Here is a 227,885-nt window from a genome sequence, read left to right as displayed (position 1 = left end):
GTGCAGCCCTCGGACTGCTCGTGCACACCCAGCTCCGAGTTGTACGGGAGCGCCATACGTTTCGCGGCGTCGCGCCAAGCCGCGATTTCGGCGTCGGTCACCTCCAGCCGGCGCGCCAGCTCCGGGCGGCGCGCACACGCCTCGGCGGCCTCGTGCAGATTCTGCTGCGCCATCAGGTTGGTGTAGGCGTTGTTGTCGGCCAGCGCCGAGTATTCGTCGGGCCCGGTGACCCGGTCGATCCGGAACGCGCCCGCACCGTCGAGATGGCCGAGGCCGGCCCAGAGCCGGGCGGTCTCCACCAGAAGCTCGACGCCGCACTCGGTTTCGAACTGTTCGTCGCCGGTCGCCGCCAGATAGCGCACCACCGCGTCGGCGATATCGGCGTTCACATGCACCGCCGCGGTGCCAGTCGGCCAATATCCCGAGCCCTCTTCGCCATTGATGGAACGCCACGGGAACATCGCGCCGGGCTGGCCGAGTTCGCGGGCGCGCTGGCGCGCCTGATCGAGGGTGGCGTGCCGCCAGCGCAGCGCGTCCCCGGCCGCGATCGGGTTGGTGTACATCAGCACCGGCAGCACGAAAGTCTCGGTGTCCCAGAACGCGTGGCCGTCATAGCCCGGCCCGGTGAGCCCCTTGGCCGGGATGGCCCGGGTCTCGCCGCGGGCTCCGGCTTGCAGCACATGGAACAGCGCGAACCGCACCGCCTGCTGGAGTTCCGGGTCGCCGTCGATCTCGATGTCGGCGTCGGCCCAGAACTTGTCCAGATATTCGCGCTGCCGTTGTAGCAGCTCGTCCCAGCCGGTCTCCAAACCCGCGGCCAGGGCCGCGTCCACCTGTGCCCGCAGCGCCGGGGTGGACCGGCGGCTGGACCAGCCGTACGCGAGATACTTTGTCAGGCACAGCTTGTCGCCCTTGGCGACGTCGACCGCGACGGTCAGCCGGGCCAGATCGTCCTCGGCGTGGATATCGCAGCGCGGCGTCTCGGTGACCTCGAGTTCGTGATGCATGCCCGCCGCCATCCGCAACCCGGACCGCCGGGTGTGATGGGCGAGCACCGCGCTGAAATCCCGGGCCGCCGCGAAATCCGCGATCAGCGGCCGATCCAGCACCGCGGCCAGCCGCGGATCCCCGGCCTGCGTCGGAACCGGTTCGTTGGCCAGCAGATCCGACTGGATCACCAGGTCCATGTCGTCGTCGAGCGGTTCCACCTCGTAGCGGATCGCGGCCAGCGCGCGGTCGGTGAACGACACCAGCCGTTCGGAAGTGATCCGGATGTTGCGGCCGGTGGGGGAGGTCCACACCGTGGTGCGGCGCAGCGTGCCGGAGCGGAAGTCCAGCACCCGTTCGTGTTCCACCGCTTTGCCGTAGCGCAGGTCCAGGGGCTCGTCCTCGACGAGCAGCCGGATGATCTTGCCGTCGGTGACGTTCACCATCGTCTGGCCGTCGCCGGGATAGCCGTAACCGCCTTCGGCGTAGGGGAATTCGCGCTTCTCGTAGAATCCGTTCAGGTAAGTGCCGGGTTTGCCGACCGGCTCGCCCTCCTCGAAGCTGCCGCGCAAGCCGAGGTGGCCGTTGGACAGCGCGAAGATCGATTCGGTGCGGTGCAGGGCGTCCAGATCCAGTCCGCACCAGCGCAATTCCCACGGGGCGATGTCGAAGCCCGAGCAGTGCCGCTTCATCGCCGTTGCTCCAGCTCGGTGAGATCGGTGACCACGACGTCGGCCCCGGCGGCGCGTAAGGCGTCCGCGTGTCTGCCGTCGCGGACCCGGTCGACGCCCACCACGTAGCCGAACGCGCCCGCGCGCCCCGCCTCGACACCGGCGACCGCGTCCTCGAAAACCACTGCCTGCTCCGGCTTCACCTCGAACGCCTCGGCTCCGGCGAGGAAGGAATCCGGGGCCGGTTTGCCGCTCAGCCCGCGCCGCGTGATCGCCACGCCGTCGATCCGGACCTCCACCAGGCGAGCCAGATCCGCGGCCCGGAGCACCGCCTCGGCGTTCGCCGAAGAGGTCACCACCCCGATCCGCAGTCCAGCCGCGCGCAGCCGCTCGAGGTATCCCGCCGCCTCCGGATACACCCGGACCCCGTGCCGCTCGATCACCGCCAGCAGCAGCTGATTCTTCTGGTTGCCGACCCCGTGCACCGTCGAATCCCCGGGCAGGTCATCGGGATTGCCCTCCGGCAAGGTGATGTCGCGCGAACCCAGGAACTCGCGCACACCGTCGGCGCGGGGCCGGCCGTCCACGTACGCCAGATAGTCGTCCTCGCTGAACGGCTCGTAGCCGTCGCCCAACCGCCGCGCCAGAAACGCGTCGAAAGTCTCCTTCCACGCCCGCCGGTGCACCTGCGCGGTATCGGTCAGCACACCGTCGAGATCGAACAACGCCACCGTGATCGAAGCTGGAAAACCCATACTCCGGAGCTTTCCCGGATCGAGCCGGGCAAACCGGGCGTCGTCCGGAAACTGTGTTCTGAGCGCCGTTTTAATCCGCGGGTAGATGGACGTGCAGCGTGCGGGCCAGCTCCGCGACCTCTGCGCAGGAGTCTGCAACGGCCTGTGGCGAATGGCTGGTTACTTGCAGGAAAACGGTGCCCTCGGCGGTATCGAAGCCGACACCGCAGCTGTTGTGCACTCGATCACGGATCTGGGTCGCGGCGCGCTCATCGATGGTGACCGGCTCGGCGTCGGCCAGGAAATCCGCGGTTTCGGCGAGCTGCCGCAGCGGGCTCGTGTGCGAGAAGGCGTTGAGTTCCCCGTGCCGCCCACGCCACCGGCACCCCTTGTCGCCCTTGCCTTTAGCGCTCTCGGCTTGATTGTCCTTGCTGGCCGGGTCGAATCCGGCGTCGTGCAGGATGTTCTCCGGAATCCCCACACAGGGATCCCACAATTCGGCGACCGCCAGCGATTTGTGCTGGGCGAAATGCGCACGCCCGATCTGCGCTTCGGAAATCGAGCAGCCGGTCGCCGCGACCGCCGCCGTCAGCGCCAGCAGCGCCAACTCTCTCCCACGTACGCGAAACTGCATGCCGTTGCCGCCTTCCGTGCGTCCGCCTCGAAGCGATCTCCGGTCCATACGGCCCCTGTCCCTGGCCAGTGGCAATCGTATAGCTATTGGACATCGGAATGCGGGACCAGCGACGGCGGGCCTATCGTTCGACTGTGACCACCCCACTGCTCTTTCTCGACGTCGACGGTCCGCTCATCCCGTTCGGCGGCGCCGCGCAGGAGTATTCCCAGTGGCACAGTGGCCCAGCCATTCCGGACGGCGCGAATCCGCTGCTGGTGCGGGTCGACCCGGCGCACGGTCCCCGGCTCAGTGCGTTGCCGTGTGAGCTGGTCTGGGCCACCACTTGGACGACGGACGCGAACGAACTGATCTGCCCGCGCCTGGGCCTACCTGACCTGCCGGTCGTGCTCTGGCCGGAATTCGATTCCGTCGACGACCACCGCGTGCATTGGAAGACCTGTCCTCTGGTGGACTGGGCAGCCGACCGGCCGTTCGTGTGGGTCGACGACGAAATCACCGACGCCGACCGGAACTGGGTCACGGCGAACCATTCCGCGCCCGCGCTGCTGCATCGCGTCGACCCGCGCCGCGGGCTGACCGAGGCGGACTTCGTGACCGTCGCCGAGTGGCTGGCCCGGGCCTAGCGCGGGGACACGCGGTGCGAGAGGTTTCGGCGCGAACGGGCCGGGAATTTCCGCCGCGAGTCGGGTATCTGCCCGGCGGAAGGAAGAACTGTCATGTCAACTTCTGCGATGAACACCATGCGGCGGTCGCCGGTGCAACTCGGCGCCCTGGCCGTGGGCGCGGTGTTCCTTCTGGTTGGTGTACTGGGGTTCATTCCCGGTGTCACCTCGGGATACGACAATCTGGAAATGGCGGGGCACGAATCGCACGCCGAACTGCTCGGCATATTCCAAGTCTCGATCCTGCACAACGTCGTGCACCTGCTGTTCGGACTCGCGGGCCTGCTCGCGGCGCGGACGGCCGCGGTGGCGCGGATGTACCTGATTGTCGGCGGCGCAATCTATTTGGTGCTGTGGCTGTACGGTCTGGTCATCGACCGCGCCAGTGACGCGAACTTCGTTCCGGTGAATGCCGCCGACAATTGGCTGCATTTCGTTCTGGGGGTGGGCATGGTCGCCCTCGGATTCCTGCTGCCGCGGTTGGGAGCACGGACCGGCGTCTAGTCGACGCTCACGGGATCTGGCGGCGCCCGCGCCGGCTGCCGGTGTAGGCGAGTTCTCGGACCGTGCTGACGACGTCCGGAACCATTCGCACACCCGGTGGGCAATGCAGAATCGGATCGAAATAGTCCACCGGGTGCTCGACCGCCTCGTCCTGGCGCAAGGTCAGTTCGGCGAACTTGCGGTGGGGTTTGGCGTAACTGCTCGCGGTCAGCAGGAACGTCAGGAAGTTCTCTCGCACGTAACCGGCCATCGCGTCCAGTGACGCCGAATCCGGTTGCGCGCGATCGGGTTCGGCGAAGATCCAGGTCGCGTCCGAGCTGTCGAAACGGTAGGGCAGCAGGCTGCCGTAGCGGGCGTTGCGCCAACCGCGGGTGGGTGTGACCAGGAATCGGGTCAGGTTTCCGGTGCCGGTGGTGGCGAGCGCGAAATCCCACGGCCGGTTGTCGCGAGTGGGCACCCGGAATGCGAGGCCGAGCACGTCGGGCAGGCCGGCGGGCATGGAGGTCCCCTTGGACAGGCGCGCGGTCACCGGCTGCTCGCCGACGCCGAAGAGGTGCTCGAATTCGCTGTCCGCGCGGATCCGGCCGGTCAGATAGATGCCGTCGGGATGGAACACGCGCGCGCCGCGCAACCGCGCCACCACTCCGAACGCGTTCTCCACCACTGCTGCTGGGTACTGGGCCATCGGAGTTCCCTTCACGCGTCGACTGCGTTCTCCTTTCGACTGCCCGGACCGGGGCCTGGTAAACCGCAATATGAGAAAGGTGTCTTGTTGAGAACCTGAAGTCTTGCTGATATGAATGGTGCGCACACGTAGCGCTGGGAAGGACCGAAGCAGATGCAGATCCGCGACAACGTCGCACTCGTCACCGGAGGCGCGTCGGGGCTCGGTCTCGCCAGCGCCCGCCGCCTGATCGACGCCGGCGCCGAGGTCGTGCTCTTCGACCTGCCGGAATCCGAAGGGGAACAGGCGGCGGCGGAACTCGGCGCGGTCTTCGTCCCCGGCGACGTCACCGACGAGGACGACGTGAACGCCGCCCTCGACCGCGCCGACGAGCTCGGACCGCTCCGCGCGGTGGTCAACTGCGCGGGCATCGGCTTGCCGGGCCGGGTCCTGACCGGTGATCGCGTAGTGCCGCTGCACGCGTTCCAGCTGGTCGTCGAGGTCAACCTGATCGGCACCTTCAACGTGCTGCGCCTGGGCGCCCAGCGCATCGGCCGCACCGATCCGGTGGCCGGCGAACGCGGCGTCATTGTCAATACCGCCTCCGTCGCCGCGTTCGACGGGCAGATCGGGCAGGCCGCGTACTCCGCGTCCAAGGCGGGTGTCGCCGGGATGACGCTGCCGCTCGCGCGCGACCTGGCCGACCGGCTCATTCGCGTCGTCACCATCGCCCCCGGCATGTTCGACACCCCGCTGCTCGCCGGGCTGTCGCCCGAGGCGCGGAAATCGCTGGAAGCGCAGATCCCGCATCCGCAGCGCCTCGGCGACCCCGGCGAGTTCGGCGCGCTGGTCGCGCACATCGTCGACAACCCGATGCTCAACGGTGAAGTCATCCGCTTGGACGGCGCGATCCGGATGGCGGCCCGCTGAATTCGGCTGCTGGATCGAACTTTCACCCGTGGGTGTGGTAGGCGTACAGGGTGGAAGGAACACCGTTCGGCCGGTATAGGCTCGTCGAATTGCTCGGCGAAGGCGGCATGGGGCAGGTGTACCGGGCCTTCGACACCGCGACCGACCGAGTCGTCGCACTCAAGGTGCTGCCGCCGCATTTCGCGCACGACAAGGTGTATCGGGAACGCTTCCGCCGGGAAGCGCAGGCGGCGGCGCGGCTGAGTGAGCCGCACGTCATTCCGATCCACCACTACGGCGAGATCGATGGACGCCTGTATCTGGACATGCGGCTGGTCGAGGGCACCGACTTGGGTTCGCTGCTGGTCCTGGGCGGGCCGTTGCCGCCGCCGAAAGCGGTGTCGTATCTCGAACAGGTGGCGGCGGCGCTGGACGCGGCGCACGAGGCCGGTCTGGTGCATCGCGATGTGAAGCCCTCCAATGTGCTTGTCACCGCGGCTGATTTCGCCTATCTGATCGATTTCGGGATCGCGGCCGGTACCGGGGAAACCAGCCTCACCACCACCGGCGCCACCATCGGGACCTTCGCCTATATGGCGCCCGAGCGGCTCACCCAAGGCAGCTACGACGGCCGCGCCGACGTCTACGCGCTGGCGTGCGTGCTGTACGAATGCCTGACCGGGGCAAAGCCTTTCCCTGGGGAGAGCGCTGAACGTCAGATCGCGGCGCACCTGACCGAGCCGCCGCCGCGACCCTCGAACGGCAATGTCTCACCCGCGTTCGACGAGGTGATCGCCCGGGGTATGGCGAAGGATCCGGCGCAGCGGTACCGGACCGCGGGCGAGCTGGCGACGGCTGCCCGCGCGGCAGTGGTTGCGCCGCGGCAGGTTCGGAGTAGCGCCCCGGCGACGGTGTTCAATCCGGCGAGGTTCGATCCCACGGAGTTGAACCGCAATCCGTCACCGGAGCAGCCGCGTCGCCCGGCCCGTGCCGGAATCATCGTCGCCGCAGCGGCTTTGGTAGCCGCGATCGTCCTCGGCGGGGTGCTGGTGAGTCAGTTCGAGAACTCCGACGGACCCGTGCCGACCACCAGCGCGCTACCGCCCGGCGTCACCTCGAGCACGCCCCCGGACACCACCTCGAATTCGACCTCGCCGAAAACGACCACGACCACCACCACCACCACGACCACCACCGTGGCGGTGCCACCACCGCCGCCCGCGGACACCATCGCCACCTTCGTCCAAGACCATTACGCCCTGCTCCCCGGCAACGTCTCGGCGGCCTGGGCCCGTCTCACCCCGCGCTACCAGAACTACATCGGCGGCTACGCCGCCTACCAAACCTTTTGGACCACAGTCTCGTCGACGGCTGTCGAGATCCTCGGCACCGACGAAAACCAGCTGACCGTCAACTACCGCCTGACCCTGCGCTACGACACCGGCAACGAAGCAACCGAAACGCGCATCGCCACACTGGTCCGCTCCGGCGACACCTACCGAATCGACAGCGCCGAACTCACCTGACGCGAATCGCAAGGTCAACCTGTCTCAGGTCATCAGTAGGGGTTGGCCTGGGTGGTCCACGCGGCGGAAAGTTCTGGAGCATCGGGCGCGGGGAAGCTGATCTTGGCGGGGTTGCCGTCGGAGGTGTAACGGAGGGCGGGGTTGGTGGCCAGCCAGTTGAGCCAGTGCGCGGAGTCGTAGGGGACTTCGCCTTTGCCGGAACGGATTCGGGGGATGGCGGTGGGGTCGACGCGGCCGTAGGGGGAAGGGGCCGGATTCGCGCCGACGAGCATGACGGCGTCGAAGTGGTACGAGATGCCATCCCACGTGCCGTTGCCGGCGAGGGCGCGGTCGGCGGGGGCGATGCCGAGCGGGAGAGCCATGGTGCGGACCGGTTTTCCGGGGACGGCGGCTTGGATGGCTCGGACGTTCTCGGCGAACTCGCGTTGCACCCCGGTGCTGTCCAGGCGGGCCAGGTTCGCGTGGCCGGCGGTGTGGGAGCCGATCTCGTAGCCGTGGTCGGCGAGCCAGGTCAGGGCGCGGGGGTTGTTGCCGAAGGGTTCGTTGTTGACGTAGAAGGTGGCCTTCGGGCGGAAGTCCGGGTAGCGGGAGCGGAACTCTTCGAGGATGCCGACGGCGGAGTCGGGGGCAGGTGTGCCGTCCGGGCCGAAAGTGAGCTGACTCAGGGTCGAGTCGTCGAAGGTGAGGACCACGGGGTGGGTGCCGGCGGGGATGTCGATCGCGCCGGAGATGTATTCGGCCGCGGTCACCGGGCGGTAGGCCTCGCGGTAGAGGCGTTCGAGTTCGTCTCGGAATTCGGCGGGGGTCTGGTCGTATTCGCCGGTCGGCGCGGGCAGCAGCTGGTGGTACATCAGCACGGGGATCAAGCCGAGTTCGTTGGCGTTGACCTGGGCGGGGTCCGCGGTGGGCAGGGGTGCGGGGGTGGTCGTGGCCGGTGGCGCGGGTGGCGGTGCGGCCACCGGCTCTGCGCCCGCGCAACCTGCCGCCGCAAACATCAAGGCCACCAACACACTTCGCACCATCACACGCGCCACCGGATCACGGTACGGGTGGGCGGGGGAATCCGGTAACGGGTCGGTGAACCTGCGACCAATTCGCAATCCGGGAATAACGATGTGCTGCACAAGATCGCCGAAAACCGGCGGCGGGCGATACGCACCGGGGATAGTAGAGTGCCCCCGAGACGAAAGTTGGTGTGCGCGTTGCTGAAACGGGTTCCGCAGTCGGGTCGTCAGCGAACAGTGCTGGTGGCGGTCGCGGCGGTGGTGGCGGTCGGGGTCGCGGCGATCGCGGTGGGGGCGATGCGAGGCTCGCCCGGCGAGCTCCCGGTGGCCGGGTTCCCGGACGGGCCGGTCAACGCGCAGGCGCTGGCGGACATGGTGATTCGGGTCGACGCGAGCGGGCACGACCCGCACGCGGTGCGGGTCGAAGTCGACGGCGAACCGGTCGCGGGGACGATCGAGGGTGACACCGTGGTGGTGCGGCCGGGTCCGCGGACCGAGGGCGAGCACCAGTTCACCGCCACCGTTCCCGGCGGTTTCCTGAGCGGCGGGCCGTCGACGTCGAAGAGCTTCGCCGTCGACGCCACCGCGCCGGTGGTGCTGATCACCGCGACGCCCCCGATGACCTCCTACCGGCAGCCGTTCGTCGTGCGCGGCACGGTGCAGGGCGCGCAGCAGGTGACGCTCGGCACGAAGCCGATCACCCCGGCTGCCGACGGCGCGTTCGAGCTCACGATGCCGCACGCGCCGGTCGGTGCGGAAGTGAAAGCCGTGGACGCGGCGGGCAACGTCACGACCGTGCCGGTCAACGCCGCCGTCGACATCCCGCGCACCCGCGCCGTCCACGTCACCGCGCACGCGTGGTCGCACGACGGGCTGCGGGAAAGCGTGCTCGACCTGGCCCGGACCGGTCGCATCGACACCGTGCAGCTCGACATCAAAGACGAGGACGGCGTCATCGGTTACGACTCGCAGGTGCCGCTGGCTCGCGAATCCGGGGCGGCGACAACGATTTACGACGCCCCCGTCGCACTGCGGCAGCTGCACGACATGGGCCTGCGGGTGGTGGGCCGGATCGTGGCCTTCCGCGACCCGAAGGTCGCCGAATGGGCCTGGCACAGCGGCCGCCGCGACTGGGTCGTCCAGAACGTCAGTGGTCAGCCCTACTCCAGTCACTACGGACCGATCGCGTTCACCAACTTCGCGAACCCCGAAATCCGCAGATACAACATCGATCTCGCGGCCGAGGCCGCCAAGCTCGGCTTCGACGACATCATGTACGACTACGTGCGCAGACCCGACGGCCCACTGAGTCAAATGCAGTTCCCCGGTTCCACCACCGACCCGACCACCTCGATCGCGGAATTCCTGCACGAAAGCCGGGACCCGGTGCACCAAGCGGGCGCGGTCCTCGGCGCGGCCGTGTTCGGCATCGCCTCCACCCGCCCGGAGCAGATCGCCCAAGACATCCCGATGATCGCGAAGTACGTCGACTACGTCGCCCCCATGCTGTACCCCTCGCACTGGAATCCCGGCGAATACGGCGTAGCCAACCCCAACTCCCAGCCCTACGACATCATCTTCGCCTCCCTCGGCGACTTCATCCGCCTCACCGAAGGCACCGGCGCAGAGGTGATCCCGTGGCTCCAGGACTTCAGCCTCGGCGTCACCTACGGCCCCGCCCAGGTCCAAGCCCAGATCGACGCCAGCCTCGCCGTCGGCATCGACAGCTACATCCTCTGGAGCCCCACCGTCCGCTACCACCTCTGACCGAAGCCCGCCGCCGCGCGGGGGCGTCAGGTGGCCGGTTCGAGGATGAACGAGGCGGTGGTGGTGGTGCTGCCGCCGAAGTTCAAGGTGGCGGCGCGGTGGGGGTTGGGGAGTTGGTTGGGGGCTTGGGCGGTCAGTTGCTTGTGGCAGTCGAGGAGCATGCGGACGCCGGTCGCGCCGACCGGGTGACCGCCGCCGAGCAGGCCGCCGCTGGGGTTGACCGGGATGCGGCCGGTCAGTTCCAAGTCGCCGTTGTCGAGGGCTTGCCAGCTTCGGCCGGGGGCGGTGATGCCGAAGTGGTCTATGGCCAGGTATTCGCTGATGGTGAAACAGTCGTGGGTTTCGATGAGGTCCAGGTCGTCGACGCCGGTGATGCCCGCTCGGCCGAAAGCGTCGAGGATGGTGGCGCGGACGTGCGGCAGGACGTAGTCGTCGCTGCGGGCCAGTTTGGCGGACAGGGGAAGGCCGACGGTGCGGTGGCCCCAGCCGGTGATCCGAGTCAGCGGCGCGGTGGCTGGATTACGTTGCAAGAAGCGGGAGTTGACCAGGATGACCGCGGCGGCGCCGTCGGTCATCGGTCCGCAGTCGACCTTGTGCATTCTGCCCTCGACGATCGGGTTGGCGATCGGGTCGGCGGTGAAGCTCGCGGGCGTGTACTCCCAGCCGCGGGTCTGGGCGTTGGGGTTGGTGCGGGCATTGCGGGCGTTGAGTTCGGCAATGGCCCAGAGCTTTTCGGGGTCGAGGCCGTAGCGGCGGTCGTACTCGTCGGCGATCGCGCTGAACATGTACGGCCACATGAACTTCGCCGACTCGCCCTCGTGACCGGCCCAGGCCGCCGCGCCCATGTGCTGGGCGCCCACGTCGCCGGGGACCGTCTTCTCCAGTTCGATGCCGACGACCAGAGCGCAGTCGTAGCGGCCGGATTCGAGGTCGGCCATCGCGGCGAGCAGCGCCAGCGAGCCGGACGCGCATGCTCCTTCGTGCCGGGTCGCGGGGACGCCCCACAGCTCGTCGCGCACCGTCGCGGGCAGGCCGCCGAGTTGCCCTTGGCCCGTGAACAACTGGCCGAAAGCGTTGCCGACGTGGATCACCTGGATCTGGCCCGGATCGATGCCGGTGGCCGTGCAGGTGTGGTCGAGCGTCTCGGCCATGAGGGTCGAGTTGTCGCCGCCTTCTTTGGTGATGTTGCGTGCGAAGTCGGACTGGTATCCGCCCGCGATCCATACCGAGCTCATCCGAACTACCACCTTCCGATTTAGTACAGTTAATGAAGTACCGTGTCGATGCGAAGAACGCAAGACCTGACCGCGCGCCGCAGTGAATTCCGCTGTGATTGACTGCTCGAGTGTCCGGTCGAGTTCGGTAGAGGAGGAGTTCGTGTCGGAGTTGCGGTCCGCCGAGCCTGGAACCCGGCCGCCGGCCGGGCTCGATCCGGTCGCCGCCACCTTCGACCTGCTCGGCGACCGGCTCACGCTCGCGATCCTGCGCGACGCCTTCCTGTATCAGACCCGGCGGTTCAATCAGTGGATCGACCGCACGGGCGCACCGCCGGCCGTGCTGACCTCCCGGCTGAACTCGCTGGTGGAAGCCGGTGTCCTGCACCGAGTCCCGCAGCCGAACACGGCGGATCGGTCCGAATACCTGCTCACCGACCTGGGCCTGGCGACCTGGGAGATCTTGATCGGCCTCTGGGGCTGGCACCGCGAGTGGTCGCCGTCGGGTGCGTGGCAACCCGAACTGGTCCATGCCGAGTGTGGCCATCGCGGGCCGACGGTCGTGCTGTGCCGGGGTTGCGGCGTCACCGTCACCCCGCACGAAACCGCCGTCGAGCTGCGCCCCGATGTGGTGTGGGCGCTCGGCTCCAGCGGGCGCCGGCGCTCCACGCGGGCGCCCGAGGCGGCGGTGCCGGGCCGGGACATGTTCACCGAGGTCATGGTCGCGATCGGCGACCGCTGGAGCGCGGCGATCACCGGCCTGGCGCTGGCGGGTATCCGCCGCTTCAGCGACTTCCGCGCGAACCTCGATATCTCCCCGACAACGCTGACCGATCGGCTCAATCGTCTGTGTACCGCGCAGATCCTGCGCAAATCCGCGGGCGGACGGGAGTACCGCCTCACGCCCCGTGGCCGGGCGCTGTTCGGTGTGTACGCGTTCCTGCTGGCGTGGGCGGCTCGTGCCTATCCCGGTGCGGAGCCGGGAGTGCTGATCCGCCACCAATCCTGCGGCCGGCCGCTTGTTCCGGCGCTGCGCTGTCGCGGCTGCGACGCGCGATTGGATCGTGCGGCAGTTGTTTTCGAGCCGCTGCCCGAGGAAATGCGCGACCGCCTCGGCTGATCTGCCGCCGCACGCAACCCCTGTCTAACTCTTGACACCTCTTCATGAGACCTGTATCACTTCATTAACTGTACTAACTAGGAGCAGTTGATGTCGCTGAACGAAGAGCTCGTCGCCCCCGCCGCGGAGGCATTCGCCAACCCCTATCTGGAGGGCCCCTACGCCCCGACGCAGCAGGAGGTCACCGTCACCGACCTCCCGGTACTGCACGGCGAGATCCCCGCCGACCTGGACGGTGTCTACGTCCGCAACGGACCGAACCCGCAGTTCGCCCCGCAGGGCCGCTACCACTGGTTCGACGGCGACGGCATGCTGCACGCGGTGCATTTCGAGAACGGCCGCGCCGACTATCGCAACCGCTTCGTGCGCACCGCCGAGTTCGAAGCCGAACGCGCCGCGGGAACCGCGTTGTGGCGCGGCGTGATCGAACCCTGGGACGACAACCCACCCGGCGACCGCCGCGAACGCAATTCGGCCAACACCGATGTCGTGTTCCACCATGGCAACCTGCTCGCCACCTGGTATCGGGCGGGCAAACCGTATGCGCTGGACCCGATCACGCTGGAGACCCGCGGCGGCGACACCTTCCACGGCACTCTCACCTGCGAGATGTCGGCGCACGCGAAGGTCGACGAACGGACCGAGGAACTGGTCTTCTTCGACTACGGCATCCACACGCCCTACCTGCGCTACGGCGTCGCCGATCCAGGCGGCACTGTCACCCATTTCACCGGTATCGATCTGCCCGGCCCGCGCCTGCCGCACGACATGGCCATCACCGAGAACTATTCGATCCTGATGGACCTGCCGCTCTACAACGATCCCCGCGCCGCCGCGGCCGGCCGGTTCAAACTGTTCTTCGACCGCGAACTGCCGAGCCGTTTCGCGATCCTGCCCCGCTATGGCGACGCGACCGAGGTGCGCTGGTTCGAGGCGGCGCCCGGCTACATCTACCACTCCGTCAACGCGTGGGAAGAGGGCGAGGAGATCGTCCTGGTGGCCTGCCGGGTGTCCAAGCCGAGTCCGGTCACCGACCGCACCAACCCGCTGGCCCAGTTGCTCGCCTACCTGCGGCCCGAGGCGACCCTGCACCGCTACCGGTTCAACCTGCGCACCGGAGCGACCACCGAAGAGCCGATGGACGAGGTGAACACCGAGTTCCCGGCGATCGATCAGGGCAGGACCGGTCATCCGAACCGCTGGTCCTATCAGATGCGGCTTTCGGTGGACCACACCATGCTGTTCGACGCGGTCGTGAAATATGACGTGCGCACCGGCGCGAAGCAGACCCAGGAATTCGGCCCCGGCATCGCGGGCAGCGAAGTCACCGTGGTCCCGCGCCCCGGCGGCCGCGGCGAGGACGACGCGTGGCTGACCATGTTCGCCACCGACATCCGGACCGGCGCCTCCGAGGTCTGGATCTACGACGCCGCCGATCTCGCGGCCGGACCGAGCTGCCGGCTCGGGCTGCCGGTGCGCGTGCCGCTCGGCTTCCATGCCACCTGGGTCAGCGGGGACCGAATGCGCGCCGCCGCGGCACCTTCCGAAAGCGCTAGCTGATCGCCGAGGGAGAACCGTCGATGTGGTTGCATGCGGGGCGCTCGATGAATGAGCCGAGCCTCAGTGTGAGCCTGCCGTATTGGCAGGATCGGGATCCGCTGGAAGCCCTCGCGGTGGCCGACGCCGCCGACAAGCTCGGTTACCACCAGTTGTGGGTCGGGGAGATGGCGACCTTCGACGCCTTCGCGCTGGCGAGCGCGATCGGGAACCGGGCCGGCGGAATTCCTTTGTGCCTAGGGCCATTCGCGGTCGACGTTCGGACTCCCGCGACGATCGCCATTGGTTCGGCCAGTGTCGCCGCCCTGACCGGTCGGCAGGTCGACGTGGCGATCGGCACGTCCAGCACGGTGCTGGTCGAGCAATGGCATGGCAGGCAACGGCGCAATCCCGCTCGGCATCTCGAAGAATCGGCACTGATCTTGCGGGGCTTGCTGGCCGGGGAGAAGGTCGACTTCACCGGCCGTGTCGAGTCGACGCGCGGGTACCGGCTGCGGCTGGACGCACCCCGCTCGACCCTCACCATCGCGGCCTTCGGGGCCCGTGCGCTCGCCTGTGCCGCGAAGACCGCTGACCGCGTAGTACTGAACCTGGTTACTCCGGCGCAGGTCCGGCGCTGCGTGGAGGTGATCCGCAACGTCGCCGAACACGAGAACCGGCCCGCCCCAAAGGTTGCCGTGTGGGTGACTGCCGCGGTCGATCCGGAGCCGGAGATGACGGCGACGGTGCGGCGCGGGATCGTCGGCTACCTGGCTGCCCCGGGCTACGGGGAAATGTTCGTCGAAGCGGGCTTCGGCGCGATCGTCGACCTGGCCCGCTCCGGCGCTCATCCACGCGAAATCCTGGCCGCCGTCACCGACGAATTGCCCTATTCGGTCGGATTGTTCGGTGACGAACCGGCCGTGGCCGCTCGCCTGGCCGAGTATCGGGCCGCCGGTGCGGATGAAGTAGTCGTCGTTCCGGCGACCTCCGCTGCCGACCCCGCCGGGTTCCGAACGCTGGAAACCATCGTCCGCGTGGATCACGAACAGCCGACACCATGATTCCGGCTCCTATCCCGGACCGACGAGGACTGCGATGAACGACTCCTCTTTCCCCGCACAGGCTTACATCTACGACGCGGTCCGGCTGCCCCGGGCGCGCGTCCGAAAGCACGGTGGCACGCTGGTTGAGCTGCCCCCGTACGAATTGTTCGGTCAGCTGCTGGCCGCGCTCGAATCCCGTTCGCTACCGCCCGAACTCGTCGATGACGTGATCGTCGGCCTCAGTACCGTCACCGGTGAGCAGGGCGGTGACCTGGCCCGCGCGGCCGTGCAGTGGGCAGGCTGGCCGGACGCCATTCCGGGTGGCGTGGTGTCCCGGCTGTGCTGCTCCGGCCTGGACGCCCTCGAAAGCGCCGCTGCCCGAATTGCTTCCGGAATGGCGGACATCGTCGTCGCGGGCGGTGTCGAATCCATGTCCCGGGTCCCGATGCTCGCCGACCGGCCCGCCATCGCCACCGATCCGGACCTGGGTGAACGCACGGGTTTCGTCACTATCGGTGTCTCCGCAGACCTCACTGCGGCGGTCTCCGGGATCACCCGTCCCGAGCTCGACGCCTACGCGGTCCGCTCGCATCAGCGCGCCCTCGCCGCGCCCCAGGGCAATTCGCTGATCCCGGTCCGCAAGGGCGAGGCGGTGCTGCTCGACGCCGACGAGGGCGCGCGTTCCGACGCGAGTCTCGAAGCTTTCGAACAACTTCCAGCGCTGTTCGGCGACGATGGTGCCGCCTGGGAACGGGTCGCCCGCCGCCTACCCGAAGCACCACGACCGGCCGCGGGCCTGCACACCCTGGCCACCGCACCCCAGCTCGCCGACGGCGCGTCAGCATCGGTGATCGGAACCCGCTCCGCGGCGGCCCGATTGGACCGACCGCCACTGGCGGTGATCGCCGGGACGGCGCAGGCCGCCGTGCGCTCACCCTTGTTGACCGCCCCGGCGATCGCGGCGAAGGCGGCCCTGCACCGCGCCGGAATCACCAGCGCCGACCTGGATCTCATCGAAGTCAACGAATCCTTCGCCGTCACCCCACTGCTACTGACCCGCGAACTGGACCTCGAACCGAACCGCGTCAACCCGAACGGCGGCGCGCTCGCGGTAGGTCATCCACTCGGCGCCACCGGCGGCAACCTGCTCGCCCTCGCCCTCGACGAACTGACCCGCATCGACGGCGAACACGCACTACTGACCATCCCCGCGGCGCTGGGCCTGGCGTCCGCCGTCGTCATCCGCCGCATCCGCTGAGCTCTTAGGAAGAAAACTCATGTCCGATCTGCCCTTCACGCCAGCCCCCGACAGCCGCGGCGTTACGCCCTGTCACCCCGAGCATCTCGTCCGCGAGTACCTCGAAAAGGGCTGGTGGCAACCGGAAACCATGGTCGACATTTTCGACACCTGGGTGCGGCAACGTCCCGATGCGGCGGCACTCACGGATCCGGCGAATCTCGCGGCGCTCACGGGTGCGCTCCCGGAGGAGCTGACTTGGCGGCAGTTGCACGAGCGCGTCGAACACACCGCGGCAGCCTTGTTCGCCAACGGGATTCGGCAGGGTGACGTGGTCGCCGTGCTGGTACCGAACTCGGTGGCGCTGGTGGCGAGCTACTTGGCGCTGTGGCGGCTTGGTGCGGTGGCCACGCCGATGCCGGTCTCCTATCGCGGCCACGAGATCTCCACCATCGTCGCCGCCTCGGGCGCGGTCGCGATCATCACGGTCGACAAATTGCAGGATCGTACGCTCGCGCAGGAGGTTTCGAGTCTCGGGCTGCGCGCCGTCTGCACCTTCACTCCGGGCGCTCCGGCGAGCCTGCACCCAGACACCGCCGTCGATCTCGGCGCGCTCCGGGAATATCTCGCGGCTCTGGAGATCACCATCAACGACCGCGTCACCATCTGCTGGACCAGCGGCACCGAGGCCGCCCCGAAAGGCGTGCCGCGTTGCCATGGCGACTGGCTCGCCATCGGCTGGGGTCCGCAGGAAGGCTTGGAGACCAGCACCGACTCGGTGATCCTGAACCCGTTCCCGCTGGTGAACATGGCCGGTTTCGCGGGCTCGCTGCTGCCCTGGCTGCTCGGCGGCGGTCACCTGGTGCAACATCATCCACTTGATCTGCCGGTGTTCCTCGGCCAGATCCAGAAGTACGGCGTCACCCACACCTCCATGCCGCCGGCCTTGCTGACCATGTTGTTGCAGCGTGCGGATCTGCGTGGTCTGGCCGACCTGTCCTCCTTGCAGAAGGTGGGCTCGGGTGGCGCGCCGCTGCCGCCGAGCGTGGTGCGCGACTGGCAGGAACAGTTCGGCATCGCGGTCCTGAACTTCTTCGGCTCCAACGAAGGCGTGTGCCTGATGGGCGCTCCGGCCGACATCCCCGACCCGGTGGTGCGCGCCCAGCATCTGCCCAACTACAGCACCCGAACTCGGGCCTGGGCCTCTCGCCTGGCGGCCAACACCGCGGTGCGACTGGTGGATCCGGCCACCGGCGCACCGGTCCACGCCGTGGGCGCGCAAGGCGAGCTGCGCCTGAAGGGGCCCAGCGTCTTCGGCGGCTATCTGCCCGGCACGGCGGCGAGCACCCCCTTCGATGCGGACGGATATCTGTGCAGCGGCGACGTTTTCGAGCTGTGTGGTGCGGACGGGCAATACCTGCGTTTTGTCGACCGGATCAAGGAGATCATCATTCGCGGCGGCATGAACATCGCGCCGGCCGAGATCGAGGGTTTGCTGCAGGATCATCCGGCCATCGCCGAGGTCGCCGTCGTAGGTTTCCCGGATGCCGTGCTCGGTGAGAAATGTTGTGCGATAGTCGTCCCCAAGCCGGGGGCGAGCATCACCCTCGGCGAGGTCACCGACCATCTGCGTGCCCGCGACATCGCCTCGTTCAAACTGCCCGAACGGCTGGAACTCGCCTCGGCGCTGCCACGCAACCCGGTCGGCAAGATCCTGCGCCGGCAACTCCGGGATGAACTATTAGAACAAGGCTGATCGGCGCGGTTTCGGTAGTCCAACGTAGGGGAATGACCGGCACTGCCGTTCCCATTGCGAGGAGTATCGATGTCTACCGACGCGATTGTTTTGCTGCGCGAAGATCACGAGGCGCTACGGACACTGTTCCGCGATTTCGAGAAAGCGGGCCCGACCGCTTACAAGACCAAAAAGCAGTTGATCGAGCAAATCATCGAACTGCTCACGGTCCATACGTATATCGAGAACGAGTGCATGTATCCCGAGGTCCGGGAGCTGGCGCCGGGCTTGGAGCAGGACATCCTGGAGTCGTTCGAGGAGCATCACATCGCCGAGGTCTTGATCGCCGAATTGGCCGCCATGAACCCGGAGGACGAGCGATTCGCCGCCAAGGCGACCGTTCTGATCGACAATGTCGATCAGCACATCGACGAGGAAGAGAACGAATGGTTTCCCAAGGTGCGAGAACATCTGGGGCGTAAGCAACTCCAGGAAATAGGAGCTCGGATGCTGGAACTGAGAGTAAAGGCGCCGAAGTCACCCGCACAGCCTTCGGCAAGGTAGCAGACGGTGGCAACAGGGGTTGCGAGTCAGACCACGCTGCGGCGGGTGGGCTGGCCGTTGCGGCCCATCACCTGTTCCCACCAGGACTCCAGGGGACTGGGGTCGGGCCAGACGATGGGAGTTTCGGAGTCCGCTTCGGCGGACGTTTGGCGCGAGGTTGCGGTAGTGCTGCGGTCGTCGAGAATGGCCACGATCTGAATTCCTCCGAGTGTTGAACTTCTCAGATGTGAACGGCGGCAGTAATTCCCGCGCCGTGCGGGCCCAAACGCCAAAGAACGAAGGGATATTCGTCGTCGGGAAGGAGCGGCCGGTGAGGGTCGATCAGGGTCGTACTCGGCGGCGCCCTACGCTCGTGCGATCCGCTCGGCAAGCGGTACGACATCATTGTCGGATTCGGCGCCGAGAACCGGCACCTGCAGGTCAGCCTAGTCGCCTTTACTCGCTCTTGGGATGATATCGGGCGCGGGTGTCGCGCGCGCCCGGGCGAGCCGGGTGATGCTCGGACGTTGCCGGGGCGGGCGCTCAGGCGTCCATGACGTGTGGCAGCCCGCGCCGGAAACGGTCGGCGTCGAGCTGCTTGAGCGGTTCGAAAACCGGCAGCGAGACCAGCGGGTGGATGGTGACCCGCGGGGCCGGGTCGCCGGCCGCGTCGAGGACGGCGTTGGTGATCGCGCGGCCGGATTCGTTGGCGCTCTCCATCGTCGCCAAGTCGATGTGCGAGCGCACATGGTCGCCGCCGAAGAAGAGGTTGGGGATCGCGCAGTGCGCGTGCGGGCGTTTGTCGTAGGAGCCGACGGTGTTGACCAGCAGCGGGGTTTCGTTGTGGATGCCGCCGCCGGACCAGGAGACGCCGGGGTCGAGGTGCCAGAAGTGGATGTCCGCATCGTGCAGCCAGCCGGTGCCGGTGTTGAGCCAGCGTTTGAGCTGCGCCCATACCTCGGCGGCGATTTCCTCGGCAGTGCAGTCCTTGGCGGTCCTGCCGTAGAGGATGCCGGGCGAATCCCAGTCCGAGACGTCCACCGACAGGCATTCCCGCACGGTGCCGTCGCCGTAGCGAGCGGCGAAGTCGCCGCGCCACATCGGCGCCTGACGCAATGCCGTGAGGGCCCAGGGCGTCCCGAGCGCGGCGATGTGTCCCTGCGGGAGCCGGGTCGGCTGCCGCAGGTAGTACTGAATGCCGACCATCCAGTCGGTGATCAACTCCGACATGCCCGCCAGGTGCGGATCGGCGTCGAGAATGTCGCCGCTCAGCAGGGGAGTGGTCTTGTCGACCGGCATGGCACAGACGTACCAGTCGGCCCGCACCGTGCTCGTGCCGCCGGCGCCCGTGACGGTCACTCCGGCGATCACGCCGTTTCGTAGCTGGAGCCGGGTCGCGCGCCGGCCCATGACGAAGACCACACCGCGAGAACGTAGATACGTGACCCACGGATCGATCCACGCCTCGTTCGTGGGTCCGCTCAGAATCCGGTCGATGCCGCCGCTGAATTGCGGGATCAGGCCGGTTCCGGCCAGCACCAGCGCTTCGCCGATGGTCCCGATGGTGCGCGCCGAACTCAGGTGCGGTTTCGCGGCGACGGTGATCCGGGTCAGCGCGCTCACCAGGTACTCGCGGTACGCGGCGGACTTGCCGTCGGCCTGCAGCATCGCCTCCCAGGTCACGTACTCCCATTGGCCGTAACGACGTTCGTTCGAGGAGGTGAACCACAGCGCGATCTGCCGGGCGAAGAAAGCCAGCTCCAGCGGGGGCAGCTGCGGGATGAAGCCGAACGCCGTGATGATGGCCGTCTGGAGCAGTTCCGGGGTGAGGTGCCGCAGACCGGTCAGCTCGACCGGCGTGAAAATCGGTGGCAGGTCCCGAAATCCGGCGATCGCGCCGTCGACCCGGACCAGATTGCCGGCGACGCCGTTGGCATTGCCGGGGAACGGGATCCGGCTCATCGTCTCCGGAATGTTCTGGTAGCAGCCGGGAAAGAACCGGAAGCCGTGTTCGCCGGGCAGGTCCGCGCGGCCGCCGGTCCCGGTGCCGGGCACGCCCATGCTGCGGGCCTTGCCGCCGAGGTAGGACGGCTCGTAAACGGTTACCTCGTAACCCCTTTCGATCAGCTCGTGCGCGGCCGACAGTCCGGCGACGCCGCCGCCGAAGATCGCGACCGATCGGCCGCTGCTGTGCAGGGCGGGCGTTTGCCGCAGCGGTCCGGCTTGTGCCTGTCCCGCGAACAAGCCGGTGGTCGTGCCCATGATCAGCGCACCGCGAAGCAGGTCGCGTCTGGTCAGGCCGGACGCGGGTCGGGGATCGTGCATGTCTAGCTCCTGGAGAGGGGGCCGTACGCCTGCGCGGATGGTCGGGGTGCGGGCGCGGGAGCGGGGGAGGGCGGAATCGCCTGGGCGGCAGCGCGGGCCTGGAGCCATTCGGCGGCGGCGTCGCGGAGCTCTTGGCCCAGGTTGACCAGCACGGTGGCGGGCGCGCCGCGTAGCAAGGCACGCGCCGTCAGCGCGGTGACACGGGCCGGGGTCAGGAGCTGTTTGGGTGTTGTGGTGCGGGAGAAGATCTCGGTGGCGGCCAGGGCCAGCGCGGGCTGGTGCTGGGCGGCGCGATACAGCTCGATCTCCAAGGGCCGCATCGGTTCCGCGCGGGCCAGGCGATTGGTCCACTGGTACATGTCCAGGCATTCGGCGGCGCGGCGGCGTTCCCAGTCGAGCAGCGCGCGGTCGAGAGCGACCGGGTCGTCCAGGACCGGTGCGACCGCCGCACCGAGCAGCCGGCCGTAGCGCAGGGCATCTCGAATGCCTTGGGCGGTAACGGGATCCTTGAAATGGCCGGAGTCCCCGGGCAGGGCCCAGCCCGGGCCGGCGGAGCGGCGGAAGTAGGAGACGATGCCGGTCGCGGCGCGTACCCGGCCGACCCGAGTGCAACCCGCCAGCCGGTCCGCGAGCGCGGGAAGACGCTCGATCGCCGCCAGATACCGGGCTTCGGCGCGGCCGGGTCCTGGTTCGGCGGATTCGGCGGGCGGTTGCACCAGGCTGAGCAGCAGCCCGTCGTCGCAGGGGAAGGCGGTGCCCAGGTCCGCGCCCGCACGCCACTGGGCCGCGACATGGCGCTCGGCGGGATTCGCGTCGCGCCAATAGGCGAAGTAGCAGTCCCGGCCGCTTGGTGTGCTGAGGTAGGGCCGGTCGGCGCCGACCAGCCGGGCGACGGTACTGCGTCGTCCGTCCGCGCCGATCACCAGCGGTGCCCGCAGTTCCACGGTGGCGCCGGAGCGGTCGGTGTATCGGACGCCGGCGACGCGTCCACTGTCCCGGACGATCTCGGTGACCTTCGCGCGTTCGCGGATCTCGGCGCCCGCCGCTCGGGCGGCCCGCACCAGTGCGTCGTCCAGCCCGGGTCTGCGCACGCACAACGCGTAATCGATGCCCTCGACCGGACTGAACGGCGAGGTGACGCAGAACCCCGAGCCGCCCGCCCGCGCGCGGGTCAGGTGCGGTGCGCCGAGGCGCTCGACGAGCGCGGCGGCGCCCAGCGGCCGCAGCTCCGCGACCCCCGCGGGCCACAGCAGATGCGTCGACACCGTGTCGGACGGGAAACGCGCGCTGTCCACGGCGATTACTCGCCGTCCGGCCCGCGCCAATGCGATCGCGGCGGCCGATCCGGCGCAGCGGGCGCCGACCACGATCGCGTCGACCTGCTCGGCTGTCATGACACCGGGCCCGCGTCGAATTGCCTTGCGGTGGCTGAATATTCGATCATGATTGCCCTCGGTCACTATGTCTCGGACACTGTGTCCGATAGTGAGCGCACCGCGGCCGAATGTCAACACCTGTCTGGGTCAGATGTGGCTGCCGTGGGGTGCGGAAGGCGAAGGAGCACAATGGCATCCATGGCGGACTCGACACCGGACCTCCGATGCCCTCGCTGACCCGCGCCGCGCGCCCCGCCCGCCCGGCGGACGACGAGCGCCGCGCCGACCTGGAGCGGCGCGTCCTCGGCGCGCTCGAACAACTGCTGGCCGAAGGCATTCCATTCACCGAGATCGCGGTGCAGCGCATCGCCGCCACCGCGCAGATCGCGCGCTCGACCTTCTATCGCTACTTCCCGGACAAGAGCCGGCTGCTGATCCGCATGGCCGAACTGGCCACCACCGATCTGTTCGGCGCGGCCGAATTATGGTGGCGCGCAGACCACACCGACCAGCAAGCCGGTGTGGTCGCGGCGGTGCGCGCGATGATCGCGGGTTTCCGCGAGCATCGCTATCTGCTGCTGGCGCTGAGCGAGGTGTCCGCCTACGACCGGGATGTCGGCGCGTACTGGCGGACGCGGGTGGCCCTGTTCATCGGACTGGTGCGCGAGCGGCTCGAAGCCGACCAGCGCAGTGGCCAGGTCAGCGCCGAATTGGACGCCGCCGCAACGGCACTCGTACTGACTTCGATGGTGGAGCGCACCATCACGGTGAACTTCTCCGCCGAGGCCGCGGTGACCGACGAGGTCCTCGCCGCGGCGCTCGGTCGCGCCATCTGGCTCACGGTCTACGGTGACACGTCCGCGTGAGCAGGGCGTTATGCCTTGTGCGGCAGGATGTTCAGAACTAGTGCGAGGCCGATCGCGAGACTGGCGCACGCTGCGAGGGTAATGCCGGTTGACCGCGTGATGGCGGCGATCCCAGCCGAGAAGGCCAGGCACGTCGAAGATGCCAGAACTGCGGTCCCCGGTTCCATACCGGCTATCCGGGTAGGTCGGTGGTCCGTCATGATCTTCGGGTACCCACCTCCCGCCGTTATGAAACCGTGATGGCGTATCGGGGACATCGGCGCAGGTACTAGGCTCAGCTGCCAAACAGGTGATCCGGCCGTGATGGTCCGGACCGGAGAAGCGGGTCGAAATGGACGAGATCGTGACCGCCGGAGTGCGCGAACAGCGGGACATGCTGGACCGAGGCGAGGTCTCGGCCGTCGAACTGGTCGAGGCGACGCTGCACCGGATCGGCGAGTCCGACCTCAACGCGTTCAGCACCGTGCTGCGCGACCGGGCGCGAGCCGAAGCCGCGGACCGCGACCGGGAACGCGCCGCGGGCACGGACCTGGGCCCGCTGCACGGCATCCCGATCGCGGTGAAGGAAGAACTCGACCTGACCGGCGAGGTCACCACCTTCGGCACCCGCGCCAACCATCGGCCGGCCACCGCGGATTCCGAGGTGGTGCGGCGGCTGCGGGCGGCCGGCGCGGTGATCGTCGGCAAGACGGCGATGCCGGAATTCGGGCAGTGGCCGTTCACCGAATCCAGCACCTATGGCGTCACCCGGAACCCGTGGGACCGCACCCGTTCCACCGGCGGCTCCAGCGGTGGTTCCGCGGCGGCGGTGGCGGCTGGGCTGGTGCCGGTCGCGATCGGCGGCGACGGCGGTGGCTCGATCCGCATTCCGGCGGCCTGCTGCGGCCTCTTCGGCTTGAAAACCCAGCGTGGCCGCGTATCGACCGCGCCGCACCCGCACCTATGGTGGGCGCTGGGTGTGGTCGGTCCGCTGACGCGCACCGTCTACGACAGCGCCCTTGTCTACGACGTGATCCGCGGCAGCACCCCCGGCGACCGCTTCCACGCCCCGGACCCGATCATGTCCTTCGTCGCGGCGGCAGGTCGCCCGAGCACCGGCCTGCGCATCGGCTACAGCACGAAATCGCCGGTGCCCCTGGCGAAACCGGACCCCCAGCATGTGCAGTCCGTCCTGGACACCGCCGAACTGCTCGCGAGCCTGGGCCATTCGGTCTTCGAGATCGACCCGCACTACCCGGACCCCACCTCGGCCTTCCTCCCGCAGTTCTTCGGCGGCGTCCGCGCCGAGGCCGAACTCGTCGACAACCCGAAACTGCTGGAACGCCGCACCCGCGAAACGGTCGCCCTCGGCGCCTGGGCTCGCCGCCCGGTCGTCGAACGCGCCATCCGCCACGGAGAAGCACTGGCCCGCAAGGTAGATCGCGTCTTCGAGACCTGCGACCTCCTGCTCACCCCCACCATCGCCATCCGCCCGCCCCGCGTCGGCGTCCTCGACGGCGCGGGCAGCGTCCGCGCCCTCCTGCGCTCCATGCCGATGGCCGCCTACACCGGCATGTGGAACGTCACCGGCCACCCGGCCGCGTCCATACCCACCGGCGTGGGCACCGACGGCTTACCCCTGTCGGTCCAGCTCATCGGCCCCGCCAACGGCGAAACCACGATCCTCTCAGTGGCCGCCCAAGTGGAAGACGCGCGCCCGCAACCCCGTCCGTTCTGATCAGAGCATGCCGGGGTCCGGCAGTAGCTCGCGAATCAGTTCCTCGACGCGCTTCCGGATCTCGTCACGGATGGGCCGCACCGCCTCGACACCCTGGCCCGCCGGGTCGTCGAGCACCCAATCGCGGTAGCTGACGCCGGGAAAATACGGGCAGGCATCCCCGCAGCCCATGGTGATCACCACGTCGGAGGTCTGCACCGCGTCGGCCGTCAGGATCTTCGGTGACTGATCGCCGATGTCGATGCCGAGTTCCGACATCGCTTGTACGGCGGCAGGGTTCACCGACTCGGCCGGCGCACTGCCGGCCGACCGGACCTCGATCCGATCGCCGGCGAGGTGGGTCAGGAAGCCTTGGGCCATCTGCGAGCGGCCGGCGTTGTGGACGCAGACGAACAAGACACTGGGTTTGGCGGCCATGGCGGAGCGCCTTTCGTGAGAGCGGCTCAGTGGTGTGTGGGTTGGTCGTGGCCGACCACGACCTCGCCCGCGTGGTCGCCGGTGTCGGGATAGAGCACGGTGATCAAGGCCAAACCGGCCGCGGCGCCCAGGAGTTGGGCGGCGATGAAGGCGGGGGCCGAGGTCGGGGCGATGCCGGCGAAGGTGTCGGTGAACACGCGGCCGATGGTGACGGCGGGGTTGGCGAAGGAGGTGGAGCTGGTGAACCAGTAGGCGGCGCCGATCCAGGCGGCGACCGCGGTCGCCGACAACGCGGCGCGGCCGGTGCGAGCCAGGGCGAAGATCACCATGATCAGGCCCGCGGTGGCGACGAATTCGCCGATCAGGTGGCCGCTGGTGATGCGGTGGTGGGTGGAGAGTTGCAGGGCGGGCTGGTCGAACATGGCGTTGGCCAGGATCGCGCCGAGGATCGCGCCGCTGATCTGCGCGGCGAGGTAGGACGCGAGTTCGGCGGGGGTCAGGCCGGCGCCGCGACGGCCCGCGAGCCAGTCGGCGGCCGAGACGACCGGGTTGAAGTGCGCGCCGGAGATCGGGCCGAATACCAGGATCAAGACGGCCAAGCCGAACACGGTGGCCGTCGAGTTCTCCAGGAGTTGGAGGCCGACATCACCGGCCGAAAGCTGCTGGGCGGCAATGCCTGAGCCGACCACTATCGCTACGAGCAGCGCCGTGCCGGTGAACTCGGCGAGCGCCCGGCGGGCGAGAACGCTCACGGGGCAACGCCGGTCGGAAGCGTCGTGTCGAGCAGCCGTGACAACTGTGCCAGCGCGGCCGGCCGCACACGGTAGTAGACCCAGGTGCCGCGCCGCTCACTGGCGAGCAACCCGGCTTCCCGCAGCACCTTCAGGTGGTGCGAGATCGTCGGCTGGGTCAAATCGATACCCTCGGAGAGTTCGCAAACGCAAGCCTCGCCCCCCATGCGGCCGGCGATGGCACTGAGCAAACGCAACCGGACCGGATCCGAGAGCGCCTTGAACGCACCGGCCAGCTCGGTAGCCGCTGCGACGGTAAGAGGCTCGCGCACCAGTGGTGCCGGCGAACAACCCTGCGCAGGCGTCACCGAGAGTTCCGACTTAGACATGCGTCTATATTGACGTATATCGAATCAGACGCACAAGCAAACAGCTGGTGAACCCGGTCAGTTCACCCCGGAGCGGCGTTCGATGTTCGGGCGCGGCGGGTCCCTACGATGCGTACATGACCGTGCACGGGACCGGTGGGTGGACTTGGCGGCATCGGATGACGCCCCGGAGTCCGGACGAGCAGCACCGGGCGGCGACGCCGATGGAGCTGCTGCTGGATCTGTGCTTCGTGGTCGCGGTGGCCCAGGTCGCGTTGCGGCTGGAGCACGCGCTGGCCGAGGGGCATTTCGCGGCGGGGATACCGAGCTACTTCATGGTGTTCTTCGCGATCTGGTGGGCGTGGATGAACTTCAGCTGGTTCGCCTCGGCGTTCGACACCGACGATGTGCCGTATCGGCTGTCCACCTTGCTGGTGATGACCGGTGTGCTGATCCTCGCGGCGGGCGTGCCGCGCGCGTTCGACGACGGCGACTTCGGCATCGTGTTCCTCGGTTACCTGGTGATGCGCGTCGGGTTGGTCGCCCAGCAGTTGCGCGCCTCGGCATCGCATCCGAAGGCTCGGGCCACCATGCTGCGCTATGTGGCCGGGGAGTCGCTGGCGATGGTCGGGTGGGCCGTGGTCGTCTTCGGGCTGCCCGAGCGGTGGCGGATGTGGGGATTCCTGGCGATGGTCGTCGCCGAACTGCTGGTGCCGCTGTGGGCGGATCGGGCCTGGCGGATGCCCTGGCATCCGCACCACATCGCCGAACGCTACGGGCTGCTCACCATCATCGTGCTCGGCGAGACGATCCTGTCGGCCACCAACGCGTTCCGGGATGCGCTGTCCTCGGCGGTGAACACCGAACTGCTGTTCATCGCGGCGGGCGGGTTGCTCATCGTGTTCGCCATGTGGTGGGTGTATTTCTCGATGAACGCCGGTGAACTGCTTGCGACGACCACCGCGCCGTTCCTGTGGGGTTACGGTCACTACGTGATCTTCGCGGCGGGCGCCGCGGTCGGCGCGGGGCTTTCGGTCAACATCGCACAGGTTGAGCACCACACCGTTTTGTCCACGACGCAGGCGGGTTTGGCGGTCACCATCCCCGTGTTCTGCTACCTGCTGGTGGTGTGGTGGCTGATGGTCCGGCCGCACGGCGCGAACGCGCCGTACGCCTGGACCATGCCGTTGCTCGGATCGCTCATCCTGGCGGCGAGTTTTACGCCGTACCCCGTGCCGTTGGCCGGTGTGCTGATGGCTCTGCTCATCGCCGTGAGCATCTACGCGCACTCGCACCGGCCGGCGACCGACTGACCGTCAGAGCGGCCGTTCGGCCCGTGCCGGCTTCAAACCGTATGGCGCGGGATGGATTTGGCGCGTGAAGTCCATGACTTCCACCGCCCTCGGGTGCAGCCGCAGCAGCACGAAGTCACCGCCGTCCGGTCCGTCGGGGAAGAAGATCTCGTAGCCGTCCTGCCACTTGGCGTGCAATTCCGCTGCGTCGTCGACGATTTCGGCCGTGCCGTACAGGCAGGTGTAGGCCAGCGTTGGCCGATCCTCGACGGCGTAGGTGACCTCCGGTTGTGACGAAATATCGACTGCCTTGCGTGATTTCGGGCTTGTCCCGATCCACACCGTCCCGTCCGCGTCGACCTGCATCGTCTGTACCAGGCGGGTTCGCGGCGTGCCCTCGACCACTGTGGTCAGAAACCCGTACTTGCTGGATCGCACGATTTCCGTTGCGACACCGAACAGTTCGTCGGACATGTGTCATCTCCCTACCCGATATAGTTGATTCGTTCTATATAAAGTGAACGTACTACATTGATGGGCGTGACTGTCAAGACGACCTGTCGGTCTGCGGCTACCAGATCAGGGTGCGATTACCGGCTCGGACGCGGCTGAAGAACCGGGGCGGCAGGCCGGGGCCGGTGTGGTTGTAGCTGCCGAGGATGTCGGCCAGCTCGGTGGCGAGGGATTGCAGCGCGGGGCTGGGGGTTTCGGTGATGTCGGTCCAACCCCAGGCGGGTGGGATGGCATCGATGGTGATTTCGATGGCGCCGGGATCGGGAGTGTCGACGGTGAAGGTGAGTTCGGCGGGGGCGTCGGCGAGCGGGTCGGCCGCGGCCAGGTCGCCAGGGGAACCTGGGGCGGTGCGGACGGCACGCGCCAGGGCGATGTCGTCCCGGATCATCTCGGCGATGGTCGAGAGGTCGGCGTGTTTGCCGGGGCGGCGGTGCCGCTCGCCGTAGGTCCGGCCGGAATCGCCGGATTCGGCGCTGGTTTTGGCCAGGATGCGGTCGAGCATCCGCTGCGCGGCGGCGCGCTCGTTGGCGCCGGTGCGGGGGTGCTCGATCAGGGTGCGCAGGCGGGCGATTCGCTGGAACGGAGTGGTGGTCATCAGGTGCCACTGTGGCAGATTCCGGGCGGCAGTGGGAGAGCAGTGGTGAGTAGCCATTACGGGGGTGGGATGCCAGGTCAGCCAGGGTGCGCGGGGCAGGCGGGGGAACGGCGGTTACGGGCCGCCGCAGGGCTATCCGGGGTATCCGCCGCTACCGCGTAAGAGCCGCGGGCCGATCGTGATCGTCGTCCATAGTGTCACTTCGTGCACACGGTCGGGGGTCGGTGTCAATTGTGCTGGGGTACGGGGAAAGTCAGCGCGACGGTGAGGCCCGAAGGTTCGGTGCGGTGCGTGGTCACGGCGATGCCGTGCGTCTGAGCGACGCGCGCGACGATGGCGAGCCCTAGTCCCGAGCCGGGGACCGCGGAGACATCGGGGGAGCGGTAGAAGCGGTCGAAGATCCTGGACGCGTCGGCGTCGGCGATGCCGGGACCGTGGTCGGCGATCGACAGCGTCTGATCGCGGAGCGAGATAACCACCGGTGGCGCACCGTATTTCAGGGCGTTGTCGAGGAGATTGGTGAGCAGGCTCAGTAGGTGCGTGCGGTTGGCGTAGACGTCGAGCGGGGGTAGATCGCGCTCGATGTGGGCGTGCGGGTAGCGCGCGACGGCCTGTTCGACCACGTCCTCGAGCGGGAGGAGTTCGCGGTCGGGGCGCAGACCGGCCTCATCGATCCGGGCCAGGTCCAGCAGGTTGGTGACGAGCTCGGTCATGTTGTCGATGCCGGAGCGCATCCGGGCTCGCGCGCGCTCGGCGCTGACTTCGGGAAGTCCCGCGGCGCTGAGGAGTTCGACGTCGGAGCGCAGCGCGGTGAGCGGGGTACGCAACTCGTGGGAGGCGTCGGCAACCAGCTGGCGTTGTGCGGCTTGCGCTTTGCCGAGCGCGGCGAGCATGTCGTTGAAACTGGTCGAAAGGTCGGCGAGTTCGTCGTTGCCGTGGACCGGGAGGTGCTCGTCCGGGTCGGCGGTGCGCGCAACCCTGCGCGCGACGGCGGCGACATTCCCGAGGGGGCGCAGACCGATCCGCGTCACCAGGTATCCCGCGGTGCAGGCCAGGGCAACGGCGGCCAGCACACCCAGCGCCAGTACCTGGGCATAGGTGCGGATACTCGCCGACATGCTGTCGGTGCGTGTCCAAACCTGCACCGCCCGGCCGTCATCCACCGCCGAGGTCAGCACCCGGACGGGATACCCGCGATACTCGCGGTCCTCGAAGAGGCGACCAGTTCCGTTCCGGGCCACAGCTCGCTCCGGGTCGTTGATCGCCAGTGCCGCATCATCGGTTTCGGCAGCGGAATCGGTTGTGGCAGAGACAAATCGGCTACACGGTGGTGATGTCAGCCAGCGGCAGGTCCCGGCTTGCTCCGGAGTCCAGGTGTCGTGCTGCTCGGCACGAACCGTCGACGTCGCCGCCTGGACCAGCGTCTGGTCGACCTGCCGATGCACCTCCCGCTGAAACAACAAGAACGCGCCGACGGCCATCGCGGTAGCCAGCAAGGCTGCCGCGGTGGCAGCGAGGATCGCCACCCGCTGGCGTAAAGAGAAGCGCCGCAGTGTCATCGAAGCCGCCGAGGTGTGGATCCCGGCCGGAAGCCTGCCGGGATGACTGAGTTGGCGCTCGAGGCGGCTACGGCGCGGGCGCCTGTCCGGACGAAGGGTTTCGCGCCTGCGGCAAAGGCGGAGCTGGTACTCGCGAGAGTGGGAGGAGTGGTTCTTGGTGCGGTGCGGGGTGTGGTTCTTACCGGGGTGGCGGGTTTGGTGCCGCCGAGGGTGATGGCATTGGTTCCAGCGGGTGTCGCGGCGCGTGCCGGGCCGACCGGGTCGGAGCCTGCCGAGTCGAGGGATTGGCAGTGGGCCGAGTTGGCATGGGGCATCAGGGGATCCGGATCTGGTAGCCGACGCCGCGGACGGTGTGGATCAGGGGTGGGCAGCCGGCGGAGTCGAGTTTCTGACGGAGGTAGCGGATATAGACGTCGATGGCGTTGCTGGTTTGCGGGAGGGTGCCGCCCCAGACGCGTTCGGCGATGGTGTCGCGGGAGAGGACGAGACCGGTGTTGCGGGCCAGGAGTTCGAGGACGGCGAATTCGGTCATGGTGAATTGGGTGACGACGGTGCCGTTGCGGGTTGCCTGGCGGGATCCGGGGTTCAGGAGTAGATCGGCGAGGGTGATGCCGGTGGGGTCCTCGGGGGCGCGGGTGGGGGCGCGGCGCAGCAGGGCGCGGACACGGGCGCGGAGTTCGCCGAGGTCGTAAGGCTTGCCGAGGTAGTCGTCCGCGCCGGCGTCGAGACCTTGGATGCGGTCGGCGGTGGTGTCGCGGGCGGTGAGGATGAGGATCGGGGTGGCGTCGCCGGCGGCTCGGAGGCGACGGCAGAGGGCGGAGCCGTCCAGGCGGGGCATGGTGAGGTCGAGGACGATGGCGTCAACGCGGTGGTTGTCCAGGATCTTCAGGGCGGCCAGGCCATCGGGGGCGCGGTCGACTCGGTACTGGTCGAGAGCGGACAGGGCGTCGCCCAGGGCTTCACGGACGTGGGGATCGTCGTCCACGACCAGCACGTGTGGTGGCTCTAATGAATCGCTCATCGCCGCTCTCTACCTTCGCCCGAGTGCCTATCGAAACAATGCGTGCCCGCTTGGCCGGTTGCGCTGCCGACCGTCCGCGAACACGACCCACACGGTATGCGGTGATGTTGCTAACTGGTGTGGCTGCGGTCACAGCATCGGGCTGCTCCTTGGTGAACACAGCCCAGATCGCGCCGGTAAACCTGCAGCTCGTAGACGGTAAGCCAAGGCTGGTTACCGCTGAGCACACGATCGATGTGGATCCCGCCACTCTGAAAGTCGACTCCGACATCGGCCCGATTTCCGGCGGTGCGGCCCAGGATCTGGGCGCGCCGAGCGAGGTCACCCGCGATGGCGAAGCCCTGCGCTGGTCGCTTCCCGAAGCCGGGCTGGCGGTCTCCGCACGCCCGGACGGCGACCGCATCGCGCTGTCCATCACCGCCGACAAAACGGCGTCGCTGTCCTGGCCGGTGCTGCCGGCCGGTGTGCGGTCGATCCAGGTCCCCGACGGCGACGGCCTGAATATTCCGGCTGATGACACCCGCTGGACCGATCCCGAGACCGGCATCGTCGACGAAGACGGCCGCCGTCTGCAAGACCTGACCTTCCCCGGACTCGGATTCACCGGCGCGCAGCCGGGGACCGGCGGCAGCTACATCATCCCGACCGATATCGGCAGCACGGTCACCTTCACCGCCCGCGACGAGCGACTGGGCGCGACGGTGCGGCACGAATTCGACCCGGCCGCCGCGACCGGCACCTACACCGTGATTCTGGACCCCACTCGCGGCGGGCCGATCGACAGTTCGCTGGACTATCGGCAGTGGCTCGACAGTCACGGGCAACTCAGCTCGCTCACCGACAAGATCGCCGAAAACCCCGAGGTGGAAAAGCTTCTCGGCGCATTTCACGTCTATCTGTGGGGCGACGGGCGTAGCGCGCGAGGTGTCGAAGCGCTGAAATCCGCTGGACTGGAACGACTGTGGCTCGGATACGACTCCGGTGACCCGCAAATCGGCAAGGACGCTGTGGACGCCGCTAAGCAAGCGGGTTACCTGATCGGCCCCTATGACACGTTCTCCAACGTGCAGGACCCCAAGGGTGAAATCGACGCCCCCACCTCGAAATGGCCGGACCCGATGTGGCCCGCCGGTTGCGTCCTCGACTCGAAAGGCAAGCCGGAGACCGGATTCGGCGGCCGCGGCTGCTACCTGAGCTCCGAAGCTCTCGCTCAGCGTCCCGACCTACTGCGGGAGCGCGAAGACCAGATGAGCGCCAACGGCGTGAACAGCTACTTCGTCGACGTCGACGGCACCGGCGAAACCTTCCGCGACCACTCCCCGCAGCACCCGATGACCGAGCAGCGCGACCGCGACAACCGCCTCGCCCGCATGCGCGACCTCATGCCGCGTTTCGTCGTCGGCTCCGAAACGGTAGGCGCCTGGGCCAATTCGGCCGTCGCGTTCAGCCACGGCTCATCCACCCCGATCCCGGACGGCATCTGGAAACTACAGCGCGACAAGGAGTTCTGGGGCGGCTGGTCCGGCAAGAACGGCCCCGCGATGTTCCTGAAGCCGGTCGACCTGCCCGCCGACCTGACCCGCCAGATGTTCGACTTCGCCTACCGAATCCCCATGTACCAAACCGTCTTCCACGACTCGCTGATCAGCACCGACCGTTGGGAACTCGGCCTCAATAAGTTCCCGGCCCTCGCCAGAACCCGCACCCTGGCCGCCATGCTCTACAACGCCCCGCTGAACTACAACCTCAATCTCGACACGATCGCCGAATGGGCCCCCTCGATGGCCAAGGCAGAACAGTTCTTCCGCTTCACCCAGGCCGCCGCGGGAACAACCGCCCTCACCGCCTTCGACTGGCTGACAACCGACAAACAGGTCCAGCGCACCGAATTCGGCAACCACCTAACCGTCACCGCCAACTTCGGCACCACTCCGTACACCGACCCGGAAACCGGCACCGTCCAGCCGGGTTGCGTCCTCGCCCGCACCTCCGGCAACCAAACACAGACGCTGTGCCCGTGACCGCCCAGTTGAGGAATGGAAGCTGTGCTGACCAGCGGGTTGAGGGGATGAACCCGGTACCGCGGCGGCGCTCTCCGGAGGCCTTGGATGTCGTTGTGGACGTGCGCGTTTGGTTGGCAGTGATCTGCGGGGCTGCCGCTGGGTTGACGTATTTCGTGACTGCGTGGACCGCTGCGGGGCAGGTGTGGGATCAGCGGGTGTTTCTGTTTGCTCGTAGTGAGCTGTCGGTGCTTCCGGTGCCGGCTTGGGCGCGGATACCGTGGGTTTCGAGTCCTGTTCTGTGGATCGGCGTCGCCGTGTTGGTGACGGTCTTCGGCGTGGTGGGCGGGTTGCGTTGGCGGACAACGCTTTACCTCGCATTTCCGCCCGGGATGATCCTGCTTGCCCGGGTGCTCCGGCTAGCGGTACTAGAGCGCCCGGAGCTGGCGGGTGCGGCGGGGTGGGCTGCTGACAATGCCGCGCCCAGTGGCCATGCGACCGCTGCCGCGGCGACCGCGGTCGTTCTCACAATGGCGGCACCGCGGGCCGTTCGCCCGTGGATCGCTGTCGTGTCGGCCGGGTGGGTGACGTTGATCGGCGTGCAGTTGATTGTCGCGGGCTGGCATCGGCCGGGGGACATAGTGCTGGCGATCCTGCTGGTCGGCGCGTTCTCCGCAGTACTGCCGCGACCGCGGACCGCGGCGAGTCCGGCGATGGTTCTCCTGATCACCGCGGTCGCTGGCATTGCTGCCGGTGTGCTCGCGGTCTGGGCGACCGTCGGGGCTGATGGGCTCGGGCCCAAGACAACGCAGGCGTTCGGTCTGGTCGCCGTGTGCGCGGGAGTGGTTGTCAGCGCAGTGCCAGGGCCAGGAAGAAGTCGACTCGGTCCTCGAGGCGCGACAAATCGCGGCCGGTGAGTTCTTCGATGCGCTGAATTCGGTAGCGCAGCGTGTTCACGTGGACATGCAGCAGTTCCGCGGATTTCGTCCACGATCCCGACGATTGCAGGAACGTCTCCAGCGTGTGCACGAGATCCGCGCGATTGTCCTGGTCGTAGCTGCTCAGCGGGTCGAGCAGGCGGGTGCGGAACATGCGCCGCACTTCGTCGGGCACGCTGGCGAGCAGCAGCATGTGGGTGGCGAGCTGGTCGTGGCCGACGACGCTCGCGGGGTGTTCGCTCCGGCCTGCCATGCGCCGGGCGTAGCGCGCTTCTTCGACCGCGCCGCGCAGGCCTTCGCCGTCGACCACGCCGCTGACGCCGACGGACAACCGGCTTTCGCCGAGCGCGGGCGCCAATTCGCTGACCGCCAACTGGATTTCGTCGAGGATCGAGCTGCGCGCGGGGATCAGGGCGATCGCCTCGCCGTCCACCACGCCGGCGGCGGGCCTGCGGCCGTAAAGGATTTCGCGCAACAAGACACGTAATTCGCCGGGCCGCAAGGTGTCACCCTCGGAGGCCGCGGCAACCGCGATGTAGGTCTCACCGGGTCCGAGCCCGGTCAATTCGAGCCGCGAAATGATCTCCGCCGGTTTGGCATCGGAGACGATGAGCTCGATGAGTTCCTGGGCGAGCCGCCCTTCGGCGCTCTGCCGGTCGTCCTGGCGGGCCCGTTCCAGCGATACCACGGCGGCGAGTTCGCCGGGCAGGGCCCGGCGTTCCTCGGACCACTCGGTGCAGTCGCCCTCGAACACCAGGAACCAGTCCGCGACTCGCGAGGTGCTGTGCTGGTCGACTGCGAAAATCGAGTAGGGAGAACCATTCTCGCGGACTACGAGCGGTAGCCGGCGGGCGTTGAGGAACTCCGCGGTGACCCCTTCGGGCGGCGTCGCCGAGCCGGCGACGACGCGCCCGGTCGAGGACATCACCCAGCAGCTCATTCCGAGATCACGTTCGATCAGATCGAGCACCGACCCGAGCCCGCTGCCCGCGACCAGCTGACGGTGCCGGTCGAGCACCGCGCTCAGGTCCGCGGCCCGCCCGGTCGACAGGTTACGGGTGATCTGCTCGGTCACGGTCGCGAACGCGACGTTCTCCTGGACCCGGAACAGCGGGATGCGGTGCCGGCGACAGGCCTCGACGATGTCCTCGGGCACGCCGCCGTAGCGGGCGTCGCCGGCGGCCAGGCCCGCGACGCCGGCCCGGGCCAGCGCGCCGACGAAAGTCTCACTGTCGGCGGGGCTGTCGCGCCACTGCAATCCGGACAGCACGAGCTCGCCGCCGGACAGGTAGCGGCTGGGATCGAGCAGGTCGGTGGTTACCACCCAGCGCACGAAGCGGTCCAGGTCTTCCTCCCCGGTGAGGAGTTCCAGACCTAGGGCTGTCATGGTGAGCAGGGAACGTAATCGCACAGTTTTCTACGCTAACAGCGGTGCGGGTACCCACCGCATTTGGAGATACGTACAAACCTTGCGGTGTGAACTGGGCCACAGTTCAGATTTCTCGTTCCTACCTGTTCACTTCCCGGCCAGCTGTACTTACGGACATGGATTCACCGCGACCCGCGAGTTGGGCCGAGGCGCTCGGGTTCGAGGCCGCTCGGCCCGAGGCAAACACTGCTCCGGCCGACGCCGACGGCGTGGCCGGGCGCACTGCCGACATAAGCTGTCCCGTTGTGAGCAGCAGCGTCGCGCTACCCGCCAGCAACGCGGTGATCAACTGCGCCGCCGACCGGACGGCAGCCTGATGCGGACGAGCTTCCACGGCACGCTGAATGATCGAGCAGCATGAAGACCGTCATCGAGAACGCGTACATCGCCCCGGTCACCGGACCGGAGATCCCCTCCGGATACCTGGTCGCCGAGAACGGCCGCATCACCGCACTGGGCCACGGCCCGGCCCCGCGGATCGAAGGCGCCGAGCGGATCAACGGCACCGGTTGCCTGGTCACCCCGGGCCTGGTCAACACCCACCATCACCTGTATCAGTGGGCCAGCCAGGGCCTGTTCCAGGACGCCACCCTGTTCGAATGGCTGACCGGGCTCTACCAGCTCTGGGCCCGGATGGACGCCGACATCGTCTACGGTGCGGCCTCGGCCGGCCTGGGCTGGCTCGCGCTGACCGGCTGCACGACCAGCACCGATCACCACTACATCTTCCCGAAGAACCGCGGCGACCTGTTCGACGCCGAGATCCGCGCCGCCCAGGAGCTGGGCATCCGTTTCCACCCGTGCCGCGGCTCGATGGACCGCGGCCAGTCCGACGGCGGCCTGCCCCCGGACGAGGTGGTGGAGAGCCGCGACGAGATCCTCGCGCACACCGCCGAGGTGATCGACAAATACCACGACCCGTCCTTCGATTCGATGCTGCGCGTCGCGGTCGCGCCGTGCTCGCCCTTCTCGGTGAGTGCCGAGCTGATGACCGAATCCGCCACGCTGGCCCGCAGCAAGGGCGTGCGCCTGCACACCCACCTCGCCGAGACCCTGGACGAGGAAGCGCACTGCCTCGAGCAGATGGGCTGCACCCCGGTCGAGTACATGGGCAAGCTGGGCTGGCTCGGTGACGATGTCTGGTTCGCCCACGCGGTGCACCTGCACGACGCCGACATCCGTCGTTTCGCCGAGACCGGCACCGGCTCCGCGCACTGCCCGACCTCCAACGCCCGCCTGGGCGCCGGCATCGCCCGGGTCGCCGACCTGATCGCCGCGGGCGCTCCGGTCGGACTCGGCGTCGACGGCGCCGCGTCGAGCGAACTGACTTCCATGGCGGGCGAAATGCGCCAGGCCATGCTCTTCCAGCGCGCCGTGCACGGCCCGACGGCGCTCACCGCCCGCCAGGCCCTGGAGCTCGGCACCCTGGGCGGCGCCCGAAACCTCGGCCGCCAGAACGAGATCGGATCCCTGGAGGTCGGCAAGCTCGCCGATATCGCCATCTGGCGCGTCGACGGCTTCCGCGCCGCGGTCGAGGATCCGGTCTGCGCCTTGGTGTTCGGCCCGACGCCGCCGCTGGCCCGTCTGATCGTCGGCGGTCACACCGTCGTCGAGAACGACGAGCTGCGCACCGTCGCCCACGATGCCACCGGCCGCGCGGGCGCGCACGCCCGGAAACGCCTGCTGCAGGAGGGAACTCGATGACGACCGAGGTGCTCGCGGCATCCGCCGATGTCCTGATTGAGGGGGCCATCGAGGACGCGCGCGAGTACCGCCACCCGACCCCGGAGATTCTCGGCAAGCCGCTACAGCGGCTGGAGATCCGGGAAAACCACGGCGAGCCACCCATGCTCTCCGCCACCCCCGCGAGCGTCGCCGCCATCCGTGACGCGCGCCGCTCGCGGGGGACCACCGTGCACATCAACCGTGTGCCGGAACCACCGGAAGACATCATCCGGAGCTGTTGATCAACGGGTGCGCCGCATCTTTCGCAACGAGGCGGCGGCGCGCCACAACCGCATAACCGACACCGTGTGGCCGGAATACCATCCCGGACCACGGGTCGGCGCCCTGAGGAGGGCAAGCCCAATGACGCAGATGCAGACCAAGCCCGTCGCCGACGAGCCGCCGGTACCCAGAAAAGCCTGGCACGACCGGTTTTTCAAACTAACCGAGCGCAAGACCACCGTCTCCCGGGAGGTCCGTGGTGGCATCACCACCTTCGTCGCGATGGCCTATGTCATCCTGCTGATCCCGCTGATTCTCGGCGGCGTCACGGATATGAACGGTGACAAGCTCTCCATCGCGCAGCTCACCACCGCCACCGCGTTCTCCGCCGGCTTGAGCACCGTGCTCATGGGCTTGGTCGGCAACGTGCCGCTGGCGCTGGCCGCCGGGCTGGGGCTGGTGCCGGTGGTCGCCTTCCAGGCGGCGCCGCACATGACCTGGCCGCAGGCCATGGGCTTGGTCATCCTGATGGGTGTGGTCATCGTGATCATGGCCGCGACCGGTCTGCGCACCATGATCATCAATGCCATTCCGGCGGCCTTGAAGCACGCCATCGGTGTCGGCATCGGCATGTTCATCGCGCTGATCGGGTTGGTCTCGGCCGGCGTGGTGGGGCACGGTGAGGCCACCGGTCCGCCGGTCACGCTGGGCGCCGGCGGTCACCTGAGTGGTTGGCCGGTAGTGGTTTTCGCGGTCGGCCTGCTGATCATGCTCGCGCTGTTCATCCGCAAGGTGCCCGGCGCCCTGCTGATCAGCATCGCGATCGCCACCGTGATCGCGATCATCATCAACGCCAACGCCACCATCGATCCCAAGTCCTGGGGCCCGGTGGTGCCGGAAACGCCCGAAAAGCTGTTCGCCGCACCCGATTTCGGGCTGATGTTCAACGTCGACCTGATCGGCGGCTTCGCCTCGGCCGGTGCGCTCACCGCCTCGATCGTGCTGTTCACCCTGGTGCTGACCGGATTCTTCGACGCCATGGGCACCATCTTCGGCGTCTGTGACGAGGCCGAGCTGCTCGACGAGAACGGCACCATGCCCGGTCTCGGCAAGGTGCTGACCGTCGACGGTGTCGGCCAGATCATCGGCGGCGCGGCCGGCGGTGCGGGCGCGACGGTGTACGTCGAGTCGGCGACGGGTGTCGGTGAGGGTTCCCGTACCGGCTTGACCAGCGTGGTGACCGGCGGTCTGTTCATCGCCGCGATCTTCTTCACCCCGATCGCGGCGGTGGTCCCGATTCAGGCCGCGGCTCCGGCCCTGGTGCTGGTCGGCGCGCTGATGATGACCCAGGCGCGCAAGATCGACTGGAACGACCTGGAGGTAGCGGTCCCGGCCTTCGTGACCATCGCGCTGATGCCGTTCACCTACTCCATCACCAATGGTGTGGGCGCGGGCCTCATCGCCTACGTCGTGATCAAGGCGGCGCGCGGGAAGTTCAAGGAAGTGCACTGGCTGCTGTACGTGACCAGCGCGGTCTTCATCGCCTACTTCGGCATCAACGCCATCGAGCTGGCCTTCGCCTAGCTCCGGTCGCGGCCCCGCGGTACAGCTTTCGGCTGTGCCGCGGGGCCTTGCTGGGTCGACAACCATGTTCTGTATGTCTCTCCGAGAGCGCAGGTAGCCTATGCCCATGTGGCTGCGTGCTGAATTCACCACCGAGCCTTTCCACGGCGAAGGCGATCCGCCGCCGCATGCCGCCGAGACCCTCGCCGTGCTCGAAGCCGCCGGTCTCGATTGCGATTTCGGCCCGCTGGGCACCTCGGTGTCCGGGCCGAGCGAGAAGTTGCTGGACCTGCTGCGCGAGGTGCTCGCGACCGGGTTCGCCCACGGCGCCACCCGGGTGACCTTGCAGGTGGAGCGGGACGCCGATGACTGACACACACCTCGACGCCACACACCCCGTGCTGGTGACGATCACACCACTCCTGGACCGGGTGGGCGGGCGTCTCGTGCCGCCCGGCGACTGCGGCCCCGACGACATTCCCCTGGTGTGGGAAGGCGCGACGCTGGCCGCTGTGCGAATCTCCGAGCCGGAACCGGCCGCCGCCGCCGCGGCTGCCGCTGCCGCCGACCCCACCACCGAGGGCGGTCTGGCCCGTCTGCTGGACGCTGTGGCGGCCGAACTCGGTAGTTCGCTGACCGACCTCAAGCGCGCCGACAAACAGCGCGCTGTGCGGTTGCTGGAGGAGCGGGGGGCCTTCAGCTACCGCAAATCCGCGGAGACTGTCGCCGAAGCGCTCGGCGTCACCCGATTCACTGTGTACAACTATCTGAACCGGACCCGGTCCTGAGCCTCCCACTTGGTCGTTCACCCCAAATTTCAACAAACTGTTGATTTCCGGGTGAGACCTGTGCCACTCTTCTCGAAGTAAGCGGATGTGACCTCCGCTACACGAGAAAGGCCAGGCAATTGGGGACTTCGGCAGCGTTCAATTCGACTGCTAGCGAACAACTTCGGCCGGTACTGCTGGCTTGCTGCGACGTTCCGGCGTGGGCCGACGCCGTCCTGGCGGGCCGGCCGTACGCCGATCTCGACCTCCTGCTGGAGGTCGCCGACAGCGCCGCCCGCACCTTCACCGCCGAGGACGTCGACCGCGCGCTCGCGGCCCACCCTCGGATCGGGGAGCGAGCCAACGGCAGCAGCGTCGACGCCAAGTGGTCGCGCGGCGAGCAGTCCGGCGTCAGCCAGGATCTGGCCACCGCCGCGGCGCTGATGGCCGGCAACCAGGCCTACGAGCAGCGGTTCGGCCGGGTCTTCCTGATCTGCGCCACCGGGCTTTCCGCCGAGCAGATCCTGGCGGCCCTGCAGGCCCGCCTCGGCAACGACGACGACACCGAAGCGGCGGTCGTCGCGGAGGAGCTGCGCAAGATCGCGATCCTGCGGCTGCGCAAGGCAATCGAAGAATTGGAGGTGACCTCGGCATGAGTGCGATCACCACGCACGTGCTGGACACGGCGCTCGGCAAGCCCGGCGCGGGCGTGCCGGTCCGGCTGGAATTCGTCAAGGACCGCGAGCCGGTGCTGGTGGCCCAGGCGGTCACCAACGCCGACGGCCGCGTCGGCGAGTTCGGCCCGGAAGAGCTCGAAACCGGCCAGTACCGCCTGGTTTTCGACGTCGCCACCTATGCCGCCGCCACCGGTCAGGACTGCTTCTTCCCGGAAGCCGTCATCACGTTCGAGCCGAAAGGCCCGGCCGGCAGCCACTTTCACATCCCGCTTCTGCTTAGCCCGTTCGCCTACTCCACCTACCGAGGGAGCTGATCCTCACCCATGGCCATCCAGCTTGGACCCAACCAGTACGGCAAGGCCGAGAGCCGCGTCGTCCGCGTCTACCGCGACACCGCCCGGCACCAGATCCGCGATCTGAACGTATCCTCCGCCCTGCGTGGGCGTTTCGAGGACGCGCACATCACCGGTGATCAGAAGGACGTGCTCCCCACCGACACCCAGAAGAACACCGCCTTCGCCTTCGCCAAGGAGAAGGAGATCGGCGCGATCGAGAACTACGGCCTGACCCTGGCCGACCACTTCATCGCCCGCTGCCCGGGCGCCGACGGCGCGCGCGTGGAGATCGAGGAGTACGCCTGGGATCGCATCCCGGTCGACGGCATCGGGCACGACCACTCGTTCGTGCGCAGCGGCGCCGGCGTGCGCACCGTGCACGTGAACGTCGACGGCGTCGGCCCGGATCGGCGCGCCCACGTCATCTCCGGCATCAAGGATCTGGTGCTGCTGAAGACCACCGGCTCGGAGTTCCACGGGTACTTCAAGGACAAGTACACGACCCTGCAGCCGACCAACGACCGGATCATGGCCACCTCGCTGGTCGCCAAGTGGCGCTACGACAGCGCCGAGGTCCCGGACTGGGACAAGTCCTACGACTCGATCCGCTCGATCCTGCTGCGCCAGTTCGCCGCCGTGCACTCCTACGCGCTGCAGCAGACCCTGTACAGCATGGGCCGCGCGGTGCTCGAGCAGCACCGTGAGGTCGCCGAGATCAAGTTCTCCGCGCCGAACAAGCACCACTTCCTGGTCGACCTGAGCCCGTTCTCGCTGGAGAACCCGAACGAGGTCTTCATCGCCGCCGATCGGCCGTACGGCCTGATCGAGGCCTCCGTGGTCCGTGACGACGCCACCGATGCCGGTAACGCCTGGCACGCCGTGCCCGGATTTTGCTGATCGCGGAGAGGCGACACCCATGTTCAACCGCCGTAGCGCCCCGGCCGACGGGGCTGCTTCAACCGCCACGGTCCGGCCGGAAGATTCGAAATACCCACCGCTGCAACTGATTGCGTATGGTCTGCAGCACATCCTGACGATGTACGGCGGTGTCATCGCGCCACCGCTGATCATCGGCGGGGCGGCCGGACTGTCGGCCGCCGACATGGCATTGCTGGTGACCGCGGGACTGTTCGTCTCGGGTCTGGCCACCATGCTGCAGACCCTGGGCCTGGGGCCGTTCGGCTCCAGACTGCCCATCGTGCAAGGCATTTCGTTCGTCAGCGTGTCGACGATCGTGTCGATCGCCAACGACGGCGGGCTGCGCCCGGTGTTCGGCGCCATCATCGTCGCCGGTGTCATCGGGTTGATCGCCTCGTCGTTCTTCGCGCACCTGGTGCGGCTGTTCCCGGCGGTGGTGACCGGCACGATCATCACGGTGATCGGGCTGTCGCTGATGCCGGTGGCATTCCGGTGGGCAATGGGTGGAAATGCCAAGTCCGCCGATTACGGCTCCATGGCCAATATCGGGTACGCCGGTCTGACCCTGCTCATCATCTTGGTGATCAGCCGCTTGTTCCAAGGCGCGATTTCCCGGTTGTCCATTCTGATCGGCCTCGTCATCGGCACCCTGGTGGCGGTCGGCACGGGCAAGGCCGATTTCTCCGGGGTCGGCGAAGCGAAATTGGTCGCCTTGCCCTCGGTGCTGCATTTCGGCACGCCCACTTTCGAAGTGGGTGCGATCGTCGCCATGACGATCGTGATCCTGGTGATCATGACCGAGGCCACCGCCGACATTCTCGCCATCGGTGAGATCTTGCCGACGAAGGTCGACAAGAAGCGGTTGGCGAACGGCCTGCGCGCCGATATGGCGTCGAGCGCGGTGGCGCCCCTGGTGGGTTCCTTCCCGTGCAGCGCGTTCGCGCAGAATGTCGGACTGGTCGCGCTGACCGGCATCAAGAGTCGCTACGTGGTCGCGGTCGGTGGTGCGATTCTCGCGCTGCTCGGGCTGCTGCCGGTGGTGGGCGCGGTGGTCGCCGGCATTCCTTATCCGGTGCTCGGCGGCGCGGCGATCGTGCTCTTCGGTTCGGTGGCCGCCAGCGGTATCCGCACGCTGTCGCGGGTGGATTACGAAGACAACCTGAACATGGTCATCGTCGCGGTCAGTGTCGCGATCGGCGTGATCCCGATCGCGGCGCCGGACTTCTGGCACGCGTTCCCGAAGTCGATCGCCGTGGTCCTGGAATCCGGGATCAGCGCGACGGCGGTGGTGGCGATCGTGCTGAACGTGGTGTTCAACGAGATTCGCGCCGGCAAGCGCGAGGGTGTGTCGGTGTTCGCCGCCGCACAGGACCAGCGCGAAGAACTCGGCGATCGGCTCGACGACGATATCCGAAAGTAATTTCTGAAATACCAACCCTGAGAAGGGCATCGCAATGCCTCTGATTTTCCTGAACGGCTCCGCCATGCGCGGAGGACCTCTGAATTACCTGCTCGATGGCGCACCGTTCGCCGGTGAAGCCGAAACCGCGCCGCGCTATCGCTTTTATTCGGTGGGCGACCGGTTCCCGGGCCTCGCGCCCGTCGCCGACGGCGGCGCGCCGATCTCCGGTGAATTGTTCGACATTTCCCTGGACGTGCTGCGCGAGAAGCTGCTTCCGGCCGAACCGCCGGAGCTGGAGCTCGGCGTGATCGAGCTGCAGGACAACCGCTCGGTGCTGTCCATGGTGATGCGCAAGCCGCCGACCTCCTACCCGGAGTTGAAGGACATCACCGAGATCGGCAGCTGGAAGAAATACAAGAAAGGAGCTTGATCGTGCCTAAATTCGATGTCAACTGCTCGATTCTGTTCACCGATCTGCCTCTGCTCGAGCGTCCGGCCGCGGCCAAGGCGGCGGGCTTCGACGGTGTCGAATTCTGGTGGCCCTTCGGCACCGATCCGACGCCGGGCGACAAGGAGATCGACGCGTTCGTCGCGGCGATCGCCGACGCCGGCGTCCAGCTGGTCGGGTTGAACTTCATCGACCTGATCCCGGCCGGTCGCGGCCTGGTCTCGGTGCCGAGCGCGGTCTCCACCTTCCGCGACAACATCGAGGTCGCGGTCGGTATCGCCGAGCGCACCGGCTGCAAGGCGCTGAACGCGCTGTACGGCAACCGGGTCGAGGGCGAGGACCCCGCCGCGCAGGACGAGCTGGCGCTGGAGAACCTGCGCCTGGCCGCCCAGGCGGCCTCGCGCATCGGCGCGACCGTGCTGCTGGAAGCGCTGAATTCACCGGAGTCGCCGGACTATCCGGTGGTGTCGGCCGAGCGCGCGATCAGCATCATCGACGCGGCGGGCGAGCCGAACATCAAGTTCCTGTGCGACCTGTACCACCTGTCGCGCATGGGTGAGGACCTGCACCAGGTCATCAAGACCTACGCCTCCTACATCGGCCACGTGCAGATCGCCGACAACCCCGGCCGCGGCCGCCCCGGCACCGGTGATCTCGACTTCACCGCACTCTTCAACAGCCTCGAGTCCGTCGGCTACGACGGCTGGATCGGCCTGGAATACAAAGACGCAGAACTGGATTGGAGCTGGACCAAATGAGCAAGATCGGTTTCATCGGACTCGGCATCATGGGTGGACCGATGGCGGGCCACCTGGTCGCCGCGGGCCACGACGTCACCGGCTTCGACTTCAGCGCCGCCGCGCTGGACAAGCTGAAGGCCGCGGGCGGCAACGTCGCCTCCGGCGCGGCCGAGGCCGTGCGCGACAAGGACATCGTGATCACGATGCTGCCGCAGGACGAGCACGTGGAGTCGGTGTTCGCCGAGGTGCTCGAGCACGCCAACCCGGGCACGCTCTACATCGACTTCTCCACCATCACCCCGAAGACCTCGCGCTGGACCGCCACCGAGGGCGCCAAGAAGAACCTGCGCGTGCTCGACGCCCCCGTCAGCGGTGGCGAGCCCGGCGCGATCAACGCCGCGCTGTCCATCATGGTCGGCGGTAACGAGGACGACTTCGCCGCGGCCACGCCGATTTTCGAGAAGCTCGGCAAGACCTTCGAGCTGGTCGGCCCGAACGGCGCCGGCCAGGTCGTCAAGGCCGCCAACCAGCTCATCGTCGGCGGCACGTACGCCCTGGTCGCCGAGGCGATCCTGCTGATGGAGAACCTGGGCGCGGACGCGGCCAAGGGCCTGGACGTGCTGGCCGGCGGCCTCGCGGGCAGCAAGATCCTCGAGCTCAAGCGCAAGACCATGCTGGAGCGCTCCTTCGTCCCCGGTTTCCGGATCGACCTGCACCACAAGGACATGGGCATCATCCTGGCCGCCGCCCGCGACGCCGAGGTGGCGATTCCGATGGGCGCGCTCACCGCGCAGCTCATCGCCGCCGCGCGCGCCATGGGCTACGGCAACCTGGACCACTCCGGCCTGCTGCTGGTCGCCGAGGCGCTGTCGAAGCGGGACAACGCGTGAGTACGGCTGTCGCACACGAAGAGTGCGTGACCCACGTCCCCGAGGGCTGGGTTCTGATCGATGTGACCGATGAGGCGGAGAACTGATATGGCACGAATGCGTACCGTCGACGCGGCGGTCCTGATCCTGGAAAAAGAAGGCGCGACACAGGCTTTCGGCCTGCCCGGCGCGGCGATCAACCCGTTCTACAGCGCCATGCGCGCGCACGGCGGGCTCAAGCACGTGCTGGCCCGCCACGTCGAGGCCGCCTCACACATGGCCGAGGGCTACACCCGCGCCAAGGCCGGCAACATCGGCATCTGCATCGGCACCTCCGGCCCGGCCGGCACCGACATGATCACCGGATTGTATTCGGCCAGTGCGGATTCCATTCCGATCCTGTGCATCACCGGCCAGGCGCCGGTGGCCAAGCTGCACAAGGAAGACTTCCAGGCCGTCGACATCGCCTCGATCGCCAAGCCGGTCAGCAAGTGGGCCGTCACGGTGCTGGAGCCCGCGCAGGTGCCCGGCACCTTCCAGAAGGCCTTCCACCTGATGCGTGAGGGTCGTCCGGGTCCGGTGCTGATCGACCTGCCGATCGATGTGCAGCTCGCCGAGATCGAGTTCGACATCGACACCTACGAGCCGCTGCACGTGCACAAGCCCGCGGCCAGCCGTGCCCAGGCCGAGAAGGTCCTGGACATGCTGGCCCAGGCCGAGCGTCCGCTGATCGTCGCCGGTGGCGGCATCGTGAACGCCGACGCGGCCGAGCTGCTGGTGGAATTCGCCGAGCTGACCGGGATTCCGGTGGTGCCCACGCTGATGGGCTGGGGCGCCATCGCCGACGATCACCCGCTGCACGCGGGCATGGTCGGCCTGCAGACCTCGCACCGCTACGGCAACGCCACCATGCTGGAGTCGGACTTCGTGCTCGGCATCGGCAACCGGTGGGCCAACCGCCACACCGGCGGCGTCGAAACCTACACCAAGGACCGCACTTTCGTGCACGTCGACATCGAGCCGACGCAGATCGGCCGGGTGTTCGCGCCTGATTTCGGCATCACCTCCGATGCCGGTGCCGCCCTGAAGGTGTTCCTCGAGGTCGCCCGCGAGCGCAAGGCCGCCGAGACGCTGCCGAGCCGCGCCGACTGGGCCAAGCAGTGCAAGCACCGCAAGAACGAGGGCCTCCGGAAGACCCACTTCGACTCGGTGCCGATCAAGCCGCAGCGTGTCTACGAGGAGATGAACAAGGCGTTCGGACCTGACGTCCGCTACGTCAGCACCATCGGTCTCTCGCAGATCCAGGCGGCGCAGCTGCTGCACGTCTACAAGCCGCGGCACTGGATCAACGCCGGCCAGGCCGGGCCGCTGGGCTGGACCCTGCCCGCCGCCCTCGGTGTCGCCACCGCCGACAAGGACGCGACCGTGGTCGCGCTCTCCGGCGACTACGACTTCCAGTTCCTGATCGAGGAATTGGCCGTCGGCGCGCAGTTCGGCATCCCGTACATCCACGTCGTGGTGAACAACTCCTACCTGGGGCTGATCCGGCAGGCGCAGCGCAACTTCTCCATGGACTACTACGTCCAGCTCGACTTCGAGAACATCAACAGCCCCGAGGTCAACGGCTACGGCGTGGACCACGTCAAGGTCGTGGAAGGCCTGGGCTGCAAGGCGATCCGGGTCACCGAGCCGGACAAGCTGGGCTCCGCGATGGAGCAGGCCAAGGTCCTGATGGCCGAGCACAAGGTGCCGGTGGTCGTGGAGGTCATCCTCGAGCGCGTGACCAACGTGTCGATGGGCCTCGAGATCGACAACATCATGGAGTTCGAGGAACTCGCCCAGTCGCTGGAGGACGCGCCCACCGCGACCGCCCACCAGCCGGAGCCCGAGGCTGTCGGGGGCGCCAGGTGATCACGCCTCGGCGAGCGCCACGGCCCCGGTGGCGGGAAGGATATGTGGTCATCGCGCCCGACAAGTTCAAGGGCTCGCTGACCGCACCCCAGGTGGCCGAACACCTGGCCGCCGGCCTGCGCCGGGTTCGTCCCGACGTCCCGATGGTGACCGTCCCGGTCGCCGACGGCGGCGACGGCACCGTCGACGCGGTGGTGGCTTCGGGCTTCGCCCGGTTCCGCACCAGCGTCACCGGGCCGATCGGGGATCAGGTCGTCGCGTCGTTCGCCATGCGCGATCAGACGGCCGTGATCGAGCTCGCCGAGGCCTCCGGTGTCCGCAAGATGCCGCATCCGCCGACGTCGTCGACCTCGCGGACGGTGTCGAGCACCGGCACCGGTGAGCTGATCCGGGCCGCCGCCCAGCGCGGCGCCCGGCGCATCCTGCTGGGGCTCGGCGGCAGCGCGTGCACCGACGGCGGCGCGGGCATGATGTCCGCGCTCGGCGTGAAGTTCCTCGACGAGCGCGGCGAGCAGTTGCCGCCGGGCGGCGCGGCTTTGCGCCGCCTGGCCCGCATCGACGCCAGTGACATGGTCCGGGTGCCGCTGGTGACGGTGGCCTCCGACGTGGACAACCCGCTGCTCGGCGTGCGCGGCGCGGCCAATGTGTACGCCCGGCAGAAGGGCGCCAAGCAGTTCGATGTCGAGGATCTCGAACGCGGTCTGGCCCGGCTGGCGCTGATCGTCAAGCGCGATCTCGGCGTCGATGTCGCCGAACGGCCGGGCGCCGGCGCGGCCGGCGGGGTCGGGTTCGCCGCGATGGCGTTCCTCAACGCGCAGGCGCGTCCGGGCATCGACATGATCCTGGACCAGCTCGGTTTCGCCGGGCAGGTCGACGGTGCGCGGCTGGTCATCACCGGCGAGGGATCGCTCGATCAGCAGACGCTGCACGGGAAGGCGCCCGTCGGTGTCGCGCGGATCGCCAAGGCCGCCGGCGTGCCGGTGATCGCGGTGTCCGGGCGGCGCGAGCTCTCCGCCGAGCAACTGCGGCGCGTCGATATCGAGCAGGCCTACGCCCTGACCGATGTCGAGCCCAACCCGGCGCTGTGCATGCTGCACGCCGGCCCGCTGCTGGAACGGCTGGCCGCGGGCGTGGCCGGAAAGTGGCTGATGGACAACAACCTTCGCAAGGTGGCGGGCGGACATGGGTAGTTCCGGGAGTTCGGCGGGCCTGCTCTCCGGTTTGGTGGGCGTCGCCGCGGGTTCCGTCGGCGCCGCCGCCGGACTGGGCGCCGTCGCGGGCTCGGTCGGTGCGGTCGCCGGTTTGGTGGGCGTCGTAGCGGGTTTCGTGGGCGTGGCCACCGGGTCGGTAGGCGGCCGGCGGCAGCTGCCCGCCGCCACCCCGGCCGACGCCGGGATTCGTTTCGCAGGCAAGGAGTGAGTGGGCTTGTATGACTTGGTGATCCGGTCGCGCCGGGTGGTCCTGCCGCAGGGGATCCGTCCCGCCGCGATCGCGGTGCGGGACGGGCGAATCGCAGCTGTCGAAGACTACGCGGCCGAACTGGCGGCCACGGTGACCACCGAATTGGCCGATCTGGTCCTGCTGCCGGGTCTGGTCGACTCGCACGTCCACGTGAACGAGCCCGGTCGCACCGAGTGGGAGGGGTTCGCGACCGCGACGAAGGCCGCCGCGGCGGGCGGTGTGACGACGATCGTCGACATGCCGCTGAACTCGCTGCCGCCGACCGTCGACGTGCCCGCGCTGGCGGCGAAGCGGGCGGCGGCGGCCGGGCAGTGTCAGGTCGACGTGGGCTTCTGGGGCGGCGCGATTCCGGGCAACCTGAAATCGCTGCGGGCGCTGGATGAATCGGGTGTGTTCGGGTTCAAGTGCTTCTTGTCCCCGTCCGGTGTGGACGAGTTCCCGCCGCTGACGCTGCCCGAGATCGAAGAGGTGATGACCGAGCTCGTCGCGTTCGACGGGCTGCTGATCGTGCACGCGGAGGATCCGGGCCGGCTGGCCGAGCCCGCCGACGGATCCTATGACGCCTTCCTGGAATCACGGCCCGGGGCGGCGGAAAGCGCTGCGGTGCAAGCGATCATCGAGCTCGCCGAGCAGACCGGCGCACGCACCCACATCCTGCACGTCTCGGCGGCGGACTGCCTCGCGCCGCTGGCCGCGGCGCAGGCGCGCGGTGTGCGGATCACCGCCGAGACCTGCCCGCACTACCTGACCCTCGCGGCCGCCGAGGCGCACACCACCGCGTTCAAATGCTGTCCGCCGATTCGGGATGCGGCGAACCAGGACGCGCTGTGGCAGGGCCTGGCCGACGGTGTCCTGTCGTGTGTGGTCTCCGATCACTCGCCGTGCCCGCCCGCCATGAAGGAGGGCGACTTCGCCAGCGCCTGGGGCGGGGTCTCCTCGCTGCAGCTCGGCCTGCCCGCGGTCTGGACCGCCGCGCGCGCCCGGGGTTTCAGCCTCGAGCAGGTTATCCACTGGATGGCCGAGGCGCCCGCCGATCTGGTCGGCCTGGCGAACAAGGGCCGCATCGCGGTCGGCTGCGACGCCGATCTGGTCGCCTTCGATCCGGACGCGGCGTTCACCGTGGAGCCGGCGGCGTTGCAGCACAAGAACCCGATCACGGCCTACACCGGTCGCGAGCTGTCGGGTGCTGTCCAGTCCACCTGGTTGCGCGGCGCGGTCGTGGGGGACCGGGCCGCCGGCCGATTCATCGAAAAGAGTTGAGGGAGAAGATATGTCAGACTTCACCGCACTACCCGACCTGGCGCTGCGCAGCAATCTCGGCAGCGTGATCGCGGCCAGTGACGAATCCTTCGAGGAGCGCGAGAACCTGATCAACCCGTGGGCGCCGAAGTTCTCCCCGGAGACCTTCGGACCCAAGGGCCAGGAGTACGACGGCTGGGAGACCCGCCGGCACCGCGGCCCCGGCGACGACTGGGCCATCGTGCGGCTCGGCATGCCCGGCATCGTGCGCGGCGTGGTCATCGACACCGCGTGGTTCAAGGGCAACTACCCCCCGTTCGCCTCGATCGAGGCCTGCCGCGCCCCCGGCTACCCCTCGGTGGCCGAGCTGGAGGCCGCCGACTGGGTGGAGATCCTGCCGCGCAGCCCGCTGACCGGCGATGCCGTGCACGAGTTCCCGGTCTCCGACGATCGCGTGTTCACCCACGTCCGGCTGACCATCTACCCCGACGGCGGCGTGGCCCGGCTGCGCGTGCACGGCGAAGTGGTGCCCGATCCGGCGCTGCTGACCGGCCTCACCGTCGACCTGGCGGCGCTCGCCAACGGCGCGCGCGGCCTGGGCTGCTCGGACATGTTCTACTCCGCGCCGGACAACATGATCAGCCCCGGACTGGCACGCAACCAGGCCGAAGGCTGGGAGACCAAGCGGCGTCGCGACAGCGGAAACGACTGGGCCACCATCCAGCTCGCCGCGCAGGGCGTACCGCAGCTGGTCGAGCTCGACACCACCAACCTGCTGTTCAACGCGCCCGGCGCGGCGCGGCTGCTGGGCATCGACCACCAGGGCGACGAGCCGCTGCCGGCCGCCGACGACGCGGCCTGGTTCGAGCTGCTGCCCCGGACCGCGCTGCAGCCCGACACCCCGCACCGGTTCCGGTTGCGCAACGAGCGTGCCGCCACGCACGTGCGCCTCGACATCTACCCCGACGGCGGCCTGGCGCGCCTGCGCCTGTTCGGCGCGCTGACCGCGGCGGCCGAGGAGCAGCTCAACACCCGTTGGGGCGCAGCCTGATTCGGTGAGCTTGTGGCACATCGCGGCCGTCGTCCCGGCGCACGCCGGGAACCCAGTACTACGTCTTTGGGCACCGGCGTGCCCCGGGGCGACGGCAGCGGTGTGACACAAGCCACCCGCAGTTCTGTTGTGCACAACTTAATTGCGGACTACCGTTCAGAACGTGACCGACCTTCTTCGACTCGACGAGCAGCTGTGCTTTCCGCTGTACGCGGCGTCGCGGGCGATGACGGCGGTCTACCGGTCCAAGCTGGACAAGCTCGGACTGACCTACCCGCAGTATCTGGTAATGCTGGCGCTGTGGGAGCGCGACGGTCGCACCGTCGGTGACCTCTGCGTGGCGCTGTCCCTCGATTCCGGCACACTGTCGCCGCTGCTCAAGCGGTTGCAGGCGGCGGGATTGGTGCAGCGTCAGCGCAGCACCGCCGACGAACGGCGAGTCGAGATCCGGCTCACCGGCGCCGGTCGCGCGCTGCGGGCCCAGGCCCGCGACATACCGAACGAAATGGCCGAAGCCGCCGGCCTGTCCCTGGACGAAATGGTCGCCCTGCGCGACACCTTGCGGCGCATGACCGAGGCTCTGTCCGCACAACCTCGGGCCGCGCACCCTCGAAGCGAAAGAGAGCAGTCATGAACACCCTCTACACCGCCGAAGCGCTCGCCACCGGCGACGGCCGCAACGGACACGCCCGCACCACCGACGGCAAGGTCGACGTCGACCTGACTTCGCCCAAGGAGCTCGGCGGCAGCGGCGAGGGCACCAACCCCGAGCAGCTCTTCGCCGCCGGCTACGCCGCCTGCTTCCACGGCGCGCTGCGCCTGGTCGGCAAGAACGACGGCGTCAACGTCGACGACTCCGCGGTCGGCGCCAAGGTCAGCCTGGGCAAGAACGACGCGGGCGGCTTCCAGCTGGCCGTCGTCATCGAGGTCACCCTGCCGAACCTGTCCCGCGACGAGGCGCAGGCCCTGGCCGACAAGGCGCACCAGGTCTGCCCGTACTCCAACGCCACCCGCGGCAATATCGACGTCACCGTTACCGTCGCGGAGGACTGAGCCGTGCGCGCGGTGGTGATCGACTCCTTCGGCGAGCCGAAGGACGTGCTGACCGCGGGGGAGCGGCCGACACCCGAACCGGGTGACGGTCAGGTGCGGATCGCGCTGATCCTGGCGCCGATCCACAACCACGACCTGGCGACCGTGCGCGGCGTGTACGGCTACAAGCCGGCGTTGCCCGCGATTCCGGGGACCGAGGCCGTCGGCCGGATCGATGCCCTCGGTCCGGGCGTGACCGGGCTGGAAGTCGGTCAGCGCGTGAGCGTTTCGGGCATCCACGAGGCCTGGGCCGAATTCTTCCTGGCCAAGGCGGGCCAGGTGGTCCCGCTGCCGGAGTCGATTCCGGACGCGACCGCCGCCCAGCTGATGGCCATGCCGCTGAGCGCGCTCATGCTGCTGGAAGACCTGAATGTGGCTGCGGGCGATTGGATTACGATCAACGCCGCGAACGGCGCGGTGGGCCGGTTGCTGAATGTGCTGGCCCGGCAACGCGGTGTGCACGTGCTGAGCCTGGTGCGCAGCGCGGAATCGCTGACCGCGTTGCGGGAGCAGGGCGCGGAAGCGGTCCTGGACACCGAATCCGAGGGCTGGCAACAGCAGGCCGCGGAACTGACCGGCGGCGCGCCGATCGTGCGCGCGGTCGATCAGGTCGGCGGGACCGCCGCCAACGATCTGCTCGCGCTGCTCGCGCCGAGCGGTGAACTGATCTCCTTCGGTGCGCTCTCGGGCAAGCCGCTGATCGTCGATCCCGGCCCGGTCATCTTCAAACAGGCTGTGATCAAGGGGTTCTGGGGCTCCAAGCGGGCCGAGCAGACCAGCCGCGAAGACATGCGGCGCCTGATCACCGAACTGGTGACGATGGCGGCGACGGGCGCCCTGCGCCTGGAGGTCGAAGCGACCTACTCGCTGGACGCCGCGTCCGACGCCGCGGTGGCCAGCGAAACCCCGGGCCGCAGCGCGAAAATCGCCTTGCGGCCCTAACCGGTCGCGTCGGCTTCGCGCCGCAACAGCTCGGTCAACAACTGCATAGTCGACGCGCAGCGCAGGTCATCGGCAACGACGGCCTGCGCTGCGTCGTCGAGGCTCAGATGTCCTGCCGCGATCAACCCGAGCACCGGATTCGCCCCATACGCGCGTGCGAACTCGATGACCGTCTCGGCGATCGGCGGCTGCGCCTCGTTCAGATGCCGCGCGATCCGCGTGCTGTTGGTCTGCATCCGGGTCGCGATGGCCCGGTCGCTGGCGCCGCCGGACGTCTGATCCTTCCAGGCTTTGAAGCCCTCCACACCGCGAATGTGCGCCCGATCCGCGGCAGTGTCAAGCAAGCCGGGTTGGCAATTCGAACGCCGCGCGGAACGTCGATTTCGTTTTCGAATATTGCAGATTCCGATGAGCGGGACGGGGTGGCCGGAAACCGCGTGCGGATCAAGATCGGTCGCTACAGTTTCTGCACCCGGCCGCTCGTCCGCCCATCGCCGTGATTCAGCGCGAGATGCCGAGGCTAGAAAGGCAATTCGACTATGAGTTCGACGTCGATCCCCGCTCCGCCCACCCTGCTCACCGGGCTCTGGCAGCGCAAACTACCCCATTATCCCGATACGCCGGCGCGGTCCTGGTATCTGACCGTCGTGGTCATCACCTCGATCGCGCTGTACTACCAATTGTTCGTCACCGGTGCGGTCGGCAATGAGCTGATCGCCTATTTCGATCTGTCCTTCGCCTATTTCGTCTGGATCTTCATCATCGGCGCCGCGTTCGGCGCGGTCGCCTCGGTCGTCGCCGGTGTGCTGGACCGGTGGGGGCGAGCCAATATCGTCGCCTACGGCGTGGTGATCGTGTCGGCGCTGACGCTGTTCGCGGTGCCGGCGACCACGACCAAAGAGGCCTACCTCATCGTCTACATTCTGGTGAGCGTGGTCGAGGGCGCGGTGCTGGTCGCCACGCCCGCGTTGATCCGGGATTTCTCCCCGCAGCTGGGCCGGGCCTCGGCGATGGGTTTCTGGACCCTGGGGCCCGTGATCGGCGCGCTCGTCACCACCGCGATCTCCACCCGCACGCTGGACGCGCACCCGGACTGGCAGTACCACTACCGGCTCTGCGGTGTGATCTGCATGGTGATCTCGGTGTTCGCCGTCGTCGGACTGCGTGAGCTCAGCCCCGCGCTGCGCGATCAGGTAATGGTGTCGCTGCGCGACAAGGCGCTGATCGAGGCGCGCGCCCGCGGCCTGAATGTGGCGGAGCTGGAACGCGATCAGTGGAAGCAGATGCTGAAACTGAATATCGTCGGATCCGCGTTGGGCATCAGCCTTTTCCTGGCTTTCTTCTACACGATCATCTCCTTCCTCGCGGTCTATATGGCCACCAACTTCGGGTTCACCTCGGCGCAGGCCAACGCGCTGGGCAACTGGTATTGGGGCGCCAATGCCGTCGCGCTCGTCGTGGCGGGTATCGCCTCGGACTGGTTGAAAGTGCGCAAGCCGTTCATGATTGTCGGCGCGCTCATCTCGATCGTCGGCATGTTCATCCTGATCCAGCACAACGACAATCCGGAAACCGGCTATTACACCTGGGCCTGGATTTTCGCGCTGATCGCGATCGGCACCGGCATCGCCTACTCCACCTGGATGGCGAGCTTCACCGAAACCGTGGAGGAACGCAATCCGGCCGCCACCGCGGTCGGTCTCGCGGTCTGGGGCGGCACCCTGCGCGGCGTGGTGACGCTGGTGCTGTTCGGTCTGCTGCTTGTGGTGAATGCCGCTGGGCCGCTGGTGAATTACGGTCCGCGCCTGGCCGAGATCCAGGCCAAGCACGCCTCCGAACTCGCCACCATCCAGACCGTCGGCACGGAAACCCTGGCGAAACTACAGGCCAACCCCGACGACCAAATGGCGCAGCTGGCCGCCATTCAAAAGCTCACCGGGGCAACGCTCGCCGAAATCCAGACCACGATGGCCCTCAACACGAAGTACCCCCAGGAACTGCAAACGCTCCAGGCCATCAACGCCGACACCCAGGCGGCGCTGGCGGCCAACCCGGCCGACGGCAACGCCGGACTCGCGGCGGTCGGTCAGGTCGCCCAGAAGTTCAACATCCCGGTCAACGACGCCATTGCCCGCCTCACCGCCACCCAGGCCGTCCCGCGCGAGGAACTCACCATCGCCGCCACGGTCGGCCCAAAACTCGAGGACGCGGGCGCCAAACTGAAGGCCATCAGCACCATCTCGGCTTCCGACCAGGCCTACCTCGCCGAGCGCGGCCCCGAAGTCCAGCAGGCCAACCAGGATTCGGCCGGCCAGTGGGGCCGCTGGTGGTGGATCTGCCTGATCGCCCAGGTGCTGTTCATTCCGTTCGTGTTCGTGATGTCCGGCCACTGGAGCCCGAAGAAGGCCGCCGCCGAGGCGGCCGCCCACGACGCGGTGGTCCAGAAGGAGCTGGCCGAGATCTCGAAGTAGCCGTGTGCGGGAGGGTGGCGGCAGTCACTCTCCCGCCCAGGGGGATATGTCTGGTTATTTGCCCGGCCAACTGGCACCCTTAACCGGTGACATCACCTCCGGATATCCAGGCCGACAAAGAACCGGCCGACGACAAGCTCGACGCAGGGGTTTTCAAGATCGCCGGCGTCGTTGTGCTCGGCGCGATCATGTCGATCCTCGACATCACCGTCGTCACCATCGCCATCCCCGAGTTCCAGAAAGAGTTCCACTCCAGCTACGCGCTGACCGCGTGGTCCATGACCGGCTACACGCTGGCGCTGGCCACCGTCATCCCGCTGACCGGATGGGCGGCTGACCGGTTCGGCACCAAGCGGCTCTATATTTCGGCGCTCGCGTTCTTCGTACTCGGTTCGGTGCTGTGCAGTTTCGCCTGGAGCATCGAGACGCTGATCGCGGCTCGCGTCGTGCAGGGCATCGGCGGCGGCATGCTGATGCCGCTCGGTATGACGATCATGACCCACGCCGCCGGTCCGCACCGGATCGGCCGAGTGATGGCCGTGCTCGGTATCCCGATGCTGCTCGGCCCGATCGGCGGCCCGATCCTCGGCGGCTGGCTGATCGACGATTTCGATTGGGAGTGGATCTTCCTGATCAACCTCCCGCTGGGCGTGATCGCCTTGGTCTACGCGTTCTTCATCCTGCCCTCGGACAAGCCGCAGCCCGCCGAGTCGTTCGACTTCGTCGGCATGCTGCTGGCTTCACCGGGTTTGGCGTTGTTCCTGTTCGGCGTGTCCTCGATCCCGGATGAAGGCCGGGTCACCGCGCCCAAAGTGTGGATAACCATGCTCATCGGTGCGGCGCTGCTCGTGGCGTTCGTCTTCCACGCGTTGCGCGCCAAGCATCCGCTGATCGACCTGTACCTGTTCCGCAACAAGTCGCTGCTGTTCTCGGTGCTGACGATGACGCTGTTCGCGGCCGCGTTCTTCGGCGCGGGTCTGCTGCTGCCGTCCTACCTGATCTCGGTGCAGGGGGAGACCTCGCTGTCGGCCGGACTGATGCTGGCGCCACAGGGGTTGGGCGCCATGCTGACCATGCCGATCGCGGGCCGCCTGGTGGACAAGATCGGCCCGGGCAAGATCGTGCTGACCGGTATCGCCGTGATCAGCGTCGGCATGGTGTTCTTCACCCAGCTCGAGGCCGACACCTCGTACCTGATGCTGGGCACCGGCCTGTTCATCATGGGCCTGGGCATGGGTTGCACCATGATGCCGGTGATGACGGCGGCCATTCAGACGCTGACCCACCAGCAGGTGGCGCGCGGTTCGACGCTGATGAACATCATCAACCAGACCGCGGGCTCCATCGGCACCGCGACCATCGCGGTGATCCTGACCAATCAGATGAAGGACAAGGGTCTGGCCTCCGCCGGACAGTCGCCGGAAGCGGCTGCCGCGATGCCGGATCCGGCCACCTTGCCGCCGGAGCTGGCGGCGCAGTTCGCGGCCGAGAAGGCCAAGGGTCTGAGCCTGGCCGCGGAGGCATTCAGCAACACCTTCGTGGTGGCGCTGATTCTGATGGTGCTGGCCTTGATCCCGGCCTACTTCCTGCCGCGGAGCAAGCCCGCGGTACCGGCCGACGGCAGCCCGCCGGCGCTCGTGCACTGAGCCGAGTCCCGCGCCGGGACGACGAGTGCGCTGAGGCCCACGATGTTTCGACATCGTGGGCCTCAGTTCTGCTCGGCGCGGCTACTTCTCGCCGTAGAGCGTGACGAACTTGTTCAGCGACTTCTCGATATCGCCCTTGATCGCTCGCGCCACGGTGGTGCCGATCGGCCCGAACAGCGGGCGCCCACCGAGATCGATGTCCACGGTCACCTCCGAGCCGGAACCCTTGGGCGCCACCAGGAGTTCCAGGCCCAGCTTGGTGCCGCCCTTGCCCGCGCCGCGCAGTTTCAGCCGGCGGGGCGCTTCGACCTTCTCGACCGTCCAGGTCACCCGGTTCCGAAAGCTCTTCACGGTGGCGACGCCGACCAGCGTGCTGCCTTCGGTCAGCTCCGCGGGCACCTCGCTGCGCCATGCCTCGTGCATGGTGAGCCACTGATCCAGCTCGGACAGATTGGAGGTGTGCGCCCAAGCCCGCTCCGGGGGCAGCGGGACAGCTACGGAGACCTTCAGTTTCGCCATGCGCGCATGGTATCCGGTACCGGCGGTAGCGTTGGAACCGCAACGGTAGCTGAATGTTTCATGGATGTGGGTTCCATAGCGAGACTTCGGCGGGATCCTGCTAGTGTGATCGAGTCCGCGGGAGCGTGGTGTGATCGCCTGTCCCGCAGGCAATGTGAGGTGGTTGAGCCTCGTTTGTCGGCGGGTGTGAGAAAGGCGTGACGGAGCCGGATGAACCTAGACATGGCCGTGGTACTTCCGTGGATCATTGCTCCCGCGCTGGTCATAGCCGTGGTGGTGTATTTCGTTAATGCCGGTAGACGGCAGCAACATCGAATCGACGAGCTCACCCGGCAGCAGCGCGCCTACGAGGACACCCTCGAATCCTTCGCCGTGCACACCGTTCCGGCGATCACCGACGCCATCCGGCGCTTCGAGAACCCCAGCACGGCCTTCGATGTGCCGGAGGGGATGAACAATTCCCGCTTCGTGCAGTGCCTGCAATGGCTCGGCGAGCGCTATGCCGACGAGTTGCGCAAGGTGCAGGCCGACGCGGAGGAGCGCAAGCGCGGCGCGATCGAACAGGCCGAGGCCAACGCGCGCACGGAGGTCACCGCCAGCGCCCGCGACGCCACCAGCGGCGCGGTCCGGGCCTTCGGCACCTCGGTGGTCAGCCTCGGCGCCGACGCCGGTCAGGTGGTCAGCGCCGCCCTGCGCACGCATCGCGGCGACGAGGTCTACGCCACGCTCACCCGCATCGACCACACCGTGCAGCAGATGATCCGCCAGGCTCAGTCCTATGTGATCGTCTGCGGCGGCCTGCCCGGAAGGCGCTGGCCCGCACAGTCGCTCACCGACGTGGTGGGCGGCGCCACCGGCCGCGTGCGCGACTACCTACGGGTGCGATCCAACCAATCCGAGCGGGTCGTCATCAGCCGCGCGGTGGAGCCGATCGTGCACACCCTGGCCACGCTGCTGGACAACGCGCTGCGCTACTCGCCGCCGACCTCGTTCGTGGACATCAGCTTCCAAGAGGGCCATCACGGCGTCACCGTCATCATCGACGACGCCGGCGTGCGGATGAACGCCGAGCAGATGGAAGAGGCGCGCCAGATCCTGGCGGGGGAGCGCACCGTCGACATCCACCAGCTCGGTCCCGCGCCGAAGGTCGGCTTCCCCGGCGTCGCCGCCCTGGCGCGCCGTTACGGATTCACTGTGTACATCGATGGGCCGAACGCTTACGGGGGTATGCGGGCCATGGTCTATATCCCGGAATCGCTGCTCGCCACGCCGGAAGCGACGCCCGTCGTCGAGGCGGCGCCCGCGCCCGCACCGGCCGTTCAGCGTCCGGCCGAGCCTGAGCCCGACAACCCGGACCAGGCGTTCGCGGTGCACGAGATCACCAGCGGCGGCCTGCCCAAACGCCGGCGCCGTCCGGTCGCGCCCGGCCTGGCCGCCGCGCAGACCCGGCCGCCCACCCAGCGCACCGAACCAGGACTTGCTCGACCAGATATCGCCGCCGCATGGCAGACCGGCTCGAAGAGCGGGCGGGCCGCTGCGGCCGAAGACACGGAAGGGACGACGCCTTGATGAGCACCGCCACCGACTCCAGTAACAAGCTCGGCTGGTTACTCGAAGAGCTCTCCGTTCCCGGCGTCCGGTTCGCGGTGCTGCTATCCGAGGACGGATTACGCATCGCGCACTCGCAGGGCATCTCCCGCGACAATGCCGAACGCTTCTCCGCCGCCGCCTCCGGATTGCGTTCGCTCGGCAAGGCTCTGGGCGAGTTCTGCGGCGGCACCGGCACCGGCCTGCGGCAGAACATGACCGAATACGACGACGGGATGATCTTCATCACCGCCGCCGGAGACGGTGCGCTGCTGGGTGTTTCGACCAGCAACGAGGCCGATGTCAGCCTGGTGGCGCACCGGATGAACGAGCTTGCCGGCCGCGTCGGACACGAGCTCGGCAATTACTCGCACCGGAGAGCGGACAGCGATCGGCGATGACCAGGCCACGACGCGACCCCGATCTGGTCCGCTCCTATGTGCGCACCGGGGGGCGCTCGCGTCCCAGCCGCGAGCTGGACCTGGTGACCATCGTCGTCGCGGCGGGTAGCAATCTGCCGCAGGGTGCGCGGCCGGAGGCCCGGCGGGTGCGAGAGGTGTGCGACAACGGCGCCCTCTCCATCGCCGAGATCGCCGCGTACCTGGATCTGCCGCCGTCGGTGGTCAAGATCGTCGTCTCCGACCTGCTCGATCACGAATGCCTGGCCATACCTGTGCCCACCAACGTGCCGCAACTGGCCATTCTCAAGGAGGTACTCGATGGGCTCCGTGCTCTCCCGGCCTGAGGTCAATTATGTGCCGGAGACCGTGACCCGATCGGTAAAGCTGTTGGTGGCGGGGAATTTCGGGGTCGGCAAGACCACGTTCGTGAGCAGCATCTCCGAGATCACCCCGCTGCGCACCGAGGAGACCATCACCGAGGCCAGCATCGGCATCGACGATATGGCCGGCCTCGGCGAGAAGACGCAGACCACCGTGGCGATGGATTTCGGGCGGATCACGCTGAATCCGCAACTGGCGCTGTACCTGTTCGGCACTCCCGGTCAGCAGCGCTTCGTGCCGCTGTGGGAGGAACTGGCCCGCGGCGCGCTCGGCGCGCTGGTGCTGGTCGACACCCGGCGCATCGAGCGCTCCGACGAGGTGCTGTCGGTGCTGGAGGAGCGCGGGGTGCCGTATTCGGTGGCGGTCAACGTCTTCGACGACGCGAAACGTCATCCGCTGGAAGAGGTCCGGGACGCGCTCGATCTCACGCCCGAGACGCCGCTGACCGCGCTGGACGCCCGTAATCGCACCACCTGCCTGCAGTCGTTGATCACGCTCGTCGAATTCCTGTTCCACCGTCAGGAGTCCCTGCTTTGACCTTGCCACCTCAGGCCGCACGCTGCCCCGTCCCGCACGGTTCGCCGGTCGACACCGATGGTCCCCGAGTCTCCCTGTTCACCGAGGAGTACGCCGCCGATCCGCACCGGGCCTACGACGAAATGCGCAGCAGATATGGCTCTCTGGTGCCGGTCGAGCTGTCCCCGGGGATTCCGGCGACCCTGGTGATCGGCTATCACACCGCGCTCCGCATCCTCAACGATCCCGACCATTTCCCGGCCGACCCGCGCACCTGGCAGCAGCATGTGCCCGGTGAATGCCCGATCCTGCCGATGCTGGAGTGGCGGCCGAACGCGTTGCGCAGCGCGGGCATCGAGCATCTGCGCTACCGCCAGGCCAATCTCGCCGCGATCGGCGGCGTCGATCTGCATGCCCTGCACGCCACCGTCGAGCGGGTCGCGATCCCGCTGATCAACACCTTCTGCGGTGACGGCTCCGCCGACCTGATCAGCCAGTACGCGTTCCCGGCCACCTTCGCGGTGCTCAACGAAATGCTCGGCTGCCCACCGGACATCGGCCAGCAGGTGGCCACCGGCATGGCCGCCATCTTCGAAGGCGTCAACGCCGACAAGGGCAACGCCATGCTCACCGACGCGCTGCTGGAACTCACCACCCGCAAGCGCAAGGAGCCGGGCGACGACATCACCTCGCGCCTGCTCGCCCATCCCGCCGGGCTCACCGATGTGGAGATGATCCACCAGCTCGTCACGCTCTACGGCGCGGGTATCGAACCCGAGCAGAACCTGATCGTGAACACGCTGCTGCTCATGCTGACCGACGACCGGTTCGCCGGAAACCTGTTGGGCGGCAGTCTTTCCACCCGCGACGCCCTGGACGAGGTGCTCTTCACCGACCCGCCCATGGCGAACTACTGCGTCTCCTACCCGCGCCAGCCCGTGCTCATCGACGGCGTGTGGCTGCCCGCGCATCAGCCGGTCGTGATCAGCATGGCCGGCTGCAACAACGATCCCGCCATCAGCGCGGGCGAATACACCGACAACCGTTCGCATCTGGCGTGGAGCCTCGGCCCGCACGCCTGCCCCGCCCGGTCGGTCGCCTACCTGATCGCCCAGGAAGCCATCGACCAGATCCTTGACGCACTACCGGAAATGCGGCTGGGGGTGCCGACGGTCGCGCAGCTCAACTGGCGGCCCGGACCCTTCCATCGCGCATTGGTGTCCCTTCCGGTCACCTTCCCGAAATCCCCTCCGCTGCACGTGTATTAAGGAGAGAAGTGATGGACAGTCAGCCCATTGTCCTGGATCCCACCGGTACCGACATTCAAGGTGAGTCCGCGCGTATTGCCGAGCGCGGGCCGGTCACTCTGGTCGAGTTGCCCGGCGGTGTGCGTGCGTGGTCGGTGACCGACGCCGATTTGCTGAAGAAGCTGCTGATCGATTCGCGGGTGTCCAAGGACGCGCGCCAGCACTGGCCGGCGTTCATCAACGGTGAGGTGCCGCAGGATTGGCCGCTGTTCCTCTGGGTGGCCGTGAACAACATGTTCACCGCGTACGGCGCCGACCACCGCCGACTACGCAAGCTGGTCGCGCCCGCGTTCACGCATCGGCGCACCGAGGCCATGCGGCCGCAGATCGAGCGCATCACCAATAAGCTGCTCGACGAGCTGGCTGCCGCCGAAGGACCGGTCGATCTGCGCGAGGGATTCGCGTATCCGCTTCCGATCCAGGTGATCTCGGAGCTCATGGGCGTGCCGGAGTTCCTCAACGACGGTCTGCGCAAATGCGTCGACGGCATCTTCGACACCTCCCTCAGCCCGGAGGAGTCGCAGGCCAACTACATGGAGATGTACCGGATCCTCGGGGAACTGGTCGCTTACCGCCGTGAGCACCCCGGCGACGACATGACCAGCCTGCTGATCTCGCACCGCGACGAGGAAGACGACACCCAGCTCCAGGAACAGGAGCTCATCGACACCCTGCTGCTGGTCATCAGCGCGGGCCACGAAACCACCGTCAACCTGCTCGACCAGGCTATCCACGCGCTGCTGACCCGCCCCGATCAGCGGGCCGCCGTGGTCGAGGGCAATGTCGCCTGGTCCGATCTCGTCGAAGAGTCGCTGCGCTTCGAAGCGCCCGTCGCGCACCTGCCGTTGCGTTTCGCCGCCGACGACATCGAGATCGAGGGCGGCATCCGCATTCCCAAGGGTGACCCGATCCTGGCCTCCTACGCGGCCGCCAACCGCGACCCGAAGGTGCACGGCGAGACCGCCGCGGAGTTCGATGTGACGCGGCCGTCGAAGGATCATCTGGCGTTCGGTCACGGTGTGCACCACTGCCTGGGTGCGCCGCTGGCCCGGCTGGAAGCCCTGATCTCGCTGCCGGCCCTGTTCGAGCGTTTCCCGAACATGGCCTTCGCCGCTGATCCCACGGAGTTGGGTCACGTTGTCAGCTTCATCTCCAACGGGCACCGGGTACTGCCGGTGCATTTGAACCCGTCGGAGTAGTTCGGCGTTCGTCGCCCCTCCCGCATAATGACTGCGGGAGGGGTAGATGATCTTGCAAGAGACTCGAAGTCCGCGGCCGCTGCGGTGGGTGCTGCGCGGAGTGAGCGTTGTGGTTACTGTCGCCTGCCTGGTGGCGGTCGGGCGGTTCCTGTGGCCGCAGCCGGATCCGGCGGATCAGCCGGGCGGGACCCATCGGCAGCTGTCGTTCCTGCGCGGCGCGATCGAGGACGGCGCGGACAAACAGGCGCAGGGGCTGTTTCCCGAGGGGTACTTCTTTACCAATGCGCTCTATGGGATCGCCTGGGTGCAAGCGGGATTGAACGATCCGGCGCGGCGCGGCCAAGCACTCCGCGAATCACGGTGGGCGCTGGACAGATTGGAGTCGAAGGCGGCGAAGGCTGTTTTCGATTCGCAGTTGCGGCCCGCGTACGGGGTGTTCTGGGCGGGATGGACGAATTGGCTCCGGGGCGGTGTCCTCTCGCTGGATGGCGGCGCGGATGCCGAGTTGGTGCGGCGGTTCGAGGCAGGCAGCGCGGAGATCGCGGAGGCGTTCTCCGGTTCCGCGACGCCGTTCCTGCGGGCGTATCCGGGCCAGGCGTGGCCGGTCGATTCGACGGTGGCGATCGCCTCGCTCCGATTGCACGACCACCTGCGCGGGCCTCGCTTCGGTGCGGTGGTGGCCCGGTGGCTCGAGGCTGTCCGGCCTCGGCTCGATCCGGCGACCGGGCTACTGCCGCATGAGGTTTCGCCCGTGGACGGGTCGGTGAAAGACGGAGCCCGCGCCACCTCGCAGACGATGATCCATCGATTCCTGCCGGAGATCGATCCCGGGTTCGCACGGTCGCAATACGCGGCGTTCCGCCGCCAATTCCTCGCCTACCCAGCCGGTTTCGGTCCCGGTCTGCGCGAATATCCGCATGGTCAGGGCGGCTCGGGGGATATCGACTCCGGCCCGTTGGTGGCGGGAATCAGCCTGTCCGCCACCGTGGTCGGTCTGGGCGCTGCCCGAGTGAACGGTGACCCCGACCTGGCGGCGGCAGTGGGGTCGGAGGGGGAACTGCTGGGCCTGCCCCTCACACTGCCGGGCAGCAAGCGTTACGCCTTCGGCCTGCTCCCCATCGGCGACGCCTTCGTGGTGTGGTCGTCCACCGCCCGATTGCTCACCGCGCCCACCCCGCCCGTGCAGGACTACGACCTCCGATGGTGGTGGCGCATACCGTGGCTGATCCTGGTCGGGCTGCTGGCCATCGCACCCTGGGTCCGCCCCCTGGTTCGCCGCGCGCGCGGGAATAGGGGGCCTGCGCCTGGGTAACCAGAGGGTGTCCAGCACACCTCGAGGAGGATTGATGACGAACGGGAACACTGGGGTCGGCAGCCTGCGGAGTGTGGTTTTGGATTGTCCGGAGCCGCGCGAACTGGCCGAGTTCTACGTCGGGCTGCTCGGCGCCGAGCTGATCGAGGATGCGGAAGACGATTGGATCGTCATCGCGGACCAGGAGGGGCGGCGACTGGCATTTCAGACCGCGCCCGAGTATCGGCCGCCGCGGTTTCCCGATCCGGAAGCGTCCCAGCAGATGCACTTCGACGTTCTGGTCGACGATATCGAGAGCGCGCAGGCGCGGGTGCTACAGCTCGGCGCGCGACTGGTGCAGGCGGACACCGATGACGACTTCCGGGTGTTCGCCGATCCGGTTGGGCATATTTTCTGTCTGATATGGCTGAAGCCTCAGAGCTGAGTGAGCGCGGCCAGCAGCGCCAGCGCGGGAATGGTTCCCTGGGCGGCGGCGGCCTTCACGAATCGGCGATCGGTGCCGACCAAGACCGCGGCCGCCGCGAGCATGGAGCCGCAGCCCATGATGATCAGCGCCCAGCCGGCCGCGGGGCAGGGTCGGACCAGAAAGACGCCGACCAGAGTGCCGACAGCCAGGAAAAGGTTGTAGAAGCCCTGGTTGAACGCCCACGGCTTGACGGCTTCGAGCTCTGTGTCGTCGACCAGGAACAGACCCGCGTGCACTTTCCGGTCGGTGAACCGCAAACTCTCCAGGGTGAAGATGTAGAGGTGGATCAGGGCCGCGAGCCCCGCCAGGATCTGCACTACCGCCAGCACGAGCCCTCCTCGAATCGGTCACTCCGGCGCGGACCGCGTTGACAGCCCGGTCAGCACGGTAGCCGCGAGTTTGCGCCGCGTCCCGATGCCGCGCCGCGTGCCCATCGATGATGGCACTGTTTGCCCGGCGCCGGGCGAGGTATCCGCTGTGAGGCTGGGCGTCAGGGTGCGGCGGGTTCGGTCCAGTTGTAGGTGAGGTCGGCGGCCTGGGACCAGCGGCGGTATTCGCTGTCCCGCCGGGCGGCGGGCATGGTCGGGAGCCAGCGGCTGGCGGTGTGGCGGTTGCGGCGCAGGCCGGTCATGTCGGGCCACAGGCCGACTGCCAGGCCGGCCGCGTAGGCCGCGCCCAGGGAGACGGTTTCGGAGTAGAGCGGGCGTTCCACGGGTACGCCGAGCGAGTCCGAGATCTGTTGCATCAGTAAATTGTTGGAGGTCATGCCGCCGTCGACGCGGAGTTCGGTCAATGGGTGGCCGGAGTCGGCGTTGACGGCGTCGACGACCTCGCGGGTCTGCCAGGCGGTGGCCTCGAGGACCGCGCGGGCCAGGTGGCCTTTGGTGATGTACGAGGTGAGTCCGGCGATGACGCCGCGCGCCTCCGAACGCCAGCGTGGTGCGAACAGTCCGGAGAAGGCGGGGACCACATAGCAGCCGCCGTTGTCGTCGACGGTGCGTGCGAGCGTTTCGATTTCGGGTGCCGCGCCGATCAGGTCCAGCCGGTCGCGCAGCCACTGCACCAGGGTTCCCGTGGCGGCCATGGACCCTTCGAGGGCGTAACGCGCTGGGTCGCTGCCGATTTGGAAGGCTACGGTGGTCAGCAGCCCGTGCTTCGAATGCACCGGTGTGGTGCCGGTGTTGGTGAGCAGGAAGCTTCCGGTACCGTACGTGCACTTCGCTTCGCCCGCGTCGAAACAGGTTTGGCCGAAGAGCGCGGCCTGCTGGTCGCCGAGCGCGGCGGCGATCGGGATCCCGTGCTCTGTGTAACCGTAAATCTCCGCGTTGGAGCGGATCTCGGGCAGGATCGCGCGGGGGATACCGAAGAAGCCGAGGAGCTGCTCGTCCCAGTCCAGGGTGTGCAGGTTCATCAGCATGGTGCGGCCCGCGTTGGTCACGTCCGTGACGTGCACGCCGCCGTCCGGACCGCCGGTCAGATTCCAGATCAGCCAACTGTCCATAGTGCCGAACAGGATCTCGCCGCGCTCGGCTCGTTCCCGGAGCCGAGGTTGCTGGTCGAGAATCCACCGGATACGCGGGGCGGCAAAGTAACTCAGCAACGGTAAGCCGCAGCGCTCGGCCACGTCGGCGGCGCTGGGCTGCCGAGCCAGCTGCGCCACCAACTCCTCGGTGCGCGTGTCCTGCCAGACGATCGCATTCCCGACCGGCTTACCGGTGCGCCGATCCCACAGCACCGTCGTCTCGCGCTGATTCGCGATCCCGATCGCCAACACCTGATCGGCGGAAACTCCGGCCTTCGCGATCACCCGCCCGACAAGATTCTCGACATTCTTCCGAATCTCCACCGCATCGTGCTCGACCTGCCCGGCCGCCGGATAGAACTGCCGGTGCTCCCGCTGCGCCACCGAAACCAGTTGCCCGGCAGCGTCATACAAAATCGTCCGGCTGGAGGTGGTGCCTTGATCGATCGCCATGACAAAGCGCGCCCTGGAAGCGCGGTCAGCGTTCACCTGCTGAGGATTCACGACTGCACTCGCGGCCGTTCGGTGCCCAGGTCGCGGGAGATGGCGGCCGCGGTGCTGAGGACCAGCTCGATCAGCCTGGTGTGGACGGCCTTTTCGGTCAGGCGGTCGAGCGCGCCGACCACGCCGATCGCCCCGACGACCCGTCCGCCCGAGTCCCGGACCGGAGCGGCGACGGACGCGCGTTCGGCGGCGAATTCGCCGATGTCCTCGGCATACCCTTGACCGCGCACCCGCGCGATCGCCCCGTGCAACGCACGCGGCGCGGTCACCGTCCGTCGCGTATAGGCGAGCAGCGTTCCGGTCGTGGCGCGTTCGGCGAGGCCAGGTGTGTACGCGAGCAGCACCTTGCCCAAAGCGGTTGCGTGCAAAGGCAGTTCGATGCCGATCTGTAGGACCTGATCGCTCCCGTCAGGCCGGAACACGTGGTGCACGATCTCCACGCTGTCGCCCCGCAACGCCCCGATCCGCACCGACTCACCCGACCGCGCCGCCAGCGTGTCACCCCAGTTCATCGCGTACGACCGCAGCACATTGGCGTCGAACGGCCGCGGCGTCAGCCCGAGCGCGGCGTCCCCGATCCGATACTTTCCGGACTGCGCGTCCTGCTCGATGTACCCGACACCCTGCAACGTCCTGAGCAGCCCGTGCGCGGTCGGCTTCGGCAACCCGAGCACCGCGGCCAGCTCGCCGACCCCGATGCCGAAGGGCGCCTCGGCGACCACGTTCATGATCGCGGCGGCACGTTCGATCGACTGGATCGGTCCCGGCACACCCACCACGCTAGCGCGAAACCGTTCGACATTGTCGAACGGGGACCGTTGAAGCCCACTCCCGAGGTCCTTACGTTCGGTAATGGCTCACCCGTCCAGGGTCGGAGCCGTGTCACGGACAACGGAGAATGTGATGCCAGACCTCGTCGGAGCGGTCGACCAGGGCACCACCAGCACGCGCTTCATGGTCTTCGACCGCGCGGGCACGGTGGTCGCGCACCATCAGCTCGAACACGAGCAGATTCTGCCGCGGCCCGGCTGGGTGGAGCACAATCCGGTCGAGATCTGGGAACGCACCTCCGCCGTCATCCAGACCGCGCTGAACTCGCACGGACTGACCGCCGCGGATCTGGCCGCGCTCGGCGTCACCAATCAGCGGGAGACGACCGTCATCTGGGACCGCCGCACCGGCCGCCCGTACTACAACGCCATCGTCTGGCAAGACACCCGCACCGACCGGATCGCCGCCGAACTCGACGCCTCCGACGCCGGTCAGCTCATCCGCCATCGCGCCGGACTACCGCCCGCCACCTACTTCTCCGGCGGCAAGATCCGCTGGATTCTCGACAATGTCGAGGGCGTGCGCGCCGCCGCCGAACGGGGCGACGCCCTGTTCGGCACCATCGACAGCTGGCTGCTGTGGAACCTGACCGGCGGTGTGCGCGGGGGCGTGCACGTCACCGACGTCACCAATGCCAGCCGCACCATGTTGATGAACCTGGAAACCCTGGACTGGGACGACGACCTGCTCGCCCTGTTCGACGTGCCGCGCGCCATGCTGCCCGCCATCCGGCCGTCCTCGGATCCCACCCTCTACGGCTGTACCGCCGCGCAGGGACCGCTGGGCGGTTCGGTGCCGGTCGCCGCGGCCGTGGGCGATCAACAGGCGGCGATGATCGGGCAGGTCTGCCTGAACGCCGGCGAAGCCAAGAACACCTACGGCACCGGCAACTTCCTGCTGCTCAATACTGGTGAGGCACTGGTCCGTTCGGACAACGGCCTGCTCACCACCGTGTGCTACCAGTTCGGCGACGCCAAGCCGGTATACGCGCTGGAAGGGTCGATCGCCGTCACCGGATCCGCCGTGCAGTGGCTGCGCGACCAGCTCGGCATCATCCAGGGCGCCTCGCAAAGCGAAACGCTCGCAAGCGAAGTCGAAGATAACGGGGGCGTGTACTTCGTGCCCGCTTTCTCCGGCCTCTTCGCACCGCACTGGCGTTCGGACGCCCGCGGCGCGATCGTCGGGCTCACCCGCTACGCGACCAACGCCCACATCGCCCGCGCCACCCTAGAAGCCATCTGCTACCAGACCCGTGATGTCGCTGACGCGATGTTCAAGGATTCCGGTGTGCCGCTGGAGGTGCTGAAGGTCGACGGCGGTGTCACCGCCAACAGCCTGTGCATGCAGATCCAAGCCGATGTGCTCGGCGTCCAGGTGAGCCGGCCGATGGTGTCGGAAACCACTGCCCTCGGTGCGGCCTACGCCGCCGGTCTCGCGGTCGGATTCTGGTCCGACCCTGAGGATTTGCGGAAGAACTGGCAGGAGCGCACCCGCTGGCATCCGCACTGGACCGACGAGCAGCGCGCCGCCGGTTACGCCGGTTGGAGCAAAGCCGTCGGCCGCACCCTCGACTGGGCCCCCACCAACTAGAAAGCCTGTGTCCACCGTGAAGAAGGAAATCGAAATGCGTTCTCTGACAGCACCTGTCGCGATGAGCCCCGAGACCCGGCAGCACGCGCTCGACACCATGGCCGGCACTGAGCTCGACGTACTGGTGATCGGCGCCGGCGTGGTCGGCGCGGGCGCGGCGCTCGACGCCGTCACCCGAGGCCTGACCGTCGGCCTGGTCGAGGCTCGCGACTACGCCTCCGGAACCTCCAGTCGCTCTTCGAAACTCGTGCACGGCGGGCTGCGTTACCTCAAGCAGCTCAACTTCCGCCTCGTCTTCGAGGCACTGCGCGAACGCAAGCTGATCCTGGAAACCCTTGCGCCGCACCTGGCCAAGCCCGTCGAGTTCATCTACCCGCTGGAGAAGCCGGTCATCGACCGCGCCTGGGTCGGGACCGGCGTCGGGGTCTACGACGTGCTCGGCGCAGGCCGCGGCGTCCCGTCGCATTTCCGGCATCTGGGCAAGAAGAAGACCATGCAGCGCTTCCCGGGCGCCAAGCGCGGCACCGTGCGCGGCGGCGTCAGCTTCTACGAAGGCCAGCTCGACGACGCCCGCCACACCATGATGCTCTCGCGCACCGCCGCCTCGCACGGCGCGCTGGTCGCCTCCAGCGCCCGCGTCGTCGACTTCCTGCGGGACAGTGGCCGCGTCGTCGGCGCGCTGGTACAGGACCTGGAGACCGGCCGTAAGTTCGAGGTGCGCGCAAAGCGCGTCGTCAACGCGGCCGGCGCCTGGACCGATGAGCTCCAGGAAATGCTGGGCGGCGCAAGCCAATTCAAGATCAAGGCGTCCAAGGGCGTGCACATCGTGGTGCCCCGCGACCGAATCGACTCCGAAACCGGTCTCATCACCGAAACCGAGAAGAGCCTGCTGTTCGTCATCCCGTGCCCGTGGAGCGACGACCACTGGGTCATCGGCACCACCGACACCGGCTGGGACCACGACCTCGCCCACCCCGCCGCCACCCGCGCCGACATCGATTACATTCTGGCCCAGGTGAACCGGCTCCTGGAAACCCCCATCGATCACGACGACATCGTCGGCGTCTACGCCGGCCTGCGCCCCCTGCTCGCCGCCGGCGATTCCAATCAGACCGCCAAACTCTCCCGCGAACACGCCGTCGTCCGCCCGGTCCCCGGCCTCGTCATCGTGGCCGGCGGCAAATACACCACCTACCGCGTCATGGCGAAGGACGCCATCGATCTCGCCGTCGCCGACCTGCCCGGCCGAGTCGCCAAGTCCTGCACCGAACGCGTCCCCCTCGTCGGTGCCCACCAGTACCGCGAACTGTCGCTCTCCCGCGCCCGCCTGGCCGAAGTCTTCGACGTCGACATGGAAACCGTCGACCACCTCCTCGGCCGCTACGGTAGCGCCGTCACCGAGCTCCGCGAACTCATCGACACCACTCCGGAACTCGCTGCCCGCCTAGGCAACTCGCGCTACCTCAAGGCCGAAATCGTCTACGCCGTAACCCACGAAGGCGCCCTCCACCTCGACGACATCCTCGCCCGCCGCACCCGCCTGTCCGTCGAAACCGGGGCTCGCGGAATGGACATCGCCCCCGAAGTAGCGCACCTGGTTGCCCCGTACCTCGGTTGGGACGAGGGACAAATCGCCCGCGAGATCAAGGTGTACCGGCTGCGCGTGGAAGCCGAACTGGCGTCCAACATGCAGCCAACCGACGAGGAAGCCGACGCCATCCGCGTCTCCGCCCCGGATTCCCGCGAATCCTTCGGCTTCCCGATGGAGGAATCGGTCTCCGTCTGACTCCCGCACCCTGAAATCGAGCCCCGGACCAGGTCCGGGGCTCGATCTTCGAGGCTAACCTTCAGCAATCGGCAAGTCGGGACACTGCTTGACGTAGGGGATCTCGGGGGAATCGGACACCCATTCTTTCCACTGCTGATGACTCATGTTCGACGACAGCTTGGCGCAGAGGTCGCTCGGCGTGGGGATACGCCAGGTGCGCACAGTTGTCGTGTCGGATTCGAAATTATTGCTGTAGACGGACATCGTGTTGCCCGTGATATCGAAGCTGACGAATCGGGGCTCTTCGAGATCGCGGAATGTGGGTCCGATCTTGTTCCCAGACCGGGTATCCCACAGGCGTAGGGCACGATCGACTCCGATAGTCGCTGCCAAACGCCCATCCGGGCTGAGCGCGACCAATGGCATCCCGCCCGAGCTTCTCAGCCCGACATCACCGACCAAAGCCACACCCAACGAAGTCTGCAGCGGCAAATCGAGCAGCGTCAGAGCGAGACCGTCGAAGCCGACGCTGAGCTGTCCATCCGAGCTGATGGCATGCTTTCCGAAGTTTGAGGTGCTGAGCAACTGGACCCGAACGGAGCTGTCGCCGATCTTCCAAGGGGCGAGTGCGGACACTGTGGCGTCCGTTCCGCTGGGTGTGAACGCGATCAGAACCGTACCGTCATTGGTGAGGGCGATCTCGGAGAGGAACTTGTCCACCCGGCGAGTGTCGAGAAGGGTGCCGGTATCGGTATTCCACAGCCGCAGGATGGAACCGGTGACCGTTCCGTCTTCCTGGCTCTCCTGCGCACAGGTGATCATCGAGTTCCCCGCAGGTGCGACTACCGCGCCACAGGTCCGCCACTGAGTGTCCGAACGTCCGGTCGGCATGGTTATCGGTGTACCCACCGGTTCGTTGATTGTGGTGTCCCACATACGGACTATGCCGTCCGGCGTTGCTGTCGCGAGCCATCGCCCGCTGGCACCGATTGCTACGATTGAGTTCGGCAACGTCCTCTGTCGTGGTTCACCGCTATCGACGAGCCACGTCCGGATCGTTCCGTCTCGGCTCGCGGAGATGACGTGCTCGTCGTCTGCGCTGAATGCGATGCCGGAGACATTGTCGGTGTGCCCATACAGGGGACTGCCTATCTGACGGAGAGTCCGGACGTCCCAGATGCCGATTACCCCGCCTTGCCCACCGATGACCACCCTGCTTCCGTCATGACTGAACGCGACAGCCGCGCCGTCGCAATTGCCTCCTCCGCCGCCGCTGGTGCTCTCGTTGCCGAAGGGCTCCCCGATCCGCGTGCCGTCATGGACATTCCACAATTGAATTGAGCCGAGCAAATCAGTGGAAGCCAGCGTCGTGCCGTCTGGACTGATCGCGATGCAGTGCGCGCCCGCATCGTCGAACGAATGGATCGGCTCTCCTGTCGCGGTCGACAGGACCTGAATGGAGCTCTGTCTGAGCACTGTCAACCGTGTGCCATCGGGGGTCATCGCCAAGCTGCCGGGCGTTTCGCTGGAGTCGACATGCTCCTGCCGCACTACCGTCGGGGCTCCGCCGACCGGATCCCAGATTCGGATGTCAACGGTTGCCACGTAGGTGTCTTCAAGGTCCCAGCGGCTTTGCGCCAGGACGACACGGCCACTGTCGGCGCTGAAGGAGGCCGACGAAACTTGCTCCAGCGTGTTCAGCGGCAGGGCGGAACCGATTCGGACGCCGGTTCTTCGATCTCTAACCTCGACTGAAGTCGCGTTCCCCTGGGGTGTCTCGGATCGACTGATCAACAGCCGTGTTGAGTCAGGGCTGATGGCGAGAATCTGCTCGCCTGCATTGATATTGGAGACGTTTGTCAGATTCAGCCGCGCACTTCCCACTCCGACGACTGCCGCAGCGGCCTCGGGTCGATCCGGTGCGAGCTCCGAAGCAACGAGAGCTTGCTGGATGGCGCGAATGTCGTTGGCCGCAAATCCCTCCGTGAGCATGCTTCTCGCCTCCGCCGCCAGACGAAGCGCTACACCCAGACGAGTCTCGGCCACCGCCCGTGCTTCCGCGTCGCGTGCTCGTTTCAGGAAGACGCCCGCTGTGCCTGCCAGCACCAAGGCGATCACCATGGCCAGGGCCAGCACCCGTGAGCGGGTGCGCAGTGACGAGGCGTATTCCTGGGCCGCCTCGAGTTCTGCCCGCTGGCGTCGCGCTTCGGCTTCCGCGCGCGCAGTCTCACGCTGCCGTGAGACGTTGAGGTACTTGCGGATACGCTTGAGTCTGTTTTCGAATCCGGTTGTGGCGGCAAGTTTTTCGGCGTCCGCCAGGCGGGCTCCGGAGAGCAGCCAGGCCTCGTTGTGTTCCTCACTCTCCCATTCGGCCGCGGCCAACTCCAGGCGATCGGCGGTTTTGAGGTCTTCGGCCTGCTCACGCAGCCAGCTCGCCAGTGCCTCCCATTGGCGTAGCAGGCTTTCCAGCGCGACTTCGACGGTGGTGTCCGCGCCGACCCGGTCCTTCACCAGGAGCCGTCGGTCGACGAAACTATCCAGGAGCGTGTGGGTTTCGGCTGGTAGGTCATCCCAGTGGGCGATGCGGCGCAGGGGCTGGTCGTTGCCGGGGTTGATGGTCGCCAGCCAGGGGATGAAAGCCTGGTGGAGCAGGTCGAGTTCGTGTTCGCGCCGGTGGGGATCGGCGGAAAGTATTGCGTCGATTTCGGATTGGACGACACTGCCGATACCGCCCATGGCGGTGTAATGGTCGACGGTGAGGGTGCCGTTGTCGCGGTAGTCGCGGTAGAGGCGCTCGAGGGTCAGGGCGAGCAAAGGGAGGGTGTCCGCGCCGCCGCCCGCGCAGTCGGCGAGTAAGCGGTCGACGAGTTCAGTGGTCAGGTCCAGTGGGTTGCCCGCGGCGGTGGCGCGGCGGGCGGGACCGGCGATGATCTCGTGGAATCGCGTGGGCGGCAGGGGTTTCAGTTCGTCGAAGACGACCGTGTCGAGGCCCGCGAGTTCGGGGGCGCATTGGAACGCCTCATAGCGGTCGGTGCGGGTGGTGAGGATGACGATCATCGGAGCGCCGCCCTCGATGAGACGCGCGATGAGCTCGAGCAGCCGAGTGCCTTCAGTGCCGGCGTCGACGCCGAACAGTTCCTCTGCCTGGTCGATCGGCAGCACCAGTGTGGGACCAGGCGCCTCTACGTCGCGGTCGAGCACGCGTTCCTGGGCGACACTTTGTATCTCGTCGAGCAACTCGCGGATACGGTCGACATCGTCCTCGCCCAGTACGGCTTTGATCTCGCCGAGAGTGGCGGCGGTCGAGCCCGGAGTGGCGGTGCTCGAGCCTTGACGAATTCGGGTGCCATGCAGGGAGGCAGCGAAACCTCTTGCGCCGGTGAGTGCTTGCCGCTCCGGCCGGAGGATGTCGAGCACGACGAAATGGCGATCGTCCCGTTCCAGCCGGGGGAGCACCCCGGCCCGCAAGAACGAGGACTTCCCGCTGCCGGACGGCCCCAGCACCGCCAGAATCGATTTGGCGCGGTTCGCACGCATGGTGCGCAGGCTGTCCATCGCATGCAAGATCTGGGTGTCGCGCCCGAAATACACCGCGGCGTCGACCGCTTCGAAGGGCTGCCAGCCCCGGTACGGCGAGCGCCGCGGATCCGCCGGAGGCGGCCACGGGAAATACTCCGTCCCGATACCGGCCGCCCGCATCCCTTTCAACAGCTGCCGGAGTCCGGCGGTCCGGAAAACCACGGTCTCACCGCTACCGTCGAGCTCGATCTCGGTGCCCGCCCCATCCCCGAACAGATCGCACCGCTGCCACTCGCGAGTGATGTCCGTCGCCGTCTTCTCCAACCGCGCAACGAATATCAGCTTTCCCGCATCCTCAGCGGTCCGATACTCGACCCCACACTCCCGCGACAGCTGCCACTTCTCGGACAACAGGCAGATAACCGCCTCACACCGACTCCCAGCCCGCCGCAGCGCATCCTTCCACCGATAACCAACCGGCAATCCAGCTTCCGGATCGATATCGAGAAAGATCTCCTCCCGCAAATCCGGCTGCTGCTCCACCAGCCACTGCCGCAACGCCCGCGCCGCCACATTGTCCGCACTGGAATGACTCAGAAACACCCGCCCCATGCCGAGATCATAAGCGCTCCACCACCTCCACCCCCGCCCGAATGGGACACGGCCGAGCCAGGCAAGAGCGACCGGGTCCAATGTCGACAAAGTCTGTTGCGGCAGATCGTGCAGAGTCGAAGTGCGACCGTCGAACTCAACGGTGAGCTACGCCCGGTGTAGATGCGTGGCATGCGGAAATGCACTCTGTGCCATTCGGTGCGGTGTGGGAGACATGTGGCTTGGGCCTGTACGAAGTGCGGACGCTGTGCCAGGCGACGGTTACCTCAGCAGTCGTGGGCAGTGCTGTGGCAGAGCTGGTCACAGCGCGGGGAGTGGCTGCACCCGTGCGATCGCCGCTGTGTGGTGACGGCGCGGTCTGTGCGGCCGAGGAGGTTCGGCCCGGGCATCACCAACGCAGTGGCTGCGAGAGTGCAGTGAGTGCCATTTCGGGTGGCGTGTGCGGCAGGGATCCTGACACCGGGTGTTGCCGGACGGTAGGCCAGGATTGGCTGGTGGACGAGTTGAGGGACGCCGCGGATGCGTTCGGGCGTGGGGAAGTGGCCAGGGCGGATCTGCCGATGATCGCGGCGCACGCGCTGGTGCGAGGGGTGGATTCGCCGGCGTTGTGTGAGCTTGCGGGGGTGCATCGCGATGACGGTGCGGAGGCGGGCGAGTTGTTTCGGGCCGCGCTGGTCGAATTGGGAGTGTTGGCGGCCGGTGAAGTCGATTGGCCTGGTAGTTCGACGAAGGTTCTGGTGCGCCGGGTGCGGTACTACGCGGAGAAGTTGGTTGGGGGTGAAGGGTGTCCGGCGTCCCACAGTGGACCTATCGCCGCGTACCTATACGAGCTCATACGGTTCGGTGAGCCATGGGAGTCGGCGCTGAACGATCTGTTCTACGACTTCGAGTTCGCGAACGTCGATTGGGATGAGTATCCGGAGGACCGGGAACGCTTGTCCATTCGAATGCGCGAGGCTGCTGTGAAGCTGCTCGAAGGGCCGCTTGATAACTGCTGACATGCCGGTCGGCGAACCCCGAACCTGCCCCACGCGAAACTTCGGTGTTGGTTCGTCAAGTGGGACATGGGCGAGGCGAACGGCGAGTGAGGGCCTCCGTGGTGTCCCACTTTGTCTGGTTGGGCTGGAGGCCGAGTAGGCCTCGATGGTGTGCCGACCCTGTGGGGCGTTGGCCGAAGATGTTTCGTGGGCCACACTCACTCAGCGGTCTGTATCGTGGATTGCGATTCGGATTATGGCTACTTGAGAATTATCTTCATCGTTCTGGACCTGATCTCGCAGAATGTTCACACTCATGGGTGTAGTGCCCGGCTCCACCGGGGCTGTCCAATCCACTGAGTGTCAGGAGTTGTTGTGAAGATCGGGGTGCCTCGCGAGGTCAAGAATCACGAGTACCGGGTGGCTTGTACGCCGGCGGGGGTGCGGGAGCTTGTCGCTCGGGGGCATGAGGTGGTTGTCGAGACGGGGGCCGGGGTGGGGTCGGGGTTCGAGGATGCGGCGTATTCGTATGTGGGGGCGCGGGTGCTGGGGTCGGCGGATGAGGTGTGGGGGAGTTCGGACCTGGTTTTGAAGGTGAAAGAGCCGGTGGCGCAGGAGTATTCGCGGATGCGGGCGGGGCAGGTGCTGTTCACGTATCTGCATCTGGCGGCGTCGAAGGAGTGCACGGACGCGTTGCTGAGCTCGGGGATCACGTCGATTGCCTATGAGACGGTTACGGCTCGGGACGGGTCGCTGCCCTTGCTGGCGCCGATGAGTGAGGTGGCGGGGCGGTTGGCGCCGCAGGCGGGGGCGTACCACCTGATGCGCAGTGAAGGCGGGCGCGGTGTGCTGATGGGTGGGGTGCCCGGGGTGCGGCCCGCCAAGGTCGTGGTGCTGGGCGCCGGGGTGGCGGGGCGGAACGCGATCGCTGTCGCGCTCGGGATGCACGCGGAGGTGACGGCGCTGGATGTGAATATCGCGCGGTTGCGGGAGATCGATGAACAGTACCGGGGGCATGTGCGGACCATCGCGTCCAATGGGCAGGAAGTGGAGACCACGGTGCGGGAAGCCGATCTGGTGATCGGGGCGGTGCTGGTGCCCGGGGCGAAGGCGCCGACGCTGGTGCCCAATGAGCTTGTGGCGCAGATGAAGCCGGGGTCCGTGCTGGTGGACATCGCGATCGATCAGGGCGGCTGCTTCGCGGATTCCCGGCCGACCACCCACGCGGAGCCGACCTATCAGGTGCACAACTCGGTGTTCTACTGCGTCGCGAATATGCCCGGGGCGGTACCGAATACGTCCACGGTGGCACTCACCAATGCCACGCTGCCCTATGTACTGGAGCTGGCGGACAAGGGCTGGCGGGCGGCTGTCACCGCCGACGCCGGGCTCGCAGCCGGTCTGAGCACGCACGCGGGCAAGCTGCTCTCGGAGTCGGTTGCCACCGCGCACGGCTACTCGGTCGGCACCATGGTCGCCGCCTGACGCGAGCTGTAGCCGGGCCGCCTGGATGAGAGCTGTAGTCGGGGCAGCCTGACGCGAGTTGAGGTCGTCGCCTGTCCTACGGCGAAAACATGTCCAACTCTGAGTGGCCAACTGCCGCGATGTCGCTCAGAGTTGGACAACTACTCATCCAACCAGCCGGTGATCAGTGCTGGGCGAGTGTGGTGCGCGGTCGCAGGTGCTCGAAGATCAGGATGGTTTCGGTTGAGGACACCGCCGGGTGTGCACTGAGGTGCTCCAGTACGAATCCGCGCAGCTCATCGGTGTCGGCCGTGGCCACATGAATCAGATAATCGTCCCCGCCGGCGATGAAGTAGACGTTCAGCACCTCTTGCAGAACCGACAGCTGCTGTCCGAATTCGGCCAGGTGCTTGCGCGAATTGCTGTGCAGGCGAACCGAAATCATGGCTTGCAGGCCGCGACCCAGCGCCCCGGGATCGATCTCGGCGTGGAATCCGCGGATGACGCCGCGCTCCACCAGCGAACGCACCCGCCCGAGGCAGGTGGACGGCGCGATCCCGGCCGCCGCGGCCAGCGCGTTGTTGGTCATGCGCCCGTCCCGCGCGAGATGGTCGAGCAGCACCCGATCGATGTCATCGATCGGCACCGGGGTGCGGGGCCGATTCGGCGCGGGCGGTAAACCCGCCGCCGACACTGCGCCGCGCCGCCGCTCGGTCCTGCCATGTTCGCTCACAGACGTCACGCTACCGAAAATGATTCGCCAGGATGCGCGGACTTCGAATCATTGTTCATATGCTCGAGCTGAGTCGATAGATATTCGCTATCAGACGCCGTGAACCGCATTGGTCCCCAGTACCGCCATGCGTTGGCATGCCGGAATCGCGGCGTTAGGATCGACGCCGTGGACACCACCTATTGGCACGCAGTCACGCCGCCCCCGGTCGCCTGACCGGGCGCATTCGCGGTAAATCCATGCCGAGCCCTGTCGCCGACCGTTAGGTCCGCGGGGCCTTGTTCGTGCGCCCGTTTCGAATCCAATCCCTTTCGGAATTCGAGAACGGAAGTTCACGACTGTGTCCAACAACGTCCGCACCATCTCTGTCGAAACACCCCGGGGCTCCGCGCCGATCCTCGCTGCCTCGGTCCTGTGGGGCACCACCGGAACCGCCGGCTCCTTGGCTCCGCCCGGCGCCGCGGCCGCGGCCGTCGGTTCGGCGGGCCTCGCCCTCGGCGGCGTGCTGTTGTTCCTGGCCGGCGACCCGCGACGGGTCCTGACCTACTCGCGTGCGGAGTGGCGGCTGCTCCTGCTCGGCGCGGTCGCGGTGGCGGGGTATCCGGTCACCTTCTACCCGGCGGTGGCACGCACCGGCGTGGCCGTCGCGACAGTCGTAGCGCTGTGCGGCGCACCGGTTTTCGCCGGTGCGCTGGCATGGGCGACGGGACGTTCGCGCCCGGCCGCCCGCTGGGTCGTAGCCACCGTGACCGCGGTATTCGGCTGCGGCGCCTTGGTTCTGGGCCCGCAGCTGACTGGCGGCACCGCCGCCGTCGACCTGCTCGGTATCGGTCTCGCCGCACTGGGCGGCTTCGCGTACGTCGTCTACTCCCTGGTCGGCGGTGAACTCATCACCCGTGGCCATGCCTCCGGCTCGGTGATGGGCGTGATGTTCGGCGCCGCAGGGCTTCTCGTGCTCCCGGTCGTGCTGTGCACCGGCACCGCCTGGCTGACCGATCCCCGCGGCACGCTCGTGGCGCTGCACCTTGCGGTATTCACGGTCTTCCTCGCCTACCGCCTCTTCGGTTACGGCCTGCGCCACACCACCGTCGCGGCGGCGACCACGCTGACCCTCGCCGAGCCCGCCGTCGCGGCGGTACTCGGCGTCACGGTCGTCGGGGAACGCCTGCCGTTCGTATCGTGGTGTGGCTTAGGGGTTCTCGCGTCGGGACTGGTCTTTCTCAGTCTTTCGCCAAAGTCCCGGTAGCCGGTGCGGGGCCGGTCTGTTCGAGCTTGGAATGGGTGCGGGAGTAACCGAGGTAGATCACCAGTCCGACGACCAGCCAGGCCCCGAATCGCAGCCAGGTCTCCCACGGCAGCGACAGCATCAGCCACACTGAGGCGATCACGCCGATGATCGGAATCACCGGCATGAAAGGAAGTTTGAACGTGCGGACCGCGTCGGGACGGCGGTAGCGCAACACGATGACCGCGATGCACACCACCACGAACGCCATCAGGATGCCGATATTGGTGAGTTCGGCGACGGTGTTGATCGGCAGCAGACCGGCCAGGACCGCCGAGCCGATGCCCACGATCCAGGTGACCCGGGTCGGAACCTTGCGCACCGGATGGGTTTTCGCGAACCACTCCGGCAGCAGCCCGTCGCGGCTCATCGCGAACCACACGCGGGTGACACCGAGCATGAAGGTCAGCACCACGGTGATGATGCCGACGATGGCGCCGACCGCGATGATGTTGGCGACGCTGGGCATGCCGACGGCCTTGAAGGCGCTGGAGAACCCGCTTTCCGGGTCGATCTCGGTGTACTTCTGCATGCCGGTCAACACCAGCGTCGCCAGCACGTACAGCACCATCGCGATGGCCAGCGAGTAGATGATCGCCTTGGGCAGATGCTTGCGGCCGTCGACGGACTCCTCGGCTGCCGTGCTCATCGCGTCGTATCCGAAGACCGCGAAGAAAACCGTTGCGGCGCCGGTGAATACGGCGGCGGTGCCGAACGGGAAGTACGGGGTGTAGTTGGCGCTGTCGATGTGGAAGACGCCGAGCACGATGATCAGCAGCACCAGCGCCACCTTGATGCCGACCGCCACCGTCTCGAACCGGCCGACGCTGCGGATGCCGCGCGAGAGCAGCCACGCGGTACCCAGGCAGAACAGCACCGCGAACACGTCGACCACGCGCCCGTCCTCGGTGCCGTAGGCGCCCAGCATCCAGGTGGGCAGGTCGATGTCGACCTGTTCGAGCAGGAACTTGAAGTATCCGGAGACGCCGATCGCGACCACCGCCGCCACCGCCACATATTCCAGCAGCAGGTCCCAGCCGATGAACCAGCCGCCGATCTCCCCGAGCGCCACGTACCCGTAGGTGTAGGCCGACCCGGCCTTGGGGATCATGCCCGCGAATTCGGCGTAGCAGAGTGCGGCCGCGGCGCTGGCCACGCCGGCGATCAGGAACGAGATCAGCACCGCGGGCCCGGTGACCGAGTGCGCGACCGACCCGGCGAGTGCGAAGATGCCCGCGCCGATGATGCCGCCGACGCCGATCGCCGTGAGCTGCCACAGGCCGAGGTGTTTGGCCAGGCGCTCGTCGGCGGGGATCTCGTCCTCGATCTCCTCGATGGGTTTACGGCGCAGCATCTGACGGCGCATATCGGCGTTGAGCATGCGATTCCTTTCGATCACTGCGCTCCCCGGCCCAGGTGTGCGGGCCGGGCGAGCGGCAGACCAGCTGGTGAGCTGGGTTCAGCTAAACCGACCGGCGGGTGTGGCGGGCGGAGAATCGGCGAAATTGCCGGGGGCCAGGGCGCGCAGGAAGAACACCAGGTTGGCGGGACGCTCGGCGAGCCTGCGCATGAAGTAGCCGTACCACTGATCGCCGTAGGGCAGGTAGACCCGCAGCCGGTGTCCGGCTTTGACCAGGCGGCGCTGTTCGGCGTCGCGGATGCCGTAGAGCATCTGGAACTCGAACTCGCCGGTACTACGACCGTTGTCCCGCGCGTACTGCTGAGCGGCGTCGATCATGCGCGGATCATGGGTGGCGACCATCGGGTACCCCGGACCCGCCATGAGGATCGCCAAGCACCGGAGATACGACTCGTCGACCTCCGTCCGGCGCTGATAGGCGACGGCGGGCGGTTCGCGATACGCGCCCTTGCACAGGCGGATTCGAGAACCCGCGAGCTCCCGGCAGTCCGCCTCGGTGCGTTTCAGATAGGCCTGTAGCACCGTCCCCAGCTCCGGGAAGTCACCGCGCAACTCCCGCACGATCGACAGGGTCGAATCGGTGGTGGTGTGGTCCTCGGCATCGATGGTGACCGCCGCCCCGACCGCCCGCGCCGCCGCGCAGATCTCGCGCGCGTGCTCCAGCGCGATCCGATGCCCGTCCCGGGGCAGGGCCTGCCCGAGCGCCGAGAGCTTCAGCGAGACCTCCAAGGGACCCGCGGGCGCCGTAGCCGTCTGATCACCGCTGAAGGTCCCCTGCACGTGCGCCAGCGCCGACAACAGCTTCAGGTAGTGCTCGACGGTGGCCCGCGCCTGCCCGACGTCGGTGGTGTCCTCGCCGAGATAGTCGATGCTGATCCGGCGGCCGGATGCCAGCAGCGGCGTTGCCGCCGCGATCGCCTGCTCCTCGTCGTCGCCGGCGACGAACCGGTCGACCAGCCGCCGCGTCGGCGACATCCGGCGCACGGTGCGCTCCAGCCGCGGCGACCGGGCGGCGGCCAGCATGGCGGGGCGCAGCAGTCCGTTGGCCATCACTGCTCTTGATGCGGGTAGCGGTACTCGGTCGGCGGCACGAACGTCTCCTTGATGGTGCGCGCGGAGGTCCAGCGCAGCAGGTTCATCGGCGACCCGGCCTTGTCGTTGGTGCCCGAAGCCCGCGACCCGCCGAAGGGCTGCTGACCGACCACCGCGCCGGTCGGCTTGTCGTTGATATAGAAGTTCCCGGCCGCGAACCGCAGGGCGCTGGTGGCACGCGCGACCGCGGTGCGGTCCTCGGCGATGACCGCGCCGGTCAGCCCGTAGCTCGCGCCCCGATCGACGAGATCCAGTGCGGCATCGAAGGATCCGGCCACCGAGTCGTCATAGACGTGCACGGCCAGGATCGGCCCGAAATACTCGGTGTGAAACGCCTCGTCGGCCGGGTCGTCGCCGAGCAGCACCGTCGGCTCGACGAAATAGCCGACGCTGTCATCGGCCTGCCCGCCGACCGCGATGGTCAGACCGGCCGTCGCCTTGGCCCGCTCCAGCGCGTCCACATTGCGATCGAACGCGCGCCGATCGATCAGCGCCCCACCGAAATTCGAGAAATCGGTGACGTCGCCGTAGCGCAACCCGGCGACCTTCTCGACCAGATCCGACCCCATCTTCGCCCACACCGATTTCGGGATGAACGCCCGCGAAGCCGCCGAGCACTTCTGGCCCTGATAGTCGAACGCGCCGCGAATCAGCGCCGTGCTCAGCACGTCCGGGTCCGCCGAGCTGTGCGCGATCACGAAATCCTTGCCGCCGGTCTCGCCGACCAGACGCGGATAGGATCGGTACTCGCTGATATTCGCCGCCACCGAACGCCACAGATGCTGGAACGTCTTGGTGGAGCCGGTGAAATGCACGCCCGCCAGCCGCGGATCGGCCAGCACGACATCGGAAACCTTCGGCCCCGCGCCGTGCACCAGGTTGATCACCCCGGGCGGCAGGCCGGCCGCCTCCAGCAGCCGCATCGTCCAGTACGCCGCAACCGACTGCGTCAGCGCGGGTTTCCAGATCACGGTGTTGCCCATCAGCGCCGGCGCGGTGGGCAGGTTGGCCGCGATCGCGGTGAAGTTGAACGGGGTGACCGCGTAGACGAACCCTTCCAGCGGCCGATAGTCGAGCCGGTTCCACACCCCGGGCACCGAAATCGGCTGCTGCGCCAGGATTTCCCGCGCGAACTGGACATTGAACCGCCAGAAATCGACCAGCTCGCACGGTGCGTCGATCTCGGCCTGATACGCGGTCTTGGACTGCCCCAGCATGGTGGCCGCGGCGATGGTTTCCCGCCACGGCCCGGCCAGCAGATCCGCGGCGCGCAGGAAGATGGCGGCGCGATCCTCGAAGGACAGCGCCTGCCAGCCGGGCGCGGCCGCGGTCGCCGCGTCCACCGCGGCGCGCACGTCCCGGGCCTTGGCGGCGGTGACGGTGCCCAGCACCGCCGCGTGCCGATGCGGCTGCACCACCTCGATCACCGGTCCCTCGGTGCGCCGATGCACACCGCCGATGACATTGTTCACCTCGGTGCGTTCGGCGCCGAGTTCGTCGAGTTTCGCTCGCAGCCTGGCCCGTTCGGGGCTGCCCGGAGCGAAGGTTCCCACCGGCTCGTTGGCGGGCGGGGGAGTGGTCGCGATGGCGTCCATGCTCTGCCTCCTGAAAAGAGTGGTAGCGCGGTAGCACTGGAGGGGAGTCAACTCCGGAAAACCCTGCGAAGGATCGGCCGATCGGACAAAGATGGGATGTCTGGATTGTCCGATCGGCCGAAGGTTGCTCTGCCATGCGTGTTCTGCTCGACGGTGAAACCGACCTGTTCGGGCTGGCCCAGCTGGTGGCGCAGAACGCGGGCGGCATGGTCTCCATCGAGGACCCGGAGTCCCACGTGCTGGCCTACTCGGCCTCCGGCGAGGCCGCCGACCCGCTGCGCATCCGCTCGATCCTGGGCCGCGAGGGCCCCCGCGATTACCTGCGGATGCTGCGTGACTGGGGTGTGTTCGACCGGCTGCACCGCACCGACGACGTCATCGATGTGCCCGCCCATCCGGAGCTGACGATCAAGCGGCGCTTGGCGATCAGCATCCGGCAACCGTCGGCGACGCCGGGCGTCGCGCCGCGGTTGCTGGGCACGATCTGGCTCCAGCAAGGAGACGCGCCGTTCGAAACCGGTGCGCCCGATGTGCTGCGCGGCGCGTCCGCCATTGCCGCCCGGATCATTTCGCGGATCCTGGACGCCCCCTCCACCGAGGCGCTGATGGTGCAGCGGCTGTTCGGCGTCCGGGGCGAGGGCGTCGACATCCCGTCGGTCGCGGGCGCGTTGAATATTCCGGCGAACGGTCCGGCGGCGGTGCTCGGCTTCGCCGCCGGCGACGGGCTCTCCGACGCGGTGGCGGGTCTGATCCGGCTGCACGCCAGCGCCTTTCGCCGGGACGCGGTGACGATGGCGCACGGCGCTCGAATCTATGTGCTGCTGCCGGGGTTTCGATCCGAGCGCGCGGTCACCGCCTGGGTGCGCCAGGTGGTCGAGCGCTTCGACACCGACAAGTCGATCGCCTTGCACGCGGCGATCGCGATCCCCGTCGCCGATTTGGCGGCGGTGGCGGGCGCGCGCCGCGAAGTGGATCGTGTCCTGGACAGTCCCGCCGATTCCTTCCCGCGGGGCCGTGTCACCACGCTGGCCGAGTCGCGCACCGCGGTGCTACTGGGCGAGATTCTCGACCTGCTGCGCACCCGGCCGGATCTGCGCGACCCGCGCCTGGACGCGCTCTTCGATTACGACCGCGGCCATTCCGCGAACCTCCGGGACAGCGTCGAGGTCTATCTGCGCGAGCACGGCGAGGTGCGGAGCGCGGCGCGGGCGCTGCGGGTGCACCCGAATACGTTGCGGTACCGGATCCGTCGCGTCGAGCAGCTCACCGGGATGAGCCTGGCGGACCCGGCGGACCGGCTCCTGCTCGAAGTGCAACTCACCCTGCGCAGCGGCGAGACCGGCTGAATTGGCATTTCGTGCAAGCCTCGTCGATTGCACGAAATGCCAATTCTCCCCCGGTCGGGAGGCGTCGATGTCCCCTCCAGCGCGGACATTCATCGACGTCTCCCGTAGTTCACCGGCGCGTCACCGCACCGAGTCGAGACGATAGAGCGGAACGACCGTGCACGGCACGGCATTCGGATGGTCCGGGTCGAGCGCGTTGCCGATCATCGCGACCGCGGTCGGCGAGTACGGCTGGGCGAAATGCTGGGAGAAGTCCGTGGGGCAGCGGTCGTCGATGAACTGTGTGCTCGCGTTGGCGGCCCCGGCCGGCGGCAGCATTCCGCCGAGCATCCCCATCTCGTCGGCGCGTCCGGTGATCTCGGTGTAGCGGATTCCCGGTTGCAGGACCAGGGCTTTGCCGAGCGACCACGGATCGAGAATGTTCAGCCACACCGGCGGGACCTTGCCGTTGTAGAGGATCGCGTCGTAGAGCTCGCGCGGAATGATCCGGCGTGCGATCGACTCCACGTCGACCGGCAGGCTGGTCATCGAGAACGGCGAGGACAGCAGCACCATGCGATCGACCTTGGCGGCGGCGCCGAGCTCGTTCACGTAGTACCGGGCGAGCACGCCGCCCTGAGAGTGCGCGACGACATCGATCTTCTGCGCGCCGGTCGCCGCGAGCACCCGGTCGACGGTGGCGGCGAGTTCGGGTGCGGACAGCGGGATCGGATCCAGGCCGTTGAGCCCGGGCGGCACGTCGTAGAGGGTGCGGCCGTAGTTCAGCGTGAACACGCAGTAGCCCTGATTGGCGAGGTACGGCGCGATCGCGGTCCAGTTCACCGCGTCCGACAGGAATGTCGAGCCGACCAGGACCACCGGATTCGGATGCGCCGCCGACGGCTCGCAGCCGTAATCATTGGCGCCGGGAACCGCGGCGTCCCAGGTGGTTCCGGCGATCCGCAGCATTTCGGCATTGCCGTAGTGCACGGGCAGCTCGGCGGCGTGCGCGCTACCGCAGGCCAGGACGGCGGCCGTGGCCGCCGCCACCAGTGTGCCGATCAACCGCGTACCCATCAGGTGTCTCCTACTTCGTTGTCCGGGCCGACACTAACATGAACCTGAATCATGTTCAGGTTTTCTGTGAAATAGTTATCCGGTGATCGCTCGCAATCCAAGTTCCCGGCGCGCGCCGGTGCAGCAACGCAGCCGCGCCCGTGTCGAACGGATCCTGCAGGCGGCGGCCGAACTGCTCGAGGAACAGGGCCCCGCGGCCGTGACGACGCGCGCCCTGGCCGTGCGCGCCGAGATCCCGGTGGCCACGCTGTACCAGTACTTTCCGAACCGGGAGGCGGTGCTCGCCGAGCTCGCCGGCCGCGCGGCGGACCGGGCCGACCAGACACTGGGCGCGAAATTGGCGGCCATCACCGCCGCTTCGCTGGCCGAGGCGGTCGACCAGCTGCTGGAACTGCATCGCACTCAATACCGCCCGCACCCGGAGATCGTCGCGATGTACTACGCCCAGCGCGGCTCCGGCGACTTCCCGGACGCCCACGAACACCGTCGCCGCATGGCCGCGATGGTGCACGCGCTGCTGCTCGAACGCGGCTGGCTGGCCGCCGGGACCGGGCAGTTGATCACCGAGGTCGCCATCGAATTGGGCGACGGAATACTGGAATTGGCGTATCGCCGGGATCCGAACGGCGACCCGGAGGTATTCGCCGAGGCCGCCTTGGCCATGACCCGCTACCTCGAGGCATACGCCCCGGAGTAGTGGTGCACCCTGGCATGCTGGTGCTCATGGCGACATGGCAGGAATTCGTGAGCGAGGCGCCAGAGCTGGCCGCACAGGTGAAAGCCCGGTTCGAGGCGCATGAGACGCATGTATTGGCCACGCTGCGCCGGGACGGCGCCCCTCGGGTGAGTGGGTCGGAGGTGCAATTCCTCGGACCGGACTTGATGTTCGGGTCCATGCCCGCCGCCCGGAAGGCGGCCGACCTGCAACGTGACGGGCGGTGCGCCATCCACGCCCACCCCGGCGACGGTGATGCCAAGGTCATGGGTGTCGCCGTCGAGATCACCGGTCCGGCGAAGGAAGCCTTCGGCTCGCCACCGGATGTGCACGACTTCCGGCTGGATCTCACCGAGGTGGTTTTCACCTCTGTCGACGCGGCCGCGGAGTTGCTCGTCATCCAGCACTGGCGTCCCGGCCGGGGCGTGGCGATCACCAAGCGCCGCTGATCCCTGCCGCCGATTTGGCCTGGGTGAGAACGGATTCCAGCATGGCGTCGGTGAGCAGCCCGGTGGACGTGTTGCGCTGACTGACGTGATAGCAGCCGAACACCTGCATGGGCGCGCGATCGGATCCCTTGGGGGGCAAGGTGATCTGAACCCCATGCCCGAACTTGGGCCGCGGCCGCGGGATTTCCCAACCGGCTCCGTCGAGCACAGGTAGCAACGCCTGCCAGCCGAACCCGCCGAGCACGACGATCGCCCGCACCGTCGGCGCGAGCAGATCCAGTTCCGTCTCCAGCCAGTGCCGGCAGCGATCACGCTCCTCGGGCAGCGGCTTGTTGTCCGGCGGTGCGCAGTGCACCGGCGCGGTGACCCGGGCACCGAGCAGCTGCAGACCGTCCCCGCGATGCACCGCCGTCGGCTGATTCGCCAGCCCCACCGCGTACATCGCCGCATACAGCACATCGCCACTGCGATCACCGGTGAACATCCGCCCGGTCCGGTTCCCGCCGTGCGCGGCCGGGGCCAGCCCGACGATCAACAGCCGCGCATCATCCGGGCCGAACCCGGGAACCGGCCGCCCCCAATAGGTTTCGTCCCGGAACGCGGCCCGCTTCTCCTGCGCCACCTGCTCCCGCCAGGCCACCAGCCGCGGGCAGGCCCGGCAGTCCGACACGGCTGCGTCCAATTCACCGATGGTCCGGCACATCCCTCGACTCAACCACGGATCGCCACCCGAACTCCGCCGACAGGTCCGCGTTCAGGCGAGTTTGTCCAGGATCGCGGCCAAGGCCCCGGCCTGCCGGATGACCCCGACATGGCCTGCGGGCAGGCTATGGACGTCGAAGGGATTGTCCGGTGCGAGGCGGTCGGCGTCCTCGATCATTTTCCTGCTCAGTGCCTCGGAGATGACGTTGTCCCTGGTGAGCCGGATGTAGCTGCGGGGTATCCGTCCCCAGGTCTCCGCTTCGACCCGGGCGTCGGCGAAGCTGGTCTGAGCGGCGTCCTCGGGTTGCATGCAGTAGTTGAGGATGGGGAGCATCTGGTCCAGGGTGACCTCGGGCATGTTGGTGATCCGGAAGTCCTCCAGGGCTGCCGGATCGGCCGAGCGCAGGTTGAAGCGGATGATGCCGCGGGCCACCGAATCCATCCCCAGGAACAGCGAATGGCCGGGGTTCGGGGTCGGGACATCCTGCAAGGCTTCGGGCGTCTGGCTCAGCGTCATGGCGCTGGGGGCCTCCGGCGTGGCGGGGCAGAACGCGGAGACGTAAACGACGCGGTCGATGAGGTCAGGGACGGCGTTGCCGACCAGGCCGATCGTAATGCCGCCGAGACTGTGACCGACCAGCACGACCGGGCCGTGCCGGCGCACCTTCCGCACGACATCGATGACGTGAGAAACATTGTCCGCCAGAGTGATCCCGGACATCGGCGAGGTTTCGGCGCTGAACGCGGGCAGGTCTTGTGCTTGATAGGACAGTGATATCGGAGCATCGAGTCCGTGCCCTGGGAGGTCTACCGGCAGGCTGCGGTGACCCAGGAGCGCCAGTTCGCGGACGACGGGCGTCCAGAAGAAGCTGTTGCTGACCAGGCCGTGGACGAAGACGAATGTCGTTGTGGCGGTTCCAGTTTCAGGCACGATCGATTCATTACCCGAATCGGCCGACGGTCAACCCCCGTGTCGCCCACGCCGCGATCCGGCGGATTTGCGCGCATCGAGTCAGGAGTAGCTGAAGAATTGCCCAAATGGCAGTAGTCTCCAATGGCAGACCCTTCCGGAGCAACCCGAATGGAGTCCTGATGTCAGAGCCGAGCTATGCCGAGCTGGACAACCGTGCGGCCGCAGTAAGCGATCAGGTCGTCCGCTGGCGTCGTCATCTGCATCAGCACCCGGAGCTGTCGAACCGCGAGACGAAGACGGCGGCGCTGATTGCTGAGCATTTGCACTCGCTGGGGTTGGATGAGGTGCGCACGGGGATCGCCGGTCACGGGATAGTCGGTGTGCTGCGCGGCGGCAAGCCTGGCGACAACGTGATCGCGCTGCGCGCCGACACCGACGCGCTGCCGGTGCCCGACCTGTGCGGAGTCGACTTCGCGTCGAAGGTCGTCGATCAGGACTATCCGGGTGGACCCTTTCCGGTTTCGCACGCCTGCGGGCACGACTGTCACACGTCGATGCTGATGGGTGCGGCGTCGGTGCTTGCCGGAGTGCGCGAAAATCTGCCGGGCACAGTACTGTTCGTCTTCCAGCCGGCGGAGGAGGGCCCGCCAGTCGAGGAAAGTGGCGGTGCGGCGCGGATGCTCGCCGAAGGCGCGCTGGACCAGCCGGCGCCGACGATGGCCTTCGGCTTCCATGTCACTCCATTTCCCAAGGGGTACATCGGGTATCGCGTCGGAAACCAGTTCGGCGCGTCCTGCCTGATCAAGATCGTGATCACCGGGCAGCAGGTGCACGGTTCCACGCCGTGGATGGGTGTGGATCCGATGCCGCCCGCCGGCGCCATCCTGACCGGCGTCGGCCAGTTGTACCGGCAGATCAACGCGTTCGACCCGGTGACGGTGAGCATCGGGCACGTCGAGGATGTCGGGCGGTTCAACATCATCGGGCAGACCGTCACGCTGTGGGGCACCATCCGCTGCGCCATCGAGACGGACATGCCGGACGTGCAGCAGCGAGTCGACACGCTCGCCACGCACACCGCCCAGGCCTACAACTGTTCTGCCGCAGTCGAATTCCTGCAGGACGTGCCCGCCGTGCACAACCGGCCGGAATGGGTCGAAGCGGCGCTGCCGACGTTCCGGCGGGTCGCGGGCGCGGACAAGGTGCTGGAGACGCCACCCACCCTCGGGTACGACGACGTCTCGGAGTTCGTCAACAAGTACGGCGGGTTGTATGTGACGCTCGGCGTGCAGGACGCGGAGATCGGGCCGAAAGGGATGCCGCAGCCGCAGCCGGGCGGTCGCGGGATGTACATGAACCACAATCCGCACTTCTACGCCGACGACGACACCTTGGCCATCGGTGTGCGACTGCACGCCCAGGTCGCCTTCGATCATCTCAGCGGCACCCTATCGCCTGGCGCCTGAAACGTGTTCTAGACAAACTCGGTGATCTGTCTTACCGTGGCGACATGTCGTCAGGGTTGTCCAGCAGTGTCCGGTTCGAGTTGCGATCGGGGGTGACCTGGCGGGATCCGTGGCAGATGTATGCCGCGCTGCGGGATCACGATCCGGTGCATCACGTGGTTCCAGAAGCCGATCCGGAGTCGGATTACTTTGTGCTGTCCCGGTATTCGGATGTGTACGAGGCGGCCCGCGATCCCGCGACCTACTCCTCGGCCTCCGGGATCACCATCGACTACCAGGACCTGGAAAAGGTCGGGCTGGGCGAGAATCGCCCGTTCGTGTTCACGGATCCGCCGGAGCACACCGACTTTCGCAAGCACGTCTCGAAGGGCTTCACCCCGCGTCAGGTGAGCGCGGTCGAACCGGCGGTGCGGGAGTTCGTGATCGAGCGCATCGAGCGCCTGCGTGCCGCCGGCGGCGGCGACATCGTCACCGAACTGTTCAAGCCGCTGCCGAGCATGGTCGTCGCACACTATCTCGGTGTGCCGGAAGCGGATCGGTCCAACTTCGACAGCTGGACCGAGGCGATCGTGGCGGCCTCGGCGCAGGGGAACGTGGCGGACGCGCAGGCGGCGGTCGGGGAGCTGCTGCAGTACTTCACCGGCTTGATCGAACGCCGCCGCGGCGAACCCGGCGACGACACCATCTCGCATCTGGTAGCGGCCGGCATGGGCGCCGACGGTGATTTCGCCGGGATCCTGGCCATCCTCGGCTTCGCCTTCACGATGATCACCGGCGGCAACGACACCACCACCGGAAACCTCGGCGGCGCAGTGCAATTGCTGCACCAGCGGCCCGATCAGCGGCAGCTGCTGATCGACGACCCGAGCCTGATCTCGGACGCGGTCGAGGAATTCCTGCGTCTCACCTCCCCGGTGCAGGGCCTCGCGCGCACGGTGCGACGTGACGTCGAGCTACACGGCACCACCATCCCCGCCGGACGCCGGACCCTGCTGCTGTACGCCTCGGCCAATCACGACGAGCGCGAATTCGGCTCCAACGCAAGCGAACTCGATGTCCGCCGCCGCCCACGGCAGATCATGACCTTCAGCCACGGCAACCACCACTGCCTCGGCGCGGCCGCCGCTCGCATGCAGGCACGAGTCGCCTTGGAAGAGCTGCTGACCCGCTGCCCGGACTTCACGGTCGACCTCGACGGCGTGCGCTGGTCGGAAGGCAACTACGTGCGCTGGCCCACGAACGTGCCGTTCCGGGTCGCGGGATGAGTGCTCCAGCGATGCGGAAATCCAAGTGCGGCAACGGCTCGCTGTGGCCGCGAGGTGAATCGTCGTGGTGAGTGGTTGGCTTCGCGACGAGCGGAACGACGCGGCGGTGGAGCGCATCCTCGATGCCGCCGGGCAGCTCTTCGCCGAACGCGGCGTCGCCGAGACCGGGATGGCGGAAGTCGCCCGGGCAGCGGGATGTTCGCGTGCGACGGTGTACCGGTACTTCGACAACCGGCAGGCCTTGCGCTTGGCGTTCGTCCATCGGGCGGCGCGACGGCTGGGCGCGGAGGTGGTCGAGGAAGTCGCGGAAATCGATGACCCGGTCGAGCGGATCATCGCGGCAATGCTCGCGGCGGTGCACGCCGTGCGGGCGGAGCCGCTGCTGATCGCCTGGTTCACACCGGCCAACGCGGGATTCGCGGGCGACATCGGTCAATCGTCGGCGGTGATCGAGGCGATGGCCGGGAACTTCATCGGCGCGCACGGATCGGAACCACCGCCGCTGGCCCGCTGGATCACCCGCGTGATCGTCTCGCTGCTCACCGCGCCGGGCCGCGACGCCGCCGAGGAACGCGCCATGCTGGAGGAGTTCGTCGCGCCGCTGCTGCAGGGGGTGCCGGCGACATAGGCGTTGCCCGGCGGAAGTAGGTGATTCTCACCGACGCGAGCAACGGCGTCCGTGCGTGATCGTGATGGCAGGACGACACAAGCGCACGCAAAGGACGACATGATGAGTAACGAAACCGCCCCCGCCGCGGGACACACCCGCGCGAGGGTGCCCCGCGGTCTGGCCATGACCGGCCTGGCCTCGGCTATGTTCCTGGTTATTCTCGACGCGGCGATGGTGAACCTCGCCGGGTCCACGATCCGCGACGGCCTCGCTCTCACGGCCGGCGAACTCACGGTCGTGGTGGACAGCTATCTGGTGGCCTTCGCCGGTCTGCTGTTGCTCGGGGGCCGTCTCGCCGATGTGCTCGGGGCCCGGCGGATGTTCCTGACCGGAATGGCCATCTACCTTGCGGCGTCGGCCTTTTGCGCGCTGGCCACCAGCGGCGGAATGCTGATCGCTGGACGGATCGGGCAGGGGGTCGGGGCAGCGGTGGTGATGCCGGCCGCGCTCTCGCTCGTGCTGGCCCTCTACTCATCGCCTACGGAACGCACTCGCGTGCTGGGCATCTGGGGTGCGGTCGCCGGCGCGGGCAGCCTCCTCGGTGTCTTTCTCGGTGGGACGCTGACCGAGTTGCTCGGCTGGGAAGCAGTGTTCGTGGCTCCGGTGCCGTTCGGCATCATCGGGGCGATCATCGTCTGGCGCTCGGTACCGGTGTTCCCCGGCCGTAGCGGCCGGTTCGACGTGCTCGGCGCGGTCACCATTACCGCCGGGATCTCCGGCCTCGCGCTGGGCATGGTCTCGGCCTCCGAAGCCGGATGGAGCGCGCCCAGCACCGTTCTCGGCCTAGTGGTCGGCCTCGGGGCGGTGGTGGCGTTCGTGATCGTCGAGCGGCGCGCCGCCCACCCCCTGGTGCCGCTCGGCGTCTTCAGTCGAAAGCCGGTGGTCACCGCCAACCTGGTGATGTTGCTGATCGGCGGCACGCTGACGAGCCTGTTCTTCTTCCTGCCGCAATACCAGCAGGACGTACTCGGAATGAGCCCGCTGACAGCCGGAATGACCCAGATCCCGATCGCCCTCATGATCATCGTGGGCAGCGTCGGGGCGCCGCACCTGGCCCGGCGCATCGGATCGGCACGCGCGCTGCCGGTCGCCCTCGCGGTACTGCTCGCCGGCTTTTTCTGGCTCGCGATCGATCCCACGACCACCGGATTCTCGATCAGCTTGCTGGGCGCGTTCCTGCTGATCGGCACCGGACTGGGACTCAGCGCCGTGAACGCCACCGCAATGGCGGTGCGCGACAGCGCCGACGGTGAAGCGGGCCTGCTGAGCGGATTGGTCAACGCCGCACAGCAGCTCGGTGGCGCGGTCGGGCTCGCCGCGTTGGCCGGGATCGCCATCGGCACCGCGGGAATACACGGAGACATCTCCTTCACCACCGCGTTCCTCGGCCTGGCCGCGCTCATCCTCGTGGCCGTCGCTCTCGCCGTCGCTCTGCCGCGCATCTCCACGGCCACCCCACCTCGCCCGGCTGTTGTGAGCACGCGCTGAGCTTGCGTCGACCAGTTCCACCCGGCGTAGTCCTCGGCCTGGCCGAGGACTACGCGCGTGCGATCAGATCCTCTCCGGGGGCGTAGCCCCGACCAGCACGGCGACAACCTGCCGCAGGCGGTCGACATCGCCGCGGATGCCGGCGGCGCGGTCGTTGTACAGGAACGCTTCGGCCAAGCGGACCAGGGAGTAGGCGAGCAGCGGCCGGTCCAGTGGTGGCTGGTAGCCGTCCTCGCGCTCTACGCGCGCGATCAACTCCTCGACGGCCGCAATGGCTCTCGTCTGCACGGGCCCGTCACCGGCGGTGATGATGCGCAGCCCGGACAGCGGCTCGTTCTCGAAGTAGCGGCGGAAGGGTTCGTTGTCGGATTCCCACCGGGCGACCCGGTCGAACACCTCGAGCACGCGCTGCGCCCCGGTCGTGCGGCAGCGGCTGTCGGCGCGGGCGATCAGGCCCTCGTACTCTTGGACCAGCATGGCGCCGAGCAGACCGTCGCGGGAACCGAACCAGCGGTAGACGGAGGCGCGGCTGAGGCCGAGTTCCGCGGCGATCGCCTGCACGTCGACGCGCTCGCCGGCCAGGAAGGCGCGGCGGGTGAGTTCGAGGACCTGTTCGCGGGTGGCCGAGGCCGGGCGGCCGGGGGAACGAGTCGACGGGGGGTTGCGCACCGGGTGAATAATACAGCTCGTAACGTATGTCTCGAACGCCGACCATTCACGTCAGGAGCCTTCATGACTCGCACAGCCATCGTCACCGGATCCGCCCGCGGCATCGGCGCCGCCACCGCCCGCCGGCTCGCCGCGGACGGTTTCGCGGTCGCCATCCTGGATCTCGACGAATCCGCCTGTAAGACGGTGGTCGCCGAGATCGAAGCGGCCGGCGGCAAGGCCCTCGCCGTCGGCGTGGACGTCTCCGACGAGCAGTCGGTGCAGGCGGCGGTGCAGCGGGTCGCCGACGAGCTCGGCGCCCCGACCGTGCTGGTGAACAACGCGGGCATTCTGCGCGACAACCTGCTGTTCAAGATGTCGCTGTCGGACTGGGATTCGGTGATGAACGTGCACCTGCGCGGGTCGTTCCTGATGAGCCGCGCCACCCAGAAGTACATGACCGAGGCCAAGTGGGGCCGCATCGTCAACCTGTCCAGCACCTCGGCGCTGGGCAACCGCGGCCAGGCCAACTACTCCGCGGCCAAGGCCGGTCTGCAGGGCTTCACCAAGACCCTCGCGATCGAGCTCGGCAAGTTCGGCGTCACCGTGAACGCGATCGCGCCCGGCTTCATCCAGACCGACATGACCGCCTCGACCGCCGAACGGGTAGGCGTGCCCTTCGACCAGTTCATCGAATTCTCGGCCAAGCAGATCCCGGTGCAGCGCGTCGGCCAGCCCGACGACATCGCCAACGCGGTCTCCTTCTTCGTCGGCGAGGCGGCCGGATTCGTCTCCGGTCAGGTCCTCTACGTCGCCGGCGGACCGACCAGCTGACGTCATGCGGATTTTCCAGGGAACGGCCGAGCTCGAGCAGGCGGCGGGCACGCACCTCGGTCACAGCGACTGGCACACCATCACCCAGGAGCAGGTGAACCTGTTCGCCGAGGCGACCGGTGATCACCAGTGGATTCACACCGACCCGGTCCGCGCCGCGGACGGACCGTACGGGACCACCATCGCGCACGGGTACCTGACCTTGGCGCTGCTGCCGATGCTGGTGTCGCAGGTCTACCGGGTGGACGGGCTGAAGATGGGTATCAACTACGGCTCCAACAAGGTTCGCTTCCCGGCCGCGGTGCCGGTGGGCAGCCGGGTGCGCGCCGGGGTTGAGCTGCTGGCGGTGGACCGCAAGTCTTCCGGCGCTCAAGTCTCTACCCGGGTCACCATCGAGATCGAAGACGGCGCGAAACCCGCGTGCGTCGCGGAAGCGATCGCGGTCCTGGTCGACTGAGACCCCAGGTCGTCCCGGCCGGTGCGCGCCGGGACGACCTGCGTGATTGTCCGTAGCTGACGCGCTGGCCAGATCAGCCGTATTCGGGCAGGTCCAGCCGATACGATCGGGCGCACTGGATCGGCCGACGCAGCTCCATCGACGTGCGCCGGCACCGCGCGACGAGGGACTCCCACATGAGTGACCGGATCACCGAATCAACTACCCGATTGCGCCTGGGCGTCGTCGTTGCCGTCTGTACTGCCGCGTCGGCGACCGCGCTGCTCGGTGCGCCCGGCGCGGGCGCGACCGCCACCCGGATCGGCGTCTACTACGACATCAATGTCGGCTCCGCGACGAATTTCGGCACCGGCTGTACCTATACGGTCGAAGCGCTCGTCACCGATCCGGCGGCCCCGGTCTACTTCTACGACAACGGCGTTCCGCTCAACACGGTGAATCCGACCGGTGGGGCGGCCCGGTTCAAATGGGTCCCCGCGACCACTGGCATCCACACGCTGAGCGCGATGCAGGTCCCCGATGATGTCATCACCGCCACCGTGGATATCCGCGTCGGCACCGGCCAGCACCTCGGCTACGGCTGCGTCGTCTTCGGCGGCTGAGACCGCCGCCGCGTGCAGACCGCTACCGCGGGCTCGCCGAGATGGCGTCGCGCACTGAGGTCTCCTCATTCCCGAGGAACTTCGGATCCGGTTCGGTGGCCATCTCCCACACCGCCTTGGTGGACGCGATCTGATCGCGCACCCAGCACTTGATCCAGACGCCCTCGTGCGGCTGACTGTGGTCGGCCACCGCATCGGTCTCGATCCCGGCCGACTGGCACAGCGATACCGTGCGCGGCACGCTGAAATCCTGGGTCACCACAATCGCCCGCCGCACGCCGAAGATCTTGTAGGCCCGGACGCAGGACTGGTAGGTATCGAATCCGGCGTAGTCCAGCGCGATCTTGGCCGCCGGGACGCCCTTGCCCACCAGATATCGGCGCATGGCCTCGGGCTCGTCGTAGGTTCGCCTGCCGTTGTCGCCGGTCAGCAAGAGCGCCTTGACCTTTCCGGATGCCAGCAGCTGCCGTCCGATATCCAGCCGCGCGGCCAGATACGGTGAGGGCTGTCCGTCGTCGTAGACCTGTGCCCCGAAGACGATCGCCACGTCCGTCGCCGGCACCGAATCCGCCGTGTACTCATGCCCGCTCGCTTGATACCGGACCCAGCCGACCGAAGTCAGCACGGCGAGCGCACCCACCGAGATCACGATGACCGACCAGCGCAGCAGCACGCGCGGGCGCGGACGTACCGCCGCCGCGCGTCCCAGAATCTCCCGAATCCCCACACCGACATAGTGCCCGACAGCCAGGCCAGTTGACACTTGACAAGATTCGGACACCCCGAAAGCCTGCGGCACAAGGGTGCCGCAGGCTTTCGGAATGTCGTCAGGTGCTCGGGACCAAGGCCGCGAGGGCGGCGGCCGTGGCTGGGTGCTTGTCCAGCAGAGCCGTTACCGCCGTGCCGGCCGCGGGACCGCTCGCCTGCCATGTCCTGTCATAGCCCAGCAGCGCGGCAAGTACGTCGCAGGTCGCGGGATGGGTTCGGAGCAGCTCGGTGGCCGGACCGCCGGACGTGGCGGGAAGGGCTGCGAGGGGTTTCGGAGCCGCGAGCCACGGCGGAACCCAGGACTCCAGCGCGGGCAGGGTCGCGGGGAAGGTGCGGCCCGCTTCGCGCGTGAGCGACGGGATGAGTTCGGCTGCTTGGCCTTTCAAGGTGGTGATGAGCTTGGGCAGCCAGGGCAGCAGGACCGAATCCGGCAGGCGGCCGAAGGCCTTCGACAGCACCTCCACGATGAAGGGTTTCAACGTGGGGACCGGGTCCATGGCCTGAATGAAACCGCTGAGGTACTGCGGGAAGGCCGGAACGACAAGCGGATTCGCCAGCATGTCGTCACAGCGGATGCGCAGTTCCGGCAGCGTGAGCAGGCCGAGCTGGTAGCGGGTGGCCCAGAGCAGGGCGACCTTGGCCGGCGCCTCCGGATGCGATTGCAGGACGGCCAGTTCGAGCTGGGTGTGATCACAGCCCAGCGACAGCGCCAGGTTCTCCATGCCGAAGAGGAACCCGAGCATGGCCGCGACCGGACGCACCCCGGTGTCCTCGTCGGCGAAGGCGGTGGGCAGCAGCGTGCAGTAATGCGCGTAGCCCGCCGTGACGAACTTCCCGCACCAGTCCGGCAATCCGTCCTCGGTCGACCGGAAGTAGTTGAGCAGCAGGCGGATCCGGCGCAGTACCTCTGGGGCGTCGTCGACCGAGCGTTCGGCGGCGAGCAGTTCCACCGCGCGGGCGCCGAGTTCGTCGGCCAGGCGGGTGGAACCCAGGTACAGCAGCGCGTCCTCGACGGCGGCCAGTGCCGCCGCCGCGGTGGCGTCCGGGTCGTTGACCGCGCGCCGGAGCCGCTGCTCCAGCACCTGTTCCAAGGTCACGCCCTCGTAGCCGATCTGGACCAGGGCGCGCTGATGCTTGCCGATCGCCAGGTCCCAGGATTCCTGGATCGAGCGTTCACCCAGCGTGCGAGCGCCCATGATGGGCCGGACCGCCTCGGCGGGCAGCAGCCGGCGCAGGATCCACAGCAGATCCGAGCACGGTTGCAGATGTTTGTCCGTGTGCAGGTCGAGCAGGCAGCGTTGCACGGTGCGCTTGTTCAGGTCCAGGCCCAGCGGCGCGAGCCGATCGAGCACATCCTGGGCCAGCGGCGGCAGCGCGGCATAGCCGACCTGGCCGATCCGGTCGCCGCCGAGCAGGATCTCGCAGAGCCGCCGCACGTCGCGGCGACCAGGCGTGTGGTCCTTCTCGATGCAGGTGATCGCCGCGTCCTGGAAGTCGTACGGTGTCGGGCGGGCCCGATTCCGCATGCCCGCCAGCAGAATCGAGGTCTCGTAGACCGCGATGGCATCGGCGGTGGAGGCCAGATAGCCGTTGCGGCGGGCCAGCCGGACGATGTCGACCGACCACTCCAGGAGTTCGGCCTCGTCCAGGACGTCCAGTTGCGGTGGGCTGGAGAGAAACCCGGACAGCTTGTCGGCGGAGACCGGGGCCGCGGGCAGCGGCTGCACCTTGCCGCGGCGGGCGCCGGACTTCGCGGGTTGACCGCTCAGCTGGAATGGCTTGATGCCGTTGCGCCGCAACCCCTTCGACCAGGTCGCCGCGGCGATCGAGACCGAACCGGAGGCCAGCCCGAACTGCGCTTCGATCGCGGAGTGACTGGACGGGATCAACCCGTACTGCCAGGCCGTAGCCGAACGCGGGGTGATCTCGTACGGCGCTGTCGCGGCCAGCCCGAACTGCTCGACGCGACTGGCGGCGTGGAACGCGCCGCAGATGTAGAGGCAGTTCGCCGGGTCGGCGCCGGTCGTGGCCAGGTGCTCGCGCATCCGGGTCCACATGTAGCGTTCCCGGTCCTCGTCGCGGTCCAGATCGGTGCGCCGCAGCCGGCGGAACAGGCTGCCGATCAGCACCATCACCTGGCGGTAGGTGTCGTAGTCGGCGCCCGCCAACGGCTGCTCGACGTACTGATCCCACCACTCCGACCAGTGCCGGACCTTGCCGTGATGCAGCAGATGCTGTTCCAGCTCGGCGAAATGCGGTCGCATATCGCCGATTTCGATGCCGACGGCGTCGCCGTGCAACGCGGCCTCCGCGCTGTCCTGCGGTTCGGCGGGTTCGGCGGGTTCGGCCGGCGTCCACTGGAAGACGTGGTCGGTGGACCGGTCGACCAGCACCAGCTCGACGCCGGGCGTATCCAGCGCGTAGGCGATGGCCTGATATTCCGCGGACGCCTCGGTGATCGGCGCGACCACCGACAGCGGCGCCCACTCCTTCGGCAGCCCGTCGGGCTCACCGGCCCAGGCCTGCACCGCGACCGGCAGCTTGCAGTTGCGCAGCTCGTCCAGGATCGGGCGCAGATCCTCGCACAGCTCCAAATAGATGACGCTGGGCCGCTTTTCGTGCAGCCGGCGCGCCATCGCGAGCGCGGAGGCGGGGGAGTGGTGGCACACCGGGAAGATTTCCAGCTCTTCCCGCAGCGCCCGGTCGACATCGTCGACGATGCCGGTCAGGATGTCGGCCGCGGCGCCGGGTGCACCGGCGAATTGGGTTGCGGCGGTGGTCAGCTGGTCGCGGAGCGCGGAGAACTGCGGCTCGGTCATGAGAGCCTCGCGATCGCGTCCTTGCCGCCTTCCAGGAACTGCGACCAGTCACCGGACTTCTTGCCGCGCGGTTCGACCACGCCGTGCCAGAACTTGTTGAGGATCGCCAAGTCCTCCGGCGCCCGCCGGGCCAGCGACCCGACCAGCGAACTCGCCAGGGTGTTGGCCCGCAGCGTGCTGTCGCCGAAGAACTGGCTGTGCAGGATCGCGTCCTCGAGCACGCCGATCTGCTCGGCGGTCGAGAGCGCCGACTCCAACTTCTCGTCGTCGCTGGCCGCGGCGGCGGCAGCGGCCCGCAGATCGGCGAACGAATCCAGCAGGATGTCGAGCAGCGTCGGCGGCACCTCGAGCTCGATCTGGTGCCGGCGCAGCAGCTCGGCGGTGCGGAATCGCACGATCTCGGCTTCGCTGCGCTTGTTCGTGACCACCGGGATGCGAACGAAGTTGAAGCGCCGCTTGAGCGCCGAGGACAGGTCGTTCACGCCCCGGTCGCGGCTGTTCGCCGTCGCGATGATGGAGAAACCGGGCTTGGCGAACACGATGTTGTCGTCGTCGAGTTCGGGGATGGAGACGTACTTCTCGGACAGGATCGAGATCAGTGCGTCCTGCACGTCGCTGGTGGAGCGGGTGAGCTCCTCGAAGCGCCCGATGACGCCGTTCTCCATCGCGGTCATGATGGGCGAGGGGATCATCGAGTCCCGGGACTGGCCCTTGGCGATGACCATGGAGATGTTCCACGAGTACTTGATGTGGTCCTCGGTAGTGCCGGCGGTGCCCTGCACGACGAGGGTGGAGTTGCGGCTGATCGCGGCCGCCAGGAGTTCGGCCAGCCAGCTCTTGCCGGTGCCCGGGTCGCCGATCAGCAGCAGGCCGCGGTCGGAGGCCAGGGTGACGATGCTGCGTTCGACGAAACTGCGGTCACCGAACCACTTCTGGTCGATCTCGCGGTCCAATCCGTCGGCGCGCTCGGAGCCGAGAATGAACAGCCGGACCATCTTCGGGCTCAGCCGCCAGGAGAACGGCTTGGGGCTGTCGTCGATCGATTCCAGCCAAGCCAGTTCTTCGGCGTACTTGACTTCGGCAGGGGCGCGCAAGGTGTCGGACATGTCTGAAGGCTCCTAATCGAGAAAGTTCTTGAGTTCGTGGACGAGTTTCTGGATGCGGCCCGAAAGCACCGGGGTCCCCATGGATTTGAAGCGTTCTTTGAACCAGGGGTTCACGCTCTGATGGCCGGAGCTGTTGACCGAGCCGACCGGGATGAACTTCACCCCGTTGCGGTGGATGGCCTGCATGGACTCGAACAGGGGCTGGCATTCCCATTCGTAGAAGTCCGATATCCACACCACCACGGTGTTTTTCGGGTCGGTGATCTTGGGCTGGGTCAGTGTCATCGCGACCCGCCCGTCGGTGCCGCCGCCGAGGTTGGTGCGCAGCAGCACCTCGAACGGATCGTGCACCCAGGGCGTGAGGTCGAGGGCGTTGGTGTCGTAGGCGATGAGGTGCACGTCGACCTTGGGCAGGCCGGCGAAGATCGAGGCCAGGATGGTGCAGTTGACCATGGCGTCGACCATGGAACCGGACTGGTCGACCACGACGATCATCTTCGCGGGCACCGTGCGCTTGGCGGTCTGCCGATAGAACAGGCGATCCACATACAGGCGTTCGTCGTTCGGGTTCCAGTTCGGCAGGTTCTTCCAGATGGTCCGGTCGACGTCGAGATTGCGCAGGATCCGCTTCGGCGGCACCGAACGGTCGATCGTGCCGGCGCTGGCCTGCTGTACCTGAGTGCGCAGCACCTCGGCGACCTGCTCGACGAACCGCCGGATCAGCGCCTTGGCATTGGCAAGGGCGACGCCGGAGAGGTTGGATTTGTCGCGCAGCAGCTGTTCGATCAGCGACATGCTCGGCGTGAGCTGAGCGGCCAGGCCGGAGTCGGCCAGCACCTCACGCAGCCGCATCCGGGCGACCAGATCGCCTTCCAGATCCGCGAGCACCTTGCGCATCTCGCCGTTGCCGTCGTCGTCGAGGATCCGCTTCAGCCAGCCCGCGTCGCTCTGCCATCCGGCGAGCTGCGTGGCGCTGACATTGCCGGAACCGGTGGCGAAGACGTTGAGCAGCAGCTTCGATACCAGCGCCGCACGCCGGACCTGCTGTGTGTCAACGACATTCGGTGTCTCGGGCGCTGCGGGATCGGCGTCCTCGGTGCGGACCACTGCACCCAGGGCGTCGAACTCGGTTTCCAGTTCCGGAAACCGTTGCACCACAGTGTCGATCGAGACACCGGGATCGAGCAGCGCGACCGGAAGTCCTAGCTTGCCGACCACGGCGGCACTGCCCGACTCCAGCGCCGGTTGCGGCTCGCTGTCGAAGATGCTCGCCAGCAGACGCCAGTACAGGATCTGCCGCTGTGTTTCGTAAGTGTCGTGCCCACCCGTCACGCCCCTGACGGAATCGCTTCGCGATGTAGTCATTTCCGCAGCAACCTGCCTGCTCGTTCGCGCAGCACGGCCACCGAGTCACCCGATTTGGCCTGTGCCTTGACGACTTTCGGATCGGTCGGCCCGCAGGCCCAGTCGCCGCCGTGCAGCTCGGTGACCGCGCCCTTGATCGTCTTGCGCACCGCGAGCGGGCGCAGGTTCCAGCTGCCCGCCTCCCAGCGCAGCAGGCCGATGCAGGCCGAGGAGCCGGTGAACGACGTCGGGGTGAGCGGACCGCAGCTGGGCAGCTGATCCAGTGCCAGCGGGAGCCGATGGTCGCCGAGCTCGATGGCGCCGTCCTTGACTCGGTAGCCCTCCAGCAGGACCGGTTCGGCGAAGTGCACCGGATCGCGGTCCAGTGGCGGCGCGGCGGACCCGGTGGCCGTGGCGAGTTGAATCCGCGCGCTGGCGAAGGGATCTGCCGGTGCGCCCAGCGCGGCGCGATCGTCGTGCCAGAGCAGGTCGCCGCTCGCGGTGAGCGGCATATCCGTCAGGTCGAGGCTGCGGTGTTCGGCCAGCGCCTTCAGGAGGATCGGGTGAGTGGTGAGCACCTGCCAGACCGCGGGGCCGACAATCGTGTCGACCTTGGCGGCGGAGACGCTCGCCCGGACGCGGCGAGTGGTGCCGTCGGAGCCTTCGAGCACGCCGTAGACCTGTGCCTGTACCGCGGTGCCGTGCTCGTGCACGTCCACGCCGAGAAGCAGCAGGCGGCCGGAAAGCGTTGCGGCTGCGGCGGACTCGTCGCCGCGCCAGGACAGCAGCAGCGCCCGTGACCACAGGTCGGCCCAGCGCTTGGCGGGCACCCGATCCATCGTGGCGACCGGAGACGACGCGCCGAGCTCCGCGGCGAGCCCGTCCAGCAGCACCGCGAGGCGGCGCAGACCGGGCTCGGCCCACAGGGCCTCCACCGTCTGGTCGGATGCGGCGACCAGGTCGTGGTCGACGCCGCGCCAGCCGGTGATCGCCAGCTCCTGCAGCCAGGACCGGCAGCCCGCGACGAGATTTCCGGGCGTGGCGGTCGAAACCCCCGGTACCCATTCGGCTCTGGAACGGCCGAGCGCGGTATCGAACCGCTCGGCCAGTGCGTCGTGTACCGCCCCGAGTAGTGCGGCGCGGGCGGCGGCGAGCGCCGAGAGATCGTCCGGGCCGATCGAGCCGGTGCTCAGCTTGGCGACGGCATCGGCGACGGGCGCGCCCAGCGGCGTACCGCCGACGGCGCCGGCCAGCGCGGCCAAGGCCGCGGCCTGCTCGTCACCGATCCGGGCGAACCCATGCACCAAAGCGTCGTCGAACCCGGCGAGCACCGCGAGCGCGTCGGTGACCCCGGCGGGCTCGTCCAGCAGCTGGGCTAGTTGTGCGGGAAGCATCAGCGCCGCACCCCCGTGGCCGGAAACCACTGCATCTCCGGGATCGGCGCGGAGCTGCCCGGCAGTTCCAGATAGGCCAGGTGGCGCAGGAACCGGCTGAACACGGCCGCCGCCGGGGCGGGCTCGCGGCTGCCCCGCAGCGCCCCCGTCAGCTCGCGTGCGTCGATGGCCTCCACCCGCAGGAACCCGGCCACCCGCTCCACTCCGTACTGCAGGACCGCTTCAGTCAACAGCGCGTCGATGTGTTTGCACTGCCAGCCGTTGTTCAGTCCGCCGCAGGGCCGGTTGTTGTTGGTACTGCAACTCAGCCCATGCGTCTTGGCCGAGACCGAGGACACGTAGACCCGTGCGATATCGGAGCCGCTGGACACCACGCCTTGCAGCCGGCCGTCGGCCATTTCGACGAAAGGAACCTTCGCCAGCTTGCGGGGCGCGACGGTGGGCAACACTCGCACCACCGACGCTCGCTCCCATTCAGAGCTCTCCATCGCCTTCCCTCCCGTTGCTTGTCATGGTGATCAATTTACGCGAGGGCACCGACAAGTTTCGCTCCGTGGAAACGTCTACCTATCTGGTCGTTTGGGTTGCCCGACAGGGGAATTCGAGTTGTCGGAGGGTGCTGCTACGGTCCGCGCGGGGAGCGCCGCGCGAGCACTCGGCCGCGTGCCGATCGGGTGCACCTCCCGCGCCTACGCGCCGATCTCAGACAACTTCAGGCAAATACTGCGCGTCGGCGGCTTCCAGGCCGCCGGGGCGTGCTATCGAGGACGGATGACCCCGACGCGCTCCTCCTACGATGTCGTGATCGTCGGCGGCGGCCACAACGGCCTTGTCGCCGCCGCCTATCTGGCGCAAGCCGGACGATCGGTGCTGGTCCTGGAAAAGGAGCCGGACACCGGCGGCGCGGCGGTCTCGGCGCGGATGTTCCCCGGCATCGATGCCCGGGTGTCGCGCTACTCCTATCTGGTGAGTCTGCTTCCGCCCCAGATCATTCGGGACCTCGGGCTGCGCTTCGAGGCGCGCCGGCGGCGGATTTCGTCCTACACGCCGGTGGGTTCCGGCGGCCTACTGGTCGACACCGGCTCCGCGGACCGCACCCGGGACAGCTTTGCCCGGCTCACCGGTTCGGACCGGGATTACCAAGCGTGGCAGGGCTTTTACGCAGGAACCGCCCGGCTGGCGGAGCGCGTGTTCCCGACCCTGACGCAGCCGCTGCCCGCGCGCGCCGAACTGGCCGAGCTCATCGACGACCAGGCCATGTGGGAGGCGATCTTCGAGCGGCCGCTCGGTGAGACCATCGAGGCGACCTTCGCCGACGACACTGTGCGCGGCATCGTCCTGACCGACGCGTTGATCGGAACCTTCACCCACGCCCACGATCCCGCCCTGCTCCAGAATCGCTGCTTCCTCTACCACGTGATCGGCGGCGGCACGGGTGACTGGGATGTGCCGGTCGGCGGCATGGGCGCGCTCACCGATGCCCTGGCGACCGCGGCGCGGGCAGCGGGGGCCGAGATCGTCACCGGCTGTGCGGTCACCGCGATCGAAACCGACGGCAGCGCGACCGAAGTCCAGCACGAGCAGGGGTCCACCGGCGCGGGCCACGTCCTGGTGAATGCCGCCCCGTATGAGCTGAGCCGCCTGCTCGGCGCGGCCGCGCCGGTGAAACCCGAAGGCGCGCAACTGAAACTGAACATGGTGCTGAGTCGCCTGCCCCGATTGCTGGACACCGCCGTGGATCCGCGCGACGCGTTCGCCGGAACCTTTCACATCGCCGAGTCCTACCGTCAACTGGAACAGGCTTACCAAGACGCGGCAGCCGGGCGGGTGCCAGCGGCACCGCCCTCCGAAATCTATTGCCACACGCTGACCGACCCGTCGATCCTGTCTCCGGCGGCCGCCGCGGCGGGCCTGCACACCCTCACCCTGTTCGGATTGCACACCCCCGCAAGGTTGTTCAGTGCCGACCCTGCCCGGGCCAAAGACGAACTGGTGAAAGCAACTCTCGCGCAACTGGATACGGTGCTGGCCGAACCCATCGCCGACTGCCTGGCCCTCGACGCCACCGGCAAACCCTGCCTGGAGGCCAAATCCCCGCTCGATCTGGAACGTGACATCGGCCTGCCCGGCGGCCACATCTTCCACCGTGATCTCGCCTTCCCCTACCGCGACGACGATCCGGCCGATCCCGCCACCCGATGGGGTGTGGGGACCGGCCGGAAGACCGTATTCCTTTGTGGTGCAGGGGCAGTGCGCGGCGGTGGCGTCAGCGGGATCGGCGGCCACAATGCCGCCATGGCGGTGCTGGAGTCCTAGACCACGGCGGTCCGGGCCACCGGACGACCGGTCCGCAGGTAGCCGCCGAGCAGGGCGCTCGGCAGGGCCAGCACGACCAGGCTCAGGGCGTAGTAGTGCGGCCCGATATCCATGTTGTAGGTGGCCACGGCGCCGAGCGCGGAGAAGGCCGTGCCGATGCCGCCCAAGATCACCGCGTGCTTCATCGGGCGCCGGGGCGCCAGCGCGGCGGTGAGATAGGCGCCGAGGACGTTGAAGACGGTGCGGTAGCCGATCACCGTAAGGACCAGCGGCACACTGACATACAGATGATCCTGGGGCAGGACGCCCGCGGCCTTCAGCGCCGCGTCGGTGGCGACGGACGCGATGCTCGCGGCGGCGAGTCCGGCGACGACGGCTCCGGTGCTCTTGATGATGCTCATGATGTTCTCCTTCAGGTTTCGGCCCGCTTGTCCGGGGCTGTTGCCTGTAGGTCGGAGCCGATCACGCCCGCTCGACATACTTCGCAGAACTTTTTCCGAGATTTTCCGGCAACTGGGACTCGGATCGCCCACAGTCCGCGAAACCCGCTCCGGCGGGGCACCGATCGGCAGTACAGTCACCGCGACGCAACCGTTCCTTTCGTTCAGGAGCCTCCATGGCGAACAAGCGCAAAGACCTAATTCGCACCGATATTCCGCATTCGGCTCGGATCTGGAACTACTGGCTGGGCGGCCGCGACAACTACGAGGTCGATCGCGCCGTGGGGGAGTCCTCGGTGCAGGGGTACCCGGATATCAAGACCATGGCCATCCAGTCCCGCCAGTTCCTGATCCGGTCCGTCAAGTTCCTGGCCGCCGAGGCCGGCATCCGGCAGTTCATCGATATCGGCACCGGCCTGCCGACCATGGAGAACACGCACGAGGTGGCCCAGAAGGCCGCGCCCTCGTCGAAGATCGTCTACGTCGACAACGATCCGCTCGTGCTGGCGCACGCCCGGGCCCTGCTGGTCAACACCACCGACGAAGGCGTGACCACCTACGTGGAAGCCGACTTCAACGAGCCGGAGTCGATCATCGCCGACGCCCGCAACGTGCTGAACTTCACGGAGCCGATCGGCGTCCTGTTCATGGGCGTGCTCGGGCACGCACCCACCACCGAGGACGCGCGCCGCATCATCCGGACCATGATGGACGCCGTCGTGCCCGGCAGCTACCTCGCGCACAACGACGGCACCGACGATGACGAAGGCTATGTCCGGCTCTGCCACAACTACGCGAAAACCGGTGGCGTGCCCTACAATCCGCGCCCGCACAAGGTGATCGAAACCTATTACGACGGGCTCGAGGTGGTCGAACCGGGAATCGTCCCGCTGAACTACTGGCGCACCGACGAGGAGGAGCAGGGGATCCGGCCCGGCTCGGTCTGGGGCGGCGTCGGCCGGAAGCCATAACCCTGCACAGAATCTCCACGTTCGCGCCCGCCGATCTGCACAGCCGCTTTCTAGGGTTCGCCTATGAGCACAGTGCAGGCCGGCGTCGGTCATTCCAGCGATTTCACGCGCTGGACAAGTGAGTTCGAAGCGAAGGTGACCGCGCGCGCCGCCGCGGGTGATCCGGATTGGTCGCGCGGGGCCCGGCTGGAACCGGCCGTGGTGCGCAGCGTGCAGCGTTTCCAGGTGGGGGAGAGCGGCGACGGCGCGAATCTGATCGGGAAAGCCGATCGCGCCGGAGATCCGGAATATTCGGCCGCCGTGCGGCTGTTCATCGCCGAGGAACGCAATCACGCACGCATGCTCGGGCTGTTGCTGGAGGCCGCGGGGCAGCCGACCATATCCGGGCACTGGACCGACGCGGTGTTCGTGCGATTGCGGCGAGCGCTGGGATTGCGGGTCGAGCTGATGGTTTTGATGCTCGCGGAAGTTGTTGCGCTGCGGTATTACCGTGCCTTGCGGGACGGTTGTGGCGATCCCCTGACCACCCAGGTCGCCGGGCTCATCCTCGCCGACGAACAGCGGCATGTGCCCTTTCACTGCCAGCGGTTGCGGGTGGCGTTCGCCGCGACTTCCCGTCCGGCACGGCTTTTCGCCGTAGCCGTGTGGTGGTCGCTGATCCTCGGTGTGGCGGTGGTCGTGGCCGCCGATCACGGTGCGGCGCTGCGGCAATTCGGTCTCGGGCGGACCGATTTCATGCGCGGCGTGTTCGGGCTTTTCGCCGTGATCGTGCCCTCCGCGATACCGCTGCGCTGACCGCCCGGATTGCCGGATTAGGAAAACGTTCGGTCGCTAGATATTCTTTTGGGATCGTTACCATTCGGTAGCACAGTATCGATGCAGTGAGCGGGAAAGAGCGAGATGAATTTTCGGCGGATCGTAGCCGGCGGGGGAACACAGCGGATCCAGATCAAGTTCTGCTATCGCCTCCGGGTTGCGGAGTCCGAAAAGGCGGCCCTGGAAAGGGTTCTCGGCGCCCGTCAGAGCAGTTCGCTCTAAGACCCGTACGGAATCGGCAGCACGAAGCTGTGCCTCAGCCGCTGCGCCCGCCGATGCGCCGGGTCAGTTGGATTGCGGTGGAACGTACTTCGGCCGCCAAGGTGGACCAGTCGGCGCGGCAGGGGGTCTCGTCGCAATGGTGACGCAGGGTGACGCTGATGCTGGCGATCGGATAGTGGGCGTGGTCGAAAACGGGGTGGGCGACCGACGCGAAGCCAGGGGTGACGTGGCCGTCCTCGCAGGCCCACCCACGCCGCCGTTCGGCGGCGAGTAAGGAGCGTAGCGCGGCGAGGGTGGTCGGGCCGCGCTCGGTGCGATGGACAAAAGCGCCGGCGGACGGAAACAGCGCCCGGACATGTGCGGCCGGAAGATGCGCGAGGATGGCGCGACCGGAGGCGGTCAGGTGCGCCGGAAGTCGCACGCCGACATCGGTCACCAAGGTTTCGGGCCGCCGCGGCTGCTCTTTAATCAGATACAGCAGCTCATTGCCGTGCAGAACACCCAGATGGGCGTTGTGACCGACACGCTCCACCAGTTCCCGCAGTAACGGGCCGGCGAGGCGTTCGAGCGGGTCGTGCCGCAGATACGCCGAGCCGAGTTCGAAGGCGGCTATGCCGAGTCCGTAACGCCGTTCGTCCGGCAGATGGGTGACGAACCGGGCCTGTTCGAGTTCGGCGAGCAGATGATATGTCGTCGACCGGGGCAATTCGAGTTCACGCGCGATGGTCGCGGCCGAGACAGGCCCGGCGCGAGTCGCCAGCAACTGCAGCACGGCGAGCCCACGGCGTAAGGCCGGTATATCGCTCACGAGTGCGTCACGCAGCCACTCGGCCATGCCGAGAACGACACGATGGCCGCGTCTTCGGCTCGTTCGTCGGTGGGTTCTGGTGCCGTGCCGGTCCAGCACTCGGTTCCGGCATGAGCGGCGGCCAGGGCTCTTCTTCGGCTTGTTCGCGCATGTGGTTCCTCGATCTGTCTGAAATACCAGACTGTATCCGGCGTGGCCTCATTCTGCCTGGGCCGTCGCGGTTGTGGAATGGGAGCTATGCCGGATACCGCACAGGTCGAATTGGATGGGCCGCTGTCGAGGGAGTGGATTGTCGCTGTCGCGCGGGGAGCGGCGACGGTGCGCTTGAGCGCGGCGGCGGAGAAACGGTTGAGCAGTGCGCGCGAGCACGTCGACGCGCTCGCGGTCGGCAGTGTGCCGACCTATGGGGTGTCGACCGGCTTCGGGGCGCTGGCGACGCGGCATATTCCGCCGGAGAGCCGGGCGGCGCTCCAGCGTTCGCTGATTCGCTCGCATGCGGCGGGCGCCGGACCGGCGGTCGAGCGTGAGGTGGTGCGGGCGCTGATGCTGTTGCGCCTGCGGACGCTGGCGACCGGGCATACGGGGGTGCGGCCGGAGACCGCGCACACCCTGGCGGCGCTGTTGAACGCGGGGATCGCGCCGGTGGTGCCGGAATACGGGTCGCTGGGCTGCTCCGGGGATCTGGCCCCGCTGGCGGCGATCGGGCTGGCGCTGATGGGTGAGGGCGAGGTCGTCGACGCCGGAGGGGTGCTGCGTCCGGCGTCGGAGGCATTGCGTGCCAGTGGAATCGAGCCGGTAGTGCTCGCGGAGAAGGAAGGGCTGGCGCTCACCAACGGCACCGACGGCATGCTCGGCATGCTGGTGCTCGCCCTCGAAGACCTGCACCGGTTGCTCGACGTCGCCGACATCACCGCGGCGATGAGCGTGGAGGCGCTGCTCGGCACCGATCGGGTCTTCGCGGCGGATCTGCAAGCGCTGCGTCCGCATCCGGGGCAGGCGCGGTCGGCGGCACGGATGCGGGCCGCGCTCGCGGACTCGGAGATCGTGGCGAGTCATCGTGGGCCGGACTGTAATCGGGTGCAGGACGCCTACTCGCTGCGTTGCGCACCCCAGGTGCACGGTGCGGCCCGCGATACCGTCGCGCACGCCGAAACCGTGGCCGATCGCGAATTGGCCTCCGCCGTCGACAATCCCGTCGTCCTGGGCGACGGCCGGCTGGAATCGAACGGCAACTTTCACGGCGCGCCGGTGGCGTATGTGCTGGATTTCCTGGCCATTCCGATCGCCGACGTGGCCAGCATGGCCGAACGGCGCACCGACCGGATGCTGGATACCGCACGCTCGCACGGTCTTCCGGCGTTCCTGGCCGCCGACCCCGGCGTCGACTCCGGGCACATGATCGCTCAGTACACCCAGGCCGGGGTGGTCAGCGAGCTGAAACGACTCGCGGTGCCCGCCTCGGTGGATTCGATCCCGAGCAGTGCGATGCAGGAGGATCATGTATCGATGGGCTGGTCGGCGGCACGCAAACTGCGCAAAGCGGTGGACGGTCTCACCACAGTGCTGGCCATCGAATACCTCACAGCCGCGAGGGCTTTGGATCTGCGTGCGCCGCTGCGGCCCGGGCCGGCCACCTCGGCCGCGCTCGCCCTGCTGCGCACCGAGGTCCCAGGCCCCGGCCCCGACCGCCACCTGGCGCCGGAAATCGCCGCCGCCGAGCAGCTCATCCGCTCCGGTGCGCTCGACGACGCCGTAGCCGCGCACTTGCGCATCGATTAGGAGCGTGCGGCTGGACCCAGGACTTCGGCGGAGGGCCGGACTCCGCCGAGAACGGAGGAACTCATGACTCGGACGGTGAAAGCGGCGCGCGGAACGGCGTTGACGGCCAAGAACTGGCAGACCGAAGCGGCGATCCGGATGCTGCACAACAACCTGGATCCGGAAGTCGCCGAACGGCCGCAGGACCTGGTCGTCTACGGCGGCACCGGGAAAGCGGCGCGGGATTGGGCCAGCTTCGACGCCATCACCCGAACCCTGACCACGCTCGAACTCGACGAGACACTGCTCGTGCAGTCCGGGAAACCGGTGGGGGTATTCCGGACACACGAGTGGGCGCCGCGGGTGTTGATCGCGAACTCGAATCTGGTGGGGGACTGGGCGACCTGGCCGGAATTCCGCCGCCTCGAAGCGCTCGGGTTGACCATGTACGGGCAGATGACGGCGGGTTCCTGGATCTATATCGGTACCCAGGGGATCCTGCAAGGCACCTACGAGACCTTCGCCGCGATCGCCGACAAGCGTTTCGGCGGAACGCTGTCCGGGACTCTGACCCTCACCGCGGGGCTCGGTGGTATGGGCGGGGCGCAGCCGCTGGCGATCACGATGAACGGGGGCGTGGCGCTGGTCGTCGAATGCGATCCGGCGCGCGCCCGGCGGCGGGTGGCCGACCGCTACCTCGACGAGATCGCCGGCGACTTCGACGACGCGGTCCGCCGCGTCACCGCCGCCCGGTCCGCGCGAAAAGCGTTGTCGGTCGGGCTGATCGGCAATGCGTGCGAACTGATCCCACAGTTGCTGGCCGCTGGGCTGGCAGCCGACATCGTCACTGACCAAACCTCCGCGCACGACCCGCTGTCCTACCTCCCGCGCGGCGTCGAGGTCGGGGACTGGTCGGACTACGCGTCCAAGAAGCCCGACGAATTCACCGACCGTGCGCGAGAATCCATGGCCGAGCACGTCGAAGGCATGCTCGGCTTCCTCGACCGCGGCGCCGAAGTCTTCGACTACGGCAACTCCTTACGCGGCGAAGCGAAACTCGGCGGTTGCGAACGCGCCTTCGACTATCCGGGATTCGTCCCCGCCTACCTCCGCCCGTTGTTCTGCGAAGGGAAGGGCCCCTTCCGCTGGGCCGCCCTCTCCGGTGATCCCCGCGACATCGCCGCCACCGACCGCGCCCTGCTCGACCTGTTCCCGGACAACGAATCCCTGCAACGCTGGCTCCGCCTCGCCGCCGAACGCGTTGCCTACCAGGGCCTCCCGGCCCGCATCTGCTGGCTCGGCTACGGCGAACGCCACCTTGCGGGCCTTCGCTTCAACGACATGGTCGCCGCCGGCGAACTCAGCGCCCCCGTCGTCATCGGCCGCGACCACCTCGACTCGGGCAGCGTCGCCTCCCCCTATCGCGAAACCGAGTCCATGGCAGACGGCTCCGACGCCATCGCCGACTGGCCGCTCCTCAACGCCCTCCTCAACACCGCCTCCGGCGCCACCTGGGTCTCCCTGCACCACGGCGGCGGCGTCGGCATGGGCCGCTCGATCCACGCCGGCCAGGTCTGCGTAGCCGACGGCACCCCGCTCGCCGCCGAGAAGATCGCACGCGTCCTCACCAATGACCCCGGCACCGGCGTCATGCGCCACGTAGACGCGGGGTACGAACGCGCCGCCACGGTCGCCGCCGAGCGTGGAGTGCGCATTCCGATGCGGGAGGGGGAGTGATGGACACGGCAGTGCGGGTGGTGCACGCGCGAGGAGCGGGGATCGTGGCCTCGAGGCCGTGGCTGGCCGAGTCGTCACGTGTGGTGGGTGGGGTGTGATGAGCAGCTACTGGGCGGAGTTCGCCTGGCTGCCGGGCGGTCTCGCCGGTGGCGTCACGATCGAGATCGAGGGTGGTGGCATCCGATCGGTGTCGGTGGATACCGTGTCCCGGGGGAGGGTGCTGCGGGGTCTGACGATTCCCGGGTTCGCCAATGCGCACTCGCACGCGTTTCATCGGGCGTTGCGGGGGCGGACGCATGAGGGGCGGGGCACTTTCTGGACGTGGCGAGAGCGCATGTACGCGGTTGCCGCGCAACTGGATCCGGATTCCTACTACCGGCTGGCGCGTGGGGTGTATGCGGAGATGGTGGCGGCGGGGTACACCGGCGTTGGGGAGTTCCACTATCTGCATCATCGGCCCGACGGGCGGCGGTACTCGGACCCGAATGCGATGAGCGCGGCACTGGCGAGCGCTGCCGTCGATGCCGGGATCCGGTTGATGCTGCTCGATACCTGTTATCTAGCAGGAGGTTTCGGTCGTGAGCTGAGCGCGCGTCAGCAACGGTTCAGTGACGGAAACGCGGCGGCGTGGGCGGAGCGAGCAGCGGAGTTCCGGCCGGATTCCGAGCTGGTTCGAACCGGTGTCGCCGCCCATTCCGTGCGGGCGGTGCCCGCGGAAGCGCTGAGCGTGGTCGCCGAACAGGCGGCCGGGCGACCGCTCCACGTCCACCTGTCCGAGCAGCCCGCGGAGAACGAGGACTGCGCTGCCGCACACGGCTGCACCCCCACCGAATTGCTCGCCGCGACCGGAGCCCTGGGACCGCAGTCGGTGGCGGTGCACGCGACCCACGTGACCGCCGCGGACGCCGACCTGCTCGCGAGCACCGCCACCCAGGTCTGCCTCTGCCCGACCACCGAACGCGATCTGGGCGACGGCATCGGACCGGCAAAACTGCTCAGCGACAATGGAATCGGCCTCTGTTTGGGCACCGACAGTCACGCCGTCATCGACGCCTTCGAAGAATGGCGCGCCCTCGAACTCGACGAACGCCTCGCCACCCGCACCCGAGGCTGCTTCGACATCACCCAACTCTTCACCGCCGCCACCGCGCACGCCGCCATCGGCTGGCCCGAAGCCGGCCGCATCGAACCCGGCGCCGCCGCCGACCTGGTAACTATCGATCTCGAATCGATCCGCACCGCGGGCACCACCCCCTCCGCCGCCCTCTTCGCCGCGACCGCCAGCGATGTCCGCGAAGTCCTGATCGCGGGCCGCCCCATCGTCTCCGACCACCACCACCTCTTGATCGACCACCCAGAAACCCACCTCCAGCAAGAAATCTCCGCCCTCTGGCACTGAACCGAGAAGCGAACATTCGACTACGGCCCAAGCCGGAGCACGCAGTCACCTGACAAGTGGGACATCAGCGAGCGGCCTTCTCGCGAAATGCCTCGGTCAAGTCCCGCTTTGTCAGAGCGTGGCGCTCAGCTGCCACGAGCAATGTCAGCTTGCGCTGTGCAGTCCGCTGAACGGGGGTAGGGGGCGTTGGCCGACTACTTCGCGGGGAAGCGGAGGATACGGTCGTCGCCGGTTCGGACGTCGCCGCGGCCGTCGGTGTTGGAGGTGGTGAGCCAGAGGGCGCCGTCGGGGGCGACGGCGACGGTGCGGAGGCGGCCGTAGCGGTCGCGGAGGAGGGGTTGGGGGTCGACGAGTTCGGTGTCGGTGATTCGTGCGGTCCACAGGCGTTCGCCGCGGAGGGCGGCGACGTACAAGGTGTCGCCCGCGATCGCGATTCCGGAGGGCGAGGCGGCGGAGGTCGGCCAGGTCAGGAGTGGATCGGTATAGCCTTTTTCGGCCCCGCCGGTGCCCTCTATCTCGGGCCAGCCGTAGTCGCGGCCTGGTTCGATCAAGTTCACTTCGTCGAGGCGGTTCTGACCGAACTCGGCCGCGAACAAGCGGCCTTTCCGGTCCCAGGCCAGCCCCTGCACGTTGCGATGCCCGAGGCTGTACACCGGCGACCCGGCCGTCGGATTCCCCGGCGCGGCACGGCCATCCGGCGTCAACCGGAGAATTTTCCCGTTGGGACTGGCCGGATCCGGCGAGCGGTTCGTCTGTCCCGCATCGCCCGTCCCCACGTACAACATGCCATCCGGCCCGAACTCGATCCGGCCGCCATTGTGGTTGCCCGCCTTCGCGATTCCGGAGAACACCACCTCCTGCGGGCCATCCAGCCGGAACCGCACGATCCGATTGTCATCCGCGCCGGTGAAATACGCGTACACCCAACGGGTTTCGGCGTAATCGCGCGCCACCGCCAAGCCCAGCAGCCCGCCCTCGCCGCGCGCCACCACGCCGGAGACCTGATAGACCTGCTCCGGGGCCCGCCCCGCCACCACCCGCAGCACCCGCCCGGTATCCCGTTCCGCCACCAGCGCGGCACCCTCCGGCAAGAACGCCAACCCCCACGGCACATCGATCCCGAGCGCGATCTCCTCGGCGGCCCCGAGATCCGGCACTCCGGACGGCGTGCTCGGCGCGGTGCTGCTGACCGCGGTACCGGTGCCTGCGCGCGGCGCGGACTCCTCGCCGCAGGCGGTCAGTGCCGCACCGACCAGCAGCGCGACGAGCATCGATGCCGAACGCGTCCGACGTCCCCGGAAAATCACGATCCCCATGTCTTGGTCCTTACCCGATCGGCCGCCATGATCACCTGCCACGACCGATCGAAACGAGTCCGTTCACCACTGATGAGCGTCGCACCCGAGCCAGGAACGCTCGGACGGCTCTTCGATCATGCGCTGCGATCGCACCAGCCGACACCGAACACGCCATTCTCTGCCACAGCCGCGGCCGGGCCCGCCGAGACCGACCGCAGCCCGCGACCGGTGGTTCAGCCGTTTACAGTCCGCCGTTGGCGCTCAACACCGCGAACGCGGCGTCGGCGGTGGGCCAGAGCAGATCGATCTCGGCGCGGACGGCGGGGGCCAGGGCGGGGTCTTGGAGGGCGAGGCCGTTGGTGAAGAGGACGACGTTGGCGCCCGCGTCGGCGAGGCGCAGGAGGGGGCCGGTCGCGACGCCCGCGCCGAGGACGGCGTCGAGGCCTTCGCCGAGGAAGTAGAAGCGCCAGAGCGGGCCGAGGTCGCCGTTGTATACGGCTTTGGTGGAGTTGACGATGAGCGGCCCTTGCTGAGCGATCGCGTCGACGATGCGGAAGTAGTCGGCGGCGTTCTCGGTGCCGCTGCCCACGGCGGCAACGGAATAGCTGAGGTCGACGGTGAGGTGGGCGTTGTAGCCGGCCATGGCGACGCGGGCGGGGGAGAGTTCGCATCGGCGGGCCAGCGCGAAGTAGTGGGCCCAGTGCGGCGCGGCGGGCGCGCCGGTGAATTCGGCGTGCAGATTGTCGAGGAACCGGGACAGCAGTTCGAGGCTGATGCGGTGCGCCCAGTCGGGATTCGCGAAAGCGGCCGGGTCGCGTTGCAGCGGCATGACGGCGGCGTATTCGACGCCGTTGAGGCCGAGGGCGAGGACGCCGCGCAGATCCCGGTGCGCCACCAGGATCTCGGTGATCTGCCGGTGGTTGTCGACGGCCCGCTCCAGTCGCTCCATCGAGGAGCCGGTCAAAGCGGTTGTGTCGGAGAGACGTTCGATCGAGGCGATCTCGTCCTGGCGCAACGGAGTACCGCAGACCGTGTCGGTGACGACGGCGCGCGCGGTGGGCGCGGCGAGGCCCACCGTGGCCAGCATCGCGGCGAATACCGGGATCAGCACGGCGAAGCGCGCACCAGCGATCGTCATGAACTTCTCCGTGTTCGTCAGCTCCTCGGCCGCTGCCGAGACATCAGGGACGGACATCATCGTCCGGCTGGCAATCACTCACCCATCGGTCGCGAAAACCGCGGGAGCGAGGGGTGAAGCAGCGTCAGCGTATCCGAGGTGATCATGAATCGCGCAACGCGACGGGCTGTCAGCTCTTGCGGAGTGTCCCAGCGATGGTGCCGCCGAACACGCCCGGCGTGCTGTAGGCCAGCGAACCGTCGGGGAGCAGCTTGACCGTCGAGGTGTTGCCGTCGTCCGCGCACCCGCTCGCGGCATCCGGGGCCAGCCGGGCGCGGAAGGTCAGTTGGGTATCGGTGGCGTCGGTGAGGGTTTCGATCCGGGTGCAGCGATGGCGCAGGAGCTGACCGGTGTTGGCGGAGTTGGCGACTTCCTCACCCACCTTGCCGTCCTTGATGGTCAACTCGATGTCGAAGCCGACCAGCCCGTCCTGCGCGGTCCCTTTCCATTGCCCGACAAAGGCTTCCGGCACGGACGCACCCGCGGCGGCCGTCGTGGACGGCGGCGTAGTGGACTTCTCGGCGGTGGTGCTCGGCGCGTCAGTCGTCGAGCTGGACGTCCCGGTCGCGCCGGAGTTGTCGTCGCGCAACTGATTACCGACCACGAACGCGCCGACCGCGACCAGGATCGCGACGACAAGCAGTCCGGCGATCAATCCACCCCGGCGCTTCGGCTTCGGCGGCTCGGCATGCCACTGGTTCGGCGCCCCACCCTGCGCCAGCTGCGTGGGATCGGTCCGTCCCGTATATCCCTGTGGCGCATAGTGATCCGACATCGGCGCGGTCCCGGGCCACGCCTGCCCCGGCGGCGGCGTGTGCTGGGCAGGCCACTGGATCGCGCCGGGCTGCGGCGTGTAATCCGGCACTGGATCGGAATGCCCGGAGTCCAGATCCAGCAATTGCACCGCGCGCGTACTCACCTCGTGCAGCACCGGGCCGGGCAGCCAGCCGCCGCCCGCGGGCACGCCGAGCCGGCTGAGCTCGTCGAGAATCTGCTCCGGAGTCGGCCGCGCCGCCGGGTCTTTGGCCAGGCACGCGGCGACCAGCGGGCGCAGCCGTTCCGGCACGCCATCCAGCTGCGGTTCCTCGTAGACCACCCGCCACAGCATCTGCACGGTCTCGCCGGTCCCGAACGGGCCCTGCCCGCTCGCGGCGTACACCAGCACCCCGCCGAGCGCGAACACGTCACTGGCCGGCACCACCGCTTCGCCGGTCACCTGCTCGGGGCACATGAATCCCGGTGAGCCGATGACCTTTCCGGTGGTGGTGAGCGCGGTGTCCTCCACGGCGCGCGCGATACCGAAGTCGATCACCTTCGGACCGTCCACGGCCAGCAGCACATTCGACGGTTTCAAGTCGCGGTGCACCACGCCTGCGCTGTGTACGGCGACCAGCGCTTCGGCCAGGCCGCGCGCGAGCACCAGCAGCGTGTCCTCGGCGAAGGTGCCGAAGCGCTGGATCGCGTCGTCCAGCGGCAGCCCGGCCACATAGCCGGTGGCCAGCCACGGCGGGTTCGCGTTCACGTCGGCGTCCAGCACCGGCGCGGTGAATCGGCCGCCGACGCGTTGCGCCGCGGTCACCTCACGTTCGAATCGCGCGCGGAACTCGCCGTCGCCGACCAGATCGGGCCGGATGACCTTGACCGCGACCGTGCGCCCGCCGGCGTTGCGCCCGAGGTAGACCTTGCCCATACCGCCGGCCCCGAGGACACCGAGAATCCGGTAGTCCCCGATCCGTCGCGGATCGTTCAAGCCAAGCGGTTGCACAGGCGACAGGCTACCTACCTACGGCTGCCATGTAATGCGGCCGCCCTGGAAGTCCTGGGCTTTCCCGCCTTCGTAGTCATATTCATCGCTGGTCGGGTACCCGTAGCGGCCGCTGTCGCCGCCGGCCCGGACCCAATTGTCGCGGATCGAGCCCCAGACCGCGTGCGCGCCGGTGGTGGCCGACCAATAGATGGCCCCACCTGGGAAAAGGTTGTAGCGCCCGCCCTTGGCGCCGGCGGCCTCGTCGGTGAGCGGGAAGCCGAGCGGGCTGTTCTCCCAGCCCAGCTGCCCCCACTTGTCGCGGATGAAGCCGCCGATCTGGTGTGCGTCGGTGCCGACGGAGTAGTAGATGGAGCCGCCCTGGAATTGGACGAACAGGCCGGAACCGGTCGGCGTCTGGGCCTCGCTGGTCACCGGGTAGCGCAGTGCTCCGCTTTCCCAGCCCAGCGCACTCCATTTATTGCGGATCGGACCCGAGACGACGTGCGCGCCGGTGGGGTCGGACCAGTAGATGGAGGCGTTGTTGGCGAAGGTCTGGAATTTTCCGCCGCCGGCCGCGTCCGCCTCCGGCGCGGTGGGCTCCCCGAGTGCCCCCGTACCGCCCGCCCGGTCGAATTCCGCTTCGATCGCGCCGCCCACGTCGAACGGCCCGACGGGCCGTGCGCCCGCGGTTGCCGCGCACACGGTCAGGGCGAGGCCGGAGGCGACGATGGCCGTGGCCACGGTGCCGCGCTTGCGGAAGCCAACAGGGCGGATGGTGCGACGGAACGGTCTCAAGAGAACTCCTGGACGGGTTAGCACTCGGATTGCCAATGGATTGCTGTCTGTCGGACATCCTCCGGGGACTATGCCTCCGAGCGACACGGCGGGGGCCCGTGTTGTGAACTGGCGCACAGCGTCTTCGATGCGCGCGGACCACCTGCTGAATCGGCCGCCGGCGGCGGATCGTTAGCAAAACCGACTGGTCGACCCGCTCACCCGCCCGAATCACCGGACGTGCGAGCGGGTTCGGCGCTCAGAGTTGCGACTGCACCTTCGCCGCGATCAATTCCAGGTGCTCGAGGTCCTTCAGATCCAGAACCTGCAGGTAGATCCGCGAACTGCCGATCTCGGCGTAGCGTCCGATCTTGTCGACCACCTCGGCGGGCGAACCGGCCAGGCCGTTGGTCTTCAGCTCGTCGACCTCCCGGCCGATCGCGGCGGCCCGGCGCGCGACCTCGGCATCGCTGTCGCCGACACACACCACCAACGCGTTGGAATACACGAGCTCATCGGTCCGGCCGTAGGTCGCGGCCGCCGCGCGCACCCGGTCGAAGCTGGCGGCGCTGTCCTCGATCGAGTGGAACGGCACATTGAACTCGCTCGCGTACTGCGCGGCCAGTCGCGGCGTGCGCTTGGGCCCGGTCCCGCCGATGATGACCGGCACCGGATCCTGCACCGGTTTCGGCAGCGCGGGCGAATCCCGCAACTGATAGTGCTGGCCGTCGAAGTCGAAGGTATCGCCGAGTTTGGTCGCCCACAGCCCCGTGACGATCGCCAGCTGCTCCTCGAACCGGGCGAATTTGTCCGCCGGGAACGGGATGCCGTAGGCGGCGTGCTCACCGGCGAACCATCCGCTGCCCAGCCCCAATTCGACCCGGCCGCCGGACATCTGGTCGACCTGCGCGACCTGAATCGCCAGCGGTCCGGGCAACCGGAAGGTCGCGGCGGTGACCAGCGTGCCCAACCGGATTCGCCGGGTTTCCCGCGCCAGCCCGGCCAGCGTGATCCAGGCGTCGGTCGGCCCGGGCAGCCCATCGGCGTCGCCCATGGCGACATAGTGGTCCGACCGGAAGAACGCGTCGAACCCCAAGTCCTCGGTAGCTTTCGCGACGGTCAGCAGCGTGTCGTAGTCCGCACCCTGCTGCGGCTCGGTGAAGATGCGCAGTTTCATGCCATCCATCGTGCCCGAGGAAATTACCGGGCGTTCGCTCGGTCCTCACACGATGTGCAGGCGCGCACGCAGCTCGGCGAGCGCAACCTCGACGGCGGACTGCACCGCCTCCGCCGCCGTGCCCATGATCAGGGCGACTTCCGCGTAGGAACCACCTTCGTAGCCGCGCAGCACCACGGCCTCGCGTGCCCGCTGCGGCAGCGTCCCCAGTGCCGCGATCAGTATGTGCCGCACAGTAATCGTGTCCTCGAACGACAGGCCCGCTTGTTCGGCCAGCAACGCGACGCGTTCCTCACCGGCTGGAGCGCGGCGGTCGGCGCCCGCGCGGTCCGGGGCCGAGCGGACCAGCTCCTCGGTGGTGCGCCACAGATAGGCGCGCATCTCCCCGGCCCCGGCGATATCCGGGCGGCGGGCGTAGACGCGCATGAACGCGGTCCGCACGACGGCTTCGGCGGCAGCGTGATCGGTGAGCTCGCCGGTGGCCCAGCCGATCATGCGCCCGCGAGTGGATTCGTAGGCGTCGGTGAGGATCTCGTCGAAGGGGTGGGGCTCGGCGGCGCCGTTGCGGGCGATCCGCACCAGCGCGCTACCGGACCGCGCGGCGTCCAGGAGTAGCAGCGGTTCCACCGCGCATTCGCGCAGGACCTCGGTGAGCAGCGCCGCGATAGCGGCTTCGGGCAGAGCTGTTCCGTTGTCCGGTTGCATGGAGCTACCCCCTGTACACACGATCCTGTCTAGCAATTTACGCAGACCGGACCCGCCCGCGCCACGAATTCGAGCGCGGGCGAACAGGGTTCAGCTGTTGAGCCAGGAGGGGGCCGGGCAGTCGCCGGAGACCACCGGAATACAGACGCCGGTCGCGTCGGAGAGCAGGAAACCGGTGCCGACGAACAAGCAGCCGACGGCGATCGCCGCGAAGAACAGCACCCAGAGCAGGCCCGGCAGATGCGTGAGCCGGGCGAGCTGATCGGCGTCGGAGTCGACCCCGCCGGGATTGCGCCAGCGCTGCCGGCGGCCGCGCTGGAGCTCCAGGACGGGACGGGCCCCGGCCAGCAGCAGGAACCAGGCGCCGAGATACGCGACGGCGGCCTGCACGGTATCGGTGCCGAACCAGGAGACCGCGAAAATCACCGCGCCCAAACCGAATACCGTGATCAGGCCGTAGACGTTGCGAACCTTCACCAGCACCGCGGCCAGCAGGACGATGGCGGTCCACAGCATCAGCGTGATGCGGTTGGCGCCGAGCAGCGCCGCGAAACCCAGGCCCAGCAACGGCGGAGCGGGGTAGCCCGCCATGGCCGTGAGAATCATGCCGAGGCCGTACGGCTTTCCGCTGGAGACGGTGAGGCCGGAGGTGTCCGAATGCAGGGTGATGCTGTTGAGCCGGCGGCCGGTGAGCAGGGCGAACAGCGCGTGGCCGCCCTCGTGCGCGATGGTCACCACGTTGCGGGTCCGCCGCCACACCGGGGAGTAGCCGACCAGTACCAGCGCGATCAGCCCGGTGATCACCACCAGCTGCCACGAGGGCGGCAACTGCGTCGTCTGGAGCCGATCGGCGATCGACGCGCCCCGGTCGATGAATTCCGCACTGTCCACCGCCGCACCTTATCGGCGCGCCCGAACACCGTCCACTAGAGCGGCCGGGCTGCTCCCGTCGCCGCGGAGCCGCGGGCGGCTTCGAGTACGCGCAACGCGGTGACGGCGTCGCGCGGATCGACGGGAACTGGAGCACCGTTGCGCAGGGCGTCCGCCATCGCGGTGTAGAAGGCGGGGTAGTCGCCCGCGAGAGTGGGATAGGGCTCGACATCGGGGTCGGCGCCGAGGACGCCCCAGTCCGCGGGTTCGACTGTGCCCCAAGGACCTTCCCCGGGACGTCGGCCCGCGCGCAGGGCCGCCTCCTGCGGGTCCAAGCCGTAGACGACGTAACCGGATTCCGAACCCAGCACCCGGAAGCGCGGGCCGAGCTGCGGCGTCACCGCGCTCATCCAGAGGTGCGAGCGGACCCCGGACTCGTGGGTGAGAGCGAGGAACGCGTCGTCGTCGGTCTGGATGCCCGCGCGGCGGCGATCCAGTTCGCAGTACACCTCGCGGACCGGGCCGAACAAGGTGAGCGCCTGGTCGAGCAAATGGGGGCCCAGGTCCAGGAGGATGCCCGCGCCGTCGGCGGCGTCGCCGACCTCGCGCCAGCCGCCCTTGGGGACCGGCCGCCAGCGTTCGAAGCGGGACTCGAACCGGCGGACGTCGCCGAGCTTGCCGGTGTCGATCAGTTCGCGCACCGTCCGGAAATCGCCGTCCCAGCGCCGGTTCTGGAAGACCGACAGCAGGACCCCGGTTTTGTCCGCCTGTGCGACAAGGGCTTCGGCGTCGGCCGCGGTGACCGCGAACGGTTTGTCCACCACCACAGGCACTCCCGCGCCCAGCGCGCGCTGGGCCAACGGCGCGTGCGTCCGGTTCGGTGTCGCGATCACCACCAGATCGATGCCGGAGAGATCGGCGAACAGCGCGTCGGCGTCGGGGACGACCCGGACCCCGGGGTGCTCTCGCTCGGCCTGCGCGGCGCGGTCCGCCGACCCGGTGACCACCGCGGCCACCCGCATGCGCGGTTCGGCGGCGATCAGCGGCGCGTGAAACACCGATCCCGCGAGCCCGTATCCGATGATGGCGACCTGGAGGCTGCTCATTGCTCCGAAGATACAGCGGCTGTCACCCGGCGGGTGCTACCCGAGGACGACCCGCGATGGGCCCTCGGTATGACGACGAGCGCGTGCCCACGCCCATAGCGTGGAGGCATGAACCCGAAGTCCAGGTCTTGGCCCCGGCGGATCGGCCGGATCGCCCTGCGCGCCGGGATCGTCGTGCTGGCGCTCGGCGTGGCGATCGCCGCCGCGCTCGGAATCGGGGCGTGGCAGTGGGGCCGCACCGATGACGCGAAGGCAGCCATGACGACTGCGGGCCCCTACGACAGCTCCCTGGAATCGCTGCGTAAGCATCCGCTGCCCGGTTGGTTCCAGGACGCCAAGTTCGGGATCATGCTGCATTGGGGGCCGTACTCGGTGCCGGGGTTCGCGCCGACCGGGCGCACCTTCACCGAGACCGTGGTCCAGGATTACGACCACGCCCTCACCCGCAGCCCGTACGCCGAGGACTACGCCAACCAGATCAAGGACCCGGATTCCCCGGCCGCCGCCTATCATCGCGCCACTTATGGCGCTGCCACCTATGCGGACATCGCCCGGAAGTTCGAACAGGAACTGACCGGCTGGGACCCCGAGGCGTGGGCCGAGAAGTTCCGGTCGGCGGGCGCCTCCTACATCGTGCTCACCGCGAAATACGCTGATGGGTACACCCTTTGGCCGTCGGCCGTGCGCAATCCGCATGCCCCGGACTTTCACTCCGAGCGGGACCTGGTCGGCGAACTGGCCGCCGCCGTGCGCGCCCGCGGCATGAAATTCGGTCTCTACTACTCCGGCGGCGTCGACTGGACCTTTCAGCCGCAGGTCGTGCGGACGTTGGGCGACTACATCTATCTGCCCTACGGAGCCGATTACGCCGATTACGCCGAGGCTCAGGTCCGCGAGCTGATCGACCGCTACCGGCCCGACATCCTGTGGAACGACATCGGCTGGCCGACCGGTCAGCAACGCCTCAACGCCCTGTTCGCCGACTACTACAACACGGTCCCCGAAGGCGTGGTCAACGATCGCTGGCAGACCGCGTCCTTCTGGAAAGCGCTGCTGGGCCGGCAGCCGCTGCGCTGGGGATTCGACAAGGTGATGAAGTGGGCGCTGTCCCAGCCCGGCGGCGCGGACCGGATCACTACCCCGCCGGACGTGCCGCACAGCGACTTCCGTACGCCGGAGTACACCGGATTCGGCACCGTGCAGGACAAGTTCTGGCAGCAGGACCGTGGCATCGGCGGGTCGTTCGGGTACAACCGGCAGGAAACCGACGGCGATTACGCGCGCCCCGAGGAGCTGCTGACCAGCCTGGCCGAGGCGAGTGCGAACAATGGTGCGCTGCTGTTGAATTCGGGTCCCAGCGGGGGAGCGGGCTCGATTGTGCCCGAGCAGCAGTCCCGGCTGGACGCGATCGGCGCCTGGCTGGCGATCAACCGGGAAGCGGTGGACGGCACCCGGCCGTGGACCACCTCCACCGCTACCACCGCCGACGGCACCCGAGTTGTGTTCACCCGCAGGGGGACCGACGTCTACGTCATCGTGCTGGGCCGCCCCGACGGCCCGGTCAGGGTGAAAGGCATTGCACTGCAAGGGCAGGCGCGACTACTCGGTACGGAAGGCGCCGTGACGGTGCGGCAAGAAGGCGGCGATACCGTGCTCACCGCACCCTTCTCCGGGGATTTCGCGCCGGTCGTGAAGATCAGCGGCCGGTGAGCATTCAGCGACCGCGTTCGGAGACGCTCCGCTCGATACAGAACTCATTGCCCTCGGGATCGGTCAGCGTCACCCAGCCGGGTGGCGGGCAGGTTTAGTACTCGAGGCTGTTTCACGATCAGTCCAGTACTCCATCACTGGCTCTGTATTTGCGGGCCAGTAGTCTGCATTCTGGATCGCATGCTGGTTCGTCGGTTGGTCGCGCTGTACAGCGGGCTGTGGTTGTACGGGTTCTCGATGGCGGTCATGATCCGCGCCGGCCTCGGGCTCGACCCGTGGGATGTGTTCCATCAGGGCGTGGCCGAACACGTCCCGATCAGCTTCGGCCTGGTGACGGCGGTAACCGGCGTGGTCGTCCTGCTGTTGTGGATCCCGTTGCGGCAGAAGCCCGGTCTGGGCACCATCAGCAACGTCATCGTGATCGGCATCTCGGTCGACGCCGGACTGTGGCTGCTACCGGACTGGGAATCGATGCCCGCCCGGATCGCGGCGATGCTGCTGGCGGTGGTGCTCAACGCCGCCGCGACGGTGCTCTACATCGGCGCGGGCATGGGGCCGGGCCCGCGTGATGGCCTGATGACTGGCCTGGTCCGCCGCACCGGCTGGTCGGTGCGCCTCATCCGCACCACCATCGAGGTGACGGTACTGGTGATCGGCTTCGTGCTCGGCGGCAGCGTCGGCATCGGCACCGTGGTCTACGCCTTCGGCATCGGCCCGCTGATCCAGCTGATGATCCCGCTGGTGAACCGCCACCTGCCCGGCTTTCAGGAACCGCACGTCACCGAACCCGTATTGCGGCCGGAACCCCTTGCACCGCAGCCTGATCCGGCCACGTGAGCGGCACTATCAGCCGGTAGTCGACGCGACCCCGGGCCCCGAGTCGGGGGTGCTCACCCCGGCATCCTTTCGGCCGGGATCCGCACCTTCGGTGCCGATTCCGCCAGGCAGCATCAGCGCACCCAGCAGTAAGCCGACGGCCGCCGCGACAATCGGCGCGCCCGTCCACAACTCGGGAATCGTGGGCAGGTTGCCGACCGCCGCGGAGGCCACGCCGAGGTACAGCGACCAGGTGAAGAACGGCGCCACGGTCGCGAAAGTCCAGAACGCCCAGCGGCGTTCGGCGGTGGGGCGCAAGGCCTGGGCGAGCAGGTCGGTGCCGATCGCGGCGACCAGGATCGACAGCAGCGTGCTCATATTGCGGGCGCCGGTTTCCGCCCCGCTCAACACAAGCAGCGGGACGGTGCAGATCGTCGCCGCGCCGGGCGGCAAACCCCAGCGTCTGGCGACGAACAACAGCGGCAGCAGCAACGCGGCGTTGGTGACCAGCATGCGGACCGCGAGCATCGAGGCGGAGTTGTTCTCGGTGCTGGACAGGCCGGTGACGATCCAGGTCGCGCGCATGAGCAGCGCATTGCCGTATTCCAGGAACACCATGACCTCCGCGATCGCCAGCCCGGTCCCGAGCAGCGCGGGCCACAAACGGCGCAGCGTGCCGGGACTCGGGTCGCGCCATGCGGAACGGACCGGCGTCGTGACGATGACGCACATCGTGATCGCCAGCCCGAGATGGCTCGGGCTGAACAGGATGTCGATGGACTCCTCGATGCCGAAGATGGTGTGCCAGAACATGTCCGCGACACCGCTGAGCGCGAAGGCCGCCAGCGCCAGCACCGTCGGGCCGTAACCGAGGGGAATCGCCGCGAGGCCGCGCCGTCCGGTGCGCCACTGCTTCCAGAGCACCCACGCCACCCAGCCCGCGGTGGCGAGGAAACCGCTGTAGAACACCGCGTGCCAGGGCGTGAAGAAGGATTCCAGGCCCGGGCGGTTGGAATGTGCCCAGGCGTCGAGCATCAATCCGCCGATCAGCCAGAGCGAGACCAGGGCCGTAACCGCGTCATCGGTGAGCGTGGCGCGTGGACGTATCCCCATTCCCCCGACCGTACCGAAAGCGATTGTCGGCCGCCGCAATTCGAGCGACCGAGGTGCGTCTTCCGGCAACGGGGCCGCCAGGGCATCGGGACCCCGGGAATCAGCTACTGACCAGCGACAATGCTGGACTCGCCCGGTCGAATGCGGTTCAGTGGTTTGCCTGCCGGTAGCGTGCACTTGGTCGGCTGCGCCGATCGAGTGAGGGAAGGACTCATCCAATGACAGCCTCTGACCGTCAGCTACAAGCGGACGCGGAGCCTACCGAATCAGCCGGATCGGCTGAGGAGGGCTATGCGCGGGGATTGAACCCGCGCACGATCCAGATGATCGCGATCGGCGGCGCCATCGGCACCGGTCTGTTCTACGGTGCGGGCGGCGCGATCGAGAAGGCGGGCCCGGCGCTGATCCTGGCCTACCTGGTCGCGGGCCTGGCCATCTTCGTGATCATGCGGGCGCTGGGCGAACTGCTCACCTACCGGCCCGTGTCCGGCAGTTTCGCCGAGTACGCGCACGAGTTCCTGGGCCGTTTCGCCGGCTTCGTGACCGGCTGGTCCTACTGGGCGGTGTGGGTGGCGACCTGCATGGCCGAGATCACCGTCGCCGGCAAATACGTGCAGTACTGGTTCGATATCCCGCAGTGGCTCACTGCCCTGGTGGTGCTCGCGGTGATGTTCGCGGCGAACCTGATCTCGGTGCGGCTGTTCGGCGAGGGCGAATTCTGGTTCTCGACCATCAAGGTGACCGCGATCATCGGCATGATCCTGCTCGGTATCGGCGTGCTCACCATCGGCTTCGGTCATGCCGCCAACCCGACGGTGACCAACCTGTGGGCCGACGGCGGCGTCTTCCCGAACGGGTTCGGTCAGTCGCTGCTGGTGCTGCAGATCGTGCTGTTCGCCTATGTCGGCGTCGAACTCGTCGGCGTCACCGCGGGCGAGGCGCGGGAGCCGCGCAAAACCCTGCGCAAGGCGATCAATACGCTGCCGTTCCGTATCGGGCTGTTCTATGTGGGCGCGCTCGTGGTGATCATGTCGGTGTCGAGCTGGCGCAACTTCCACGAGGGCAAGAGCCCGTTCGTCGAGGTCTTCCAGCAGATCGGCATTCCAGGCGCGGCGGGCCTGATCAACTTCGTGCTGCTCACCGCGGCGCTGTCGTCCTGCAATTCCGGCATCTACTCGACCGGCCGCATGCTGCGCACGCTGTCGCTGCACGGTGAGGCGCCGGCGGCGCTGAACAAGCTCAGCTCGCGCGCGGTGCCGTACGTCGGGATCAGCCTGTCGGCGGCGGTGATGGTGATCGGCGTGGTGGTGAACGTGCTCTCGCCGGACAAAGCCTTCGCCTACATCACCTCGGTGAGCACCATCGGCATCATCTTCGTGTGGGGCATGATCCTGGTCTGCCACCTGATCTACCGCGGCCGGGTCAAGCAGGGGCTGCTGCCGGCCAGCGACTACCGGCTGCCCGGCGCCCCCGTGACGAACTGGCTCGCGCTCGGTTTTCTCGGGCTGGTGGTGGTGTTGCTGTTCCTGACCGAGAGCGGGCGCACCGCGCTCGTGGTCGGGGCGGTGTGGGGTGTGCTGGTCGGCGCGGGCTATCTCGCTTTGACCAAGCTCGGTAAGCGAACCGCGTAGTCCCGATGGCCGTCCGGACGCTGCCGGACGGCCCCCGGTGTTTCCATGCGGAAATTCACTGGACGCCGGTGAGAGGATCGCTGATATGTCGCGAACCTTCGAAGATCTGGTGGCCGAGGCCGAGTCGGTGTCGGTCGATGGCTGGGATTTCTCCTGGCTGGACGGCCGAGCAATCGAGCAGCGACCATCCTGGGGGTATCAGCGGCTGATGGCGGCGCGGCTGGGCACGGTCGAGTCGGCGCTCGACATCCAGACCGGTGGGGGTGAGGTCCTCGCGGGCGCACCGAAGTTGCCGCGCACCATGGTGGCCACCGAATCATGGCCGCCGAACATCGCGAAAGCCACGCAGCTGCTGCATCCGCTGGGTGCCGTGGTCGTCGCGGATTCCGACGAACCGCCACTTCCGTTCGCGGACAACGCCTTCGATCTGATCACCAGCAGGCATCCGGTGCGCGCGTGGTGGGCGGAGATCGCCCGCGTCCTCCGCCCCGGCGGCAGCTATCTGTCCCAGCATGTCGGACCGGCCAGCGTCTTCGAACTCGTCGAATACTTCCTGGGCCCGCAGCCGGAAGCCCGCAAGGGACGCGATCCCGAGGAGGCTCGCAAGGAAGCCCAGGCAGCCGGCCTCGAGGTCGTCGATCTGCGGTTGGAGCAGTTGCGCACCGAGTTCAACGACATCGGCGCGGTGATCTACTTCCTGCGCAAGGTGATCTGGATGGTCCCCGGATTCACCGTCGAGCAATACCGGGGACAGCTCCGCGAGCTGCACGAACAAATCGAAGCCGACGGCCCGTTCCTCGCGACCACCACCCGATTCCTGATCGAGGCCCGCAAACCCATCTGACTACCGCCGCGTCAACCCCAGCAGTTCGTGCCGTACTGCGCCGCGGTGAGCTTGGGACGCGGCGGTATTTGATCCGATTCGCTGGCGCAGCGCAGCGAATAGCCCGGCATGATCCAGGCATAGTCCTTGAAATCGCCGAGCGCGGTAGCTTCGAACGGCTTGCCGCCCGGGGCGGTCAACGAGATCGATTCACGCCCCGAGTCGGCGATGTATTCGATCCGATAGGTCCAACGGCAGTGACCCGCCGCTACTTTGGTCTCGAGGACGATCGTGTTCTTCTCGTCCTTCGGCAGGGCAACGTGATGTCCGGAGAAGAAGTCGTCGACATCGATCCGTTCGCCCTTCTCATCGGCGCCGGTCCGGTCGAAGCGCGGCCGCAGCGCGGAAACGTCCGCGGTCAGCACGATATCGTCGCCGGCGCCCTCCGAGTGCTCCTCCATGAATCCGTACCCGGCCACGCGCGGTGAGGTACACGGCTCCACCAGAACCGGGACGATGTTCACGATCTGAACGGCACTCGTCCTTTCCGCTTTGACGGTCACCGTCCAGCGCATGGAGCGAACGGGAATTCCGCCGCGCTCGCGGAGCCATGTGAGCCGATCGCTGTGCGGAATGTAGTTGAACGGCAGCGGGTCGACGTCCGCGGGAACGATCCAATCGCTACCGGTGTCCTCGGCCGGGCTGACGTCCAGCACCTGGATATCGGCTCCGACCCGATCCAGCCCCCGATTGAACAGATCCGTGGATTTGGCGACGACGACGCCGCCGAGCACGGCGACGAGCACCGGTACGCCGACCAGAACCCAGATCTTGCGGTACCAGGGCTGGTTGGGTTCGGGCGCCGGCGCCGGCCGTTGCGAACCTGGCGGGCGATAGGGCGGCCGACGAGAATTCGGCCGGCGAGCCGGCTGCGGTGGCCGAGGTGGTGGCATGCCTGTACCTCCCAAATCGAGACATGCGGTGCGGCAACAGAATACGGTCCGCAACCGCTTCGCGTCGATCTTTGGCCACCTAGTGCGAGTCGAGCGTGGGTTTGCCGGGCAGCATCGTGGAAGCCACGATCAGGATGACGGTGGCTGCGGCGACGGCGATGAAGACCAGGTGGACTGCTGCGGAGAGGGTGGCCGGTGCGGGGTGGTCGGCGCCGTGCACGCGGGAGTTCACCATCGCGCCGAAGACCGCGACGCCTACCGCGCTGCCGATGGACCGCGCGAACATGTTCGCCGAGGTGACCACGCCGCGTTCGGACCACTCCGCGCTCGATTGCGCCGCGATGATCGACGGGGTGGAGACCAGGCCGAGACCAAGGCCGATCACGAAACAGGACGCGGCCAGCTGCCACACCGTCGACTCCTGACCGGCCAGCAGCAGCGTGGCCGCGCCGACCGACGCGACGGCGCTGCCGATCAGCGCGCTGTTGCGGAAGCCGATGCGCATGTACACCCGTCCCGCCTGCGAGCCGGTGATCGGCCAGCCCAGGGTGAGCGCACCCACCCCGAGACCCGCGATCAGCGCGCTGCTGCCGAGCACGCCTTGCGCGAAAGTCGGCACATAGGAGGTCAATCCGAGAATGACGGCGCCGACGAACAGGGAGATCACGCTGCTCGCCACCAGGACCCGGCGGGTCAGAACCCACAGGGGCAGAATCGGATTCGCGGCCCGGCGCTCCACCAGCGCGAACACGGCGAGGACCAGCGCGCCGCCGCCGAAGATGCCGAGGCCGGCCGGCGAGGTCCACGCCCAGGAGTGCCCGCCCTCGAGCAGGCCCAGGATGATCGCGCCCGCGCCGAGGGTGAGCAGCGCCGCACCGAGATAGTCGATGCTGCTGTGCCGGTGCTTCGGAGCCGTTTCCTTGAAGTGCCGCAACAACATCCACGCGGCCACCGCGGACAGCGGCAGGTTCACCAGGAAGATCCACCGCCAGCTCAGATACTCCGAGAACAGGCCGCCCAGCAGCGGGCCCGCCACCGACGAGGTCGCCCACACCGCCGCGATGTAGCCCTGCACCTTTCCGCGCTCGGCCAGCGTGTAGAGGTCGCCGGCGATGGTCAGCGTCATCGGCTGGACCGCGCCCGCGCCCAGCCCCTGGATCGCACGGAAGATGATCAGTCCCACCATGCTGGTGGCCAAGCCGCACAGCAGCGAACCGAGGGCGAACACCGCGATGCCGAACAACAGCACCGGCTTGCGGCCGAAGGTGTCGGCGAGCTTGCCGTAGATCGGCACGGTCACGGCCTGGGCCAGCAGATAGATCGAGAACAGCCACGGGAACTGGGCGAATCCGCCGAGGTTCTGGGTGATGGTCAGGATCGCGGTGGCGATGATGGTGGAGTCCAGCGCGACCAGTCCGGTCGAGAGCATCAAGGCGCCCAGCACCGCTCCGCGCTCGGATCTGAGGCCGACGCCCGGCTGCACTGTCTCGGTCGCCACCGGGCGTCCCCCTTCGTTCGTTGGACTAACTTCTTCCCAACGAACGTATCGTCCCCTCAGCTATTCCCGCATGGAAGGTTTCCGTTGCGGCAACAAAGTCACGGCTTGCGACCCACGCCTGCCCAGTACCAGGCCGATTCCGGGTCGGCGACGACATTGGTCGCCCGGGTCGCGAGGTCGGGCCGCCAAGTGACGACTGGAACGACACCGGGTTCGACCAGTTCGGTGCCCGCGAACAGCGACTCCGTCTCTGCGCGGGTGCGCGGGTGGAAGGTGATCCCCGCGTCCTCGGCCGAATGCACCACCCGCGCCATCGCGCGTTCGTCGAAGTCGGCGGTGGGATGGGTGATCACCAGATAGCTGCCCGAGGGGACCCGGTCCAGCAGTTTCGCCACGATGTCGTGCGGCTTGTCCTCGTCCTCGAAGTACATCAGCACGGCGACCATCATGATCGCGATCGGCTGATCGAAGTCGAGGGTGTCGACGAGTGCCGGATCGGTCAGAATGCTGTCCGGGTCGTGCAGATCGGCATGGATGAACGCCGTCTTGCCCTGGGGCGAGCTCGACATCAGCGCGCGGGCGTGCGCCAGCACGATGGGGTCGTTGTCGACGTACACCACGCGCGCGGTGGGATCGGCTTTCTGCGCCACCTCGTGGGTATTGCCCGCGGTCGGAATCCCGGTGCCGATGTCCAGGAATTGCGTGATTCCGGCTTCTTGGACCAGATAGCGCACCGACCGGCCGAGAAAAGCGCGATTGGCTTGGGCCATGGTCTGGATGGCGGGTATATGCCCGGCAATCGCGTCGCCGAGGGCGCGATCGGCGGGGTAGTTGTCTTTGCCACCGAGCCAATAGTCGTACACCCGCGCTTCGTGCGCGACGGTCGTGTCGATTCTGGCCGACAATCCGGAGGTGGTCTGAACCTGGGGCTGCGCCATCGAGATTCCTTCCTTGGGCGTCCGCTCAGAATATGTTCAGCGAACCCCCAGCGGGCCGGTATCGCCCAAGCAAGAGAGCCGGATTCGCGGCATGGGGGGTGAGGTGCGCAAACCCGATGACAAGGGGGCAGGACAGGTGCGGTGTGTCGGCTCTGCCAGCGGTTTTAGGTGTTGTTGAATGGGCCGCAGAGAACAAGACCGCACGGTCGGCGAATTTCTTCACCTCGGCATCCATTAAGGAGCATGACAGTGAGCCTGATCCTCTGCGCGCTACAAGACACCGTCCTCACCCAGGTCGTCGGCAACCCCGCCCCCGAGGCCCCGCCGCTGGCCGACAAACTGATGCAGATGGGCCGCTACTTCACCTGGCTGGTCCAGCTTTCCGGAATTACCGCCATCACCTACGGCGGCGGCCGCTTCGCCTGGGAGAAATGGAACGGCGGCGGCCTGCAGTCCCCGAAGATGATCGCCAGCGCGATGGCCGGCGGCGCGGTCGCCACCAGCGCGGGCACCATTATGAACTCGGTGATCTGACGTAAGCGCAGAAACACCTGGTCGGAGGCGGGCCTGCACCTCAGTCCACCGCCTCCGTCCCGCCTGTGTCCGGTGCTGCACGGTCTTGACCGACGCGCCCGATTCGATCAGTGCCGAGGCGTAGCCGGGGTCAGTTGTTGGCGCGCGCGATGGCGCGCTGAACGAGAGTTCGGATGCCGGGGAGCTGGATGGCGCGCAGCATCTGTTCGCCGACCCAGACATGGGCGCGTGACGGCGGTGCGAACCGGCTGATTCCCTTGCGGGCCAGTGCTTGTCGTTTGCGAACCTCCGGTCGCAACGAGGTTTCCCAGGTGGCGAGAGCGGTGGGTATGTGGTCGTGTTCGGTCAGCGCGGTGCCGAGGCGGTCGGCGCCGTCGAGGGCGAGAGCGGCGCCGTAGCCGGCGAAAACCGTTACGCACCAAGCGGCGTCGCCGAGCAGGACGACTCTGCCCTGGCTCCAGTGATCCATGACGACTTGGCCGACCGAATCGAAGTAGGCGGTGTCGGAGGAGGTTTCGAGCTGGCGGAGCGCGTCGGCGACGCCGCCGCCGAGATCCCCGAACGCCTGGGTGAGGGCGGGCGCCGCGCCCAGGGCAAGGTCCCCGCCGGGATCGGTGCAGCGGTAGGCGAAGAACGCCGAGGACCTTTCCGGCCCCAGGTTCATCACCGCGGCCGTGCGCCCGGGGCCGATGAAAGTGCTGCCGAAACCTTCCGGCACCTGTTCGGGCAGTGTCTCCAATGGAAACGCGCCGACCATGTGGCCCAGGTCCACGAGATGGTCCGACTCGGAGCCGAAGACGAGTTCGCGCACTCGGGAATGCACGCCGTCGGCGCCGACGAGAAGTTCGGCTTGCAGTGGGGTGCCGTCGCTGAGTGTGACGACGACGTCTGCGGGAGTCTGTGCGACGGCTTGCACGGTGGTCCCGAAATGGAAGTCCACCTGGCCCGCCACCGCGTCGTACAGCGCTGATTCCAAGTCACCGCGGAACAAGCTCAGTGCGCGGCTGCCGACCGCTGCCTCGGTGACAGCGGCCGGCAGCCGGAACTTCTCCCGCCCGTCTGCGTGCACCAGGATGGAGGTGAAGAACCCGATATCGCGCGGTGTCAACGCCGGGACCAGCCCGAGGCGCTCGGCGGCGGAAAATCCGGGTCCGTGCAGGTTCAGCAGGTAGCCGCTGCTGCGACGACTCGGCGCGCGCTCGACCACAACGACATCCCAGCCCTGCCTGTGTAACCGCAAGGCGGTGGCCATACCAGCGATGCCGGCGCCGACGATCACCGCGCGCCTGCCAGGGTGCGATGGGGTGCGGTTCTCGAGATCTGACATGGGTGACTCCAGGATCCGGTGAAGGCGACTCGATTGCGTCAACTAGTAGTTGACGCTCAGCATTTCGTCAACCTATGGTTGACGCATGCCTCAACGGGATTCCGCGCAAGCGCCGATCGTCACCGGCGTCACAGCCAGCGGGGGTGTCGCCGTCGGCCCGGTCCGGCTGGTGCGCAGTGTCGACGACTTCGATGCCGTTCGACCGGGTGACGTCATCGTCTGCCGGACAACCGATCCGGCGTGGACGATGCTCTTCGGGGTCGCCGCCGCGGTGGTGACCGAAACCGGGGGAATTCTGTCGCACGCGGCGATCGTCGCTCGCGAGTTCGGCATCCCGGCGGTGGTGGCGGCCAAGGGCGCGATGGCGGCCCTGGCCAATCACCGGACAGTGTCGGTCGACGGGACCAGCGGCCGGATTCACGCCGTTGTTCCGGATTGAAGGGAAAGAACTGGGATGACGCATGTTTCATGCAGTTCGTTGCTCGCCTTGCACGCGATTCGGCTCGGCGGCTTCGTCGATACGCCCGCCGCGGCAGCCAGATTCGGTATGCCGATCGGGCTCGCCGAGTCACATCTACGGGACTTCCGTGAGTGGAAGTGGATCAGCCGCTTCCGGTTCGGGACGGACGCCGGATGGTCGCTGACCGAGAGCGGGCGCGCGGAGAACGAACGTCAACTGGCCGACGAGCTGTCTCAGAGCGGGACAAAGGCACTGGTGGAAGCGGCCTATCGCGGATTCCGTCCGCTCAACGCGCGGCTGGTGCGGGCCTGCACAGCGTGGCAGCTGACGGTCCTACCCGACGGCAGCATGCAGGAGAACGATCACGGCGACGCGCGGGAAGATGGCCGGATCCTGACTGAATTAGCCGGTCTCGCAGTGGAATTGGCTCCGCTGACGGACAAGCTCACCGAAGGACTCGCACGATTCTCCGGTTACGACACGCGTTTCACGGCCGCCCTGGCTCGCGCCATCGACGATCCCGACATGATCACCGGCACCAGCCAGGACTCCGCCCACCGTGTCTGGTTCGAACTACACGAGGATCTCATCGCCACGCTGGGTATCGACAGAGCGCTCGAGTCCAGCCTATAGGCGGCAACAACCCCGGATAGCCAGGCCAGTTGATCGCCGCTGGCTCGCGACAGGCGAGGAGCCTATGCCCGAGGATGAGGGCATGATCGCAACCACGGCGGTACTTGGAGTGGCCGCAACCGAGCTGGCGATGGTGCTCACGCCGGGACCGAACATGATGTATCTGGTCTCGCGCGCCGTCTCGCAGGGCCGCCGAGCCGGTCTGGTGTCCCTGGCGGGCGTCGCGGTCGGGTTCTTGGTGTATCTCGTAGCCGCCACCATCGGGATCACGGCGATCTTCGCGATGGTGCCGGGCTTGTATCTCGGCATGAAGTTGGCCGGCGCCGCATATCTGGCTTACCTGGCCTGGAAGACGTTGCGCGGCGGATTCTCCCTGTTCGAAACCTCCGACCTGCCCGCCGACTCCACCCGCAAACTCTTCACCATGGGCCTGGTCACCAACCTGCTCAATCCCAAGATCGCGATCATCTACATGGCCCTGATCCCGCAGTTCGTCACGCCAGAGCACGGCCGGGTCTGGTTGCAGAGCCTGCTGCTCGGCTCCGTGCAGATCGGTATCGCGTTGACCGTCAACGGTTTGATCGTGCTGGGAGCCGCCGCGGTCGCCGCGTTTCTGTCCGGCCGGCCCCTCTGGCTGCGCGCCCAACGCTGGATCACCGGCACGATGCTGGGCGCCGTCGCGGTCCTGCTGGCCACCGACCGAACCCGCCCGGTTCCGGCCTGAAAGCTGACTCGCGACGGCCAGGCGAATGGTCGACCCAGGGTGGTTACCCGCAGTGCATTTCGAGGGTGAGTTCGTCGTGGATGGGGATGCCGTAGTCGCCGATTTCGGGGATTCCTGGTTTGTGGGTGCGGGCGGAGTCGACGGCGCCGGGTGTGACGGCGGTGATGCGCATGCCTCGGCGTTGATAGAACCGCAGTGCGTCGAGGTTGTCATTGGTGGTGACAAGCCGAATCCGTGCGGCGCCGGCCTGGCGAGCGAGCTCGGTGGCAGTGGTCAGTAGTGCGCTGCCTATGCCGGTGTGTCGTTCCAACGCGTCGAGGGTGACGATCTCGAGGCTGTCGTCGTCGAGGGCGTAGGTGAGCATGCCGACGATCCGGCCGTCTCGTTCGGCGAGGATCGTCGGTAACCGGGCAGCGTCGTAGCACGTGCCGTGCACGATCACGGTGGTGCCGCCCCAGGATTCGGTCAGCATGCCGACGATCGTTTCGAGGTCGGCGTGGGTACTGGGGCGTATGTGCACCTTGTCATGATGGTGGCAGATGAACCGCCATGACGTACAGCGCGTCGGCGAGGGTGTCGGCGAAGCCGTCGTGATCATCCCCGCCCCGTACCAGTGCGTGGAATGTTGTTGTGCCGGAGAGAATTTCGAATAGCACCTCGGGATCGGCGCCGGGTGGGATCTGGCCGGTGGCGACGGCGCGGCCGAGGAGGTCGGCGAAGGCTTCGCGCACCGGGGCGCCGATGGCCAGGAGGCGGCGGCGGGCCTGTTCGGTATGGGAATCGGCGAGCAGGCCGGGGACCCCGGCGCGTGCGGCCGGGCTGGCCGCGCGGGCCAGGAAAATGCGCGCCCAGGTGCGCAGGTCGGCGCGCAGGTCGCCGGTGGGTTCCGGGAGGGGGTGTCCGCCCGGCCCGTGGACGGCCTCTTCGAGCAGGGCGGTGCGGCTGGGCCACCGGCGGTAGATGGCGGGCGGGTTGACTCCCGCGCGGCGCGCGATCGCGGCCACGGTGGTCTCCTGGTAGCCCACCTCGGCGAGGAGTTTGCGGGCGGCCACCAGGACGGCGAGATCTTTGCCGGCGTCGCGGGGGCGGCCGGTGCGCGGGCGCGGTGAGGTGGTCATCGTCGCATGCTAATCACTCGCGAATCTCCTTCGCTCCGAGGTGAATCCGTTGTCGAGCAGCAGTCCCGCCCAGTGGGCCGGGCACTATCGCAACTCGCTTACTTACGTTATTGGTTGTTACGTAAGTCAACGAAGGAGTGCGCGTGCCCAGCAGACCGGACCTTCCCGCGGGATTCGATGCCACCGATCCGGAGCTGTGGGCACAACGGGTGCCGACGGCGGAACTGGCCGAGCTGCGTCGCAGCGCGCCCATCTGGTGGAACCCGAAACCCGTCGGCGTCGGCGGGTTCGCCGACGACGGGTACTGGGTGGTCAGCAAGCATGCCGAGGTGAAGGAGGTCTCACGCCGCAGCGAGGTCTTCTCCAGCTTCGAGAACACCGCGATACCGCGGTTCAACGACGACATCGCCCGCGAGATGATCGAGATGCAGCGGGTCTCGCTGATCAATATGGACGCACCCGCGCACACCCGGATGCGGCGCCTGATCGCCAAGGGCTTCACCCCGCGCGCCATCAACCAGCTGCGCGGCGAATTGTCCGCTCGCGCCGGTGAAATCGTGGCCGCGGCGGCCGCGGCGGGGCACGGCGACTTCGTCACTCAGATCGCGTGCGAGCTGCCATTGCAAGCGATCGCGGAACTGATCGGCATACCGCCGCAGGATCGGGCCCGAATCTTCCAGTGGTCCAACGAGATGACCGGCTACGACGACCCCGAATACGCGCACATCGACCAGACCGCCGCTGCCACCGCGGTACTCGGCTATGCCTGGCAGCTGGCCGAGGCCCGCAAGGCGACACCCACCGCCGACATCGTCTCCGAGCTGGTTACGGCGGACATCGACGGCGAGGCCCTGACTTCCGAGGAGTTCGGCTTCTTCGTCATGCTGCTGGCGGTGGCGGGCAACGAGACCACCCGCAACGCGATCACCCACGGCATGATCGCCTTCCTGGACCACCCCGAGCAGTGGGAACTGTTCAAGGCGCAACGCCCGGCGACGGCGGCCGACGAGATCATTCGCTGGGCGACCCCGGTGAGCTCTTTTCAGCGCACCGCCCTGGCCGACACCGAACTGGGCGGCGTGCGGATCAGCAAGGGGCAGCGCGTGGTCATGCTGTATCGCTCGGCGAACTTCGACGAAGAGGTCTTCGAGAACCCGCATCTCTTCGACATCCAGCGCGACCCCAACCCGCACCTGTCCTTCGGCGGCACCGGCGCGCACTTCTGTGTCGGCGCGAACCTGGCCCGGCTGGAGGTCGATCTGATCTTCAACGCCATCGCCGACCACCTGCCCGACATCGCGCGGCTCGGTGAGCCGCGCCGGCTCCGGTCGGCGTGGCTCAATGGGATCAAGGAATTCCCGGTCGACTACCGAAGCGGAGCCACCGAATGAAGGTCGACATCCAACTGGACGGCCGCATCGAGCATTCGGCCGAACGCGCCACCGAATTGGTCGCGCTGGGGGCCGACGGCCTGTTCACCTTCGAGGGCCCCAACGACGTATTCCTGCCGCTGGCGCTGGCCGCCGGGGCGGTGCGCGCCGACCTGATGACCAATATCGCGGTCGCGTTGCCGCGCAGTCCGATTCATCTGGCGCATCTCGCCTACGACCTGCAGACGCTGAGCCAGGGGCGATTCCGGCTCGGGCTGGGTTCGCAGGTACGTGCGCATATCGAGAAGCGCTACGGCAGTGCGTGGTCCGAGCCCGCCGCGCGGATGCGGGAGATCGTGCAGGCCACCAAGGCGGTCTTCGACGCGTGGGAAGGCCACGCGCCGTTGCGATTTCAGGGCCGGTTCAGCTCGCACACGCTGATGCCGCCGATGTTCGACCCGGGCCCGAATCCGTACGGCCCGCCCGAGATCTGCCTCGGGGCGCTCGGCCCGCACATGACGCGCACCGCGGCCGAGGTAGCGGATGGACTGCTGGTGATGCCGTTCAACAGCGCCCGATATTTCACCGAGCGCACCCTGCCGACCGTCGCCGACGGCCTCGACCGCGCCGGTCGAACGCCCGCGGACTTCCGGATCTATCCACAGGTGATCGTCGGAACCGGCCGTACCGCAGCGGAATTGGACGCCGCGGCGCGGGGCGTGCGGTCGCTGCTGGCCTTCTACGGGTCGACGCCCGCCTACCGGCCGGTGCTCGAGGTGGAGGGCTGGGCGGAGCTACAACCCGAACTCAACCGGCTGTCCAAGCTCGGTGCCTATCCGGCCATGCTGGACTTGATCGACGACTCGATGCTGACGACGCTGGCCGTGCACGGCACCCCTGAGCAGTGCGCCGCCGAGATACTGCGCCGCTTCGGCGCGCACGCCGATCGAGTGTGCTGCTATTTCCCCGGCTACCCCATCGCGGACCGGCATATCGCGGATCTGATCGCGGCGTTGCGAGCGGCCGAGTGAGCGCGGTACGCCTCGAAATAGACAGTGGCGTAGCGGTTCTCACGCTGAACCGGCCCGAACATCGCAACGCGTTCACCAAGGACATGGGGCTGGCGCTGGGGGAGTACTACGCGAGTTTGAACGCCGACGAGTCCGTCCGCGCCATCGTGCTCACCGGAACGCCACCGGCCTTCTGCGCGGGCGCGGACCTGTCCACAGGCGAGCGGACTTTCCAAGCCCCCGCCGATTCCGGGTTCAGCGCCGCACCGGTCCAGCCGGCGGCTTTCGAGCTGAGCAAGCCGGTGATCGCCGCGCTCAACGGCCACGCCGTCGGTATCGGGCTGACGCTGGCGTTGCAGGCCGATCTCCGGATCGCCGCCGACGACGCGGCCTACGCCATCCCGCAGGTGCGCTTCGGGGTGGTCCCCGATGCCGTATCGCACTGGACCGTGCCGCATTTAGCCGGTATGGCCGCCGCCGCGGAGATGATGCTGACCGGTCGCCGGTACTCCGGCGCGGAGCTGGTCCGGCTCGGACTCGCCAGCCGCTCGGTGCCCGCGGACCAGGTGTTGCCCACGGCGCTGGAGCTGGCACACGACATCGCCACCTACACCGCCCCGCTGTCGGTGGCGCTGTGCAAGCGGCTGCTCTGGGACACCGCAAGCCTCGGCTTGGATCCCGCGCAGGTCGCGGCCCGCGAGACCGATCTGCACCACCGGGTCATGGGCACCCCGGATGCCGCCGAAGGTGTGCGCGCCTTCCTCGAACGCCGCCCGCCGCGGTGGTCGGCCCGGATGACCGAGGAGGAGTAGCCGATGCCGCTGGCAATCGACGACGACGAACACGCCGTGGCCGAGTCGATCGCGGCTTTCGCCCGACGGCACGCGCCGATCGGCGAAACCCGTTCTCGCCTGGACGATTACCGGCGGGGTCTCGATCCCGGCGAGCTCTGGCGGCAGGTGCTGGCCCAGGGTCTGCACACCCTGCACCTGCCGGCCCGCCACGGCGGTTCGGACTGCGGACTGCCGATGCTGGCCGTTGTCGTCGAACAGCTCGGGAAAGCGTTGTTTCCGGGCCCGTACCTGCCGACCGTCCTGGCCGGTGCGCTCGCGGCCGAGATCGGAGCCGACGACCTGCTCGCCGCCTACGCCGCGGGCGCGACCGGCGCGGTCGTGACCGGGGCGGCGCTGGTCGCGCACCCGCGGGCCGGGGAATGGCGCGTGAGCGGCATCTCCGACCCGGCGATCGGACTGCCAGGAGCCGACAAAGCCCTTGTCGCTGTGCGTAATTCCGCGCAGACGATCTGGTTCTGGCTCGATGCCGACGCGATCGACTCCGCGGCGGCCACGCTCATCGTCGACACCGCGCTGGATCTCACCCGATCGATGGGCCGGCTCGAATTCCACGACTTCGCCGTCCCGGCGGCCGCGGTGGTGTCCGGCATCGATCCGGCACGGACAGATCTGATCGTCGCCGCCCTGCTCGGCGCGGAGGCCAGCGGTATCGCCGCCTGGTGCGTGGACACCGCGGTCGCCCATATCCGCACCCGCCGGCAATTCGGCCGCGTCGTAGCCAGTTTCCAGGCAGTTCAGCACAAGGCCGCGCTCATGCTGGTGCGCGCGGAGGTCGCCTGCGCCGCCGCCTGGGACAGCGCCCGCGCGGCCGGAGACAGCACCGATCAGCAACGCCTCGCCGCCGCGCACGCGGCCCTCACGGCGCTACCCGCCGCCGTCGACCAAGCCCTGGAGTGCGTAACCCTGCTCGGCGCAATCGGTTTCAGCTGGGAACATGACGCACACCTGTTCTGGCGGCGCGCCATCAGTATCGCCGCCGTGGCCGGAACCGAGGATCGTTGGGCGGCCCGCCTCGGCGCGACGGCCCTGACCTGCGAGCGCGACTTCACCTTCGTCGACGCCGACACGCTACCGCTGCTCCGCGCCGAGGTCGGTGCGACCCTGGACGAGGTCGTGGCCCTGCCCGACGACGATCGACCCGCAGCGGGCTGGGCGCCCGCCCGCGGCGGTGCCCGGCGTGCGCGGCTGGCGGCGGCCGGGCTGGTCGCGCCGCACTATCCGGCGCCACACGGTCTCGACGCCGGGCCGCGCGAACAAGCGGTCATCGCCGCGGAATTCGCGCGCCGGGGACTGCCGCAACCGGCGCTCGGCATTGCCGAATGGGTGCTGCCGACCCTGCTCACCCACGGGACCGAGGAGCAGCGCGCCCGCTTCGTCATCCCTACCCTCCAGGGCAGGCTGGTGTGGTGCCAGCTGTTCTCCGAACCGGGCGCCGGTTCGGATCTGGCGGGGCTCAGCACCCGAGCTCGCCGCGCCGCGGGCGGCTGGCGGCTGACCGGACAGAAGGTCTGGAATACTCAAGCGGCCGAGGCCGATTGGGGCGTCTGTCTGGCCCGCACCGACCCCGACGCACCGAAACACGCCGGCCTGACCTACTTCCTCGTCGACATGCGGGCTCCCGGCGTCACCGTCCGCCCCTTCCGGCAAGCCACCGGTGTCCCCGAATTCAACGAGGTCTTTCTCGACGAGGTCTTCGTCGCCGACGACTGTGTGGTGGCCGGACCCGGCGACGGCTGGCGGCTGGCGGTCTCGACGCTGTCGAACGAGCGCATGGCCATGGGCACCGCCGCTTTCGGCCACGGCTCCGCCCGCCTGGTGCGCCACATGCTGCGCCGGGGCGATCACGCCGGCACCGAGTCCGAAGCCCAGCGCGTGCTGGGTCGCAACACCGCCCGCGAAATGTCGGTGGCCGCCCTGAACCTGCGCGCGGCACTGACCCGCCTGCACCGTCCCGGCAGCACCGACGCCGCGGCCACCAGCATCCGAAAGGTCTTCCACGCCATGGCCCAACGCGAAAGCTCGCGGGCCCTGCTGTCGGTTCTGGGACCGTTGGGCAGCATCGACAGCGACCAGGCGCCCTACGCCATCGACTACCTCGGGCTGCCCGCCGTCCTCATCGGGGGCGGCACCCTGGAAATACAACTCACCGTAATCGCACAGCGAATCCTGGGACTGCCACGCTGACGCCGAAGTCCAACGCCCCCAACACATTCACAGAAAAGAGCCCGACACCTCGTTTACGATGTATCCGGTCCCTACGATATATCCGGTGAGCCCTCGGGGATCTCGCGACCTGTGCTGGTCGGCCGCATACCCCGCTGGGTCTGCGTTTCATGAAGCGGAGGCCGGAGAGTGGAACACAACCGATCCGGCGACCCCGCGCCGGCGGAGGACCGCATTCATGCCGGGATCGAGCCGTACCATCGCCGCATGCTGGCCGTTTACGACTGGCTGATCTTGGGGTTGGTCAGTCGCTGGGTCTGGCGGTGTCCGCGCTCGACGATGCTGGCGCAGTACAACGATCAGGTCGGGGTGCGCCATCTCGACCTCGGGCCCGGCACGGGCTGGTTCCTGGACAAGTGCACATTCCCCACCCGAACCCCGTCGATCACGCTGCTGGACCTCAGCGATGCCGCACTGGCGACGGCCGCCGAGCGGATCGCCAGATATCAGCCGAGCACCCAGCGGGGCGATGTCTTCAAGCCGCTGAACCTCGGTGCGGCGCAATTCGATTCGGTGGGGATGAACTTCCTGCTGCACTGCCTGCCCGGCACCATCGCGCAGAAGGCCGTCGTCTTCGACAATGTCACGCCCCATCTGGGCCCCGGCGCCCGGATCTTCGGCAGCACCATTCTCGGCATCGACAATCGGCACAACGCGGTGTCCACGGCGCTGCAGCGCCGTCTCAACGGCAGCAATTCCTTCGACAACCGGGCTGACAGCCTCGACGACATCACCTACGAACTGGAGGCACGTTTCGAGGAGGTTCGAACCACCCGGTCGGGTGTCGTCTGCCTCTTCTCCGCGCGGTACCCGCGTGGTCGGATTCCATGTGATTAGAGGCTCCAGTGAATGTCACGGTTCTCGGCGAGTTTTCGGTACAGGTCGATGACGTCGACGTCACTCCACGGCAGTCCAAGGTCCGCAGCATGCTGGCCCTGCTCACCATCGAGCACGGACGGACGGTCCCGATCGATTGGATCGTCGACGAGCTCTGGCATCGCCCGACCTCGGCCAAGCCGGACCGGACCGTGCACACCTACATCTACGCGCTGCGCAAAGCCCTCGCCAAGTGCGGCGCGGATCTGATCGTGACGCAGCGCGGCGGCTATTCGCTGCTGCTCACCGACTCCTACGTCGACTCCGATGAGTTCGAGAGTCTCGCTGACAGCGGCGCGCACCTGCTCCGGGCGGGCATCGCGGAAGACTGCCCGGAGAAGGTGTCCGAAGCCAGCGACTGTCTCGGCCAGGCGCTGTCGTGCTGGCGCGGTGCGCCACTGCGCAATGTCATCCTCGGCAAGCGACTACATACCCGGGTGGCGTGGCTGGAAGAACGCCACCGGCAGGTGATGGAGATGCGCTTGCGCGCCGAGATGCGGCTCGGCCGGTTCGATCAGGTGATCGGGGAGCTGACGGCCCATATCGCGCAGAATCCGTTTCATGAGGGGTTTCATGAAACGCTGATGGCCGCGCTGGCGCGGTCGGGCCGGAGATCGGACGCGCTCGAGGTCTACCGGCAGCTGCGCACCCGGCTGGCCGGAGAGATGGGTATCGAACCCGGTCAGCCGGTCCAGCGACTCCATCTCGAGATCCTCGGCGGCGGCCTGGGTCCGATCCCCGCCGCCGCGGGCGGGATCCGCGAGCCGGGGATGCTGGCCCAATTGCCGCCGCTGGTCTCGGATTTCGTCGGGCGGCGGCAGACCGTCGACGCGGCCGTCGATTTCCTGACAACGAACTCGCGGACCGCGCTCGACACCATTTGCGTGCACGGCATGCCGGGCGTGGGGAAGAGCGCGTTCGCGCTGACGATCGCGCACGCGGTGGCGGAGTCGTTTCCGGATGGTCAGCTCCATATCGACCTCGAGTACGCGGATCGGCCCGGCCTCGGCGCTTTCACCGATCTGCTGCGGGCGCTCGGCGTCGGCGACCGGGAGCTGCCGACGACCTTGACCGGAGCGGTCTCGCTGTTCCGCTCGATCACCCGGGGACGCCGGATCCTCGTCGTGCTCGACAATCTGTATCGCGCCGCCGACCTCGTGCCGCACCTGCCCTTGGGCGCGGCGACGATCGTCACCGCCCGCCGGCCGCCGAAGGGGCTGTTCGGCGTCGAGAAGCGCCGGCTGGATCCGCTGTCCACCTCGGAGGCGTTGACCCTGCTCGCCGCCATTGTGGGACCGGAACGGATCCGGCGCGAGGAACGCGCGGCCGAACAGCTGATCCGCACCGTCGGGGCTCTGCCCCTGGCCATCCGGTTCATCGGCGACCGGTTGACCTGTTCGCCGTGGTACCCGCTGGAGCACCTGTCCAGCCGGATAGCGAATCCCATTGACGGCGTGCGCCTTTCCGATCTGGCCAATCTGGGATTCGATCTGTTCTATCGAATCGACGCGGTCTATCGGGACCTCGACGCCGTCGAGCGCGTCGTCTTCCGCAGCATCGCCGAGCTCCGGGACGGCCCGTTCGCCGTGGCCGACGCGGTGCGGCTCGCCCCGACCACGCCGACGCAAACCGAGTTCGCCCTGCTGAGCCTGATCGACTCGGGTCTGGTGACCGTGCTCGGTCCCTGCACCATCGAACGCAAGCCGATGGTGGTGCATCCCATGGTCGCCCGCTATCTGACCGAACTGGACACCGGCTGAGCCAGAATCGTTCGCAGCACGGTGCCCAAGCTGTCCTCGGGCGGGTCTGCCGCCGACCGGCTGCGCCAAGCGATGAATCCGTCCGGTCGTACCAGCACCGCACCCGACTCGGTGACGCCGTAGGCCTCGGCCCACCGCCCGTGTACGTCGATCAGGCCCGGACCGGAGGTCGCGATCCGATGGACGACCACCGCGGTCTCGGCCGCCGCGTGTTCCCACGACCCGCCCGCCGAGCCGGTGAGCAAGACGAAATCCGATCCGAAGAGGTCCAGGGTGGACAGCTCCCGGCCGTCCCGCGCCAAGACGACATGCGCCGCCCGCGTGCCGGGCCGGCCGGTCGGTGTCCGCGGATCCTCGGTGGGGGCGCCGTTGTCGGGCTGCTCGGGTATCAGCGCACCGAGGTGATAGCGGTAGCCCAGGCAGATGTCGGCCTTGCCCGGACGGTCGGCGGGCTGGTGCGAGCCGCCCTCCGCCGCGCCGGCGAGCAGCATGCCCGCGCGCACCACGGAGTCCTCGATGAGCAACTGCGCGACGGGTTTTCGCTCCAGTTCGTAGCTATCGAGCAGGCCCGGCCCGGCCGTGCCGGCCAGTACCGCGGCTAGCTTCCAGGCGAGATTGTGCGCGTCGTCGATGCCCGAGTTACCGCCGTAGCCGCCGGTGGGCGGCAGCGTCTTGGCCGCATCCCCGACCAGGAAGACCCGACCGCGCCGGAATGAGCCGGCCAGCAGGGCCCGCATCTGCCAGATATCCACCCCGAGGACCTCGACATCGAGATCGGGTATGCCGACCGCGCGGCGGATCAGTTCGGCGCAGCGCGGCGCCGACAGCGCCGCGTCGGCCTCCGGATCGTGCGGAACACTGAGTGTCCACCGGTTCAGGTTGCGTTGCAGCAAGACGGTCAGCCGCAGGCCCGAGTTGACGGCCTCGAGGTCGTCGACCAGGCACAAGACAAAACTCCGGCCGCGCAGTGCCGTGGTCAGATCCGCACGGAACAGGATGCCCGCTTGCAGCGCCAGCAAGCCGGGTCCGGCATAACCGACGCCGAGTGCCTCGCGGACCGCGCTGCCCGAGCCGTCGCACGCGATCAGATAGTCCGCGATCACAGTGCTGCGGTAGCCGGTTCCGCCCTCGCGCAACTCGGCCCGCACCTGTCGTTCGTCGTGCTCGAAATCGGTCAGCTCGGTGTGGAATCGGAGTTCGGCGCCGAGTTCGACGGCGCGATCCCGCAGCACCGGTTCGAGTTGATCCTGGTCGCACCACACCTGTTTCTCCGGGGTCAGGCCACCGAACTCCGCGGGCCCGCCCATACGGAACCGGTCGCGTTCGCGCCCGGCCAGGGTGTCGACCCGCAGGATCGAGGATTCGCGGTCTTCGTCGAGCTGCCGAACCCGGTCGTGCAAACCCAAGACACGCAACAACTCCATGGTTCGCGGCCCGATATCGTTCATCCGCGGGTGCTGCGAGAGGTGTTCGCGCCGCTCGACGAGCAGGCACCGGACGCCATGGTGGGCGAGGAACGCGGCCAGCGTCAGCCCGCTCACCGCGCCGCCCACGATCAGCACCGGCACCCGTTCGACGGCAGTCATCGCGCACCCGGCGACAGAGGTTCGCGCACCAGCGTTTCGATGTATTCGCGCATCGCCTCCTGGTTCGCGGCGGTGTGCGCTGCCATCCGCTCCCGCCATTGCGGCTCCTCGTCCCGCTTGTCCTCGGCCAGCTCGAAACACATGTCCCAGGTCATCTGGCTGCGGTACCCGGGAAGCGGTTGATAGACCCAGGTGAGGTGATTGAAGGTGAACGGGGCCAGCGGCTCGTATCGCTCCGCGTAGGAGATCAACGGCGGATACAACATGCGCCACGACACCCAGGAGACGTTGTCGGCGTTGGTCAATCGGAACCAGATCTTGCGGCCTTCGTGGCGCAGGATCTCCGCTTTCAGGTATTCGGGGATCATTTGCGGCCATTGATCGATGCGGTTGGAAATCTCGTAGACCCGCTCGACCGGTGCGTCGATGATGACCGAACGTGTGATGACTTGCATCGTGGGTGCCCTCTGTTCAGGGTTGTAGGACGGCAATGGCACGGGTCCACGCGGCGGTGGCGCCCGAGATCAGGACAGGTAGCGCGATGACGAAAAACCCGGTGGCGGGCAGCTTGTCGAGATTCGCCAGGCGTTCGATCTGGTAATACGGCCGGCGCCGGCCGAGCACGTGCGCGGGCCACAGCGCCGCGCGGTCCCCGTCCGCCAGAAAGCGTTCGATCATCGGCTCGAACGGACCGTCGAAACTGGCGCCGTCGGTGCCGATCACGTCGATGCCCGCGTCCAGCAGATAGTCGATGACCTCCGGCGCGATCGCCTTGTCGCCGCCGGTCCGGATCAACACGATGGCGCCGGGCGCGGTGTCTTCCGGCAGCTCGACATCGGCCCGGGTGACCACCGCGCTGTCCAGTGCCGCCACGTCGAACAGCACGCCGGGACCGAGGAAGGAACGCAGCGGCGCCGCGTCGATATCGCGGCGGACGCCGTCGGCGGCCGGACCGTAGTGGCCGGGCGCGTCGATGTGCGAGCCCGCGTGCACCGAGGCGTGCACCATTTCGTGGCGCAGGAAGGCGCCGTCGGGAAAGTCCGCCGCGCGCAACCTGCCCACCGCGTGCGCGGCGATCTCGGGTAGCACGTTCTCGCAGAAGAAGGCGGCGCCCGGCTCGGGCTCCAGGGCTTCGACGCGGGTGCTGAACGGTCCTTCGGCGTGGGAGCCGATATCGCTGGACAGGTCGAGCAAGTCCGATCCCGCGAGTATCCGGGCCCAGTCTCCGGAGTTCATTGCTCGGCTCGGGCGGTCGAGGTCGCCGAGATCAACGCCAGCACCTCACGCGGGGTGCTGTCGGTTCCGATGGCGTCGTCGCCGAGTTTGATGCCGCAGGTTCGCTCGATATCGGAGGTCACCTCCAGCAAGGCGACGGAGTCGTAGCCGAGGGCGTCGAAGTCGGTGTCGACGATGGTGTCATCGAGGACCACCTGGTCGTCGACACCGGCGCAGCGGCGCAGAATCGCGATGAGTTCGTTGAGTCCCATGCGGGTTGCTCCTGTTCTATCGGGGGATCGGGCGGCGCACCACCATGGCGGAATTGATCCCGCCGTGGCCGCGCGCCAGAATCAGCGCCGCGTTCAATGGCCCGGTCCGCGCGGCGTCGACCACCAGATCGATGTCGTAGTCCGCGGCCGGGGCGACGTGGTAAGTGGGTGGAATAACGTTGTCGCGCAACGAAAGCAGCGCCGTGGCCAGGTCGAGCGCGGCGCCGCCGGCGCCGAGGCGGCCGATCAGCGTCTTCGGTGCGGTCACCGGAACGGCACGCGGGCCGAACACCGCGCTGATCGCCCGCGCTTCGGCGCTGTCTAGCCGGGTGGTCGCCGCGGCGTCGGCGAAGACCACGTCGATATCGGAGCAAGCCGAATCCGAGGTGGCGAGCGCCGATTCGATCGCCCGGCGCAGCCCGCAGGGGTCCTCGGTCCGTGGATCGAATGTCGCGCCGTATCCGGCGATTTCGCCATAGCATCGCGTGATGCCGCGCCGGGCCGCGTGTTCCGCGTCCTCGACGACCAGCATCGCCCCGCCCTCACCCGGCACGTACCCGCTGGCTTGCGCATCGAAGGGCAGGTAGGCGCGGACGGGATCGGCGGAGTCGCTGAGTTGTCCGCGCGTGAGGTGGCCGGCCCAGCCCCACGGGCAGACAATGCCGTCGACGCCGCCGCAGACAACGACCGGCGTGCCCCGGCCGACCAGGCGGCGACCGCCGGCGACGGCCTCCAGTCCGCCGGCGTCCTCGGCGACCAGCGCGCCGCCGGGGCCGCGCAAGCCGTGCCGGATCGAGATCTGCCCGGTGTTGACCGCGTAGAACCACGCGAACGATTGATACGCGCTGACATAGGCGCCGCCTTTGCTCCAGAGGTTCTGTAGTTCGCGCTGGCCGAACTCGAAACCGCCCGCGCTGCTGGCGGTTACCACGCCGACGCCGAAGCCGTCGTCCGACGCGGTCGCGATGCCGGCGTCGTCGATCGCCCGGTCGGCGGCGTGCAGGGCGAGCCGGGTCATGTGGTCGGTCTGTGGCAGCAGCCTGCTCGGAAGGTGTTCCTCGGCAACGAAATCGACGACTTCACCGGCCAGCCGAGTCGGATACCGTGCCGGATCGAAACGGTTGATCGGCCGAATTCCGTTCGCTCCGGCCAGGATTGCCGACAGATATCGCTCGGCCCCGAGACCGTTGGGCGCCACGACGCCCAGTCCGGTGACTACCGCTCGCGCAGCCATCGGCTACAACCTGCCCGGTCCGGACAGCACCATGGCGGATTGGAAGCCGCCGAAACCGCTGCCGATGGTCAGCACGGTGTCGGTGGGCCACTCGCGCGCGGTCACCGGCACATAGTCGAGATCGCACTCGGGATCCGGCTCGTGCAGATTCGCGGTCGGCGGAATCACGTTGTCGCCGATCGCCAGCACACATGCCGCGATTTCCAGCGAACCGATCGCGCCGAGCGAGTGACCGATCATCGACTTGATCGAACTCATCGGAACGTCGTGTGCGCGGGCGCCGAAAACGCGTTTGACCGCGTTGGTTTCGTGCAGGTCGTTCTGCTTGGTGCCGGAACCGTGCGCGCTGATGTAATCGATCTCGTGCGGACCGACGCGCGCTCGATCCAGCGCCGCCGTGATCGCCGCCGCCATCTCCCGCCCGTGTGGGCGCAATCCGGTCATGTGGAACGCATTGCAGTGCGCCCCGTAGCCGGCGATCTCCGCCATGATGTCGGCGCCGCGTGCGCGGGCGAGGTGGTATTCCTCCAGGATGAATATCGCCGCCCCTTCGCCGAGGACAAAGCCGTTGCGGGTGCGGTCGAACGGGCGCGAGGCGTGTTCGGGGTCGTCGTTGCGTGGCGTCGTCGCCCGGATGGCATCGAAGCACGCTGTGGTGATCGGCGAGATCGGCGCGTCGGTCGCACCGGCGATCATCACATCGGCCGTACCGTCCAGAATGAGTTCGGCGGCATGGGCGACCGCGTCGATGCCGGAGGTGCATCCGGTCGACACCACCGTGACCGGGCCTCTGGCGCCGACCCGGCAAGCGACCTCGGTAGCGATGGAGCTGGGCACGAAATACTCGTAGAGATGTCCGGGCGCCAGGCGGTGATCGACCAGCCAATCCTGGCCCTCGGCGCTGACCGCTCGGTACACCCGCTCCAGGCCCATCGTCGCGCCGACCGCCGTGCCGATAGTGACGCCCGTGCGGTACGGATCGAAGGTCGACCCGCCGTCTGTGGCTTCACGAACTGCCGCCAGTGCCAGCTGGGTCGCGCGATCGAGCCGGGCAGCGTCGGGGTCGTCGAGTCCGTGTTCGGCTGGGATGAAATCGATTTCGGCGGCGATCTGCGAGCGGAACGGCGTCGGGTCGAACAGCGAGATCCGCCGCGTCGCGCTGCGGCCGTCGCCGAGCAGCTTCCAGAACTCGTTGGCCCCGATGCCGCCGGGCGACATTACGCCCAAACCGGTGATCACCACACGCCGTCGCATCGCCGGCCCTACCGCGCGACCAGGCCGCCGTCGACCACGAGGCCGTGGCCGGTCACATAGGACGACTCCGGCGACAGCAGCCACAGCACCGCTTTCGCGATCTCCTCCGGCGCGGCCATCCGGTTCATCGGCACGATCTCCGTGTATCGGGCCTCCACTTCGGGAGCGCCGCCGGTGAAGCGCTCGAGGAACGGGGTCCGCACGACGCCGGGACAGACCGCGTTGACCCGGATCCCGAGCTCGGCGTACTCCAGCGCCGCGGTCTTGGTCAGCCCGACCACCGCGTGCTTGCTGGCGACATAGGATCCGTTCTTGTCGAAAGCGACGAGGGCGGCGACCGAGGCGCCGTTCACGATCGCCCCGCCACCGGCGCGCAACATGGCCGGGATCTCGTACTTCATGCTCAGCCAGACACCCTTGAGATTGACCGCGAGCGCGTGGTCCCACGCTTGCTCGTCGGCCTCGTGGATCTCCCGCTCGGCCATACCCTCCACACCCGCGTTGTTGAACGCGTAGTCGAGTCGCCCGAAATGGTCCACCGCGCACTCGACCATGGACTGTGCGTCCCCGGCGCGCGAAACGTCGGCGCGCACGGTGATCGATTCTCCGCCTGCGTCTTTCACCGTGCGCTCGACCTCGGCGCAGTCCTGCACGTCGGCCAGTACCACCCGCGCGCCGGCCGCGGCGAGCGTCACCGCGGCGGCGGCGCCGATGCCGGATGCGGCGCCGGTGATCAGTGCCACTCGGTCGTCGAGTCGAATTCCCATGTCAGCGACCGCCTTCCGGTACGGTGCCCGCGGCAATCGAGAGGAACGTCCCGGTCGCCTCGACGCCGGTGAAGGTGAGGCCCGCGCGTTCGAAGAGTTCCGCGACCTGATGCGAACTATGTTTGCGCCCAGCGACATTGAGGAGCAGCAGCAGGTCGAGCGCGGAGGTGACGACCGGTTCGGGCGTGTGATCGGTGAGGGTTTCCACCACCAGGACCCGGGCGCCGGGGTTCGCGTTGCGCCGCACGTTCGCCAGGGTTTTCAGGGTGCTCTCGTCATCCCAATCCAGGATGTTCTTCAGGACGTAGACGTCGGCTCGGACGGGGATATCGTCGCGACAATCCCCGGCAAGCACGGTGGCTCGGTCCGCCAGTGACCCGCCGGCTCGCAGTTCTGGAAGGGCGTGGGCGACAACTCCATCCAGATCCAGGAGATACCCGGTGGCAGCCGGGTGAGTTTCCAGGACGGTCCGCAGCAGCCGCCCTTGCCCGCCGCCGATGTCGGCGACCGTTTCCCCGCCGGACAGGCCGAGGGCCCGCACCACCGCGTCCGCGGTGTGCGTGCTCGCCTGGGTCATCGCCGCGTTGAACACCGACACTGCCTCGGGTTCATGGGTGTGCAGATAGCGGAAGAAGTCGTCGCCGAACACCTCGGCGGATTGAGCTTCGCCTGCTTTGACCGCCCCGGGCAGGTGCGGCCAGAGCCGCCAGAAGAGCGGATGGCCGATCCAGCGAACCAGGTAGGTCATGCTGTGCGGATCGTCGTCGCGCAATAACTCCGACAGGGCATTGTTGGCGTAGGCGCCGTCTTCGTTCTTGTCGAAAATCTCTCGTGCGACCAGCGCGTCCAGCAGTTGTGCCAGCGCGCCGGGATCGGCGTTGAGCTCCGCGGCCAGATCTGCCGCCGATCGGGGTCCCGCCGCCAGCGCCTGGGCGACGCCGAGGTCGACGGCCGTGACCAGCGCCGCTGTCGAGACCAAGCCCCAGGCGACCTCTTTGATCCGAGAAATATTGGACTGGAGTTCAGGGATGCGCGTCATGCTTTGCCTTCCTCACGGTCTATTGCCGTAATCCTGACGACGCCGGCTCCAGCGGGAGTCAACCGCGGCTCGAGCGGAACTCAGTCGCAGGCAGACGCGCTTCAGATCGACGCGACCGGGCGCGTCGTGGTGGCGGAAGCTAGCTGGTTCGTTCGTAGACGACTGGCAGCAGGAACGCGAAGGGCGTTGTGTCGTTAGGGAATTCGACTGCGATATCCGGGTGCGCGGCCTGTCCGAGCGCGACGAAGGCCGCTCGGCTGTAGGAGCGCAGCAGACTGATGACCGCGTCGTGCACGACAGCCGGTACCGCGGGCAGTGCGGCGAAGCGCAAGGCCAGCGTCACCATCATGAGCACCATCAGCGGCAAGCACAGCAGCAGCGCCGCCGTCGGCGGCCGTTGCGCATCGACGATTAGGAACCGCCGACCGGCCCGGGTAGCCTCGGCGATCGCGCGGCAGGCCAATTCCGGTGGTAGATGGTGAAATCCGTCGACGAAGAGGATCAGGTCATAGCTTTGATCCGGAGCGTCGATCGCGGTGGCGTCGACCACGCCGGTCCGGATCCGCGGATCGCTGCCGAGCGGTCCCGCCGCGATCCGGTCCACCGAGACGGGATCGAGGTCGGTCACGGTGATCTGCGCGGTCCGGTGCTGCGCCAAGATCTGCTCGGACACCCGGCCGTGCCCAGCGCCGATCTCCATGATTCGAGGATGATCGATACCCGCGACCAGCTCCAACGCCAGCCGCGCACTCTTGGAATGAACCCCCAGCCGCGCACCACCGCGATCCAGCGCCGCGATCACCCCCTGCTTGACCTCATCCCGCAGGTCATAGCGATCGGTGAACTCGAGCCGATCGGTTTCGAACCGCCGATTCAGCCACGAAGCCCGCGGACCACCCCGCGGCATCGTGCTGATCTGCCGCCCATCGAACACCGCCGGCTCACATCGAGGCGACGCGCAATGCCAGCGCCACTCCCGCCAGCACCAGCACTACGGTCGGCACGGCGATGTTCTGCCAATCCTTGCTTTTGACATGGACTCCGACAGCTCCGGCAAAGTACAGGACCAGCCCCGCCGCCGCCGCGACCCCGATCGGCGCCCACCACAACCCGGCCACCAATCCGGCCGCCCCCGCCACCAGCACCGCCGCCAGCGGATTGAGCCAGCTGTCCGGCACGCCTGCCGCTGACATGGACGTCACGATCTGCGGGTTACGCGTGATCTTCAGGAAGGCGGAGACACACAAGAAGGCGGCAACCAAGATCGATACGACAACCGTGGCGATGAACAAGACGTCTCCTCGAATGTTCTCGCGGTCAACTGGACCAACTGTAGGCCGCGCACACTGAGCTCGTCGCCGCTTCGCCTGGACTGGTACCGGGTGTCAGGCGTTATTGGTAGGCGGGGTTGTCCCAGGCGCCGATGGAGCGGGAGCGGACCGGCTCGACCAGGCGCGGGGTGAGGCTCTGCGGGTATTCGGGACCCCAGTTGGTGGCGTCGCCGGACATGACGACTTTCGCGTTGTCGGTGTACCAGTCGACGAGGTCGGCGTCGGAGCGGACGATCCAGGTGCAGCCGGTGTCTGCGTCGGCGGTGAAGTCGCCGTGCCGGATCAGGGCTGGGCGCCAGAAGTAGGTGCCCGGCCACATCTTGCCGAAGTTGTAGCCGAAGCCGCCGGCCAGACAGTAGGCCTCTTCGGAGCAGGGGTGGTGGGCGAGAGGTTCTTCGCGCCAGCCGGGCTTGGCTTTGATGAGGCGGGTGTAGAAGCCGGTTTCCGAATCTCGGTGCAGCAGTTTGATGTAGAGGCCGGGGACGGGGGTGCCGCCGAGGTCGAAGCGCATCGGGCTGCCGTCCTTGACGTCGATCCACGGCATGGCGGCGGTGTCGAGGACGACGAGTTTCTGGTCGGGGCGGAGACCGTCGCGGTCGCTGTCGGCCGGATCGAAGCGCCAGTCGGCGTGTTCGCGGAACAGCAGAATCTCGGTGCCCGCGGTGACGGCGAGCGGGGGTGTCCACACGCCGGCGGGCGCGGTCCAGAAGCCCTCCGCCTCAAGGGTTGTGCTGCCGATGGTGAGCCGGCCGGACAGCACGAACCATTCGGTGTCGGCATGGTGTACGCCCGCCGGGCGAGACCAGTCGCTGGTGAATCGGACTTTGAGGGAGGCGGATCCGTCCTCCTCGTCGTAGCTCAGGTTGCGCTGCACCGCGTTTCCGGCGCCGTGCTCGAACTCGGCTACATGCTCGATCAGGTCGCGTTCGTCGATGAGTTCTACATGTGGACGCATCGGTCCTCCTTGGCGAAGTATTTACGATACAGAATGTAGTGCTTATCAATAACCAGGACAAGGTGTATCGTAAATTTCCATGACTGGACCGGGGCGTCCGGCGGGACCTGCCGCCGACACCGAAACCACTGTGCTCACAGCGGCATTGGAGTTGTTGCTGTCCGAGGGCGCGGCCGCGCTGACGCCGCAGCGGCTGCACGCCGTCACCGGCGTGGCGCGCACGACCATCTACCGGCACTGGCCGCTGCCGCGGGACTTCCTCGCCGCGCTCATCGCGGTGGCTCCGCATGAATCGCCCATGCCCAGCGGCGATCTGGCGGCGGACCTGCACGCGGAAACCGACCTGCTGTGTGATCGCCTGCGCGACAAGCCTGTCGGCGCCTTCCTGCGGGCTCTGGTCACCGCGTCCTCGGCCGATCCCTCCTGCACGGCACTGCGGCACCGCTACGTCAACGACCTGCTCGAACCATTCCGTGCCGCGCTGGCGGCGCTCGGCGTCGCGGACGTGGAAGAGGCGACCCTGGCGATCGTGTCCCCGCTCTTGGTCGACACCCTGCTGCTCGATCGCCGCGTCGACCGCGAGCGAGCGCACCACGCGGTCGAGGATGTGCTGGCCCGGCTCGGCGCGGGGAGTGCGCGATGACCAATGTGGGGGGTTCCCGAGCCGTCTTCGGCGTCATCGTCCCGAGCACCAATACCGTTGTCGAGCACGACTATTGGCGCGCCGCGTTGCCGGGCGTCACCTACCGCGCGGGCTCGATGTACATCCCGAACCCGGTGATGGGCGACGACGAAGACTTCCAGGGCCTGCTCGGCCAGATCCGCGCCGCCATCGACACCGCTGTCCGCGATGTCCTCACCGCCGAACCCGACCGCATGGTCATGGGCATGTCGGCCGAGACGTTCTGGGGCGGCGTCGCCGGAAACGCGGCCTTCGAGCAGCGGTTGCGGGACCGCACCGGCCTGCCCGTCACCACCGGCGCCAGTTCCTGCCGGGCCGCGCTGCGCAAATTGGGTTGCCGCCGGATCGCGGTCTTCTCCCCGTATCAGCCGATCGCGGACCGGGAGGTCGGCCGCTTCTTCACCGAAGCCGGGTTCGAGGTCTCGGCGATTACCGGCCTGCGCTGTCCGACCGCGATGGACATTGCCCGGGTCCGGGAGGATCGTCTGCGAGCGGTCGTCACCGAGATCGATGGTCCGGACGTGGACGCGATCGTCCAAGTCGGCACCAATCTGTCCTTCGTCGCACTGGCCGATCGGCTGGAAACCGAGCTCGGCAAACCAGTGATCGCCATCAACGCCGCCACCCTCTGGAACGCACTGCGCGAGCACGGATTCGACGATCGAGTCGAAGGCGCGGGGCGGCTGCTACGGGAGTTCTGATCTCATCGGAGTGCGCCGGTTATGGTCTCGATGACGCCGGTGGTTCGCAACATTTCGTAGTACGCCCCGCCCGGGTGGTAGTCATCGGTGCGGGTGCCGTCCAAGAGGTCCAGCGTCCATGCCACGGTGAGATCCCGCGTCGCCGTGAAATTGCCGAGCCGGATTGTCCCGCACATGATTCCGGCTATCTCGCCGACGGCGCCCAGATCGGTTCCGAGCGCGTCGGCATGGCTGCCCGTCAGCACGCGCACGCCCAGGAAGGGACGGGGGAGGTGGCGTTGCATCGACTCGGTGCCGTCGGCTCCGTTGTTGCACAGCGACGGCGGGGTCGCGATGGTCAGCATGGGCAGGTCGGTCACCGCCAGGGCGCGCAGCGCGTCCTCGGTCACCGAGGTGTCGATGCCGCGTACCGGGTCCAGTGCGAGGACACCGCGCAGGCGCGCGAAGCCGGCGGGGTGGGCGACCGCGAGCCGCTGGGCGAGGTGCAGAACGACGCCGCCGCCCGCGGAATGGCCGGACAAGACCAGGTTTTCGGGCAGCGCGAGATCGGGCCGGCCGGCGTGGTTCCGGGCGCTCCGGAAGCTCCGCTGTAGCGGTCCGTCCGGGTCGGCCGCGGTGCCGAAGAGGTCCGCCACGTTGTCGAGGAACGCGCGATTGGGTAGCAGGCTGGACAGCGCGCAACCGCGCGGGTCCATCGCGGGCAGGTCGGGCGCGAAGACTACCGCGCCCGCGCCGGTAAGCCGGTCGGCGAGGTCCCGATAGAGGTCTTTGTTCGCGCCGAAACCATGCACCAGCAGCACCACTCCGCGTGCCGTCCCCGAGGGGAAATACCAGTCGGCCGGCTGGTGCAGGACGCTGCCTGCGCAGGCGATGTCCACGGAACTCGCCACCCGAGTGGAATCATGCGGCTGTGCCGTCGCCGGGCCCGCGGACAACAACGCGGCCAGCAGCGATGGAACCAGAAGTGCTGATAAGTGCGGAATTTTCGACACTGCCGCGCCTCCACGGTATCGGTGATCGGCCCCAGGACTTGTTGCTGTATCAGCGCCGCGCTCAGGGGCGCACCGTGCCGAGCAGCAATGCCTTCAGGTATTCGGGAGTGATCAGGGTGCAGTAGTGCTGTCCTTTGAAGGCGTCCGGGATACCTGGCGTGTCCAGCGGAACCAGTAGCGATTTGGACGGCAGGTGCAGGTTACCTCCGGCGTCCTTGGTGGCGACCGGGAAGTCGGCCAGCCAGTCCTGGCCGGTGATCGCGGGGGTGTCCGGGTCGATGACGACCTTGTTCGGACGGTGGACGAGGGCCTTGCGTTCCTCCGGTGTCAGCGATCGGGAGACCTGGCGCAGGGTGACGCGGTTGACGTCGGCGCACGCGCCCTCGGGACCGGCGACGGCGGAGCCGTACACGTCGGTGAGGTGGTCGGCCGATTTGCCTTTGCACCGCACCTGTTTCGGAAGGTTGGCGTCGTAGGTGACGTAGCTGGTCACGGTGAGTGGCTGGACCTGGGGTTTGGACGCGGCGAAGGCGGCGAGGTCGGTGTAGGGCACCTCGGACAGGGTGCCGCCCTGGCGGCGGAATTTGAGCATGCGCAGCTTCGCGGTCTGTACCTGGGTGCGCAGGCACAGCTGCGGAAAGGCCTCTGCTTCGGCGGTTTCCGCCTCCGAAGGCTCGGCGCTGGCCGCCGGTGGAGTGAGCCCGAGGCCGGCCGCGGCGAGCACAGTGGCGACGGCCAGGATTGAACGCAGGTTTCGGAACATCGCCTGGTTTCTCGCTTTCGGGGTATCGACCGGCCTTACGAGCCGGGAAGGAGATCCGCGGCCACGCCGCCGGTCAGCAGCGCTCGGGCCCGGGGCTCCGTGGAACCGGTTGCGCCGGAGAGGAAGTCGCCAGTCCAGCCGAGCGCGAGGGTGGACAGCGTCGCGGCGTTGGCCGCCGTGGGTGTGCCGCAGAACAGGGTGCCCAGCGGGTCGGAGCTGGCGCCTTCGGCGTCGGTGTGCACGCCGCCGCGCAGCCGGATGCCGACGAAGGGGCGGCGCAGTGACTGCACGGCGGTGGTGCCGATGCCGAAGCTGTTGCACAGTGCGGGCGCGGCCGAGATCGTCAGGATGGGCAGGCCGGTGGGGTCCAGGCCGGTCAGCGCGCGGGCGATGTTGTCGCCGATGAAGGATTTCACCGGGTCGAGCAGGATGACGCCGCGCAGCCCGGTGAAGGTCTCCGGATGGGTGCTGCGGATCCGGTCCGCGACGAAGGTGACGGCTTCCGCGCCTGCCGAATGACCGAGGAACACCAGGTCGCTGGGCAGCTCGGGGACGGGCACGCCGCTGCGCCGGGCGGCGGCGGCCAGGCCGGCCGCGAGCGCCCCGGCGGGATCGGTAGCGGTACCGAACAATTCGGCCACATTGTGCAGGAAGGCGTTGTTGTCACCGAGGTTCTGCAGCGTGCAGCCTTGGAGCTGCATGAACGGCAGGCTGGGAGCGAAAACGAGGTAGCCCGCGTCGGCGAAACTGGCTGCCAGCGCGCCGATTTGGGCGTTGCTGCGAGCAAAACCGTGCTGGATCCAGACCATCGCGGTGGGCTTGCCGTCCGGCAGGTACCAGCTCGCGTCCTGGTGCAACGTGCCTGCGGCGCAACGGATGTCGACGCTCCCCGAAATCTGGGTGCCGGCGGTAGCGGTTCCGGCGGCCGTGACGGCGATGAGGGCGGCGGCGACGGCGGTGCGGACTGCGCGTCTAAGGGTCATGGTGACTCCCCATGGCGGGAACGCCGTTTCCCACAGTGGAATGGCGTTTCGGTATTGGGAAGATCATTGGCCGCCGCCTGCGAACTGTCAAGGGGAAACTCGAGATGGACAGAAAGTATCGCCCCCGATATGTTTCGCTTTAGGAAACGCTGTTCTATTCAACACATTTTGAGGTGCATGGTGAGATCCGCGCTGTATGTGCCGGGCAACCGTCCGGAGCTGTTCGGCAAGGCGCTGGCCGGAGCGGCGGATGTGGTGCTGCTCGACCTGGAGGACGCGGTCCCGCTGCGCGACAAGGACACAGCCCGGGCCGAGGTGGCCGCCTGGCTGCGGAGTGTGACGCAGGCCCGTCCGGCGATCTGGGTGCGCGTCAATCCCGGGGAGCTGGGTCATGAGGACATGCGGGCGGTGGCCGGGCCGATGGTCGCGGCGGTCTGCCTGTCGAAGACCGAGTCGGCGCGGGAGGTCCGCACCGCGGGAGCTGTGCTGAGCGAGTGCGAACCGCGTCCGGGAGCTATTCGGATCTGCGCCCTGCTCGAAAGCGCCGGCGCTGTGCTCGCGGCATCCGAGATCGCCGCCGCCCCCCGCGTTTCGCGGCTCCAGATCGGTGAGGCCGACCTGAGCGCCCAGCTGGGCGTCACGCCGGGCCCCGAGGAGCGGGAACTGTCGACCTACCGCTCCCTGGTGGTGCTCGCCAGTACCGCCGCGGGGATCGAGCCGCCGCTCGGGCCGGTGCGGACCGACTTCCGCGACCTCGACGCGCTGCGCGAGTCGACGGTCGCACTGCGGCGCTTGGGTTTTCGCGGCCGAGCGTGCATTCATCCTGCTCAACTGCCGGTGGTCAACGAGGTCTTCACGCCAACCATTGCGGATGTCGTGCGAGCTCGCGCGCTGGTGGATCGGTTCGAGGCTGCCGCAGGAGGTGTGATGCTCGACGAATCCGGGCGCATGGTCGATGCGGCGGTGGTGCGTCAGGCCCGCCGCTTGCTCGATATCTGAACAGTCGGTGGCCGCGGCCTGCCAGGATGTGCGCATGCATCCGATGCGATGGCTGGCCCGGATCAACCGATACGTCACGAACCCCGCGTTCAACCTCATCGCGCCACGGCTGCCGGGGTACGCGGTGGTGCTGCACACCGGACGCCGATCGGGTCGCGCGTACCGCACGCCGGTCGGTGTGACCTGGCGGGGCCCGCGACTGTTCGTCGCACTCAACTACGGCAGCGACAGCGACTGGGCTCGGAATGTGCTGGCGGGCGGCGAATTAGACATCCTGCACCGGGGCGGGCGAATCCGGCTGCGAGCGCCCAGGACGGTCGAGGTCGCCGGGCAACGGTTTCTCAGCGCCGTGACCACCGCGCGGCGCTGAGGTCGGTCAGTGGTCGCGCAGTAGCGCCCCCGCGCCTTCCACTCGGTCCTGGATACCGTTGTCGCGCAGCGCCATCCACCAGGTGGCGGCGTTGATGGCGATGACCGGTTTGCCGAGCCAGCGCTCGGCCTCGTCGGCCAAGCGCACCATGGACAGGTTGGTGCCGCACTGGATCAGCGCGTCGATGTCGTCACCGTTCACCTCGAGCAGTGCCGAGCGTAGTTCGTCCTCGGTGACGTGCGCGATGGAAACGGCGGTGGGACAGCGCAATCCCTTGATGGCGGCAACCTCGAAACCGAGTTCGCCGAAGAAACGGACCACGTTCTCGTCCCCGATGGGCTGGTACGGCGTCACGACGCCGATGCGCCGCGCGCCGAACAATTCCAGCGCGCGGCGGCAGGCCTCGGCGCCGGTCGCGACCTCCAAGCCGGTGACGTCGTGGATCTGCTTGACGAACTGGCGGTTGCCTTCGACTCCGCCCCAGAAGGTCTCGGCGGACATGCCCATCACCATGTAGTCGGGCTCGCAGGTCAGCACCCGCTCGCAGGCCGAAACGATCTCGGCGCGAATCTGTTCCAGCAGCCGATCCATGCCGGCGTCGTCGGACATGTTCTGATCGCGGATATGGATGCGGCTGAAATGCGAGGTGACCCCGGGTACCCCCATGCGATAGAGATCGGGCTCCACGATGGTGTTCGTGGAGGGGGCGATCACGCCGAATTTGCGTCGCCAGCCCAGTGCGTCGGTCATCGGATCAACTCCTCGTCGGTCGGAGCCGCGGCGGTGGCGGCCGAGAGTCGCCAGGCGGCGATCAGGAACGCGGCCTGCGCCGCGGTATTGCACAGCTGCTCGATCCACTGGAGCGTCACCGTCTGATCGGGGCGCGAGGCCAGCGGGCCGAGCAGGAAGAACACCAGCAGCTGGGTGCCGACCAGGCCCGCGCTGAGGCGGTCGCCGCGAGCGCGGGCCATGGCGATCAGGTAGACGCCGGTGAGCGTCGCGAAGACGGTGGTGCTCACCAGCATCGGGATCGGGTCCCGGGCCAGGACCGCGCCCAGGCCGCAGGCCACGGTGAGTCCGGGCACCAGGTAACCCAGCCACGGCGGGATACGCCCGGAGCGCGCCGCCGCGAGCGCCAGGCAGAGCACTCCGAAACCGAGTGTCAGGAAGGGGAACAGCAGACTGCGTAGCCAGACCAGATCGGGTCCGCCCGCCGCGGCGATCAGTTTCGCGGTGGCTTTGGTGCCACCGCCCGTGCCGATGAACGCCGCCGCGACCGCGACGGCTGTCATGTGGGAGCTACGGGCTGTTTCAGGTAAAGCCCTGCGCAGCAGTAGAACTCCGGCCGTGGTCAACACGACCGGCACGAAATCCTCGACTGCCAGGGAGATCGGATATTCCATGGCGTTACTCGGTGAACAGATCGCGGCGGCGGACCGGCGCCATGACAAAGCGGCCGAGTACCTTCGGCGTGGTCAGCCAGCGCACGTGCGCACCGTTGCGGGTGTGCGAGATCGCGCGTTCGGCCAGCCATGGCGCGACGGTCTCCACCCTGTCGGCGAGGATGTTGAACACCTTGCGCGCCTTCGCCAGCTCGTCCGCATCGGCGTAGCCGTGGGTGAGCAGATCGGTGACCACCATGCCCGGGCTGAGCAGCCCCACCGAGACCCCTGCCGGTGTCTCCTTGGCCAGCGCTTTGGTCAGGTAGGTGACGCCGCGCTTGCTGGCCCCGTAGGCGGCCAGCCCGGAGACCGTGCGCCCGTCGCTGCCGAGACCCTCCATGTTCCACACGTGCCCCCCGCCGGCCGCCGCCATCCCCGCCACGGCGACGGCCGAACCGTGCAGCACGCCAAGCAGATTCGTCTCCACTACGGTGCGTGCCTGCTCAGCAGGCAACCGCCACAGCGGGATCCGCTCGTGCGAGACACCCGCGTTGTTGATCCACACGTCGACCTTGCCGAAACAGTCCACGGTGGCGTCCCACAGCGCTTGCAGAGACGCGCGATCGGTGACGTCGGCGCTCATGATGAGTGCGGAATCATTCAGTTGCGGCCGGAGCTTCTCGATGCGCGCCGTATCGGTGCCGCACAGGGCGACCCGATGCCCGCGGTCCAGCAAGGCGCGCACCATGCCGAGGCCGATGCCCCGGGTGCCGCCCGTCACTACCACTGTGCTCATGATCATCCTCCTGCGTCGCGTCGATGCGCGGTCCTGCGATTTCGTCCGTACGCCCGGTGACCGCGCCCGTTCACGATCGCTCCAACACGCCGTGCATGACCGTGACCAAGCGGTTGTGCTCGAACATCTGGTAGACCACGGCGAGGGTGGATCCCGCGCCCATGCCGGGTTCGGCGTCGGTCATGAACTCGCGACCGATCAGCCGGCGGCCGTCGGAGGTGTGCAGGCGCACGAAATTGGCTCGGCCGTAGGAGGTTCCGTTGCCCCAGACGTCCGGGCCTTCATGGAAGGAACGCACTCCGTCGCGGCGCACCGTGGTCCTGGAGTCGGACTCGACCGGCCCCGACATGATCAGGTGATGGTCGGCGGTGAGCAGGTTCAGCGGGCTGATCTCCAGTGCCATGTGCGAGCTGCCCAATGACTGCTGTTCGGCGCTCCACAGTTCCAGATCGCCGGCGTAGCGGGACTTGTCCTTGGTCGGGACCGTGAATACCGCCGGACCGCAGCGAGTCTCGGTCTCGATGCGCTGTTCGACGAGCTGCGGATCGCGGGTGTAGACGCCGTTGAAGACACCGACCATGGCCGGGCCCTGGTAGAGCACCGACGAATACACCTGGGTGTCGCCGATGGTCTGGTTCCAGGTGTTCAGCGACACCTGCCAGCCCGGGCCGTAATAGTTGGCGTCGACGAAACCGCCGTAGGGCTGGCCGGAGCCGTAGAAATCCGGTCCGGTGTAGCGGCGGTCGGCGTCGGAGTCCTGGACGCCGAAAGCGAAGGACGCGCCGAGCGCGAACCGCCCCGCCAGATCGCCGCCGCCGGTCAGCCCACCATCCATGTAATAGGTGGTCGTTCCCTCCGCGAACACCGAAGAGCGGCGGATGTCCTCATAGCCACGCCACGTGCCCTGGGGATCGAAAAGTGAAGGGCGGCCGACCCATTCGCCTGCGATACGTTGCTGGAACTCGCTGGGTGTGGGAGCTGCGGCGGATTCCGCTGTCGTCTCGGTCATGCCAGTAGCTCCCCGCGCACCCGCTCGGCTTGTTCCGCGCCGAGCAGCCGGGTGACCTGCGCCCACACCGGATCGACCTCGGGGCTGAACAGATTCGCCCGATTGGCTCGGTCGCGGGCGGCCAAGTCGGCCTCGACAGCAGGAACGCCTTTGTCCACCAACGTCAGCCAGTGCGCCAGATAGTCGTCGACCGTGCTGTCCAAAGCGCGGAAGGCGTCCTCGGTGGCACGGCACACCACCATCCACGGCGACATCATCGCGCGCTGGCGTGGCCCGATGGCGGCGGGCGCGACGCCCTCGAGCTGCCAGGCGTCCTCCAGCAGCGGTGTCAGCGGCAGGAATACAGCGTCGAGATACGCCAGGTTGATCGCGAGATCGGCGCGGGGGATCAGATCCAAATGCATCGCGTGGTATTCCGGCGCTTTGACCGAGTCCAGCGTGAAATGCGGTACCGCGGAATCACTTCCGGTGAAGGCGAAGATCATGTGACTGTCGAGGCCGATCTGCGGCACCACCAGGTCGACGGTGACAGCCTTCTCGATCGGCGCGCCGCGCAGCACCCGCAACCGGCCCACCGGTTCCGGGGACATGGCACTGGTCAACGCCAGATCCTCGGCAGTTTCCAGGCCGAGCGCGGAGCTCAGGGTTGCCAGGGTGCGCTCGCTGAGCGCGGTGGGCAGACTCATTGCGGATTACCTCCGGTGCGGGCCTTGTGCACCCAGGCACTGGCCAGTTCGGGATTGTCGCGGCGGACCGGGGAAGCGAGAACGGTAGCGGTGCGGCGCGGCCCGTCACCGGTGATGATGTCGTCGCCGCCGACCCACCAGCCCTGCTTGATCAGCTCCAGACGCCGCCGTCGATAAGCGACTTGCAGGCCGTCGCTGCGCACGTGCAACTCGTCGGACAGGTCGAACGGAAGCAGCTCCGGGCGTTGGGATTCCACCACCGGCTTGTCCTGCAAGAGGATCTTCCCGATGCGTTTGCGGGTGTTGGCGTCGGCCCAGCCGCCGGTGAAGAAATTGCGGTAGCCGAGGATCTTGATCAGCGTGCGGTCCTGGGACAGCGGAATGTTGAAGTCGTAGAGCAACAGGTCCCCGATCGGCAGCCGCACATGCAGTTTCACGATGTTCGGCAAATACCAGGCGTTGGTGACCGTGACGTACTCCGGCCTGGGCCGGCGTTTGGCCAGCAGGCCCCACAGGCCCTTGGGGGGTGGCGGGCACAGTTGGATATCGGCTTCGGCGGACCAATCCGTCTGGCGGATACGGAAATCGGGGATCTCGGGCTTGTCCGGGTTGCCGAAGGCGGTGCCGTGCACGAACGGGGTGTGCGAGGCGTCGACGACGTTCTCGAAGGTGCGCTCGTAGTTGGCGTCCACCACCATCTCGAATTGCACCATGCGGAAAGTGGGGTCGTAGTGTTCGGGAAGAACTGGGATGGGCGGTCTTTCGGCCTCGGGCAGGTCGCCGAGGAAGGCCCACACCATGCCGTATCGCTCCACCGCCGGATACGCGTCCACCCGCGCCTTGCGCGGAATCTTGCGTTCCTCGGCGTTGGCGGGGATCTTCACGCAGACGCCCTCGGCATTGTATTGCCAGCCGTGGTACGGGCAGGCGATGCAGTCGCCGGTGAGCGTGCCCATCGACAGCGCCCCGCCGCGATGCACGCACAGGTCCGAAAGGCACACCGGTGCACCGGCTTCGGTGCGGTACAGCACGAAATCCTGACCGAGGCAGGTGACCTTGCGGGGTTCGCGGGTGACCTTGTCCGCGAATTCCAGTGCGTACCAGAAGTTCTTCAACATGTTGTGCTCCTATCGCCGGCTCAGCTGTACGCCGTGGTCGAACTCGGCCAGCTCGGACTTCGCGGTCGCGTCGGCACGGAGGTGCGCCCGAAGGAAGATCGAGGTGAGCCGGGCGAACGGAACGAGCGCGTCGGTCTCGGCCGGGCCGTCGAGGAAGGCGCGGGCGGCCGTCGGGTCCGCGTCGGCGATACCGAAATGGTTGGCGCCGGGGACCACCGCCAGCAGGTGATCGCCCGCAGGGAGCGCCTCGGTGAAGGTGCGCCGCACCGGATCCGGGCGATCCGCGCCGTCCTCGCCATAGCGGTCGGCGCTGCCCTGGATGACGCCGTCGTTGGTGCCGACGCCGAGCAGCACCGGGCAGCTTACCTGCGCGGGCAGGACGGTGCCGGGGTCCCAGCCGAGCATGGTGGCGACCATCGTGTGCGCGCCCCACGCGAAAACCGCTGCTACCGAAGGGAAGAAGCGCGCGGACTGCAAGACGACGGTGCCGCCCGCCGAGTGCCCGCCCAGCGCGACGCGGTCCAGGTCCAACGCGCCGCGCAGTGGGGGCAGCTCGTTGATGTCGGCCAGGGCGTCGAGGATCGCGCCGAGGGTGGGACAGGTGGGGCGGGTGCCGTACGCGTCCGGGCGGGCCGCGTTCAGATCCACTCCGGGGGTGAGACCGACCTGTCCGCCGAACAATTCGGCGACACGGTCCATGGTGACCACGACGAAGCCGGTCGCGGCGACGGCGGCGGCGAAGCGGCGGTAGGAGTCCTGACCGACATTGACGCCGGACAGGAACACCACGACCGGATAGGGAGCGCCCGCAGGGTCCGGGGCGAAGACCCCGGTCAGGCGTTCGGCGTCATCACCGGAGGCGACCGCCGGATAGTAGACCTTCAAGTGGGCGGTATCGAACGGGGCTGTGCCGTCGGTGCGGACCGACCACCACAGGGAACGGATCAGCTGCTCGCTCATCGGCCCGGCCTGGGTAGTTCACGGTCGCCGCCCCAGAGCGCGCGGACGAGACGCTGGGTCAGCTCCGGCCCGAACATGCGCTCGCCCATGACATTCGCCGGATCCCGTTCGGCGATATTGCGGCGAATCATCAGGTCGCGGGCCGCGAGTGCGGCCTGTTCGGCGACGGGCACCGGTTCGGCCGCGTCCACCCAGCTCAGCCACTGCTCGACCCGGGTGGTCAGAATCTCGGCCACCACGTCCAGATTCGGGCGGGTAGGCGGGAACGAGTAGCAGTAGGCGGTGGGGGAGAGGCTGCCCCGGATGAACCCGGTGCGGCTGGTGAACCAGGTGAAGTCGGGATGATTTTCCTTGAACGCCAACCACGGTGCGTCGTTCGGCGCGTAATAGCGGTCGAAGTATTCGCCGTCGCCGACCAGGTCGCCGCGCGGCACGGCGTCGACGTAGAACCAGCCCTCCGGCCACAGCAGCAGTGCCGAGCCCAGATGCGGCGCCCGGACCTGCGGGCCGAGCCAGGCGGTGAGATGCAGGTTGACGAATCCTGTGCGCGGATCACCGATCCAGGAGTGCACCAGCCAGTCGATCTCGGGTCCGGTGTAGGCGGCGAGGCTGCCCGAGGGGCCCTGTGCCGGATCGCCGTAGGTTTCCAGATCCACGGTCGACGGATCGCGGGTGAGTTCGAATCGCTCGGCGATGCGAGACCGCAACCCGCCCAGCAGATCCTGCCATTCCTGGAACGTCTCGGTCACATCGGCACGCGGTGTCGCGTCGACCATCTGCTCAACGTGCTGGATTGTTTCGCTCATCGGTGCTCCGAAGGGTGTGTCATTCAACTGCTTTCATCAGTGCGGGTCGGTTACCGCGTGGGAACGGCGTCGAGCGGGCGGCGAGGTCGTCCGTCGACGAGGTCGGTGCCCTTGGATACGGCCCGGTTGACGGCCTGGGCCGGGCGGATGGTGGCGCGCACGCTGGTCGCACCCGGTCCTACAGTGGTCACTTCCGGATGACTGATCACGCCGGTGAACGGGCCGCTCCAAGCGGTCCACAGCGTGAAATCCGGGCTCAGCCCGTAGATCCCGCCGGTCAGTCCCTGCGAATCAAGCCCCGCGGCAACCACATTGAGGCGGTTCTCGGCGGCACGCTCGGGCAGGCCGAGCCGCAGTTCCCACGGTTCGGACGGAGTACACGGCACAGCGACGACATCAGCGTCCTGAATCGCGGCGAGCCGGAAGGTCTCCGGGAACAGTGCGTCGTCACCGACGACGAGCGCCAAACGGCCCCAGGGCAACGCGAACACGATCACCTCGTCACCAGTTGCGGTGAGCCACGGATGCCGTTCGGTGCGATGAAGCTGCGGCTGCCGGCCCACTACACCGTCGGCACTCAGCAGCACGCCGCAATGCGCTTCGCCTTCGCGCACGGTAAGCACGGCGAACGCGGCCGTACCCGCGAGCGCGCGGATGACTTCTGGAATCGGAACCGCCGTCAATTCCGGCAGCACGATGAGATCCACGCCGCCAGTGGCCAATGCGCGCACGGCACTTGCCTCCGGCACGCACAGTGCCGCGAAAATCGTCTCTGACCCCGGAGGCGCCTGCCGCCCTGATGGTGCCTCCGTCAGCTGTGCGGCGGGTGGCGGCTTCGCCGGCCCTGCGGTGGCTGTCTCCGTTCGCGGCGGCTCCGCTCGCTCTACTGGCTGAACATCCACCCCGGGAGGGCGCTCCCTTCGCCGACGGGTAGGTGCTTCCGTCCGCTGCCGAGCCGGGGCATCCACCCGCTTTCCCGGCTCGTCAACCTGGTGTGTCGGTACCGCCTGATCGCCCAGGCGTGTGTGGCTCGCCCCGCCGCCCGGGTGTACGTGACCCAGCTGGTCGCTCGGGTGCGTGTGACCTGCCCCGTCGCTCGGGTGTGCACGACCCGGCTGATCATCGTGGCTAGCTTGGCCTACCCCGCCATCCCGGCGGGCTTTCGGCTGGGATCCATCACTCAGCGGTCCGTACAGTTCCGGCCGTCGGGCCGCCAGGACATCCGTGCCGTCCGGGCGGCGTTTGTCGTCGGCGCGGGCGACGTCGATGTCGGCGACCACAATCGCCTCACCCGTCGCCGGAGCCATCGCCACGCAGGTGCCGTCGGGCGCGACGATCTGACTCTCCCCGGCCCCGTGCAGCCGATCCGGCGGCACACCGAGGCGTTCCGCGATGGCGGGTAGTTGCGCCTCCGGCAGCAGCGGGCCGACCTTGTTGGCCGCCACCACCCACACCTTGTTCTCCGCCGCGCGCACCGGAATGTGCAGGCTCGCTTCGTCGGTGGCGAACGAGTTCAGGCTGTTGAGCAGCAGCTGGGCGCCGCGCACCGCCAACGAGCGGGTGACCTCGTTGATGACGCCCTCCATGCAGGCGTACATGCCGATCCGGCCGAGCGGCGTTTCGATGACCGGCGAATCCTGCTGCCCGGCATCGAGATAGTCGTTCTCCGCACCCATCAGGATCTGTTTGTCGGACTGCCCGAGCAGCGATCCATCCGCACCGAACAGCAGGCTGGTGCCGGTGGTACGCCCCGCGTCGCGGGCCAGTGTCACGCCGATCTTGACGTAGATGCCGTGCCGCGCGGCCCGTTCCGCGATGGCGGTGAGGAAGGAATCTTCGAGCGTGCAGGCCATTCGCCGGGCGTGCACCCGATCGTCGTACCAGGATAGGTGGTTACAGAACTCCGGCAGCACCACCAGCTCGGCGCTCGCCTCGGCGGCCGCATCGATCACGCGCAGGCACGCGGCCAGATTGGCGGCGACGTCGGTGCCGGCGGCGAGCTGTGCGGCGGCGACTCGGGTCATGTGCGGTACCTCCCTCAGCGTTTCGTAGATCGAAACACTGTTTCCATTCAAGCTGATTCTGTACCCGGCCCCGCGATCTGTCCAGCGCTCGCCCACGATTTCACGCACCGGTAATCGATTGCCGCCCTTCGCGTTCGCCTTGACACCTGCGATCAGCGCAGGTTCAATATGGCAATTCCGAAACTGCGTTTCCATAAGGGAAACGCTCGCAGGAGGTAGGGATGACGACCTGCGAATCGTCGCCGGACCCGCGACACCCCGGCACTCGCCGATACAGATCGGCCGCCCGGTCATTGCTCGGAGGGCGGACCGCCGACATGCGCGCTGAGACAGGACACGCCCGACGGGGAGCTTGTGCCGACCCGCTGTGGTCCTGGTGTGCTGTGGTGTGGATTCACGCTTGTGGCGGTTTCTCGGCCGGCGCGGCTGGGAGGCGGACGGCGGCCCACATACGGGCTGAAATAGGAGGCGCCCGACCGGGAGCCTGGGCCGAACCCTGGGGGTCTCGGCGTGCCGCTGACGAGGATCTCCGCATCAAGCCCGGTGCGTCTGGTCCCTGCTCTCGGCTGATGGATCGCTGATATGCGCGCTGGACTGGGTGGTCTCATCATCTGCGGTGCATTCGCCGGACCTGTCGCCGGAGGCCAATTAGCGCTATTGGCTAAGCCTTTCGGTGGTGTGGTCGGGGTTCCCGGCGCGGTTATCGGATATCTGGCGGTCGCGGCGTTCGTGCTCGGGTGCGTGACAGCGGCGATCGTCGGCGCGCGTTCGATGCGAACTGCTGGAGCGTTCGGGGTGGTCGCGGGGCTGGGATTCGTGGTGGCGGGGCTCGTCTCCACACCGTGGATGTTCACCGTCGCGGTCTTGGTGGCGGGAGCAGGAACCGGACCTGCGTTCGCGAACGGGCGGGTGCGCGCACTCGCGGGCGGAGCTCGCCTGCTGGCCAGTTGGCACCTCGTGACCGTGGTCGGGGTGATTGTCGCTGCCGGTATCGCCGCTCTCTGCGAAAGGACCCCTGGGACCGGGCTTCTCGTTTCCGGAATGATGGCGGCGGTCTGCGCGGTGGTTGCAGTGATCGCCGCGACGGATGGATCGGCTGCTGGTACTACACCCGGCGCGGCTCTGGAACCGCAACCTGCGCCTGCGTCCGTGTCCATGTCCATGTCCAAACCTGATCGTGCGTCGGTGCTGGACCGCGGTGCTGCGTCTGTGCTGGACCCCGGTCCTGCGTCCGTGCCGAACCCTGGACCTGCGCCCGTCCCTGTGCCCACTGCCGCGCCTTCGCCCGTGCGATCGGCATTGGGCTACAGCACGGTTGGCTTGCTCGTCGGCGGGACCGTACTTCCGGCTCTGCATCTGCTGCTGTTTCGCTGGAACGCGGTCGGATCTGAACAGGCGGTGTGGCTGGCGTTGGCTGCTCTGCCCGCGGTCATCGTGGTCGCGCTGCCCGGCCCTGATTCGAGTGCTGTTGTGCCGCTGTTGATTCTGGCTGCCGGGGGGCCGGTGCTGGTGGCCACCGCTCCGGGTGCGGTCACCCTTGCTGCCGGCGTCGCTGTGTCGCTGGCTGCCGCGGCACGGGCGGCTCGTGGTCTCGACAGCGAAATCTGTTCTGCGACTGGATCGTCCGTTGGCGCTGAGTCCTACCGTCGAGCCGGTGTCGCGACAGTCTTGGTAGCGGCCACTGCCGCATTGGCGGGCATGGGGCTTGTCGGTGGGGTTTCGCGGCTCGCGGGCACTGGCTCGGGGCTTGTTGTGCTCGCCGCGGTGGGCTTGGTCGGCGCGCTGCTCTGCGGTCGGTTCGCGACTCGTTCCGTCGGTGCCGAGCCCGTCTATCAAGGAGGCACACCGTGATTCGCACTATGACTACCCGGATGGCCGCGGTCGCCGCGCTCGCCGCGGCATTTCCGATCGCGGCGCTCCCCGCACAGGCCGCACCCGGCGCCGCGATTCAGGTCAGCGCCAGTACCGAGCTGGCCAACGGGCAGCGCATCACCGTGAACGGCACCGGGTTCCGGCCCGGACTCGCCTCGATCGCGGTCGGGCTGTGCAAACAGGGCTTCAGCAGCGGAACGCGGGATTGCGATCTCGGCGGTGGCGCGACGTTCGTCAATGCCACCGACGACGGCACCCTGCCGACCGTCACGCTCACCGCACACCCGCATTTCAACATGATCGACTGCCTCCGTCAGCAGTGTGTGATCGCCGCCGCTCCGCTGCCCGGCAGCGAACCACCCAGCGTCATCGCCACCAATTCCGCTGAAGTAGCGGTCACCTTCACCGGTTCCCAAATTCCGGTGGCGACGGCCGCCCCCACCGCCCCAGCTACGGCGGGCGCGACCGACATCGATGGACCGTCACTGCCGCTGTGGTCGGCGACCGCCGCCCTGCTGGTCGTGGTCGCCGGCCTCGCCCTCGCCGACCGGCGACGGCTGTAACACCCTCAGGAGATATAGACATGAAGCACAACGCTTTCCGGCTCGCCGTGATCGCGGCGGCCGCGACCGGCGGCATCATCGCCGTCGTACCCGCCGCCCAAGCCACACCCACCCTGCAACTCAGCGAGAGCACGGGAGTGGCTGCGGGACAGGCGATCACGGTCAACCTGGCGGGCCTGGACGCCAACCTCGCCGGCGTCGCCGTCGGGCAGTGCAAGCCCCAGGTCGTCGCCCCCACCGACTGCAATCTCACCGGCGCTCTGCTGGGCGCCGCCGACGCTCAGGGCGTATGGCAGCCCAGAACCGGCGCCCGCACCCTCACTCTCGCCGCCACGGTAGGCGGCACCGACTGCACGACCGCGGCCGGCGCCTGCGCGATCAGCGTGACCAGCTTGACCAACCCCGCCCAGATCCTGGCCACGGTCCCACTGACTTTCGCCGCCAAAACCGCCGCCCAACCGGCCCCCACCAGCGCCGCCGCGGCCCCGGCCGCCGCAAACTCCGACAGCGACGACAGCAACACCGGTATGGTCGTCGGCATCGCCGGCGCGGTCATCGTAATCGTGGCCCTCGCAGCCCTACTCCTGCTGCGCCGCCGCGGCACCACCCGATGAGCATGCTGAACCATGTGGTCCTGATGAAGTTCCACAACCGCGACGACGCCCACGAGGCAGCGAAACTCCTGACTGCTCTCACCACCACGGTGCCCGAAATCCGCTCTCTCACAGTCGCTGTCGACGAACTAGCCACCCCCGTCTCCTACGACTTGTTCATGCAGAGCACCCACACCTCGCGGTCCGACCTCACCGCCTACCAACAACATCCCGCCCACCGCGAGGTCGCCGACTGGCTGGCACCCCGCCTAGCCCACCGCGCAGTAGTCGACTACGAGGACTGACCACGCTGTTTCTCGATCGCGGCCACCTACCCGCATGACATCCAAAGGTCATCAGACAAGGCGCCGACGTCCCTCGACAAACACCAGCAGTTGGCCACCGTCCTGCGCTCGTCGCGTTGTCACCTGGTCGACCTCGACGGCAGGTCACATTGGTTGACGTCGCCCCAGCACCGTGGCATCCGCGATGCCGAGCGACCGTGCTCTACGGCTCGAGTTCGAGAGCCATCCCGACCTGATGGCCGCCGGCGCGAACTTGCGGGCCTGCGGGCTCGGTGGGTGTGGCCTCCGATTCGACCAGTTCGCTGTCGTTTTCGGCACCTTCGGCGGACTCGATCGGGTCAGTACTCATATCGTTGATTCTGGTGTCGAACACTCGATCCCGCTCCGCTTTCCGCCAGGCCGGTGTCTGACAAACGATCGGTTCGTCGGCGCCTTCGAACCAGGTCGGGCCGAGGACGCCAACACCGATAATGATGGTGCCCGCCGACCGGGGGAACGAATGACCGCGCAGAATTCCCCTGTGAACTTCGATGCCACGATGGCGCTCACCGATCTCACCCAGGTTGTGAATAGCGCCGTCAGCGCGCACCTCAACGCCCACGGGCAGCGCGCGGGGCTGGTCCCGCTGTCGTGGAAACTGCTGGGCCACGACGGACCCCGCCTCGGGGTACCCGAGCTGGCAGGTCAGGTCATCCCCACCGGGAGCGAGGCCGACGATCAGCGCATCGCCGAAGGGTGGGCGGCCGCGCTGAACCTGGCCGCCGTTGGCGATCTCAACCTGTTCATCGGCGAGACCGAGGGCTTTCGCGGCCTCATCACGGTGGAGTATGTCCTCGATGACGAAGCCTCCGAAGCACAGTGAGCAGGAACGGTTGACCAGCCGGATCGCGCTCCGCGGCAGAATAGTGTGTTGTCGAGGGGTCTCGCGGCCATCGGAGCCGGTTCAACCTCGGCGAAGTATCGCCCACTGGTAGTGCAATCTATCGGTACCCCGCCAGGTCAGCCATTGCTCCAGGGTGCCGTGGCGCTGTAATGCCGTCTGCAACACAGCGTCGGTGCGGATGCTGAAGAACCGGGCGGGGCGGTGTCCGCTGCCGTCGTCCCACTGCTGCTCGCTGCCCTGTTCGTCGCCCCACAGGCCGATCGCCAGCGGCGCTCCTGGCCGCAGGACGCGCAGGATCTCGGCCAGCGCCGAGTCCAGGTCGGTGTCGGCGATGTGCAACAGCGTGCTCATGGTCCAACCGGCACCGAAGCTGGCGTCCTCGAACGGAAGCTGCAAGACCGAAGCCTCGCGGGCGTCGAGTCCCAGCGACCGGGCCGCAGCGACGCTCTGCGGGGCGAGGTCGACGCCGGTGTAGGCCAGACCCGCATGCGCGAACGCGATGCCATCGAGGCCCGGGCCGCAACCGATCTCCAGCAGATCCGCGATGTTTTCCCGCTGCAGCAGTTCGATGTACTCGCCGCGGCGCTGCACCCGTGCCGGCGGCAGTTCACGCGCAGCACGTTGGCGAATCTCGTTGTCGTAGTAGGCGATCAGGTCGGCTTCGCGCTTAGCCCGCGGTAGTTGGTGCATGCGCACATCATGCGACTGCAAGGCGTCTCGGCGCACTGGTCGCGCGCCAAGCGGCGGGCCAATACAGTGCGTTCAGCTCGGACAGTTCATGCCCGCTTGCGGGGCCTAGGAGGCCGGTGTGGTGGGCGCCGAATCGATGTCGGTCCGGCTACGTAGTGTGGGGAAGTGCGTACGCGGGCCGGTGGGGCAGGGTTCATTCGTGAGATCGGGTTTCGCCCGAATGACGTCGAGATGCAGGACTATCCCTTCTGCCTGCCCGCAGTGACCCGGCTCGCTTACGATGGCGGACTCGAGTTCCCGCCGGGTGCCACGTTCCTGGTCGGCGAGAACGGCAGCGGGAAATCCACGCTGGTCGAGGCCATCGCCGTCGCCGCTGGAATGAATCCTGAAGGCGGAAGCCAGAACTACCGCTTCGCCACACGCTCAACCGAATCGGTGCTCGGCAAGCATCTCATCCTCAAGTGGGGCATCACCAAACCGCGCAGCCGGTTCTTCCTACGAGCCGAGTCGTACTACAACGTGGCCACCGAATCCGAAACGCTGGGCCCCGAGCAAATCGCGGCCTTGGGCGGAGTGTCGCCACATCATCGTTCCCACGGCGAGTCCTTCGTAGACTTGATCAGCAATCGCTTCTACCCGCACGGCCTCTATCTGCTGGACGAACCCGAGGCAGCACTCTCCCCTCGCGGGTGCATGGCCGTGCTGGCGCGGTTGTCGGAGTTGACCAGTCAGGGATGCCAGTTCATCGTCGCGACCCATTCACCGATCCTGCTCGCACTGCCCGGTGCCCGGATCTATGAGATCGGCGAGGACGGCGCGATCGCCCACGTCACCTACAATGACGCGCTGCCGGTGCGGCTAACGCGAGACTTCCTCGACGAACCCGAGCGATACCTGCGGTACCTGGTCGATCCGGACTGAGCCTCAACCGTGGCGAACACGGTTACCAAGATCGAGCGATCAACCCGGAAATCGGTGCGGGCTCAGGCGGTCAACGCAACACCCCTTCGAGTGCTTCTTCGGTCGACCCGCGCGGGCCGCTACGAACGCGCGGGTCGCGGCAACACAGGACGTTCTGAAGCTGCCCCGATTTGGCGGGAGACGAAGTGTCGACGGAACATCGGTCGTGGTGGTCGAACGATGACCGACCATGACCCGACCGAACCGAACCTCGAAACCGCTCGCAAGATCTACCCGATTGGCCAACACGTGACTGGCAATCGGCACCGTCACCGAGTTCGAGGTCGTCCACCACACCCACCAGGGCCATCAAGTCAGACTCGCGTGATCGCCGCACCGTATACGGTCCGGTCCTGTTGAGTGGGAAAGGACAGCGCTTGTACCTGCAGGACAAACTCTGCGTTCTCCAGATTAATTGATTCCGAAAGAAATTCAGCGTAGGCAACTTTGCGCTGGTCGCGTTTGAAGCTATCGAGTGCCTGCGAGCTGCTTGATTCAGATTGGCGGATGGCCGCCTGATAGGTGAAGTAGCCGCCGCAGAACGCGCCGCCTAATGCTGCAACCGCGCCGATGACGGCGACGAGTAACAGTATCTTCCAATCGCCCCAATTGTTCGTGGTGCCGCTGCTGGGTGTAGGACCAGCTGGAGGAGGGGGTGGTGGCGGGGACGGGCTGGGAGCGGGCAGTGGTGGCGTCACCATGCAAACCTTCTGATGAGAGCGATCATCCAGGGAGTTCCTAGGCTATTCGGCCGCCAACTTTCCCGCAGCCGAGTCTGTCGTTGCGACACCGGGAAGCCGGACATCCGTACCCGATTATGAGCTCGGGGGCGGAATCCTCTGGCCCACTGGGGACGTCCCCTCTGCCCGACCTCGATCAACCGATAATCGGCACGATGGTGCGCTCAGTCGGCCGCAGCTCGGCCGGTCCGAACAGTCTCGTAAGCGGCAAGAGCGGATGAATCACCCGGTGTGCACTATTCCAGGAAATTGATTCGCCATCGGGCCGATGCATGTGCTGGTGTGCTCAGATGCTCAGAGGACGTGCCGTTCGTGATTTGTGGGATCGGATGTCGCCAGATGCCCGAGCTCGGTTCGACGAGTTGCTTACGACAGGCGCTCCTGTTCGCGCGGTCGCCTTGGTGCATGACCACCTCGGGGAACCCCTCCCGCATCTTCACGACTGCATGGACCTGCTCGTCGTGCGAGCCGACGAACTCGGCCATCACCTCCCGGGCAGACCGGGTTCCCCCATCGACTGAGATCAGCTGGCGCGGTCGCGGCATAACCGCTCACTATCGTCGCCCATCAGCGGGGCTGGAAAGAACGACTGACGCTGCTGGGCAACCGTGAGCACCTGACCCAGGTCCACGGCCGCCATGTGCCGCTGTGCGCTCCGATCTCGGCGACCACTGTCGCGATGTCTTCGCTGCCGCAGAACATCGAGGTGCTGATGTACCGACATCGGTTCATCATCGACCGCTGGGTCTGGGAACTCCCGGGCGGCTACGTCGACCACGCCGAAGACGTCGCAGCCGCTGCGGCCAGGGAGGTCGAAGAGGAAACCGGTTGGCGTCCAAGGACTATGGAGTATCTCGTCACCTATCAACCGGCCATTGGCACGCTCGACCAGCCACAGGAGATTTACCTGGCTCGTGGTGCCGACCTGACCGATGCCCAGCCGGATATCAACGAGGCTGAAGAGGTGCGTTGGATCTCACTCGCTGAGGCGGTCGACATGATCGATCGCGGCGAAATCATTGGGGCTGCGACGGTGGTCGCGGTCTATCGCGCGCTCAGTCTGCCTGCTTAGCAACCCGCTATCTCAGCACGATCATTGCCTACACGGCTTCTCCCACCGGCGTTATGGGCTGCCCGTAGCTTGTAATGTTGAGCCCGGTACACGTGTCTCAGCTGCGGCGTATGCGAGATCGCCCGGCACCCGAACCGTCGCCAGCATCCGGTCCGGCGATCTAGGCTGGCAGCCATGGCAGCTACGAACGTCTGGACTGTGTCCACCACTACTCCGACCGAGGCTGACGCCGAGACGATCGCGAAAGCCGTAGTCGCTGAACAGCTTGCTGCCGCGGCGTGGATCAGTGGTCCAGTGAAGTCGGTGTGGTGGCACCATGGAGAGTCCGGCACTGGGCAAGAGTTCCGCGTCGAACTGCGTACCCCCGCAGGGGTGGTGGCGCGGTTGATGGATCGGATCAAGACCTTGCACCCGTGGGATAATCCGGAGCTCATTGGAGTACCGATTGGTGCGTGCTCGGATGCCTATGTGGAATGGGCCGAGAAGTCTACAATCGCGCCGGAATAGGCGGCCTCCCCTCTGTGACTCGGTTGTGCAGAGCGGTGGCACCTGTGACGCCAGCGGACACACAACGCGCACTCACCTGCCGTACTCGGCTCAACGGTCGTACCGACGCAACCTCCGAAGCGAGTGCGAATGCGCGGCGCGTGAGCGCCATCGTCTCCTCGACATTTCCGGCGTCGAAGTGCGCATCGGCTAGCCACGTCATGTACAGGGATTTGTCCCGAGACCAGTGCTCGGGGTAGGTGGCCAGCGCCCGCGTCAACGGCCCCGTCGCTCGAACCGGGTCATGTAGTACCGACCAGACACGGCCGGTCATGATGTCGAGTTCGGAGCGGTTGACCCAATCGAACCACTTCGCGGCCGGCTGGCGATTGTTGTCGTCCAGCGCCTTGTGGGCGGCATCCAACGCGCGTGCAGCTCCGTCACGGTCGCCGGTCGTGGCCAGTGACCACGCGCGCCGCGATTCCAGCATCGCCCGCGCTTTCGCCGGGGCTGCCGTCCCGATCGTCGCGCATGCCTCATCTGCAGCCGCGATTGCATCGGAACTACCAGTGGCATAAGCAATCTGGATCAGGGCATTTGCCGCTAGCTCCGGGCTACCCGCCTCCACTGCGGCTCGGCGGCTGTACTCATACAACTCAAGCGCCTGATTGGCGAACCCTGCATCGAACGCTGCCCAACCGGCCTGCTGGGCTTGCTCGCCCGCGAGCCCGGTCAGCGCATCACGGACAGTGGTGGTGCACGTCGAATGCGCAAGCGTTTGCTCTGTCTTGGCAAGCTCAGCGGCATACAGGCGGAAAGTATCGCCACCGCCCAGAAAGTTGTCCAGATCTTGGAGCCGTGTGAATCGGGCGCGCATCTCATCGAGCTCCGTGCTACCGATACGGCGTGGTGGGTCTATTGCGGCGAACGGCGCCGTCAGCCCTGTGAGAAGGAAATCTCGTCGCTTCGTCGCCTCGTCCCTTTCGGCATCACGTTGGGTTCGCTTGGGGTAGAGGCCCAGGGCCGCTACCGATTGGCTTCCCAAGATTGCCACGAGGGCTTGACGTGCACGCCTCGGCCAGGTGATCTCGCCACATTCGAGTCGACTGATCGCCTGGCTGTCTACTGCCGGATGATGCCCGGTGGCTCTTTCCACTTCGTCGCACACGGCATCGGCTAACTCGGGCTGCGTCATGCCGCGAGCCAACCGCAATGATTTGAACTGATAGTTCGTCGTAGCGACCCCCAGGGTCGTGCCGTTATTTGCCTACAGTTTTGCGCTGTTGATGGGGGTCCACAACCGAGACGCTGGAATTGCACCCCGGTGCCGGGCCGTCCGGTCCCATCATCTCGGATACGCACACCGGCCGGCAGAGAGGTTGCCGCGCTGGTATCCGGTGCCGGGTGCTCCGACCTTCTGTCTGGGAGTCACACCATGCCAACGCAATTGGACACCCGCGACTTGTGGGCTGTGCAGTATCGCGCCTGTTCTGTCGAACCCCACGGTATCGATTTGGAGCGCGCTCGGTTCATCCTAAGCATCCACTCTGGCCACGGCCCGAAGTGCAGGGCGTATCTCGCGGCGCTCAGCAGGCTTTCAACTGTCAGTCCCTCGCCTGAGGAGAGTTGGCAGTGAAATTCGACTGGTGGCGAAACGATTCAAGACAGCAGCCACGGGTGAGCGCACCCGAGATCGCCGACCGCGCACGCGCCGAGGAGTGGCGCCGGCGGATCCATGTCGAGGATGCGCGGGCGTCTGACAACGGACTGTGGCTCAACGGTTGGTCACATGCACGGCCGGACCGGCCACTGACCGTGTCCGAGGCGCACCGGGAGATGCAGCGACACCGCCCGTGCTCCGCCAACTCCTGCCCGCGTAAGGCCGCGGCCCGATCGACGCTGATCCGCGCTGGCCTGATGAAGCCCGATTCATCGCGCGGGTACTGAACGCTACGTGCCCAGGTCGATCCCTCGTCAAATCCTCTCGCCCAAAGGACCTTTCATGAACACGATCACCATTAGACATCCCTTACCGATTTTGACCAGCCAACAACAGGCCGAGCTCCAGGAGGAGCTACGCAAGATCATCGAGTACCGGAAATCCGGGCTGTCGCTGAACTGGATCATTGGCTGTCCGCTGGACTGCACGTATTGCGTCCGGCACCTGTTCCACAATTTCGAGATGAAGGTGCCTCGGGCGTTGATGCGTGATGAGGATGCCGTCGAACTGCTTGTGCGGCACCGGTATTTCCAGCCGGGCATCACGCCGATTCAGCTGCTCAACCGGGCCACCGATCCGATGCTGCCACGGGTGAAACCTCACCTGTTTGCGATGCTGCGACTGCTCGACGAGCAGGAGCTGACCAACCAGGTCCTGATCATCACGCGCTGGCATATCGCCCCGGAGGATTGCGTAATCCTCAACAGCTTCAACAACATCGGTGTGACCATCCTGGTTACCAACTCCGGCATCGACGACAAGCGGGTCGAGCCTGTCGACTCCACCATCGCGGCCACCTCGCTACGTACAGCGTTCGAGCACGCTGACCGCTATCGCGTCGTGCACTACTGGCGGCCGATCGTTCCCGGTCTCAACGACAGCGACGGGCACCTACGACGCGGATTGGCGCTGAGCCATCACGCGCACGCGACCGTGTTCACCGGGTTGTTCTACAAGGACGAGATCAAACAATACTTCGAGGACCAAGGCATCCCGATGCCCTACGACCACGGGCCACGACGCAAGATCATGCCCGAAACCCTGGAACAGCGGATACTCACCGCCGCACGAATGTACGGCGCCGGGTCACCGCTGTTCCGCAAGACCTCCTGCGCGGTGACCTACGCTCACGGCGTCGCGGACTACAACGGACACTTCGGGATACGCGAGTTGTGCGACATCTGCCCCTCCGCGCAGATCGAAAGGTGTGCCAGCGCATTCCAACGCCCCAACGATGCGGCGGTGAGTGCCTTCGCCGAGAAACTCGGCGGACGCCTGGTCGAGGTCAACGACCGCGCGATCGTGGTGGAAGGTCTCACCGAACAACCGCGGTACCTCATGCAACACAGCCTGGGATACCAGGTGCACGACCTCGCCAAGCCCCACCACCCACACCGGCACGGCCGCGCCGATCTCGGCTGGCCCACGATCAAGGAGTCGACGCTGTGATCGAAATCCCGAAAGCACTGCAAGCAAACAACATCGCGGTCGTCGACGTGGAAGGCAACGGGCAGACACCACCGGAAATCATCGAGATCGCGATCCTGCCGGTGTCCGGCGGCATGGTCAGCGTCGACCAGATGCGTTCCTGGCTCATCCGGCCTCAACTGCCGATCACAGCGATCGTGACCCGCAAGGTGCACGGCATCAGCAACGACGACGTCGCGGATTGCCCGACCTGGGAGGAGGTTTCGACCGAGATCGGTGAAGCGCTGGCCGGCCGAACCTTGGTGGCGCACAACGCCGCGGTCGAGCAGCGCGTCCTCGCTTCTCACCTGCCGAGGTGGACACCGCCCATGGTTCTGGACACACTGCGGCTTGCCAAGCGGGTATGGCCCGACCTGCCTCGCTACAGCCTCGACAAACTCATCGAGCACACCCACCTTGACACAGCAGCGGTCGCCGAACAGAAGTACCACCGTGCAGGCCATGACACGTGGGCGGCATGGCAGCTGCTGTGCCGCCTCGTCAGCGACGGCAACCTGGACTGGACCGGGCTTGTCGCCTCCGCTGCCCCCAAGGAATTCGTGCCCGCACCCGAGCCGGAAGGGGGCCTGTGGTGAGCGCGGACAGCGAAGTCTTCCGGCCGGTCACCGTCGCGGTGATGGGCACGCATTCGACCGGGAAGACAACCTTCATCAACAAGCTGGCCGGCAGGCTTCGCCGCGACCGTATCGAGGTCGAGATCGTCGCCGATCTCGGCAGTCTCGCACTCGAAGCCGGGCTACCGATCCTGGCCGAGCACACTTGGGCCAGCACCCTGTGGATCATCGCCCGAGGGATCAGCACCGAGTTGGAGGCGTGGACTCGCGCTGATGTCGTCCTCATCGACCGCGGCGCACCGGATGCCCTCGGCTACTACGAAGCCGCGCTCGAAACCCGCAACCACCCGGCCGACCCACGCCACCTCAAACACTTGGAGGAGATAGTCGTCGGCCACAGCCGCCACTATGACTACGTCTTGCGCACAGTCCTCAACCCCGAGGAGCCATTAGGGCTGAGCAAGCCCCGCGACACCGATCTCGAATTCCGGGCACTGGCCGACCAGCACATCGAAGCCGTCCTGCAGCGACTCGGAATCGGGCACGACACCCTGACCTCCGACGGACATGACCGAGCACTCGTCGACGCCACCGCCTTCATCAAAGGACGGCTCGCCGACTCCACCACAGAACTCGACTGGGGAGATGAAACACCGAAAGTCGGTGATACACAGGCATCCTGACGAATCATGGAGATCGACGAATGGCCCGTATCGGTCGATGTGTGATCGGCATCCACCTGCGGGCCGTCGACGTCGCTCTCGTCGTTGTCGTGCAACTGGATTCAACGCGCGACGGTGGCGCCCGCTCGGTCTACACATTCCATGCCAGGAATGGTCAGGTGAGCCTGTGATCACGGAGCCGAATCTGTGCTCTGCGCTCTAGTGGTTCCCGCTCTCCGCGCTACCAGACAACACCATGGCCAGCACCCAAGTCGCCATCGAAATCCTAGCCCCGCCATCCTGGCGTCACCACCGAACCCAACGAAATCCGAAGGCGCACAGGTCCTAGATTGCGTGAGCCCGGTGCTCGAATCCCAGAAGTCCCCATCGGTACCGACAAGCAGCTACGCAGCGAGGGAAACCGGAACCCCTCGAAACGCTGCCTAGGCCTTGCCGGCGCAGAGACCCGCGCATACGTGGGCTGGAACTCGTGCCCGAGTCAATTTCAACTATGCGCACAACGACAAAGGGCAGGTCGAGATGCAGCTACAGAAGAAGGGCAAAACCGTGCAGACCTTCTGCTGGAAAGGCTATCCCGACAACCCTTCGCGCTCGGTGGAGATATCGGCAAGAGCGCGCACTCTCGCGAGATCGACTGGCGGCCAACCGAACCGTGCGCCCTGCGGCAGATCAGTGCGTTCGGGAGGCTCGAGGGAGTCCGCAACCTTCTGTGGACTCCCTCCGGACTCGGCCCGACTCGAACGGGCAGCTATCCTCTCCACACTGCGGGCGCGATCAACCTAAGCCAGCGCGCCTTAGGCGAGACACCACCGACAGTAATCTCCGGACCAAATCGCAGGCAACGACTTATCAAGTAGGCCCATTTCCCCGTCGAGGGCAGGAGGCCTGCTCGGTCGTCAGCAATTCGAGTGACGCAGCTACGGTGACCGCCGACGCCGAGCAGGCCGGGGAACCCCTGTGGCCGAACGCTTTCTGTGAACTTCAGCGACGCTCACAGCTCGCTGCGGGCGCCGCGTATGTCCGACGTCTTTCGTATGCTCAGCAAACGAAATCGGACGACAGAAGGCGCAATTGATGTTGGGAAGAAGCACTGCGGTGGCGGCGCTGGCGTGCGCCGCGATCGTGGCGAGCACCGGCTGGGCGAATGCGGGGGTAAGTCCCGAGGAGGAGCAGCGCTTCCTCGATGCCGCACGGGACCGGTCGCCCTCGCTGATGTGGGTGTCGGACAGCGGTCTACTGGAGATCGGCTATGCGATGTGCGAGGTGTACGCGAAGCGCGGCGTCGATGTTCCGACCTTGGAAGGCATGATCACCACCGCGATGGACGGGGGCTTGAGCAGGGATCAGGCCCGCGCGATCGGATCCAGCGCTGCGGTGATCCTGTGCACAGAGAACGCTCACGCGGCAATGCTGATGCCCGACTAGGTCTTGACGAACCGCGACGTCGCCACCTGATTCGGCGGTCGCGATCCGCGCGCGGGCCAGGACGTAGGGGCGGACGGTCTCCGCAAGAGGGGCACTTCGATCCATCCTGAACTCGGCATGATGGTGCGTTCGCAGCCGGCCGCCGAACCGCGCGGGAAGCGGCAGTCCAGGATATCTTGAGCCGCAGCATCAAAGCAGCTCTGGAGCGAGGCTGGGTCCCGCACCAGTGCGACACTCGGGTGGCTTTCAGTGCGCGTTCGCGGGCACCCGACGTGAACGCGTTGGTGGTGATGAAACCCAAGCGCTCGCCCATGTGAGCACTGCGACTGACCGCGCGCCGCAGTGCTCACTTCTCGCCAACGTAGGGATACCGCCCACCGGCGAGGGTGTGGTGCGCGCGCCTACCACCAAAAGCGGTTGTCAGTAGGCGACATTGACTCCGTGCTCCGCCTGGGCGCGCGTGAAGCCGTCGTACACCAGCTGATCGACCAGCCCGGACCGAGAGAACGCGGTGTACTCGAGGTACTGCTTGGCGCTCTTTGCCGCCTGCTCGTTCCAGTCCACATTCAGGCTGTCCACTGCGAACGTAGCGTCCGCGGTGGAGAACTCTTCGTACTCGAGCTGGTGGATCAGACCGCTGCGAGAGAAGGCAGAGTAGTCGAGGTACTGCTGGGCAGACCGGATGGCGTTGCGCTGGCTGGAGGTGATCTCCTGCTGTGCCGGGGAGAATTCGACCGCCAGTGTCGATACCGGCGCCGCGATGTCCGGCTGAGCGACGTCGGCCGCTGCCGAAGCGGTGTTCCATGCGGGTCCCGCCAAGGCAAGAGCGAGTACCGGGGCGCCGACCAGCCACACCCGCTTCTTCTGCTTCTTCGGCTCGGCCGCGACTGACAGGTAGCTGGGCTGTGGGGCGAGGAACGGCTCGGTCATCTGGTGCTCCTTGAAGAAGGTGTGTCGTCGCCGACGTGTCCCGCAGATGCGAGAACAGGTCAGGATGTCACATCCCACCGACCCACCGCACGACACTGACGGAATGCGGCCCTAGCGGACCGAATACCGCTGCTGGACAACTTATTTCGTCACCATCGGCTTCGGCGGGTGCGCAAGAAGCAAGGCCGGGCAGCTGACGAATCGAGTACCGCTCGCCCTGTGGCAATACCCCAGCCCTGTTGGTAGGCAACAAGGTCGACGCTGAAACAGGATGGGCCAACCCAGTCAGGGCGGTTTGGACGGACGACCAACGCCCGCGCAGCGGCATGAGCGGATATCGAAACCGGCGGTGGGTCATCGGAGCGTGCTTCGTCGGTACCTCAGTCACGCTGGGTGGTCAGGTAGATCGCTGAGGGATACGAGGGCCCGTTGATCTTTGGGGCCTGGTGTGCGCCTTGGGCTTTCGCCTGACACACCCCAGACCCGAGGTCAAAGAACGTCTTGCGCGCTCATCGACAATATTGGTCGATTGGTTGGCCGATCATCTGGCGAGATTCGTCGCCGAACACGCGGGCCGTCAGGCGTTCTTGATGGCATCCAAGCTCAACTCGGCGACTACCTGATTGACCCACGCCTCCACACGCGCGGAGGTGAGCTCGGGCTGACGGTCTTCGTCGATGGCCAGACCGACGAAGAAGCGGTCGTCGGCCAATCCTTTGGAGGCCTCGAAGTGGTAGCCCTTAGTTGACCAGTGACCCACGATTGCCGCGCCGAGTGGCTCGATGATTTCTTTGATGGTACCGAGGGCATCGACGAAGTACTCGCTGTAGTCCTCCTGGTCGCCACACCCGAACAATGCAACGAGTTTGCCGTTGAAGTTGGTCTTCTCCAGCGATGGAAGGAAGTCCTCCCAATCGGACTGGACTTGGCCGTAGTGCCACGTGGGGACTCCGAAGAAGACGATGTCGTAGCCCTCAACGTCCTCCTTGGTGGAGGTTGCGATGTCGTGCAGTTCCGCGACATCCTTGCCCAGCTGTTGCTGGATCTTGATAGCGACCTCCTGAGTTTTTCCAGTGTCGCTGCCATAGAAGATACCGACGATCGCCATGGTGCAGGTCCTGTCTCATCGAGCGGCTGGTGCAACCGCATGCCTGGGCAAAGTCAAAATTTACCGGGCCGGTGGTGGCAGTGCCCGGTGATCGCGAAGTCGCGTTTGCTCGGTCAGGGTGGTAGTCGCTTGCGGCACAGAACATTCGGGACCACCCAAGCAGGGCCTGGCACCGGGCGAATCGGCCACCTCTGAACGAAGGCCGGCTGCGTAGCAGCGTGGACGGCGACTTCCGGGGAGCATGTTGAACTCCCGTGGACCAGTGGATCCGCTGCACGGAACTCGGCATGTGCGGACACCGCGGCGGCCCCGAGATGACCCGGGGCCGTTGATCTTCCGCTGAGGCACACTGGCCGAACTGGACCGCGCGGGATGCGGCAATCAGGATGTTCGACCTCAAGCTGAAACCAGACCCGGGATCGTCGACCTGATTTCCTTGTTCTCCTTGGTAAGCGCGGATTCCTGGAGTCAGCCCTTGGTCGGGTGTCGGTGGCTTGCGGCATCATCCGGGTCATGAGTTACGACCTGAGAATCTGGGAAGGCGAGAAGCCCAGCAGCGATCGAGGCCCATGCTCTTCTCCATCCCGCGAGTCCACCATGCCGACCAGAACCACGCGAGACGAGAGTTCGGACAGCCTGATCGGCACAGACGCAACGTGCTCGCTCGGCCGGATCGGCGTTCTGGTCGACTGCGCGCCTGCGTGCCACCCAGCCTTGTAAGCGGCATGAGCGGATGTTCTTGGGACACCGGATCGCGAGCCCAGGTCGGGCCCACGTTCGATCAACACGAGCGGCTCCGGGGCCAGCTCGACCGTCGACCGTGTTAGGGCCTACCGGGATCTCCATGGGGTAATCCCTCGTTTCACTGTGATGTAGAAGGCGTCGAGATCGAGACCCGAGCGGCAAGTGTGTCTTTGGGCTTTCGCGTCACGCCCCGAGTGGGTCACGCCGTCGAGGTGCGGATAACGGCGGTCATCGCTGGATCCTCTCGGACAGTATCGGCCGATTTTCATCATTCAAATGAGCGGTATAAGTGGCTAGTAATATTGGCCGGTCGGGTGAACGATGGCAAACCTCGGAAGGTGGATGCGTGACACGGAACATGCGGGCGGCGCAGCGGGACGCGACGAAGCAGGCGATCATCGATGCCGCCGTTACCTGCATGACCGTGAGTGGCTACTCGGCTGTGCGCACGCGCCAGATTGCCCAGGCGGCCGGCGTCGCGCAGGGGACTGTGACGCATCACTTCGACAGCCGTGAAACCCTGCTCCGCGAGGCGGTGGGTCGCGTGATGGATGATCAGCTCACCTCGGCGAAGACTCGGTACGACGTGCTGGCCGCGGCGGAACGCACACCCGAGGCTCACCTCGACATCCTCTGGTCGAGCATCACCACTCCGCAGGGATTGGCCGTCGCGCACCTGTGGTACGCGACATGGTCGGAGCCGCAGTTGATTCCGCTGGTGCGCGACCTGGAGGAGCGAATGTTTCGCTCGACGGTGCAGGCGTGGGCCGACTTTGCCGGCCGAGAACCCGACCGCGATGCCTTGATCTTCATCGACCTGGTGCTGTCGGTGATTCGCGGTCTGGTCCAGTCGATTCCGACGCGCGGATTGGAATCGGTGGAACAGCGTTGGCAGCTCGGCAAAAAGGTGCTGCTCGCGAACTCGCCCCCGCCAGTTTTCTGACGTGGCCGCCAGGCGCCGGGACGACGCCGCGCTGATCTGTCCTTTTCGCGTTTTCTGGCCGACCTCTTGTCGCCGTTCGTGCGAACGGCCATACTTCGACGGTAGTCGTTCATCTGAACGACGAATACTTCGGCGGCATTGCTGCGCCGAACAAAGGTCGAGAGGACCAAACATGACCACCGATGCTCATGTCCACGACAGCGATGATCTGTTCGGCAGTGGGCAGACGAACGGCAGATCCCTCCGTTCGATCGCTGGCGACCCGTGGGACAACCCGCTGCTCGCTCCCGGATCGATGACACATCGCCTGTTCTCCGACGTCGGGTCCGCCGTGTACGCGGCGATGGGCGTCTTCATTCTCGGAACGGTGCAGCCTGCCGTCGGGCAGGCACTCGATCAGCACGAGCCGCTGCTCAACGGCACCCGCACCCGCTCGATCGACACCGCGTTCGTGCGGATGCGCCAGAGCTACGAAATCGCGTTCGGCATCCTGCTCGGCGCGACCGCGGAAGACCGGATCACCGCGGCGTACACGCTGCGGGAACTGCACAGGGTGATTCAAGGCCGGATGCCCGGCGGCTCGCGCTACCACGCATGGCAGCGCGATGTGTGGGCGTTCGCGTGGCTCGGCATCTTCATGGGCGTTGTCGAGGCCTACGAATTCGCTCGCGGATACGCATCCGATGACGAGCGGTTCGAAGCGATCGCCGGCTGCATCGAGGTCGGGAAACTGTTCGGGGTACAGGGCATTCCCGAGACCCGGCCCGAGTTCGAGGCCTACTGGGACAACTTCATCGACAACGAGGCGGTCACCAACCAGGCGGTGCAATACATCATGGAACAGATCGGCCCAGGCATCGTGAAACCAGCACAGGCACAATGGATACCCCAGCCGTTGTGGGCGGCGATCACTTTGCCACTGCGGCGCTTGTTCCGGGTCGGCGTCGTCGCGACGTTCCCGCCCGTCATCAAGGCTGAGGTCGGATTCCGCGAAACGAGGTTCGATCGCGTCGAGGCCGCGATGCATCGGCGGTTCTGGCGGATGGTTCCCAGGCGTGCCACCGAGTACGCCGGTCAGGCGGGATTCCGGGCGCTCACCACGATCGGCGAACCGGCCTGGAAGACCGATTTCTCCGAGAAGCGGCTCGCCCAGCGGCGGGCTTCACTCGGTGCGCGCCCGTAACACCGTGCCACGCGGCGGATCTGGTACCGACGCGCCGACCTGCGGCGGATGAGCTGCCTCGACTCCGGACTGTCGAGGGCTGACGTCGCAGGCGATCGGTGGCGCTGCTCTCTCAGGGGGTGACGATGGCGAAGTTCGGGTCGGGATCGTCGAGCAGGCCGAGCAGGCGCTGGAGTGCCCCGAGGTCTCCTGTGTGGTCGATCTCGTCGAGTCCTTGACCGGCCAGCAGTGCCAGGAGTTTTGTTTTGGTGAGGGTGAGGGTGAGATCGACTTCGGTCTTGCGTCGTGGGTCGAGGGTGCGGATGAGTGCCCCGTTGGACAGGGTCAGTCGCATGGTGGTGTCGAGATCGGTGAACTGCCAGTCGATGACGAATGTTTCGGCGGCGGCGCGGGGGCCGTTGATGCGGATGGCCAAGGTGTCGAAGAGTTGCTCGATCGACAATGCGGCGGCCATTCCACCGGCGAGGTTGAGTGCGGTGGGGTACACACCTTCGCGGAGTTCTTTGGCGCCCATCAGGTAGAAGCCGCGCCAGGTGGCGTTCTCGGCACCGTATCCGAGTCGGGTGTAGACCTCGGCGAGCGCGTTCTTGGCGGTGGCATTGGCGGGGTCGGCGAAGACCGCGTGCTTGAGCAATTCGGCGGCGAAGCGCAGATCGCCTTCACCGGTGAACTCGGCGGCCTTGTCGATGACCGCGTCGATGCCGCCCAAGGCTCGGACGTAGCGGGTCGCGGCGGCTTGGGGCGGGTGCTGCCACAGGGAACTGGGGTGACCGTCGAACCAGCCGAGGTAGCGCTGGTAGATGGCCTTGACGTTGTGGCTGACCGAGCCGTAGTAGCCGCGCGTGCTCCAGGAGTCCTGCAGGCCGGGCGACAATTCGATCTGTTCGGCGATCTCGGCACCGGTCATGCCCTGGTTGAGCATGCGCAGGGTCTGATCGTGCAGGTAGCAGTAGAGGTCGCGTTGGACGCTGAGGAATTCGATGAGGTTGTCGGTGCCCCAGGTCGGCCAGTGATGCGAGGCGAACGCGACATCGGAATCGGTGGCGAACATGTCGATCGCCTCATCGATGTAGTGCGACCACACCCTGGCGTCGCGGACCAGGGCTCCGCGCAGGGTCAACAGGTTGTGCAGGTTGTGGGTGGCGTTCTCGGCCAGGCAGACCGCGCGGTGGGCCGGGAAATGGAAGTTCATTTCCGCGGGGGCCTCGGTGCCCGGGGTCATCTGGAACACGATGGGTACGCCGTCGACGATCTCGCGTTGCCCGGTTGTGGTGATGTCGATCGTGGGTGGGTACAGGCTGAAGGTGCCGGTGGAGGTCTGGATCCCGAGTCCGGTGCTCATCTGCCCGTCGGCGGCCGGTGTCAGGCCGATGGCGTACATGTAGCTGGCGCGCCGCGTCATGGCGGTGCCGGCGTAGACGTTTTCTGCGACGGCCTCGGCCATGAACCCGGCCGGTGCCAGGATCGGAACCTGTCCGGGTCCGTCGGGGAGCACACCGGCGACGCCGCCGAAGTGGTCGCCGTGGGAATGGGTGTATATGACGCCGGTGACCGGACGCTCCCCGCGGTGCTCGCGATACAGCGCGAGCCCGGCTGCGGCGCACTCGGTCGAGATGAGCGGGTCGATGATGATCACGCCGGTATCGCCCTCGACGATGGTCATGTTCGAGACATCGAAGCCGCGGATCTGGTAGAGGCCCTCGGTGACCTGGTAGAGGCCGTTCTTCACGGCGAGCTGGGCTTGGCGGAACAGGCTGGGGTTCACCGTGTCAGGGCACAGTCCCTCGAGGAACGCGTATGCGGAGGTGTCGAACACGATCGCCCCGTCGGTGTTGCGGATGGTCATCGGGGTCAAGGTGGCGATGAACCCGCGATCAGCGTTCTCGAAATCGGTGCGATCCTCGTAGTTCAGCGCCATTCTGGATCAACTCCTCGGTTCGACGATCGATGCTGTGAGTAACCGATTGTCTAGGCCAGCGATAGTCCCCTCCCCACTCGACACGGATGAGTTCCACACCGTGACCTCCCACGCCTCGGGCGCGATCGATGCGGGCCATCCGTAGTGGTTCGCGAATTCGGTGAGATCGGCATTCTCGGCCGATCTCCCCGCCGCCGTCGACGGCGGGCGACTCGGTGCTATCGGTTGGCGATTTCGGCGCGGAATGGGCCGCCGACGCTGGTCCGCGCTATCAGGGGCAGGGGTATCCCGACACTGTCGTCTCGACGTTGGCGCCCGAGCCCGCCCGTCGACCTCTTCGAACGGGATACGCCTCGAGCACTGTCATCGGCTACTTAATACTGGCGGTAGGGCTTGATCCCGGCCAGGATCGGGCCTAGGTGCCCGGTGAGAAGCTCCCTAATCGGCTGCCCGCCAGCGTCATTGGTGTGGCTCAATAATGGCTTGCCTCTCACCGGTCACCGTGCCGGGAATGGCTGAAGAGGGGTTTGCCCACAGCTCGAAGTAGCGGTGCCTTCCCGCACGGACCTCACACCCCGACACGGAAGGGCGCCGCTGGTGGTGGTCATCATCGGAATGGACCCGCACAAACGCTCCGCCACGATCGAGATCATCGATCCCGGCAGCAATATTCTTGCCACAGGGCGATACGGCACCGACAACACCGGCTACGCCGAAATGCTCGCCACCGCAAGGCAACACACCGAGCGGGTGTGGGCGATCGAGGGCTGCAACGGCGTCGGCCGACATATCGCCCACCGCCTGGTCCACGACGGGGAAACCGTGATCGATGTGCCAGCGAAACTTTCGGCACAGGTGCGGGTATTCGCCACCGGAAACGGCCGCAAAACCGACCCTGTCGACGCTCATTCGGTGGCGTTGGCCGCGTTGCGGGCACCGAACCTGCGTCGAGTCCAAGCCGATCCGGAGTTGATCGCATTGGGCATGCTCGCCGATCGCCGCGACGAACTCGGCCACGCCCGCACCGAGACGGTCAACCGTCTGCACCGGCTACTGCTGGAACTGCTGCCCGGCGGGGCAAAGAAATACCTGACCGCGATGCAGGCACGCAAGCTGATCGCCACCGTCAAACCCCGCGACCCGGCAGGCAAGGTCCGGCGCCGCCTGGCCGTCGAGTTGATCGGCGAACTCGAAACCATCGACCGCAAAACCAAAGCCGCGGACAAGGAGCTCCGCCAACTCGTCGCCGAGCGCGGCTCCACGCTGACCGATCTCAACGGCATAGGCCCGGCCGGCGCAGCCCGATTGCTGGCCGATGTCGATGACATCCACCGATTCCGGGACCGGAACCGGTTCGCCTCCTGGAACGGCACCGCACCCCTGGACGCCTCCTCTGGCCAGCAGCAACGCCATCGGCTCTCCCGCGCCGGAAACCGCAAAATCAACCGCGTCTTGCACACCATGGCCATCGTTCAACTACGCCGCCCCAGCGCCGGGCGCGTCTACTACGACCGCCGCAGAGCCGAGGGCAAGACTTCGATGGAAGCGATGCGCGCTGAAACGGCGCCTATCGAACGTGGTCTACGCACGCATGCTCGCCGATCAGCGCAGAAGAGAAAAGGCAAGCCCGGGAGGGCAATCGGGGGCGACTACGGACTCCAGCGCGACCGGCTCAACCCCGCACACCGGCACTTCGGACAAGCCACAACCCGGACTCACCGCTAACCAGAATAGCCCCGACCTGCAACGCATGTCTTGACACGAGAGGGGAGCCACTATGGTGCGTTGCCGACGCTGAGGTCAGCTGCTGCTGGACGCCACGCTGGGCTTGGTCAGCACGGGCGCGGACGCGGCGCTCGCGCAACTGGACTCCGAGGACCCGCGCGTCCGCATCGTCGTGCTCTTCGACAGCCTGACCGCGAATACTCAGCAATCCCTGCCGATGCGGCGCAGGCTGGTCAAGCTGACCGTGGATGCCCTGCCCCGCCGAAGGGCAGCCCCGCCGCGGCTACCGGCGCGTGCGCTGGATCGAAAAGCCTGCCCTGGAACCGTTGCGAAACCAGTTGCCGCCCACTGAATTCGAACGCCTGGTGTCCCAGGTCGCCCTGGTGGTCGGCTGGGAGGCGGTCATCGTGTTCACCGACGTGCGCGGACTGAATCCCGAATCCGCCCGCGAACTCTGCACCATGGCGGCCCGCGCCCTCATCGAGGCCGCCACCCGCGGCTGAGCACGGGCTGCCGCGACGCTAGCCGGCGACGTCGCCGTGGCGCAGCGCGGCGATGATCGCGAGCGTCGGCGTGCCCGGCCTCGGCGTGGTCGTGCATCGCGTATTCGGCCGGATCGTTCGTCGCCGGAGTGCGGAGCGGGCCGTGCCGCGTCCGGTCCCGGTGATCTGTACCGGGACCGGCCGCGGAGTCGACGATCGCATTCGACACCTCGGTTCGACGGCGAGGTCCCGGCCCCAGTGAGTGCCGCGAGCTATAACAGTTCCAGCGAGTGGATCGGCTGGAAGAAGGTCGACGTCGCAGATCAGGCAGCAGATCGCCGCACCACTGTCGACAAGGCAACCACCTCGACACCAGTGGATGGGAGTTTGATGTGACACCACCAGCACGCCGCGACTCCGACGACGACAACTCCGCTACACGGTCGCGGCGATCGTTCATCCGGGCCGTCACGGCGACAGCCGGAGCAGGCGCTCTCGCGCTCCTCGGCATGGCAACAGCCAAAGCCGACACCTGCAGCCGAATTTCACAGACCTGGAAAGGCAACTGCACCAAAACCGAGCATTGCGACAGGCAGTGTCGAAACTGGGAACAGGCGGAAAGCGGGAAGTGTTCGCGTTCGGGTTCGATTGTCCGATGCTATTGCCAGTTCAAGTGCTGAACCACCACCCGATCGCCCTGGCTTTGCTGCTGCTCATCACCCGCTTCGCGTTGGCACTGACACTGTTGCGGGCGGGGCTGGCCAAACTCGGCGACCCACACCGGTTCCGGGACGCGGTCACCAGCTACGCACTGCTGCCTGCCCTGGCGGTCCGGCCCGTCGCCGCCACCGTCACCGCGACCGAGCTCGGCTGCGGAACCCTGCTGATCACCGGCATCCTGCCCGCACCGGCCGCGATCATCACCGCGATACTGCTCACGATCTTCGCGGCGGCGATGGCCCTGAACCTCGCGGCGGGGCGGCGGATCGACTGCGGATGCGCCGGAGCAGACCATGCACAACCGATCAGCTGGGCACTGATCACCCGCAACCTCGCCCTGGCCGCCCTGGCTGTGGTCGTCGCGATCGTGCCCGTCGACGGACTCGCCATCCTCACCGGCCCACACCCGAGAGCGACGATGTCGGTGGCACCCGAGATCGCGTGGGCGTCGTTACTGACAGTGCTGACCGGATCGGTGGGATGGCAACTGACCGTCCGCGGCCACCGCGTCACCGCTTCGGCACGAAAACTGACGAACTCTTCTTCGAGCGGAAGGTGACATTGTGAGTTGGCCGTGGATCACGGTACTGATCGCCGTGTCTGTCGTCGTCGTCATCCAGTCGGTGATCCTGCTCGGACTACTCACCCGGATCGGGCCTCTGCTGGAACGGCTCGGTGACGAACTCGGCGAACCGACACTGCCCAGCGTCGGTGAACTCGTTCCCGATCTCGCACTCACCCACACCGATGGACACCCGATCAGCACCCGAGACCTGCCCCGACCGTCGTTGATGGTGATCGTGGACCCGCACTGCGGGCACTGCGACCGGCTACTGGCCGCCCTCGGTGCGCCCCTGCCATCCGGACTCGTCGTGATCGCCGATTCCAGCCCGGCCGGACGCGCCCAGGTCGCGAACCTACCGCAGTGGGTCTCGACCTTTTACCAAGACGACGAGATCCTCACCCGCACAATGAAAATCGGCGCGACACCGGCCGCCGTCACCCTCGATCACGATCTGCGTGTGGCAGCCGCGACCCACCCCAGCAGCGTCGCCGATCTGCAGGCCCTCGCCACGGCGATCACCCCGCACAAGACCCTTCCCCTCCGCGAGACAACCTCATCCCACGGGTACGCTCCGGCCCGCTGATTCGATGCCGAGCGACGCGCCAACCCGTTCATCGGTCGCAATGACGCAGAGCATCCTCTCGTCAGTACGGGCTGGCCGGTTCGGTCAGCGCGACCAGCGGTTAGTTGGACACTTGCAGGCAGGATCAGGTCCCGGCCAGGATTTGATCCAGGTGCCCGGCGGGAGTGCTCGCTCAGGGTGCCATTACCGTGCGAAGGCGCGACGGCTGTGCATCGCAACCCTTTGCGCGACAGAAGAACCAGCCAGCCGTCGCGATGGCTGGCTAGTCGAATGCAGGCGCTTCCTCCTCCTCTTCCTTCGAGGTCGGCACTATTGCTGTCGCGATGCCGGTCGGGCGGTTGCCCACTGGTACAACGGCATGCACGTTTGGTGCTCTCGTAACAAGGATCATGCTGAGAGTGTTGTCGCCGGAGTTGGTGACATAGGCCCACCTGTCCTCGTAATCGAATACGATCCCGGCCGGCGAAGCGCCCACTGGAAACGTCCTTGTCGCCGACCGGGTTACAAGGTCGACCACGGTCACCGTGTTGTCGTCGGCGTTGACGACCCAGACCTCGGATTGCCTGCGGCAAATCGCGACAGCGACGGGCCGTGCGCCGACGGCGACCTCGAACAGGAACGTGCCATCCGCCGGGTCGAGTACCGCGACGACATTGCGGTCTGGATACACCATCGCGAGGATCGGGAATTCCACCCGGTCGTCGGAGGTAAAGGCCATCGCCCTCGGCGCGGTGTCCGCCCGCCCGCCGTCATTCCATATCTCTTGGTTGGTGGACACATCGAAGCAGGCCACGGTAGCTGTAGCCGCACTCGCTACGACAACCGCTCGCTGTTTCTTCGCACCCGCCGAATCCCATTCCGGCGCCAGCACTGCCAGGCTGACCGGTGACTTGCCGTACGCACGCCGCTCTCGATAGAGAGAGGAAGAGGGGGTGACGAAGAGCAGGTCCTCTGCCTCGGAATCGGCGACCGCGATCACCTTCAAGTCGGGTCCCGCGGCCACGGCATCGGGCCGTATCTTGTCTCCGAGATCGATTTCGACTTCGACCTTGCCCTTCTCGACGTCGACCACCACGACCTTGCGGGAATCGACACAACCGACTGCCACAAAGTTCCCGAGGCGAGAACACGTGACGCTGGTCGGGGCGCCCAGCCCGGAGATGATGGTCGAAGCCGCCGCGACCTCGGATGTACTCGGAACCGTGTCGAGACTCTTGGTCAGCACCGTGGTGTCGAGGATGGTCAAGGAATTGTCACCGGTAGTGCAGATCACCAACTTGCAGGGGATCGCCTGCGTGCTCATGTTCACGCCCTCCTTATGCATCGCTACCACCCGCACCCGCTCAGGAATGCCAGCCCCGCAACGGGATTCGTTACAGAATGGACGACTGGATGCCCACTCTTTGATCAGAGACACCCGACCAGCGGGCCGACTTTCCCGACAATCGACGCCCGGCACTCAGCATTACCAGGCATTGAAACTGCCCGAGTACACCTCGGGCCGTGGATCTTCCGTCGGATCGCTCCGGCCGCGCAAACCGCCCAGCAGGCGGCATGAGACCTCCGATCGCGCTAACTGTCAAGCTGCAGTGGTTGGCTCGGGTTCGATCAACGGTCCAAATGCCTTCGCCGAGTCGTAAACCTGGCGGGTTTGCAGGCAGTGGTAGAGCTGGCCGAGCATCTTGTTGAACAGGTGTCGAACCGCAGGGGCGTGACGGTCACCGCGCTGGCGACGCTGCCGGTAATGCTGTTGTGCCGGACCGGAATTCATAACCATCGAGGCAGCCCAGACCCAGCCGACAGCAGCGAGGCGATCGTTCTTGATCCGTCGGAAGGTGACCGAGACGATCGGGATCGGTTCTTCGGCAGTGTCGCCGGCCTCGGTGAGCAGTCGGGTCAGCTCGGTGAAACCCGCAAGGTCGTCGCTGATCCGTTTCTTGGCGATCAGCGTGCCGCCAGCATCGACAATGGCGATATCGTGGTGGTCCTCGGCCCAGTCGATGCCGCAATATCGGTTCAATTCGTCCTCCATCAACAATGGGTTTCTGCTGGTCAGAACCCGAGTGAGAACGCGCAGCACTCTACTTACAAGCCTCTGTGGGCTGGCCTCCGATGAGCTGTTCGCGATCCCAGCGCACCCCCACGGCGCCGGTCTGCATCAGAGCTCGAAGGCTCTGGCGTTGAAGTGGGCGTCTTGTCGTGGGAGCGGGCTCGAACCACGATCGATCTCAACCGATAACGGCGGTCGAATCGCCGAAGACACACCATGTCAACGGAATCCGACCGCCGTTCCACCACCGGCGTCCGCGGTCTCAGCCAGGGCTCCCGGCCCTGAGTGCGTTCAGGGATCGCGGTGGCGAGATCATTCGTTGCCAGATAAGTAGAGTGCGTTCCGGCGCAGTCCGTCCGTGTCGAGCGATGATCTATCGCGTGGATGGATTTCTGGTCTTGGTGAACGGACTACCCGGAGCAGGCAAAACGACCTTGAGCCCAGCTCGGACGGTCAATGGACGCGTGGTTTCTGTCCAAGGACGCCATCAAGGAAGCGCTTGCCGCCGGTATCGGAAATGCTGTCGACGTACCGGAATTGGGCGGCATCGCTCACCAATGGCAGCTATCCATCGAGACCGGCAACGTCTGGCCGAGGAATGGGACAACAGGGCGACCACGCCGCACCGCTCCGGGTCGCCTGAACCTCGCGGGTGAAGTGTGTGCCGCCCGGCGCATGTGACCGATCTCAGTTTGTTTCGGGAGTCCGGCCGGCGTGGCGGCCGGCCAGGCTGCGATGCAGCAGCGGCAGCAGTGCTTCCCAATGATGTTGCAGTGCATCGGGATTGAACGCGGCGGTATCGGACATGGTGAATCCGTGGACGGTGCCCGGATACACCTCGCTGTCGTATCGGACCCCGGCTATGTCGAAGGCTTCGCGCAGTGCGGCGATCGCGGTCGCGGGCATGGATTGTTCATCGTGTTCGGCAAGCCCGAGATAGACCTTCGCCGACAGGCGCGATGCGAGAAGGTGTGGGCTGTCGGGCGTGTCGGTCACCAGTGGACCCGGATGGAAACACGCTACTGCCGCGACCTGTCCAGGACGGGCCGCCGCGGTGCGCAGCGCCAGGCCCGCGCCCATGCAGTAACCGATCACGGCTACCGGCCCCGGCCTCACCTGGGGTTGTGCGCTCAGGAAATCCAGGTAGGCGAGCGCGTCGCGTTCCGCGCGTTCGGTGGTGTGCTCGCTGATCACAGGCATCAGCCGGGCGAAGAACGGCTCACGATTCTCAGCCCGGGTCAGATCCGGGATTCCGATCACCGGCGCGGGCCCGTGTCGGTAGAACAGATTGGGTACCAGCACGTAATAGCCCTCCCCCGCGAGTTTTTCGGCCATTTCCCGCAGCACCGGCCGCACGCCGATCCCGTCGGGGTACAGCAACACGCCGGGGTAGCGCCCCCCTGACGCGTAGGGGTAGGCGATCAGCGCGTCGGCACTGCCGTCCGGTGTGGGGATCTGAACTGTGGTGCTGGGCATTCGCGCTCCTTCTATCGTCTGTGACGTTCCGATCGAGCCATCGAGTCGTTGATGCATCAGCTATTCCACAACCTCAATAGAGGTTCAGGTCAACACCTCCGAGATTCCGCCTGATGCCCCATCTTGGATAGCTTTCAGGGATTTGACATCAACATAGGTTGAGGTTATCTCCTCGATCTTGTGCCGATCTCAGCTTCTGAGGCGACCCGCGGTAGCTGGCGGGAAATGCTCTCTCATGACCATGCTCCGACCACCGTTCTGATCGGTGGCGTGATGCTGCTCGACGGTGTCAGCACCTGGGTCACCACAAGTTTGCTGCCCACTGCGGTGGATGACATCGGTGGCCGCCAGCTCTACGCGTGGGCTACGACGGTCTTCCTGCTCACCTCGGTGATCGCCGCCCTGCTCGTGGCCCGGACCGTCTCCGGCGTCGGTGCCAGAACTGGCTTCGAGATCGGATTGGGAGCGTTCATCGTAGGCACTTTGACCGCCGCCGCGGCACCGGCCATGCCGGTTCTCCTGGCCGGCCGGGGCATCCAAGGCGCCGGAGTCGGCCTGGTAGCCGGACTGTCCTACGTCAGCGTCCAAGCCGAGTTGCCGCAACGGCTGTGGAGCCGCGCCTCCGGGCTGATCTCGGCAGCGATGGCGGCTGGATTCTTCATCGGTCCGCTGATCGGTGGCATCTGCGCTCAGCTCGGCCTCTGGCGACTCGCGTTCCTCGTCGTCGCCGCACTGACGGCACCGCTCATGCTGCTCGTGCCGCGAGCGATACGACGCCACCAGCGCGACCGGCGCCTGGACCCGATCCCGGTCGGGTCGGTACTGCTGCTCACCGGCAGTGCAGCCCTGATCGGTGTGGCCGGCCTGCGAACCGATCCGGCCTTCACCACGATCGCCGTCGCAAGCGGGCTGACGCTGATCGCGATATTCCTGCTGCGCGAAAGCCGCCCCCGACAGCGCGCACGAGTCCTGCCCCTGCTGACCTACACCAGCGGCGCCCCGCTGGCGCGGCTCTACCTCACCCGCGCATTGATCACGATCGCCGCCTCCGCCGAGGCGTTCATCACCCTGTTCGGACAAGAACTCGGCAATCTCACCCCCGTTGCGGCCGGATTCCTCGGAACCGCGCTACCAGTCGGCTGGGCACTGACACAACTGGCCAGCTCGACCATCGACAGCGCCACACTGATCCGTCGACTCAGCGTGATCGGACCTCTCCTCACCGCAGCGGCCCTCGCCTTCACCGCCACCCTGCACCACACCCAGCCCAGTGGACTCACCATCACAGGATGGGCGCTCGGCTACCTGCTCGCCGGATCCGGAATCGGCATGGCCATGCCCCACCTCACCGTCGCGGTCATGGCCGCCGCCACCACACCCGGCGAGGCCACGAAAGCATCCGCTGCCATGAACACCGTCGGCCTGTTCGCCTTCAGCATCGGCTCCGCCCTCGGGGGCACAATCCTCGGACTCGCCCATCCTTCATTGCCGCGAGCCGGCCACTACCTGCTCCTGGCCTGCGCAACCTCGGCCACCCTGGCCGCACTGATCGCCACGAGCACACTCCGATCCACCACCACCGGACCGGAACAGCGAAGCATCTGAGCACCTGCACAGGACGCAGCCGGCTCGGCGGCCGGCCCGTGCCCGCGTCTGGTGAACCAGGCGCTGATGAGCCGGGCGAGCATGCTCGCACGACCGGCAGCTACCCGGCCGCTGCCCCGAACGCACCCTGCGTATCGAATCCGCCGACAGCACCCCCGAACGGACACCACGATTCCCAGCGACCGGCCCCGCCTGGGCGTAGTCCGGTCTGCGGATGGTTAGCAGGGCGATAGAGTTCCGAAGTGTCGCACTCTATTTCTGCACTGATACTGCCCGGTCCATACAACGCCGATGCAGCGGACAAGTGGGACCTGGTACCAGTGCCTCTGCGCGGCGACCTGACACTGTTTCATATAACCCACTACTACACGGCGTATTGGCAAGCGTCGCTTGGGGTTACAGGGTATTTCAACCTCGGGCCGCAGGCGCGTCCCCTGTTGTTCCCCACCGAGAACGTAGTAGCTGTGCTGGCAGCGGAACTCTCTGCCCGACCGGAGCCAACGTTCGCGGTGGTGGCTACAGACTATTTCGGCGGTGCAGGCGACCAGTACGCAGCCGTTTCCGTTGACGGTGGGCCCATACATTCGGTGCGGCTCATCAACGACGCACTTCGCGTTCTCGGGATTAGACCGGCCAAAGGGTTGGATGAATTCGACACAGTCGGTTTGGGCAGTCATCGATCAACGCCTGACTACATGGATCGCTACGGGGATCTTTGCGATGATCTTGGGGTTTGAACAGCCAATGGACATCACAGTCAGTATGTTCGGCGCGGTGCCGGACTGAGCCCGCCGGCCGAGCGCTCAGCGCCAGAAGAGTGCGTTTGTCTGGTGTGGTTACTGTTTGACGAAGTCGCCAGGCTTGTACTTGCGGTCGAAGAATTCTTGGGTGGGTCCGTACCAGCGGATGAGGCTGAACCAGCCCTTGCCGGGGGTGGTTTCGAGCCAGTTTTGTGCGCCTTCGGGCGGATTCGGTCCGACATGGAAGGTCACCGATCCGTCCGGGTTGAATTTCAGGTTGTTCATCGAGTTCAGCGACGGATACACCTGCCCGGGGACATCAACTCCGGAGGCGGTGTCGGCGTCGTAGACGGTGACCGACCAGAGGATCTGTGCGGGTGGGTTGGCGGGCAGGTCGATGGTGTAGTGGTTTTCCCCGCGCAGGTACTCACCGTTGCTGTCCTTGTATGCCGCACCGTATTTGGCACCGGCTCCGACGATCGAGCCCATCATTCCGGAGCTGATGGAGTAGGCGTTGATGAACATGTGCGCCTTGGCGTCGACGTCGGTGTAGCCGGTGGTGCGGACACGGAATTCTTCGTCGAGCAGGGTGTGCCAGAAGTCGTCGAGTTCGGTTTTGGCGTGGGCGACCCAGTGCCGATCCGACCACCACAGGGCGTTGGTTTCCTGATCGAAGTGGGCGGCGATGTTCTTGGCCATCCGCCACCCGGTCTTGGCCCCTTGGTCGAGTAGGTCACGCTGGTGGTCGGTGGGCTTGAAGTCGGTACCTTTACTGATGCCCAGGGCCGCAAGGACGCCGTGCATGTAGGGGTCTACGGTGTCGAGTTGCTCGCTCTGGATCAATTCGTCGAGCATGTCGAAGTAGGAGCCGTCCTTCGGGAACAGGGCATTGGCCGGGATGTCGGAAACGTGTTTGAAGTCCATCGGTTTCGCCTCGCCCCGCAGTGGGCGCACGATCAGCCCCTGCACTGCCTTCACCCCGGGGGTGAGGTCGTCGACGGACTGGAAGAAGCCGCGCTGGAAGATCAGTAGCCCGTTGGTGCGGCATTCGTAGACGAAGAAGTCGCCCGGGTCGACCCCTAGGTCCTCGATCTTCTGACCGGCCGGGACGATGAGGTACTTGCCGCCATTTCCCTTGTCGGGCCCGGGAATTCCGATATCGCCGAGGTATTGGACGCCGTCGATGTTCGGGCCGGTCAGTGGGCGGTGCCAGAAATCGTCGAGCAGGCCCTGGATCTTCGGTGGTGCCTCGAGCACGAGTGGGCCGGTCTGGCTCAGGTCGGCGAAGCCCATGCAGTAGATGACGTCGGAGTTCGGGGTGGTGATGACGGTGTTGGGTTTGAGGCGTTTCTCGTACACCGACATGACGTTGTAGCCGGTGCCCGCGACCGCGCCGAGCCCCTTCTTCATCGCGTACATGTTCACCGCGGGTAGCGCCCAGAGATAGCTTTGCGTGGCGCGCTGGAAGAACAACTCATCGTCGAGCATCGTGGCGCTCTCGTCGGTGGGATATCCCCCGGAGAACTCCGCATCGGCCAGGGCACGGTACTGATCGCCGTTGGATCCACCACCGGAGCCTCCGTTGGATTTGTTGTCGCTCGCGCAGGCCGCCAACGTCCCGCCCGCACCCACGGCCACGGCCGCCAGACCTGCTGCACCGAACGCTGATCGCCGTGTCATCTGCCAACCCATGATGTGAGTTCCTCTCCGCTGATCGAGTTTGGTTGCGGCTGCTGCAGTACTCCTCGCGAGTGAGCCATGTCGGCAACCAACGAATCCGGGCGATCAAGCGGGCTGGATAGCGGGGGGCTGCCAGCTGCCGTCGAGGATCGGGTCTTTACCCCAGTAGGCCCGGATGTAGAGCGAGAACGCGCCGGAAGGGGCTGGAAGCCAATTGGATTCGCGATCCGGACCGGGATTCGGGCCACCCGCGTAAAGGGTGAGCGAACCATCCGGATTGCGTTTGAGGTCTTTGTTCTTCGTGCCGAGCGAATACCGTTTCAGGTCATTGGGGTTGAACAGGTGTTTGTCGTTGTAGAGCGTCAGCGACCAGAACCCGTTGACCGGGGGTTCCTGCCCGGCCGGGAAGGAGACGCTGTAGCCGCGGTTGCCGTCCAGTGGCGCGCCGGTGGCGTCGTTGTCGGTGTAGAAGTACTGGGTCTCGGTGGGCCGGTTGTCGTACATGTTCGACTTGGCGGTGCCGGTGCGGTTGAAGTAGTCCAGCCCGTACTGGGCGTTGTTGACCGACCGATTCCAGCCGTTCCCGGCGGGCAGACCGTTGTGCTTCCACGCGAAGAACTGTTTGATCACATCGTTTTCGGTGGCGACGGCGGTATCGGTCAGCACCTGTTTCAGGGTGGGATTGTTGTCGGCGGCGTCGAGCATGCTGCGGAACTGCCCGTACAGTCCTTCCTCGCCGGGCAGTGGCGGCACCTGGTCGAGGACGGAGGTGAATTCGTCGAAGAACTTCTCGGGCACAACCCATTTCGTCTCACCACCGTCGGAAGCGGCGCCGGGCAGGGTGGGCAGTTTCGACCAGTCGGTGGTCTTCTGTTTGCCGTCGAAGTCGGACAGCGGGTAGATCATCACCTTGCTCAGCGGGTCCTGGATCGCCGCGTGGTCTTCGGGAGTGGCGTCCATGAAAACGCGCGGGATGGCGTTGGCGATGCGAGTGGGACTGCGGAAGGTCTGTTCCACGCCCTTGGGTACGTCGCCTTTCCAGTTCGGGCCCGCGAGCAGATAGAAGCCGGGCTTGGTGCCGTAGGGCTTGCCGAGCTGCCCGAACTGATCGGTGCGCTGGTCGTAGAGCGCATACACCCAGAACCGGTCGCCGAAATCGGGGACCTGCGCGATCACCGGCTGCTCATCGAGGTCGAAGAACGCCAATCCGTACACCACATCCTGATTGGGGCAGGTGACGAAGGTTTCCGACGGGTCGACATAGTTCGACAGCATCGCGAGGTGGCCCTGCGGAGCGGCCGGGACGACACCGTTGACCAGGCCGGGCTGCGGCGCTTGGATGCTCTGGTCGTGGCGGTTGCGGGCATTGACCAGCGGCCAGCCCCACACATACGCGGTTTGAGCGATGGTGCGGGCGTAGGAGTCGAACATGTCGATGCCGGTGACCGGCTTGGTCAGCTCGGTCGAGGAGCCCTCAGCCGGGCCATCGGCCTTGACCGCGTTCTTTTCGGTCGGCGCGGGCACGGAGGTGGAACTCGGACCGCTCGCGGACCCCGAATCGCTCGAACAGGCCGCCAACGCGGCTCCGGCACCGAGTGCGACCGTTGCGACGCTCACCCCGCGCAGTGCGGATCGGCGGGACAAGCTGGGCGTCGGTGGTGGGCTGGTGGCATCCGATCGGGTGTCGGTGAGAGAGGTTTCCGTTCCGATAAGCCACCGTTTGCCCACAGTTATCTCCTGTTCGGTCGAACCAGTTGTGCGTACCGACAGAGCCTTTCAAAAGCAAAAGTTACACCAACAAATCAGATAGCTGACAATTTCCTGAAGCTCGTATCGGCATCCACACCGGCCAGTGCGGCACGTCACCCGTGCGGCGTCGAACGCCCTCGACTCGGTATTTTCGTGCGCTCGGCATAGGTCACCCAAGGGGCCGAGATCGCATCGCCGATCTGCAACTGTTCACTCGCCGGATTGAGGCAGTTGGTGGTCCGACGCGTCGCTTCAGCGTGGTAGGTCGGGGGAGTGGGTTTGTGCGCCGGATGCGCCAGGGTGGCTGATAGTCCGGTCGGCGTGGGGGTAAAGCTCAGGGATGAGGTGCTGGGTATGCGCGGGCGGGCATGCCAGGGCCGCCAGCGCGGAAGGCGGCGGGGGCGTGGCGGACGGTGGTCTGGACGTACTCGCGCAGGCCCTCTTCGGCGTATTCGCGGCCGAAGCCGCTGTGTTTGGTCCCGCCGAAGGGTGCGCGCAGGGTCATTCCGGTTCGGTTGTGAGTGTTGATGAAGGTGAAGCCGGCTTCCAATTGGGCCGCGAAGGTGAAGGCGCGGTCTTCGTCGGCGGACCAGACCGAGGCGCCGAGGCCGAGTTCGGAGTCGTTGGCGCGGGCCAGGGCTTCCTGTTCGGTTTCGTAGGTGAGGACGGGGACGGCTGGGCCGAACTGTTCCAGGCGGACCAGGTCGGCGTCGTCAGGGAGGTCGAGGGCGAGCGTGGGGGTGACGAAATAGCCGTCGCTGTCCGGTACTTCGGCGAGTGGGAGCATCCAGCCGCCGCGGTTCCAGGCGTCGGCGACCAGGGCGGTCATGCGGTCCACGGCGGTGGGGGTCACCAGCGGGCCCATGGTCACGTGCTCGTCGAGCGGGTCGCCGACCGTCAGAATTCGCTGGGCGGCGGCCAGGTAGGACTCGACGAACTCGTCGAACCTCGGGCGCGGCACGTATAGCCGTTTCGCCGCCATGCAGACCTGTCCGGCGGTGGCGAACGAGGCCAGCACCAAGCGCTCGTAATCGTCTGGCGTGAGCGTGAAGTCGTCGAGGAAGACCGCCGGGTCGTTGCCGCCGAGCTCGAGCACGACCGGGGTCAGCGCCTGCCCGGCCGCCGCCGCGATACTGCGCCCGGCCTGCTCACCGCCGGTGAACGCGACCTTCCCGACCAGCGGATGCGAGACCAGAGCCAGCACCGTTTCGGCCCCACCATGAATGACGCGCACACCCGGCAGCAGCGCGGCCACCTTGCCCACCGTCAGCGGCGCCAGCGGAGAAGGCTTGAGCACCACGGTGTTTCCCGCCGCCAGCGCCGGCCCCAGCTTGAGCATCGACAGAATGATCGGCGCGTTCCACGGTGTCACCGCCGCCACCACCCCATACGGTGCGGGCGTGCACGCGACCCGTCCCAGCTCGTCGTCCAACACCTGCGGGCCCAGCACAGCGCCCGCATTGTCGCGCACCCACCGCAGATACGTTGCGGCGAAACCGATCTCGCCGCGGCAGTCCGCCACCGGCTTGCCGCTCTCCCGCGCGAGCAGCGCCGCCAACTCCGAGCACCGCTCGTCCATCCGGTCGGCGGCCACCCCGAGCGCGGCCAACCGCACACTGAGTGGCCGCGCCGACCACTCCCGGAACTCCTGATGCGCCGCGTAGACAACGTCATCCACAGACTCCGCCGATGTCACGGGTACCGACCCCACGATCTCCCGCGGCCGCGCCGGATTCTCGCGCTGGATCCTCATGAGCAGCTCCTAGTTACAGCGAGTTCGATGCGAATTCCCCTCGCGCCCCTGACCTCGGAGCCGCCGCAGGATGGACCGCGAGAAAGCTGGGCGGCGTTGGCGTGCGGGCGGGGGCGTGGGGTTTCACGGCTGGTTCTCCAGGGAATCGAGGAGGCAGGCGCGGCGTAGGTAGGCGCGGGCGGCGGTAGGGCTGGCGGCCAGGGCGCGGAGGTGGTCGTGGTAGGCCGGGTCTTGGGTGCGGAGGCGTTGCCAGTTGTCGTGGCTGGTGCGTTGGACGTGGTCGATGGCGACGGTGCGGCGGCGGGTGGCGACGGTGTCGAGATCGGATTCGGGGGCGCCGGAGAGGACGTCGGCGAGGGCGGTGGCCAGGTGGACGGCGTCGTGGATGCCGCTGTTCATGCCCATGCCGCCGAGTGGGTTGTTGACGTGGGCGGCGTCGCCGGCGAGCAGGACTCGACCGTGGCGGAAGCTTTCGGTGACGCGCTGATGGACCTGGTACAGCGAGGCGTGTAGCAGCCGCCACGGTCGGCCGAGGTCGGCGACCGCGGTCAAACGGTCTGGGAGGCGGGACAATTCGTCGTCGTCGGGTGTGTCGGTGGGGGTCGGCAGGAGAACGCGCCAGTGCGCGGGAGTGCGCAGCAGGACCAGCCACTCGTCTGGATCGAAGACGTAGTTGATGGGGGCGATGCCGGGGAGCGCTGCCTCGAGATCCTCGGCTACCGAGGCGACCAGGAAGCGTTCCGGGTAGGTGCTGCCGTCGAATCCGGCACCGAGCGTGCGCCGGACGGCGGAATGCGCGCCGTCCGCGCCGATCACCCAGTCGGCGAGGACGGGTCCGCGCGAGGTGTGCACGATGACGCCCTCCTCGCTCGGATACAGGCCCTCGACCCGATAGCCGAAACGCACCGACGCGTGGGAGGGCAAGGCGGACAGCAGGATCGGGGTGAGGCGGCTCTGTTCGCACTGCACCCGGAACGGGTAGGCCGTGTCTTCGGCGAGCACGCTCAGGTCCAGAGTGGCGATCTCGCCGCCGCCGCGTTCGCGGTATTGGAAGGTCGAGGCGATGATTCCTCGAACCAGAAGTGGTTTCAGCACGCCGAGTTCGGCAAGCATCTCCAGCGTCGGTGGATGGAACGTCGAGGCGCGGGATTCGGTGGCCAGCTTGTCGCCCTGTTCGAGGACGGTGACGTGCACGCCGCGCCGTGCGAGGGTGAGCGCCGCGGTGAGACCGACCGGGCCCGCGCCCACCACGACCACGGCGCTCATGCGGTGTGCAGGGCGAAGCGGCCCTCGACGCCGACGACGCGGGTTCCGGTGAAGAACCGCAAGGTTTCCTCGGTGCCCTCCTCGCCGAGGCCGGACCAGCCCCAGGCGGGGCGGGGAGTCATCAGGTGCAGGCTCATGATGGAGGACCCGTTCACCTTCACCTCTCCGGCCCGAACCTGTTGGGCCACTGCCAGAGCCCGGTCTTCGTCGGCCCCGCAGATGTAGCCTTCGAGCCCGTACGGCACCGCGTTCGCCAGCCGGACCGCTTCCTCGATCGTTTCGTAGGTGACGGTTCCGGCGAGGGGGCCGAAGACCTCTTCGGGCAGGTCGGCATCGAGAAGTGTTGGTGCGAAATAGTTTCCGTCGTCCGGAATCGCGCCGAAGGACTGGAATCCACGGCCGGACACGGCTTCCCGCATCTGCCGGGTGTGCCGTGAGTGCACGAGCGGACCGAACTCGGTGTCGCGGTCCAGCGGTGGCCCGAAACGCAGGGCTTCGAGCCGTTTTCCGATGGCTTCGACGAGTTCCCCGGCCCGGTCCGCGGGCAGGATCAATCGGCCGAGCGCCCGGCACCATTGGCCGTTGAGGGTGGTGAGCAGGTCGGCCGCCATGCGGGCTGCGGTTTCCGGATCGGCGTCCGGGAGCACGATCAGGGGATTGTTGCCGCCGAGTTCGAGCTGACAGGGCCGGAACAGGGGAGCGGAGGCGGTCGCCACCGAACGGCCGCCCGCTACGCCCCCGGTGAAGGACACGGCTTTGATCCGCGGATCGGCCACCAACTGCGCCCCGGCCTCGACTCCGCCCTGCACCAGCTGGAACATCCCGGCGGGCACGTGCTCGGCGATCACCTCCGCGAGCGGAATCGCGCTATAGGGCGTCAGCTCACTGACTTTCAGGATCACCGGGCATCCCGCCGCGAGCGCATTGGCCACCTTGTGCGCCGCCATCGGTGCGGGTGCGTTCCACGGCACCAGGCAGAGCGCGGGCCCCAGCGGCAGCCGGTGCACCTGCACCCCGTCACGATCCGCGCGCAGCACACCCGAACGCAACTGTTCGGCCGCCAGCCGGAACGATCCGGCCACGATGACCCCGAGCAGCTCGGTCTGCCGGATCGGCACACCCGTTGCGCGCGCATCCAATTCGGCGATCCTCGCCAGTCGGGGCTCCAGCCGGTCAGCGATCATGTCGAGCAGCTCGGGTGTTATGACCCCGGATGCCCGGTCGGCCACCGCGAGTGCCCGATCGATACGGTCCCCAGAGGTCGCGACGGCCCGTGCCACCTCGGCACCGGTAGCCGGATCCTCCAGCGCCACACCGAGATCTATCGACGGCGTACCCCACTCCCCGTCGATGAGATCGACGATGGGCGGGAATTCCGCGCTGCTGTCATTCATTGGCAAGACTCCAGAAACTCATCGACCGTCAGGAAGTGAACGCGTCGTTCTGCGGGGATCGAGCCGACCGGTGCGGGCCGACCTGGTTGCCGTGCGTCATCGCGCCCCCTCCAGCGATGCTGCCGTCTGACCGTCGGCCCGGCTGCCATCCACCGGCGCGGTCGCGAACAACTCGTTGGCCTTGGCGTCGGTAATGATTCGCGCCACCTCGAGCATGCCGCGCTCGGCCGGAAAGGTCATGACCAGGCCCATCGCCAGATCCCGCAGTGCGCGCCCGGCGACGCCGCTCATCGAAGCCGCCGAGGTCCCACCGGCTTTGAGCCCGCCGAGCGCCACCTGGAAGCACGCCTCGGTGACCGCGCCCTTTCCGAGTCGCCACTGGGTGAACACTTCCTGCTTCGGTTTGATCGGCGGCTCCACGGTCTCGATGCTCAGCTGGTAGCGCAGCCACAGGTAGGCGGTTTCCAGCTGGCGGGTCATCTCGCCGAGGAGCACCTGGTGCACGGGGGAGGAGGCGATGGGTTCGCCGGTGTCGGCGAAGGTCTTGCGGGTGGTCGCGGCGAGGGTTTCGTCGTAGACGCGCTGTGCGCAGCCGGTGTAGACCGCCGCGATGGCGAGCTGGTTGCCGACGAAACTGCCTCTGCTCATGGTGAGCATCTTGGTGAACGCGCCCGGTACCGCCAAGGCTTCGTCCGCGGCGATGAACACCTCGTCGAGCCGGATGCCGTTGTTGGCGGTGGCCCGCATCCCGAGCCCGTCCCAGGGTGCGCGGGTGCTCACCCCCGGCGCGTCGCGCGGCACGAAGAACGTGGCGAGCCCTTCGGCGGTGTCGTAGCCTTCGATCTTGGCCGAGGTGAGGTAATAGTCGGCGACCCCGGTCGCGCAGCCGAAAGACTTCTCGCCCTGCAGGATCCAGCCGCCGTCGACCTTGCGGGCGGTGCTGGCGATGGTGATGTTCGCCTTGGCGGTTTTCACCGATTCCGACGCGAAGTTGGCCAGCCACACCCCGTCGGCCATGCGGGTCAGCACCTTCTCGGCGAAGGCCCGCACCACCGGAACCTCCTCCGCGGCGAACAATCCCGCCTCGAGCGCTTCCAGCGGCAGCAGCCCGCGCGAGGCGCTGGTGTTGTGGAAGAAGTAGGCGAGCGCCGTGGACGGGCAGGCCGTGCCCATGGCGAAGGTGGCTGCGGCCAGGTCGCGCAAGCCACCGCCGAGGCCGCCGAATTTCTCCGGCACCACCAAACCCAGCAGCCCGGCCTCGCGCAGCAGCGGCACGTGCGAGGCCGGGAAGGTGGCCGTGCGGTCGGCTTCCTCGGCGGCCGCGCGCAGGGCGGGCAGGACGGATTCGACCCGTTGGGCGCGGGCCTGTTCCGCGTCGGTCATGTCTTCGACGAGTCGTGCGCCGATCATCGGGCTATCCCCTCGTAGTAGGTGCGGTCGTGATAGATGAGCGGGGGCGCGGGCCGGGGTGCGGCCGCGTCCTGGACCAGGCCGAGCACGATGGTGTGATCGCCGGCCGGATGACAGGCCGCGACCACGCAATCCACCCAGGCGACCGCGTCGGCGAGCACCGGCGCGCCGGTGGTCGCGGTGTCCCACTGGGGGACGGCGAGCGGCCGACCCGCCCCGGACGTCACCGCGAATCGGTCGCCCGCGTCGCCGGGAGCGGCGAAGCGGCGGCCGATGTCCTCGTGATCGTGGCCGAGCATGTTGACAGCGAAAACCCCACTGCGCCGGACCGACCGGCAGGTCGTGCTGCCGGTCGCCAGGCACACCGAGACGAGCGGCGGGTCCAGGGCCACACTGGTGAACGAGCTCGCGGTCATGCCGTGCCGGCCGCCGCCTGGACGCAGCGTGGTCACGACAACGACGCCGCTGGCCCACTGGGCGAGCACGGTACGGAGATACGTCGGATCCACCGCCACCTCCGTTTCGGTAGTGGAAACGCTGTTACGCACAAGGTAACGCGCTACCGGCCCGGGCGCAACAGGTAACCGCGTTGTGGCACAGCCGTTTCGGCCGGTTTCGCCGGACCGTTTCCCATCGGGAAATGCCGTGCCCTAAGCTGTTGGCGTGTCGGACACCGAGGCCGAGAATCAGAGTCGCTCCATCGCCGCCGTCGAACGGGCCATGGACGTGTTGTTGCTGTTCGGCCGCACCGGCCGGCCCGATCTCGGAGTCACCGAGATCGCCAACGAACTGGGCCTGACCAAGGCCGCGGTGCATCGCATCCTCACCGCGCTGCGCAATCGCGAACTCATCACTCTGGAGCCGACCACCCGCCGCTACGCGCTCGGGCATGCCGCGATCGCGCTGGGCCGCGCCTATCTCGCGCGGACCGACCTGCGCGTGATGGCCGGGCCGGAGTTGCGCCGGCTGGCTTCGCTCACCGGGGAAACGGCCACCCTCTCGATCCGGCGCGGCGACACCCGCATGTACGTGGATCAGGTTGTGCCGGACCAGGAATTGCGGATGGAGGTGGCGCTCGGGGTGCCCTATCCGCTGCACGCGGGCAGCTCGTCCAAGGCGATCCTGGCGTTCCTGCGCAAGTCCGAGATCGACGAATACCTGGACCGGCACGAGCTGACGCCGTTCACCGACGCCACCATCACCACGCCGCGCAAACTGCGCGCCGAACTCGCCGAGATCCGCAAGCGCGGCTACGCGATTTCCATGGGGGAGCGGCAGATCGGCGCCGCGTCCATCGCGGCCCCGGTGCTCGACCACGACGGTGGTGTGGTGGCCGCGCTCAGCGTGTGCGGTCCGCTGTCGCGCTTCGAGCCGCGCATGAGCGAGTGTGTGCCGTTGCTGCAGAAGGCGGCCGGCGCGGTGTCGGCGCAGATGGGTTACTCGGCCTGACACGGTTCACAACTGTGCGCCGGGCTTGAACACGCCCAGCGCGGCGGTCGCGAGCACGCTGCCCCAGATCAGCCAGACATACGGCAGACAGCCGTCGATGCTGCGGCGCAGGGTGCGTTCCACGGTGTCGTCGGAGCCGGTGGTCATCAGGGTGGTGAAGGCGGGACCGAAGGGGCGCAACGTCATTCGGATGCCGAGACCGGATGCGATGGCGGTGGCGTAGAGCAGGGTCTTGAGGCCGAGCCACTTCGGGTTGGTGGTGACGCCGAACGGCTCCGCGGCGATCAGGGCGTAGCCGCCGGCGCTCGCCATGCCTGCGATGACCGCCCAGCGGATCGCGAGATCGGAGCGTTTGACCAGGGGGATGGCGCCGTGCGTACGGTGCTGAATCACGGTGAGCGTCAACCAGATCGCGGCGAGCAGCCACACCAGTGCGATCGACCACCAGGGGAACAGGACGACGCCGAGGAGTTCCGCGCCGTGCGGTTCCAATGCCATCAGGGTGAGCCCGCTGGGCAGGAACAACACCAGGCAGACCTTGGGTCCCAGATCCAATCCGCTCATGATGGCGAGAGCGGTGGCCCGGGCGGCGGGTGTCTGCTTCGGATCGATGACGAAGCGGCTGGAGTAGAACACGCCCAGGTCGCCGCCCAGCCAGAAGACGAACAACACCAGGTGTAGCAGGATCCACCAGCCGTGTGGGTGCGAGCCCATGGCATTCCCCTGTTCTCTTGTGCGAAACAGCGTTTCGCGGAGTACGCTTCGCGCTAGTTTCACATCGAAACGCTGTTTCCACAAACACAGCGTTTGCTAACGAACGGGGTCTCATGCGTGCCGTGTTCTTGGCCGCAGCCTGTCTGCTGTCCCTGGTTCTCGCGCCGTCCGCAGCAGCCCAGCAGCCGGTGCGGTCCGCCGAAGTCACGATCGAGGGCGACGCCGCCACGGTCTTCTATCCCGCCGGATCCGACCGGCGGCTACCGGTGGCGCTGTTGCTGCCCGGCGCCAACGTGCGCAAGCAGTACTACACCGGATTCGCTTCCGCGCTAGCGGATTACGGCTTCGTGGTGGTGGTGCCCGAGCACTATCCGTTGCCGTTCGTCGGCTATTCGCTACCCAGCGAGCATCTGCTGAATCGAGTCGTCGCCTGGGCGCGTACCCAAGCCTCGGACGCTGATTCGGCGATCGGCGCTGTACTCGACCCGAGCACTCTGCTGGTCGCCGGGCACTCCTACGGAGCCGCCACGGCCATTTACGCCGCAGCCGACCGCTGCCAGCCGCCGTTCTGCTTCGGCCTGACCTACCGGCACCCGCCGGAGCTGCGTGCCATTGTCGGCCACGGGGCGAACACCACCGTGGGAGCGTCGGTGGATGCTGTTGCGGTGCACGGTGTTCCGGTCATGTTCATCAACGGAACCCTCGACGGAATCAGCGAACCGGGGGAAGCCTACGAGAGTTTCACCCGGCTGACCGGCTCGCCCTCCACCGCGTTCGTGAACCTGCTGGGCGCCAACCACTTCGGCCTCACCGACGAGAACAACCCACCGGGCGCGGCGCCGGACCCGCGGATACCGACCACCACCTGGGGAGCCACCATCGCCAGCACCGCGCGTTGGACGGCGATGTGGTTCCTGGCGCAACTCGGTGACCCGGTGGCCCACGACTACGTGCACCGGGTAGGGCCGCAACAGGATTCCTCGGTCGCCATCGAACTGCGCTGACGCTGCGACGGCGCCCGAAAGGCGCGCAGCGGATCGGCAGTTCCGTTCTGGTAGCGTCCGCGCGTGAGCGAGATGCACACCGCGGCCGATGAATCGCGGTTCTGGGACATGATCGAAACGGCCTGGGAATCGGTCGGCGCCGAACCGAACGCGCTGCGGCGGGGTTTGCCCGCCCGGAAAGACGACGCTCCCGCGCTCGATGCGCATCTGAAGGCATTTCTCGATCAACTGCGGAGCCTCGGCGACGGGCAATCCGCGGACGAGCTGACCGCCTTGGATCGGGTGCTGGAGCGGAAGATGTACGACCTGGACCGGGCCGACCTCCACCGGGTGATCGGCGGCTCGGACGACGGGTTCCTGTACGGCCGCGGCTTCATCGTCGCGATGGGTAAGGACTACTACGACGCGATCTCGGCCACGCCGACGACGGCGGCCCCGGACGGTGAATGCCAAGCGATGGGCTACTTCTTCGCTCAGCTGCACAACGAGCGCTTCGGGAGCTTCCCCCGGACCGGTGGCGGGATCACCCGGGAGAGCGCGTCGAATCCCACGGGCTGGGCCTAGCGAAGCACCTTCAGGGCCGCGCCGAGGTCGATGACGTCGGCGTATTTGGCGTTCAGATCGAAGAGGTTCGCGTCGTGCAGGCGGGGGTCGCGGTCGCCGCACGCGTCGGCGACGACCAGGGGGCGAAAGCCGTGCTGGAGCGCGTCGGTGGCGGTGGCGCGGACGCAGCCGCTGGTGGTGAGGCCGGTGATGAGCAGGGTGTCGATGCCGGCGGCGGTGAGGTTGCCGGCCAGGGCGGTGCCGTGGAAGGCACTGGGGTACTGCTTGGTGATCACCGATTCGCCGGGGAGCGGGGCGGGGTCATCGAGGAACTCCGCGAGCGGGTTGCCTTCCTCGAAGACGTTGAGCGTGGGTATTTTTCGGCGGAACAGGCCGCCTTCGGCGGTGCCGGGGCGATAGCTGACGCGGGTGAACAGCACAGGGTATCCGGTGGCGCGCGCGTGGTGGACGATGGTGGCGGCGGCGCGCACGGCGTCTTCGACGGGGGCGCGCAGCGGGGAGTCGTCCGTCAGGTAGGCGGCGCAGATATCGATCACCAGGACCGCGGGCCGTTCGCCGGCTCCCAGCGGGGTGTTGTAGCCCGCGTCGGCGGCATCCTCGATGAGATCCTTCATTCGAATTCTCCTTAGAGGATGCCGGATTCGGCGAGTTCGGCGAGCTGGTCCGCGTCCATCCCGAGCAGACCGCAGTAGACGTCGGTGTTGTGCTGACCCAGGTCGGGGCCCGCATGCCGGATCGAGCCGGGGGTGGCGCTGAGTTTCGGAACCACGTTGTGCATGGGCAGTTCACCGAATTCGGGGTGGGCGATCCGCACGATCGCCTCGCGCGCCGCGAAATGCGGGTCGTCGAACATGTCTCGCGCGGTGTAGATGCGCCCGGCCGGGACGCCGGCGGCGTGCAGGCGCTCCAGCAGGTCGTCGGCCTTCGCGCCGGCGGTCCAGCCGGCGATCAGATCGTCGAGCTCGGCCATCCGGGCGCCGCGCGCGAGGTGCGTGGAATACCGTGCATCGGTGGCCAACTCGGGTCGGCCCATCAGGGTTGCGAGGCGGCCGAAGACGGTGTCCTGATTGGCGGCGATCAGGATCAATTCGCCGCCCGCGGTCGGATAGACGTTGCTGGGTGCGACATTCGGCAGCACCGAACCGGTGCGGTCCCGCTGGTATCCGGTGACCGCGTACTCCGGCAGCAGCGATTCCATCATCGCCAGCACCGCCTCGTAGATGGCGGAGTCGACCAGCTGCCCCTGCCCGGTCCGGGTCCGGTGGTGCACCGCGGCGAGGGTGCCGATGGTGGCGAAGACCGCCGCCAGCGAATCGCCGATCGAGATGCCGGTGCGGGCCGGTGGACTATCGGGATCGCCTGTGGTGTACCGGATTCCGCCCATCGCCTCGCCGATGGAACCGTAACCCGCGCGCGGCGCATACGGCCCGGTCTGGCCATAACCGGTGACCCTGGTCATGATCAGCCCGGGATTGATGTCGCGCAACTGGTCGTAGCCCAGGCCCCAGCGCTCCATCGTGCCCGGCCGGAAATTCTCGATCACGATGTCGGCGCGCGCGATGAGGTCACGGGCCAGTCGCTGCCCTTCGGGATCGCGCAGATTGCAGGTCACCGACTTCTTGTTGCGCGCAACCACCGGCCACCACAGCGACTTGCCCTGCGACTGCTCCCGGCCCCACTGCCGCATCGGATCCCCGCTGCCCGGGCTTTCCAGCTTGATCACCTCGGCCCCGAAATCGCCGAGCAGCTGCCCGCAGAACGGCCCGGCCAGCAACTGGCCCATCTCGATCACCCGGAGATCGGCCAGCGGGCCGGTCGAAGCGGTTGTGTCAGTGGGCATATGGATTCTCCATCCTGCGCAGCGCGGCAAACTGGATACACTGTATCCCTGAGTGAAACAGACCGGCAAGACGGAGGCGCTGTGGACGTAACGCTGATGGAGGTCGCCCCGCGGGACGGCTTGCAGAACGAACCGGAGTTGATCGCGACGGCCGACAAGATCCGGTTGATCGAGCGGTCGATCGAAGCCGGGGTCAGGCGGATCGAAGCGGTGAGTTTCGTGAACCCGCAACGGGTTCCGCAGATGGCTGATGCGGAGGCCGTGCTCGCGGGGGTGCCCCGCGTGTCCGGTGTCACCTATGCGGGGCTGGTGTTCAACGACCGGGGACTTGACCGTGCCCTGGCCGCCGGTGTCGACGAGATCAATGTGGTCGTGGTGGCGACGGATACGTTCAGTCGCCGGAATCAGGGCTGTACGACCGCCGAGGGTGTCGAACGCTGGCGTGTGCTCGCGGAGCGCGCCGCCGCGGCCGGGCTACCTCGCACCGTCACCATCGCTGCCGCGTTCGGCTGTCCTTTCGAAGGCGAGGTGGCTCCCGAAATCGTTCTGGACCTGGTTCGCCGAGTGGCAGACGCCGGACCGGACGAGATCGCCCTCGCCGACACCATCGGCGTCGGCACGCCCGACCGGGTCCGCGCTCTCGTCGCCGGGGTTCGCGAGCTGGCGCCGGCGGCGACACGGCGCTGCCACTTCCACAACACCCGGAATACGGGGTATGCCAACGCCATTGCCGCGATCGAGGCGGGCGCGCAGGTCCTCGACGCCAGCACCGGCGGCGTCGGCGGCTGTCCTTTCGCGCCCGCGGCCACCGGCAATATCGCCACCGAGGATCTGCTCTACATGCTGGATCGGATGGGCGTGCATACCGGTGTTTCGGCGGAGCGGGTGTGCGAGACCGGGCAATGGCTAGGCGAGCTGCTGGGCAAGCCGGTTCCTGCTCTGCTCGGTCGTGCCGGTCCATTCCCGGCGTGATCAGGCCTGAGTAGGTGAGCCGCGCGCTGCGCTCTCGACGGCCGTGGTCAGCGGCCTGATGCAGGAGAGGGGAGTGGCTGGTTCCGGCGGTGCGGCGCGAAGCGATGTAGGCGCGCCGCTCGGGTAACAGTCGAGGGTATGAGTGCCTGTGTTCAGTGTGGGGGTGTACGCAACAGGGTTAGCAGCGCGTCCAGATCATCGAGATCGGCCAACCTGTAAACGGTCTCGCTGACGTCGTCGGCGGTCGTCAGGATGTCGGCGGTGTTGAGCCGGAATTTGGTGGCGAGTTCCTCGGGGGAGAGTGGATTGCCGGGGCCGCCCCGGTTGACGTCCACCCGTTCGATGAGGCTGCGGCCGTCGCGGAGTTCCGCGGTGAGGATGGCGGGGAACTGGCGCGGAAATATCTTGTCGCAGTGTGCATCCGGGACGCAGTCCACGGTGGCTGCCAGGGCAAGCCGGCGTGGGTCGCGGGCGGCGGCGTCGGTGAAGTCCTCGTGGAACACGCCCAGTCCGCCGCCACCGAGCAAGGCGGCGGCGACGGTGTAGGGCCCGGAAAAGGCCGCGTGGTAACCGGATTCGGGTCGGCGCTTGGCGGCGAGCGGCTCGCCGATCGTGCGCAGCACCGGTGTCGGTGCGCCGAGTTCCAGCCGGATCACGTCGTCGGCGGTGACGCCACGAGCGCGCAGGCGCAACGCGGCGTCGATGCCCGCATGAGTGAAGTGGTTGCAGGGGTAGGGCTTGAAGAAGATGCCTGGTAGCTCCCAGGCCTCGCCCAGTCCGGCGGTGATAGCGGAGAGCTCGGCCCGTTCCCCGCAAAAGGCTTGCAGCAGACCGAATCTGCCTTCGATGACCGTCGGCGGGCCGGTCATGCCATGCCGTGCCAAGCTCGCCGCGGTCACGGCGGCGTGCGCGGCCCAGCCGCAGTGCACCCGCTTCACTGTGCCGCCAGTGCGGTTGGCTTCCAACAGGCCGGATCCCATACTGGCGGCGATGCCCAGGGCATGGGCGATGCCGTCAGCGTCCAGTCGATAGAGCATGGCGGCAGCGGCAGCCGCCCCGAGCGTGCCGCAGATAGCAGTGGCGTGCAGGCCCCGCTCGAAAAACATCGAGTTGCCGAGGGTTTCGTCGTAACCCGCCATGCCGAGGCGAACAGTGATCTCCACACCCACCGCCACCGCATCCAACAGCGCCGCACCCGATGCGCCCACCGCCTCCGCGACAGCCAAGGCGGTCGGCACCACCGAGGCCGAGGGGTGCAACACCGACGGCAAGTGCGTGTCGTCGAAATCCAGTGCGTGGGCCAGAGTCCCGCCGAGGAGCGCGGCACTGCCCTCGGGATATCGACCGGCCAACCCGAGCGCAGTGGCCCGCGGTGTGCCGCCCCATTCAGCGATCATGGCCCGCACCGTCGCAGCCGCCGGAGTGCGCTGTGCCGCAATGCTGTTGCCCAGCACGTCAAGCACCCGGCGAGCCGCATCGCCACGCAACTCTTTACCCACCCCACGATCCCGCGCCACAGCGGCAAACCCACCCAGCCGCTGCACAATCGTCGCCGCACTCACCCGCTCACCGTCCCACTAGCCGTGTCATGTCTCGGCTCCGCCGTCACCCCAGCACTTACCGACTCCAGAGGAGACCGACCGACAGCGCCGCCGCAGAATCTGCATCCCAGGCTCTCGCGCCGAAAGGTCTGGGACACCGATACTTTCGTGCTGCCGGTGCGATGTACACCAACCCGATCGCGGCCGGGGACGCGCTGCGCTGGCGGCACGCCACCCTCGATCAGGCGCGCCAGCGCGCCCGCGAACTCGGCCAGCCCGGCGCGACGTTCCCGTCGACACCGTCCAGTTAGCCATCCGGCGCACCGCCGCAAAGCGGTCGGACGGGCGACCCGGGTGGGTCCGACCATTGGCGAGCTTCTGACCGGAGCTCTGTGCACGGCTGCACCACAGCGAGCGGCGGACCGGCTGCACCACCGCAGGACGCGCGCCCACTGTCTGGCGCTGAGGGGCGATGGTGTGTGGCCGCTCATCGGCTCACCGCCGCGAGCGGTCGGACCGGCGACCCGGTTCCGCCGACGATGCGCAGCGGCGCGAGCATGAACACGAATTCCGAAAGACTCTGTGCCGCGATTTCTTCCAGGGCGAGGTGTTCGAGTATGTAGATTCCGGAGTCCACCAGCAGTGTGCGGTGCACGGGCAGCACGCTGTGACCGGCGCCGGGGGCGATGCGTTCGTAGGCGGTGGTGTCCGCGCCGGTGGCGGCGATGCCACGTGCCGCGAGCCAGCGCGCGGCCGGAACGCCGACGCCCGGTACGCCGGAGGGCCCGCCCAGATAGGCGTCGGGCTCGGTGAACAGCTGCGCCCAGCCGGTGCGGATCAGTACCACGTCCCCGGCTTCGGGTTCCGCCCCGGCCAGCTTTGTCGCTCGTTCGAGGTCGGCGACGGTGACTTCGTAGCCTCCCGGCAGGATGTCGGTGTCGTGCAGGGCGGCGATGTCGAGGAGGATTCCGCGCCGCAGGAAGCCGGGCAGGTGTTCGGCGCCGTGTTCGGTGAACTTTCCGCCGCGCTGGGCTTCGCCGGCATCGACGCCTCCGTGCAGCAGCCCGTCTTGGCTGACGTGGCTCAACGCATCGATGTGGGTGCCGACATGTCCGCCGGTGACAATGACTTCATTGGACGCCGAACCGCCGTCTGGGCGCACCATGTCGCCGTGCCTGCGGGCCAGCGTCATTCGGAAGCCCGGGTGGTTGGGCGAACACGGCATGCCGGTGAAGTACGGGTGGCCGAGTTCGATCAGGCGGATACCGCCGCGCACGAGGTGAACCAGCGGATCAGTGATAGTGGTACGCCCGCCGTGCGGTCGCGGTCCACCGCCAAAGGCTGGTCGTGCGAATTCCCGGTCGCTCATCGCACAACCCCGGCGGCGCGCAGTTCGGCCAGGCGGTCGGCATCCACGCCGTAGCTTTCGAGGACTTCGGCGGTGTGAGCGCCCAGGGGCGGGCCGGTCCAGCGGATGCGGCCGGGGGTTTCCGATAGGCGAAACAGGATGTTCTGCATTTTTACCGATCCGAGTTCGTCGTCGGGTAGTTCGGCGATGGTGCCCAGGGCCTGGAACTGGGGGTCCGTCATGATGTCGGCGGCGGTGTAGATGGGGGCGACGGCTGCTTCGGCTTTTTCGAAGGCCTGGACCACCTCCTCGGTCGAGCGTCCGGCGATCCAGGTGCCGACGGCGCTATCGAGTTCCGCTGCGTGCTGGGCTCTTTCGGTCCCGGAGGCGAACCAGGGCTCTTCGATCAGTTCGGCGCGGCCGACCAGGCGCATGACCCGCTCGGCCACGGATTGGGCGCTGGTCGATACCGCGACCCAGCCGCCGTCGGCGGTGCGATAGGTGTTGCGGGGTGCGTTGTTCGAGGAACGGTTGCCCATGCGTGGCTGTAGTTCGCCGAGTTGGTCGTAGGTGATCAGTTGGGGGCCCAGCAGCGTGAGGATGGGTTCGATGATGGCGAGGTCGACCTGTTGGCCGTGCCCGTCGCGATCCCGGGCGCGCAGCGCCGTCATTACCGCGAAAGCTGTTGTCAGCGCGGCGATTCCGTCGGCGAGGCCGAACGGCGGCAGGGTGGGCGGCCCGTCGGGTTCGCCGGTGAGGGCGGCGAACCCGCTCATGGCCTCGGCGAGGGTGCCGAATCCGGGGCGGCGGGCGTACGGTCCGATCTGGCCGAAGCCGGTGACCCGGGCCAGGACGAGCCGGGGATTGATCTCGCGGAGTTCGGCATAGCCGAGCCCCCAGCGTTCCAGCGTGCCGGGCCGGAAGTTCTCCACGACCACATCCGCGTCGGCGACCATGCGCCGGAAGATCTCCTGGCCCTCGGCCGAGCCGAGATACAGGGTGACCGATTTCTTGCCGCGCCCCAGCATCTTCCACCACAATCCGACGCCGTCGCGCTGTGCGCCGTGGCTGCGCACCGGATCGCCGGCCGGGTGCTCGAGCTTGATCACCTCGGCCCCGAAGTCCGCCAGCAGCGTCGCCGCCAGCGGCCCCGCGAACAGCGTCGCCACATCGAGCACTCGGATTCCCGACAGCGGATCAGTCACCGCGCCAACTCCTCACCGCCGCAACTGTTTCCCACAACGAAACCCGAGAGTGGTTCTGCGGCATTGACTATCAGCGCATAGTACTGCGATGATCGCCGAATTGGTAAAGATGTTTCGCACAGAGAAACTGGAGTGCATCGTGGCGGCGACCGACCTGCTGATCCGGAATGCCCGCGTGGTGCGCCCGGGCGACCCGTCCACCGACGACCCCGCGGCCGTGGATATCGCCGTCGCGAACGGGGTGATCACCGCGGTCGGCGCGAATCTGCCGTCCGCGCGCGTGGACCGCATCGTGGATGCCCAGGGGCTGCTGGCATTTCCGGGCGTCGTCGACGCGCACCAGCACTGGGGTATCTATCAGGAGCTGTCCGCCGACACCACCAGTGAGAGCCGGGCTTGCGCGCAGGGCGGCGTCACCACCTCGATCACCTACATGCGGACCGGGCGCTACTACCTCAACCGCGGCGGCGCCTACCGCGACTTCGTGCCGGAGGTGCTGGACCGGATGGCGGGCCGCGCCTTCGTCGACCATGCCCTGCACCTGGCGCCGATGACCGCCGAGCACATCGCCGAGATCCCCACGCTCATCGAGGAGTTCGGGGTCACCTCGTTCAAGATCTTCATGTTCTACGGCGGTCACGGCCTGCACGGCCGCTCCTCGGACCAGGCCGACTTCCTGATGATCCCGCCCAGCGAACGCTACGACCTCGCGCACTTCGAGTTCGTGATGCGGGGAATCCAGAGTGCGCGTGCGCGTTTCGGTGACCGCCTGTCGCTGTCGCTGCACTGTGAGACCGCCGAGATCATGACCGCCTACACCGAAATGGTGGAACGCGAGGGCGTCCTGACCGGGCTGCGGGCCTACAGCGCCTCGCGCCCGCCGCATTCCGAGGGCCTGGCCATCACCATGGCCTCCTACCTCGCCCACGAAACCGGCCTGGCCAATATCAATCTGCTGCATCTGTCCTCGGCGAAGGCCGTCGACGCCGCCCTCACCATGGCGAAAGCGTTCCCGCACGTGGACTTTCGCCGCGAGGTCACCATCGGCCACCTCCTCGCCGACGTCGATACCGCGCACGGCCTGGGCGGCAAGGTCAATCCGCCGCTGCGCGACCGCGACGACGTCGAAGCCCTCTGGCGGCATTTGCTGAACGGCGAAATCGATTGGGTGGTCAGCGATCACGCCTGCTGTCAGGACGAGCAGAAGTTCGGCGACGACCGCGACGATGTGTTCGCCGCCAAATCCGGTTTCGGCGGCGCGGAGTACCTGCTGCCGGGCCTGGTAGGCGAAGGCCGCCGCCGCGGCCTGCCCTTGTCACGCATCGCGGAGCTGACGGCCTGGAACCCGGCCCAGCGCTACGGGCTGAGATCCAAGGGCGCTATCGCACCCGGCTTCGACGCCGACATCGCGCTCATCGACCCCGAGGCACGCTGGACCGTGCGGGCCGCCGAGTCCGAATCCGCCCAGGAGTACACACCTTTCGAGGGTTTCGAGATGAACGCACGGGTCACCGACGTCTTCCTGCGCGGCCACCACATCCTCAGCGAGGGCAAGGTCCAGGGCGACCCGCAGGGCAGATACCTGCGCCGTGAACCGGCCTGAATGCCCAGTCCTGGCGGGAGGATGACCGACCAGGCCCGATTGCACAGCCGAATGAGCGGGGGCTCGGTGATCTGTGCTTCCCTTGGGCGAAGCTATCCGGGGTGGCGGGCGCAACGGCGTGAGCCCGTGGCTCCGTATCTGCCGCAGGCGCTCGGCTACGTCGCCGGGGGCGGTTCCCGATTCGAGGAGTCTGATGCTGTCTGTCGCACTATTACTGCTCGCCGCGGTCCAATTCGGCTGCGTGCTGTTGGTTCGGGGCAGTGCCACGCCACAACCTGCGCGTGTCTGTCTCTATCTGGTCGGCCTCGGCTTGGCCTACGACTCAGCGATAGTCGGCATGGGCAGGTTTCTGGGCGCGGGCGATGTCTTGCACGCGCTGAGCGTCGGGAGGTTCGTCGGCCATGTCGTGCTGACGCCGCTGTTGCTGATCTGGGCCGCGCAGTGCGTGTTCCGTTTCCGGATGCGGTGGGCTTGGCTGCTCACCGCCGCGCTGATCGCCTGGGGCGCGATCGCGGACCTGATCGAGCTGCACCTGATTCCCCGCGAATTCGCCGACACCCTGCGCTATGCGCCGGAAACTCCGTCCGGCCCGCCGATCCCGGCCCTCGCCGTCTCGGTCGTGCTGCTGATCGCCGGAATCCTGCTGTGGCGCAGGCAGAGTTGGCCGTGGCTGGCGCTCGCCACGGCCGTCCTGTTCGTCGCCTCCGGCGCGGCCTTCGCGGTGCCCCCGCTCGGAAACGTCGGCGAGGCGGTGATGTTCGCGGCTCTGGTGGCGGCCGCGCGCCGGCTACGTCTCGCGAATGAGCTCACCTGAGGCGGCGCGATGCTCGTATTCGGCGAAGTCGACCTCGCGGGTCTGCCGCGCGTAGGCGATGTGTGACCCCGGCCAGACCGCGGTGACCTTGCCCTCGGCGGTGTGATACCAGCCGGGGCAGCCGGTGGTGAATACGGTGTGCCGCAACGTTTTCTGCAATCGGTCGTTGAACGCCTCCTGCGCCTCGGCGCGAACGTCGAGCCACCCGCCTCGCGCGGCGATGCGCTCGATCGCCTGGCGTGCGTAGCGGGCCTGCTTCTCCAGCAGGAAGGTGATGGTGTTGGTCAGCGATCCGGTGTTCGGCCCGTACATCAGGAACATATTCGGATAGCCGGACACCGTGATGCCCAGATGGGCGTACGGCCCGGTCTTCCACTCGGCGTGCAACTTCCGGCCGCCGCGGCCGGTGATCTCGATCGGTGCGAGGTACTCGCTCGCGGTGAAGCCGGTGCACCACACGATCACATCGGCGGCGACCTCGCTGCCATCGGAAAGCACCAGCCCGCGTTCGGTGACACGCCGCACCCCGTGCGGATGGAGCGTCACGTGCTCGCGGTCGAGCGCGGGATACCAGGCGTTGGACAGCAGCACCCGGTTGCACCCGAACCGGTAGTCCGGCGTCACCGCGGCCCGGACCCGCCGATCGCGAATTTCGCGCCGGATCTTGAACTTCAGCCAGTACTCGAACCCGATCTGCACCGGCTCCGCCCAGCGCGCGATGAACGGCGCCCGGCTCTCGTACCAGAGCCATTCGGCATTGTGTTGTAGCCGCGCCAGCCCAGGCACGGTACGCAACAGTGTGCGCACCACCCTGTTGGTCCGATGGTCCCACTTGTTGCCGACCCAGTACGCCGACCGCTGCACCACGGCCAGCGCCGCGACCTGATCGACGATCGCGGGCACGATCTGCACCGCGCTCGCGCCGCTGCCGACGACCGCGACCCGCTTTCCGGTCAAATCGACGGAGTGATCCCAGTGCGCGGAATGGAACTGTGCCCCCGTGAAACTGTCCATTCCGTCGAGATCCGGCAGCTTGGGCCGCGACAACTGCCCGGTCGCGCAGATCAGCGCCGTGAAATAGCGCACCTCCCCGCAGGCCAGCTCGACCCGCCACCGGCCCGCGTCCTCCTCGAAGGTCGCCGCGACCACCTCGGTGCCGAACCGGATCTTGCGCGTCACGCCGTACTTGTCGGCGGTGCGCTGTAGGTAACGATGGATCTCCGGCTGGGTGCCGAACCGCCGCGTCCACTTCGTCTCCAGTTCATAGGAGAACGAGTAGATCGGGGACGGCACATCGCAGGCCGCGCCCGGATAGGAGTTCGCCCGCCACACACCACCTGCCGAATCTCCGCGTTCGAACACGGTGTAGTCGTGAATTCCGCTGCGGTCCAATTCGATTGCCGCCGCCAGCCCACCGAATCCCGCGCCGATGATGGCGACCGACACTGCCTCACTCGTCATGGCCCGACGGTAGGCCCGGGGACCCGGCCGCTACGAGGTCCGATCCGGGTGGGCTATTGTCATTTCCGGACATGAGCATTGGCAGCACACCCACCTGGGACCATCCGCGCGGCCCCGCCGCCACGCGGATCCTCGTCGACCTGGGCATCGAACACGGCCTGAGCACCACCGAATGCCTGTCCGGCACCGGCCTGCGCCTCGCCGATCTGGCGCGCCCCGACACCGTTGTGGAGGGCGGCCAGGAACTCGCCATCGCCCGTAACCTGCTGAGCCGGATCGGCGATCAGCCGGGACTGGGCGTGGCCGCCGGAATGCGGTACACCGTCGGCACGCTGGGCGTCTGGGGTTACGCGATGCTCTCCAGCGCGAGCGTGCGCGAAGCGATTCGGCTCGGTGTGCGCTACGCGGAACTCTCCTTCGCGTTCATCCGGCCGATCCTGGAACCCAGCGGGCGCGACCTGGCGGTGATTTTCGACGACACCGATATTCCCGCTGACGTCCGGGGCTTCTTCGTCGAACGCGAACTCGCCAAGATCGCCGTGCTCACCCCGCTCGCGGTCGGCGCGCACCGCGGCCTGCGGGTCGAGGCGGCCTTCACCGGCGCCCGCGCCGCCGCACTGCGCGCTCGACTGCCCGGGGTCGACCTCCGCACCGGCACGGAACGGCACCGCATCGTTTTCGCCGCGGCCCTCCTGGATCAGTCACTGCCGCAAGCGGATTCGACCACGGCGCTGCTGCTGGAAGAGCAGTGCACCCGCATGCTCGAGGCGCGCCGGGCGCGCCGCGGCGTTTCCGCCCGGGTGCGCGCCCTGATCCTGGCCGACATCGATCAGGCTCCGTCCGCCGCCGACATCGCTGTCCGCCTGCACATCGACGAGCGCACCTTGCGTCGCCACCTGCATTCCGAAGGCGCTTCGTTCCGCGAACTCGTCGACGAAGTCCGTGCCACCCTCGCCGCCGACCTGCTGACCCTGGATCGGCTCACCCTCACCGAAATCGCCCGCCGTCTCGGCTATCACGACGCCGCCGGCTTCAGCCGCGCACACCGCCGCTGGACCGGCCACGCGCCCCGGTCACAGCCCTGATGCTATCGAGCCCGGCCGCGCACCTCGTCGAGATGAGTGTGCAACGCCGCGGTGATCGCGGTCAGGACCCGGTGCGCGGCGGCCAGTTCGGCGTCGGAGAATTCGGCGGTCGCCGCGCGGGTGCGCTGGCCGAGTGGAACGAAGAAGTCCTCGGCGGCGGCGCGGCCGGGCGCGTCGTGATAGAGGATCACCCGGCGTCGGTCGCTCGGGTCGGCGCCGCGGCGCAGGTGCCCGGATTCGATCAGGCGTTCTACCAAGTAGGTCACCGCCGCTGACGACATCCCCATCAGTCCGCCGAGTTGCCCCGCGGTGAGGGGGCGGCCGGCGAACTCGGCGGTGGCGATGTGGAGCAGGGCCCGGAAGTCATTGGGCCGCAGGCTGTTGGAGCGGGCGAAAACGTGGCCGAGCTGCTCGGATACCGCGGTCAGCGCGCGCAGGTCGGCGCCGATCTCGGTCTCCAGCGTGGTGCGCTGTACGCCGGTATCGCTGGTTGTCCGGTCGCTTTCGGTCACGGCGATACCTTAACCCTCGGGCAGATGTCTCTATTGCTTAATAGTTAAGAATATGAGAGATTCCGGGAGTGAGTTTCTGGGATCGCTACGGGGATGTCGTCACGCACCGCCGGTCGTGGGCGCTGTTACTCGCTCTGGTCGTCGTCGCGGCGGCGTTGATCGGTGGCGCGGGCGGCAACGACGCGTCGGGAGAGTCGCCGCAGTCGCTGCCGGACGCCGCGCAATCCACCCGCATCGAGCGGGTGCTGGACGAATTCCCGGATGCGGGAACGACCTCCGTCCTCGCCGTAGTGACCCGGGCCGACGACGGCGTGCTCAACGCGGGCGACCGCGAGGCGGCGTCGGCCGCGGTTACCCGGGCGATCGTCGCGTCGGGTGCGGCTCCTCAGGTCGCCGGTGAGCTCACCGCGGCACCGGATGGCGCGGCGGTCCTGGGGCAGGTGCCGATCTCCGCGCGGTCCAGCGGCAGCGCGCTGACGGAGCAGGTCGAGCGCGTGCGGGAGGCCGCGCGCGCCGGACTGCCGGCCGGCCTGACGCTGGCGATCACCGGCGGACCCGCGTTCGCCGCCGACATCTCCGAGTCGTTCGCCGGCGCCGACGTCACCCTGCTCGCGGTCACGGCGATCGTCGTCGCCGCGTTGCTGATCGTCACCTATCGGTCCCCGATCCTGTGGTTGCTTCCGTTGCTGATCATCGGCCTGGCCGATCGGGTCGCGAACGCGGTCGGCACCGGGCTCGCGCGGCTGACCGAGATGACGTTCGACGGCTCCACCGCGGGCATCACCAGCGTCCTGGTCTTCGGCGCGGGCACCAATTACGCGCTGCTGTTGATCTCGCGTTATCGCGACGAACTGCATCGCGACACCGACCATCGGCGAGCGCTGCGGCGTGCGGTGCGCGGCGCGGGGCCCGCGATCCTGGCCAGCAACCTGACGGTGGTCCTGGCCTTGCTCGTCCTGGTGCTGGCCTCGGTGCCCAGCACCCGCAGCCTCGGCGTGTTCGCGGCGGCCGGACTGCTGATGGCCCTGGCTTTCGTGCTGATCGGGCTGCCCGCCGCGCTGGCCTCGGTCGGGCGAAAGGTGTTCTGGCCCTACGTTCCTGACCCCGACGAGCGGGATTATGCCGAACAGGGCGTCTGGCACCGGATCGCGACCAGGGTCGTCGCCAGACCCGTGCGGGTCGCCGCCGTGGCGGTGGCCGCGCTGCTGGTCTGCGTGCTGGGCCTGTTCACCGTCGACGTCGGTTTGTCGCAGACCGAGCAGTTCCGCGTGCGCGCCGAGTCGGTCACCGGATTCGACACCCTGGCAGCGCATTTCCCGTCTGGATCAGCCGATCCGGTGCAGATCGTCGCGCGCTCGTCCGCCGCGGCCGGCCTCACCGAGGTGATCTCGAGTACCCCGGGGGTGGTTCGGGCGGCGCAGACCGGAACCGCGCCCACCGGCTGGACGCGCTGGACGGTGCTGCTGGACGCCACGCCAGGTTCGGATCGGGCGTTCGAGATCGTCGAGTCGCTGCGCACTCGCGCCGGTTCCGTGGCCGGCTCCGAAGCCCTGGTCGGCGGCAACGACGCGCAGGCCCTCGACAGCCGCACGGCCGCGAATCGGGATCGGCTGCTGATCATTCCGCTGATTCTCGCCGTGGTCTGCCTGGTGCTGTTGCTGCTGCTGCGGGCGGTGCCCGCGGCGGTGCTGCTCGTCGCGGTCACGGTGCTCAGCGCGCTGGCCGCACTCGGCATCGGGAGCTGGCTCAGTGTGCATCTATTCGGCTTCCCGGCGATGGATACCGCGGTCCCGCTCTTCGCGTTCCTGTTCCTGGTCGCCCTCGGCGTGGACTACACCATCTTTCTGGTGACCCGGGCGCGGGAGGAGACCCCGGCACATGGCACCGAGTGGGCGATGGTGCGCGCCGTCTCGGCCACCGGCGCGGTCATCACCAGCGCGGGCGTGGTCCTCGCGGCCGTCTTCTGCGTCCTCGGTGTGCTTCCGTTGATCACCCTCACCCAGCTGGGCATCGTCGTCGGCGTGGGAATCCTGTTGGACACCTTCGTGGTTCGAACCGTGATCATCCCGGCGCTGTTCAGCGCGATCGGGCCGAGGGTGTGGTGGCCGGGGCGGCTCACCCGGGAGCAAGCAGGCGACCGCGCGCCGTTGGACGATCCGATCGCGGCGCATCGATAGTGGTGGTGGGGGTCAGCGCGGTGGGCGGGGCCAGAAGTAGGAGGTGCGCTGCTGGTACTCGCGGTAGCCGGGTCGATCGGCCATCGCGTTCTCCAGCACGCGTGCGCCGGTGCCCTGAATCAGGACGTAGGACATGAGGGCCGGGGCGAAGATCGTCA

At 67.4% G+C, this 227,885-nt stretch carries 221 protein-coding genes and 1 pseudogene (2 of these 222 only partly in view); 117 read left to right on the top strand and 105 right to left on the bottom strand.

The window, feature by feature from the left end; genetic code table 11:
* The 3 genes from AB0M14_RS27730 to AB0M14_RS27720 form a co-directional block, all read right to left on the bottom strand.
* A protein-coding gene (locus AB0M14_RS27730) for a glycosyl hydrolase family 65 protein (protein WP_364999833.1) crosses the window boundary here: on the bottom strand, positions 1–1,679 show its 5' portion. 694 nt of this gene lie to the left of the window's left edge; only the first 1,679 of its 2,373 coding nucleotides appear in the window; it begins with the start codon at positions 1,677–1,679; its stop codon lies beyond the left edge, outside the window.
* Positions 1,676–2,413 (bottom strand): beta-phosphoglucomutase family hydrolase, encoded by a 738-nt coding sequence (locus AB0M14_RS27725; protein ID WP_364999832.1) that lies wholly within the window; start codon positions 2,411–2,413, stop codon positions 1,676–1,678. The genes AB0M14_RS27730 and AB0M14_RS27725 overlap by 4 nt, the downstream gene beginning before the upstream one ends.
* A 70-nt stretch (positions 2,414–2,483) precedes the next feature.
* Positions 2,484–3,026 carry a DUF3558 domain-containing protein gene (locus tag AB0M14_RS27720; protein ID WP_364999830.1) on the bottom strand — a complete coding sequence of 181 codons (543 nt, stop codon included), beginning with the start codon at positions 3,024–3,026 and terminating at the stop codon, positions 2,484–2,486.
* Positions 3,027–3,160: 134 nt separating this feature from the next.
* On the opposite strand from AB0M14_RS27720, the gene AB0M14_RS27715 reads away from it, so the two are divergent.
* Both AB0M14_RS27715 and AB0M14_RS27710 read left to right on the top strand, forming a co-directional pair.
* Complete coding sequence (locus AB0M14_RS27715) at positions 3,161–3,652, top strand: HAD domain-containing protein (RefSeq protein WP_364999829.1); 492 nt, start codon at positions 3,161–3,163, stop codon at positions 3,650–3,652.
* A gap of 93 nt (positions 3,653–3,745) precedes the next feature.
* Entirely contained in the window at positions 3,746–4,195 is a 450-nt protein-coding gene (locus tag AB0M14_RS27710) for a DUF4383 domain-containing protein (protein ID WP_364999827.1), read from the top strand.
* 7 nt (positions 4,196–4,202) lie between these two features.
* On the opposite strand, the gene AB0M14_RS27705 is transcribed toward AB0M14_RS27710, so the two are convergent.
* A complete protein-coding gene (locus AB0M14_RS27705; protein WP_364999825.1) occupies positions 4,203–4,880 on the bottom strand; it encodes a phosphodiesterase in 678 nt (225 codons plus the stop codon).
* 153 nt (positions 4,881–5,033) lie between these two features.
* Here AB0M14_RS27705 and AB0M14_RS27700 point away from each other — a divergent pair, with 153 nt between their 5' ends.
* Positions 5,034–5,789: an SDR family NAD(P)-dependent oxidoreductase gene (locus AB0M14_RS27700; protein WP_364999823.1), complete on the top strand. Its 756-nt coding sequence runs from the start codon at positions 5,034–5,036 to the stop codon at positions 5,787–5,789.
* Positions 5,790–5,839: 50 nt separating this feature from the next.
* A complete protein-coding gene (locus AB0M14_RS27695) occupies positions 5,840–7,294 on the top strand; it encodes a serine/threonine-protein kinase (protein WP_364999821.1) in 1,455 nt (484 codons plus the stop codon).
* A gap of 32 nt (positions 7,295–7,326) precedes the next feature.
* On the opposite strand, the gene AB0M14_RS27690 is transcribed toward AB0M14_RS27695, so the two are convergent.
* Positions 7,327–8,289 carry a polysaccharide deacetylase family protein gene (locus AB0M14_RS27690; protein ID WP_365000497.1) on the bottom strand — a complete coding sequence of 321 codons (963 nt, stop codon included), beginning with the start codon at positions 8,287–8,289 and terminating at the stop codon, positions 7,327–7,329.
* A 177-nt stretch (positions 8,290–8,466) separates the two neighbouring features.
* Between AB0M14_RS27690 and AB0M14_RS27685 the strand changes: the two genes are divergently transcribed.
* A complete protein-coding gene (locus AB0M14_RS27685) occupies positions 8,467–10,065 on the top strand; it encodes a putative glycoside hydrolase (protein ID WP_364999819.1) in 1,599 nt (532 codons plus the stop codon).
* A gap of 26 nt (positions 10,066–10,091) precedes the next feature.
* On the opposite strand, the gene AB0M14_RS27680 is transcribed toward AB0M14_RS27685, so the two are convergent.
* A complete protein-coding gene (locus tag AB0M14_RS27680) occupies positions 10,092–11,300 on the bottom strand; it encodes an acetyl-CoA acetyltransferase (protein ID WP_364999817.1) in 1,209 nt (402 codons plus the stop codon).
* A 142-nt stretch (positions 11,301–11,442) separates the two neighbouring features.
* Here AB0M14_RS27680 and AB0M14_RS27675 point away from each other — a divergent pair, with 142 nt between their 5' ends.
* The 6 genes from AB0M14_RS27675 (at position 11,443) to AB0M14_RS27650 (ending at position 18,517) form a co-directional block, all read left to right on the top strand.
* Positions 11,443–12,399, top strand: a complete 957-nt coding sequence (locus AB0M14_RS27675; protein WP_364999815.1) for a helix-turn-helix domain-containing protein — start codon at positions 11,443–11,445, stop codon at positions 12,397–12,399.
* Between the two features lie 90 nt (positions 12,400–12,489).
* Complete coding sequence (locus AB0M14_RS27670) at positions 12,490–13,959, top strand: carotenoid oxygenase family protein (protein ID WP_364999813.1); 1,470 nt, start codon at positions 12,490–12,492, stop codon at positions 13,957–13,959.
* 44 nt (positions 13,960–14,003) lie between these two features.
* Entirely contained in the window at positions 14,004–14,999 is a 996-nt protein-coding gene (locus tag AB0M14_RS27665; RefSeq protein ID WP_364999811.1) for an LLM class F420-dependent oxidoreductase, read from the top strand.
* A 34-nt stretch (positions 15,000–15,033) separates the two neighbouring features.
* Entirely contained in the window at positions 15,034–16,239 is a 1,206-nt protein-coding gene (locus AB0M14_RS27660) for an acetyl-CoA C-acyltransferase (protein ID WP_364999809.1), read from the top strand.
* A 19-nt stretch (positions 16,240–16,258) separates the two neighbouring features.
* Positions 16,259–17,974, top strand: coding sequence for a class I adenylate-forming enzyme family protein (locus AB0M14_RS27655; RefSeq protein ID WP_364999807.1), 1,716 nt, complete (start codon positions 16,259–16,261; stop codon positions 17,972–17,974).
* A 69-nt stretch (positions 17,975–18,043) separates the two neighbouring features.
* The gene (locus AB0M14_RS27650; RefSeq protein WP_364999805.1) at positions 18,044–18,517 is read left to right on the top strand and encodes a hemerythrin domain-containing protein; all 474 of its coding nucleotides are present in this window, start codon (positions 18,044–18,046) and stop codon (positions 18,515–18,517) included.
* 26 nt (positions 18,518–18,543) lie between these two features.
* Here the strand turns inward: AB0M14_RS27650 and AB0M14_RS27645 are convergent, their stop codons facing one another.
* The 3 genes from AB0M14_RS27645 to AB0M14_RS27635 form a co-directional block, all read right to left on the bottom strand.
* Entirely contained in the window at positions 18,544–18,708 is a 165-nt protein-coding gene (locus AB0M14_RS27645) for a hypothetical protein (protein ID WP_364999804.1), read from the bottom strand.
* Between the two features lie 331 nt (positions 18,709–19,039).
* Positions 19,040–20,821: an FAD-dependent oxidoreductase gene (locus AB0M14_RS27640; protein ID WP_364999802.1), complete on the bottom strand. Its 1,782-nt coding sequence runs from the start codon at positions 20,819–20,821 to the stop codon at positions 19,040–19,042.
* A 2-nt stretch (positions 20,822–20,823) separates the two neighbouring features.
* Positions 20,824–22,215 (bottom strand): FAD-dependent monooxygenase, encoded by a 1,392-nt coding sequence (locus AB0M14_RS27635; protein ID WP_364999800.1) that lies wholly within the window; start codon positions 22,213–22,215, stop codon positions 20,824–20,826.
* Positions 22,216–22,364: 149 nt separating this feature from the next.
* Between AB0M14_RS27635 and AB0M14_RS27630 the strand changes: the two genes are divergently transcribed.
* Together AB0M14_RS27630 and AB0M14_RS27625 are read left to right on the top strand one after the other, a co-directional pair.
* Complete coding sequence (locus AB0M14_RS27630) at positions 22,365–23,063, top strand: TetR/AcrR family transcriptional regulator (RefSeq protein WP_364999799.1); 699 nt, start codon at positions 22,365–22,367, stop codon at positions 23,061–23,063.
* 331 nt (positions 23,064–23,394) lie between these two features.
* Complete coding sequence (locus AB0M14_RS27625) at positions 23,395–24,780, top strand: amidase (RefSeq protein WP_364999797.1); 1,386 nt, start codon at positions 23,395–23,397, stop codon at positions 24,778–24,780.
* Here the strand turns inward: AB0M14_RS27625 and AB0M14_RS27620 are convergent, their stop codons facing one another.
* Genes AB0M14_RS27620 through AB0M14_RS27610 form a run of 3 tightly spaced genes read right to left on the bottom strand, consistent with a single transcriptional unit; the run spans position 24,781 to position 26,317 of the window.
* The gene (locus AB0M14_RS27620) at positions 24,781–25,197 is read right to left on the bottom strand and encodes an arsenate reductase ArsC (RefSeq protein WP_364999795.1); all 417 of its coding nucleotides are present in this window, start codon (positions 25,195–25,197) and stop codon (positions 24,781–24,783) included.
* 26 nt (positions 25,198–25,223) lie between these two features.
* Complete coding sequence (locus AB0M14_RS27615) at positions 25,224–25,949, bottom strand: MIP/aquaporin family protein (protein ID WP_364999793.1); 726 nt, start codon at positions 25,947–25,949, stop codon at positions 25,224–25,226.
* The gene (locus AB0M14_RS27610; protein WP_364999791.1) at positions 25,946–26,317 is read right to left on the bottom strand and encodes a metalloregulator ArsR/SmtB family transcription factor; all 372 of its coding nucleotides are present in this window, start codon (positions 26,315–26,317) and stop codon (positions 25,946–25,948) included. Before AB0M14_RS27610 ends, AB0M14_RS27615 begins: the two co-directional genes overlap by 4 nt.
* Before the next feature lie 116 nt (positions 26,318–26,433).
* Here AB0M14_RS27610 and AB0M14_RS27605 point away from each other — a divergent pair, with 116 nt between their 5' ends.
* Complete coding sequence (locus AB0M14_RS27605; protein ID WP_364999789.1) at positions 26,434–27,609, top strand: low temperature requirement protein A; 1,176 nt, start codon at positions 26,434–26,436, stop codon at positions 27,607–27,609.
* A 3-nt stretch (positions 27,610–27,612) separates the two neighbouring features.
* Here the strand turns inward: AB0M14_RS27605 and AB0M14_RS27600 are convergent, their stop codons facing one another.
* From AB0M14_RS27600 to AB0M14_RS27585, 4 genes are all read right to left on the bottom strand, one after another.
* Positions 27,613–28,062, bottom strand: coding sequence for a pyridoxamine 5'-phosphate oxidase family protein (locus tag AB0M14_RS27600; protein ID WP_364999787.1), 450 nt, complete (start codon positions 28,060–28,062; stop codon positions 27,613–27,615).
* A gap of 97 nt (positions 28,063–28,159) precedes the next feature.
* Positions 28,160–28,696 carry a hypothetical protein gene (locus AB0M14_RS27595; RefSeq protein ID WP_364999785.1) on the bottom strand — a complete coding sequence of 179 codons (537 nt, stop codon included), beginning with the start codon at positions 28,694–28,696 and terminating at the stop codon, positions 28,160–28,162.
* 227 nt (positions 28,697–28,923) lie between these two features.
* Positions 28,924–30,255: a HAMP domain-containing sensor histidine kinase gene (locus tag AB0M14_RS27590; RefSeq protein WP_364999784.1), complete on the bottom strand. Its 1,332-nt coding sequence runs from the start codon at positions 30,253–30,255 to the stop codon at positions 28,924–28,926.
* 313 nt (positions 30,256–30,568) lie between these two features.
* The gene (locus AB0M14_RS27585; protein ID WP_364999783.1) at positions 30,569–31,276 is read right to left on the bottom strand and encodes a response regulator transcription factor; all 708 of its coding nucleotides are present in this window, start codon (positions 31,274–31,276) and stop codon (positions 30,569–30,571) included.
* 152 nt (positions 31,277–31,428) lie between these two features.
* On the opposite strand from AB0M14_RS27585, the gene AB0M14_RS27580 reads away from it, so the two are divergent.
* Positions 31,429–33,297: a glycoside hydrolase gene (locus AB0M14_RS27580; protein WP_364999781.1), complete on the top strand. Its 1,869-nt coding sequence runs from the start codon at positions 31,429–31,431 to the stop codon at positions 33,295–33,297.
* Complete coding sequence (locus tag AB0M14_RS27575) at positions 33,294–34,193, top strand: phosphatase PAP2 family protein (protein WP_364999780.1); 900 nt, start codon at positions 33,294–33,296, stop codon at positions 34,191–34,193. The genes AB0M14_RS27580 and AB0M14_RS27575 overlap by 4 nt, the downstream gene beginning before the upstream one ends.
* Here the strand turns inward: AB0M14_RS27575 and AB0M14_RS27570 are convergent.
* On the bottom strand, positions 34,126–35,625 hold the full coding sequence (locus AB0M14_RS27570; RefSeq protein WP_364999778.1) for a PucR family transcriptional regulator ligand-binding domain-containing protein: 1,500 nt from the start codon (positions 35,623–35,625) through the stop codon (positions 34,126–34,128). The genes AB0M14_RS27575 and AB0M14_RS27570 overlap by 68 nt on opposite strands.
* 375 nt (positions 35,626–36,000) lie before the next feature.
* Here AB0M14_RS27570 and AB0M14_RS27565 point away from each other — a divergent pair, with 375 nt between their 5' ends.
* The 20 genes from AB0M14_RS27565 to AB0M14_RS27470 all read left to right on the top strand — a co-directional run bounded on the left by AB0M14_RS27565 (position 36,001) and on the right by AB0M14_RS27470 (position 53,005).
* Positions 36,001–37,347, top strand: a complete 1,347-nt coding sequence (locus AB0M14_RS27565) for an 8-oxoguanine deaminase (protein ID WP_364999776.1) — start codon at positions 36,001–36,003, stop codon at positions 37,345–37,347.
* Positions 37,344–37,610: a hypothetical protein gene (locus AB0M14_RS27560; RefSeq protein ID WP_364999774.1), complete on the top strand. Its 267-nt coding sequence runs from the start codon at positions 37,344–37,346 to the stop codon at positions 37,608–37,610. Before AB0M14_RS27565 ends, AB0M14_RS27560 begins: the two co-directional genes overlap by 4 nt.
* A gap of 130 nt (positions 37,611–37,740) precedes the next feature.
* Complete coding sequence (locus AB0M14_RS27555; protein ID WP_365000495.1) at positions 37,741–39,174, top strand: NCS2 family permease; 1,434 nt, start codon at positions 37,741–37,743, stop codon at positions 39,172–39,174.
* 106 nt (positions 39,175–39,280) lie between these two features.
* Positions 39,281–39,526 carry a thiamine-binding protein gene (locus AB0M14_RS27550; RefSeq protein ID WP_356979667.1) on the top strand — a complete coding sequence of 82 codons (246 nt, stop codon included), beginning with the start codon at positions 39,281–39,283 and terminating at the stop codon, positions 39,524–39,526.
* Entirely contained in the window at positions 39,519–39,941 is a 423-nt protein-coding gene (locus tag AB0M14_RS27545) for a helix-turn-helix domain-containing protein (protein WP_364999772.1), read from the top strand. The genes AB0M14_RS27550 and AB0M14_RS27545 overlap by 8 nt, the downstream gene beginning before the upstream one ends.
* Before the next feature lie 119 nt (positions 39,942–40,060).
* Entirely contained in the window at positions 40,061–40,576 is a 516-nt protein-coding gene (gene uraD, locus AB0M14_RS27540; protein WP_364999770.1) for a 2-oxo-4-hydroxy-4-carboxy-5-ureidoimidazoline decarboxylase, read from the top strand.
* The gene (gene uraH / locus AB0M14_RS27535; protein WP_364999768.1) at positions 40,573–40,911 is read left to right on the top strand and encodes a hydroxyisourate hydrolase; all 339 of its coding nucleotides are present in this window, start codon (positions 40,573–40,575) and stop codon (positions 40,909–40,911) included. The genes uraD and uraH overlap by 4 nt, the downstream gene beginning before the upstream one ends.
* A gap of 9 nt (positions 40,912–40,920) precedes the next feature.
* The gene (gene pucL / locus AB0M14_RS27530) at positions 40,921–41,829 is read left to right on the top strand and encodes a factor-independent urate hydroxylase (protein ID WP_364999766.1); all 909 of its coding nucleotides are present in this window, start codon (positions 40,921–40,923) and stop codon (positions 41,827–41,829) included.
* 19 nt (positions 41,830–41,848) lie between these two features.
* The gene (locus AB0M14_RS27525; protein ID WP_364999764.1) at positions 41,849–43,270 is read left to right on the top strand and encodes a nucleobase:cation symporter-2 family protein; all 1,422 of its coding nucleotides are present in this window, start codon (positions 41,849–41,851) and stop codon (positions 43,268–43,270) included.
* 34 nt (positions 43,271–43,304) lie between these two features.
* Positions 43,305–43,682 (top strand): gamma-glutamylcyclotransferase, encoded by a 378-nt coding sequence (locus AB0M14_RS27520; protein ID WP_364999762.1) that lies wholly within the window; start codon positions 43,305–43,307, stop codon positions 43,680–43,682.
* 2 nt (positions 43,683–43,684) lie between these two features.
* Positions 43,685–44,458 (top strand): TIM barrel protein, encoded by a 774-nt coding sequence (locus tag AB0M14_RS27515; protein ID WP_364999760.1) that lies wholly within the window; start codon positions 43,685–43,687, stop codon positions 44,456–44,458.
* The gene (locus AB0M14_RS27510; protein WP_364999759.1) at positions 44,455–45,330 is read left to right on the top strand and encodes an NAD(P)-dependent oxidoreductase; all 876 of its coding nucleotides are present in this window, start codon (positions 44,455–44,457) and stop codon (positions 45,328–45,330) included. Before AB0M14_RS27515 ends, AB0M14_RS27510 begins: the two co-directional genes overlap by 4 nt.
* An 87-nt stretch (positions 45,331–45,417) precedes the next feature.
* Entirely contained in the window at positions 45,418–47,220 is a 1,803-nt protein-coding gene (gene gcl / locus AB0M14_RS27505) for a glyoxylate carboligase (protein ID WP_364999758.1), read from the top strand.
* A 44-nt stretch (positions 47,221–47,264) separates the two neighbouring features.
* Positions 47,265–48,410: a glycerate kinase gene (locus tag AB0M14_RS27500; protein ID WP_364999757.1), complete on the top strand. Its 1,146-nt coding sequence runs from the start codon at positions 47,265–47,267 to the stop codon at positions 48,408–48,410.
* Positions 48,403–48,639, top strand: coding sequence for a hypothetical protein (locus AB0M14_RS27495; RefSeq protein WP_364999756.1), 237 nt, complete (start codon positions 48,403–48,405; stop codon positions 48,637–48,639). The genes AB0M14_RS27500 and AB0M14_RS27495 overlap by 8 nt, the downstream gene beginning before the upstream one ends.
* A gap of 6 nt (positions 48,640–48,645) precedes the next feature.
* On the top strand, positions 48,646–49,941 hold the full coding sequence (gene allB / locus AB0M14_RS27490; protein WP_364999754.1) for an allantoinase AllB: 1,296 nt from the start codon (positions 48,646–48,648) through the stop codon (positions 49,939–49,941).
* Positions 49,942–49,951: 10 nt separating this feature from the next.
* Entirely contained in the window at positions 49,952–50,971 is a 1,020-nt protein-coding gene (gene alc / locus AB0M14_RS27485) for an allantoicase (protein ID WP_364999752.1), read from the top strand.
* A gap of 163 nt (positions 50,972–51,134) precedes the next feature.
* Positions 51,135–51,605: a MarR family transcriptional regulator gene (locus AB0M14_RS27480; RefSeq protein ID WP_364999750.1), complete on the top strand. Its 471-nt coding sequence runs from the start codon at positions 51,135–51,137 to the stop codon at positions 51,603–51,605.
* The gene (locus tag AB0M14_RS27475; protein WP_364999748.1) at positions 51,602–52,024 is read left to right on the top strand and encodes an organic hydroperoxide resistance protein; all 423 of its coding nucleotides are present in this window, start codon (positions 51,602–51,604) and stop codon (positions 52,022–52,024) included. Before AB0M14_RS27480 ends, AB0M14_RS27475 begins: the two co-directional genes overlap by 4 nt.
* Positions 52,025–52,027: 3 nt before the next feature.
* On the top strand, positions 52,028–53,005 hold the full coding sequence (locus AB0M14_RS27470) for a zinc-binding dehydrogenase (protein ID WP_364999747.1): 978 nt from the start codon (positions 52,028–52,030) through the stop codon (positions 53,003–53,005).
* On the opposite strand, the gene AB0M14_RS27465 is transcribed toward AB0M14_RS27470, so the two are convergent.
* Positions 53,002–53,310: a hypothetical protein gene (locus tag AB0M14_RS27465; RefSeq protein ID WP_364999745.1), complete on the bottom strand. Its 309-nt coding sequence runs from the start codon at positions 53,308–53,310 to the stop codon at positions 53,002–53,004. The two genes, AB0M14_RS27470 and AB0M14_RS27465, sit on opposite strands and share 4 nt — an antisense overlap.
* A gap of 234 nt (positions 53,311–53,544) precedes the next feature.
* Here AB0M14_RS27465 and AB0M14_RS27460 point away from each other — a divergent pair, with 234 nt between their 5' ends.
* Entirely contained in the window at positions 53,545–55,476 is a 1,932-nt protein-coding gene (locus AB0M14_RS27460) for an MFS transporter (protein WP_364999743.1), read from the top strand.
* An 86-nt stretch (positions 55,477–55,562) separates the two neighbouring features.
* Positions 55,563–57,122, top strand: a complete 1,560-nt coding sequence (locus AB0M14_RS27455; protein ID WP_364999742.1) for a DHA2 family efflux MFS transporter permease subunit — start codon at positions 55,563–55,565, stop codon at positions 57,120–57,122.
* A gap of 81 nt (positions 57,123–57,203) precedes the next feature.
* Here AB0M14_RS27455 and AB0M14_RS27450 read toward each other — a convergent pair whose 3' ends face one another.
* A complete protein-coding gene (locus tag AB0M14_RS27450) occupies positions 57,204–57,641 on the bottom strand; it encodes an SRPBCC family protein (RefSeq protein WP_364999740.1) in 438 nt (145 codons plus the stop codon).
* Positions 57,642–57,863: 222 nt separating this feature from the next.
* Between AB0M14_RS27450 and AB0M14_RS27445 the strand changes: the two genes are divergently transcribed.
* Genes AB0M14_RS27445 through AB0M14_RS27410 form a run of 8 tightly spaced genes read left to right on the top strand, consistent with a single transcriptional unit; the run spans position 57,864 to position 64,768 of the window.
* Positions 57,864–59,210 carry an ATP-binding protein gene (locus tag AB0M14_RS27445; RefSeq protein ID WP_364999737.1) on the top strand — a complete coding sequence of 449 codons (1,347 nt, stop codon included), beginning with the start codon at positions 57,864–57,866 and terminating at the stop codon, positions 59,208–59,210.
* Positions 59,210–59,629: a roadblock/LC7 domain-containing protein gene (locus AB0M14_RS27440; RefSeq protein ID WP_364999734.1), complete on the top strand. Its 420-nt coding sequence runs from the start codon at positions 59,210–59,212 to the stop codon at positions 59,627–59,629. The genes AB0M14_RS27445 and AB0M14_RS27440 overlap by 1 nt, the downstream gene beginning before the upstream one ends.
* The gene (locus AB0M14_RS27435) at positions 59,626–59,973 is read left to right on the top strand and encodes a DUF742 domain-containing protein (RefSeq protein ID WP_364999732.1); all 348 of its coding nucleotides are present in this window, start codon (positions 59,626–59,628) and stop codon (positions 59,971–59,973) included. The genes AB0M14_RS27440 and AB0M14_RS27435 overlap by 4 nt, the downstream gene beginning before the upstream one ends.
* The gene (locus AB0M14_RS27430; RefSeq protein ID WP_364999730.1) at positions 59,948–60,547 is read left to right on the top strand and encodes an ATP/GTP-binding protein; all 600 of its coding nucleotides are present in this window, start codon (positions 59,948–59,950) and stop codon (positions 60,545–60,547) included. Before AB0M14_RS27435 ends, AB0M14_RS27430 begins: the two co-directional genes overlap by 26 nt.
* Positions 60,544–61,794 carry a cytochrome P450 gene (locus AB0M14_RS27425; protein WP_364999727.1) on the top strand — a complete coding sequence of 417 codons (1,251 nt, stop codon included), beginning with the start codon at positions 60,544–60,546 and terminating at the stop codon, positions 61,792–61,794. Before AB0M14_RS27430 ends, AB0M14_RS27425 begins: the two co-directional genes overlap by 4 nt.
* A gap of 11 nt (positions 61,795–61,805) precedes the next feature.
* Positions 61,806–63,032, top strand: coding sequence for a cytochrome P450 (locus AB0M14_RS27420; RefSeq protein WP_364999725.1), 1,227 nt, complete (start codon positions 61,806–61,808; stop codon positions 63,030–63,032).
* Positions 63,033–63,078: 46 nt separating this feature from the next.
* Complete coding sequence (locus AB0M14_RS27415; protein WP_364999723.1) at positions 63,079–64,344, top strand: hypothetical protein; 1,266 nt, start codon at positions 63,079–63,081, stop codon at positions 64,342–64,344.
* 7 nt (positions 64,345–64,351) lie between these two features.
* Complete coding sequence (locus AB0M14_RS27410; RefSeq protein ID WP_364999721.1) at positions 64,352–64,768, top strand: VOC family protein; 417 nt, start codon at positions 64,352–64,354, stop codon at positions 64,766–64,768.
* On the opposite strand, the gene AB0M14_RS27405 is transcribed toward AB0M14_RS27410, so the two are convergent.
* The 3 genes from AB0M14_RS27405 to AB0M14_RS27395 all read right to left on the bottom strand — a co-directional run bounded on the left by AB0M14_RS27405 (position 64,759) and on the right by AB0M14_RS27395 (position 67,606).
* Positions 64,759–65,139, bottom strand: coding sequence for a DUF1304 domain-containing protein (locus AB0M14_RS27405; RefSeq protein WP_364999719.1), 381 nt, complete (start codon positions 65,137–65,139; stop codon positions 64,759–64,761). The two genes, AB0M14_RS27410 and AB0M14_RS27405, sit on opposite strands and share 10 nt — an antisense overlap.
* A gap of 161 nt (positions 65,140–65,300) precedes the next feature.
* Positions 65,301–66,821, bottom strand: a complete 1,521-nt coding sequence (glpK, locus tag AB0M14_RS27400; protein WP_364999717.1) for a glycerol kinase GlpK — start codon at positions 66,819–66,821, stop codon at positions 65,301–65,303.
* 11 nt (positions 66,822–66,832) lie between these two features.
* Positions 66,833–67,606 carry an IclR family transcriptional regulator gene (locus tag AB0M14_RS27395; protein ID WP_364999715.1) on the bottom strand — a complete coding sequence of 258 codons (774 nt, stop codon included), beginning with the start codon at positions 67,604–67,606 and terminating at the stop codon, positions 66,833–66,835.
* A gap of 133 nt (positions 67,607–67,739) precedes the next feature.
* Here AB0M14_RS27395 and glpK (AB0M14_RS27390) point away from each other — a divergent pair, with 133 nt between their 5' ends.
* Together glpK (AB0M14_RS27390) and AB0M14_RS27385 are read left to right on the top strand one after the other, a co-directional pair.
* Complete coding sequence (gene glpK, locus AB0M14_RS27390; protein ID WP_364999713.1) at positions 67,740–69,257, top strand: glycerol kinase GlpK; 1,518 nt, start codon at positions 67,740–67,742, stop codon at positions 69,255–69,257.
* A gap of 34 nt (positions 69,258–69,291) precedes the next feature.
* Positions 69,292–71,043, top strand: a complete 1,752-nt coding sequence (locus AB0M14_RS27385; protein ID WP_364999711.1) for a glycerol-3-phosphate dehydrogenase/oxidase — start codon at positions 69,292–69,294, stop codon at positions 71,041–71,043.
* Between the two features lie 54 nt (positions 71,044–71,097).
* On the opposite strand, the gene AB0M14_RS27380 is transcribed toward AB0M14_RS27385, so the two are convergent.
* On the bottom strand, positions 71,098–75,156 hold the full coding sequence (locus AB0M14_RS27380; protein WP_364999709.1) for a TIR domain-containing protein: 4,059 nt from the start codon (positions 75,154–75,156) through the stop codon (positions 71,098–71,100).
* A gap of 494 nt (positions 75,157–75,650) precedes the next feature.
* Here AB0M14_RS27380 and AB0M14_RS27375 point away from each other — a divergent pair, with 494 nt between their 5' ends.
* Entirely contained in the window at positions 75,651–76,154 is a 504-nt protein-coding gene (locus AB0M14_RS27375) for a hypothetical protein (RefSeq protein ID WP_364999707.1), read from the top strand.
* A gap of 354 nt (positions 76,155–76,508) precedes the next feature.
* Positions 76,509–77,618 (top strand): alanine dehydrogenase, encoded by a 1,110-nt coding sequence (gene ald / locus AB0M14_RS27370; RefSeq protein ID WP_364999706.1) that lies wholly within the window; start codon positions 76,509–76,511, stop codon positions 77,616–77,618.
* 163 nt (positions 77,619–77,781) lie between these two features.
* On the opposite strand, the gene AB0M14_RS27365 is transcribed toward ald, so the two are convergent.
* Positions 77,782–78,291 (bottom strand): Lrp/AsnC family transcriptional regulator, encoded by a 510-nt coding sequence (locus tag AB0M14_RS27365; RefSeq protein WP_365000493.1) that lies wholly within the window; start codon positions 78,289–78,291, stop codon positions 77,782–77,784.
* A gap of 379 nt (positions 78,292–78,670) precedes the next feature.
* On the opposite strand from AB0M14_RS27365, the gene AB0M14_RS27360 reads away from it, so the two are divergent.
* Entirely contained in the window at positions 78,671–79,576 is a 906-nt protein-coding gene (locus AB0M14_RS27360) for an EamA family transporter (RefSeq protein ID WP_364999704.1), read from the top strand.
* Here the strand turns inward: AB0M14_RS27360 and AB0M14_RS27355 are convergent.
* The 3 genes from AB0M14_RS27355 to pruA all read right to left on the bottom strand — a co-directional run bounded on the left by AB0M14_RS27355 (position 79,551) and on the right by pruA (position 83,722).
* Positions 79,551–80,996 (bottom strand): amino acid permease, encoded by a 1,446-nt coding sequence (locus tag AB0M14_RS27355; protein WP_364999702.1) that lies wholly within the window; start codon positions 80,994–80,996, stop codon positions 79,551–79,553. The genes AB0M14_RS27360 and AB0M14_RS27355 overlap by 26 nt on opposite strands.
* Positions 80,997–81,074: 78 nt before the next feature.
* Complete coding sequence (locus tag AB0M14_RS27350; RefSeq protein WP_364999701.1) at positions 81,075–82,088, bottom strand: proline dehydrogenase family protein; 1,014 nt, start codon at positions 82,086–82,088, stop codon at positions 81,075–81,077.
* The gene (pruA, locus tag AB0M14_RS27345; RefSeq protein WP_364999700.1) at positions 82,085–83,722 is read right to left on the bottom strand and encodes an L-glutamate gamma-semialdehyde dehydrogenase; all 1,638 of its coding nucleotides are present in this window, start codon (positions 83,720–83,722) and stop codon (positions 82,085–82,087) included. Before pruA ends, AB0M14_RS27350 begins: the two co-directional genes overlap by 4 nt.
* A 134-nt stretch (positions 83,723–83,856) precedes the next feature.
* Between pruA and AB0M14_RS27340 the strand changes: the two genes are divergently transcribed.
* A complete protein-coding gene (locus AB0M14_RS27340; protein WP_364999698.1) occupies positions 83,857–85,068 on the top strand; it encodes a helix-turn-helix domain-containing protein in 1,212 nt (403 codons plus the stop codon).
* Positions 85,069–85,188: 120 nt separating this feature from the next.
* Here the strand turns inward: AB0M14_RS27340 and AB0M14_RS27335 are convergent, their stop codons facing one another.
* Positions 85,189–86,124, bottom strand: coding sequence for an alpha/beta fold hydrolase (locus AB0M14_RS27335; RefSeq protein WP_364999696.1), 936 nt, complete (start codon positions 86,122–86,124; stop codon positions 85,189–85,191).
* Positions 86,125–86,206: 82 nt separating this feature from the next.
* Here AB0M14_RS27335 and AB0M14_RS27330 point away from each other — a divergent pair, with 82 nt between their 5' ends.
* Both AB0M14_RS27330 and AB0M14_RS27325 read left to right on the top strand, forming a co-directional pair.
* Entirely contained in the window at positions 86,207–86,821 is a 615-nt protein-coding gene (locus AB0M14_RS27330) for a TetR/AcrR family transcriptional regulator (RefSeq protein WP_364999694.1), read from the top strand.
* Between the two features lie 26 nt (positions 86,822–86,847).
* On the top strand, positions 86,848–87,288 hold the full coding sequence (locus tag AB0M14_RS27325; protein WP_364999692.1) for a pyridoxamine 5'-phosphate oxidase family protein: 441 nt from the start codon (positions 86,848–86,850) through the stop codon (positions 87,286–87,288).
* Here the strand turns inward: AB0M14_RS27325 and AB0M14_RS27320 are convergent.
* Entirely contained in the window at positions 87,272–87,991 is a 720-nt protein-coding gene (locus tag AB0M14_RS27320) for a uracil-DNA glycosylase (RefSeq protein ID WP_364999690.1), read from the bottom strand. The two genes, AB0M14_RS27325 and AB0M14_RS27320, sit on opposite strands and share 17 nt — an antisense overlap.
* 51 nt (positions 87,992–88,042) lie before the next feature.
* Positions 88,043–88,921 carry an alpha/beta hydrolase gene (locus AB0M14_RS27315; protein ID WP_364999688.1) on the bottom strand — a complete coding sequence of 293 codons (879 nt, stop codon included), beginning with the start codon at positions 88,919–88,921 and terminating at the stop codon, positions 88,043–88,045.
* 161 nt (positions 88,922–89,082) lie between these two features.
* Between AB0M14_RS27315 and AB0M14_RS27310 the strand changes: the two genes are divergently transcribed.
* The 4 genes from AB0M14_RS27310 to AB0M14_RS27295 all read left to right on the top strand — a co-directional run bounded on the left by AB0M14_RS27310 (position 89,083) and on the right by AB0M14_RS27295 (position 93,792).
* On the top strand, positions 89,083–90,369 hold the full coding sequence (locus tag AB0M14_RS27310) for an amidohydrolase (protein ID WP_364999686.1): 1,287 nt from the start codon (positions 89,083–89,085) through the stop codon (positions 90,367–90,369).
* Between the two features lie 44 nt (positions 90,370–90,413).
* Entirely contained in the window at positions 90,414–91,634 is a 1,221-nt protein-coding gene (locus AB0M14_RS27305) for a cytochrome P450 (protein ID WP_364999684.1), read from the top strand.
* A 64-nt stretch (positions 91,635–91,698) separates the two neighbouring features.
* Positions 91,699–92,262, top strand: a complete 564-nt coding sequence (locus tag AB0M14_RS27300; protein WP_364999683.1) for a helix-turn-helix domain-containing protein — start codon at positions 91,699–91,701, stop codon at positions 92,260–92,262.
* Positions 92,263–92,364: 102 nt separating this feature from the next.
* The gene (locus AB0M14_RS27295; RefSeq protein WP_364999682.1) at positions 92,365–93,792 is read left to right on the top strand and encodes an MFS transporter; all 1,428 of its coding nucleotides are present in this window, start codon (positions 92,365–92,367) and stop codon (positions 93,790–93,792) included.
* A gap of 63 nt (positions 93,793–93,855) precedes the next feature.
* Here the strand turns inward: AB0M14_RS27295 and AB0M14_RS27290 are convergent, their stop codons facing one another.
* Positions 93,856–94,461 (bottom strand): QsdR family transcriptional regulator, encoded by a 606-nt coding sequence (locus AB0M14_RS27290; RefSeq protein WP_364999680.1) that lies wholly within the window; start codon positions 94,459–94,461, stop codon positions 93,856–93,858.
* Between the two features lie 63 nt (positions 94,462–94,524).
* On the opposite strand from AB0M14_RS27290, the gene fabG reads away from it, so the two are divergent.
* The 3 genes from fabG to AB0M14_RS27275 all read left to right on the top strand — a co-directional run bounded on the left by fabG (position 94,525) and on the right by AB0M14_RS27275 (position 96,333).
* Positions 94,525–95,274 carry a 3-oxoacyl-ACP reductase FabG gene (fabG, locus tag AB0M14_RS27285; RefSeq protein WP_364999679.1) on the top strand — a complete coding sequence of 250 codons (750 nt, stop codon included), beginning with the start codon at positions 94,525–94,527 and terminating at the stop codon, positions 95,272–95,274.
* 4 nt (positions 95,275–95,278) lie between these two features.
* Positions 95,279–95,731 (top strand): MaoC family dehydratase, encoded by a 453-nt coding sequence (locus AB0M14_RS27280; protein WP_364999677.1) that lies wholly within the window; start codon positions 95,279–95,281, stop codon positions 95,729–95,731.
* Positions 95,732–95,907: 176 nt separating this feature from the next.
* The gene (locus AB0M14_RS27275; protein WP_364999676.1) at positions 95,908–96,333 is read left to right on the top strand and encodes a hypothetical protein; all 426 of its coding nucleotides are present in this window, start codon (positions 95,908–95,910) and stop codon (positions 96,331–96,333) included.
* 22 nt (positions 96,334–96,355) lie between these two features.
* Here AB0M14_RS27275 and AB0M14_RS27270 read toward each other — a convergent pair whose 3' ends face one another.
* The 6 genes from AB0M14_RS27270 to AB0M14_RS27245 all read right to left on the bottom strand — a co-directional run bounded on the left by AB0M14_RS27270 (position 96,356) and on the right by AB0M14_RS27245 (position 104,252).
* Entirely contained in the window at positions 96,356–97,060 is a 705-nt protein-coding gene (locus tag AB0M14_RS27270) for an ElyC/SanA/YdcF family protein (RefSeq protein ID WP_364999674.1), read from the bottom strand.
* Positions 97,061–97,160: 100 nt separating this feature from the next.
* Positions 97,161–99,920 carry a DUF5682 family protein gene (locus AB0M14_RS27265; protein WP_364999672.1) on the bottom strand — a complete coding sequence of 920 codons (2,760 nt, stop codon included), beginning with the start codon at positions 99,918–99,920 and terminating at the stop codon, positions 97,161–97,163.
* Positions 99,917–101,026 carry an AAA family ATPase gene (locus tag AB0M14_RS27260; RefSeq protein ID WP_364999670.1) on the bottom strand — a complete coding sequence of 370 codons (1,110 nt, stop codon included), beginning with the start codon at positions 101,024–101,026 and terminating at the stop codon, positions 99,917–99,919. Before AB0M14_RS27260 ends, AB0M14_RS27265 begins: the two co-directional genes overlap by 4 nt.
* Before the next feature lie 12 nt (positions 101,027–101,038).
* Positions 101,039–102,358, bottom strand: coding sequence for a VWA domain-containing protein (locus AB0M14_RS27255; protein ID WP_364999669.1), 1,320 nt, complete (start codon positions 102,356–102,358; stop codon positions 101,039–101,041).
* Between the two features lie 29 nt (positions 102,359–102,387).
* Positions 102,388–103,764 carry a hypothetical protein gene (locus AB0M14_RS27250; protein ID WP_364999667.1) on the bottom strand — a complete coding sequence of 459 codons (1,377 nt, stop codon included), beginning with the start codon at positions 103,762–103,764 and terminating at the stop codon, positions 102,388–102,390.
* Positions 103,764–104,252, bottom strand: coding sequence for a hypothetical protein (locus AB0M14_RS27245; RefSeq protein ID WP_364999666.1), 489 nt, complete (start codon positions 104,250–104,252; stop codon positions 103,764–103,766). The genes AB0M14_RS27250 and AB0M14_RS27245 overlap by 1 nt, the downstream gene beginning before the upstream one ends.
* A 283-nt stretch (positions 104,253–104,535) precedes the next feature.
* Between AB0M14_RS27245 and AB0M14_RS27240 the strand changes: the two genes are divergently transcribed.
* On the top strand, positions 104,536–106,080 hold the full coding sequence (locus AB0M14_RS27240; RefSeq protein WP_364999664.1) for an NAD(P)/FAD-dependent oxidoreductase: 1,545 nt from the start codon (positions 104,536–104,538) through the stop codon (positions 106,078–106,080).
* Here the strand turns inward: AB0M14_RS27240 and AB0M14_RS27235 are convergent.
* Positions 106,077–106,481 (bottom strand): hypothetical protein, encoded by a 405-nt coding sequence (locus AB0M14_RS27235; protein ID WP_364999663.1) that lies wholly within the window; start codon positions 106,479–106,481, stop codon positions 106,077–106,079. The genes AB0M14_RS27240 and AB0M14_RS27235 overlap by 4 nt on opposite strands.
* A 215-nt stretch (positions 106,482–106,696) precedes the next feature.
* Between AB0M14_RS27235 and AB0M14_RS27230 the strand changes: the two genes are divergently transcribed.
* Both AB0M14_RS27230 and AB0M14_RS27225 read left to right on the top strand, forming a co-directional pair.
* Complete coding sequence (locus tag AB0M14_RS27230; protein WP_364999661.1) at positions 106,697–107,491, top strand: SAM-dependent methyltransferase; 795 nt, start codon at positions 106,697–106,699, stop codon at positions 107,489–107,491.
* 63 nt (positions 107,492–107,554) lie between these two features.
* Positions 107,555–108,286, top strand: coding sequence for a ferritin-like domain-containing protein (locus AB0M14_RS27225; RefSeq protein ID WP_364999659.1), 732 nt, complete (start codon positions 107,555–107,557; stop codon positions 108,284–108,286).
* Between the two features lie 277 nt (positions 108,287–108,563).
* Here the strand turns inward: AB0M14_RS27225 and AB0M14_RS27220 are convergent, their stop codons facing one another.
* Positions 108,564–109,364, bottom strand: a complete 801-nt coding sequence (locus AB0M14_RS27220) for an IclR family transcriptional regulator (protein WP_364999657.1) — start codon at positions 109,362–109,364, stop codon at positions 108,564–108,566.
* 201 nt (positions 109,365–109,565) lie between these two features.
* On the opposite strand from AB0M14_RS27220, the gene hutH reads away from it, so the two are divergent.
* The 3 genes from hutH (at position 109,566) to AB0M14_RS27205 (ending at position 114,231) form a co-directional block, all read left to right on the top strand.
* The gene (hutH, locus tag AB0M14_RS27215; protein ID WP_364999655.1) at positions 109,566–111,116 is read left to right on the top strand and encodes a histidine ammonia-lyase; all 1,551 of its coding nucleotides are present in this window, start codon (positions 109,566–109,568) and stop codon (positions 111,114–111,116) included.
* Positions 111,117–111,179: 63 nt separating this feature from the next.
* The gene (gene hutU / locus AB0M14_RS27210; RefSeq protein WP_364999653.1) at positions 111,180–112,832 is read left to right on the top strand and encodes a urocanate hydratase; all 1,653 of its coding nucleotides are present in this window, start codon (positions 111,180–111,182) and stop codon (positions 112,830–112,832) included.
* Between the two features lie 97 nt (positions 112,833–112,929).
* A complete protein-coding gene (locus tag AB0M14_RS27205) occupies positions 112,930–114,231 on the top strand; it encodes a formimidoylglutamate deiminase (RefSeq protein ID WP_364999651.1) in 1,302 nt (433 codons plus the stop codon).
* 194 nt (positions 114,232–114,425) lie between these two features.
* Here AB0M14_RS27205 and AB0M14_RS27200 read toward each other — a convergent pair whose 3' ends face one another.
* The 8 genes from AB0M14_RS27200 to AB0M14_RS27165 form a co-directional block, all read right to left on the bottom strand.
* On the bottom strand, positions 114,426–115,502 hold the full coding sequence (locus tag AB0M14_RS27200) for a PQQ-dependent sugar dehydrogenase (protein WP_365000492.1): 1,077 nt from the start codon (positions 115,500–115,502) through the stop codon (positions 114,426–114,428).
* Positions 115,503–115,770: 268 nt separating this feature from the next.
* Entirely contained in the window at positions 115,771–116,667 is an 897-nt protein-coding gene (locus AB0M14_RS27195) for a DUF5995 family protein (RefSeq protein ID WP_364999649.1), read from the bottom strand.
* A 169-nt stretch (positions 116,668–116,836) separates the two neighbouring features.
* Positions 116,837–118,471, bottom strand: coding sequence for a protein kinase (locus AB0M14_RS27190; protein WP_364999647.1), 1,635 nt, complete (start codon positions 118,469–118,471; stop codon positions 116,837–116,839).
* Positions 118,472–118,489: 18 nt separating this feature from the next.
* Positions 118,490–119,248: a hypothetical protein gene (locus AB0M14_RS27185; RefSeq protein ID WP_364999645.1), complete on the bottom strand. Its 759-nt coding sequence runs from the start codon at positions 119,246–119,248 to the stop codon at positions 118,490–118,492.
* A 238-nt stretch (positions 119,249–119,486) separates the two neighbouring features.
* A complete protein-coding gene (locus tag AB0M14_RS27180; protein ID WP_364999643.1) occupies positions 119,487–120,404 on the bottom strand; it encodes an LLM class F420-dependent oxidoreductase in 918 nt (305 codons plus the stop codon).
* Between the two features lie 45 nt (positions 120,405–120,449).
* Positions 120,450–121,109: a sigma-70 family RNA polymerase sigma factor gene (locus tag AB0M14_RS27175; protein ID WP_364999641.1), complete on the bottom strand. Its 660-nt coding sequence runs from the start codon at positions 121,107–121,109 to the stop codon at positions 120,450–120,452.
* Positions 121,110–121,199: 90 nt separating this feature from the next.
* The gene (locus AB0M14_RS27170) at positions 121,200–122,000 is read right to left on the bottom strand and encodes a M50 family metallopeptidase (protein WP_364999639.1); all 801 of its coding nucleotides are present in this window, start codon (positions 121,998–122,000) and stop codon (positions 121,200–121,202) included.
* A 35-nt stretch (positions 122,001–122,035) separates the two neighbouring features.
* On the bottom strand, positions 122,036–123,085 hold the full coding sequence (locus AB0M14_RS27165) for a Gfo/Idh/MocA family oxidoreductase (protein ID WP_364999637.1): 1,050 nt from the start codon (positions 123,083–123,085) through the stop codon (positions 122,036–122,038).
* 108 nt (positions 123,086–123,193) lie between these two features.
* On the opposite strand from AB0M14_RS27165, the gene AB0M14_RS27160 reads away from it, so the two are divergent.
* Positions 123,194–124,795: an alpha-L-fucosidase gene (locus tag AB0M14_RS27160; RefSeq protein WP_364999636.1), complete on the top strand. Its 1,602-nt coding sequence runs from the start codon at positions 123,194–123,196 to the stop codon at positions 124,793–124,795.
* Between the two features lie 180 nt (positions 124,796–124,975).
* A complete protein-coding gene (locus tag AB0M14_RS27155; protein ID WP_364999635.1) occupies positions 124,976–125,632 on the top strand; it encodes a hypothetical protein in 657 nt (218 codons plus the stop codon).
* A gap of 9 nt (positions 125,633–125,641) precedes the next feature.
* Here AB0M14_RS27155 and AB0M14_RS27150 read toward each other — a convergent pair whose 3' ends face one another.
* A complete protein-coding gene (locus AB0M14_RS27150) occupies positions 125,642–126,724 on the bottom strand; it encodes a hypothetical protein (protein WP_364999633.1) in 1,083 nt (360 codons plus the stop codon).
* A gap of 218 nt (positions 126,725–126,942) precedes the next feature.
* Here AB0M14_RS27150 and AB0M14_RS27145 point away from each other — a divergent pair, with 218 nt between their 5' ends.
* Both AB0M14_RS27145 and AB0M14_RS27140 read left to right on the top strand, forming a co-directional pair.
* Complete coding sequence (locus AB0M14_RS27145) at positions 126,943–128,355, top strand: amino acid permease (protein ID WP_364999631.1); 1,413 nt, start codon at positions 126,943–126,945, stop codon at positions 128,353–128,355.
* An 85-nt stretch (positions 128,356–128,440) separates the two neighbouring features.
* Positions 128,441–129,199 carry a methyltransferase domain-containing protein gene (locus AB0M14_RS27140; RefSeq protein ID WP_364999630.1) on the top strand — a complete coding sequence of 253 codons (759 nt, stop codon included), beginning with the start codon at positions 128,441–128,443 and terminating at the stop codon, positions 129,197–129,199.
* 11 nt (positions 129,200–129,210) lie between these two features.
* Here AB0M14_RS27140 and AB0M14_RS27135 read toward each other — a convergent pair whose 3' ends face one another.
* From AB0M14_RS27135 to AB0M14_RS27125, 3 genes are all read right to left on the bottom strand, one after another.
* Positions 129,211–130,131, bottom strand: a complete 921-nt coding sequence (locus AB0M14_RS27135) for a hypothetical protein (protein ID WP_364999629.1) — start codon at positions 130,129–130,131, stop codon at positions 129,211–129,213.
* Positions 130,132–130,210: 79 nt separating this feature from the next.
* Positions 130,211–131,629, bottom strand: a complete 1,419-nt coding sequence (locus AB0M14_RS27130) for an MDR family MFS transporter (RefSeq protein WP_364999628.1) — start codon at positions 131,627–131,629, stop codon at positions 130,211–130,213.
* A 98-nt stretch (positions 131,630–131,727) separates the two neighbouring features.
* Positions 131,728–132,567, bottom strand: coding sequence for an SAM-dependent methyltransferase (locus tag AB0M14_RS27125; RefSeq protein WP_364999626.1), 840 nt, complete (start codon positions 132,565–132,567; stop codon positions 131,728–131,730).
* A 243-nt stretch (positions 132,568–132,810) separates the two neighbouring features.
* Here AB0M14_RS27125 and AB0M14_RS27120 point away from each other — a divergent pair, with 243 nt between their 5' ends.
* Entirely contained in the window at positions 132,811–133,101 is a 291-nt protein-coding gene (locus tag AB0M14_RS27120) for a hypothetical protein (RefSeq protein WP_364999625.1), read from the top strand.
* A 130-nt stretch (positions 133,102–133,231) separates the two neighbouring features.
* Here the strand turns inward: AB0M14_RS27120 and AB0M14_RS27115 are convergent, their stop codons facing one another.
* A complete protein-coding gene (locus tag AB0M14_RS27115) occupies positions 133,232–134,428 on the bottom strand; it encodes an FAD-dependent oxidoreductase (RefSeq protein ID WP_364999623.1) in 1,197 nt (398 codons plus the stop codon).
* 85 nt (positions 134,429–134,513) lie between these two features.
* On the opposite strand from AB0M14_RS27115, the gene AB0M14_RS27110 reads away from it, so the two are divergent.
* The 3 genes from AB0M14_RS27110 to AB0M14_RS27100 all read left to right on the top strand — a co-directional run bounded on the left by AB0M14_RS27110 (position 134,514) and on the right by AB0M14_RS27100 (position 136,245).
* On the top strand, positions 134,514–134,867 hold the full coding sequence (locus AB0M14_RS27110) for a PEP-utilizing enzyme (protein ID WP_364999621.1): 354 nt from the start codon (positions 134,514–134,516) through the stop codon (positions 134,865–134,867).
* 15 nt (positions 134,868–134,882) lie between these two features.
* Positions 134,883–135,521: a hypothetical protein gene (locus AB0M14_RS27105; RefSeq protein WP_364999619.1), complete on the top strand. Its 639-nt coding sequence runs from the start codon at positions 134,883–134,885 to the stop codon at positions 135,519–135,521.
* 82 nt (positions 135,522–135,603) lie between these two features.
* Complete coding sequence (locus tag AB0M14_RS27100) at positions 135,604–136,245, top strand: LysE family translocator (RefSeq protein ID WP_364999617.1); 642 nt, start codon at positions 135,604–135,606, stop codon at positions 136,243–136,245.
* A gap of 43 nt (positions 136,246–136,288) precedes the next feature.
* Here AB0M14_RS27100 and AB0M14_RS27095 read toward each other — a convergent pair whose 3' ends face one another.
* Together AB0M14_RS27095 and AB0M14_RS27090 are read right to left on the bottom strand one after the other, a co-directional pair.
* A complete protein-coding gene (locus AB0M14_RS27095) occupies positions 136,289–136,765 on the bottom strand; it encodes a GNAT family N-acetyltransferase (RefSeq protein ID WP_364999615.1) in 477 nt (158 codons plus the stop codon).
* Positions 136,766–136,769: 4 nt separating this feature from the next.
* Positions 136,770–137,363, bottom strand: coding sequence for a TetR/AcrR family transcriptional regulator (locus AB0M14_RS27090; protein ID WP_364999613.1), 594 nt, complete (start codon positions 137,361–137,363; stop codon positions 136,770–136,772).
* A 143-nt stretch (positions 137,364–137,506) separates the two neighbouring features.
* Here AB0M14_RS27090 and AB0M14_RS27085 point away from each other — a divergent pair, with 143 nt between their 5' ends.
* The 6 genes from AB0M14_RS27085 (at position 137,507) to AB0M14_RS27060 (ending at position 145,456) form a co-directional block, all read left to right on the top strand.
* Entirely contained in the window at positions 137,507–138,754 is a 1,248-nt protein-coding gene (locus AB0M14_RS27085; protein WP_364999611.1) for a cytochrome P450, read from the top strand.
* Positions 138,751–139,764 carry a TIGR03617 family F420-dependent LLM class oxidoreductase gene (locus AB0M14_RS27080; RefSeq protein WP_364999609.1) on the top strand — a complete coding sequence of 338 codons (1,014 nt, stop codon included), beginning with the start codon at positions 138,751–138,753 and terminating at the stop codon, positions 139,762–139,764. The genes AB0M14_RS27085 and AB0M14_RS27080 overlap by 4 nt, the downstream gene beginning before the upstream one ends.
* Entirely contained in the window at positions 139,761–140,555 is a 795-nt protein-coding gene (locus tag AB0M14_RS27075; protein WP_364999608.1) for an enoyl-CoA hydratase-related protein, read from the top strand. The genes AB0M14_RS27080 and AB0M14_RS27075 overlap by 4 nt, the downstream gene beginning before the upstream one ends.
* Before the next feature lie 3 nt (positions 140,556–140,558).
* Positions 140,559–142,781 (top strand): acyl-CoA dehydrogenase, encoded by a 2,223-nt coding sequence (locus AB0M14_RS27070; protein WP_364999607.1) that lies wholly within the window; start codon positions 140,559–140,561, stop codon positions 142,779–142,781.
* Positions 142,782–143,027: 246 nt separating this feature from the next.
* Positions 143,028–143,657: a class I SAM-dependent methyltransferase gene (locus tag AB0M14_RS27065; RefSeq protein WP_364999606.1), complete on the top strand. Its 630-nt coding sequence runs from the start codon at positions 143,028–143,030 to the stop codon at positions 143,655–143,657.
* An 8-nt stretch (positions 143,658–143,665) separates the two neighbouring features.
* A complete protein-coding gene (locus AB0M14_RS27060) occupies positions 143,666–145,456 on the top strand; it encodes a BTAD domain-containing putative transcriptional regulator (RefSeq protein WP_364999604.1) in 1,791 nt (596 codons plus the stop codon).
* On the opposite strand, the gene AB0M14_RS27055 is transcribed toward AB0M14_RS27060, so the two are convergent.
* The 11 genes from AB0M14_RS27055 to AB0M14_RS27005 all read right to left on the bottom strand — a co-directional run bounded on the left by AB0M14_RS27055 (position 145,429) and on the right by AB0M14_RS27005 (position 155,109).
* On the bottom strand, positions 145,429–147,042 hold the full coding sequence (locus AB0M14_RS27055; protein ID WP_364999602.1) for an FAD-dependent monooxygenase: 1,614 nt from the start codon (positions 147,040–147,042) through the stop codon (positions 145,429–145,431). The genes AB0M14_RS27060 and AB0M14_RS27055 overlap by 28 nt on opposite strands.
* Positions 147,039–147,497, bottom strand: coding sequence for an SRPBCC family protein (locus AB0M14_RS27050; RefSeq protein ID WP_364999601.1), 459 nt, complete (start codon positions 147,495–147,497; stop codon positions 147,039–147,041). Before AB0M14_RS27050 ends, AB0M14_RS27055 begins: the two co-directional genes overlap by 4 nt.
* 16 nt (positions 147,498–147,513) lie before the next feature.
* Positions 147,514–148,278 (bottom strand): cyclase family protein, encoded by a 765-nt coding sequence (locus AB0M14_RS27045; RefSeq protein WP_364999599.1) that lies wholly within the window; start codon positions 148,276–148,278, stop codon positions 147,514–147,516.
* Positions 148,275–148,529, bottom strand: coding sequence for an acyl carrier protein (locus AB0M14_RS27040; protein WP_364999597.1), 255 nt, complete (start codon positions 148,527–148,529; stop codon positions 148,275–148,277). The genes AB0M14_RS27045 and AB0M14_RS27040 overlap by 4 nt, the downstream gene beginning before the upstream one ends.
* 16 nt (positions 148,530–148,545) lie before the next feature.
* On the bottom strand, positions 148,546–149,763 hold the full coding sequence (locus AB0M14_RS27035; RefSeq protein ID WP_364999595.1) for a ketosynthase chain-length factor: 1,218 nt from the start codon (positions 149,761–149,763) through the stop codon (positions 148,546–148,548).
* 3 nt (positions 149,764–149,766) lie between these two features.
* Positions 149,767–151,017 carry a beta-ketoacyl-[acyl-carrier-protein] synthase family protein gene (locus AB0M14_RS27030; protein WP_364999593.1) on the bottom strand — a complete coding sequence of 417 codons (1,251 nt, stop codon included), beginning with the start codon at positions 151,015–151,017 and terminating at the stop codon, positions 149,767–149,769.
* 8 nt (positions 151,018–151,025) lie between these two features.
* On the bottom strand, positions 151,026–151,784 hold the full coding sequence (locus tag AB0M14_RS27025; protein WP_364999591.1) for a glucose 1-dehydrogenase: 759 nt from the start codon (positions 151,782–151,784) through the stop codon (positions 151,026–151,028).
* Position 151,785: 1 nt separating this feature from the next.
* On the bottom strand, positions 151,786–152,823 hold the full coding sequence (locus AB0M14_RS27020; protein ID WP_364999589.1) for a methyltransferase: 1,038 nt from the start codon (positions 152,821–152,823) through the stop codon (positions 151,786–151,788).
* 139 nt (positions 152,824–152,962) lie between these two features.
* Entirely contained in the window at positions 152,963–153,730 is a 768-nt protein-coding gene (locus tag AB0M14_RS27015; RefSeq protein WP_365000490.1) for a class I SAM-dependent methyltransferase, read from the bottom strand.
* 34 nt (positions 153,731–153,764) lie between these two features.
* Positions 153,765–154,115: a DoxX family protein gene (locus tag AB0M14_RS27010; protein ID WP_364999587.1), complete on the bottom strand. Its 351-nt coding sequence runs from the start codon at positions 154,113–154,115 to the stop codon at positions 153,765–153,767.
* 100 nt (positions 154,116–154,215) lie between these two features.
* Positions 154,216–155,109 carry a DUF4437 domain-containing protein gene (locus AB0M14_RS27005; RefSeq protein ID WP_364999585.1) on the bottom strand — a complete coding sequence of 298 codons (894 nt, stop codon included), beginning with the start codon at positions 155,107–155,109 and terminating at the stop codon, positions 154,216–154,218.
* Positions 155,110–155,188: 79 nt separating this feature from the next.
* Here AB0M14_RS27005 and AB0M14_RS27000 point away from each other — a divergent pair, with 79 nt between their 5' ends.
* Complete coding sequence (locus tag AB0M14_RS27000; protein ID WP_364999583.1) at positions 155,189–155,752, top strand: TetR-like C-terminal domain-containing protein; 564 nt, start codon at positions 155,189–155,191, stop codon at positions 155,750–155,752.
* On the top strand, positions 155,749–156,492 hold the full coding sequence (locus tag AB0M14_RS26995) for an arylmalonate decarboxylase (protein ID WP_364999581.1): 744 nt from the start codon (positions 155,749–155,751) through the stop codon (positions 156,490–156,492). Before AB0M14_RS27000 ends, AB0M14_RS26995 begins: the two co-directional genes overlap by 4 nt.
* A 2-nt stretch (positions 156,493–156,494) precedes the next feature.
* On the opposite strand, the gene AB0M14_RS26990 is transcribed toward AB0M14_RS26995, so the two are convergent.
* The 3 genes from AB0M14_RS26990 to AB0M14_RS26980 form a co-directional block, all read right to left on the bottom strand.
* Complete coding sequence (locus tag AB0M14_RS26990; protein WP_364999579.1) at positions 156,495–157,382, bottom strand: alpha/beta fold hydrolase; 888 nt, start codon at positions 157,380–157,382, stop codon at positions 156,495–156,497.
* Between the two features lie 163 nt (positions 157,383–157,545).
* Positions 157,546–158,247 (bottom strand): hypothetical protein, encoded by a 702-nt coding sequence (locus tag AB0M14_RS26985; protein WP_364999577.1) that lies wholly within the window; start codon positions 158,245–158,247, stop codon positions 157,546–157,548.
* A 35-nt stretch (positions 158,248–158,282) separates the two neighbouring features.
* Complete coding sequence (locus tag AB0M14_RS26980; protein ID WP_364999575.1) at positions 158,283–159,230, bottom strand: hypothetical protein; 948 nt, start codon at positions 159,228–159,230, stop codon at positions 158,283–158,285.
* 177 nt (positions 159,231–159,407) lie between these two features.
* Here AB0M14_RS26980 and AB0M14_RS26975 point away from each other — a divergent pair, with 177 nt between their 5' ends.
* Both AB0M14_RS26975 and AB0M14_RS26970 read left to right on the top strand, forming a co-directional pair.
* Positions 159,408–160,229, top strand: coding sequence for a CoA ester lyase (locus AB0M14_RS26975; protein WP_364999573.1), 822 nt, complete (start codon positions 159,408–159,410; stop codon positions 160,227–160,229).
* Between the two features lie 34 nt (positions 160,230–160,263).
* Positions 160,264–160,599 carry a nitroreductase/quinone reductase family protein gene (locus AB0M14_RS26970; RefSeq protein WP_364999571.1) on the top strand — a complete coding sequence of 112 codons (336 nt, stop codon included), beginning with the start codon at positions 160,264–160,266 and terminating at the stop codon, positions 160,597–160,599.
* A 6-nt stretch (positions 160,600–160,605) separates the two neighbouring features.
* On the opposite strand, the gene AB0M14_RS26965 is transcribed toward AB0M14_RS26970, so the two are convergent.
* From AB0M14_RS26965 to AB0M14_RS26925, 9 genes are all read right to left on the bottom strand, one after another.
* Entirely contained in the window at positions 160,606–161,349 is a 744-nt protein-coding gene (locus tag AB0M14_RS26965) for an arylmalonate decarboxylase (protein WP_364999569.1), read from the bottom strand.
* On the bottom strand, positions 161,346–162,002 hold the full coding sequence (locus tag AB0M14_RS26960) for a hypothetical protein (RefSeq protein ID WP_364999567.1): 657 nt from the start codon (positions 162,000–162,002) through the stop codon (positions 161,346–161,348). The genes AB0M14_RS26965 and AB0M14_RS26960 overlap by 4 nt, the downstream gene beginning before the upstream one ends.
* Positions 162,003–162,006: 4 nt before the next feature.
* Positions 162,007–162,777: an SDR family oxidoreductase gene (locus AB0M14_RS26955; protein WP_364999565.1), complete on the bottom strand. Its 771-nt coding sequence runs from the start codon at positions 162,775–162,777 to the stop codon at positions 162,007–162,009.
* 70 nt (positions 162,778–162,847) lie between these two features.
* Positions 162,848–163,786 carry a hypothetical protein gene (locus tag AB0M14_RS26950; RefSeq protein ID WP_364999563.1) on the bottom strand — a complete coding sequence of 313 codons (939 nt, stop codon included), beginning with the start codon at positions 163,784–163,786 and terminating at the stop codon, positions 162,848–162,850.
* Positions 163,783–164,472, bottom strand: coding sequence for a hypothetical protein (locus tag AB0M14_RS26945; protein WP_364999561.1), 690 nt, complete (start codon positions 164,470–164,472; stop codon positions 163,783–163,785). Before AB0M14_RS26945 ends, AB0M14_RS26950 begins: the two co-directional genes overlap by 4 nt.
* Complete coding sequence (locus AB0M14_RS26940) at positions 164,469–165,590, bottom strand: aromatic ring-hydroxylating dioxygenase subunit alpha (protein ID WP_364999560.1); 1,122 nt, start codon at positions 165,588–165,590, stop codon at positions 164,469–164,471. Before AB0M14_RS26940 ends, AB0M14_RS26945 begins: the two co-directional genes overlap by 4 nt.
* A 9-nt stretch (positions 165,591–165,599) precedes the next feature.
* A complete protein-coding gene (locus AB0M14_RS26935; RefSeq protein WP_364999559.1) occupies positions 165,600–166,550 on the bottom strand; it encodes a dienelactone hydrolase family protein in 951 nt (316 codons plus the stop codon).
* Entirely contained in the window at positions 166,547–167,356 is an 810-nt protein-coding gene (locus AB0M14_RS26930) for an oxidoreductase (protein ID WP_364999558.1), read from the bottom strand. Before AB0M14_RS26930 ends, AB0M14_RS26935 begins: the two co-directional genes overlap by 4 nt.
* Positions 167,357–167,406: 50 nt before the next feature.
* Positions 167,407–169,674 (bottom strand): nitrilase-related carbon-nitrogen hydrolase, encoded by a 2,268-nt coding sequence (locus AB0M14_RS26925; protein WP_364999556.1) that lies wholly within the window; start codon positions 169,672–169,674, stop codon positions 167,407–167,409.
* Positions 169,675–169,962: 288 nt separating this feature from the next.
* On the opposite strand from AB0M14_RS26925, the gene AB0M14_RS26920 reads away from it, so the two are divergent.
* The 4 genes from AB0M14_RS26920 to AB0M14_RS26905 are packed head-to-tail and all read left to right on the top strand — an operon-like array spanning position 169,963 to position 172,713.
* The gene (locus AB0M14_RS26920; protein ID WP_364999554.1) at positions 169,963–171,231 is read left to right on the top strand and encodes a hypothetical protein; all 1,269 of its coding nucleotides are present in this window, start codon (positions 169,963–169,965) and stop codon (positions 171,229–171,231) included.
* The gene (locus AB0M14_RS26915) at positions 171,228–171,815 is read left to right on the top strand and encodes a neocarzinostatin apoprotein domain-containing protein (RefSeq protein WP_364999553.1); all 588 of its coding nucleotides are present in this window, start codon (positions 171,228–171,230) and stop codon (positions 171,813–171,815) included. The genes AB0M14_RS26920 and AB0M14_RS26915 overlap by 4 nt, the downstream gene beginning before the upstream one ends.
* A 20-nt stretch (positions 171,816–171,835) precedes the next feature.
* Complete coding sequence (locus tag AB0M14_RS26910) at positions 171,836–172,429, top strand: neocarzinostatin apoprotein domain-containing protein (protein WP_364999551.1); 594 nt, start codon at positions 171,836–171,838, stop codon at positions 172,427–172,429.
* A complete protein-coding gene (locus AB0M14_RS26905; RefSeq protein WP_364999549.1) occupies positions 172,426–172,713 on the top strand; it encodes a Dabb family protein in 288 nt (95 codons plus the stop codon). The genes AB0M14_RS26910 and AB0M14_RS26905 overlap by 4 nt, the downstream gene beginning before the upstream one ends.
* Positions 172,714–172,915: 202 nt before the next feature.
* Here the strand turns inward: AB0M14_RS26905 and AB0M14_RS26900 are convergent, their stop codons facing one another.
* On the bottom strand, positions 172,916–173,062 hold the full coding sequence (locus AB0M14_RS26900; RefSeq protein ID WP_364999548.1) for a hypothetical protein: 147 nt from the start codon (positions 173,060–173,062) through the stop codon (positions 172,916–172,918).
* Between the two features lie 171 nt (positions 173,063–173,233).
* On the opposite strand from AB0M14_RS26900, the gene AB0M14_RS26895 reads away from it, so the two are divergent.
* Positions 173,234–173,575, top strand: a complete 342-nt coding sequence (locus AB0M14_RS26895; RefSeq protein WP_364999546.1) for a hypothetical protein — start codon at positions 173,234–173,236, stop codon at positions 173,573–173,575.
* Between the two features lie 81 nt (positions 173,576–173,656).
* Here the strand turns inward: AB0M14_RS26895 and AB0M14_RS26890 are convergent, their stop codons facing one another.
* Positions 173,657–174,286 (bottom strand): class I SAM-dependent methyltransferase, encoded by a 630-nt coding sequence (locus AB0M14_RS26890; RefSeq protein ID WP_364999544.1) that lies wholly within the window; start codon positions 174,284–174,286, stop codon positions 173,657–173,659.
* A 165-nt stretch (positions 174,287–174,451) separates the two neighbouring features.
* On the opposite strand from AB0M14_RS26890, the gene AB0M14_RS26885 reads away from it, so the two are divergent.
* Positions 174,452–175,207: an AAA family ATPase gene (locus tag AB0M14_RS26885; protein ID WP_364999542.1), complete on the top strand. Its 756-nt coding sequence runs from the start codon at positions 174,452–174,454 to the stop codon at positions 175,205–175,207.
* 353 nt (positions 175,208–175,560) lie between these two features.
* On the opposite strand, the gene AB0M14_RS26880 is transcribed toward AB0M14_RS26885, so the two are convergent.
* Both AB0M14_RS26880 and AB0M14_RS26875 read right to left on the bottom strand, forming a co-directional pair.
* Positions 175,561–175,944 (bottom strand): hypothetical protein, encoded by a 384-nt coding sequence (locus tag AB0M14_RS26880; RefSeq protein ID WP_364999540.1) that lies wholly within the window; start codon positions 175,942–175,944, stop codon positions 175,561–175,563.
* 278 nt (positions 175,945–176,222) lie between these two features.
* On the bottom strand, positions 176,223–176,471 hold the full coding sequence (locus AB0M14_RS26875) for a hypothetical protein (protein ID WP_364999539.1): 249 nt from the start codon (positions 176,469–176,471) through the stop codon (positions 176,223–176,225).
* A 194-nt stretch (positions 176,472–176,665) separates the two neighbouring features.
* On the opposite strand from AB0M14_RS26875, the gene AB0M14_RS26870 reads away from it, so the two are divergent.
* Both AB0M14_RS26870 and cutA read left to right on the top strand, forming a co-directional pair.
* Positions 176,666–177,058 carry an NUDIX domain-containing protein gene (locus tag AB0M14_RS26870; RefSeq protein ID WP_364999537.1) on the top strand — a complete coding sequence of 131 codons (393 nt, stop codon included), beginning with the start codon at positions 176,666–176,668 and terminating at the stop codon, positions 177,056–177,058.
* A gap of 174 nt (positions 177,059–177,232) precedes the next feature.
* Entirely contained in the window at positions 177,233–177,565 is a 333-nt protein-coding gene (gene cutA / locus AB0M14_RS26865) for a divalent-cation tolerance protein CutA (RefSeq protein WP_364999536.1), read from the top strand.
* Here the strand turns inward: cutA and AB0M14_RS26860 are convergent.
* Complete coding sequence (locus AB0M14_RS26860) at positions 177,546–178,739, bottom strand: hypothetical protein (protein ID WP_364999534.1); 1,194 nt, start codon at positions 178,737–178,739, stop codon at positions 177,546–177,548. The two genes, cutA and AB0M14_RS26860, sit on opposite strands and share 20 nt — an antisense overlap.
* A gap of 437 nt (positions 178,740–179,176) precedes the next feature.
* On the opposite strand from AB0M14_RS26860, the gene AB0M14_RS26855 reads away from it, so the two are divergent.
* From AB0M14_RS26855 to AB0M14_RS26830, 6 genes are all read left to right on the top strand, one after another.
* Positions 179,177–179,491, top strand: a complete 315-nt coding sequence (locus AB0M14_RS26855) for a hypothetical protein (protein ID WP_364999533.1) — start codon at positions 179,177–179,179, stop codon at positions 179,489–179,491.
* Between the two features lie 55 nt (positions 179,492–179,546).
* Complete coding sequence (locus AB0M14_RS26850) at positions 179,547–180,713, top strand: radical SAM protein (protein ID WP_364999531.1); 1,167 nt, start codon at positions 179,547–179,549, stop codon at positions 180,711–180,713.
* Complete coding sequence (locus tag AB0M14_RS26845) at positions 180,710–181,327, top strand: 3'-5' exonuclease (RefSeq protein ID WP_364999530.1); 618 nt, start codon at positions 180,710–180,712, stop codon at positions 181,325–181,327. Before AB0M14_RS26850 ends, AB0M14_RS26845 begins: the two co-directional genes overlap by 4 nt.
* The gene (locus AB0M14_RS26840) at positions 181,324–181,989 is read left to right on the top strand and encodes an AAA family ATPase (RefSeq protein ID WP_364999528.1); all 666 of its coding nucleotides are present in this window, start codon (positions 181,324–181,326) and stop codon (positions 181,987–181,989) included. Before AB0M14_RS26845 ends, AB0M14_RS26840 begins: the two co-directional genes overlap by 4 nt.
* Before the next feature lie 20 nt (positions 181,990–182,009).
* Positions 182,010–182,159 carry a hypothetical protein gene (locus AB0M14_RS26835; protein ID WP_364999526.1) on the top strand — a complete coding sequence of 50 codons (150 nt, stop codon included), beginning with the start codon at positions 182,010–182,012 and terminating at the stop codon, positions 182,157–182,159.
* A gap of 925 nt (positions 182,160–183,084) precedes the next feature.
* Positions 183,085–183,414: a hypothetical protein gene (locus AB0M14_RS26830; protein ID WP_364999524.1), complete on the top strand. Its 330-nt coding sequence runs from the start codon at positions 183,085–183,087 to the stop codon at positions 183,412–183,414.
* A gap of 420 nt (positions 183,415–183,834) precedes the next feature.
* On the opposite strand, the gene AB0M14_RS26825 is transcribed toward AB0M14_RS26830, so the two are convergent.
* Entirely contained in the window at positions 183,835–184,344 is a 510-nt protein-coding gene (locus AB0M14_RS26825; protein WP_364999522.1) for an Ltp family lipoprotein, read from the bottom strand.
* Positions 184,345–184,921: 577 nt separating this feature from the next.
* Positions 184,922–185,452 (bottom strand): flavodoxin FldA, encoded by a 531-nt coding sequence (fldA, locus tag AB0M14_RS26820; RefSeq protein ID WP_364999520.1) that lies wholly within the window; start codon positions 185,450–185,452, stop codon positions 184,922–184,924.
* A 1,090-nt stretch (positions 185,453–186,542) separates the two neighbouring features.
* Here fldA and AB0M14_RS26815 point away from each other — a divergent pair.
* Positions 186,543–187,139 carry a TetR/AcrR family transcriptional regulator gene (locus tag AB0M14_RS26815; RefSeq protein ID WP_364999519.1) on the top strand — a complete coding sequence of 199 codons (597 nt, stop codon included), beginning with the start codon at positions 186,543–186,545 and terminating at the stop codon, positions 187,137–187,139.
* A 172-nt stretch (positions 187,140–187,311) separates the two neighbouring features.
* On the top strand, positions 187,312–188,322 hold the full coding sequence (locus tag AB0M14_RS26810) for an oxygenase MpaB family protein (RefSeq protein WP_364999517.1): 1,011 nt from the start codon (positions 187,312–187,314) through the stop codon (positions 188,320–188,322).
* 112 nt (positions 188,323–188,434) lie between these two features.
* Here the strand turns inward: AB0M14_RS26810 and AB0M14_RS26805 are convergent, their stop codons facing one another.
* A complete protein-coding gene (locus tag AB0M14_RS26805) occupies positions 188,435–190,240 on the bottom strand; it encodes an alkyl sulfatase dimerization domain-containing protein (protein WP_364999516.1) in 1,806 nt (601 codons plus the stop codon).
* A gap of 597 nt (positions 190,241–190,837) precedes the next feature.
* On the opposite strand from AB0M14_RS26805, the gene AB0M14_RS26800 reads away from it, so the two are divergent.
* Together AB0M14_RS26800 and AB0M14_RS26795 are read left to right on the top strand one after the other, a co-directional pair.
* Complete coding sequence (locus AB0M14_RS26800; RefSeq protein WP_364999514.1) at positions 190,838–191,965, top strand: IS110 family transposase; 1,128 nt, start codon at positions 190,838–190,840, stop codon at positions 191,963–191,965.
* 248 nt (positions 191,966–192,213) lie between these two features.
* Positions 192,214–192,468, top strand: coding sequence for a hypothetical protein (locus AB0M14_RS26795; protein WP_364999511.1), 255 nt, complete (start codon positions 192,214–192,216; stop codon positions 192,466–192,468).
* 18 nt (positions 192,469–192,486) lie between these two features.
* On the opposite strand, the gene AB0M14_RS26790 is transcribed toward AB0M14_RS26795, so the two are convergent.
* Positions 192,487–192,669 carry a hypothetical protein gene (locus AB0M14_RS26790; RefSeq protein WP_364999510.1) on the bottom strand — a complete coding sequence of 61 codons (183 nt, stop codon included), beginning with the start codon at positions 192,667–192,669 and terminating at the stop codon, positions 192,487–192,489.
* Between the two features lie 433 nt (positions 192,670–193,102).
* Between AB0M14_RS26790 and AB0M14_RS26785 the strand changes: the two genes are divergently transcribed.
* Both AB0M14_RS26785 and AB0M14_RS26780 read left to right on the top strand, forming a co-directional pair.
* Positions 193,103–193,726: a MauE/DoxX family redox-associated membrane protein gene (locus AB0M14_RS26785; protein WP_364999508.1), complete on the top strand. Its 624-nt coding sequence runs from the start codon at positions 193,103–193,105 to the stop codon at positions 193,724–193,726.
* Between the two features lie 4 nt (positions 193,727–193,730).
* Positions 193,731–194,315, top strand: a complete 585-nt coding sequence (locus AB0M14_RS26780; protein ID WP_364999507.1) for a hypothetical protein — start codon at positions 193,731–193,733, stop codon at positions 194,313–194,315.
* A 262-nt stretch (positions 194,316–194,577) separates the two neighbouring features.
* Here the strand turns inward: AB0M14_RS26780 and AB0M14_RS26775 are convergent, their stop codons facing one another.
* Together AB0M14_RS26775 and AB0M14_RS26770 are read right to left on the bottom strand one after the other, a co-directional pair.
* Entirely contained in the window at positions 194,578–195,618 is a 1,041-nt protein-coding gene (locus tag AB0M14_RS26775) for a hypothetical protein (protein WP_364999506.1), read from the bottom strand.
* A 276-nt stretch (positions 195,619–195,894) separates the two neighbouring features.
* Positions 195,895–196,347 (bottom strand): transposase, encoded by a 453-nt coding sequence (locus AB0M14_RS26770; RefSeq protein WP_364999505.1) that lies wholly within the window; start codon positions 196,345–196,347, stop codon positions 195,895–195,897.
* A gap of 474 nt (positions 196,348–196,821) precedes the next feature.
* Here AB0M14_RS26770 and AB0M14_RS26765 point away from each other — a divergent pair, with 474 nt between their 5' ends.
* Positions 196,822–197,046: a hypothetical protein gene (locus AB0M14_RS26765; RefSeq protein ID WP_364999503.1), complete on the top strand. Its 225-nt coding sequence runs from the start codon at positions 196,822–196,824 to the stop codon at positions 197,044–197,046.
* A 6-nt stretch (positions 197,047–197,052) separates the two neighbouring features.
* Here the strand turns inward: AB0M14_RS26765 and AB0M14_RS26760 are convergent, their stop codons facing one another.
* Positions 197,053–197,841: a dienelactone hydrolase family protein gene (locus tag AB0M14_RS26760; RefSeq protein ID WP_364999502.1), complete on the bottom strand. Its 789-nt coding sequence runs from the start codon at positions 197,839–197,841 to the stop codon at positions 197,053–197,055.
* Between the two features lie 225 nt (positions 197,842–198,066).
* On the opposite strand from AB0M14_RS26760, the gene AB0M14_RS26755 reads away from it, so the two are divergent.
* On the top strand, positions 198,067–199,446 hold the full coding sequence (locus tag AB0M14_RS26755; RefSeq protein WP_364999500.1) for an MFS transporter: 1,380 nt from the start codon (positions 198,067–198,069) through the stop codon (positions 199,444–199,446).
* A gap of 242 nt (positions 199,447–199,688) precedes the next feature.
* Positions 199,689–200,183, top strand: a complete 495-nt coding sequence (locus AB0M14_RS26750) for a hypothetical protein (RefSeq protein WP_364999499.1) — start codon at positions 199,689–199,691, stop codon at positions 200,181–200,183.
* Positions 200,184–200,282: 99 nt separating this feature from the next.
* Here AB0M14_RS26750 and AB0M14_RS26745 read toward each other — a convergent pair whose 3' ends face one another.
* The 7 genes from AB0M14_RS26745 to AB0M14_RS26715 form a co-directional block, all read right to left on the bottom strand.
* A complete protein-coding gene (locus AB0M14_RS26745; protein WP_364999497.1) occupies positions 200,283–201,866 on the bottom strand; it encodes a DUF1254 domain-containing protein in 1,584 nt (527 codons plus the stop codon).
* 105 nt (positions 201,867–201,971) lie between these two features.
* Complete coding sequence (locus AB0M14_RS26740) at positions 201,972–203,483, bottom strand: DUF1254 domain-containing protein (protein WP_364999495.1); 1,512 nt, start codon at positions 203,481–203,483, stop codon at positions 201,972–201,974.
* Positions 203,484–203,949: 466 nt separating this feature from the next.
* Entirely contained in the window at positions 203,950–205,368 is a 1,419-nt protein-coding gene (locus AB0M14_RS26735) for an aldehyde dehydrogenase family protein (protein ID WP_364999493.1), read from the bottom strand.
* Between the two features lie 123 nt (positions 205,369–205,491).
* Positions 205,492–206,634 (bottom strand): NAD(P)/FAD-dependent oxidoreductase, encoded by a 1,143-nt coding sequence (locus tag AB0M14_RS26730; RefSeq protein ID WP_364999491.1) that lies wholly within the window; start codon positions 206,632–206,634, stop codon positions 205,492–205,494.
* On the bottom strand, positions 206,631–208,028 hold the full coding sequence (locus AB0M14_RS26725) for an aldehyde dehydrogenase family protein (RefSeq protein WP_364999490.1): 1,398 nt from the start codon (positions 208,026–208,028) through the stop codon (positions 206,631–206,633). The genes AB0M14_RS26730 and AB0M14_RS26725 overlap by 4 nt, the downstream gene beginning before the upstream one ends.
* 96 nt (positions 208,029–208,124) lie before the next feature.
* Positions 208,125–209,438 carry an acyl-CoA dehydrogenase family protein gene (locus AB0M14_RS26720; protein ID WP_364999489.1) on the bottom strand — a complete coding sequence of 438 codons (1,314 nt, stop codon included), beginning with the start codon at positions 209,436–209,438 and terminating at the stop codon, positions 208,125–208,127.
* Complete coding sequence (locus AB0M14_RS26715) at positions 209,435–209,947, bottom strand: flavin reductase family protein (RefSeq protein ID WP_364999487.1); 513 nt, start codon at positions 209,945–209,947, stop codon at positions 209,435–209,437. The genes AB0M14_RS26720 and AB0M14_RS26715 overlap by 4 nt, the downstream gene beginning before the upstream one ends.
* A gap of 154 nt (positions 209,948–210,101) precedes the next feature.
* On the opposite strand from AB0M14_RS26715, the gene AB0M14_RS26710 reads away from it, so the two are divergent.
* Positions 210,102–210,887 (top strand): IclR family transcriptional regulator, encoded by a 786-nt coding sequence (locus AB0M14_RS26710; protein WP_364999485.1) that lies wholly within the window; start codon positions 210,102–210,104, stop codon positions 210,885–210,887.
* A gap of 6 nt (positions 210,888–210,893) precedes the next feature.
* Here AB0M14_RS26710 and AB0M14_RS26705 read toward each other — a convergent pair whose 3' ends face one another.
* Complete coding sequence (locus tag AB0M14_RS26705) at positions 210,894–211,601, bottom strand: hypothetical protein (RefSeq protein ID WP_364999483.1); 708 nt, start codon at positions 211,599–211,601, stop codon at positions 210,894–210,896.
* A gap of 113 nt (positions 211,602–211,714) precedes the next feature.
* Between AB0M14_RS26705 and AB0M14_RS26700 the strand changes: the two genes are divergently transcribed.
* Together AB0M14_RS26700 and AB0M14_RS26695 are read left to right on the top strand one after the other, a co-directional pair.
* Complete coding sequence (locus tag AB0M14_RS26700) at positions 211,715–212,605, top strand: hypothetical protein (RefSeq protein WP_364999481.1); 891 nt, start codon at positions 211,715–211,717, stop codon at positions 212,603–212,605.
* Between the two features lie 72 nt (positions 212,606–212,677).
* Positions 212,678–213,169, top strand: a complete 492-nt coding sequence (locus tag AB0M14_RS26695) for a DUF4240 domain-containing protein (protein ID WP_365000489.1) — start codon at positions 212,678–212,680, stop codon at positions 213,167–213,169.
* On the opposite strand, the gene AB0M14_RS26690 is transcribed toward AB0M14_RS26695, so the two are convergent.
* Positions 213,166–213,783 carry an isochorismatase family protein gene (locus AB0M14_RS26690; protein ID WP_364999479.1) on the bottom strand — a complete coding sequence of 206 codons (618 nt, stop codon included), beginning with the start codon at positions 213,781–213,783 and terminating at the stop codon, positions 213,166–213,168. The genes AB0M14_RS26695 and AB0M14_RS26690 overlap by 4 nt on opposite strands.
* An 11-nt stretch (positions 213,784–213,794) precedes the next feature.
* Entirely contained in the window at positions 213,795–215,009 is a 1,215-nt protein-coding gene (locus AB0M14_RS26685; protein ID WP_364999477.1) for a CoA transferase, read from the bottom strand.
* 96 nt (positions 215,010–215,105) lie between these two features.
* On the opposite strand from AB0M14_RS26685, the gene AB0M14_RS26680 reads away from it, so the two are divergent.
* Positions 215,106–215,981: a hydroxymethylglutaryl-CoA lyase gene (locus AB0M14_RS26680; protein ID WP_365000488.1), complete on the top strand. Its 876-nt coding sequence runs from the start codon at positions 215,106–215,108 to the stop codon at positions 215,979–215,981.
* A gap of 152 nt (positions 215,982–216,133) precedes the next feature.
* Here AB0M14_RS26680 and AB0M14_RS26675 read toward each other — a convergent pair whose 3' ends face one another.
* Entirely contained in the window at positions 216,134–217,543 is a 1,410-nt protein-coding gene (locus AB0M14_RS26675; RefSeq protein WP_364999475.1) for an MmgE/PrpD family protein, read from the bottom strand.
* 129 nt (positions 217,544–217,672) lie between these two features.
* On the opposite strand from AB0M14_RS26675, the pseudogene AB0M14_RS26670 reads away from it, so the two are divergent.
* Positions 217,673–217,815: pseudogene (locus AB0M14_RS26670) on the top strand (hypothetical protein); the annotation flags it as partial.
* Positions 217,816–218,009: 194 nt separating this feature from the next.
* Here AB0M14_RS26670 and AB0M14_RS26665 read toward each other — a convergent pair.
* The gene (locus tag AB0M14_RS26665; protein ID WP_364999473.1) at positions 218,010–218,798 is read right to left on the bottom strand and encodes a cyclase family protein; all 789 of its coding nucleotides are present in this window, start codon (positions 218,796–218,798) and stop codon (positions 218,010–218,012) included.
* An 89-nt stretch (positions 218,799–218,887) separates the two neighbouring features.
* The gene (locus tag AB0M14_RS26660) at positions 218,888–220,075 is read right to left on the bottom strand and encodes a CoA transferase (protein WP_364999471.1); all 1,188 of its coding nucleotides are present in this window, start codon (positions 220,073–220,075) and stop codon (positions 218,888–218,890) included.
* Positions 220,076–220,214: 139 nt separating this feature from the next.
* Between AB0M14_RS26660 and AB0M14_RS26655 the strand changes: the two genes are divergently transcribed.
* Positions 220,215–221,678 carry a dihydroorotase family protein gene (locus AB0M14_RS26655; protein ID WP_364999470.1) on the top strand — a complete coding sequence of 488 codons (1,464 nt, stop codon included), beginning with the start codon at positions 220,215–220,217 and terminating at the stop codon, positions 221,676–221,678.
* A 193-nt stretch (positions 221,679–221,871) separates the two neighbouring features.
* Positions 221,872–222,492 (top strand): hypothetical protein, encoded by a 621-nt coding sequence (locus tag AB0M14_RS26650; protein WP_364999469.1) that lies wholly within the window; start codon positions 221,872–221,874, stop codon positions 222,490–222,492.
* Here the strand turns inward: AB0M14_RS26650 and AB0M14_RS26645 are convergent.
* A complete protein-coding gene (locus AB0M14_RS26645) occupies positions 222,466–223,953 on the bottom strand; it encodes an NAD(P)/FAD-dependent oxidoreductase (RefSeq protein ID WP_364999467.1) in 1,488 nt (495 codons plus the stop codon). The genes AB0M14_RS26650 and AB0M14_RS26645 overlap by 27 nt on opposite strands.
* A 71-nt stretch (positions 223,954–224,024) precedes the next feature.
* Between AB0M14_RS26645 and AB0M14_RS26640 the strand changes: the two genes are divergently transcribed.
* On the top strand, positions 224,025–225,038 hold the full coding sequence (locus AB0M14_RS26640; protein ID WP_364999465.1) for an AraC family transcriptional regulator ligand-binding domain-containing protein: 1,014 nt from the start codon (positions 224,025–224,027) through the stop codon (positions 225,036–225,038).
* 2 nt (positions 225,039–225,040) lie between these two features.
* On the opposite strand, the gene AB0M14_RS26635 is transcribed toward AB0M14_RS26640, so the two are convergent.
* Positions 225,041–225,550: a MarR family winged helix-turn-helix transcriptional regulator gene (locus tag AB0M14_RS26635; protein WP_364999464.1), complete on the bottom strand. Its 510-nt coding sequence runs from the start codon at positions 225,548–225,550 to the stop codon at positions 225,041–225,043.
* A gap of 68 nt (positions 225,551–225,618) precedes the next feature.
* Between AB0M14_RS26635 and AB0M14_RS26630 the strand changes: the two genes are divergently transcribed.
* Positions 225,619–227,727 (top strand): MMPL family transporter, encoded by a 2,109-nt coding sequence (locus AB0M14_RS26630; protein WP_364999463.1) that lies wholly within the window; start codon positions 225,619–225,621, stop codon positions 227,725–227,727.
* A 12-nt stretch (positions 227,728–227,739) separates the two neighbouring features.
* On the opposite strand, the gene AB0M14_RS26625 is transcribed toward AB0M14_RS26630, so the two are convergent.
* A protein-coding gene (locus AB0M14_RS26625; protein WP_364999461.1) for a DUF1295 domain-containing protein crosses the window boundary here: on the bottom strand, positions 227,740–227,885 show its 3' end. Its footprint extends 640 nt past the window's final position; the window shows 146 of its 786 coding nt (coding positions 641–786); its start codon lies beyond the right edge, outside the window; it ends in the stop codon at positions 227,740–227,742.

The organism is Nocardia sp. NPDC051832 (genome assembly GCF_040681285.1).
GTDB lineage: Bacteria > Actinomycetota > Actinomycetes > Mycobacteriales > Mycobacteriaceae > Nocardia.
Note: the sequence above shows the minus strand (reverse complement) of the source record. Positions and strands in the feature narration are given on the sequence as shown.

Coding starts and splice junctions, on each gene's coding strand:
- AB0M14_RS27725 (WP_364999832.1), bottom strand. CDS start 2,413: ATGGGTTTTCCAGCTTCGATCACGGTGGCGTTGTTCGATCTCGACGGT.
- AB0M14_RS27720 (WP_364999830.1), bottom strand. CDS start 3,026: ATGCAGTTTCGCGTACGTGGGAGAGAGTTGGCGCTGCTGGCGCTGACG.
- AB0M14_RS27710 (WP_364999827.1), top strand. CDS start 3,746: ATGTCAACTTCTGCGATGAACACCATGCGGCGGTCGCCGGTGCAACTC.
- AB0M14_RS27705 (WP_364999825.1), bottom strand. CDS start 4,880: ATGGCCCAGTACCCAGCAGCAGTGGTGGAGAACGCGTTCGGAGTGGTG.
- AB0M14_RS27700 (WP_364999823.1), top strand. CDS start 5,034: ATGCAGATCCGCGACAACGTCGCACTCGTCACCGGAGGCGCGTCGGGG.
- AB0M14_RS27690 (WP_365000497.1), bottom strand. CDS start 8,289: ATGTTTGCGGCGGCAGGTTGCGCGGGCGCAGAGCCGGTGGCCGCACCG.
- AB0M14_RS27680 (WP_364999817.1), bottom strand. CDS start 11,300: ATGAGCTCGGTATGGATCGCGGGCGGATACCAGTCCGACTTCGCACGC.
- AB0M14_RS27670 (WP_364999813.1), top strand. CDS start 12,490: ATGTCGCTGAACGAAGAGCTCGTCGCCCCCGCCGCGGAGGCATTCGCC.
- AB0M14_RS27665 (WP_364999811.1), top strand. CDS start 14,004: ATGAATGAGCCGAGCCTCAGTGTGAGCCTGCCGTATTGGCAGGATCGG.
- AB0M14_RS27660 (WP_364999809.1), top strand. CDS start 15,034: ATGAACGACTCCTCTTTCCCCGCACAGGCTTACATCTACGACGCGGTC.
- AB0M14_RS27655 (WP_364999807.1), top strand. CDS start 16,259: ATGTCCGATCTGCCCTTCACGCCAGCCCCCGACAGCCGCGGCGTTACG.
- AB0M14_RS27650 (WP_364999805.1), top strand. CDS start 18,044: ATGTCTACCGACGCGATTGTTTTGCTGCGCGAAGATCACGAGGCGCTA.
- AB0M14_RS27640 (WP_364999802.1), bottom strand. CDS start 20,821: ATGCACGATCCCCGACCCGCGTCCGGCCTGACCAGACGCGACCTGCTT.
- AB0M14_RS27635 (WP_364999800.1), bottom strand. CDS start 22,215: ATGACAGCCGAGCAGGTCGACGCGATCGTGGTCGGCGCCCGCTGCGCC.
- AB0M14_RS27625 (WP_364999797.1), top strand. CDS start 23,395: ATGGACGAGATCGTGACCGCCGGAGTGCGCGAACAGCGGGACATGCTG.
- AB0M14_RS27620 (WP_364999795.1), bottom strand. CDS start 25,197: ATGGCCGCCAAACCCAGTGTCTTGTTCGTCTGCGTCCACAACGCCGGC.
- AB0M14_RS27610 (WP_364999791.1), bottom strand. CDS start 26,317: ATGTCTAAGTCGGAACTCTCGGTGACGCCTGCGCAGGGTTGTTCGCCG.
- AB0M14_RS27605 (WP_364999789.1), top strand. CDS start 26,434: ATGACCGTGCACGGGACCGGTGGGTGGACTTGGCGGCATCGGATGACG.
- AB0M14_RS27600 (WP_364999787.1), bottom strand. CDS start 28,062: ATGTCCGACGAACTGTTCGGTGTCGCAACGGAAATCGTGCGATCCAGC.
- AB0M14_RS27595 (WP_364999785.1), bottom strand. CDS start 28,696: ATGACCACCACTCCGTTCCAGCGAATCGCCCGCCTGCGCACCCTGATC.
- AB0M14_RS27590 (WP_364999784.1), bottom strand. CDS start 30,255: ATGACACTGCGGCGCTTCTCTTTACGCCAGCGGGTGGCGATCCTCGCT.
- AB0M14_RS27585 (WP_364999783.1), bottom strand. CDS start 31,276: ATGAGCGATTCATTAGAGCCACCACACGTGCTGGTCGTGGACGACGAT.
- AB0M14_RS27565 (WP_364999776.1), top strand. CDS start 36,001: ATGAAGACCGTCATCGAGAACGCGTACATCGCCCCGGTCACCGGACCG.
- AB0M14_RS27560 (WP_364999774.1), top strand. CDS start 37,344: ATGACGACCGAGGTGCTCGCGGCATCCGCCGATGTCCTGATTGAGGGG.
- AB0M14_RS27555 (WP_365000495.1), top strand. CDS start 37,741: ATGCAGACCAAGCCCGTCGCCGACGAGCCGCCGGTACCCAGAAAAGCC.
- AB0M14_RS27550 (WP_356979667.1), top strand. CDS start 39,281: ATGTGGCTGCGTGCTGAATTCACCACCGAGCCTTTCCACGGCGAAGGC.
- AB0M14_RS27545 (WP_364999772.1), top strand. CDS start 39,519: ATGACTGACACACACCTCGACGCCACACACCCCGTGCTGGTGACGATC.
- uraH (WP_364999768.1), top strand. CDS start 40,573: ATGAGTGCGATCACCACGCACGTGCTGGACACGGCGCTCGGCAAGCCC.
- pucL (WP_364999766.1), top strand. CDS start 40,921: ATGGCCATCCAGCTTGGACCCAACCAGTACGGCAAGGCCGAGAGCCGC.
- AB0M14_RS27525 (WP_364999764.1), top strand. CDS start 41,849: ATGTTCAACCGCCGTAGCGCCCCGGCCGACGGGGCTGCTTCAACCGCC.
- AB0M14_RS27520 (WP_364999762.1), top strand. CDS start 43,305: ATGCCTCTGATTTTCCTGAACGGCTCCGCCATGCGCGGAGGACCTCTG.
- AB0M14_RS27510 (WP_364999759.1), top strand. CDS start 44,455: ATGAGCAAGATCGGTTTCATCGGACTCGGCATCATGGGTGGACCGATG.
- gcl (WP_364999758.1), top strand. CDS start 45,418: ATGGCACGAATGCGTACCGTCGACGCGGCGGTCCTGATCCTGGAAAAA.
- AB0M14_RS27495 (WP_364999756.1), top strand. CDS start 48,403: ATGGGTAGTTCCGGGAGTTCGGCGGGCCTGCTCTCCGGTTTGGTGGGC.
- alc (WP_364999752.1), top strand. CDS start 49,952: ATGTCAGACTTCACCGCACTACCCGACCTGGCGCTGCGCAGCAATCTC.
- AB0M14_RS27475 (WP_364999748.1), top strand. CDS start 51,602: ATGAACACCCTCTACACCGCCGAAGCGCTCGCCACCGGCGACGGCCGC.
- AB0M14_RS27460 (WP_364999743.1), top strand. CDS start 53,545: ATGAGTTCGACGTCGATCCCCGCTCCGCCCACCCTGCTCACCGGGCTC.
- AB0M14_RS27450 (WP_364999740.1), bottom strand. CDS start 57,641: ATGGCGAAACTGAAGGTCTCCGTAGCTGTCCCGCTGCCCCCGGAGCGG.
- AB0M14_RS27445 (WP_364999737.1), top strand. CDS start 57,864: ATGGCCGTGGTACTTCCGTGGATCATTGCTCCCGCGCTGGTCATAGCC.
- AB0M14_RS27440 (WP_364999734.1), top strand. CDS start 59,210: ATGAGCACCGCCACCGACTCCAGTAACAAGCTCGGCTGGTTACTCGAA.
- AB0M14_RS27435 (WP_364999732.1), top strand. CDS start 59,626: ATGACCAGGCCACGACGCGACCCCGATCTGGTCCGCTCCTATGTGCGC.
- AB0M14_RS27430 (WP_364999730.1), top strand. CDS start 59,948: ATGGGCTCCGTGCTCTCCCGGCCTGAGGTCAATTATGTGCCGGAGACC.
- AB0M14_RS27420 (WP_364999725.1), top strand. CDS start 61,806: ATGGACAGTCAGCCCATTGTCCTGGATCCCACCGGTACCGACATTCAA.
- AB0M14_RS27415 (WP_364999723.1), top strand. CDS start 63,079: ATGATCTTGCAAGAGACTCGAAGTCCGCGGCCGCTGCGGTGGGTGCTG.
- glpK (WP_364999713.1), top strand. CDS start 67,740: ATGCCAGACCTCGTCGGAGCGGTCGACCAGGGCACCACCAGCACGCGC.
- AB0M14_RS27385 (WP_364999711.1), top strand. CDS start 69,292: ATGCGTTCTCTGACAGCACCTGTCGCGATGAGCCCCGAGACCCGGCAG.
- AB0M14_RS27380 (WP_364999709.1), bottom strand. CDS start 75,156: ATGGGGCGGGTGTTTCTGAGTCATTCCAGTGCGGACAATGTGGCGGCG.
- AB0M14_RS27355 (WP_364999702.1), bottom strand. CDS start 80,996: ATGCTCAACGCCGATATGCGCCGTCAGATGCTGCGCCGTAAACCCATC.
- pruA (WP_364999700.1), bottom strand. CDS start 83,722: ATGGACGCCATCGCGACCACTCCCCCGCCCGCCAACGAGCCGGTGGGA.
- AB0M14_RS27340 (WP_364999698.1), top strand. CDS start 83,857: ATGCGTGTTCTGCTCGACGGTGAAACCGACCTGTTCGGGCTGGCCCAG.
- AB0M14_RS27335 (WP_364999696.1), bottom strand. CDS start 86,124: ATGGGTACGCGGTTGATCGGCACACTGGTGGCGGCGGCCACGGCCGCC.
- AB0M14_RS27325 (WP_364999692.1), top strand. CDS start 86,848: ATGGCGACATGGCAGGAATTCGTGAGCGAGGCGCCAGAGCTGGCCGCA.
- AB0M14_RS27320 (WP_364999690.1), bottom strand. CDS start 87,991: ATGTGCCGGACCATCGGTGAATTGGACGCAGCCGTGTCGGACTGCCGG.
- AB0M14_RS27310 (WP_364999686.1), top strand. CDS start 89,083: ATGTCAGAGCCGAGCTATGCCGAGCTGGACAACCGTGCGGCCGCAGTA.
- AB0M14_RS27305 (WP_364999684.1), top strand. CDS start 90,414: ATGTCGTCAGGGTTGTCCAGCAGTGTCCGGTTCGAGTTGCGATCGGGG.
- AB0M14_RS27295 (WP_364999682.1), top strand. CDS start 92,365: ATGAGTAACGAAACCGCCCCCGCCGCGGGACACACCCGCGCGAGGGTG.
- fabG (WP_364999679.1), top strand. CDS start 94,525: ATGACTCGCACAGCCATCGTCACCGGATCCGCCCGCGGCATCGGCGCC.
- AB0M14_RS27280 (WP_364999677.1), top strand. CDS start 95,279: ATGCGGATTTTCCAGGGAACGGCCGAGCTCGAGCAGGCGGCGGGCACG.
- AB0M14_RS27275 (WP_364999676.1), top strand. CDS start 95,908: ATGAGTGACCGGATCACCGAATCAACTACCCGATTGCGCCTGGGCGTC.
- AB0M14_RS27265 (WP_364999672.1), bottom strand. CDS start 99,920: ATGACCGAGCCGCAGTTCTCCGCGCTCCGCGACCAGCTGACCACCGCC.
- AB0M14_RS27260 (WP_364999670.1), bottom strand. CDS start 101,026: ATGTCCGACACCTTGCGCGCCCCTGCCGAAGTCAAGTACGCCGAAGAA.
- AB0M14_RS27250 (WP_364999667.1), bottom strand. CDS start 103,764: ATGCTTCCCGCACAACTAGCCCAGCTGCTGGACGAGCCCGCCGGGGTC.
- AB0M14_RS27245 (WP_364999666.1), bottom strand. CDS start 104,252: ATGGAGAGCTCTGAATGGGAGCGAGCGTCGGTGGTGCGAGTGTTGCCC.
- AB0M14_RS27240 (WP_364999664.1), top strand. CDS start 104,536: ATGACCCCGACGCGCTCCTCCTACGATGTCGTGATCGTCGGCGGCGGC.
- AB0M14_RS27235 (WP_364999663.1), bottom strand. CDS start 106,481: ATGAGCATCATCAAGAGCACCGGAGCCGTCGTCGCCGGACTCGCCGCC.
- AB0M14_RS27230 (WP_364999661.1), top strand. CDS start 106,697: ATGGCGAACAAGCGCAAAGACCTAATTCGCACCGATATTCCGCATTCG.
- AB0M14_RS27225 (WP_364999659.1), top strand. CDS start 107,555: ATGAGCACAGTGCAGGCCGGCGTCGGTCATTCCAGCGATTTCACGCGC.
- AB0M14_RS27220 (WP_364999657.1), bottom strand. CDS start 109,364: ATGGCCGAGTGGCTGCGTGACGCACTCGTGAGCGATATACCGGCCTTA.
- hutH (WP_364999655.1), top strand. CDS start 109,566: ATGGGAGCTATGCCGGATACCGCACAGGTCGAATTGGATGGGCCGCTG.
- hutU (WP_364999653.1), top strand. CDS start 111,180: ATGACTCGGACGGTGAAAGCGGCGCGCGGAACGGCGTTGACGGCCAAG.
- AB0M14_RS27205 (WP_364999651.1), top strand. CDS start 112,930: ATGAGCAGCTACTGGGCGGAGTTCGCCTGGCTGCCGGGCGGTCTCGCC.
- AB0M14_RS27200 (WP_365000492.1), bottom strand. CDS start 115,502: ATGCTCGTCGCGCTGCTGGTCGGTGCGGCACTGACCGCCTGCGGCGAG.
- AB0M14_RS27195 (WP_364999649.1), bottom strand. CDS start 116,667: ATGACGATCGCTGGTGCGCGCTTCGCCGTGCTGATCCCGGTATTCGCC.
- AB0M14_RS27180 (WP_364999643.1), bottom strand. CDS start 120,404: ATGAAACTGCGCATCTTCACCGAGCCGCAGCAGGGTGCGGACTACGAC.
- AB0M14_RS27175 (WP_364999641.1), bottom strand. CDS start 121,109: ATGCAACCGGACAACGGAACAGCTCTGCCCGAAGCCGCTATCGCGGCG.
- AB0M14_RS27165 (WP_364999637.1), bottom strand. CDS start 123,085: ATGAGCAGCCTCCAGGTCGCCATCATCGGATACGGGCTCGCGGGATCG.
- AB0M14_RS27160 (WP_364999636.1), top strand. CDS start 123,194: ATGAACCCGAAGTCCAGGTCTTGGCCCCGGCGGATCGGCCGGATCGCC.
- AB0M14_RS27155 (WP_364999635.1), top strand. CDS start 124,976: ATGCTGGTTCGTCGGTTGGTCGCGCTGTACAGCGGGCTGTGGTTGTAC.
- AB0M14_RS27150 (WP_364999633.1), bottom strand. CDS start 126,724: ATGGGGATACGTCCACGCGCCACGCTCACCGATGACGCGGTTACGGCC.
- AB0M14_RS27145 (WP_364999631.1), top strand. CDS start 126,943: ATGACAGCCTCTGACCGTCAGCTACAAGCGGACGCGGAGCCTACCGAA.
- AB0M14_RS27140 (WP_364999630.1), top strand. CDS start 128,441: ATGTCGCGAACCTTCGAAGATCTGGTGGCCGAGGCCGAGTCGGTGTCG.
- AB0M14_RS27135 (WP_364999629.1), bottom strand. CDS start 130,131: ATGCCACCACCTCGGCCACCGCAGCCGGCTCGCCGGCCGAATTCTCGT.
- AB0M14_RS27125 (WP_364999626.1), bottom strand. CDS start 132,567: ATGGCGCAGCCCCAGGTTCAGACCACCTCCGGATTGTCGGCCAGAATC.
- AB0M14_RS27120 (WP_364999625.1), top strand. CDS start 132,811: ATGACAGTGAGCCTGATCCTCTGCGCGCTACAAGACACCGTCCTCACC.
- AB0M14_RS27115 (WP_364999623.1), bottom strand. CDS start 134,428: ATGTCAGATCTCGAGAACCGCACCCCATCGCACCCTGGCAGGCGCGCG.
- AB0M14_RS27110 (WP_364999621.1), top strand. CDS start 134,514: ATGCCTCAACGGGATTCCGCGCAAGCGCCGATCGTCACCGGCGTCACA.
- AB0M14_RS27105 (WP_364999619.1), top strand. CDS start 134,883: ATGACGCATGTTTCATGCAGTTCGTTGCTCGCCTTGCACGCGATTCGG.
- AB0M14_RS27100 (WP_364999617.1), top strand. CDS start 135,604: ATGATCGCAACCACGGCGGTACTTGGAGTGGCCGCAACCGAGCTGGCG.
- AB0M14_RS27090 (WP_364999613.1), bottom strand. CDS start 137,363: ATGACCACCTCACCGCGCCCGCGCACCGGCCGCCCCCGCGACGCCGGC.
- AB0M14_RS27080 (WP_364999609.1), top strand. CDS start 138,751: ATGAAGGTCGACATCCAACTGGACGGCCGCATCGAGCATTCGGCCGAA.
- AB0M14_RS27070 (WP_364999607.1), top strand. CDS start 140,559: ATGCCGCTGGCAATCGACGACGACGAACACGCCGTGGCCGAGTCGATC.
- AB0M14_RS27065 (WP_364999606.1), top strand. CDS start 143,028: ATGCTGGCCGTTTACGACTGGCTGATCTTGGGGTTGGTCAGTCGCTGG.
- AB0M14_RS27055 (WP_364999602.1), bottom strand. CDS start 147,042: ATGACTGCCGTCGAACGGGTGCCGGTGCTGATCGTGGGCGGCGCGGTG.
- AB0M14_RS27050 (WP_364999601.1), bottom strand. CDS start 147,497: ATGCAAGTCATCACACGTTCGGTCATCATCGACGCACCGGTCGAGCGG.
- AB0M14_RS27045 (WP_364999599.1), bottom strand. CDS start 148,278: ATGAACTCCGGAGACTGGGCCCGGATACTCGCGGGATCGGACTTGCTC.
- AB0M14_RS27040 (WP_364999597.1), bottom strand. CDS start 148,529: ATGGGACTCAACGAACTCATCGCGATTCTGCGCCGCTGCGCCGGTGTC.
- AB0M14_RS27035 (WP_364999595.1), bottom strand. CDS start 149,763: ATGGCTGCGCGAGCGGTAGTCACCGGACTGGGCGTCGTGGCGCCCAAC.
- AB0M14_RS27030 (WP_364999593.1), bottom strand. CDS start 151,017: ATGCGACGGCGTGTGGTGATCACCGGTTTGGGCGTAATGTCGCCCGGC.
- AB0M14_RS27025 (WP_364999591.1), bottom strand. CDS start 151,784: ATGGGAATTCGACTCGACGACCGAGTGGCACTGATCACCGGCGCCGCA.
- AB0M14_RS27020 (WP_364999589.1), bottom strand. CDS start 152,823: ATGACGCGCATCCCTGAACTCCAGTCCAATATTTCTCGGATCAAAGAG.
- AB0M14_RS27015 (WP_365000490.1), bottom strand. CDS start 153,730: ATGCCGCGGGGTGGTCCGCGGGCTTCGTGGCTGAATCGGCGGTTCGAA.
- AB0M14_RS27005 (WP_364999585.1), bottom strand. CDS start 155,109: ATGCGTCCACATGTAGAACTCATCGACGAACGCGACCTGATCGAGCAT.
- AB0M14_RS27000 (WP_364999583.1), top strand. CDS start 155,189: ATGACTGGACCGGGGCGTCCGGCGGGACCTGCCGCCGACACCGAAACC.
- AB0M14_RS26995 (WP_364999581.1), top strand. CDS start 155,749: ATGACCAATGTGGGGGGTTCCCGAGCCGTCTTCGGCGTCATCGTCCCG.
- AB0M14_RS26985 (WP_364999577.1), bottom strand. CDS start 158,247: ATGTTCCGAAACCTGCGTTCAATCCTGGCCGTCGCCACTGTGCTCGCC.
- AB0M14_RS26980 (WP_364999575.1), bottom strand. CDS start 159,230: ATGACCCTTAGACGCGCAGTCCGCACCGCCGTCGCCGCCGCCCTCATC.
- AB0M14_RS26975 (WP_364999573.1), top strand. CDS start 159,408: ATGGTGAGATCCGCGCTGTATGTGCCGGGCAACCGTCCGGAGCTGTTC.
- AB0M14_RS26970 (WP_364999571.1), top strand. CDS start 160,264: ATGCATCCGATGCGATGGCTGGCCCGGATCAACCGATACGTCACGAAC.
- AB0M14_RS26965 (WP_364999569.1), bottom strand. CDS start 161,349: ATGACCGACGCACTGGGCTGGCGACGCAAATTCGGCGTGATCGCCCCC.
- AB0M14_RS26960 (WP_364999567.1), bottom strand. CDS start 162,002: ATGGAATATCCGATCTCCCTGGCAGTCGAGGATTTCGTGCCGGTCGTG.
- AB0M14_RS26955 (WP_364999565.1), bottom strand. CDS start 162,777: ATGAGCACAGTGGTAGTGACGGGCGGCACCCGGGGCATCGGCCTCGGC.
- AB0M14_RS26950 (WP_364999563.1), bottom strand. CDS start 163,786: ATGACCGAGACGACAGCGGAATCCGCCGCAGCTCCCACACCCAGCGAG.
- AB0M14_RS26945 (WP_364999561.1), bottom strand. CDS start 164,472: ATGAGTCTGCCCACCGCGCTCAGCGAGCGCACCCTGGCAACCCTGAGC.
- AB0M14_RS26940 (WP_364999560.1), bottom strand. CDS start 165,590: ATGTTGAAGAACTTCTGGTACGCACTGGAATTCGCGGACAAGGTCACC.
- AB0M14_RS26935 (WP_364999559.1), bottom strand. CDS start 166,550: ATGAGCGAGCAGCTGATCCGTTCCCTGTGGTGGTCGGTCCGCACCGAC.
- AB0M14_RS26930 (WP_364999558.1), bottom strand. CDS start 167,356: ATGAGCGAAACAATCCAGCACGTTGAGCAGATGGTCGACGCGACACCG.
- AB0M14_RS26925 (WP_364999556.1), bottom strand. CDS start 169,674: ATGACCGGGCGGCCGATCTGTATCGGCGAGTGCCGGGGTGTCGCGGGT.
- AB0M14_RS26920 (WP_364999554.1), top strand. CDS start 169,963: ATGCGCGCTGGACTGGGTGGTCTCATCATCTGCGGTGCATTCGCCGGA.
- AB0M14_RS26910 (WP_364999551.1), top strand. CDS start 171,836: ATGAAGCACAACGCTTTCCGGCTCGCCGTGATCGCGGCGGCCGCGACC.
- AB0M14_RS26905 (WP_364999549.1), top strand. CDS start 172,426: ATGAGCATGCTGAACCATGTGGTCCTGATGAAGTTCCACAACCGCGAC.
- AB0M14_RS26900 (WP_364999548.1), bottom strand. CDS start 173,062: ATGAGTACTGACCCGATCGAGTCCGCCGAAGGTGCCGAAAACGACAGC.
- AB0M14_RS26890 (WP_364999544.1), bottom strand. CDS start 174,286: ATGCACCAACTACCGCGGGCTAAGCGCGAAGCCGACCTGATCGCCTAC.
- AB0M14_RS26875 (WP_364999539.1), bottom strand. CDS start 176,471: ATGGCCGAGTTCGTCGGCTCGCACGACGAGCAGGTCCATGCAGTCGTG.
- AB0M14_RS26870 (WP_364999537.1), top strand. CDS start 176,666: ATGTCTTCGCTGCCGCAGAACATCGAGGTGCTGATGTACCGACATCGG.
- cutA (WP_364999536.1), top strand. CDS start 177,233: ATGGCAGCTACGAACGTCTGGACTGTGTCCACCACTACTCCGACCGAG.
- AB0M14_RS26860 (WP_364999534.1), bottom strand. CDS start 178,739: ATGACGCAGCCCGAGTTAGCCGATGCCGTGTGCGACGAAGTGGAAAGA.
- AB0M14_RS26850 (WP_364999531.1), top strand. CDS start 179,547: ATGAACACGATCACCATTAGACATCCCTTACCGATTTTGACCAGCCAA.
- AB0M14_RS26835 (WP_364999526.1), top strand. CDS start 182,010: ATGGCCCGTATCGGTCGATGTGTGATCGGCATCCACCTGCGGGCCGTC.
- AB0M14_RS26825 (WP_364999522.1), bottom strand. CDS start 184,344: ATGACCGAGCCGTTCCTCGCCCCACAGCCCAGCTACCTGTCAGTCGCG.
- fldA (WP_364999520.1), bottom strand. CDS start 185,452: ATGGCGATCGTCGGTATCTTCTATGGCAGCGACACTGGAAAAACTCAG.
- AB0M14_RS26810 (WP_364999517.1), top strand. CDS start 187,312: ATGACCACCGATGCTCATGTCCACGACAGCGATGATCTGTTCGGCAGT.
- AB0M14_RS26805 (WP_364999516.1), bottom strand. CDS start 190,240: ATGGCGCTGAACTACGAGGATCGCACCGATTTCGAGAACGCTGATCGC.
- AB0M14_RS26795 (WP_364999511.1), top strand. CDS start 192,214: ATGCCCTGCCCCGCCGAAGGGCAGCCCCGCCGCGGCTACCGGCGCGTG.
- AB0M14_RS26790 (WP_364999510.1), bottom strand. CDS start 192,669: ATGCGATCGTCGACTCCGCGGCCGGTCCCGGTACAGATCACCGGGACC.
- AB0M14_RS26785 (WP_364999508.1), top strand. CDS start 193,103: ATGCTATTGCCAGTTCAAGTGCTGAACCACCACCCGATCGCCCTGGCT.
- AB0M14_RS26775 (WP_364999506.1), bottom strand. CDS start 195,618: ATGAGCACGCAGGCGATCCCCTGCAAGTTGGTGATCTGCACTACCGGT.
- AB0M14_RS26770 (WP_364999505.1), bottom strand. CDS start 196,347: ATGGAGGACGAATTGAACCGATATTGCGGCATCGACTGGGCCGAGGAC.
- AB0M14_RS26765 (WP_364999503.1), top strand. CDS start 196,822: ATGGACGCGTGGTTTCTGTCCAAGGACGCCATCAAGGAAGCGCTTGCC.
- AB0M14_RS26760 (WP_364999502.1), bottom strand. CDS start 197,841: ATGCCCAGCACCACAGTTCAGATCCCCACACCGGACGGCAGTGCCGAC.
- AB0M14_RS26755 (WP_364999500.1), top strand. CDS start 198,067: ATGCTCTCTCATGACCATGCTCCGACCACCGTTCTGATCGGTGGCGTG.
- AB0M14_RS26745 (WP_364999497.1), bottom strand. CDS start 201,866: ATGACACGGCGATCAGCGTTCGGTGCAGCAGGTCTGGCGGCCGTGGCC.
- AB0M14_RS26735 (WP_364999493.1), bottom strand. CDS start 205,368: ATGAGGATCCAGCGCGAGAATCCGGCGCGGCCGCGGGAGATCGTGGGG.
- AB0M14_RS26730 (WP_364999491.1), bottom strand. CDS start 206,634: ATGAGCGCCGTGGTCGTGGTGGGCGCGGGCCCGGTCGGTCTCACCGCG.
- AB0M14_RS26725 (WP_364999490.1), bottom strand. CDS start 208,028: ATGAATGACAGCAGCGCGGAATTCCCGCCCATCGTCGATCTCATCGAC.
- AB0M14_RS26720 (WP_364999489.1), bottom strand. CDS start 209,438: ATGATCGGCGCACGACTCGTCGAAGACATGACCGACGCGGAACAGGCC.
- AB0M14_RS26705 (WP_364999483.1), bottom strand. CDS start 211,601: ATGGGCTCGCACCCACACGGCTGGTGGATCCTGCTACACCTGGTGTTG.
- AB0M14_RS26700 (WP_364999481.1), top strand. CDS start 211,715: ATGCGTGCCGTGTTCTTGGCCGCAGCCTGTCTGCTGTCCCTGGTTCTC.
- AB0M14_RS26695 (WP_365000489.1), top strand. CDS start 212,678: ATGCACACCGCGGCCGATGAATCGCGGTTCTGGGACATGATCGAAACG.
- AB0M14_RS26690 (WP_364999479.1), bottom strand. CDS start 213,783: ATGAAGGATCTCATCGAGGATGCCGCCGACGCGGGCTACAACACCCCG.
- AB0M14_RS26685 (WP_364999477.1), bottom strand. CDS start 215,009: ATGCCCACTGACACAACCGCTTCGACCGGCCCGCTGGCCGATCTCCGG.
- AB0M14_RS26680 (WP_365000488.1), top strand. CDS start 215,106: ATGGAGGTCGCCCCGCGGGACGGCTTGCAGAACGAACCGGAGTTGATC.
- AB0M14_RS26650 (WP_364999469.1), top strand. CDS start 221,872: ATGCTGTCTGTCGCACTATTACTGCTCGCCGCGGTCCAATTCGGCTGC.
- AB0M14_RS26645 (WP_364999467.1), bottom strand. CDS start 223,953: ATGACGAGTGAGGCAGTGTCGGTCGCCATCATCGGCGCGGGATTCGGT.
- AB0M14_RS26640 (WP_364999465.1), top strand. CDS start 224,025: ATGAGCATTGGCAGCACACCCACCTGGGACCATCCGCGCGGCCCCGCC.